This window comes from Enterobacter sp. 18A13, from assembly GCF_007035975.1.
Lineage (GTDB): Bacteria > Pseudomonadota > Gammaproteobacteria > Enterobacterales > Enterobacteriaceae > Enterobacter > Enterobacter vonholyi.
Genome location: NZ_AP019634.1, coordinates 3,716,105 through 3,946,790, shown reverse-complemented (window position 1 = coordinate 3,946,790; position 230,686 = coordinate 3,716,105). Strand labels below are relative to the sequence as shown.

Here is a 230,686-nt window from a genome sequence, read left to right as displayed (position 1 = left end):
ACCCGCCTTGGTGGAGATAATCAGTTCGTCGCGGTATGCGGCAAAATCTTCCCGCAGCAGGCGGCCGAAATTTTCTTCCGCGCTACCCGGCGGTGGTCCGTAGTTATTGGCAAGATCGAAATGAGTGATGCCGAGGTCGAAGGCTTTTCGCAGCAGCGCGCGTTGGGCATCAAGAGGCTGGACGTGGCCGAAGCTATGCCACAGTCCCAGCGACAGCGCGGGCAGGCGCAGGCCACTTTTGCCGCAATAACGGTATTGCATATTCTCATAGCGGCCGGGGTAAGGGTGCCAGGACATGATGTCTCCTTTCTTATTGATGAAATTTTCGAAACAACGTTTTCATCCTGAACTTATCACATCACAAATTACATCACTAAGCTCGGGCCTGATGGTTAACAAATGCTGTGTGACCAGTGAAGCCATGCTAATTAAAAATGATCACAAAACGTTATAATTTCCCTCTTTCCTGCCGATAACGAGAGTAGTACTCGCCTCTGGGCGAACTCACCCTCACGGCAAGGAAGACTTATGAATATGCTCCGTAATTTCACGATCCGCTTCGTCATGCTGACGATTCTCGGGATCTTTTGTTTAATGTGGGCGGGTGTTGGCTTGTACAGCACCTGGTCCCTTTCTCGCGTTTCAGATGGCAACGAAGTCGATCGCCAGCTGGTTAAACAGATGACGGTACTCAGCCAGGGTAACGATCAATATTTTCGCTTTGTGACCCGTCTGAGCCGCGCAATGGAAGTCAAAGCCGCAGGCGGCACGCCGGATCTGTCCTCTGCCCAACAGGCGCTGGATAACATGGGCAAGAAACTGGCCGAGATGAAGGCGATCTCCCCAGGCCCGATGGATGAGCAGATCTCTTCCAGGGTGATTGGCACCTGGCAGGCGCTGCTTGAACAGGGCGTAACGCCGCAAATGCAGCAGGCGAAGCAGGGGGCTCTGGAGGGGTATCGCCAGCAGGCCAACAACGTCACGCCGCCGCTGAGCCGCGCGTTTGGTGCGGCCGCTGAGGAGTTCAACAATGCCGCCGCGAAGTCGCTCGACAGCACCCGCGTGGTGGTGGACGGCCTGACAAGCATGACCCGCACGGTGATTATCGTTGCCACGATTATCGGCCTGCTGATCCTGCTCTTCACCGACCGTTACCTGGTGGCGATGCTGGTCAAACCGCTGGATCGAATTCGCCAGCAGTTCCGCCAGATTGCCCAGGGCGATCTCAGCCAGCCCATTGAGCCGTTCGGCCGCAACTGCGTGGGCCAGCTGGTGCCGCTGCTGAGCGCTATGCAGGACAGCCTTCGCGAAGCGGTCAGCACGATCCGCTCCGGCAGTGAAAATATCTGGCGCGGCGCGACGGAAATCTCCAGCGGTAACAACGATCTCTCTTCCCGTACCGAAGAGCAGGCGGCTGCGCTGGAAGAGACGGCAGCCAGCATGGAACAGCTGACCGCCACGGTGAAACTAAATGCGGAAAGCGCGCGTCAGGCCAGCCAGCTGGCCGATGTGGCCTCAACTACCGCCAGCCGCGGCGGTTCGCTGGTGGAAGAGGTGGTGACCACCATGAGCGGTATTTCGGAAAGCTCGAAGAAAATCGCTGAAATCACTAACGTTATCAACAGCATTGCCTTCCAGACCAATATTCTGGCGCTCAATGCGGCGGTTGAAGCAGCGCGCGCGGGCGAACAGGGGCGTGGTTTCGCGGTAGTGGCAGGAGAAGTTCGCAATCTGGCAAGCCGCAGCGCCAACGCGGCAAAAGAGATTGAAGGGCTGATTACCGACTCCGTTTCCCGCGTAGAGCAGGGGGCGCAGCTGGTGAGCGACACCGGCACCACCATGGATGCGATTTTGCGGGACGTAACGGAAGTGACGACCATTATGAAGCAAATTGCCTCGGCCTCAGAGGAGCAGAGTAAGGGCATTTCGCAGGTCGGAATTGCCATTACCCAGATGGACGGCGTTACCCAGCAAAACGCCTCGCTGGTTGAAGAAGTTTCCGCGGCGGCGGCGGCGCTGGAGCGTCAGACCGAAGAGCTTCAGCGCTCGGTGCAAAAGTTCCGCCTGACGGCATAACGCAACGTTTCAAGGCCGCCGGATGCGGCCTTGTATTATTAACGCCTTCCCCATTCAGCTCGCGTTGAAACTGCTATTCTTTTGCTAACCCCCCTGACGTTCTGGGCTCTCTTCTGTGAGGTGTTGCTATGAACAGATCGTTATCTGTCATTCCTGTCCTTTCTTTCATTCTTCTGATGCTGTTCTCGGTTTCTGCCAGTGCGACCCAGCAGGCGCAGGAGCGGCGCGTGGCGCGTGATGTCAGGCAGGAAACCCGCGACGCGTCACGGCAGGTGAAGCAGACCTGCGTGGCGAACAATAACCAGAGTAATCACGACTGCCGCCAGGATAAACGTCAGATGAAACAGGCCGGACGGCAAAAAGCGCGGGATATTAAGTATTAATGTGGTAATGAAAAATATTAGGAATGAGACACGGACAATAAGCGGAAAGCGTCATCGGGGATGTGATTAATACCGGGCAAACGCAGCGCTGCCCGGCTGTATGTATCAGTGCGTCGCCTCACCAATCAGCGCACCCGTGCCCGCACCAACGGCTGCACCTTTCAGCATGCTCTTGCCGGTCACCGCCGCGGCACCTGCGCCCACGGCAGCACCTACCGCACCGCCTTTACGCGCGGCTTTACCTTTGCCGCCGTTTTTGAACATAGCACCCGTGCCTGCGCCAACAACGGCGCCGCCAACGGTTGATTTCAGATCTTTGCCAGTCGCTGCGCCAATCGCCGCGCCTGCTACCGCGCCAGCTGCAGTTTTGTCGATGGCCATTCCCGAGGCGGAGAAAATGAGGGCGCTGATAACCAGCGTTGTTTTAATAAGTTTCATAACAGATCCTTTGTGACTGCTGTCGGTTGATACGTCATTTCTCACTCTCTGACGCGAGAAAAACGTCCAGATAGTGCCAGCAATACCGGTTCAACCTTTAAGCTAATCATGCCCTGGTCAAGGATCTCAGCTGCCGGGCGGGGATCCGCCCGGCAGAACATTACGCCTGACGCTTATCTTCCGTATTGGTCTCGAAGTCGCTTGCCGCATGGCGCTCGTGGAGCTGCTCGTTCAGCTCGCCGCTGGTGCGGTTAACGATACGTCCGCGCTTAACGGCATGGCGATTCGCCACGTCTTTCGCCCAGCGCTGGACGTTGGTGTACTTCTCTGCATCCAGGAACTCGGCGGCGTTGTACACGCTGCCCAGCGCCACGCAGCCGAACCACGGCCAGATTGCCATATCCGCGATGGTGTACTCCTCACCCGCCACGTAGCGACCGCGCGCCAGCTGTTTATCCAGCACGTCGAACAGGCGTTTGGCTTCCATGGTAAAGCGGTCAATTGCGTACTCAATTTTTACCGGCGCGTAGTTGTAGAAGTGGCCAAAACCGCCGCCGAGGAACGGCGCCGCGCCCTGCAGCCAGAACAGCCAGTTCAGCGTCTCGGTGCGCCCCGCCGGATCTTTCGGCAGGAAGTGGCCGAATTTCTCTGCGAGATAGAGCAGGATATTGCCGGATTCAAATACGCGGGTTGGCGGGTTCGTAGAGTGATCACGCAGCGCCGGTATTTTCGAGTTCGGGTTCACCTCAACGAAGCCGCTGGAGAACTGATCTCCCTCGCCGATGCGGATCAACCACGCGTCGTACTCCGCGCCCGTCACGCCCAGCGCCAGCAGCTCTTCGAGCATGATCGTCACTTTCTGGCCGTTCGGTGTCCCGAGAGAGTAAAGCTGCAGCGGGTGGGAGCCCACGGGCAGATCTTTCTCATGCGTTGCGCCGGAAATCGGACGGTTAATGTTGGCGAACGCGCCGCCGTTGTTCTTTTTCCATTCCCACACTTTGGGTGGCTGATACGTGTTGTCTGACATGTTGGCCTGCCTTTTGAGTGATGTGTTGAGGCAGTGTAGCAGGAGATTTGTGAACCGTTTAACGTTGTGAGCGCAAGCAATTAACCGCTATTCCTTCTGCTGCTTATATATATCAAATCCGGCATAAGCTTAATCGAAAATCGCATTTTCATAATTAATGCGTAAAACGATAAAGCTGAATATGATGCTTCAACATAAATAAAAGATGCAGTCATAAACACTTTATTAGGCAAGGAGTTAGTGAGATGCGCAAGCTTCTGTTATCGGCAGTGGTCGTTTCGCTCGCGTTAGGCCTGGCGGGCTGTGATGATGCGAAAAATAAAGAGACAAATACGGCCGCGGCGTCAAAAAGCGACGCGCCAAAAGAGGGCGGTTCGCTGATTATCGGTATTACCTCCGGCGACCCGTTAGCCGTTAATCCACTCTATGCCAGCGACCGCACAACGTTAACCATCATGCAGGCGTTGTATGCCCCGCTGTACAGCTTTAATAACGGCAAGATCGAGTGGGGCCTGGCGGAAAGCCTCACGCCCTCCGCCGACAACCTGAGCTACACCCTGACGTTAAAACCGAACCTGAAATGGCAGGACGGTCAGCCGCTGACGGCGGACGACGTGGTCTTTACGTTCAACAAGCTGCTCGATGCCAAACAGCACAGCTTCTTCCGCAGCATGTTTACCTGGGGCGATAAGCCGGTACAGGTAAGCAAGGTTGACGACCGCACCGTTAAGTTCACCTTACCGCAGGTTAGCGCGGCCTTTACCGGCACCCTGGTACAGATTTACCCGATCCCGCAGCACGTGTTCGCCGGTGAAGGCGACCTGGAAAAGAGCAGCAAAAACGATGCACCGGTCGGCTCCGGGCCGTTTAAATTTAAAGAGTACCGCGCCGGACAATATTACGCCCTGACCCGTTTTGACGATTACTGGAACGGCAAAGCGAAGCTTGATTCGGTGACCTACCGTTTCGCCAAAGACAGTAACGCCGCCAACCTGGCGCTGCAAAACGGTGAAATCAACCTCAAGATGGTTGACCCGCAGGACGTGAACCGCCTGAAAAATACCGGTAAGTTTGACTTCGTGGTCTATCCGGAAGGCCGTCTGGCCTATATGACGTTCAACCAGAACGTGCCGGTAATGAAGAGCAAAGAATTGCGTCAGGCCATTGCTTACGCCATCAACAAAGACGAGCTGACCCAGACCGCCTTTACCTCGCTGGACTACGCCAAACCCGCGACGTCCTTCCTGACGCCCGATACGCTTTACAAGACGGATGACGTCGAGCAGTACAAATTCGACGTGCAAAAAGCCAAAGAGCTGCTTAAAGCGTCCGGCGCGCCGGACAACCTCAAGCTGCGCCTGGCGTATGTGAATACCAACAAAACCCAGGAGAGCATGGCGCTCTACATTCAGCAGGCGCTGAAGGGCATTGGGGTGAACGTGGAGCTGATGCCGCTGGACTCCAACGCCATGTCCCAGCGCAGCCTCGATATGAACAACACCGCGTGGGAGCTGAACCTGGGCGGCTACATCATGGGCTCAGAGCCGGACGGCTACAAATCGCTGTTCATGAGCAACGAAGCCTATAACTACGCGCACTACAAAAATCCGCAGTTTGATGCCCTGTGGGATAAAGGCGCTGTGGAAACCGACGCCGCAAAACGTGCTGATATCTACAAGCAAATTCAGCAGACCGTGGCGAACGACATGACGTACTACCCAATCGCCTATACCAATGCGACCGTCGCGGTAGACAAGCGTTTCGGCGGTACCCAGGAAGCGGAGCCGAAACCGGTCTATCTGTTCCAGGATCTGTCAAAAATCTATCAGAAATAAGTAATTGCCCCGGCCGTCGGGTCGGGGCCTTGGTAAGGGCACGTCGTGAACACACTTCTCACGCGTCGGCTGCTGCAGCTGCTGCCGATGCTGTTCTTTATTTCGCTGGTGGCGTTTTTGCTGGTCAAACTGGCGCCCGGCGATCCGGTGGCGGCGTACATTACGCCGCGTATGGCTCCGGAAGATATCGAACGTATCCGCCAGAGCCTGGGGCTGGATAAGCCGCTGGTCACGCAGTACGTCCTGTGGCTGAAAAATGTCCTGCAGGGCGATCTCGGCTATTCGCTGATTTATCACCGCCCGGTGCTGGAGATGATCGGCGAACGCATTCCGGCCACGCTGGGGCTGATGGGCGCGTCGCTGCTGCTGGCGATCGTGCTGGCGATCCCGCTGGGCCTGCTGGCGGGGGCATTCAAGCATCGCTGGTTGGATCACCTGCTTAACCTGTTCGCCTATATCGGCATCTCGGTGCCGATTTTCTGGTTCGGCATCTTGCTCATTACGGTCTTTGCCGTGCAGCTTAGCTGGTTCCCCAGCATGGGGATGCGCACCATCGGCATGCAAGATAACGCGCTGGACGTGCTGCGTCACGGCGTACTGCCGTGTATTGCCCTCACGTTCTACAACCTCTCCAGCTATGTGCGCTACATCCGCTCCAACACCATCTCGCAGCTCTCGGCCGACTACGTGCAAACCCAGCTTGCCTACGGCGCCACGCGTTCCAGCATTCTGTTTAGGCACGTGCTGAAAAACGTGCTGCTGCCGGTGATCACCCTGTTTGGGCTGTCGTTCGGTGAGCTGATTGTGGGGGCCTACGTGACGGAAAGCGTCTTCTCCTGGCCGGGGATGGGGCTGCTCGGGATCCAGTCGATCGCCTCGCTGGACTACCCGCTGATCATGGCGATCGTCATGCTCTCGTCGATGATGCTGATCGTCGGTAACCTGATCGCCGATCTGCTTTATCGCTTCGCCGATCCACGCATTCGTACGCTGAGGTAACCCGGATGAGCAGACGCTGGCAGCAGGTTCGTCACCAGCTGCGCCGCAACCGTCCGGCGCAGTTCTCCCTGTTTGTGCTTTTTATTTTCATTGTCGCCGCGCTCTGTGCGGGGTTAAGTCCGTACGATCCGGATCGGATGGCGCTCGGCGCACGCACGTTACCGCCGGATGCCGCACACTGGTTCGGCACCGACGAGTACGGACGCGACTACTTCACCCGCGCGCTTTATGGCGGCCAGATCTCCCTGATGGTCGGTTTTCTCGCCATGCTCTTTTCCACGCTTATCGGCACGGTGGTGGGCACGGTGAGCGGCTATTTTGGCGGCTGGCTGGATAACCTGATGATGCGCGCCGTGGATATCCTGATGGCCATTCCGGCCTTCTTCCTGCTGCTGGTGGTGAATGCTTACCTCAAGCCGGGCGTGGATAACATCATTCTGATCATCAGCCTGCTGACGTGGATGAACATGTCGCGGCTGGTGCGCGCAGAAACCCTGTCGGTGAAAGAGCGCGAGTACGTGCTTTATGCCCGCGCATCGGGGGAAAACCCGCTGCGTATTATCGTGCGCCACATTATTCCCGGCGTGCTGCCGACCATTATCGTGGCCGCCACGCTCAATATCGCCTCGGCCATTCTGATGGAGTCGACGCTCAGCTTCTTAGGGCTGGGTGTGCAGGCGCCGGCGGCGTCGTGGGGAAGCATGCTCAACAACGCCCAGTCTTATATTGGCGAAGCGTCGTGGCTGGCGATGTTCCCCGGCATCCTGATCCTGCTGACGGTGTTCAGCTTTAACGTGCTCGGCGATGTCTTCCGTACCGCCTTTGAGCCGGGAGCGAATCGCGATGAGTAGCTTATTAGCGCTTGATAACCTGCAAACTACTTTCCGCACCCGCGAGGGTGAAGTTCACGCGGTGCGCGGCGTAAGCTTTCAGGTGCAGCCGGGAGAACTTGTCGGCATTGTTGGCGAGTCGGGCTGCGGAAAAAGCGTCACCTGTAAGTCGATTATCCAGCTTCTGGGGAGCAACGGACGGATCACCGGCGGCAGCATTCGCTTCCAGAATGACGATCTGGCGCAGAAAACCCCTGCGCAGATGCGCGCTATTCGCGGCAACGAGATCGCGATGATTTTTCAGGATCCGATGACCGCCCTGAACCCGGTGCTCACTATCGGCAAGCAGATGTCTGAGATCCTGGTGCGAAATAAAAAGCTGTCGAAAAAAGCGGCCAAAGCGGTGGCGATCGCCATGCTGGAACAGGTGGGGATTGCCGAGGCGGAACGGCGATACGACCAGTATCCTCACGAGTTCAGCGGTGGGATGCGCCAGCGGGTGATGATCGCCATTGCGCTCTCCTGCAACCCGAAGCTGCTTATTGCCGATGAGCCGACCACCGCGCTGGACGTCACCATTCAGGCGCAGATCCTGCGTTTGCTGAAAAGCCTGCAGCAGCAGACCCAAACCGCGATTCTGCTGATCACCCACGATCTCGGCGTGGTGGCGCAGGTCTGCAGCCGCGTAGTGGTGATGTACGGCGGGCTGGTGATGGAGGAGGGCAGCGTAGAGGACATCTTTTATCGCCCCGCGCATCCTTACACCCAGGGGCTGCTGGCCTCGCTGCCGCGCCCGGATGAGGTCAATCAGCGTCTATCGCCGATCGAAGGTTCGCCGCCCGGCCTGCTTAACCCGCCGCCGGGCTGCCCGTTCGCCGAACGCTGCCCAAAACGCATGCCCCAGTGTGAACGGCAACCCGCATTTTACACCGCCGGAGAGGGCCATCGCACCGCCTGCTGGCTATGGGCCGATAAGGAGACTCATGCATGAGTGAACAACAGGCACCATTAGTGAGCGTCCGCGATCTGCGCAAGCACTATCAGCTTAACGGCGGTCTGCTGCGTAAAGGCGCGGCCGTGAAGGCGGTTGATGGCGTGAGCTTTGATATCCAGCCCGGCGAGACGTTTGGCCTGGTGGGGGAGTCCGGCTGCGGGAAATCGACGCTCGGACGCGCCATTCTGCGCCTTTTCGATATTACCGCGGGCGAGATCCACTTCGCCGGGCAGGCGATTGCCCACGCCCGCGAAAAAGAACTCAAGCCGCTGCGCAAGCGGATGCAGGCGATTTTTCAGGATCCTTACTCCTCGCTCAACCCAGGCATGACGGTGCGACAGCTGGTGGCCGAGCCGATGCAGATCCACGGCTACAGCCGTGAAGAACAGCGGGAACGGACGGAAACGCTGCTCTACAAAGTGGGGCTGAAGCAGGAACACCTTGATCGGTTCCCGCATGAGTTTAGCGGCGGGCAGCGTCAGCGCATCAGTATTGCCCGCGCGTTGTCCGTGCGTCCCGAATTTGTGCTGTGCGATGAGCCGCTCTCGGCGCTGGACGTTTCGGTGCAGGCGCAGGTGGTGAATATTCTGCAGGATCTACAGCAGGAGCTGGGGCTAACCTATCTGTTTATCGCCCACGATCTCTCCATGGTGCGCCATATCTCCAGCCGCATTGGGGTGATGTATCTCGGTAAGCTGGTGGAGGTGGCCCCGGCGAATGAGCTGTATCAGCGTCCGGCGCACCCTTATACCCGCGCGCTGCTGGCGGCGGTTCCCCAGCCCGACCCGCGGATTCGCAACCTTGAAGACGCTACCCTGCGCGGTGAAATGCCCGGCCCTACGTCCGCGCTGCCGGGCTGTAAGTTTTGCAGCCGATGCCCGCACGCCATGCCGGTTTGCCAGACGCAGGAGCCTGCGATGCAGGAGATCGCGCCAGGGCATTTCGCGGCGTGCTGGCTGTTTAACATGTAGTTAATGCGCCGCGCAGGTGTATGATAAATGTCCCTCTGTCAGGTTAATTACAACGTGCAGACGACGACAACCCATAAAAAATTGCCGCCTGCCTGTTTTAGGTTGGATACATGCGTAAAGGAAAGTTAAGCAGTGATGCGCCATTCGGGACATTGTTAGGCTATGCGCCCGGTGGCGTGGCGATTTACTCTTCAAATTACGGCAGTCTGGACCCGCGAAAATACCCGGAAGACGCGGATTTTCGCAGCTACATCGGCAACGAATACATGGGCCACAAGTGGCAGTGCGTTGAGTTTGCCCGCCGTTTCCTGTTCCTCAACTATGGCTTTGTGTTTACCGACGTCGGTATGGCGTGGGAGATCTTCTCTCTGCGCTTTTTGCGTCAGGTGGTGAACGATAACATTCTGCCCCTTCAGGCCTTTGCCAACGGTTCAAAACGCGCCCCGCGCGCCGGAGCGCTGCTGATCTGGCAAAAGGGCGGCGAGTTTCACGAGACCGGCCACGTGGCGGTGATCACCCAGCTTCTGGACGATAGGGTGCGTATTGCGGAGCAGAACGTGATTCACTCCCCGCTGCCGCTCGGGCAGCAGTGGACGCGCGAGCTGCGCCTGAGCGTGGAGAACGGGTGTTACACCCTCCACGACACCTTCAGCGACACGGAAATTCTCGGCTGGATGATCCAGACCGAGGATACGGAACACAGCATTCCCCAGCCGGAAATCGACGGTGAACTACTGAAAATCAGCGGCGCGCGGCTGAAAAACAAACGTCAGTTCGACGGCAAGTGGCTCAACGAAAATGACGCGCTGCAGCAGGCGTATATCCGCGCCAACGGCCACGTGATCAACAAAGATCCCTGCCAGTACTTCACCATTACCGAAAGCGCCGAACAGGAGCTGATCAAGGCCACCAACGAACTGCATCTGATGTACCTGCACGCCACGGACAAGGTGCTGAAAGACGACAGCCTGCTGGCGCTTTTCGACATCCCGAAAATCCTCTGGCCGCGCCTGCGCCTCTCCTGGCAGTGGCGTCGTCACCATATGATCACCGGTCGTATGGATTTCTGCATGGATGAGCGCGGCATCAAGGTCTACGAGTACAACGCCGACTCCGCCTCCTGCCATACCGAGGGCGGGCTGATTCTCGAAGAGTGGGTGAAAAACGGCTATCGCGGCAACGGGCATAACCCGGCGGAAGGCCTGCTGGAAGAGCTGACCGGCGCCTGGAAGCACAGCCACGCGCGGCCGTTCGTCCACATCATGCAGGACAACGATGTCGAAGAGGACTATCACGCGCTCTTTATTCAGCGTTCGCTGATGCAGGCCGGGTTTGAGACCAAAATCCTCCACGGGCTGGGGGCGCTCAGCTGGGATACCGCCGGACAGCTGATTGACGACGATGGTCGCCACGTCAACTGCGTGTGGAAAACCTGGGCGTGGGAGACGGCGATAGAGCAGATCCGCGAGGTCAGCGAAACCGAATATGCCGCCGTGCCGATCCGCACCGGGCATCCTGAAGGCGAAGTGCGCCTGATTGACGTTCTGCTGCGCCCGGAGGTGCTGGTCTTTGAACCTTTGTGGACCGTTATTCCAGGCAACAAGGCGATTCTTCCGGTGCTGTGGCAACTGTTCCCCAATCACCGTTACCTGCTCGACACCGATTTTGAGGTCAACGATCTGCTGAAGCAGACCGGATACGCCGTTAAGCCGATTGCCGGACGCTGCGGCAGCAATATCGACCTGATCAGCGCCCAGGACGAGCTTCTGGATAAATCCAGCGGCAAGTTTGTCGACCGTAAAAACATCTACCAGCAGCTATGGTGCCTGCCGAAGGTCGACGGGAAGTACATTCAGGTCTGTACCTTTACCGTGGGCGGGAACTACGGTGGGACCTGTCTGCGCGGCGATGACTCGCTGGTGGTGAAGAAAGAGAGCGATATCGAGCCGCTGATCGTGGTTAAAGATAAGTAGTTCTTAGCCGCTTTAAAAAAGCCCCCGCAGGGCATCCTGCGGGGGCTTTTCGTTACTGTTCTTCCTCTTCCTGCCCGTTGATCTTCAGATCGATGATGCGGCCAATCTGGTCATGATAGACCGTCAGCAGGTTGTACTGGCTCATCTCGGAGATGATCTGCGGTGAGACATTAAAGCTGCGGGCCAGCTCCTCCTCCTGCAAATAACCCGGCTGACGCCGCCTGACGTGGGCGCGGCGGCGATTGTACTGATACCACAAAATCAGCAGCCAGCCGTTGAGCGCGGCGAACAGCAGGTAGAGCAACACCGTATTAAAGGACGCAATAATCACGCCCCAGCTTTGGTCGCTCTCCTCTGTTAGCTGCATCCAGAGCCGGGCATACAGGAAAAACAAAAAGCCTCCCCACGCCACCAGCGTTAACGCGGCATCGAAAAGACGTGGCAACAGCCGATGTTCGGTCAGAATTAAGGTATTTTCGTTCATTGAAGGCTTCCTTTTCCCCGGTCCGGACTGATCCAGCGCGCGCGGGCGCGCTGGCGTTTAAGCATGACTTTTGGAAAGGCGACGAGGGTGGTGAACAGGCCGATCATCCAGTACACCATCGGGAACCAGATCACCCAGAAAAGCGAGCTGGCCACCTTACGTTCATAGCGCCGCTCGATGAACAGGCTGACCAGGAACTGCAGGAGGCACATCACGCCCAGCAGTAGCCCGGTAAACTCCGGTGGAAAGAGGCTCTCCACTGTCAGCCTGGCAGGAACAGGGGCGATATGGCTGAGAATAAATAACAGCACCGTCATGGCGTACGCGAAGGCCCACAGCGTTGACAGGGCGTACTCGATAAAAAGGGGCCACATGCGGTGATGCTCCCAGCGCACAATCCTGCGAAGGTTGACCAGAAACACCTCCGCGCCGCCCTGGGCCCAGCGCAAACGCTGTTTCCACAGGCCCTTGAGCGTCTCCGGCATCAGGATCCAGCACAGCGCCCGCGGCTCGAAAAAGATATCCCAGTGGCGCAGCTGGAGCTTCCAGCTGATGTCGATGTCTTCGGTGATCATGTCCGGGCTCCAGTACCCGACGTCCGCCAGCGCCTGTCGACGAAAGGCGGCGATGACGCCCGAGACGGTAAAGACCCGGCCATAGATCCGCTGCGTCCGCTTGATGAGCCCGATAATCGATGAGAACTCGCCCACCTGAATGCGGCCGATCAGCGTGGAGCGCGTGCGAATACGCGGGTTCCCGGTGACCGCCCCGACGTGGGGATACTGAATCAGCGGTGCCACCAGATACGCTGCCGTATCGCGATCGAGCAGGGCGTCACCGTCAATGCAGACCAGCAGATCGCCCCGGGCCGCCGCCGCGCCGGCTTTGAGCGCCAGCGCTTTCCCCTGATTTTCCGCGAGATTAATCACCCGCAGGCGCGGCTGTTCCAGCGCCAGCGCCTGCAGCACCTGCGCCGTGTTGTCAGACGAGCCGTCGTTGATGGCGATAACTTCTATATTTTCATACCGCTGATCCAGCGCGGCGCAGATGGTCTCCCGGGCATTTCGTCCCTCGTTAAAGCAGGGGATCAGAATGGAGATGAGCGGCTCACCGGCGAGCGTCGGGGCGGGCGTGTCTTTATCCCACGACCAGTGGCGTTCAAGCTGAAACCAGAAATAGAGCCCGCCGGTTATCCAGAGCACGGACATGAACAGCGGCCAGAAGAACACAAAATCCAGAATCAGCTCGCCGGTAAAGAGGGCGGCCACGCCTAACGGCAACCCGAATACCAGACATAAAATAGAAAAGGCGATAATGCGATCAGTCATTGTCAGGGTACCAGTACGAAGAAAATACAGGCCTGATGCGTGAGATATCAGGTTGGTTGTTGATGAAATCATCGGGGTAGTAACCGTAGTTTTTGACGCCGTTCAGCTGGAGCACGCGCATCCACTGCGCAAGCTGGCTATCAGAAACGGCGCGCTGCGGTTTCTTATCCCAGTCCCTGGCCTGCAGTTCAAAAATGGTTTTATCGATCGCGCCGGGACGTGTGGCGACCGCTTTAACCAGACGCGTCAGCCAGTCATCGCTCTCGTCAGCCGAAATGGACTCCATCAGCGGCATGGCCATCGGCACCGTCCAGTCATACTCCGCCAGAAAATCGTCAAGATTCTGCGCGAACCACGCTTCGCTTTCCGGCTGAAGAATGGGTAAGGCGAACATGTTGCGCGCGGTTTTTATCTGCGGGCCACGGATATGCTTCACCGCCAGGCTCAGGGCATGGGTAAACCCAATCAGCAGCTGGCTTTTCTGACGTGTTGTGCTCTGAGCGCCATCGTCCACGTCCGTCAGCACCGCATCGTCATGGAACAAAATCCCGTTGAAGCTGGCATAGCGGGCCAGATCTTCGTAGATGTCCGTTATCTGCTGGCGCACCTGCGGGTCCCACGGGGAGAGCCGGATATAGGGCTCGGTGGCTTCGCGCAGCTGGCCGGTTTGATGATCCCGGCGCTGCACGCGCGGCAGGGCAGGATCGAGATCGAACGAGAGCACCGGCATCCACGCGAAGACTTTCACCCCCGCGCGGGTTTGCAGCTGCCAGGAGACAAAATTAAAGAGATCGGCCCGGACCGGCAGACGACGGTTGGGGAAATAGAGCGCCTTGATCCTGCCGTCGCCCTGCGGGTCGGCAAACGCCTGCAGAAAAACATGGCTGATTTTCATGTCGTAGACCCGCTGGATCAGCTTGTTGATGTTTTGGGTCTGCTGGGCCGGATCGGGATCGTAAACGTAGTCGAGATCGACGTGCATGACGCGAACGGGATCGTGCTCCTGAACCTGGCTTACCGTACTGGCAAACGCCTTGAGCGAGGGGTTTCCTGAGATCAGCAGACGAGGGATGTTCCCCAGCTCCTGCACGTTCCCCAGCCCGTCCTCAAGGGTAAAGGCCAGCTGATAACCCTGCTGTCTGGCGATCGCGAGCGACGTGCCGTTGGCGGCGCCGTAGGGCCAGACCCAGGCGCGCGGTGCCTTGCCCGTTACCTGCGTGATTTTTTCAGTCACTTTACGAACGTCATCTCCGATCCGCTGGTTGAACTGCCGATCGGTTTCATAGCGGCCCGTGGCTTTATCATAAAAGCGGTTGGCGATGGCAGGTTCGCGGCTGCCCTGCGGGTTGGCCGGAATGCCGTAATGCGAGGCCCAGGTGTGCGATCCGATCTCAATCAGCGGGGACCGGCTGAGCTCGCGCACCATGTCCCACGTCGCGAAGCGATCGCGGGGCGTCATCAAACCGCCGAAGTTAACTTTTTGATTTTCCGGCGTATCCACCCAGCTGCCCACCGGCGCCCAGAGCGCAGGGACGTTCCACGCCTGAAGCAGCGGCCAGACGCGGGTGTAAAAGCTGCTGTAGCCGTCGTCAAAGCTGAGCAGAACGGCTTTCGGCGGCAGCGTTTTTTTTGCGTCATGGGCATCCAGAATGTCCTGCACGCTGATGATGTGATAACCGTTGTGCAGCAGCCAGCTTATCTGCTCGTTTAGTGCGCTGGTACGCACGGAGAGGTAGCGCTGATCGGCGGCATCGTCTTCTACATCGTGGTAGGCCAGCACCAGAAACTGGTTCTGCGGCCAGGGTTTGCTCGCCTCCAGCTGTGGCCGCGCTTTGGGCGCAATAAATGAAAATGCCTGCGCGCAGACGCTCGCGCTGAGGCAGAGCCAGCCGAGAAGTATCAGGCTCGCGGAAAAACGTGTGTTAAGCATAATCATCCTTAAAAGCGTAAAGTCGCGTCTAACGTGACGGAGAGGTTGCTCTCGCGTTTGCCGTCGTAAGGGCGTTTATCCCAGTTCAGCATCACGCCGGTATCAATAACGTTGTTCCACTGAACGCGCTGTCCGTAACCCAGCAGGGCGATGGCGCCAGCGGACTGATTTTTCTGCCAGTAGCTGCCGCCTCCCGCCACGAACTGCTGGCTCCAGAGGGTGTCGTAATGGCGGTACATCTCATGGTCAACGGCCAGGGCCGCCGTCACGGAGAGATCCCGCGCCGGGTTGTAGTAGAGCGTGTCCCGCAGGCTATTTTTACTGGCGGCGATCCCCGGTTCGAGATCCAGCGTCAGTGACGGGGTCTGCCAGAGACGCTCCTTGCCCGTGAGGGTGTATTCCTGGCGGCGGTTATGATCCGAGAAGCGGCTGAGGGCGGCGCTGAACTGGTACTCACGACGCTCGTTTTGATACCAGCGCACGCCGCCTTCCCCCCGGTTGGCGTTGATCCCGTTGCGTAACGCCCGCAGGGGCGTGGTGCGCGACAGGCGTTCAAGGCTGCCGCTGACCTGCCAGTTATCTGTCAGAACGTACGTAGTTGAGAGTCGAGCGCCCGGCTTGTTTGCCCCGTGATAGCGGTTGCTGGAGAGTTCGGCTTCGAGCTGGAGGTTGCGTGGCCGCCATTCGACGCCGCCCAACAGGTGACGGCTGGAGCCTTTGCCTTCATCGAAATTACCTTCGGCATAGCGGGTGCCGGCAAACAGCCGCCAGCTATCCGCCACGGGTGGGCCATAGAGCGTGGCGTCCCAGTTGAGGTCGTGCGTCCCGCTGACGGGGTTATCGGAGTGCAAACCCTTGCTCGCGTTGAGGCGCAGCTCGGACATATGGTGGACGGTGCGGAGCCTGTCCAGACGCCTTGCGCTGCGATCGCGCGGCGCGCGGGCGATAACGTCGTCAGCCAGTAAATCCATCTGCCGCCATTCCTGCAGATCCATGGCGACGTAAGCCTGCTGCTGCTCAAGCTCCAGATTCGAGGGCTCCAGCGCCTCCGCCATTTTCAGCGTTTGCTCGGCCGCGCGCGGCAGGCCTCGCGTCTGAAGCAGCGTGGCGTAGTCAATCTGCAATCCCTGATTGCCCGGCGCGGTTGTCGCCAGACGTCGCGCCAGCTTTTCGGCTTCCGGCAGGGCATTCGTCGCCAGCAAATAGTTAAAACGGAGCGACTGGCCGGCAAGCCACCGATCGTTCGGCTGAGGGGTAGGGGAGCCGAAATCGTAACGGGTCCAGGGGACGTAGCGGGTCTGGCGCTCAACGTACTGGCGGGCGGCCTGATACTCTCCCGTATCCAGCCAGGCGTAGAAAAGCGCGTGTTCCTCGTCCTGCGGATCGGAAGCGTATTGCGGATAGCGCTGCAGAAGCGCGAAGGCGGCAGCGGTATTTTTCTCCTGGAGGTAGGACGAGATCGCCCAGCCGATTGCCCAGCCCGGCACCGGATGCCGGGCTGCCGTCAGATCCTGATATTCACTGATGACCCGCCGGTAATCAGCATGGGCATACAGCGCGCCGAGCCGGTCGATGCGCGCAAGGACGACGTCTTCCGCCGCCTGCGGCTCGCTTTTCCAGCGAGACAGCAGCGCGTCGTAACGATTCAGCGCAGATTGCGCAAGCTGCAGGCGCTCTTTTTCTGTTCTGCCAGGCACATCTGCAAGGCGAACGCTTTCGGCTGCGGCATTCAGCTCTAGACGACGACGCTCCGCTGGGGACAGCGCCACCTTTTTTGAACGCTGGAGAGCGGGAGTATTGACCCGGTTATCCGTTAGCGCGTCGATCAGCTCGCGAAGAAGCGCGTGATTTTCTGGCGCGATATTCAGCGCGCGCGCGTCTGCTAAAAGCCGATCCCAGCTTTTTCCCTGGCGTAACCAGACATACCCCAGCGTCTGAAGATGCGCCTGAGAGGGATCCTCCGCCACCAGCTGTCGGGCTTCCTTGAGGGCAAGCGTATCTTTACGTGCATCGGCCAGGGTTTTGATATAGCCGATACGATAATCGTCGTTATCCGGCGCAAGGCTCAGCGCTTCTTTCCAGAGCGCCAGAGCTGGCTGCCACGCTTTCTGATTTCTCCTGGCCTGTGCGACAGCCGCAACGCCACGGGCGGGCAGCGGCATATAAATGCTGTAGCGCTGCCAGACCTGAATAACCTCGTCATCATGACCTGCCCAGGCCGCCACCTGTAACCAGTCCGCAACGTGTTCAGGCGTCAGGGCATGCTGCTGCTGATAACGCTGAAGATAATCGAGAAACGACGTGTAATTACCGTTACGCGCCTGTTGAATCTGTTGCTCATAAACGGATTCCGAACCCTGAACCAGAACAGGAAAGAGTAATAACAGAAACAATAATGTTGGGGTGCGATAAAAGAATAATGTACTTAAGCGAAGCGATCTTTCCATATCTATTTGCCATTTGTTTATCATGAATCCATTGCATAACACGGCCGCCTTTTAACTCTGCGTTAAAGGCCATAAATGGGAACATTAAATCTGAATGCAGTAACGTTATGGGGTACTTACTTAAAGGTAATTATGAAACCTCATCTCAGTGGTCTTGATGGGAGGTAATGTACACCTGATATGTTGCCGGATAAATATGCTGAAAAGCTGCTGTGTAGTTTTGAGATAATTCTGTAATGAGCAGTTTTTTGTGTTTATTTTGAATTGAGTCATTAATTGTAATGCATTGAAATATAATGGTTTTATTTTTATTGTGACAGTTTTGTATATATTTTAAATGACGCATATTTTCCTCAATTAAAGTACTTTCTGGTGCATGTTTGGGAAGTTTCATGACAAAAATTCTTAATGTTTAGAGAAGTGACTTTTCTGGGGTTGTTTTTTATTTATAATTAAAGGCAGACATTGAATGATAGTCTACAGGAAGTCTTACTCATCAATGTGTGTATTGAGGGATGTCCAAAGCCAGAATACATTTATCGTTAATATAACAGCGCTATAAAACGAAGGCGGTCTTCTTTTCGCAGGATCGTTCTTGCTTTAATCTAAAAGGGATGGTTAGTGGCAACTTCAATAGTGTTAGTGACTCAGGATCGCTACCTTGTCAGGGGCATGCGGATATTTTTTCCGGATATTATCCTGCTCGATTCGATTGACAGAAACATATTTGATAACGGTGCAGATGAATATTCTGTATTGATTGATAGTCGTGCGCCGCTTCGTTTATATGATTACCTGATACGCCATCCGGCCAGAACGAGAAAAACGATTTGCTGCGTTATGCTTGATATGCGCCATCGCGAGGAGAATCTGCTCAGTATGAAGCTGTTTATGAATACGTCGCTGACGGAGCCGGACATGGCCTCGCTGTTTAATCTGGTGCTCAATATGAAGGGCAGGCGCCTGACCACGAAGTGGCTGCTGAATTTACGGCTGAGCACGCATGAAACGATCATGTTGCGGTTGCTGAGGGCAGGCATGTCAATGGAGGAGATTGCAGGCGAACTGAATACGTCAGTGAAAAGTCTCTACCGCAAACGTACGGCGCTCTCGGAACGGCTGGGGGCGGAGAACTTCAATGAGGCGTGTCTGTTTATCTTCAAAAATAAACTGCTGGGCACAGGTGGGAACGATCCCTAAAGTTGTCAGGAATTCAAAAGCAAAAAACCGCCACGAGGGCGGGTTCGTTAATAAGGTGCGTGGTAACGCGCTTTTCTCGATGCCGGCGGATGTAAGGTGGCAGAAAATGAGCGGGTGGCGGTTGGATTTTGGGGGAGAGGAAACGCGTATTATAATGAAAAACGAAAAGTATCTTCTGCTCTTTAACCCCGTTTATGAAATGCCAGAGGCTAAGCCAAGTGTTTTATCCTGAGCGGGTGATACCAGAAGGAGACTCCTGGAAGTGATTGAAAAATTTAAAAGGACGTTAGAAATGAATAAATATCTATCTGGTTTGTGTGTTTTTTCTTTTTTTTGTTTTTCTTCAATAGGTTACGCGCACTCTGCGGGTCTAAATAAAGTTCAGGTTAGTATCGAACCCAGCAACTTTAATAGTGGATATATCCCGGTAATTTATGGTGCAGATGAAATCGAGCCTTCTAATTTCAGGGGGGAGGATCTAAAGGAGATGCAGGATAGCCTGAGGAAGATGAAGTCCGACAACCGCAAAGTCGATGAGCTAACTCAGAAGGTTTTACAGCTTGAGAGAAAGAATTCTGAGCAGGAGAGTAAGATCGAGCGATTGCAAAGAAGCCTTGATGACATGAAGCGGAGCAACGACAACCTTTCAAATCAGGTCAGCAATTTATCCGGCAAAATTAAGTGATAAAAAAGAGCCACCGCCTGTATTAACTTACCGGGCTATTAGCGTAAGCGTGCCTGCATTAAAGCCACGCTTATCAGCGCCCAGAAATCGGCCGTAGCCATATAGCAAAAACCCGCCTTTTGGGCGGGTTCTTTAAATAGTGGTGCCCGGACTCGGAATCGATTTTTATTTTTAACTTTTTGAATTATAATGTTTATTTTTAATTCGCTTATTTTTGTACCCTCATTTGTACCCTCGGTCCGTTTGCATTGATTCTGGTGACTCGAATTTGGGTTCAGGTACGAGGTGGTAGGGTTGCAGGAAAATAGCTGGTAACTATTTCGTTCATCTTATCAATCAAATCAGAGCGTTTAAAGATGATATGCCCAGTGCCTTTCTGGAAGTAAAGTATCTCAACATACTCGTCTTCGTAAACGGAAACGTGCTGTTTGCGGATATGAGCATCCAGCCTGACGGAAAGATCGTTGCGATTCTCCGGAACAGGTTTACCATCCAGAAGATGCAGCATACGATCTAAATCCGCTAACTGCTCACGTCTGCGCCCATGACGAAAGTGAAATCCCCAACGATCATATTGTACCAGACCATCAACGATGATCTTCTTCCCGAACTTGCAGGGGCTGTTGCTCTTGTAATCCCAGCTTAGTCCTTTAAACACGTTAATGATTCCCCGCTGGAACACCTCCGCTTTACTCTGATGTGGCTGCTCAAAGGTACTGAGAATATTCTCTTCACTGACAGCGGGAATATCGTCCTTTTCCAGACTGTTGTACCACTCGTCGCGTGCCTGTGCGTCCATGAGCGCCAGCATTCCCGACTTATTCATCAGGTCTTTCCAGATGCTGCGATCGATATTTTGGGTGATGGCTTTTATCGCTGTTTCTGGTTTATCCATCAACCAGCAGTCGTAACGGTATTGTCGTACTCCCCATTCATTCGATTTACCTCCGCCGACACTGCTTGTCAGGGCAGAGATATTGTCAAGCTGCTGTATCAACGTTTCAATCTCCGCCAGTGCGGCATTATGTCCGGTAACAATGCGCTCAATACTGGTGGAGCAAATCACGTCGGTATGGTCGGTTAGTACTTCGGGGTCGGTGAGAGTCAGTTGTGACATCATTTCTGTCCTCTATATAAAAGCAAAGCGCCAGTCGGTGAGGACTGGCGCTTATCTGCGTGTGATAAGTCTGGCTCGGGGCTAATCTGTTCTGGCCTGTTGCAGAAGCTGCAGATGGCGGAGATCGCGAACGTCCTGTAATGCCTGTTCAATCCAGGGCAACAGGGCTGCTGAGTCAATGTTGTCTTTGTCGTTATCGAAGATAATCTCGCTGCCACAATCAATATTGTCCTGCAGCCAGCCAGTCAGAATGTTGAGAGCGACCTCAGTGGTTAATTCTGGCATTAGAACTCCTTGTTGTGATTGATGTTGAGTTACCAGTCAAAGGTGGGAAAGCCTGGCAGCACTTCGCCTCAGGCATCAAAATGAACAATGCCAATGGCGTAACGACGCATAAGAGTTACCACCAGACGACGACAGGATTTAGACAAACCCAGGCGTTTTAGCCGCAACACCGGAAATGACCACGCCCCCTGGTGGAGCAGATAGCCCGACCCGGTGTACAGGATCCACTCGCTGTCGCCAAAGTCTCCGTTCTGGTGTGAAAGGGTAAACAGCAGAGTGTTATCGGCTACGGTGATATGCGCGGTACTGCACTGGATACCGTTAACGCGGGCTATGGTCGGAAGCGGATCTTCCACGACCAGCTTTCCGGGGGGATCAGCAATACGAAGCGAGTAACCGTTATCACAGACCACATCTATTAGACTGGCCAGTTCAATACCGTCGATATCAATGGCGATCCGGCCCATGTTGAGGGCCAGTACATTGATGCTATCGGCTTCTACTGTGAGGGACAGTTTCATTTCAGCCCTCCGGAAGAGCGTCCACTGATGGCGCAAGTCACCGCTTTATAACCGGTACGTTGCATCAGGCCGATGGCCTTTCTGGCCCGGAGTATATCAATAGCGCTGATGAACGGAGACTGATGCTGAATGGAGAAACCGGGGCGATCAATTCGTACCAGTTCAGATTTTTCAACGAGAAAATTGAGTGCATCTGCCAGTGAAAGCCCGGCGTCAATATGCTGCTGAATGACACCGTCGTTGCCAAACTGTGTGTCGTTAAGCGAAAGGCCGTAATGCCTTTCCAGCAGATACGTAAGAAGTCGCTGCCAGATTTCAACGGGCGTTGGGTGTGATGGTGCCTTCCGAGCCGGAATGGCGGATAAGGTTTGCATAATAAAATGCTCCTGAATAAAGTCGGGTTGAAAAGGGGATGGATTAGAGGGGGAAGTTAGCGGGGGATGCTGTTGCCTGACGTCGGATAAATCGCGATATAAAGGTAACCACAACTGCCCAGTGTATCTGCGTCGAGGGTCAGACCTTTTGCATACAACGTGACGCAATGCTGATTGCGGGGATTGAGTTCACCGGAAACCAGCATTAACTCAAGCTGCTTCATTAGTACCGGAAAGGCCTGGTCGAGATGACGTAAATCCGCGTCGCTGAATGTTCCTTCGATAGTGCTGCGGTCAGCCAGATAATGCAGGTGGTTGCCTTCCTGTACCAGTCGTGCGCCAAAGCATGGCGTGACGGTGGGTTTAAGTCCCCACCAGGGCTCAGAAATATCATGGTTTGCTACAGGTGTTGTGTTCGGCATTTAAGTAATCCTTAACAGTGCGTTAATTCAGGGTAACGCTGCGCAATACGACATACGGGCCATTGCGGTCCTGGCGACGCTCAGCGAATACGGCCAGCACGCCGGCGATGTCCTGTACCTCCCGACCGGCATAGTGGCAGATACTGCCGGACCACTGATACTTCCCGGTACAGAAGCGAAACAGCCGGGACTGCGGATGCTGACGGTATATCGTCATTGCCTGACGTTTACTGATGATTTTCATCGTTATATCTTCCTTACAACCAGCCACGTTAGGCAAAAGACACAATATCCATCCCGCCAACCACCAGGTGGTCCAGCAGGCGAATATCAACCAGCTCCAGTGCTTGTTTCAGGCGCATAGTAATTAACCTGTCGGCCTTACTGGGTTCAGCTTCCCCAGACGGGTGGTTATGGGCCAGCACGGCAGCGGCGGCATTATTTTTCAGTCCGGATTTAACGACCTCACGCGGATGGACGGTGATGCTGTTAATCGCCCCGAGGAACAGCGTGTCGTGGGCCAGCAGGCGATGCTGATTGTCGAGCCAGAGAACCGAGAGTGCTTCTCTTTCCAGTGCCGCGAGCTGCAGGCGCAGCCAGTCGCGGACAGCATGGCTGGAAGTAAATGACGTGCCGGGCTCACGTAGCTGACCCTCCAGCAGGGTTAAGGCTTCCCTGACCGCCTGCTGGTCGGTAGGGGCTAATTCACGGGCAAACAGCGGTAACTGTTGTTCCATAGCATCTGACCTCAGTCGATGATGTGCATGATGGCGCTGCATTCCGCGTGGTTAAACGCGTAGTCCCGCAGGCGATAGTAGTGCTCCGCCATGGCGTCGCATTCGGTGCGCATAGCGTGATGGCTGTAAGTCATCAGACAGACGGCAATTCCGGCGGCTTCGGCACTGAATTCGCCGCCGTTGCCGTTCATGGTGTTAAATAGCGACCACTTCTCATCGGTATCTCCATTTGTTTCCGGGGCCATAAATGCACCGCCGTTACTTAGTATGTAAAAATTCCAGATCCCCCCGCTGTAGTCTGTGCAGAAGCGGTCCATCCAGGCGAAGACAGTTGGCTCAATGATTATCCACTGCGGGATGCAGCCGAAGTGCTACGGCCAGAAGCTGCTCCGCTGCTCATCCTGTACGAGGGTGGCGGTCAGCGCTGGCGAAGAACTGGCAGGTTGTGGCGGTAACGGGAGGGTATCGTTAAAAGGTTAATAATGTCGTTCATGCTGGTTTTTCCTTGTTTATTTATCGGGTTGGGGATGCTGGTTAAGCCGGAGTGACGGGCAGGCCTGCGCATAGCCATCCTCATCACAGCGTGACGGCCAGTGCCCCTCCGGGAGGCTTAAGCTGCACAGGCTGCGTTCACCGGGGCGATAAAGAAGGTGAGAGCACCAGGCGCAGAGATCGTCGTCAGAGATGGAGCGGCTGCAGGGATTGTTCTCCGGAGCGGTCGGATAAAGGGTGGCCTGGCGGGCGTTATCAGGCCGCGGTGGCATCAGCTCAGCGCCTGCTGCAGTTCTTCTGCCATTACCCAGAGCGCCCGGTTGAGCTTCACATCGCCGTCGATACCTTTAACCGCGCGGGTATGGCTGCGTTTGCCTCTGGCAGTACGTCCTGGCAGACCCCCTTTCAGCAGGTTCTCCTGGCAACGATTGAAAACTGACCACAGGTCTTCCTGACGGTCTTCATAGCGTCGGGGCGTCAGTATCTGGGATGCCGTCACCGGCTGATGCTCTTCACCAAAGCGGTACGTCAGCGCGGCTCTGGCAAACGCCTGTTGTGCAGGGGGCGGGAGTAAAAGCGACTCCATAACGCCACGTTTTTCTTCCACCTTGTCAAATATCCCCAGGACTTCATAAGCGCCTTCAATGACTTTCTCCACCACGTTACCCCGGTGCGGAACTCTGATTTCGCCAAACGACTGTCCGCAGACGAGCGAATTCGTGCAGACGCTTCGGAATATTCCCGGAAGTAACTGAAAACTGGATTCGCCACCGTGCGAATTTAGGATGATGATTTCCGGCACCTGCTGACCGTTTATCTGACCGGCGCGACGCAGGCGGAGCATATGCTTTGTGTGCTCCCGACGGTCCGGATCCCGAACGCGTGACTGGCAGGCAAAGAACGGCTTGAATCCTTCGCGCTGCAGGTTCTCCAGCAGGGTGATGGTGGGAATAAACGTGTACTTTTCACTCCTGGAAGCATGTTTGTCCTCTCCGAAGACGCTGGGGACATGCTGCATCAGTTCTTCACGGGTTAATGGACGGTCACGGCGTATCTGGTTTATCCGCCCGAAGCGGCTTGCTAAGCGCATGGTGAGTACCTCTGTAGTTAATGAAATGGCATAAACAAAAAAAACCATGCTCCCCGGAGGGAACATGGCCTGTTGGTATGGCAGCTGTTTGGATTGTGGTGAATCAGTTCTTGGGTATACCGTGGCTGACCAGGTAACGGTTAAGCCATCCCCCGGCGTTGGCTTCAAAATTCCACGCCCGCCAGATCAACAGGTTTTCACTGTCGCGAATAACCAGCCGGAAATGTGTCCCCTGGTCGTCTTCGATAGCAACATTGCGGTAAACCGCCACCACAGCCTCCGCCTGTTCACGGGTGAACGGACCGGGAGGTAACGGTGAGTCGTAAATGTTTTGCATGGTGAGTTCCTTAGCAGGCACAAAAACAAACGCCCTGCTCATTCGAGCGGGGCGTTTGCGGGTTTAATGAGAGTATCAGGAGCAGTACGTGAATCAGTGATTTTCGAGAGCGAGGGTTTTCGCCTTACCACTGATATAGCGGATATTCAGCGTTGTGACGCCCGCCTTGATGGAGGGTTTCAGGTCTGCAATTTCATCGCATCCCATCCCGGTGATTTCCCGGATTTCTGGATTTTCACGGGTTTTGCTGACGACATACCAGTTCCCGGCAGGGCAGGCAATACCGCCGTCCTGCTTCAGCAGGGTGAGGAACGGTGAATCAATAAGCTGAGTATATAATCCGGCCTCGTCAGCACCGTTAATCAGCGTATCTTTCTCTTTACCGCCGCAGTTACGGCAAAAGAGCCTGTCGTCCTGTGAACGCAGAATCTGGGCTGTATAAGCCGGTGCTTCATTATCCAGCGAGAAGGTATTACGTTCTCCGTTCTTCCAGATAACGCTGAGCAGCGTGACGCCATTTTTCTCTGTTACCGATACACTTCTGGCGCTGCTCAGGTTTGAGCGGTCATTATCGAACTGAATGCTGCTGATGGCAGGCGTTGCCGCGAGTTTATCAATGTAGAAAAAATCAGGCGTCTGATTCGCCGCCGCTCCCGGGGCACTGTCAGACATCAGAATGGCATAGCGGCTCGTATCCTGGATTTTGCTGTAGCTGGCGGTCTTTACTTTATATCCCTGGGGGTAATCCGCCAGAAAATAACTGTCCTTTTTCTCCGGCCCGCAAAGGTGGCAGACCATATGCCCTTCGCTGTCGGTTGTCAGACGGGGAAGATTGTCAGCCGGAGCGGCGGCAGCCGGTTGGGTAAACATCAGGTACAGGGACGCTATCACCAGTCCGGTGACGCGGATGATTTTTTGTCTGTTAATCATAAAGTTGTCCGTAAATGTTTATAAAGAATAGCGTTGTCTGGCGGAAAGAGAACCTTCTCATTCCGCCATGCATTCAGCAGCAGCCTGACCGGTGTAAGCAATAAAATCAGGCGAGGTAAAAATTTGGGGGGGATTCCCCCAGTCCTGACCGTAACGCTGAACGAGTTTCTCCCGGGCACAGTCACACAGGGCGGTATCACCCTGTGCGGTGCATTCGCGCATAAAGGCACGTTTTCCCCTGGGCTCATCACAGGCGGTTAACAGCAGGAGGAAGGCAAGAAAAAGCCCTTTGTGTTTCATCATCACGATTTACGCATAAACAAACCGAGGATGAGCAGGAACACGATGATGATTATCCAGATGAGCCCGCCGATAATGCTGCCGAGTGAAGGGAACCAGACTGCGGGCCATACCAGCCCCTGTCCGATGGCATAAGCCAGGCCACGCCATGCCTGAGTCCCCCATACAACCTGATAAATGGCCGTGATAAGAGTCAGCACACAATAAATACTGATAATAAAGCGTTTCATTCATGACTCCATTTGAACAATAAAAAGCGCTGGTGGCGGGAGAGGAAACGGCTGTTGATAAGGGGGCTGATTTAGTCACTGACGGTGAAGGTGCCCTGGTCGGTGAATATCCGGGCCTCCAGGAAATTACACGAGATACCGGTCTGCCAGAGTGGATTTCCGAAACGCCAGGTCAGACTCTCGGCAAACTGCATTTTGCGGGGGGTAAACGTACCTTTATTGGGCCACCATCCTTCCGGGGTGGTCTTCCCGTTATACGTTGTCTTTCCCTGCTTCAGTTGCGGGCATCGCCCCCGGTTAACATCAATTTTGTCTATCTGAATGTTGTCTGTTCTGGCGGTCACGGTGACGTAAACGCAGTCATGGCATTCGTAGCCACTTTTCTCGATATTAACTTTTATAGCGTCCTCATCAGCCGCCTGAGCGGGCATCGCGGCCAGTACAGCAAGGGTGGCGAACGCGATAAGAACAGTTTTCATGACACTTTCTCCGTATGTGACAAATCCTGCGATATATCACATTGATTTTTAATGGATAAATAACATAACCCTATGATTCCCGGTTGATTATGTAATCACGGGATTCATCAGGTACAGCGATGAATTTCGATCGGCTCGATCGACAAAATCGATCGTCATTGAGCACAAAAACTTATCGATACACGTCTTCAGGTTTATCGAAAATGAAGAGGTTAACCGAAGAAAAATCCCCAGAGGGAGCCTGCTGTACGGGCGACGGTGTGGGTCACCGCATGCAGTGCTGTGCGGGCCACCTGCGGCAGCGGTGCGAGGTCAATGATGTTATCAATCACCTCTACCACGGCATCGCCAAAGCTGCTGCTGGCGGTATTGATAACGGTATCAGTGCGATACCGGTTCTGCAGATGAGGCACAAGTGGACTGCGGGCTTGCTTTGGGAGGCGGGTAATCATGGCCTCCACCAGGCGCGACAGCCGGTAACGCCCCCGGACAGAGACTGGCAGAATATCTATTTCTGCTATCTGCAACTGACGTGCCACAGCCTGCTGTTTCTGCGCAATATGCTCCGCCTGTAACGCCGAGGGTTGAGCCGACAACCATCGCCACTGCTCGGCGGGTTCGGTTTTGTCCACCTGGTTGAGTATCCACAGCACTGGCGGTATCGGTCCTCTGAACTGTGCGAACACGTCCTGATAAAATTGCTCTTCCACCGCAAATGCGCGGTCATCGGCCTTGAGTACCCATAGCACCAGATCCATCTCCGACAGCATCCGCTGGTACAGCTCACGGTATTCGCCATCGCGGGTAACACTCTCACCCACACCGGGTAAATCCACGAGCGTCAGGTAATGCTGACCGAAGCGTAGCCTGACACGCTGTGGCTGACGGGTGCAGGCTTCCACCGCATTGACGGCGCAGATTTCGCTGCGGAACAACGCATTGCACAGCGAGGATTTACCGACGCCGGTTTTCCCCATAATGCCAATCACCGGCTCATAGGTGACCAGCCGGTTAAGCTCCTGCAGCAGATGCTGGCGCAGTGCATGTGGGTAACGTCGCAGATGGCGGCGGATAAGGGCGTAGCCCGAGGGATGTTTCATATCGGCCTCTGAATGAAAAAAGACCATCCGGAGGGGATGGCCTGTTAGATAAAAACGGGAGGGAATTCAGTAATGTGATATATAACTGAGAAAAATTAAAATATCAGGATTTATTATACTGCTCGTAAAAACGCTCAATCAATTCATTGACCACATCTTTCCTTGAGGGGAGTCTGAAAATTTTCTGAAGTTCCTTAAGTTTTGGGATGTTTTCATCCCTGATGTCAAAGTGCAGGTCAGAATATCCATCTTTATTTTTCCTGCTTCGCCATGAGGATAACCCACTAGACATTTTTCTCATGAGATTTTCTGTTACAAGATGGCCATTCCTTGCAGCACCATGTAAATAGTCAAAAAATGCCATTATAATATCTTTATATTCAAAGCCTGAAGCCTCACAGAATTCAAGAATGAATGCAGCTTTTCTTTCTGACATTGAGGGGGTTATATCACCCATTCCTTTATCCTTGAGGTAGGTATAACAATATGTTATATCGCTCGGTTCTTTTTTAGCGAGCCAGGGATACGCTTTGTTTGATTTTATCCCCATCCACTTGTCTTCATAATTCCTCATTTCATTCAAAACATCCCTATGCTCCCATGAATACATTTCCTTATCAAGCCATGCAACCGCTGAATAATATGCAGACTTTGAGTGCGTGTTTAATTTGTTATTGTTGATAATGCTATCAATTAAACTGTAGGGAGTATCGCGAATGAGTACATTAAACAAAAACCAGAAGCATGCCCTACGCTCCCCCTTTAACCAGCTGATTTCTTCTTCAGGCATGGCTTTTTCTCGATAGCTATTGATCATTTCGTCAATAGTGTAATCAATATCCCTCCCCCGTAACTCAGATTTATAAAGTGCATTTTGTATGAGGGCTTTGATCTGGTTAATGTCAGCATAATCCATCCCAGAGATATAACGACGAGTCTTATCGTTGCACTGTAAAAAATGGACGTAATACATCAACTCCCGTTCACTGCTCTTCAGGAGTGCTTCAAGTTTAGTCGCTCCGGGAACGGCAACCCGCTTACCATTATCATTAAATGCCATTATATTTGCCTCTCAAAGTGGTGGTCATGGCGTGATTTTGTCGTGATATTACCACAAAAGCTCCCATTTTAGCCCATGATTTAGACGTTTTTTATCCGTGTATTAGCCGTCTGTTTTCCGAAAGATTTTACTGTTTACAGGGTCCTAAACCGCTTTTGGGCGGCCCTTGCTGCTCTGTTGAGCACAATTGTCAACAGGTACCCTCGCCTGGGTTTATGGTGAAATTCCCAATAAACCGGTCTTCTGCAACTGGTTGTGCTTACAGTTAAAGAACAACACAGTGAAGTGAAAATGTTAAAATGAAGGATAAAACGCTTACATCAGTCTGGCGAAGATATTATTCTCACCATGTTCCATCGCGTGTATGTTCATTCCTGAGTGCTTTCATTTTTTACATTCCCCTGTAATTATACGAAGCTTTACCCTTACAGGTTCCGGCACTGGCGTAGCCGTTGTGCCAATATAACTGACCAGAGGTGGAACACCCATCACTCTGCTATCAGAGTGGCGAAAATAAGCTACCCTGAGATACAGATGAGTGAAGGCAGTGAACGACATCCTCGCATAACGCCTGTACGGCAACTTACGTGAATGCACGGTGAAGTTAATCAGGTAAAACCGGATTAACAGTGTTCCCCCAGACGATGTGTATCTGCAGAAATACATCACGACAGCAGACGAGTAACTGGATACTGACTAAACCTCAAAATAAATTCATTTAGGTTATTAGTGTTATTTTATAAAGAAGCGTACTGATACTCCCCATCGGCAACCACATCAACGGGACATCCATCCGCAGAGTTTAGCCGTATACACTCAGTGTGATTAATCTCATCTCCAGTCTGAACCTTATGCACTCATGCTAAACACAGGTCCCGAATAATACCGTGAGGATGACATGAACAAATATCCCCTCACGCTGATAATACGCTGCTGACGGTCCCAGTAACTTTGTTCAGCATGAGCCTGCTCATCCATCCGGTTAAATCCACGCAGTAAAAAATAACACGCTGCTGTAATCCCATGACCACTATTCATCACGGGATAACATCATGCTTCACAATACCAACAGAAATCACCAACCCGATAGTTCTCTACAGAACGTGTTATTCCACCATCAGAGCCAGCTCTTCAACTGCTACTCGAAACTGTTAATGCTGCGGGTGGATTTTGCCTATCGCCAGAATAGTGATTCATTTAACGCCGCTGACTTAAATCAACTGGTCGCCGATATGACCTGGCTGACGGAACAGAGTTCGGCATCATCAGGGCTGGTGGGGTATGCCTGGGTACTGGAATACACAGCAGATCACCGTTACCACGTCCATGCTGCATTTTATCTCAATGGTCAGCGTCACAGGAAGGTCTGGTGCTTCTGGGAAGCCATTCAGTCGCTGTGGGAGGACATCACGGATGGAGAAGGCTATGCGCACCGCTGTGAGCCAAAGGGACATTACCGTGTAAGAGGCGAACGCGTGGTGAGTTTTTCCGACAGCAGAGGGCGGGAGGGTATGGCTTTTATCCTGAGCTACCTCGGTAAGCAGTCCCAGCGTACAAAGCGGCGGATTTACAGAGTCAGCGCTGTCCCGGCCCCGGCAGTCAGCGGCAGGCGGCGTAAGTACAGCTAACCCGCCGATAAAAAAATACGCCATTACCTCATCGTTTGAAGAAGTCTGCACCATTCGCATCCCTGACTTCTTCTCCCTTATCACCAACGGAGAAAAAACGATGACCACAGATTACAGCGTTCTTAAAGACCAACTGGTAACGATGGCGTTTATCACCCAGCTTACTGGCTTAACCGACAAATGGTTTTATAAGCTCATACAGGACGGTGAGTTCCCGAAGCCCATTAAGCTGGGCAGAAGCTCCCGCTGGCTTGAAAGCGAAGTGGAAGCCTGGCTACAGCAACGCATCGCGCAGTCCCGTCAGTAATCTATCGAACGCAATCACATCTCACACCTGATTTAGAGCCACCGGTCGTATGACCTGCACTGATGCCCTCTCCGGGACGGAACACTGCTGCCTGTCGTATGGCAAAGGACCCATTAATATGACGATTGACGCCAAATCTTTTATCGCGCTTGACGGCATTCAGCGCCTCACGGGCGCGGTCACTGCACAGCTTCACCCTTACGACCGCTACACCTGCCACCTCTGCGGCAGCGCTCTGGTATTCCACCCTGGATGGGGTACTAACCGCCCGTGGTTTGAACACACATGGGAAAACCTGACCGAGAACGGTCGTCACCATTGCCCGTACGTACACCCTGAGCCGATAGAAGCGCGGCGCATACGCATGCTGCGCCGTTACGTCCCAGATGTCCTACCGATAGTGAGGAAGGCCGACTGGCACTGTTCGGAGTGCCAAAGTGATTACCACGGCGAACGGTACTGCCTGAATTGCCGTACCGGTGAGCACAGTACCGAAGTTATCCGCAGCGAGGTGGTATGATATGCGTACCACAGCGAGCCGCGTTTCTCCACGCGGAATGGTTTTCGTGCACCAGTGTATCTGCACTGGAGTACGGTCATGATGCAGTTCAAACCAGTTGAACACGCCATCACTGACGACGGAGAATGGGTAACCGTTCAGGACGTCCCATACAGCTACGTCGGGCGCCTGCTGTGTGATTCCTGCCATACTGAGGTGATTATTCAGGAGGTTGCTCCGGGTAAGGAGATATTTGTTCATGCACGCCGCAACCGTATAGAGAGGCTTAAAAATCAGGGCTGCCAGTACGCGATAAGACCACCACGGCGAGCTACACCGGTAAGGCCTGCTGGCAGACGAGAGCGGAATACGGCTTTCCAGGGGCCGCTGCACACACGAACCCGAAACTGGCGATGTACCCGATGTGAATATACTTACTTTGGCAGCAAGAAATGCTCACGCTGTAACGACTGGATCTATACGGTGGCGCGATAAAGGTGGTGCCGGGGCTTGAGAATACAGGCGCCCGCAACACTGGATGCCTCCTCACGTGTTCTGGTCGAGTTACCCGACGATAACCATAGGTGGGCAGATCGCCGATAACGGTATGGATACGGGCCAGCGCGTCAGTATCATCAGGTTTGCGCTTGCACCGACGATCCTGCCAGTCCTTCGACCGACGGGCCATGGCATGCAGTTGCGAACGTGAGACCCGGAGGCAACGACTGACAAGGCTTATTCGCCATCCTCCGGCAACAAGGGCACGTGCGCTATCCACTTTTTTGTCGGCCATATTCAACGGCTTCTCTTAGCAGCTCGTTTTCCATGGTTTTCTTGCCCAACAGGCGCTGCAGCTCTTTAATTTGCTTCATTGCAGATGCCAGCTCCGACGCGGGCACAACCTGTTCTCCTGCGGCAACGGCTTTGAGGCTGCCTTCCTGATAGTGCTTACGCCACAGGAACAGCTGACAGGCAGCAACGCCATGCTGACGGGCGACCAGCGACACGGTCATTCCGGGCTCAAAACTCTGCTGAACAATGGCGATTTTCCTGAACACTTCGCCGTCTGCGCTTCTCTGGACCTAAAGCATCAATCATCCGGACTCCAACGACTAGTCTAAAAACTAGTATTAAGACTATCACTAACTTAAGTGATTCCCACTGTCTGGAGATTCATGGGGCCAGTCTATGGCGCGATGCCGGAGTCTTCGAGCGCTTCTGGCAGAACGGTTTGCTTGCCTGCGGGCATCTGGACAGCATTGACTGGTCCTGGCTGTCAATGGACGGCTGTATGACCAAATCGCCGCTGTCAGGAACAAAAAACATGCCGCAACCCCACTGAGAGAGGGAAACAAGGCGTAAAGCGCGGGCTTCTGACGGACGCCAGCGGGTTTCCTCTGTCTCTGGTTGTCGCAGCAGCGAACACGCACGACATGAACCTGGTTGCGGATACGCTCGATGCGCTTCAGGCGGGTCGTCCGGGGCAAAAACTCAGACTCTGCCTGGACAAAGGTTACGATGCTGGCTGGCTGAAAACATATCTACAGGGCCGCCGCTACGAACCGCATATCCAGTCCCGTAAAGAAGAGTCATATGCCAGTAAAAACAAGGACTTCAAAGCCCATCGCTGGGTTGTCGAAAGAACTTATAGCTGGATGAATCGTTTTCGCCGTGTCCTGACCCGATGGGAAAAGAAGACAGAAAATTACGAGGCCATGTTGAATTTTTTGCCTGTGGTCTTATCGTCTGGAATAAAGTCCTATTGAGAGAGGCTTTAAGCGTAAGTGAGCTGAAACACGTGGTGGGAGTCACGGTAGCGAAATTTGCCATGGCCTTTAAGTTTTGACCATGGCTGTAAACCTGAGCGGACTGACAACGGGGACAATGAACGTTAACGCTGGCCATGAGAGAACCTTAAAAGCCCACATTATAAATCAGATTAAACCAATTAGAGGCATCACCACTTTTAATTTGTATTTTTATATGCATGCATTTATGTATTTGTGTATTTATATGCTTGGTGGTGTTGATTATCATCAAAGCTAAATAATATTTAGGAATGAGTTCGTTATGAAAAAAACGCACCTAGTAATTATCTCTGTTGTTTCTTCACTCCTGATTGGATGTAATTCGGTCGGCAAGACCCGGCCTTCTTCAGTTTCTCTCGTTTCATCTCAGAGTCAGAAAAGCAGCATCAGCGCAAAATCAGATGGTCGCCAGTGTGTTGATAACTTCGACCTCCTGAAGCAACTTAACACGTCTGCGTATTCCGGATATAAGGCCCAGTTTGACAGCGTTAACCGACAGTACGCGTACTATAAAGCTAATGAAGAATTAATGGAAAAGGACCCTAAAGAAGTTATGGTCATCACTCTGAATGATAAGCTGAATATGATTTGTGACAGGGTTAAAAGTCAGACGTTTGTTGAAATACGAAACCGCATGTTACAGGTTTCTAAGATTTAATTATTGATATATTCGGGGTGCTGTTTGTGTTTGCTGACATCAGGGTTTTTGAAAAAACGCGGCTGTTTGTTTTATTTTACTGGGTCATAAGTAGTTTTCTTTTCCCTCTTGCCCCGCTTGCATTTGCTTCCCAGCCTGATGGGATGGAAAGGCTCGGGGAGATGAGTCATCTGATGGAGGCTGGTCACGGGAAGACGGAGGCATTGCTCTCTGAACCTTACGGAAAGGCATCGTCACTCCCGGCGCCTGAGGTGTCTGTTGTTAAGCCATCCTCAGAGCCTTTGCGGGGTGCAGCGTTTCCCGGCAAAAACAACAACCACAGCAACCCTGATATTTCAGTTCATTCAGCCGGAACGGACTCTTCAGAGCCTGCGAGTCCACCACTAATGCCGGGCAGTATACATAATGAAACTTCCCCCCAAAAAACCGAACCCCCTCAGGCCCTGCTGAGCGGGGTTCAGTCCGTCTGGGGAGTTATGGGGGCGGATGACCGCGCCGGGGCTGCGCGCTCAGCAGCGCTTGGACGTATCAACGGAATGGCCAATGGGGTGATGAATAATGCCATACGTGACTGGCTTGGGCAAAAAGGCAATGCACGTGTTCAGATAGATACGGAAAAACGCGGGAGCGCTGATTTACTGGTTCCTCTGGTGGATGCTCAGGAGCATCTTATTTATGGTCAGGCCGGCGTGCGGCGTGACAGAGACAGAACAATCTGGAATGGCGGTCTGGGCGTGCGGTATTACCCGGCAGAGGAATTCATGCTGGGAGTTAACAGTTTTTATGATTATGACCAGACGGGCAATAATGCCCGTTATGGTGTAGGGCTCGAGGCCAGAACTGACTATATCAGTCTTTCAGCGAACCGTTATTTCCGAATTACTGACTGGCATCAGTCGGTGCTTGATTCCATGCGTGATTATGATGAGCGCCCTGCTAACGGTTATGACCTGAGGGCCAGGTACTGGCTGCCGGCATATCCGCAGGTTGGTGGGGAATTTACCTACGAAAAATATTTCGGAAAAGGAATAGCTTCCGGAACAGGCTCTGCCTCTCCTGATTCCCTCCGGGATGCTCCGCAGACCTTTACGACTGCCGTAAATTATACGCCTTTCCCGTTAATGACAGTCACTGCCGGTCACCGTTCAGGTGACTCATCTGACCTGTTTGCCAGGATTGATTTTAACTGGCGGTTTGGATTGTCGCTTTCTGAGCAGTTAAGTGCTGACAATGTCAGCATTATGCGTAGTCTTAAGGGCGGCCGTTATGACCTTGTTGACCGTAACTATAATATTGTCATGCAGTACCGCAAGCAGGAGCTTGTTTCATTGTCATTACCTCCGTCATTTGAGGGGGAGGCGCTGACGAGTATTCCGGTTACCGCAAAGGCGAAGGCAAAGTACGGAGTTTCCCGCGTTGAGTGGGAGGCCGGCGCCTTTATTGCAGCCGGAGGGCAGATTGTCACAGGGGCAAATCCTCTTGAGGTCAGCCTGGTGTTGCCTGCCTGGAATTCGCCTGAAACGGGAAAAGAAAATACCTACACTCTTACTGCAGTAATGACCGACAGGGAAGGCAACAAAGCGGAAGCCCGGACGGTTATAACCGTGAAGGCGTCTTCCGTTCAGGCCACTCTCAGCGTTGTGTCAGATAATGCGCTTGCAGACGGGCGGTCTGCCAATCAGGTGGTGGTTAAGGTGACGGACGCCAGCGGGAAGCCAGTGTCCGGAATGGCGCTGAAGGTGATTATATCCCCTTCGACAGGAAAGAATGAATGTACCATCAATGGCTCGTCTGACTGCGGAGGGTTTGCGGCAACAACGGATGCTTCAGGCCAGGTTGCTCTCAATATAACTCACTTAAGGGCGGGGCAGTACGCGCTCAGTACAACGCTCATCAACGGCAACAGTTTTGTAACCGGTGTGACTTTTGTTCCGGTGAATGCCTCCGTTACCGGTATGACCCTGCTGGCAACTTCTCCTGTAACGGTCGGGCAGAGCAGTATGCTGACGTTAAAGGTTGTCAACCGCGATTCAGTTCCTGTAACAGGCCTGCAATCCTCTGATATCGTGCTGAGTAACACCCTGACGGGACAGGATTACAGTGGAATTGTCTGGACAGACAACGGAGACGGAAGTTATTCCGCGAGCGTTGTGATGACGTCTGCCGGCATAAACACTCTTAAAGCGAATATACCAGCCAGTAACATCGTGGCAGATGCCAGCGTGAGCGTGACGGTGGCCGCGCCGGATGCGGCCCGTTCATCGCTGGCCGCGGCGCCGGCGACCATAGTGGCTGACGGGGTGGCGGCGAGCACGCTGACCCTGACGCTGCGCGACGCGCTGAACAACCCGGTGAGCGGGCAGGCGGTTGCCTTTGCCTCGACCCTCGGGGGGGTGACCTTCAGCACGGTGACGGACAACGGAGACGGCAGCTACACGGCGACCCTGACCGGAACGACGGCGGGCGCTGCGGCGGTGAGCGCCACGCTGGGCGGTGCGGCCTTCGGGGTGGCCCCGGCCGGTGTCACCCTGACGGCGGGTGCGCCGGATGCGGCCCGTTCATCGCTGGCCGCGGCGCCGGCGACCATAGCGGCTGACGGGGTGGCGGCGAGCACGCTGACCCTGACGCTGCGCGACGCGCTGAACAACCCGGTGAGCGGGCAGGCGGTTGCCTTTGCCTCGACCCTCGGGGGGGTGACCTTCAGCACGGTGACGGACAACGGAGACGGCAGCTACACGGCGACCCTGACCGGAACGACGGCGGGCGCTGCGGCGGTGAGCGCCACGCTGGGCGGTGCGGCCTTCGGGGTGGCCCCGGCCGGTGTCACCCTGACGGCGGGCGCGCCGGATGCGGCCCGTTCATCGCTGGCCGCGGCGCCGGCGACCATAGTGGCTGACGGGGTGGCGGCGAGCACGCTGACCCTGACGCTGCGCGACGCGCTGAACAACCCGGTGAGCGGGCAGGCGGTTGCCTTTGCCTCGACCCTCGGGGGGTGACCTTCAGCACGGTGACGGACAACGGAGACGGCAGCTACACGGCGACCCTGACCGGAACGACGGCGGGCGCTGCGGCGGTGAGCGCCACGCTGGGCGGTGCGGCCTTCGGGGTGGCCCCGGCCGGTGTCACCCTGACGGCGGGCGCGCCGGATGCGGCCCGTTCATCGCTGGCCGCGGCGCCGGCGACCATAGCGGCTGACGGGGTGGCGGCGAGCACGCTGACCCTGACGCTGCGCGACGCGCTGAACAACCCGGTGAGCGGGCAGGCGGTTGCCTTTGCCTCGACCCTCGGGGGGGTGACCTTCAGCACGGTGACGGACAACGGAGACGGCAGCTACACGGCGACCCTGACCGGAACGACGGCGGGCGCTGCGGCGGTGAGCGCCACGCTGGGCGGTGCGGCCTTCGGGGTGGCCCCGGCCGGTGTCACCCTGACGGCGGGCGCGCCGGATGCGGCCCGTTCATCGCTGGCCGCGGCGCCGGCGACCATAGCGGCTGACGGGGTGGCGGCGAGCACGCTGACCCTGACGCTGCGCGACGCGCTGAACAACCCGGTGAGCGGGCAGGCGGTTGCCTTTGCCTCGACCCTCGGGGGGTGACCTTCAGCACGGTGACGGACAACGGAGACGGCAGCTACACGGCGACCCTGACCGGAACGACGGCGGGCGCTGCGGCGGTGAGCGCCACGCTGGGCGGTGCGGCCTTCGGGGTGGCCCCGGCCGGTGTCACCCTGACGGCGGGCGCGCCGGATGCGGCCCGTTCATCGCTGGCCGCGGCGCCGGCGACCATAGCGGCTGACGGGGTGGCGGCGAGCACGCTGACCCTGACGCTGCGCGACGCGCTGAACAACCCGGTGAGCGGGCAGGCGGTTGCCTTTGCCTCGACCCTCGGGGGGGTGACCTTCAGCACGGTGACGGACAACGGAGACGGCAGCTACACGGCGACCCTGACCGGAACGACGGCGGGCGCTGCGGCGGTGAGCGCCACGCTGGGCGGTGCGGCCTTCGGGGTGGCCCCGGCCGGTGTCACCCTGACGGCGGGCGCGCCGGATGCGGCCCGTTCATCGCTGGCCGCGGCGCCGGCGACCATAGTGGCTGACGGGGTGGCGGCGAGCACGCTGACCCTGACGCTGCGCGACGCGCTGAACAACCCGGTGAGCGGGCAGGCGGTTGCCTTTGCCTCGACCCTCGGGGGGTGACCTTCAGCACGGTGACGGACAACGGAGACGGCAGCTACACGGCGACCCTGACCGGAACGACGGCGGGCGCTGCGGCGGTGAGCGCCACGCTGGGCGGTGCGGCCTTCGGGGTGGCCCCGGCCGGTGTCACCCTGACGGCGGGTGCGCCGGATGCGGCCCGTTCATCGCTGGCCGCGGCGCCGGCGACCATAGCGGCTGACGGGGTGGCGGCGAGCACGCTGACCCTGACGCTGCGCGACGCGCTGAACAACCCGGTGAGCGGGCAGGCGGTTGCCTTTGCCTCGACCCTCGGGGGGGTGACCTTCAGCACGGTGACGGACAACGGAGACGGCAGCTACACGGCGACCCTGACCGGAACGACGGCGGGCGCTGCGGCGGTGAGCGCCACGCTGGGCGGTGCGGCCTTCGGGGTGGCCCCGGCCGGTGTCACCCTGACTGGAGAGATAACAGGTGTCACCGCAGGTGGATTTACCTTTGCTACTACGGCAGGTTTCCCGACAACTGGTTTTAATAATGCCTCATTTACCATTAATACAGTGGGGGCTGCAGCAGGATATAACTGGACAAGTAGTGATACGTCGTGGGTTTCGGTATCTTCTACTGGTAGAGTGACGTTTACTGCAGAGGGTACCACATCGCCTGTAACCATTACGGCAACACCAATTGCCGGGGGGGATGCATTGACTTATACATTTACAGTTAATAAATGGTTTATTAATAATGGTGCAACTCGGTTAACGGGAAATAATGCCAGAGATTGGTGCATTGGTAGGGCTCTAAATTTGCCTGTTCTCAGTGATATGACGGTTAACAACAGTAATATTGCTACAGGAGTCCGTGGTATAGGTGCTCTTTGGAATGAGTGGGGGGCTTTAGCGGTGTATCCGGGTTCAGGCTTTACTAATGGATCGTATTGGTCTGCACAAGCTTTAAATGTTTCCACTTGGTATGAGGCAAGCATGGGATCAGGTATAGTGTATACTGGTTCTATAGTTGCGGTAGATTATGTTATGTGTAGTAAATATTTATAATATTTACCTGCATATTTTGGGCCTGCACCCGAAAAATTGGACTTCCAACAAAGTAAGGTGCAGTTCGGTTCATAGTTGATGAACAGATTCCAATTGTTGATTGAAATTTGATGTCAATCCGTGTTCGAATGAAGTTAAACAAGTCTCAGCATCGGCAGAATGAGTATATACCTGCGTAAAGCCTTTTCCAGTAGTGGTACCAAACGTTTAACCCAACTGTGCAGCGTGGAATGGTCAATGACATGCAATGCTCATCCATAATATCTTCGAGAACATTCAGACTCAGTGAGTCATTTAGATACTAGCGTATGCTTTGAGTAATAATATCTACTGGATTGTACAGGCGTTTGAAGGTATTTCGATTAAAATATATTAACAGGCAACATAAAAAACAGTTTGTTACTTGATGAAGGATTAACCGATAGAGCATTTAGTCGAGTATCCACTATTCGTAGATAGGATATAAAGACTGAAAGGACGTGAAAGAAATACATGCTCCCCTGAATGGGCTTACTGCCAAATTTGTATGATGTATCCATAGTTACTAATTTCTAATTATTCCTTTTGGAGTTTGTATGTTTAAGTTTTTTACAATGTTTTTTTTCATGCAAATGAGTATATCTGCTCTGGCTCAAGATAAATTTCAGGATTTTTTTGAAACAAGCTTTGATTGTACTAAAGCGCATTCTAAAAATGAAGTATTGATTTGTTCAGATAAACGACTAGCTGAGCTGGATTATAATTTATCTGAAACATTCTGGTTGGCAAAAAAAGCTGCAAAAGATAAAATAGTGTTTTTAAAATATAGTCAAGAAAGCTGGCGTGCAAGAGAAAAAAGTTGTAATGATAAAGAATGTCTATTAAGATGGTATTATTCTAGGAAAAAAGAGCTTGAAAATACTATTCAAACCGGGAGTGTATTTTTACAAGTCAATGCTGATAAATAATCTGTGGAGTGCCGCCATTTTTTCAACGTAATGTGGGGAATAAAATATGCAGAGTTGGAAATCCGTTAATCCAGCGACTAACGGATGAACGTCCATTATGAACTGCTTGCTGCATCAGGCGTAGTTCGACATGGGGTATCGGTGCTGATCGGCATCGCTCAGTCCAGTTGCTGATTTTGGTTGGTTTGCCGATTGATCAGAATGCATAATCCGAGCTTAGTTTCTTTTAAATTATGTACTATTCTGCGCAGTTGTTTAAGTTAACTACCGATAAATTATACCTTACTCCTGTTATAGATAATAGAATAATATTATGCATTGTTGTTTTGAATATGCACGGTATCAGGTTGCCCTTTTATTTAATTAATAGATTGCCTCAAAGAGAAAATTAAGGGCGTTAGTCTCTGCAAGTGCATGTTGTTATTTATGGTAAGTCAGGATAGGACGGCATGTATAATACCACGGTAAAGCAAGTTAGCAATCACATAATCTAAATTTTTATTATCTTAAGGGTTGGAAATATATAAAGGCAGGAAAAGCCTGCAATAAAGGCTAGCGCTGGCTATGCGTACATGAAACTATCCCGTTTATAGTAATCAATGTATAATTTTTATTATCTCTAAGTATGGCATTTCCGCACTAAAGAAAAAAGCCCACCAGCGTGGGCCAAAACCTCAAGGGAATAGCAAAAAGTAACACCACAAAACCATCTTATAAATTATAATGGCTTCTCAGAATTGTTGATTTGTTTATTTACACATCTATTTAATTAATTTTGGTGAACAAGAACTGTGACTAAGTTGTCATGATAATATCGTAGTTTCGTGGGCTTGTGCTAATTTATAGATTCCTGTAAGGTAATATAGTCCATATTGAACGATCGGTGAAGTCCATCAGGGGGCGACTTCAGATGAAGTCTCCTCCGCCATGCAGTGTTACGGCAAATACAACTTCTTTACCACTGCGTCTGCACGCCGTTTCACTTCTTTGTTTAATTGCTCCAGCGTGTCGGTCGAGAGGATTTTCACCCGGTGCGCTTTCAGGAACCCGAGGTATTCCAAAACGTCCCGCTCAGCTTCGTCGATCATCACCGTGACCGCCGGTTTGATTTTTTCCATCTGACCGGAAACTTCGAGCCAAGTTGCATGTGCACTTTTCACATGCGTATTTTCACGAACGGACATCACCCACTAACGGCGTTTTACAAGGGAGTTGTCGCCTGATGTATTAAAATTACGTTATGCCGCCTCTTTATCCTGGTTAAGGTAAGCCTCCGAAATATGGTCGCAGTTGCATAGTAGTTTACTCCAGCGTTCTGGATGGTGTTGTAGGCTAACCTGTAAACAGATTTTCTGGCAACCAGTATTTTCTTATCCAGGCTCCGATGCAGCTCATCTGGCGTGACGTATTTTATCTCCCTGTGTTTATGTTCAACGTTGTACCAGTTTGCGAAATGGCTGATCCATGCCCGTGCATCCACTATTGTGTGAAAGCCGTTCTCTGGTACCAGGAGCAATATTTTAGTGTGCGGAACAAAGATTCTGAATACGGATTGTCATTGTTGATCCGAGGACGAGAGTAAGAACTCAGTACGCCGAGAGCATATATTTTTGCCAACAACATATAGCTGCGCATTGGGCTTTCGTTATCGGAATGAAGTACCAGATTACTGGGTGAACGTTTTTTATTCCATACCGCTCGTTGTAGCAGTTCTGCTGCAGGCTGCCCGGTCTCACTGGTGAATACTTCTGCGGCGATAACATTACGGCTATAAATATCCATGATCATATATAGGTATAAATGCTGGCCTTTTACCCAGGACAGTAAACAACTGATGTCCCAACTTCAGATCTAGTTTAGTGCCACAGCCTTAAGCACATCAGGCCGCTTGTACTGACATTCGCGGTCAACTGACAGGCTGATTGTAATACACGATAAAATGTTGATTCGGAGTCAATATAAATACCTTTATCTGCCTGCATCGGTACGATCACATTTGGAGGCAAAGATGCAAACTCTGGAGAGTTGTGTAGTTCCATGATCTGCTGCCTTTCTGCTTTTGATAATTTATTTCTGGGGGCCCGATCTTTCTTATCGGGCCTGCTGTCTGCACTGATCACTTCACCATCAATCCAGCGTTGAAGCGTTCGGATCGAAAACCCTATACACTGGCAGGCCTGGATTTTACGGGCCCTGTGAGCGACAGCGTCACGGACAAGAGAAATAATCTTCTGCCGCTCCGGAAGTGGGGTTAGCCTTCATCGCTGTTGTCCCAGAGGGCATTGAACTTTTCCTGCAGCATCCGGAGCGCAGCAGCTTCTGCCAGAGCTTTATCTTTGCGGGTCAGCTCTTTTCCCAGTTCACGTAATCGGCTTCTGATATCACGCAACTCTTTATCTGCACGACGATTTTCCGTAAGCTTCATTTTATAAGCTTTAATCGAAATAATCTGCCACTCTCTAACCTGCTCAACGAAAAGTCCCTGACGGGGACAATAATCAGTAAGTTCCATTTCATACAATGACGCTGTTTAAAGAACAACCGAAAAGCGACGCTCTGGGGTGCATCCATCACCATCCACAGAGGAAATGCTTTCATATTTTTGCAATAAGCCTTGTGCCACCAGTTCAAGTCTCAATTTTGCAACGACGGAAGAACTCAGAGCCAGTTTTTGTGCAATGTGTCTGACAGACCAGCTATAGAGGAGTAAAAGCCACATCACTCCCTTTTCTTTCACATCAATCGGTACAGCATGTGCAGGCATAGTCATTTTCCTTCAAAAAGTAAGCGACAACCATGCTGACACAGGGGGGTACTCACCGATCTCCTTCATGGTAATACGCACGCCTCCAGTGCGCACTATTTAAGGTTCAGCAGGAAGGAAAGCCAGAACGCTTTGGCTTCTGACTCACCGATGCCCATTCCGATAATTTCCCGTCTTCCGTCCGGGTTAACCGCGCAGGCGATTATGACCACGACGCTTACCATCCGATCATTGTTACATACATTCACATAAGCCGCGAAAAGCTACATTTAGGGCCATTCTCATTCCAGCGGACGGTGCTGAAACACCAGTACGCACTCATGGATAACGCGGCAGATGGACGACACCTGGTTGCGGGGGATACCGGTTATTCTCATCGAATGGACCTTGCGTCAACCTTGCGGATTTAAATTAGCTGTCCACTTTTAAATCTTAATTTGTATTTATTTGCATATCCATATCCCCTTCTGTAAGCTAATCTTGCACTGTGTGGTAAATTAATGCTGAGCGGTGGGGCGAACTACAGGTATATTTGTGATTCGTAATTGTGGTAAATAATCGCCGTGAAGCAGTTGTTGCCACTCGCGCCAGTATCTTACTTATATGTACATTGTGTTTTCAGATGCAATGATGTGAAATCCTATATTGCCCATGAGCATCATATTTGTCTGATGGCCCCGCCTAGGGGCTTTTTTTGTCCTAGTATTTGCTTGGTTTTTATTTGCGCCGGAAGTAACACGTTACCTGCCCCCCAATAATAGATACAACTGTCAGTTAGTAATGTCGGTTTGTTTACCTTCACATTTTCCATTTCGCACCGTGCTGCAAACTCTGATGGCGCCTGATAATTCAGTGCCGAATGTGGCGGACACTCGTTATAATCCTGCCGCCAGTCGTTAATGATTTTCCTGACGTGAACGATATAGCGGAATCAGTGCTCATTCAGACATTCATCGTGAAATCGTCCGTTAAAACTCTCAATAAATCCGTTCTGCGTTGGTTTACCCGGCTGGATTAACCGTAACTCAAAACCATTTTCAGAGGCCCATTGATCCAGTGCGCGGCGAGTGCACTCCGGTCCCTGGTCCGTTCTTATCGTCGCCGGATAGCCCCGAAATAGTATAATGCTGTCCAGAATACGCGTGACCTTAGCGCCTGAAATCCCGAATGCGGTAATAATTGTCAGACACCCCTTCGTGAAGTCGTCCACACAGGTCAGGCACTTGATCCTGCTACCGGTGGCCAGCGCGTCCATGACGAAATCCATCGACCAGGTCAGGTTGGGCGCCGCCTGGCGGAGCAGCGGCAGACGTTCCGTTGCCAGTACTTTACGAAGTCGTCTGCGTTTTACACCCAGCCCGCAGAGATGATAAAGGCGGTACACGCGCTGAAGGCCTTCACGGCGCAGTAACTGCCAGATACGGCGATAGCCAAAACGCCTGCGCTCCAGTGCCAGCTCAGTGATGCACCATGATAAATTCGCATCAGCCGCGGACGCTGAGCCTAGTAGCGGCAGGTTGACAGAGACAAACCTGTAAGTCTGCAGGCACGACGTTGCGACAGACCGGTCGCATCACACATCAACTCCACGGCTTCTCGATTCTGGTCTGTCGTCAGTACTTTCGTCCCAGAGCCACCTGAATTGCCTCCTTACCCAGCATTGCTTCGGCAAGCAGCTTCTTGAGTCTGGCGTTCTCTTCCTCAAGCGATTTCAGGCGCTTAACCTCGGGCACCTCCATAACGCCATACTTCTTACGCCAGGTGTACAAAGTGGCGTCGGAAATGGCGTGCTTGCGGCAGAGCTCACGGGCAGAAACCCCGGCTTAAGCCTCGCGGAGAATACTGATGATCTGTTCGTCGGAAAACGCTTCTTCATGGGGATGTCCTCATGTTGCTTATGAAGACATTACTAATATCGCGGTGTGTTAATCAACGGGGAGCAGGCCAGAATATCTGCGCCCAAAAATCAAGATAAGTCCCGAAAAATGAGAATAATGGAGCAAAAAAAGATTTTGAGCAAATACTTCAGACTTTTAAAGTAATATATTTTTAATGCGGGCGATGATCAATGTGCGTTCCACTTTTCGCACCTTCCCTTACAGGAGCACAGCCCTGAAATCAAAGCGTTTTACAGAACATATAGAGTTGTTGTTTATTTTTTAAATTTAATTTTGAAAGTATATTCCGCCTGTGACAACTCAGTGTTGTTTTTGTTATATTTAAACTTTGTGCGATTTTATTATCAGTATAATTCATCTTAAAATAAGTACAAATCCTATGTTCTTTTGGTGATAATGTAGAGAGTCGATTGTTAGTCTGGCTATATTCATCAATAAGCAGTTCCCTACATAACTCATCAACTGATTTCGACATTTCAATAATTTTAAATTTCGACGTGCTAATATCACCCTTTAAAATCTTAGAGGTGATATTTTCACAAAAAATAAAGTGCCTAAAAAAAAACGTTGGCAAAGAACTTTCATCATGGAGACATTGGTGATAGTTTTGGAAGTTAGTTCTGGTTATTTTAATGAAATCTTTATTGAAAACTTTATGTAAACACTCAATCAAACCCAAAACAAAATACTGATTTTCAGTAATGATAATGATATTAATCAAAATAAATACCCCACGCCAATATAAGAGAATGAACAGCATTACCACCTACACTACTGCTTTAATATGATAAATCAATCCTGAATGAAAATTTGATTGAGACACACTATGCCTATTCCAGACACTGTGCCCTACTTTCATCTACCCAATGAAAAACATGCTGCTCAGTAATTACCTGTGAAGAAATAAAAATATCGCGGCATATAAAAAACAACAATTTTCTCATGGGCTTACTTTAAATGATTGAATCTATTGTAAATTCAATTTCCTGAGATTCTTTTAGGGGAGGCTCCCGTTGTTGGTCTACTCAGTTTTGCCGCTACGCACTGAACCTTAAAAACCATTTAAGATTTCGCTACCGTAATTACCAATACATTTTTTAACTCACTTACGTTTTGATGCCCCTAAGCCGGGAGTTAAATAAATACACTTGCAATTTTCATTAATATCGTCCTCAAGGCTTCAAAACTCGCACCAAACCAAATAACGCATTGACGCGCAGAACATGCTGATATGCCGCTTATTTGCAAACTCGTCGATAAATAGATACTCGTTGGCAGCATCATCAAACACTACTGGCTCTGCAGGACTGCAACCTAAAAAGATACAGTGCACCGCTCTTTAACACTCTGCTAAATGAAACCAAGCGGTAGATAATGGCGCACAAAAAGTTCTATGTCTTATACTCAGTTGAGAATCACACAAAAGCATTCTAAATGATTATTAGAAATCCTATGCTGCCAATTAGGGTTATCTCCTTATTTTGTTAAGGCAGAATAGCATCCTTTAAAACCGAAAATAACTTTACAACCCCACCATGTCTAATCTCGCCAATATATCGTTTTCTTTTTGTATTCATATGTTTTTTAAAACAAAAGAAAGCCGCAGCAAACAGCAGAACGCTTAATATGCAACTCAAAAAATCATACATAACGTTAGGGTCCATGCCATTTATATGTTGTTAGGTATATTATAATTAAGTTATGTGTATATGTAGTGTAAAATTATACAAATATAAAAACAAAAAAGAATGGATATTATAGGTGAATAACAACCCAATGGCAGAAAACATAAACGGCCTGTATAAGGCGGAGGTGATACATAAAAAAGATGGAAAACCAAGCAGGAAGTGGAGCTGGCTATGCTGACAGGGAGGGACTGGTACAACAATCGCTGGCTGAGAACACCTGCTGTATCGCCGCCTTCAGGCCGCTGTGCGAGTTGGAGATAACCAGCTTCACGCCCTCCAGTCCATGCTCTTTAAGGTTGAGCAGGAAAGCCAGCCAGAACACTTTGGCTTCTGTCTCACCGATGCCCATTCCGATAATATCCCGACGTCCGTCTAGGTTAACCGCGCAGGCGATTATTGACGCGACGCTAACCACCCGCCCGTTCTTGCGCACCTACACTTAGGTTGCATCCAGCCACAGGTAGGGCCGCTCCTCTTCCAGCGGCCACTGCAGAAAGGCCTGCATAAGTTCATCGATACTGCGGAAGATGGATGACACCTGGCTTCTGGAGATATCGGTCATCCCCATCGACTGGACCAGCGCGTCAACCTTACGGGTCGAGACGCCGTTATCCACACTTCCCAGATAACCGCGTTGAGCGCGTTCTCCTACAGCCTTCAAGCTTCGAGGAAGGATGAGAAGTAGGTGCCTTCACGCAACTTCGGGATTCGCAGGTCGAGCATACCGAGACGGGTTTTCTAATGGGGATCACGGTAGCCGTTGCGGTAGTTCTCTCGTTCATCGCTGCGCTCATGCAGCTCTGCGTTTATAAGCTGTGTGACCTCGGCCTCCATTATACGGTTGAGCATAAATTTAGTGAGTTCACGGAGAAATTCCTCGCCGCTGTGTTGCATCATGGTCTTGCTGAATGTCATGTTGTTGTCACCATCGGTTGACTCCTTTTAAAGATAATGTCTTTGCAACCATTATCCTACCGGATAAGCCGATGGCTCTTACCATACTTCCAAATTTACACCATGCCCTAAGACGGGCAACGACGCCTCGTGAGGGGCTGAGTCGGTCGTTGTAGATGACGTGCCTATTCAGGCGAAGATGAACCATGGTTCCGGAGGAACGTGAACGCGTTATTTCCTAACCTTCACAGGGTGATCAATACAGCGGAGCCGAAACCGGCAGGCACGCCCCATGTTGGTATCGATTAATGGGCATGGCATCGGGGTTACCGTTACGGCACGTTAATAGTCAATCTTGATACTCACCGTCCCCTCGTCCTGCATCCCGGCCGCGATCTGCCTGGTTCAGGAAATATCCGGAAACACAGGTGGTCTCTCGCGATCGCGGCGGTATCTATGCTATAGCAGCACGTGAAGTTGCTCTTCAGGCTAGGCAGGTGGCCGATCGCTGGCACTTGTTGGAAAATATTGGTGATGCACTCGAACTGATGATGTACAGACATATGCCTCTGATACATCTTGTTGCCGGTGAGTTATCACCAAAGAATCACTTGAACTAGAACGGGTACAGCCAGCTCCATATATCCGTCGCCCGGAGCGACTTACACAGCAGACTCGTAATAAACGTCACCAACGCTTGGTGGAGGTAACCTTCCGTCGCTGGTTGCCCATCGCTGGGATAGTATGGCGCAGGGCGGCTCCGACGCTGTGTATCCGTGATCCACATAAAGATGAAAAGATGGCCGCCATCCATAAAGCGCTGGACGAATGCAGCACAGAGCACCCGGTCTTTTATGAGGATGAAGTGGATAACCAACTCAATCCCAAAATCGGAGCGGACTGGCAGCTGCGCGGGCATCAAAAATGTGTGGTCACACCGGGGCAGAATGGAAAATATTATCTGGCCGGGGCGTTACACAGCGGCACAGGAAAAGTCAGTTACGTGGGAGGCTGCAGCAAAAGTTCGGTACTGTTTATCCGCCTGCTGAAACACCTTAAAGCCACGTATCACCGGGCAAAACCATCACGCTTATCGTGGATAACTACATCATTCATAAAAGCCGTGAAACGCAGCGCTGGCTGAAGGAAAAACCGAAGTTCAGAGTGATTTTCCAGCCGGTTTACTCGCCGTGGGTGAACCACGTTGAGCGACTCTGGCAGGCCCTGCACGATACGATAACCCGGAACCATCAGTGCCGGACAATGTGGCAGTTGTTGAGAAAGGTTCACCATTTAATGGAAACCGTCAGCCCGTTCCCCGGAGGAAAACATGGGCAGGAAAAGTGGAGCGGTATTAGATGCAGCTATTTAGTAAGTGATCCGCTTAAGTTCTTAACTCTTCGATTTCACGAAGTAATTTCTAAATTTCAGCCCGTTTATCATCACTCCGGCCACGTGAATTCTGGTTACGTAACTTACGTACCCATACCGGCAGCGTTTTGTCACTTATACACAGCGATGATGCGGCTTTCCCGAGCGAATAACCCTGCTCAATCACCAGCTCGACCGCTTCCTTCTTAAACACGTCTGCATATTTGGTTTTCTGGTTCATTAAATACCTCCATTATGGATGTAAGTTTAGTGTCCGGTTTATTCAACAACATCATACAGCTTCTGTACGGTGTTTCATGGTGCTACATCGCGTGGGAGCCGTGAAGGTTGCCCTGAAAAGACGATGCTGCCCATTCATGTTATGTGTATAAAGGTGTTTATAAATATGTACAAATATGTATTTGAGGTCTTGTTGAGATATGTAAGTGAATGTAAAATTGAAATTGAAATTGAAATTGAAATTGAAATTGAACAAGATAATAATCTTGTGCGGTAGCTATATTAAAGCAGTTTCAGTACGAAGTATTTAATTAAAATTTTGAATAGATATCAATATGATTATGTAATAAGATTGCACTAGAAGATGAATTAATTACAAAGGCAGTCTAGCGCACGAAAAGTGCAAAAGAATAGCATATAAATTGTGTATTTGATAGTTTTGGGTGCTAGCAAAGATTAAACTTATAAGTAAAATAGCATAGAATGCTGGGTTAATACTTGGTGAGTGAGGTTTCTGAATTTATGGCTGAAACCTTTGTGTTTGGTTTAATGTTATTAAAAATACTGAGGAACAATTGAAAAACGATGATATCGTTTGGCTCAATCATAAAGTTTTTGATTTATGACTCTAATTGGTTGAATTTCATTTATAATTCGAGTTGAACAAATCAATTAAGAGTTAGTGTTAATGTTTTCCTCCGGTTGCTCCTTTGCTAAGGTGCATTTCAATACCCAGAAGCCAAAATTCGTGATAGTGACTTGTACCGTATGTTAATGCCCACTAACTTATATTCCGCCTTAAAATCTGGCTTTAAGCGAAGTAGAGAAACCACCAGGATAGTTTCAAATGGGCTTGGAGTTCGATATGCCTACAGATCATTAAAGTCGACATCAACACTGTTATCCAACCTTTATAGACTCTCACCACAATTTTTAATAGTAAAAACCAATAATACTTAAATATTGATGTGCATTATTCAAGATGAAGTTAATGGATTAGGGGGGGGGCAGTAATTTACTTCGAATTATGAATGTTTTTTATATTGAGTTTTTGAATGGTCACAGCAACAGGGTATTGTATGAAAATAGGAACTTCCGAGTTTGTATACAACCTTACTTTTCGTCTTGAACCTATTGTCAGTAGAGAAAATTATATTTATGGGTATGAGTTGCTGACTGAGATTTATAGTGAGTATGAAGGGGGGATAATTAACCCTGGTGTTTTTTTTAATACACTCAGTTTGGAAATGTGTGCAAAAGTACTTAATGTGCAAATAGGGAAGGTCAATATACTTAAAAAAAATATAAACAAACCTATTTCTTTGAATCTGAATGAGAGACTGTTGATATTGTTAGTGGAAGACCATGAGTTACTTTCTTCTATTCATATGTTACGTAATATCCTTCGGGTTGAAATAAGTGAGGAAATAGATCTTAAAAAAAATTTGAAGTTTTTGATGAAATTACGAAGGTTTGCTCCACTATGGTTAGATGATTTTGGGGGAGGCGATATAACGATTCAAAAAAAATACTTAAAATTATTTGAAGTTGTAAAAATAGACAGGGTTTTCTTAAAGAATATACTGGAGTTTAAATATGGAGTAAAATTAATTGATGAGATTATATGCAATCTCCATATGGAAAATATTGATGTTATATGTGAGGGGGTTGAAAACATTACCGAACTGAAAGCTTATTATAAACATGACTTTGAAGCGTATCAGGGCTGGTTTTGGAAGTCTAGAGTAATATGAGGGGCGGGTTGACTGTGTTAATATTCACTATTTGCCTTCTATTGTGTCTTTATATTTATTCTTTTATGTTTAAAATGTGCGTTTCACCTGAATCAATAATTACGGACATGAGATATTATAAAGTAGTAGATGATATTGATTGTGAATTGTCTTGGGTTAAATATCTTTTGAGAAAGTTAAGGTATTCTATACTTTTGCTACGTTAATTAGTAGAGTATAGTGGTGAGGGATGTACATTTCTAGGTATGAATAGATTGTATTTCCATAGAGTTCGATAGAAGGTTTTGATTTTATGGAGAATATATTTTTATCAAAACAAGTTTTTGCCAAGCTCAGACTGATACGGACGCTTCATGTGGCCGCAAACGTTACGACGCCTGGAAAATCTATCTTAAATACCATTCATTCGTTCAACAGATTTTTAGATAGTACAATCAGATCTACATGGAAATTTCCCTTGCCAGCCAAGCCTTACTTTCAGCGGACTTTATTTAGTGATGCAGTTTACCCCACAGGACATAGACCTGGGTTGCGTAAAGGTTAAGTTCATGGGCGCAATAACTCCGAATTTTTCCACAAGTCTTAATGCTTCGTTACTTTATTCAGGAAGGTATTTGCCACGAAGTTTATTGCTGATTGTGGTTGGTCTCATTATGAGTCAATAATGGTTGATAGTTTACTCACTAAGTAAGTATTCCTGAATCGCATAATTTTCTGTAAAATAGTCTGATGCAACCTAGTATCTCCATAGCCAGATAATTTCTTGCCTTTTGTCGTATCATGTGGCGATAATCTTTCAGGAGAATAATTCTACATTCATAAACATTGCGATTGCGGTATGCTTCACGCTCTAATTGTGAACGAATATATGATGCCATTTTCTCATTTTATTTTCGAGGGATAATAGCTTTATCCCTATGCTTATAAGAACCTATCCCAGAAGAGATTGTCAGATGTCGTAACTGATAATTTCTGAAGGCGAAAATATGACGGGCGGCAAATGGCAGATCAGCGATGAGCTCGGGAAAATAATGGCACCGCTTATCCCTGAGCACAAAACCTGCCATCCACTCGGTACGCACCGTAAACGCGTTGATAACCGTGCTGCCATGGACGCCATATTCTTCGTTCTCAGGACCGGTTGCCAGTGGAACGCCCTGAACGCCACCGGGATATGTTCATCGAGTTCTGCACGCCGGCGCTTTAAGTGATGGCGCGATGCCGGAGTCTTCGAGCGCTTCTGGCAGAACGGTTTGCTTGCCTGCGGGCATCTGGACAGCATTGACTGGTCCTGGCTGTCAATGGAAGGCTGTATGACCAAATCGCCGCTGTCAGGAACAAAAAACATGCCGCAACCCCACTGAGAGAGGGAAACAAGGCGTAAAGCGCGGGCTTCTGACGGACGCCAGCGGGTTTCCTCTGTCTCTGGTTGTCGCAGCAGCGAACACGCACGACATGAACCTGGTTGCGGATACGCTCGATGCGCTTCAGGCGGGTCGTCCGGGGCAAAAACTCAGACTCTGCCTGGACAAAGGTTACGATGCTGGCTGGCTGAAAACATATCTACAGGGCCGCCGCTACGAACCGCATATCCAGTCCCGTAAAGAAGAGTCATATGCCAGTAAAAACAAGGACTTCAAAGCCCATCGCTGGGTTGTCGAAAGAACTTATAGCTGGATGAATCGTTTTCGCCGTGTCCTGACCCGATGGGAAAAGAAGACAGAAAATTACGAGGCCATGTTGCATTTTGCCTGTGGTCTTATCGTCTGGAATAAAGTCCTATTGAGAGAGGCTCTAAGTATCTTCCGTAACATATACCCGGAGTAAGCTTTATCCGGCAGAAATGCATTAGTACATCGCTTCATATTGCTGTTCTGATACTGCATATCAATACCGTCCAGAAGTCGTTGTGCTCACTCCGTGTCCACTATTCGCGGTTATGGCATGCAAGGAAAATGAACCGTAACTTTAACCACAGGAAATCTCACATACACATAGAATGATAGGAAGATATGCCTATTGATAATTATAACCCGTAAATTTAATTTACTTTTGTAAGTTTCTTAATGTAATTATTAGTTTAAGCATGGAGTTATATGGAAATTAAAACAGAGGAAAGAGCAGTACGCGATGAAGGCTCAATTTTGGATTTACCATCATCAGCCATATCAATGTTATTTGATGGGTATAGTGATTTGTTTAAAATGAGACATGCTAAAGGGAGGAGTTACTTTCTGATAAAAGATGTTGTATTCATTCATTCAGGTAGTGTTTCTATCGCCAGAACTGACGGTTTGATTATTTTAAAATACAAATCTCCATTTGTTATTGGTTTGGCTGAGCTTTTTTCAAATGAAGAATATACTATATATTTTAATGTGGATAGCATATATTCCCTCATTCCTAACAGCAGTTTTATAAAAGTGGCTGACCGACTTGGGTTATGGAAGCATATCTGTGAAATACTTTCTTACTCAAATCAGCTTTTAACTTTTAGAGAAAATTCAGTTAACAGGAGAACAAAGTACGAAATTGTTAAAGCTCAACTTGAGATCCTATGGGGATTACCACCTAATGAAAGGGAGGGAATATCATTGTTTGATTTTGTACTTTCACAAGTTAATATTTCAAGGAGCTCTTTGAGTAAGATTATTGCTGCGCTTAATGAAGGCGGATATATTAAAACAAAAAGGGGTAAGCTCATTCATTTGTCTAAGCTTCCTGAAAGATATTAAAGAGGTATATATGTTCGATGACATTAAGTTAAAGATAAAATCGTGCGATGATTTATTAAAGCTTGAGCGATTGCATGACTATATTATAAAGGTTGTACCAGCAACTGAAAGAAATTGTTACATTAATCTTTTGCACGACAGAGAAGAAGAACTTCTTATTGATGCAGATAAGAACCTCTATTACATAAAATAACCTATAACATATCCGCTTATATCTATATGAATATAATATGTTCGTGTATTTTTCTTCGTTCTGCACTAATTGATTTAGGTTTGGTAGAAAATAAAAGTACTTTACATGTTTGCATCATGGATTTTTCTGATGTAAATGGTATTTACAAAGAGGTAAATAGGAAGCAGAGTAAATTAGATATAATACTATATTTATCGAAACGACTTTATAAATATAAGCGTTTCTTTTGTATGATATTTCCAAATGTCATTGTGGTTAAAAACATATATAATCTACACAATGCAATATCTGTTAAATCATGTGCATTAAATAATCGTGGGATATTGCTCAATCTTACAAAAATGAATATAATGTATGTCTTGTATCTTTCAGGAGTAAAACAATCATTCTTTCGAGGGAAAAGTGTTAAAGATATTTCTAATTTTAGAACGTCTCTTCTTTCTAAGTTAGGGTTAGGGAATTTTCATCAGTTGATTATAATATTGCCAACATTAAATCATTTCATTTTAAATAAAAGGTGAGTTGTGATGGTTTCTTGCATAGTTGTGTGTTGTTGAACTTAATTAACGTATTGTATATCACCTGGTGTTTTCTTATACGCGTTTTGATGACTTGTCGTGTTTCTCAACTGATTTTTTGAAGCAGATTGCTAAATATGTTCGCGGGGTGTAGGTTATTATGCGTGATGTTTGTGTGGGTGATTCCTATAATTAGTTTAATGTCTTATATAATGATCGCTTTGAGGTTTACTCATCGTCAGCCTTAATGTCTTTGTCCCCGTTGTAAAACCTCTGTGATTTATCGACATTGGCAGAACCCAAAAAGAAACGACTGTTTTCGCTGCCGTAACTGTCATCGCGTATTTTAACTCATTTACTCCTACAAAGCTCAAAGGCCGGGGGAAAGAGCAGTACACTGAAATAACCTTCAACGGTTCTGGGGATCGCGATACCGCTAAGATACTGAAAGTCGACATCACCACCGTAATCTGCAATGCCCATACTGATCTCGCACTTATCTGCTAACCCTATGAGAAATTGAGATTTTTTAGTGGAAAATCCCTACCGCACAGGTTTGGGACGCGTACGACATGGAAAATAGTTGCATTCTGGCCTGCATATTTTGCTTATGAAATTATGTAACCTTTCGTTAACTATTGGCCTTGGGTAATCTTTTAAGGGGGGCATCATAACCAGCGATGACTCGAGGTGTTATACCAGAGAAGTACCGAAGTATAAGCATCTAGTCGGAGAAATTACAGCGCAGCGTATTCAGCAAAACAGCATGATGCTGCAAACCAGAACAATCGACTGCTCCTAAAAATCAATAGTTTTTCCGCTCTATTAAGTTAAATGAATAAGTCATCGGAGCATACATAGGAAAATACATTTTCTACTAATTGAGTAAGCGCACCATCTACGACGTCTTGTGAAAACTGTCCTGTCTGGCAACAATCGCGTCCATCTATATTGTAGTGCGCCCCAAAAGTTAGACACCAGATCAAAAACTGAGGGCGCATGGCAAAATTTTCATTGGAATTCAAAAAGGAAGTGTCAGAGAAGTATCTGGAAGATGAGTTGAGTCTGAAATCTGTAGCCAGGATGTACGACATAAGCCCTTGCACGGTAAGAAAATGGGCTTATGCCTACCGGGAGCATGGGATCGGTGTGCTTACGGGTAAAAAGGGACGCTACTCTGCTGATTTCAAACTTATGGTAGTAAAAGAAGTTGTGGATGATGGCTTCTCTGTTCGTGAAACTGCGGTAAAACATGGGATACCAGCCTTTGGTACTGTATGTACCTGGCTTGAAAAATATAGAAAACATGGCGAGGATGCTTTCACCCGAAAAAATCAAAAGATCATCCCAGTGCCAGATAAAAGCATCACGCCAGTCCCACCACAGCCAGCATTAACCGATGTTGAGCGAGAGGAACTTGAACAACTCAGGGTCGAGAATGCCTACTTAAAAAAGCTGAAGGCCTTGGTTCAGCAGAAAACATGCTCAGCGCCCAGGAAAAAGTGAGCATTGTAAGTGAACTAAGGCAGGAATGGCCATTGTCCCGATTGTTAATCGTTGCTGGGCTGCCCCGGAGTACATTTTACTATCATGTAAAACGTCTTGCGGCTCCGGACCGATACCAGTCTGCCAGAGCGCTTGTGCTGAAAATTTATCACCAGCACAAAGGTCGCTATGGTTACAGACGCATCAGGCTGGCATGTCGTAACGAGGGGGTTTTACTTAATGGCAAAACCGTTAGAAAACTCATGAAGGAACTGGGTATTAGCAGCCTGATTCGCGTCAAAAAGTACCGTTCATATAAAGGAGAACAAGGACGAATTTGCGATAATCTCCTGAAACGCCAGTTTGACGCAGAACGCCCCAACGAGAAGTGGGTCACAGATGTCACTGAGTTTAAAGTGAATGGCAAAAAGCTGTATTTGTCGCCCATCATGGATCTTTATAATGGCGAAATCATTGCTTATAACCTCGCTAACCGCCCTCTACCTTCAATGGTGCAGACTATGCTCACGGATGCGCTGAAACAGTTGCCGAAAGACGAACACCCAATATTGCACAGCGATCAAGGCTGGCAATATCAGATGTCACGCTGGCAACGATGGTTAAAAGATAGTGGCATCGCCCAGAGTATGTCTCGTCGGGGAAATTGCCTTGATAATGCAGTGATAGAGAGTTTTTTTGGAACATTGAAATCAGAATGTTATTACCTCAATGAATATAAAAATGTGGATGACTTAAAGCGAGACATTATCGATTACATTGATTATTATAACCAATTGAGGATAAAGGAAAAACTTGGCGGTCTTAGTCCGGTACAATATCGATTGAGTCAGGCTGCATAAGTTGTCCAAGATCTGGGGCGCAGATCAATATTGATGGACACGAACGATGAATTCCCGGACAACAAAAGATATTCCCTGCTTCCGTTCTTATCTACCCGATGCTCTGCGATTAAGATTTGAAGACAAGTTAAGCATCAGGATCATCGCCCAGCGTCTTGGCCTCAGTCACTCGACAATACATACGCTTTTTCAGACATTTATTGCATCCGGTTTCGCATGGCCGTTTCCTGACTCAATTTCATTCTCTCAGCTTGATGCCATCCTTTATGCCAACCGAAAAATGAATCCACTCGTCCTGAAATTAACGAAGGAAAATGGCGCAAAGACAGGCGTGCCAGTTACAGCCGTGAATTTAAAGTCAGCCTGGTGAAGCAGGCATTACGACCAGGTGCTGTCGTTGCCCGGATCGCCAGAGAGCACGATATAAATGATAACCTGCTGTTTAAATGGAAAAACCAGTACGAGGACGGCTTACTGAGCGATGATGACATACAGGAATGCCAGCCTGTGCCGGTGGCGCTGACTGATACGCCAGAGCCGATCAGGGCAGTGACGAATCCCTTCTGGCGAAACAAACCTGATGATTCTCCTGGAGATGAGCCCGGAAACGCGCCACGGTGCGAGCTGCATCTTAAATCAGGCGTTGTAAAGTTGTTTGACCCGGTGACCCCGGAGCTTCTTCGGGCGCTAATCCGCGAAATGAAAGGTGGTGTCCGATGATAACGTTGCCGACTGGCACCAGAATCTGGATCATCGCGGGCGTCACAGATATGCGTTGCGGCTTCAACGGTCTGGCCTCGAAGGTGCAGAACACGCTGAAAGATGATCCGTTCTCCGGGCATATCTTCGTGTTCCGTGGTCGCAGCGGCAAAATGGTGAAAATCCTGTGGGCCGATCGTGACGTGCTATGCCTGTTCACCAAACGCCTCGAGCGGGACCGCTTCGTGTGGCCGGTGACTCGTGAAGGGAAAGTGCATCTGACGCCCGCCCAGTTGTCCATGCTGCTGGAGGGGATCGCGTGGCAGCATCCAAAACGAACGGAACGGCCTGGCATACGGATATAACCCATGATAAAACAGGGGCATGAACAGTTCACTCCCCGATGACATCGAGCAACTGAAGGCCCTGCTGGTCGCACAACAGGCGGTTATCGTTCGCTTGTCCGATGAAATAACTGGCTATGCCCGCGAGATCGACTCACTCAGAGCGCTGGTCGCTAAACTGCAGAGAATGCTGTTCGGCCGCAGTAGCGAGAAAAACCGCGAGAAGATAGAAAAGAAGATCGTGCAGGCTGAAAAGCGCATAACCGAACTCCAGAACAGGCTTGGCGAAGCGCAGTCGCAGCTCACCTCAATGGCCGGAGATAATACGCCGAAAGCATCAGACTCATCTGCCCGTAATTCGCTTCCGGCAGCACTCCCCCGCGACAGGCAGTTTATCTACCCACCAGAAAACGAATGCCCCGTCTGCAGTGGTAAACTGAAACCTTTGGGCGAAAGTATCTCCGAACAGCTGGATATCATCAACACAGCCTTCAGGGTTATCGAAACGGTGCGGCCAAAACTGGCCTGCAGCCGGTGCGACTGTATCGTGCAGGCACCGCTGCCGCCGAAACCCATCGAGCGTAGTTACGCCAGCCCGGGCCTGCTGGCCCGCATCATCATGGCAAAGTTCGCTGAACATCTTCCCCTGTATCGTCAGGCTGAAATCTACAGCCGCCAGGGCGTGGAGCTGAGCCGCAATACGATGGGACGCTGGGTTGATGTTATAGGAGAGCAGCTTCGTCCGTTGTATGAAGAACATAACCACTATGTGCTGATGCCGGGTAAAGTACATGCCGACGACAGTGTGACACGAAGGACGGAACCGGGAAGGCTCCGTCCATGCTGTGTCTGAGATGGAAGATGGCCTTCCGTATTCGCCTTACAGGAGGAGGATACAAACCACCTCAGACTGTTGTGGTAAAGAGCCACAGCAGGAAGCGCTGGGGAAAAGGCGGCAAGAAGCCGTCAGGTAGGAGCAGAGAAGATGAACGCGAGTGAACCACTGGACAAGTGTCGTTACGTGTAAGCGTTGTCAAAACCGGGTTCTTGTCGTTACCCCGGGATAAGGATGGTGGAAACCTGTTTACTGACCATCCGGCAACCGGCATTGAGGTGGCATGATCTCTTCTCAGGCTCAGATACGGAACGTGTGAACCTGACACGCCGATGCTAAGGGAGAAACTGTGGCAAAACACCGCGCAGAAAGAGTACCGATGTGGCGTACAGGGACGGAGTTCCCCGTAGTAGTGACGAAGGCGCTGTAACGGTGCTGGAGCGAAGGGGGAACGTTATTCAGCTTTGTTTAAAGCAACAACTGCTGACAGGATGATTAATTTGAACAAAGCAAAACCTTATCTGATCGATAAAACCATTATCTGGAGAGCCTGGCTGGCTGTCAAAGCCAACAAAGGATCAGCTGGTGTGGATGGAATGACAATTGAAGCGTTTGAGCATAATCTGTCCCGGAATCTTTACAAGATCTGGAATCGGTTAAGCTCTGGCTGTTATATGCCGCCGCCGGTGAAGCGTGTGGAAATTCCTAAGTCAGACGGGAAAACTCGTCCATTGGGGATCCCCACTGTCAGCGATCGTGTAGCACAGATGGCCGTCAAGATGATACTGGAACCGCAGTGGGACCTGTTGTTCAGCGATTCTTCATTTGGCTATTGACCGGGAAAATCTGCGCATGATGCCGTTGCACAGGCAAAAGTGAACTGCTGGAAATACGAATGGGTGATTGATCTGGATATCAAAGGTTTCTTTGATAATCTTGATCATGCTCTGCTGTTGAAGGCTGTGGATCATTTGCATCCTGCCCCATGGGTCAGACTCTGCATTGTGCGATGGCTGAAAGCTGAGATCATTTTCCCGGACGGGCATCGTCATTCACCAGAAAAGGGTACCCCGCAGGGTGGCGTAATCAGTCCACTGCTGGCAAATCTTTTTCTGCATTACACCCAGGATAAATGGCTGGAGAAACACTACCCAAATAATGCATGGGAAAGGTATGCCGATGACAGCGTCATTCACTGTCGGAGCCGATGGGAAGCGCGTTTGCTTCTCAGCCAGCTCAGGGAACGAATGAAAGACTGCGGGTTAGAGCTACATCCGGAGAAAACCCGGATCGTGAACTGTCACCCACTGGCCAGACGCAAAAGCGATGGTCACTATTCATTCGATTTTCTTGGGTTTACCTTCCGCCGCCGTGCAGCAAGGAAGATTGCAGGTGGTCTGTTCACCGGATTTCTACCGGCAATAAGCAATAAGGCCCAGAAAGCCATCGTCCGGACATTCCGTAAATGGAATATTCAGCGGCTGACAAGCCTGTCGGCAGAAGAAATTGCGGAAAGAATCAACTCGCAGCTGCGTGGATGGATCAATTATTATGGGAAGTTTTATCCAAGTGAAATGAACAGGTTATGGCGAATACTGGACTGGCGGTTGGTAAAGTGGGTCCGGTGCCGTTATAAGCAATATCGGTGGCATCAAAGTCGCGCCAGTGAAGTACTGGAGCGGATCAGACAGCGTAATAAGACACTGTTTGTACACTGGAAGTTCATGATCAGATAGAGTTGAATAACAGGAGCCGTATGAGCTGAGAGCTTCACGTACGGTTCTGTGAGCGGCCAGAGGGGGAGGATCCCTCTGGTCTACTCGACCGCCGGTGAATGTACTGGAGCCCGGTAATGGTAAAACCCGTACCGGTCGGCTGTGGGTCTATGTTCGTGACGATCGCAACGCTGGTTCGACCATGCCGGCAGCCGTGTGGTTCGCCTATAGCCCGGACAGAAAAGGACTCCACCCGCAGAGCCATCTTGCTGGCTTCAGCGGCGTGCTGCAGGCAGATGCGTATGCCGGGTTCAACGAACTGTACCGCAATGGACAGATAACAGAAGCTGCCTGCTGGGCTCACGCCCGCCGCAAGATCCATGATGTGCACGTTCGCACGCCATCATAGCTGACGGAGGAAGCCCTGAAACGTATAGGCGAACTGTATGCCATCGAGGCTGAAATACGGGGAATGCCAGCAGAGCAGCGCCTTGGCGAACGTCAGCAGAAAGCGAAACCGCGACTGAAATCACTGGAAAGCTGGCTGCGTGAAAAGATGAAAACGTTGTCGAGGCACTCAGAGCTGGCGAAGGCGTTCACGTACGCTCTGGACCAGTGGCCGGCACTGAAGTACTATGCGGAAGACGGCTGCGTCGAAGCTGATAACAACATCGCTGAAAATGCGCTGCGGATGGTCAGCCTGGGTCGCAAAAACTCTTATGACCTTTGTCAAGAATTTCGGCCGTACTTGTCCTGCACAGCCTGATTTTTCTGTGCTTTAAAACAGTCGCAGGCGTCAGAGAACCTGAAGTGACCGAGCTGTATCCTGAATTGAACAGACTCTTATTCGGGGATTAGTTGCCCCACGAAGGTTTTCGTAGTGAGCTTGCCTCTTTCTACCTGCTGGTATCGGATTGTTGCCTTCCGACCTACGTTCTTGACGAGGATCACTCATTCCGTGCCCGGCACTTCAGGGTTTAACGCTGTACTGTTACCCTGATTGTCGAGCCGCCAGGGCAATATACCACATGAATCCTGTCAGTTCCCTGGCGACCGCTGTAACAGCAATTTGTGACCGTTTACCTCTCTGTAAGAGCGCTTTGTAGCGGGCACATAACCGCTGTTGAGCTTTCCAGGCAATGTCTTTTGATTCCTGTGTGGTTTCAGTTGGTCGGTAGGTAATGAGCCAGCTTCCAACTTTTGCCGGAGAACGATATGCCCACGCAGCTTCGTACAATAGCCTTCGTAGTTCACTGTTACCGGTTTTTGTTATGCCCCGGGAACGAGTTTTGTTACCACTGGAATATTCCCCCGGAATTAACCCTATATAGGCCATGATTTGTTTTGGATTAGGGAAACGAGAGAAATCGCCAAGTTCTGACACAAGTGAGATTGCAATCGTTTTACCCACGCCTTTTAGCGCCTGAAGCTGGCAGACCAGATTGTATAACGACCATTCGGGTAACAGCCGATCAATCTCTTGATCCAGTTGTATTATTCGGCTTTCTATTTGTTCGAGGCTCTGACAATAGTGCTGAAATGCAATCTGTTGCGATGGTAGAGGAAAAGTCTGGTTGGCCAGCCAGATCCGATGTTTGTAACTCCACGGCTTCTTGTCATATCTCCGGTCATTACGCAGCAATATGCTCTGTATTCGCTGCCTGGCAATGCGGCTATCTTGCTTTGAAGCAGCCCTGGCCCGAACCAGATCACGCATTGCTTCGTGCGTCAGGTCAGGGATCCGGACTGGGGTTAATTCACCGGCACGTAATAATCTTGCCAGACCAACTGCGTCACGGTGATCGTTTTTGATGCGGTCTGTGGGTGATTTTGGGATCCGTGATGGCGCTACAACAATACACTCAACGTCCATAGCTGTTAGCTGGTGATAAATATTGTATCCACAGGGACCCGCTTCATAACAAGCCATAATGTATGAGTATTGCTTTTTTATCTTTAAAAATAAGTGATTAATGCTTTGCTGTTGATTTGGGATGTTACCATAAAAGCGGATTTCTCCACCGCGCTCAGGACTGGCTATCGCGATAGCCAGTGATTCTTTATGCACATCCAGACCAACATAAATCGAAGGGGAATTTTGTAACATGATGACCTCCAATAATGCACCGATGCTAAAGTGATTATATAAAGGTCATACCATCTTCCTGTTCTTCGGCTCTGACCACGGTGGTGAGCGCGGAGCGCTACTGTACAGCCTGAACGGTACATGCAAGCTGAACGGCGTGGATCCAGAGAGCTATCTCCGTCATGTGCTCAACATCATATCTGACTGGTCGGTCAACCGGGTCAGCGAGCTGCTACCGTGGCGCGTCACGCTGCCAGCGGAATAACCCTCTTCGTTAATACGGCTCCTGCTGTACGCTTACATTTAATGAGAGCAAACAGTTTTTCATCGTTGAGGGTGTGAAGCTCAAAAAAGAAAGAATACCCCATACTGGCATTTTTTGTATGGTGCTGAGACTGAAAATCGTTTGCCAGAAAGGTGGACTGTTAGGTGAAACTACCGGCGTCGGTATCGGCATGGTTCCTGATGAGGCGTAGAATACGCTCGGTATTGGAGAATTCAGTAAACCGGAACATGTTTCGCTTAATGCAGATTTCATTCGTTCCAGAAAAAATCGACGTGTTCAGGTGGTGAGATTTCACTCAGCAGCACGGGGATCTCCAGCTCTCCGCCAACGATATGGAAATCATTCGTTTTATTGCTAGTGCATTAATTTCTTCATCCGTTAAAAAATGATAGTGATATCCCGTTATTTTGTGTCTATTTTATTGTTAATCGCTGTGACAGGTTTCAACCTGGGTAGTATAGGTAGTCCATTTTCCCTGCGTAAAATATTTCAGCACAGGAGCAGGTGTTAATGATTCCCCAGCCCTCGGTGAAGAAAGGTATACAGAGAAAAAAATAAGGAAATATTCTCCCGGCATTTTTGTCGGGAGAATAGATTATAATTGTTGTCTGGCGTAATCGAAAGGTGAGACCGGTTTTTCACTGTTTGCATCCAGAAAATCCCCCCACCACTGCAGCATCAACCTGCGCTCATCCAGAAACTCCGCTTTATGGATATAAGCTGCACGCACGCCATTACGTTCCTGATGACTCATCTGGCGTTCAACAGCATCCCTGGACCATAACCCTGACTCAATCAACGAACTACAGGCCATTGCCCGGAAACCGTGACCACAGACCTCGACCTTTGTATCGTAGCCCATCAGTCGCAGTGCGTTATTCACCGTGTTCTCACTCATGGGTTTCCATGGATTGTGATTGCCGGTGAAAATCAGTTCATGATCTCCACTGATGGTGTGGATCTGCTGCAGTATATTCAACGCCTGAGTAGAGAGTGGCACAAGATGTTCTGTTTGCATTTTTGAGCCACGATAGGAATACTTGACCCCTTCAATAGGTTTCCGCTCAGGAGGAATTTCCCACATGGCTTTCCTGAAGTCGATCTCGGACCACCTGGCAAAGCGTAGTTCACTGGAACGGATGAAGATAAGCAGGGTGAGTTTAGTTGTTAGACGGGTGAGAGGTTGTCCTCTGTATGCATCCAGTCGTTCAAGAAGCTCTGAAATGCGATTTAAGGCGAGGGCAGGGCGGTGCTGGCGTTTCACCGTCGTTAAAGCACCAGCCATATCCACGGCAGGGTTATAGGTGATAATACCTGACTGGGCAGCATAACGCATGATTGCAGTGATACGCTGCTGAAGGCGCGCTGCAATCTCATAGATCTCTTTGGCTTCGGCAGCCTTTACTGGAACAAGTAAATCGGGAGTTCTGAGGGTGGTAATGTCACGTGAGCCAATAAAGGGAAATACATGATTTTCTAGACTTTTCAGTATTTTCTCACTATGTGAAGCTGACCATTTTTTGTTGCTCTTATGCCACTGTCTTGCGATTCCTTCGAATGTCAGAGCTGTTTCAGGTACAGACTTTTTGATCCGTTTCTGTTCGCACGGGTCGGTTCCTTCTGCTATCAGCTTCCTCGCTACATCGCGTTTTTCCCTTGCTTCTGATAACGAGACTTCAGGATAGACACCCAGAGCGAGTGTTTTTTCTTTGCCCAGATACCGATAGCGGAGCCGCCAGTAGCGCGAGCCGTTAGGGTGAACGAGCAAAAACATGTTGCCGCTGTCGGCAAGTTTATAAGGTTTTTCATCCGGTTTAGCTGCACGGATCTTAGCGTCAGTTAGCGCCATTGGGGGTATCTCCTGATAGTAAAAGGGGTATAAATCTTATCGAATCAGACTATACCCTCAGTTGTACCCTCGCAAGGGACTTGATGCGGGTTGAAGTTGATTGAGTTGTGGAGTTAAGGGATTGAAGAGGAGTTGGTTTTGGCGGGCTTAGAATGCAAAAACGGACCTCCGTGGAGGTCCGTTGATATGAATTTGGTGCCCGGACTCGGAATCGAACCAAGGACACGGGGATTTTCAATCCCCTGCTCTACCGACTGAGCTATCCGGGCAACGGGGCGCATTAAACCCGATCTGCCCGGTGGCGTCAACGAAAAATGTTGTTTTCGTTACAGACTGCGCAATCTCTCACCATTTCGCCGCATCCTTAAGCGAAAAAGTGCGTCCAGAGCGCGGAGAGCGGCATGGCGAGCAGCAGTGCGGGCAGCATATTCACCACGGCAAACATCTTGATCCCACAGATGCGCAGCCCGGTAGCCAGCAGCAGCAGGCCGCCGACGGCGGTAAAGTCTGCCATCATTGCGGGCGTGGTTAGCGGGAGAATTAGCGTGGCGCAGGTAGCCAGTGCCAGCTGGATAAGCAGCATCGGGACGCAAATCGCCGCCACGGCAATGCCGAGCGTGGTGGCAAAAATAGTGGCGGTGAAGAAATCAAGAAACGCTTTTGCAATCAAAATGCTCGGGTCGCCCGTCATCCCTTCCTGCATCGAACCGAAAATCCCGGTGCCGCTGGCGCAAAACAGAATAATGATGGCGACATAGTTCTGAATAAACGTCTCGTGCGTGCCGTGTTTCGCCTTGCCCGGTCGGGCAATCAGGTTTTTGGCTTTACTCACCGCGCTGTTAATGCCTTTTTCCAGATAGCAAAATTCGCCAATCAGCGCGCCGAGCAGGGTGGCCAACACCATCACCGGCAGGTTGGCGCATTTGATCACCAGAAGAATACCAATCCCTAACGATGCCAGGCCGAATATTGAGGGCATGGAGGTGCGAATCCGCTCCGGCAGCCGCTGGCTCAGCACGGCGCCGAGTACGCCGCCCAGCAATACGGCTCCTGCGTTAATAAATGGCCCGATAACCAAAGTTAACTCCTGTTATTTAATCATTGATATTGCATTATTATGGCACGGCAGGGCTTCGCGGGCCTTAGCTTTGGCTGATTTCGTGCATACTGATTCCTTCTTGCACCTCAAAATAAAAGGTGACATTATTGCGCGAATTTTCTCCTCCCTGTCTCACCGTCCGGTGAGGGTAACTGCGCCTATGAAAACCATGAAAATTGCCGTCAGCCGCGAGCTGCTCTCCACTGTGTCTACGCACCGCGAAAAGGTGACGCTGGACAGCACTGATTTTACCGATGTGGCGGCCGTCGTCATCACAACGGCTGAAAGCCGCAGCGGTATCCTTGCACTGCTGAAACGCACGGGCTTTCAGCTGCCGGTGTTTATTTTTTCTCCAGAGCCAATGGAGGTGCCCGACGGCGCCACCGCGGTCATCTCGGGCAAAGCTCAGGAGTTTCTGGAACTGGAGAGCGCTGCCAGCCGTTATGAAGAGAATCTGCTGCCGCCTTTTTTCGACACCCTGAGCCAGTATGTGGAGATGGGCAACAGCACTTTCGCCTGTCCGGGCCACCAGCACGGGGCCTTTTTCAAAAAGCACCCGGCAGGGCGACAGTTCTATGATTTCTTCGGTGAGAACGTGTTTCGCGCCGACATGTGCAACGCCGACGTGAAGCTGGGCGATCTGCTGATCCACGAAGGCTCCGCTAAGCACGCGCAAAAGTTCGCGGCGAAAGTGTTTAACGCGGATAAAACCTACTTCGTGCTGAACGGCACGTCAGCGGCCAACAAGGTAGTGACCAACGCGCTGCTGACCCGCGGCGACCTGGTGCTGTTCGACCGCAATAACCATAAGTCTAACCACCACGGGGCGCTGATCCAGGCGGGTGCGACGCCGGTTTACCTTGAGGCCGCGCGTAATCCGTTTGGCTTTATTGGCGGAATTGACGACCACTGCTTTAACGATGCGTATCTGCGGGATCTTATCCGCGAGGCGGCACCGGAGAAGGCCAATGAGGCACGTCCGTTCCGCCTGGCAATCATTCAGCTTGGCACCTACGACGGGACGATCTACAACGCCCGTCAGGTGATCGATAAGATCGGCCATCTGTGCGACTACATTCTCTTTGACTCCGCCTGGGTGGGCTACGAGCAGTTTATTCCGATGATGGCGGAAACGTCCCCGCTGTTGCTGGAGCTGAACGAGAACGATCCGGGGATTTTCGTGACCCAGTCGGTGCACAAACAGCAGGCCGGGTTCTCGCAAACCTCGCAGATCCATAAAAAGGATAACCACATTCGCGGTCAGGCGCGTTTTTGCCCTCACAAGCGGCTGAACAACGCGTTTATGCTGCATGCCTCCACCAGCCCGTTTTATCCGCTGTTCGCAGCGCTGGATGTGAATGCCAAGATCCACGAAGGGGAAAGCGGACGCAGGCTGTGGGCGGAGTGCGTCGAGCTGGGGATTGAAGCGCGCAAGGCAATCATTGCCAACTGTCATATGATCAAACCGTTTATCCCACCGGTGGTAGCGGGGCGGCCGTGGCAGGATCATCCGACGCACGCCATTGCCAGCGAGCTGCGCTTCTTCAGCTTCGAGCCGGGGGCCAAATGGCACGGCTTTGAGGGCTATGCAAGCGAGCAGTACTTTGTCGACCCGTGCAAGCTCCTGCTGACCACGCCGGGCATCGATGCCGAAACCGGCGAGTACACGGATTTCGGGATCCCGGCGACGATTCTGGCGCACTATCTGCGTGAAAACGGCATTGTGCCGGAGAAATGCGATCTTAACTCGATCCTGTTCCTGCTGACCCCTGCCGAAAGCAGCGAGAAGCTGGCGCAGCTGGTGGCGATGCTGGGACAGTTTGAACAGCATATTGAAGACGACACGCCGCTGGCGGACGTGCTGCCGACGATCTTCCAGAAATACCCGGTGCGCTACCGGGATTACACCCTTCGCCAGCTGTGTCAGGAGATGCACGATCTCTACGTCAGCTTCGACGTGAAGGATTTGCAGAAAGCGATGTTCCGCAAGGAGAGCCTGCCTGAGGTGGCGATGAATCCGCAGGATGCCAATCAGGCGTATATTCGCGGAGACGTGGAGCTGGTTCGCATACGGGATGCCGAAGGGCGGATTGCTGCCGAAGGGGCGCTGCCCTATCCGCCGGGCGTGCTGTGCGTGGTGCCGGGTGAAGTCTGGGGCGGGGCGGTACAGCGTTACTTCCTGGCGCTGGAGGAGGGCATCAACCTGCTGCCGGGCTTCTCGCCGGAACTGCAGGGCGTTTACAGCGAGAAGGATGCCGACGGGATTAAGCGGCTGTATGGGTATGTGCTGAGATAGTGCGGGCTGCTGCCCTCACCCTAACCCTCTCCCCCTGGGAGAGGGAACGTCTCATCAAACCGCACTACGCTTGTACATCCTCCTCGGATGCCCGATCTTGCCGTACAGCATCTCCACCGTCAGAAAACCCGACTCGACGCAGTGTTCCAGATAGCGACGGGTGGTGGTTTTACTCAACCCCGTCTCGCTCACCACCTCATCCACGGTAAAGCAGTGCGTTGCCTTGTCGTTAAACAGCGACTGCACCCGCGCCAGCGTATTTTCCTCAATGCCTTTGCTGCCGTTGTCCAGGCGGTAGTTTTTCGCCTGCAGCTGATACAGAGAATCGACGTTTTGCTGGTCGACAATCTTCCAGACCCGCTGCTGTTCGGCAAACTGCACAAACCGCTCCAGCGACTGGCTGAGCCGCTTCCAGGAGACGGGTTTGAGGATGTAGTCGAACGCGCCGTTGCGGATGGCCTGGCTGCAGGTGTCCATATCGCTGGCGGCAGTAATAAAAATCACCGAGCAGTTGGCGCGGGCCAGCATAGGGTTATTGATAAGCGAGATCCCTTTGCCGTCCGGCAGGTAGTTATCCAGCAGCACCAGCTGCGGCTGTTTATTTGCAAGTTCTGCCTGGGCCGCAGCCAGCGACGAGGCAATGCCCACCAGCCTCAGACGCGGATGTTTGCCTATCAGCTCCGCGTGCAGTTGCGCCAGTTCGTTCTCGTCTTCAACAATCAGTACGTCGATAAGTTCATGTTGCATAGTCGGTGTCTTCCAGTTGCCGGGCGGTTCCCGTGGCCGGGATAAACAGGGAGAAAATGGCGCCGCGCGGGGTATTATCGGCAACTTCTATTGCGCCGCCAGCCTGTGTGACATAGCTTTCGATCAGATACAGACCAATCCCATGATCGCCGCGCGTCTTGGTGGTGATGCCGCGTTCAAAGATCCGCTCACGGATCTCCGGTGTAATGCCAACGCCCTGGTCGGCGACTTCAATAATCAGCTCCTGTTCGCTGAGCTTTATCAGCACCTCCACCGGCGCGTGGGGAAGCGGCGACCGCTGCGTCGCTTCGATGGCGTTATCCAGCAGGTTGCCAATAATTGAAATCAGTTCCTGCTCCCCGAGGGGGAGGAATGATTTATCCAGCCGACAGGCCGGATCGAAGCACAATTCAACGCCTTTCTCCCGCGCGCGGGCGGCTTTCCCCAGCAGCAGACCGCACAGGGTCGGGGAGCTAAAGCGTGAAGATATAAAGTCCAGCAGCTCCTGGGCGTGTTCAGACTGCGCCTGAATGTAGCCAATCGCCTCCTCATAGCGGCCCATATGCAGCAGGCCGGAGAGGGTGGTCATCCGGTTTAACTGCTCGTGGCGCATAATGCGGAGGTTATCGACATAGCGTTTGACCTGGCTGAGCTGGGCGCTCAGCGAGTCGATCTCGTTGCGATCGCGGAAGGTGATCACCCAGCCCTGCAGCGACCCCTCAAGCATGATGTGTACCCGGCTGGCAATCACCGTGAGATCGTTAAAACGGCAAATCTCGTCATGGGTATCTTTCGCCAGCATCGTCTGCGTGTCGAAGAACGGGACCGGATCGATCACCTGGCTTATCAGCTGTCCGCGCAGTTCACGGGCCGGCTGGCTCAGGCCCAGCAGCTTGCGCGCCGCCTGGTTGATGACTTCAATCCGCCTTTGATCGTCAATGGCAATCACCCCTTCATAAATAGACTCCATCATGGCCTTCTGCTGACGCACCAGCAGGCCGATCTCGCGCGGCTCAAGGGAGAAGATCTGCTTCTTAATACTGCGGGTAAAGAACCAGGAGAAGATAAAGAGAGCAATCAGCAGCAGCACGGCGGCAATCAGAATGTTGACCACCTTACTGACGGTAATAGTGTCCAGGTAGCTGGTGAGATAGCCGACCGAAACGATGCCGACCACCTGTCCTGCAGCGTTGAAGATGGGGGCTTTACTGCGCAGCGAAATGCCCAGCCCGCCTTTGCGGATGGTGGTGATGCTTTTACCCTGCAATACGGCTTCGTTGTCACCGCCTACCAGCGTGGTGCCCACTCTGTCGGCAAAGACGGAGTGAAAAAGATGCTGGCCTTTATTATCACCAATCACAATAAAGCTGGCGTCGCTATGCGCAGAAATCTTCTGCATAAAATCATGGATGGCGTTGATATTCTTTTGTTCAACTTCATTACGCAATGTCGGAATAAGCGCAATCTCTTCAGCCTGTATTTTGGCTCGCGTACTCATTTCCTGATAAAGCTGTTTCCCTACGTCGGCATAATAATATCCGCCCAGTAACGCAAAAAGCACTGAGAAAAAGGCAACCAGCGAAATAAACAGCTTGATCTGGAAAGAGACTTTCATAACTATCACGCAAGGTAGCGACAAAGATCGCCAATATATCATCTTTTTTTGCGCGTACGCCCGCTTTGCCGAAAACTTGTGATCCCTTGCACAGCGGGCGCTGTAAAAGCGTTATCCAAAAGGCTAACGTGCTTTGGGCTGCATCAACAAATGTTATTTGTTTGTTCAATTTAGAAAAGAAACCATAAAAACCACGGCAATAAATAAGGTATAAATCACATTAAATAAAAGAAACCATTAAAACCATAGCTGCCATTAAAACTTCGCTTTTAATATGCCATCCCTCACATAAAGTAAGCCTTTGTGACTCTAAGCTGAACGCACAAAATAACCAAGGGGCTTATTATGAGCACAACTGACGATTCTTTCTCTGTTACCCACGACCCGATTGAAATTCAGCGACCTTCGCTCAAAGAGCGCTGGTGGCATATTATGGATACCTGGAAAATCGGGATTATTCCTCTGCCGCTGTTCGTTCTGGCGGGCGTGCTGATTGCCATTGATTGCCTGGGCGGAAAACTGCCGAGCGATATCGTGGTCATGGTGGCCACGCTGGCCTTCTTCGGCTTTGCCTGCGGCGAGTTTGGCAAACGCCTGCCGATTGTCGGCAAGCTCGGCGCGGCGGCGATTTGCGCCACCTTTATCCCTTCCGCGCTGGTCTATTACGGCCTGCTGCCGGACGTGGTGGTCGAGTCCACCACCAAGTTCTACAAATCCACCAACATTCTCTATCTCTACATCTGCTGCATTATCGTCGGCAGCATCATGAGCATGAACCGCACGGTGCTGATCCAGGGCTTCCTGCGCATCTTCTTCCCGATGCTGTGCGGCGAAATCGTCGGCATGCTGGTAGGGATGGGCGTCGGCCTGGCGCTGGGTCTTGAGCCATTCCAGATCTTCTTCTTTATCATTCTGCCGATTATGGCGGGCGGCGTGGGCGAAGGGGCAATCCCGCTTTCCATCGGCTATGCCACCCTGCTGCATATGGACCAGGGCGTGGCGCTCGGTCGCGTGCTGCCGATGGTCATGCTCGGCGGTCTGACGGCGATCATCATCTCCGGCTGCCTGAACCAGCTGGGCAAGCGTTATCCACACCTGACCGGTGAAGGCCAGCTGATGCCTAACCGCGCCAATGCCGATGCCACCGTCTCTCAGCCTGCATTCTCCGGCAAGGCGGACGTGACCACTATCGCCTCCGGCGCGCTGCTGGCGGTGCTGCTCTACATGCTGGGCATGCTCGGCCACAAGCTGATTGGCCTGCCTGCTCCGGTCGGCATGCTGTTTATGGCGGTTCTGGTGAAGCTCTGTAACGGTGCCTCTCCGCGCCTGCTGGAAGGCTCTCAGGTGGTGTACAAATTCTTCCAGACCTCTGTGACCTATCCGATTCTCTTTGCCGTTGGCGTGGCTATCACCCCGTGGCATGAACTGGTGGCCGCCTTCACGCTGACCAACCTGCTGGTGATTATCAGCACCGTCTCCGCGCTCGTGGCGACCGGGTTCTTCGTCGGCAAAAAGATTGGTATGCACCCGATTGATGTCGCCATCGTCTCCTGCTGCCAGAGCGGTCAGGGCGGTACCGGCGACGTGGCGATCCTGACCGCAGGCAACCGCATGAGCCTGATGCCATTCGCCCAGATTGCTACCCGTATCGGCGGGGCGATTAACGTCTCTGTCTCACTGCTGATTCTGGGCAACTTCCTCGTTTAAGTTTTCAGGAAAGAACAATGAAACTCGCAAGCTTTTTATACCAGGGAAAACGCAGCTACGGCATCGTCCAGGCCGACGGCGTGATTGATTTAGGCCGCCGTCTTGGCGACCGCTACAGCGATCTTAAAGCGCTGCTGCAGGGTAACGGGCTGGCACAGGCCACCCGCTACCTGAACGATGCCGTGGACGTGCCGATGAGCGCCATCACCTTCTTACCGGTGATTGAGCAGCCGGAAAAAATCCTCTGCGTGGGCATGAACTACGCCGACAAGCGCAAGGAGTTTGACCAGCACAACCCGGCCCCAACGCTGTTTGTCCGCTTCCCGGATTCACAGACCGGCCACAACGAACCGGTGCTGAAGCCGCGCCACTCCAGCGAATTCGACTACGAAGGCGAGCTGGCGGTGATCATCGGTAAAGGTGGGGAAAACATCAGCCGTGACGACGCCCTGCGTCACGTGGCGGGCTACAGCTGCTACATGGACGGCTCCGCCCGCGACTGGCAGCACACCTGGTTTACCGCCGGTAAAAACTGGCGCAAAACCGGCGCGTTTGGCCCGTGGATGGCGACGGCAGATGAGATCCCCGATCCGCACAGGCTTGCAATCCGCACCTGGCTGAACGGCCGCATGGTGCAGGAAGACAACACCAGCAGCATGATCCACAAGGTTGCGGAGCTGATCGAGTACATCAGCACCTTCACCCGCTTAAGTCCCGGCGATGTGATCATCACCGGATCCCCGGGCGGGGTGGGTAAAAAGCGCAATCCGCCGCTGTTTATGAAAGAGGGCGATCGCATTGAGGTGGAGATCGAGCATATCGGTCATCTGAGCAACGTAATCGTGGAAGCGCCAGCCGTCGGGCTTGCGGCAGCACATTAAGTAAGGCGGCAGCATGCACTCGCAACCCATCGATTTTCGCCACACCCTCGTGGCGAAACACCCGGAACGCTTAAGCCAGATCCGCTACCTGCTGGCAGACAGCGGCCTTGGCCTGGACAACGACATCACGCTGTTCGTCGAAGCCTGGTCCGGCTCGCAGCTGGTGGGTTGCGCTGGGCTTGCTGCCAACGTCATCAAATGCGTGGCGGTCAACGAGCAGCTTCGCGGCGAGAACCTCAGCGCGCGGCTACTGGCAGAGGTGGAAAATGCGGCGCTGGAGTGCGGCCATTTTCACCTCTTCCTCTGCACCTGTCCGTGCAACCGGGAGCGCTTTGCCCGCAGCGGCTTCTGGCCGATTGCCCAGAGCGGGAACAACGCGGTGCTGATGGAGAACACCCCGCAGGGGATCGAGCGCTACTGCCGTTCCCTGAGCGCGAAGCGCAAGTGCGGGGAGAATATTGGCGCCATTGTGATGAACGCCAATCCGTTCACCCTCGGCCACCGCCATCTGGTGGAGCAGGCGGCGCAGCGGTGCGATGCTCTGCATCTGTTCGTGGTGCGTGAAGACGCCTCGTTCTTTCCGTTCAGTGCCCGTCTGGAGATGGTGCGCGCGGGGGTGGCGCATCTGCCGAACGTCGTGGTGCATGAAGGCTCGCAGTACATCATCTCTCGCGCCACCTTTCCGGCCTACTTCCTTAAGGAGACCGGCAAAGTGCAGCAGGCGTGGAGCGAGATCGACGTGCTGATCTTCCGGGACTTTATCGCCCCGGCGCTGGGCATCACGCACCGCTTCATCGGCTCGGAGCCGTTCTGCGATATCACCCGCCAGTACAACCAGACGCTGCACGACCTGCTGGCCTCGCATATTGAGGTGGTGGAAATGCCGCGCATCAAGGCCACCGGTAACGCCATATCGGCGTCCGAAGTGCGTCGATTACTGAAGACACAGCAGTTTTCCCGGATCCGGGAGATTGTCCCGGACTCCACCTTCGCGCATCTCGAAACGCATTACCGTGCGAGTGCGGAAGTCGCTTAACTACCAGGAATTTATCATGAAAATTGTAAGGGAGGCGCTGGCCGGAACGCAGGAGTCCAGCGACCTGATGGTGAAAATCGCTCCCGCTCACGGCGAGCTGGAGATAGTCATCCACAGTGAAGTGATTAAGCAGTTTGGCGAGCAAATTCGCCAGGTGGTCAACGACACGTTGCGCGCCATGAACGTGCACCAGGGATTAATAATTATTGAAGACAAAGGGGCGCTGGACTGTGTGATCCGCGCCCGCCTGCAAAGCGCACTGATGCGTGCCGCCGATGAACAGGCCATCAACTGGGGGGCGCTGAAATGAGCAAACTCCGCCGCAGCATGCTGTTCCTGCCGGGCGCCAACGCCGCCATGCTCTCCACCGCCTTTATCTACCGTCCCGACTCCATCATGTTTGACCTTGAGGACGCCGTTGCCCTGCGCGAGAAGGATACCGCGCGCATGCTGGTGTTCCATGCCCTGCAGCACCCGATGTATCAGGATATCGAAACCGTGGTGCGCATTAACCCGCTGAGCACGCCGTTTGGCCTGCTGGATCTGGAAGCCGCCGTGCGGGCAGGCGTGGACGTGATCCGACTGCCGAAAACCGACACGCCGGACGACATCTACGAGCTGGAGGGCCACCTTGAGCGCATCGAGCAGGAGTGTGGCCGCGAGATCGGTTCCACCCGCGTGATGGCGGCGATTGAGTCGGCCATTGGCGTCATCAACGCCGTGGCGATTGCCCGCAGCTCTCCGCGCCTCATCGGCATTGCGCTGGCCGCCTTTGACTACGTGATGGACATGCAGACCGAGCGCGGCGACGGCACCGAGCTGTTCTACGCCCGCTGCGCCGTGCTGCACGCCGCCCGCGCGGCGGGCATCGACGCCTTCGACGTGGTGTGGTCAGACGTTAACGACGAGGCCGGGTTCCTGCGCGAGGTCGATCTGATCCGCAAGATGGGCTTTAACGGCAAATCGCTGATCAACCCGCGCCAGATTGACCTGCTGCACAACGCCTACGCCCCGACGCAGGAGGAGGTGGATCACGCCAGAAGGGTGATTGAGGCGGCAGAAGAGGGCGAGCGTAACGGCCTGGGCGTGGTGTCGCTTAACGGCAAAATGGTGGATGCACCGATTATTAACCACGCGCAGGTGGTGCTGGAGCGCGCGGCGGCCTCCGGCGTGCGTCGGTAAGGATGAAATAATGAATCAGACAGAACTTCTTCACGTGAATTTTCCCCATCTGCGGGACCTAAAACCGTTTGATACCGCCCACAGCGCCACGCCGTGGCTGGCGGACAGCGACGCGAAACACAGCCGCAAGCTCTGCGCCTCTGTTGAAGAGGCGGTTAAGCGCTGCAGCCTGCAGGACGGCATGACCATCTCCTTCCACCACGCGTTTCGCGAAGGCGACCGGGTGATCAACACCGTTGTGGCGCTGCTGGCGCGCATGGGCTTTAAAAACCTGACGCTGGCCTCCAGCTCGCTGATGACCTGCAACGACGCGCTGATCGAGCATATCGAAAGCGGCGTCATCACCCGGATTTACACCTCGGGCATGCGCGGCAGGCTGGCAGATGCCATCTCCCACGGGCTGATGGACGAGCCGGTGCAAATCCACTCCCACGGCGGTCGCGTGAAGCTGCTCCAGGACGGCGAGCTTAATATCGACGTGGCGTTTCTCGGCGTGCCGTGCAGCGATGAGTTTGGCAACGCCAACGGCACGCACGGAAAATCGTGCTGCGGCTCGCTGGGGTACGCCATGGTGGACGCGCACTTTGCCCGTAAGGTGGTGCTGCTGACTGAAGAACTGGTGCCGTTCCCCAATATGCCCGCCAGCCTGGTGCAGGACCAGGTGGACTACATCGTGCAGGTTGAAAGCGTGGGTGACCCGGCGAAAATCAGCGTCGGCGCGGCGCGCGTCACCAGCAACCCGCGCGAGCTGATGATCGCCCGCTATGCGGCGGATGTGATCGAGCACTCCGGCTATTTCAAACCGGGCTTCTCGATGCAGACCGGCTCCGGCGCGGCGGCCACGGCCTGCACCCGCTTTATGGAAGAGAAGATGGAGCGCAGCGGCGTGAAGGCGCGCTTTGCGCTCGGCGGCATCACCGGCAGCCTGGTGGACCTGCACGAGAAGGGGCTGATCGAAAAGCTGCTCGATACCCAGTGCTTTGACGGTCAGGCTGCGGCTTCGCTGGTGCGCAACCCGAACCACGTGGAGATCTCCACCAACGTCTACGCCAACCCCGGCAGCAAGGCGGCAAGCTGTGACCAGCTCGACGTGGTGATCCTCAGCGCGCTTGAAATCGACGTTGATTTCAACGTCAACGTCATCACCGGCTCCGACGGGGTGATGCGAGGCGCGTCCGGCGGGCACTGCGACGTGGCCGCCGCGGCGAATCTGACCATCGTCGTCGCGCCGCTGCTGCGCAGCCGCATTCCCACGGTCGTGAAGCGGGTTACCACGCGCCTCACGCCGGGCGAAAGCATCGACGTGCTGGTCACCGACCACGGCATCGCGGTTAACCCGGCGCGTCCGGAAATCCGCGAGCGGCTGCTGGAAGCCGGGCTGAAGGTTGTGGATATCAACGCGCTGTACGAGCGGGCGATCTCCCTGACCGGCGACCCTAAACCGATAGAGTTTACCGACAAAATCGTCGGGGTGATCCGCTACCGCGACGGCAGCGTGATCGACACCGTGCGACAGGTGAAGGAGTAAGTATGATTTCAGCGACACCCGTGCGGACGGGTGTCAGCCTGGACGAACTGCTGGCGGCGAAAGAGCGCCGTGCAGAGCGCCAGGCTGACATGCTCGAGCACTATCAACAACCGGTGATTTCCCTCACGCTGGTCACGCCAGGGGAAATCAAGGACAGCCTGCGCTATCGCAATACCATGGGCGTGGCGCTGCAGATGTGCGACCAGCTGCTGTGGGAAAACCGCTGGCAGGTGCTGGACCGCCAGGTTCTATGGCTCCCGACCGGGCCAGAAGCCCTGTGGTGCGTGGCCCATCCGGCGGCGGAAATCAAAGCGCACTGTGCGGATCTGGAGCAGACGCACCCGCTCGGCAGACTGTGGGACCTGGACGTGATCTGCCCTCAGCACGGCCACGTCGGGCGTCAGTCGCTGGGCGCAAATCTAAGGCGTTGCCTGATCTGCGACGAGCCCGCTCATGCCTGTTCCCGTTCGCGCGCTCATCCTGTGGAGCAGGTGGTTTCCCGCGTGGAGAAAATGATCGATGACTGGTTTGCTCGCGACTAAACCGCGCCCGGTTGACGTGCCTGCGCTTGCCGAAGCGGCGCTGTGGCAGGAGCTGGAGCTGACGCCCAAGCCGGGGCTGGTGGACAAGCTCAATAACGGTTCCCATCGCGATATGGACCATGCGCTGTTCGTTCGCAGCATTATGGCGATTACGCCGTGGTTTACGCGCTTTGCCGAGTGGGGCAGCGCGCATGCGGATAAACCCGCTGACGAACAGCTAAGGCTTCTCCGCCCGATGGGGATGGCCTGCGAGCAGGCGATGTACGCCGCGACGAACGGAGTGAATACCCACAAGGGCGGGATTTTTGCCCTGGGTTTACTGTGCTTCGCCGCCGGTCGTGTGAAAAAGATCTCCGCAGATAGCCTCTGCTGTGAGGTGAGTAACATCTGCCGCGGGCTGGTGTCGCGGGAGCTGGCCGCACGCAGCGGGCAGGCGACGGCGGGCGAGCGGCAGTTTCAGCAGTACGGCTTAACCGGGGCGCGCGGCGAGGCTGAGAGCGGCTTTGCGACGGTCCGTAAGGCGCTGGCGCAGTGGAACGGACATTCACTTCACGGCCTGCTGTTACGCCTGATGGCGGTTAATCAGGACAGTAATCTGGTTTCACGCGGCGGCATGGAAGGGCTGCGCTACGTTCAGGGCTACGCGCGGGAACTGCTGGCTAACGGCTGGGACCGCGAGGCGTTGCTTAAGATGGATAACGCACTGATTGAACGGAACCTGAGCCCGGGCGGTAGCGCGGATTTGCTGTCGGTGGGTTGGGTGCTGTCTGGAATAAAATAGCCGGGTGGCGGCTTCGCCTTACCCGGCTTACGGTCTTGTTTTGTAGGCCCGGTAAGCGCAGCGCCACCGGGCACAACAATCAATGCGCGATCGGCTGCGCACCGTGCGGCTCGCGCACGTGCTTGTACTTGAACAGCGCGATGAACGCGAAGAACAGCACCAGCGAGTACGCCGCGAAGATCAGCCACACCGGCTGCCAGTTGGTGATGCCGTTAGTGGTGTACATCTCAACCACTTTACCGCTAACCACGCCGCCCAGAATACATCCGAAGCCGTTGGTCATCATCAGGAACATACCCTGCGCGCTGGCGCGGATTTCAGGCTTCACTTCTTTTTCCACAAACACCGAACCGGAGATGTTGAAGAAGTCGAAGGCGCATCCGTAAACAATCATCGACAGCACCAGCAGCACGGTGCCGAACGGACTTGGATCGCCGTAGGCGAACAGGCCGAAGCGCAACATCCACGCCGCGATACTGATCAGCATGACGTTCTTGATGCCGTAGCGGCTCAGGAAGAACGGGATGGTCAGGATGAACAGCGTCTCAGAGATCTGAGAGATGGACATCATGACCGACGCATGTTCAACGATAAAACTGCCGGAGAACAGCGGGTTGTTATCGAAGCTGTGCAGGAAGGTGTTGCCGAACATGTTGGTGATCTGCAGCTCCGCGCCCAGCAGCATGGAGAAGATAAAGAAGATCGCCATGCGTTTGTTTTTGAACAGCGCGAAGGCGTCCAGGCCGAGCATGGTGCTCCAGCTCTGGTTTTTCTGCTGGTTAGAAACCGGAATGGTCGGCAACGTCAGGGTGAAGATCGCCAACACCACGGAGAGCGCCGCACCGATATAGAGCTGCATATGGCTCAGTTCGAAGCCCGCGAAGCTCACGCCCCACATCGCCATGATAAAGCCGATGGTGCCCCAGATACGGATTGGCGGGAAATCGGTCACGATATCCATATCCGCAGACTTCAGGCGGTAGTAGGAGATGGTGTTGATCAGCCCAAGCGTTGGCATATAGGCCAGCGAGTTAAGCAGGATCACCATGAACATTGCCCCCGGCGTGGTCACCTGGGCTGCCATAAACAGCGTCCCCGCACCCACCAGATGGCAAAGCATGTACAGCCATTTGGCGCTTAGCCATTTATCCGCCACGATGCCCAGCAGCGTTGGCATGAAGACAGCCGCAATACCGAGCGAGCTGTAGACGGCACCGATTGACGCACCATCAAACTTGAGCGTCACAAACATATAGGAGCCGAGTGTAGTCAGCCAGCTACCCCACAGGCAGAACTGCAGAAACGACAATATTTTAAGCTGCAGCTTAAGGTTCATGTTACTTTCCTCACAAGTGAGCGGGAGATATGTTGTTTTGGGAACATTCAGGGTTGTTATTTGATGCAATTCTATCAGTTGGCAACGATATGTTTTGTTACCTCCCGCAAAAAAATGCAATCCACATTAATTTGCAGTTTGGATTGTGATGCAAATAACATTTTCGTATGGGTGGGAGATGGGGGCGGCCTGATGCCCTCACCTCAAAGGGGAGAGGGCAGGGTGAGTGGCCGTTTTTTAGCGACGACGGTAGTTCTTCTGCGCCGTATTCACCTTATACAGATAGCGACGGGATTCCGCAGACGGGTGGCGGGTGGTGAGGGTAGAGTAGACATCCCCCGGCGCCATGCTGTTGATGATGTTCGCGGCCTGCACTTTGTCATTTGAGAAGACGCGCAGCACGCTGCCCGCGCCGCCGTTATAGGCGGTGATCACCGCATAGCGGCGTGACGTCGGGTTGTCTATGCCGCCGAGGTAGACATTGTTCAGCATCGCCAGATAGGCCGTGCCGGTATCAATGTTGCTCTGCGGGTCGAACAGATAGCTGCGGCTCGGCGTGCCGGTTTTACCCTGCGCGCGGAAGACGTCTTTACCGGCGCTGTGCTGCACAACCTGCATCAGCCCCAGGGCATCGGAACGGCTTACCGCATACGGGTTAAACGAGGATTCGGTCTGCATAATCGCCAGGATCAGCGACTCATCCACGCCGTATTTACGCGAGGCCTGACGAACCATGCCCAGATACTTATGCGCACGCTTGTCGAGGTGGTTCGGGACGAGGTTGATGGTGACGCTGTAGATAATCTTCAGACCGTTAGAGCGGCTCTTCAGGCGCGTCTGCAGCAGGTAGTCGGCAAATTTCGTGGCGCGACCTTCCCAGCGGATCGGCTGACCGGTCTGATCGACAACCTGACCGTACAGGAACGGCTCTTTCGAGATGGTGATATCGTCGGCATCGGAGTAGAGATCGATAGAGCCAGGATCGTCACCCATCAGCAGGGTTTTGATTATCGCCTGACGGAGCCGAGCCGCAGGGTCCGTGCCTGCGATGGTCTCAATCGTGATCGTCCCCTCATCAAAGTTGATGTGGCTACGGGTCAGATAGGCGTCGGTGTACTTAACGTAGTCCTTAGGTCCGGCAATAAGAACTTCGTTAAATCCCCATATGTTCTCGATGTTGTGGGCAAACTGCCCCATCAAAATGTCAAAACCGTTGGTGTCCTTGATCCAGGCTTCGTTGTAATCTTCGCCTTTTTTCGACGAACACGAGACCAGCAACGGCGCAACAAGGGCTAGCGCTAAAAGTTTTTTCATCATTCCGGGAGTGCGTGTTGTGTTTGCTTTAACGGCGGGGTTTCCCCCGCACGCTGTTATTTTTCCGGTGGCGTATAGCCTTCGATGTGCACGTCTTTACCTTCGAACAGGAAGCTCACCATCTCCTGCTCAAGCAGCTTGCGGTGTTCCGGGTTCATCATGCTGAGTTTCTTCTCATTGATCAGCATGGTCTGCTTTTTCTGCCACTGTCCCCAGGCTTCTTTGGAGATTTCATTGTAGATGCGTTTACCCAGATCGCCCGGATAAAGCTGGAAATCCTGGCCTTCAGCGTCACGCTGCAGGAAAGTACAAAAAATCGTTCTGGCCATACTCATTCCTCTTTTTCTTGTCGATGCTAAACCATTGCACCGGCACGTAATTGCTGTAACAGGCGCTCCACGGGAGCCGCCAGTCCGACTGATGGCGGTTGCGCTAAGTTATACCAGAGAGCGGTGCCTTCATCCATGCACGAGGCGAAGGAGGACACGGGAAGCCACATCGGCACAATATCCAGATGGAAATGGCTGAAGGTGTGGCGAAACGCGGTCAACTGCGTCAGGTTATCGGCAGCAATCCCGCGCTTTTTAAGCCATTCACGCAGCAAGTCTTCATCTTCAAACTGTGGGAAGCAGTATAGACCACCCCACAGACCGCTCGGCGGACGCTGGGCGAGGAAGACCTCGTCACCGTGCTGCATCAGCAGCATATAGCCGGTGCGCTCCGGCAGCGTCTGCTTGGGTTTCTTACCCGGATACTGCGCCCATGAATGGTTGGCATACGCCACGCAGAGATTATTCACCGGGCAGAGTTCGCATTTTGGTTTTGAGCGCGTGCAGACCATTGCGCCGAGATCCATCATCGCCTGGTTGAAACGCTCGACGCCGTTAGCCGGAGTAACCGCCTCACTTATTTCCCAAAGACGTTTTTCAACGTCCTTCTTCCCCGGCCAGCCGTCGACGGCATAGCAGCGCGCCAGCACGCGCTTCACGTTGCCGTCGAGGATCGGGAAATGCTTGCCTAAAGACAGGGAGAGAATAGCGCCTGCGGTTGAGCGTCCCACGCCGGGGAGATCGGCCACCTCATCGAAGGTTTCCGGGAATTTCCCGTTGTGGCGCGTCGCAACCTGCTGTGCGGCCTTGTGAAGGTTACGCGCGCGTGCGTAATAGCCAAGACCGGTCCACAGGTGCAGCACCTCGTCCAGCGGGGCGTTGGCCAGATCGGTCACCGTCGGGAAGCGCGCCATAAAACGCTCGAAGTAAGGGATCACCGTGGCGACCTGCGTTTGTTGCAACATCACCTCGGAGAGCCATACTTTGTAAGGCGTTTTTTCAATTTGCCAGGGCAGGGTTTTACGCCCGTATTTGTCGTACCAGTCCAGCACCTGGGCTGAAAATTGAGAGGCTTGCATGGTCATCGATTCGCATAATCAGGGACGCAGATTGCAGCACAGCGTCAATCTGCTGTAAACCGGATCTTTCCCATGCTTGCATAGAAGCCTTAACTTTGGATAATGCCCGTTTCCCGAACATTCTCACAAGCAGACAACTCTTTTATGAAAAACGACGTCATTTCACCGGAATTTGATGAAAACGGTCGCCCGCTGCGCCGTATTCGCAGCTTTGTCCGTCGTCAGGGCCGCCTGACAAAAGGTCAGCAACACGCGCTGGACAACTACTGGCCGGTGATGGGCGTTGAGTTCAGCGAGCAGCCTCTGGATTTTGCCGAGCTGTTTGGCCGCGACGCGTCGGTCACGCTGGAAATTGGCTTCGGTATGGGCGCCTCGCTGGTGACCATGGCGAAAGCTCGCCCGGAGCAGAACTTCCTCGGTATCGAAGTGCATTCGCCGGGCGTGGGCGCGTGTCTGGCAACGGCCCACGAAGAGGGCGTTGAGAACCTGCGCGTGATGTGTCACGACGCGGTGGAAGTGCTGCACAAAATGATTCCTGACAATTCTTTAACCATGGTTCAGCTCTTTTTCCCTGACCCGTGGCACAAAGCGCGTCATAATAAACGCCGTATCGTTCAGGCGCCGTTTGCCGAGCTGGTGAAAAGCAAGCTGAAGCTGGGCGGTGTCTTCCATATGGCGACCGACTGGGAACCGTATGCGGAACATATGCTGGAAGTGATGTCGTCGCTGGACGGCTATAAAAACCAGTCTGCGAGCAACGACTATGTACCGCGTCCGGAATCGCGTCCGGTAACGAAATTTGAACAGCGTGGCCATCGTCTTGGTCACGGTGTATGGGACTTAATGTTCGAGAGGGTGAAATAATGGCAAAGAATCGTAGCCGTCGTCTGCGTAAAAAGATGCACATCGAAGAATTCCAGGAAGTGGGCTTCTCCGTTGCGTGGCGTTTCCCGGAAGGCACCAGCGTTGAGCAGATCGATCAGGACGTGGATGCGTTCATCAACGAGGTGATCGAGCCAAACAAACTGGCCTTCGACGGTAGCGGCTATCTGGCCTGGGAAGGTCTGATCTGCACCCAGGAAGTGGGTAAATGCACTGAAGAACATCAGGCTCTGGTACGTAAGTGGCTTGAAGACCACAAGCTCGAAGATGTCCGCGTCAGCGAACTTTTCGACGTTTGGTGGGACTAATTAAGCAGTAAGGGGCCAGCATTAGCTGGCCCGTTTTGTCTGAGGGAGTGTTTAAGATGCGCAAAACGTTGCTGGCAGTTGCTTTGATGGCAACCGGATTCACCGCCCATGCGGATTATCAATGTAGCGTCACCCCGCGTGATGACGTGGTGTTAAGCCCGCAAACCGTGCAGGTCAAAGGCGAGAACGGCAATCTGGTGATTACGCCAGAAGGGAACGTCACCTATAACGGCAAGCAGTACAACCTGACTGCCGCACAGCGCGAGCAGGCGAAAGACTACCAGTCCGAATTGCGTACCGCGCTGCCGTGGATTAATGAAGGTGCCCTGACGCGCGTCGAAAAGAGCCGCGTGGCGCTGGATAAGATCATCACCAAAGAGGTGGGGGAGAGCAGCAACATGCGCACCCGCCTGACGAAGCTGGACAAGCAGCTTAAAGAGCAGATGAACCGTATTATCGAGACGCGCTCCGACGGCCTGACGTTCCACTATAAGGCGATCGATCAGGTCCGTGCCGACGGGCAGCAGCTGGTGAACCAGGCGATGGGCGGCATCCTGCAGGACAGCATCAACGAGATGGGCGCCAAAGCGGTGCTGAAAGGCGGCGGTAACCCGCTGCAGGGCGTGCTGGGCAGTCTGGGCGGCCTGCAGACCTCCATTCAGAACGAGTGGAAGAACCAGGAAGATGATTTCCAGCAGTTCGGCAAAGACGTGTGTAAACGCGTGGTGTCGCTGGAAGACAGCCGGAAGGCGCTGGTGGGGACGCTGAAGTAAGGTCCCCTAACCCTAACCTCTCCCTTTCAGGGTGTACGGCCCGGGGACATGGCGAACAATTTTTAACATCCTTTACCCATGGTGATCGCCTATCTCTTCAGGTCGATCATCCCCACACTCTGCCAACCTTTCCCTCAGCCGGCAGAACGGGATGCAAAATCCTGAATCCGCCTTCAGGATTCTTCGGCGAGGAACAGCTCAAGAAGGGAGTTTAAGAACAGCTTGCCGTGCTCGGTGATCTGCCAGTATTCCTCACTCTCGGTGAGATACCCCTGCGCCAGCGCTTCGTCAATCTGCGGGCGAATCACCGATTCCGCCAGCCCTGTGTACAGCGCAAACTCCGCGCGGGGCGCGGCTTCCAGCAGACGGAAGCGGTTCATAAAGAACTCAAACGGCTTATCCGCCGCTTCGACGTCGTGCTGGCGCTCCAGGTAGCGGCCTTCCATATACCCGCGCGGGTGGCGGGTTTTGGCAGTACGCAGAATCCGCCCGTCCGGGAAGGTCACCTTGCCGTGCGCGCCGCAGCCAATCCCGAGATAGTCACCAAAACGCCAGTAGTTCAGGTTGTGCTGACACTGGTAGCCCGGCTTTGCATACGCCGACGTTTCGTACTGCTGATAGCCCGCAGCGGTTAAAAGCCTGTGACCCTGCTCGAAGATATCCCACAGCGCGTCGTCATCCGGCAGCACCGGCGGACGCGAGCCAAACAGGGTGTTGGGCTCGATGGTGAGCTGGTACCACGACAGGTGCGGCGGGTTCAGTTCGATCGCCTGGCGCAGGTCGTCCAGCGCCTCTTCCAGCGATTGATCCGGCAGGCCGTGCATCAAATCCAGGTTAAAGCTGCGAAGATTAAGACCGGTCGCCAGGTTTGCCGCGCGCTTCGCCTCTTCCGGGCCGTGAATACGCCCCAGGCGCTTCAGTTTCGGCTCGCTAAAGCTCTGCACGCCGATGGAGATGCGGTTCACGCCCGCGCGCTGATAGTCGACAAAACGGTCGGCCTCAACGGTACCGGGGTTGGCTTCCATCGTGATTTCAGCATCCGCTGCCAGGTTCAGGCGCGCACGCACGCCGTCCAGCAGCGTTTGCATCGCCGGGCCTGACAGCAGGCTCGGCGTACCGCCACCTATGAAAATGGTCTTAACTTCACGTCCCTGTGCGTAAGGTACATCGGCGTCCAGGTCGGCCAGCAGATGCGCAACGTAGTCATCGTGCGGCACTTCGCCCTTCAGCGCGTGCGAGTTGAAATCGCAGTACGGGCATTTCTGCACGCACCACGGGATGTGAATATAAAGACTCAGAGGCGGCAAATTAGCCATTACGCAGTGCTTCCAGTAACAGTTTCAGCGCGCGTCCACGGTGGGATATCGCGCTTTTCTCTTCGCGGGTCAGTTCCGCAGCGGTTTTGCCCTCGGTCGGGACAAAGAAAATCGGATCGTAGCCAAAGCCGCCGTTGCCAGCCGCTTCACGAGTAATCACGCCCGGCCAGCTGCCGTGGCAGACGATCGGCGTAGGGTCTTCCGCGTGACGCATATAGACCAGTACGCAGTGGAACTGCGCGGAGCGCTGTTCGTCCGGTACGTCTTTCAGGGCGACAAGCAGCTTTTCCAGATTCTGCTGGTCGGTGGCGTCAACGCCGGAATAGCGCGCGGAGTAAATCCCCGGTGCGCCGCCGAGAAAATCCACGGCCAGGCCGGAGTCGTCAGCAATCGCGGGCAGGCCGGTAATCTGCGCGGCGTGACGCGCTTTCAGGATCGCGTTTTCGATAAACGTCAGCCCCGTCTCTTCGGCGGAATCCACGCCAAGATCGGTCTGGGCGACCACGTCCAGACCAAAATCATTTAATAGCGAGGCCAGCTCGCGCACTTTACCGGCGTTGCCGGTCGCGAGAACAACTTTCTGCATGGTTTAGTCCTGTTCTTTCAGAGCCGCGACTTCCGTCGGGATAGATTGCGGATTAAGGATTTTTACCTGTTTATGTCGCCCAAGTTCACCTTTTTCAATGATGACCTGGCTTTTGGCGACGCGAAACTGTTTTGCCAGATATTTGGTCAGATGCGCGTTCGCCTGGCCGTCAACCGGCGGGGCGGTGATGGCGACTTTTAACTCGTCGCCATGCAGCCCAACAATACCGTCACGGCTGGCTTTGGGCTGAATATACAGCCGCAAAACCAGCCCGTCAGCGCAGGTGCTTACTGCACTCATAGCGCCATCCACAGCCCCGGCAGCAGCATATTGCCCGTGGACTGCAGCAGCTCAGCGATCCCCATGTTGACCACATAGAGCAGCAGTACCAGGATCATCGGCGAGAAATCAATACCGCCCATCGAAGGCAGCAGGTTGCGAATCGGGCGCAGCAGCGGTTCGGCCAGTTGGATCAGCGCATATTCTACCGGACTACGGCCCTGGCTTACCCAGCTCATGATGGCCATGACCAGCAGCACCCAAAAAATCAGCAGACCGACGGTCTTGATTAAAATCAGGACCGCAGCAATCCAGATAATCGGCTGGAAGGTGATGACCATAAACAGCACGATCGCTTTGATAACGCTCAGAATAAACGCCACCAGCAGAGACGAACTGTCGATGGGGCCCATCGCCGGGATAATACGACGCAGCGGTCCGACAACAGGCTGCGTGATTTTCACGACAAACTGCGAGAACGGATTGTAAAAATCACAGCGGGCCCACTGCATCCAGACGCGCAGCAAAAGCGCCATCGTATACAGCTCAAGCACAGTTGAGAGCAGGAAAGTCAACGTCTTCATGGCGTTCCTCAGGTTTCCTTATTATTTTGAGTAGTCGCGCGCACCGAAAATTGCCGTGCCGATGCGCACCATAGTGCTGCCTGCCGCGATGGCGGCTTCCATATCGTCCGACATGCCCAGAGAAAGCGTGTCTACCGTGTTATAGCGCGCTTTAAGCGCCTCAAATGCTACAGCCATTTGCTGTGCCACGGCAAACTGCCTTTCATAACTTGACTCAGGCGCCGGAATTGCCATCAGCCCGCGCAGGGTTAGGCGCGGCAGGGCGGCCACTTCGGCTGCCAGCGCATCCAGCTCGCTCAGCGCAATGCCGGACTTGCTGTTTTCATCGCTGATGTTGATTTGAATCAGCACGTTAAGCGCTTGCATCTCTGACGGACGCTGGTCGTTCAGGCGTGTCGCAATGCGCAGACGGTCAACGGTATGGCACCAGTCAAAGTGCTCCGCCACCAGACGGCTTTTGTTCGACTGCAGTGGACCAATAAAGTGCCACTGCAGATCCGTATTCCCCTGTTCCTGGAAGGAACGAATTTTATCCACGCCTTCCTGGACGTAGTTTTCACCAAACGCGCGTTGGCCTGCGTCAATAGCTTCTGCGATGGCGCTCGCAGGCTTGGTTTTGCTGACTGCAAGCAGCGTAATTTCTTCTGAAGCCCGGCCGCAACGCGTTGCGGCGGCTGAGATTTTGTCCCGGACCTGTGCCAGGTTATGCGCAATGTCGTTCATTTTCCGAGGAGTAGTCTATGGATGTGGAAGAAATTGTGGCCCTTAGTGTAAAGCATAACGTCTCCGATCTACACCTGTGCAGTGATTCGCCACCCCGCTGGCGCAGAACGGGCCGCCTTGAACCGGCACCGTTTCCTCCTCCTGACGTCGGGGCGTTGTTAAAAGCGTGGCTCAACGATGAGCAGCAGGGAACATGGTGGGCAAATGGACAGGTGGATTTTGCCGCGACGGTAACGGGAGGCCAGCGTCTGCGCGGGAGTGCCTTTAAGCAGATGCGCGGTGTCTCTGTGACGCTGCGGCTGTTGCCGCGTACCTGTCCGCAGCTCGCTACGCTGGGCGCGCCGCGGGCAATCCCGGAACTGTTATCCAATGACGCCGGGCTGATTCTGGTCACGGGGGCGACCGGCAGCGGCAAATCCACTACGCTGGCGGCGATGGTCGATTTTCTCAACCACCATACTGACGGCCATATCCTCACGCTTGAAGATCCGGTGGAGTTTATCTATCAGAGCGAGCGTTGCCTGATCCAGCAGCGGGAGATTGGCCAGCATAGTCCGTCATTTGCCGACGCGCTGCGCAGCGCCTTACGCCAGGATCCGGACGTTATTTTGCTGGGGGAGCTGCGCGACAGCGAAACGATCCGCCTGGCGCTAACGGCGGCGGAAACCGGACATCTGGTGCTGGCGACGCTGCATACGCGCGGGGCATCGCAGGCGATTGAACGGCTGGTCGATACGTTCCCGGCGCAGGAGAAAGATCCGGTGCGTAACCAGCTGGCCGGCAGCCTCCGGGCAGTGCTGGCGCAGAAGCTGCTTCCCGATCTGCAGGACGGCCGCGTCGCGCTGTATGAACTGCTGGTGAACACCGCTGCGGCGGCAAACCTTATTCGTGAAGGGAAAACGTGGCAACTGCCCGGCATCATCCAAACCGGTCTGCAGGCAGGAATGCAGAACTTTGACCAGAGCCTGGCGGAGAGACGGGCGCAGGGGCGGCTGTAGGCCCCGTGCTTAAAAACCCTGTTCGAAATAGCTTTCGAGGATAATCACGGCAGAAGCGGAGTCCACGCTGCCTTTGTTGAGCGCCCGGAAGCCGCCGTGCTCAAACAGACCCGCACGCGCTTCGACGGTGCTAAGACGCTCGTCGTGAAGCTTCACGGAGACGCCAAAGCGGCCATGGATTTTATTGGCGAACTTTCGCGCCCGTGCGGTAAGCGGCTGTTCGGTACCGTCCATGTTCAGCGGCAGCCCAACAATAACGTCATCCGGCTGCCACTCCTTGAGCAGACGCTCAATAAGATTCCAGTCCGGCGTACCGTCGTTGGCCTTCAGGGCAGTAAGCGGACGCGCGGTACCGGTGATGCGCTGCCCCACGGCGACGCCAATGCTTTTGGTGCCAAAATCGAAGGCCAGAAGCGTTCCGCTCATCAGGCGTGCCCCGCTACGCCAGGCATGGTCAGGATATCAATACCAATCAGCTTCGCCGCGTCACGCCAGCGATCGGCGATGGGGGTTTTAAACAGGATATTCATGTCCGCAGGTGCAGTAAGCCATGCGTTATCGAGGATCTCCTGCTCAAGCTGGCCTTTCTCCCAGGACGAATAGCCCAACGCCACCAGCACTTCAGAAGGCTGCTCTGCGGTACCCAGCGTTTCGAGCACGTCACGCGAGGTGGTGATGACGGTGTTATCCGAAATTCGAATACTGGAAGAGAACACCGGCGGCGTATGCAGGATAAAACCGCGATCTTCTGCAAGAGGTCCGCCCAGCATCACAGGTTTATCAAGCCGTATTTCCGGCAGGCGCTCTTCAGCCGAGATTTTCAGCTTGTCCAGAATTCCTTCAACCTGAAGATTTTCCAGCGGTTTATTAATGATAATACCCATCGCGCCGTCTTCATTGTATTCACAAATATAAACCACGGCGCGGCGAAAAATCGGGTCCTGGAGAGCAGGCATGGCAATAAGAAAGTGATGCTGTAAATTCATTGTCAGAGGTACTGTTTCCTGGTTTAAAAAGCGACAGCGCCCAGTATGGGGACAAACACAGGCGCTGTCACTAATAGTATTGTTAGGTTATTTCTGTAAACGTTTTTCGATAGCGTCCATCAGCATTCCGGTGATCGAAATCGGGAATTCAGCCTCAATTTCACGAATGCAGGTCGGGCTGGTGACGTTCACTTCGGTCAGACGATCGCCGATGATATCCAGGCCAACGAAGATCAGGCCTTTGGCTTTCAGCGTCGGGCCAACGCGGCGGGCAATTTCCCAGTCGCTTTCGGTCAGCGGACGCGGTTCGCCGCGGCCACCGGCGGCCAGATTACCGCGGGTTTCACCACCCTGCGGGATACGCGCCAGGCAGTAAGGAACCGGTTCGCCATCCACGACCAGAACGCGTTTGTCGCCGTCTTTGATCGCCGGAATATAGTTCTGCGCCATGCAGTAACGCGTGCCCAGCTCGGTCAGGGTCTCGGCAATCACGCCAATGTTCGGGTCGCTCTCTTTCACGCGGAAAATCGACGCACCGCCCATGCCGTCCAGCGGCTTCATGATGATGTCGCCGTGCTTCTGCCAGAATTCCTTCAGCTGAGCTTTGCTGCGGGTCACCAGCGTTTCCGGCGTCAGGTCAGAGAACCAGGCGGTGTAGAGCTTCTCGTTGCAGTCGCGCAGGCTCTGCGGCTTGTTGACGATCAGCGTTCCTTTCTCTTCTGCGCGTTCGAGAATATAGGTGCAGTAGATGTATTCAGTGTCGAATGGCGGATCTTTACGCATCAGGATGACGTTGAGATCGGCAAGCGCAATGTCCTGTTCGGTGCCGAATTCGTACCATTTGTCGTAGTTCTGCTCGACGTTAACGATGCGGGTGCGGGCGCGGGCTTCACCGTTGATCAGGTAAAGATCGTTCATCTCCATATAGTGGAGTTCATAGCCGCGACGCTGCGCTTCCAGCAGCATGGCGAAGCTGGAATCTTTCTTAATGTTAATGTTTGCGATGGGGTCCATCACGATGCCGAGCTTGATCATGTTCTTCTCCGTTAATGCTTCAACCCAGATCGCCAAACCGTACCTGTAGCGCGGTAATGGCCGTGAGTGCCGTTGTCTCAGTGCGCAGAACGCGAGGTCCCAACAGAATATCAGTAAACTGGTAACGTGCCGTCATCGCAATTTCGTCCGCCGACAGGCCGCCTTCGGGGCCAATCAGCAGGCGAACGCGCTCAACGGGCAGCGGTAGCGTATTGATGCTGGCGCTGGCGCGCGGATGAAGATTGAGCTTCAGCCCACTGTCCTCTTCAGCACACCACTCCTCCAGATCCATCGCCGGGCGGATCTCCGGAATACGGTTCCGGCCACTCTGTTCGCAAGCCGCGATGGCAATTTTCTGCCACTGCTGGATCTTTTTGTTCAGACGTTCCGCATACAGTTTAACGCCACAGCGCTCAGAAAAAAGTGGCGTAATGAGGCTTACACCCAGTTCAATGGATTTCTGAATGGTGAACTCCATTTTCTCACCGCGCGACATGACCTGGCCCAGATGAATGTGCAGCGGTGATTCCCGGTCATCCACTTCACCGCGCAGGACGTTCACGTGTACGCTTTTTTTATCTGCCCGCGTAATTTCGGCGTCGAACACCTGGTTCGAGCCGTCGAACAGCTGGATTGCCTGACCGGCGCCCATGCGCAGCACGCGGCCAACGTGGTTGGCGGCGTCATCAGACAGGGCGATTTCGCGGCCTGCGGTAATCAGTTCAGGGTGGTAAATGCGGGGAATGCGCATAGTCAGAAATTCCATGTGTCATGCGATATAAGCGAATTGCCGTAGTGTAGGTTAGCTCTTTTGCGCCTGGCAAGCCCGCTGGACGTAAGGGTTGTGATTCCCCTGGACTCTGGCGATACGGTCGTCGCGCTGGCATTCCCACTCCGTCACCGGATACTGCTTGTCCCAGGCGTTGAACAGCTGCGTCTGCTGGCGGGAGAGGTTGAGATCGTAACGGTCACGCATATAGAAGTAGGTACGGGCAATGCTGCCGCGCGCGCGGGCAGGGGGCTCGGCGACTTTCTCTTTAAAATCAATCTTCATACCGCACTGGCCGTACTGGCCTTCGCCACCGTTCCACTGGCTGTACATGAAGTTACCCCGGTCGCCGTTCACTTCGCCCACCGCGGGCTGCAGGTTATGCATGTCGCTTTCCATCTGGCGGTAAACCGGGTCTTTGGCACAGTTTTTACGTCCGCCATCCTGCCAGCACTGGCGCTGGTGGCCAAACTGCCATGCCGGAACGACATGTTCCCATTCAATACGGCTGGCGCGGTTTTCGTTTTTACGCACCTTGTAGCCGCAGGACTCAAGGTCAACGACCCCTTTTTTACCCTGCCAGTTAATTTTACAGCCGCAGTAGAAATCGCCCGGCACATCGGCGTTCACCTTCACGCCTGCGGCCTTGGCCTGGGAAAAACTGTTGATACCGTCGGCCAGAGCATGGCCTGAGAGCGCCGTCGTCAGAAAGGCGACCGCGAGAGAAAAATTACGGGACATCTTACACTCCGTGTCAAAACGAGCCCGCAACGTAACGAATGTTGTTCCTGTATGCAATCAGTCAGATCAGGAAAGTTCCTGAAAGTTCAAATGATTATTCCGCAACCAGCGGCTCGCCGCATTTGACGCAGCGGTAGGTCGCCTCGCCGCGCACCACGCGATTATGGCGACGGACGGTAAGCTGGTGCTGCTGGCACTGACAGCGGTAGGGGAAGGTATTGCGGCGCACCGACTCCAGCTCGAACTGGTGGGTACGGCGCGCCGGAACGCCGAGCACCGCCTCCATCATCCACTTCCACTCTTTTCCGTGGGGGGCGACGCGCCCGAAGTGCTTCCACACCAGCAGATGCGCCAGCTCGTGCGGCACCACTTCATCGATAAACGCCTGCTGGTTTTCCATCATCAGCACCGGGTTAAGGCGGATCTCATACGACTCGAGCCAGGCGGTACCGGCCGAGGTGCCACGCTGCTGGTAGACGAGTTTGGGTTCAGGGTAGTTGCGCCCGAGCTTCAGGTTCGCCTGGGCGAGCTTTTCCCGCAGGCTGCGCATAACGGCCTGCTGAATGGCGATGGGGAGACGGGGTGCTTTCATAGGGGCAGAGCATAAAGCGCGAAGCGGGGAGGTGCAAGAGGCACCTCCCGAGTGAGGATTAGTCGTGGGCGCCGATTTCGCGCAGAGGACGACCTTTCATCAAATTACGTTCAATATGCTCCAGGGACACATGTTTGGTTTCTGGAACCAGCCAGATGGTCAGCACAATAAAGAAGATGTTCAGACCGGCGTAAACCCAGAAGGTGTTGGCGTTGCCCAGGGTATTGAGCATGGTCAGGAACGTTGCGCCGACGATCATGTTGGCAATCCAGTTGGTTGCGGTAGAGCAGGTGATGCCAAAATCACGTCCTTTCAGCGGCTGGATCTCAGAGCACAGCACCCAGATCAGCGGACCGGCGCTCATCGCAAACCCGACGATAAACATCAGCAGCATGCCTACCGCAAAGTACTGGGCGGTTGGGGAGTGAATGCCCACATGCATCATAGTACCGAGGACCCCCATGCCTGCCGCCATCACAAGGAAGCCTAGCGTCAGGGTTGGCTTACGTCCCCAGCGGTCCACCAGACCGATGGCGATAAAGGTCGCCAGCACGTTGGTCAGACCCACGATGACGGTCCCCCACATCTGCTCGGTGGTGTTGGTATAACCCGCCAGCTCAAAGATTTTGGGCGCGTAGTACATGATGACGTTCATCCCCGTGAACTGCTGCATCACCTGCAGCAGTACGCCGAGGAAAACGGCGCGACGGAAGTTGCTGTTCTCTTTAAACAGCGCCCAGCCGGACTGTTTGACCTTCAGGCTTTCGCGGATCTCTTCCAGCTCGTTTTTCGCTTCCGCGCTGGTATCGCGCAGGCGCATCAGCACGCGTTCTGCATCGTGGAATCGACGTTTTGCAGCAAACCAGCGAGGGCTGTCCGGCAGGAAGAAGACGCCAATCAGCAGCAGAACCGCAGGGATGATGATCACGCCGAGCATCCAGCGCCATGCGCCGCTGTAGCTAAACGCCGTATCGGAAAGGTACGCGCCCAGGATACCAATGGTGATCATCAGCTGGTACATGGAAATCATACTGCCGCGGATTTTCTCCGGCGCAATTTCAGACAGGTAAAGCGGGGCGGTATAGGACGCCACGCCCACGGCCAGACCAAGCAGCACGCGGGAAACCAGCAGGACCTCAACGTTAGGCGCTGCGGCAGAGAAGAGTGAGCCGGCAACGAACAGGATCGCGCCGATCATCAGGCTCTTTTTACGTCCGAGCTTAAAGGAGAGCCAGCCGCTGCCGACGGCCCCGACGGCCGCGCCAAACATCATTGAGCTAACCACCCACTCCTGGGTGTGAGCGCTGATCTGGAACTCTTCTGTAATGAAAGGTAATGCACCGGCAATCACGCCGATATCCAGGCCAAAAAGTAATCCTGCCAGGGCGGCGAGGAAACAGACGAAGAATGTCATCGCCTTGTTGGACGTACGCCCCTGTTTTTTATTGTCAGGCATTATGCCCTCCAGTTGGGTTATCAGTTTTATTGATGTTAAGGGTAGGTGAGCGACCCGCAAAAATATGTGAGATTAATCACATAGGTGTAATCGGTTACACAGCTTTGCAACCGTAAATAAAATTAAAGCTTTGAAAATATAGAGGTAAATGAGGTGATATGCATCGCGAAAGGACACATTTCAGACTTAACTGAAAGGGAATGTAACAGCAGAAGAAAGTCGATCGTGCAAAGAGAATATTCTGAAAGCACGGGATGTCCGGTGCGGTGTAATCGGTTCCAAATATCGCCACCCGACAAAAAAAGGCCAGCCCGAAGGCTGGCCTTTTAAAAGCGATGTCAGTCGATTACTTCAGACCGGCAGCTTCACGCAGCAGAGCGGCTTTGTCGGTTTTTTCCCATGGGAAATGTTCACGACCAAAGTGACCGTATGCAGCGGTTTCTTTGTAGATTGGGTGCAGCAGATCCAGCATCTGAATCAGGCCGTATGGACGCAGGTCGAAGAACTCGCGCACCAGCAGGGTCAGCTGTTCTGAAGGCACTTTCTCGGTACCGAAGGTTTCCACCATGATGGAGGTGGGTTCAGCCACGCCGATTGCGTAGGAGACCTGAATCTCACAGCGGTCAGCCAGGCCGGCAGCAACGATGTTTTTCGCCACATAACGTGCCGCGTACGCCGCAGAACGGTCAACTTTAGACGGATCTTTACCGGAGAACGCACCGCCACCGTGACGCGCCATGCCGCCGTAGGTATCAACGATGATTTTACGACCTGTCAGACCGCAGTCACCCATTGGGCCGCCGATAACAAAGCGTCCGGTTGGGTTGATGAAGAATTTGGTCGCAGAGCTCAGCCATTCGGTAGGCAGAACCGGCTTGATGATCTCTTCCATCACTGCTTCCTGCAGGGATTTCTGATCGATTTCTTCGGAATGCTGGGTAGACAGAACCACCGCGTCAATACCGACGATTTTGCCGTCGTCATACTGGAAGGTGACCTGGCTTTTCGCATCCGGGCGCAGCCACGGCAGGGTGCCGTTTTTACGCACTTCTGCCTGACGCTGCACCAGACGGTGTGCGTAGGTGACCGGTGCTGGCATCAGCACGTCGGTTTCGTTGGTTGCATAGCCGAACATCAGACCCTGGTCGCCCGCGCCCTGTTCCAGCGGATCGGCACGGTCAACGCCCTGGTTGATATCCGGAGACTGTTTGCCAATTGCGCTCAGTACCGCGCAGGAGTTGGCATCAAAACCCATATCAGAATGCACATAGCCGATCTCACGCACCGTGTTACGGGTGATCTCTTCGATATCAACCCATGCGCTGGTGGTGATCTCACCGCCAACCAGAACCATGCCGGTTTTGACATAGGTTTCACACGCTACGCGCGCTTTAGGATCCTGCGCCAGGATCGCATCCAGCACCGCATCGGAGATTTGGTCAGCAATTTTATCAGGATGTCCTTCTGATACGGACTCGGACGTAAACAGGTGTTTTGCCATGTTTTATTTCACCTAAGAGGAATTTGGTTAGCTCAAGCTGCTGTGTGGAATAGCCAAAGGAGATAATTCTACCAAGGCCTGCAGGTTTTTGACACTGGCAGTATGAGTGTTAATCAGTATAGATGGATTAACATCTGGATGGCTATTTTAGGTCACTTCTTCGCCCGATTTCCAGTTTTTTTTGACTAACCTCTCACTCAGTTGAAATTGCTGCTGGCAATAATTCCTGACGGCCCCGGCAACACGCGCATTTTTGTTTTGCTTTTTAGCCCCCTTCTCGGTATAAAACGCGGCGCGCGGCTCATATAAAATAAGCGCTCGATGAACTCATCGTGTCGCCACTTCCAGCCGGGTTAAGCAGTGAACTTTTAGCTTTGGCTTGGGGTCCGTTTCAGCAGAAGCGGCCGTGGAGGTGATACGAGATAATGAACCATCGTTTTCCGCTAATTCAGCGCAGCCGTTCTGGCGCGCATTTGATTCCCGCAACCCGCATTTTTAGTCTGCAAACCTGCCGATGTTATACCCATCTCGGCGCTTCTCAGGATTCCAGGGCCGGTCGCGCTTTGTGAAAACTGAACAAGGGCGCTCTTGTTAATACAAGAGTTTTCTCGTGGTTTCGCCGAACCTTGTCATACAGAGTTCGGATACGTGTTTTACAATGATATGAATAAGAAACCGGTCGCACGGTCTGGATTTCAGCATACTCTGCTGGGAAACGGAGCCGTTTATGGGTTGTTATCGCCGTATAACGCTGCGATAGTAGTCAACTGTTTTACACTTAATACAAAGAGTTGAGGTTCGCTATGTCTGACGACATGTCTTCTTTTTCGCCTTCGTCAGCGGGCGAACAGGGTGTACTACGTTCTATGCAGGAGGTTGCGATGAGCTCCGAGGAAGCCAGCAAGATGCTGCGCACTTACAATATTGCCTGGTGGGGCAATAACTATTACGACGTCAACGAACTGGGCCACATCAGCGTCTGCCCGGATCCGGACGTCCCTGAAGCGCGCGTGGATCTCGCGAAGCTGGTTAAAGCCCGTGAAGCTCAGGGCCAGCGTTTGCCTGCACTGTTCTGCTTCCCGCAGATCCTGCAACATCGCCTGCGTTCGATTAACGCCGCGTTTAAGCGCGCGCGTGAGTCCTACGGTTATAAAGGTGACTACTTCCTGGTTTACCCGATCAAGGTGAACCAGCACCGCCGCGTAATTGAATCTCTGATCCACTCCGGCGAGCCGCTGGGTCTGGAAGCAGGTTCCAAAGCGGAACTGATGGCGGTTCTGGCGCATGCGGGCATGACCCGTTCAGTGATCGTCTGTAACGGCTATAAAGACCGTGAATACATTCGTCTGGCGCTGATTGGCGAGAAGATGGGCCACAAGGTCTATCTGGTTATCGAAAAGATGACCGAAATCGCCATCGTGCTGGAAGAGGCCGAGCGTCTGAACGTGGTGCCACGCCTTGGCGTGCGTGCGCGTCTGGCGTCACAGGGTTCCGGCAAATGGCAGTCCTCCGGCGGCGAAAAATCCAAGTTCGGCCTGGCGGCAAACCAGGTACTGCAGCTGGTGGAAATCCTGCGCGAGCGCGGTCGTCTGGACAGCATTCAGCTGCTGCACTTCCACCTCGGCTCGCAGATGGCCAACATTCGCGATATTGCGACCGGCGTGCGTGAGTCAGCGCGTTTCTACGTTGAGCTGCATAAGCTTGGCGTAAATATTCAGTGCTTCGACGTGGGCGGCGGCCTGGGCGTGGACTACGAAGGGACCCGCTCGCAGTCTGACTGCTCCGTGAACTACGGCCTGAACGAATATGCGAACAACATCATCTGGGCTATCGGCGATGCCTGTGAAGAGAACGGCCTGCCGCACCCGACGGTGATCACCGAATCCGGTCGCGCGGTCACCGCGCACCATACGGTGCTGGTCTCGAACATCATCGGCGTTGAGCGCAGCGAAACCACCGAAGCGACGCCGCCGGCAGACGATGCGCCGCGTTCCCTGCAGAGCATGTGGGAAACCTGGCAGGAGATGCACGAGCCGGGCACGCGTCGTTCCCTGCGCGAATGGCTGCACGACAGCCAGATGGACCTGCACGATATTCACGTGGGCTATTCTTCAGGCACCTTCAGCCTGCAGGAGCGCGCGTGGGCGGAGCAGCTCTATCTGAACATGTGCCATGAAGTGCAGAAACAGCTCGACCCGAGCAACCGCGCGCACCGTCCGATTATCGACGAGCTGCAGGAGCGTATGGCGGATAAGATTTACGTCAACTTCTCGCTGTTCCAGTCGATGCCGGATGCCTGGGGTATCGATCAGCTGTTCCCGGTTCTGCCGCTGGAAGGGCTGAACCACGCCCCGGAACGTCGCGCGGTGCTGCTGGACATTACCTGCGATTCCGACGGTGCTATCGACCACTATGTTGACGGCGACGGTATCGCAACGACAATGCCAATGCCGGAATACGACCCGGAGAACCCGCCGATGCTGGGCTTCTTTATGGTCGGCGCGTATCAGGAGATCCTCGGCAACATGCATAACCTGTTCGGTGATACCGAAGCGGTGGACGTGTTCGTGTTCCCTGACGGCAGCGTGGAAGTTGAGCTGTCCGATGAAGGGGACACCGTGGCGGACATGCTGGAATACGTTCAGCTCGATCCGAAAACCCTGCTGACACAGTTCCGCGATCAGGTGAAAAACACCGGTCTGGACGACGCGCTCCAGCAGCAGTTCCTGGAAGAGTTTGAAGCGGGTCTGTACGGATATACGTATCTGGAAGACGAATAGTCGTTGATGCCCGGTGGCGCTGCGCTTACCAGGCCTACGAATGTAGGCCGGATAAGGCGAAGCCGCCATCCGGCAGAATGCTATACTCACTTGAACCCGTATGCATTACCGGCGATAATTCGCCCTAATAAGCGATTTACGAATCAATCCCTTCCTCGTCGGGTTTAACGACGCGGAGGGGATTTTTTTTCATCTGTTTTTAATGTATCGACTTTAAAAGAGGTCAGGACATGAGCACTTTAGGTCATCAGTACGATAACTCTCTGGTATCTAACGCGTTTGGTTTTTTACGCCTTCCGATGAACTTCCAGCCGTACGACAGCGACGCTGACTGGGTGATCACCGGCGTGCCGTTCGATATGGCGACATCTGGCCGCGCGGGTGGTCGTCACGGCCCGGCGGCGATCCGTCAGGTTTCCACTAACCTGGCCTGGGAGCACAACCGCTTCCCGTGGAACTTCGACATGCGCGAGCGCCTGAACGTGGTGGACTGCGGTGACCTGGTGTATGCCTTCGGCGACGCGCGTGAGATGAGCGAAAAGCTGCAGGCGCACGCCGAGAAGCTGCTGGCTGCCGGTAAGCGCATGCTCTCCTTCGGCGGCGACCACTTCGTGACCCTGCCGCTGCTGCGCGCCCACGCGAAGCACTTCGGTAAAATGGCGCTGGTACACTTTGATGCGCATACCGACACCTACGCGAACGGCTGTGAGTTTGACCACGGCACCATGTTCTTTACCGCGCCGAACGAAGGTCTGATCGACCCGAACCACTCCGTGCAGATCGGTATTCGCACCGAGTTCGACAAAGATAACGGCTTCACCGTGCTGGATGCGGGTCAGGTTAACGACCGCGGCGTGGATGACATCCTCGCTCAGGTGAAGCAGATTGTGGGTGATATGCCTGTCTATCTGACCTTCGACATCGACTGCCTGGATCCGGCATTTGCTCCCGGTACCGGTACGCCGGTCATCGGCGGTTTGACCTCAGATCGTGCCATCAAGCTGGTGCGCGGCCTGAAGGATCTGAACATTGTCGGGATGGACGTGGTGGAAGTGGCGCCTGCCTATGACCAGTCCGAGATCACTGCGCTGGCCGCAGCGACCCTGGCACTGGAAATGCTCTACATTCAGGCAGCTAAAAAAGGCGAATAAGCCTCGCCTGGCGTGAAAAAAAACCTCTCTATTGAGAGGTTTTTTATTGCCTTTAGAACACGTTAAACGGGTATTCCACGTAAGCGCGGATCTCGTCCCCGCCCACGTTGTACTCGCTGGCATTGCTGGAGACGCGCAGGACGGAGTAGCGCAGTTTAAGCTTCAGATCCTTAGCCGGACCATCCTGCACCTGGTACTGGATCTGGTTAAACCACTCGTGCTCTTTGCCGTTGCTGGTTTCAGAGGTTTTGATGTTATCGCCACGCACGTAGGCGGTGGTCCAGCTCAGGCCCGGTAAGCCAAGGCCGCTAAAGTCCAGACCGTAGGAAGCCTGCCATGAACGTTCATCTTCGCCGTTAAAATCTGACCAGTAGGAGTTCGCCAGCCAGATGGTGTTACCACCGTCACCCACGCCGCCCTTGTCACGATAGCCGCCGTAGTTGTAGCCGGTGCTGCCGCTGCTCTGCTGGTACGCTACTTTGAACGTGTGAATATCCCAGATGTAGCTCGCCGCCAGGCTCCAGATAGCGTTGCTGCGGCCCGTATCGAGGCTGTCCGCGTAACCCTGGTCGAGACGGGAGTTATAGCCGTTGAAGTCGAGCACCAGCTGCTGTCCGGTGCTGAACGGCTGCTTGAAGTTCAGGCCCAGGTACTGCTTGTTCATCACCTCTTCATTATGAGAGGCGTAAAGCGCGCCGCTGAACTGGTCGTTAAACTGGTAGCTCGCGCCGCCGAAGGAGAGGCTCTTCAGTCCGCTGTCGTGGCGATCGTCACTTTTACGCTGCTCGTCGGTGAAATAACCGGCGTTGATTTCCAGACCGTCGATCTCTTTTGAGGTCAGCATAGCGCCGGTGTAGCTTTCAAACAGCAGGCGAGAGCTGTCGGCATTGACGATAGGCAATTCAGGACGCTGATTCCCGTAGCTCAGTACGGTATTCGAGATGCGCATTTTGGCGGTTGCGCCAAACTTTGCCAGATCGGATTTTGCCCGGCCGTCGTCTTCCTGCTTAAAGAAGTCGATGCCGCCTGCGCCGCTTTTGCCGCGACCGCCGTCCAGGCGCACGCCGTATTGAGCAATACCGTCCACACCAAAGCCCACCAGCCCTTCGGTATAGCCGGATGCAAACGTGGCGATGATCCCCTGACCCCATTCGGCTTTGTCCTGCTGGCCCTGATGGTAGTCGCGGCTGATATACGCATTGCGGAAAAACAGGTCCAGACGGCTGTCGTCAATAAAACCCTGGCTGTCGGATTGCTGGCTTGCAGCGGCAGGTAATGCGGCAAATAAGCTTAAAGCAACTAATGATAATTCTTTTTTCACGGAGGGAACGTCTCTGTCTGGATATATTAATTTGAATAACTGCGGAGGTGATAATTACCGGAAAAAGTGACCTTTGCAATAATTATGTGACCAGACATTTCAATGTCATAGGGCAGATTTGGCGGGGCTTTCAGGGGTGTTATCGATACGTGCTGTTAAGTTAACAATTCATGCGAAATAAAAAGGAGGCAAAACTGCCTCCTTCTGAAATTATTTAATTCCGTCTGCGGCCATACGGTCGCGAATATGCTGTGCGCGTTCTTCTGAGGCCGGGTGATCGTCAAACATGGAGCTTTGACGTCCGGCTTCCAGCTTGGCCAGTTTTTCGAAGCTGGTGGCTAAGCCTGATGGATTAATGCCGCGTTTGCGCAACAGATCGTAGGAGTAGTCATCCGCCTCGGACTCCTGACGCTGTGAGAACTGAGAGTTAACCAGCTTTTCACCCACGTCCCCAAGCTGTGACTGCGACAGGCTGCCAACGATACCGCCTGCAGAGGCCGCCGCTGCGCGGATGGCATTGGTGCCCAGGGCAACCTGCATCCCTTTCTTCACGTGGCCCAGGGCAACGTGGCCCATTTCATGGCCGATAACCGCTTCCACTTCATTGTCGGTCATCATGTCCATCAGTCCGCTGTAGACGCGGATACAGCCGTTCGCCATCGCGAAGGCGTTGACGTCTTTCGCCATGTACACCTTGTAGTTCACCGGCTGGCCGTTGATGTTATCGCCCAGCGCGGAAGCAATCTTATTCAGACGCTGCGTGTAGGTACTGTTGGCCGGCGCAAGCGTGGCTTTTCCGTCCATATCTTTACAGGCCTGGTCGCTCAGCGCTTTCACCTGCGCATCGCTCAGGGAATAGGCCTGAAAGGCCTCTGCCCCTGACGTCATCAGACCGTTAGAATCCATATTCTGACAGCCGCTCAGCAGGAGCGTTGTACCCAGGGCCAGCACTATTGCACGCATTTTCATGAGGTTGCTTCCGTACTCGTTAATCTGAATAAAATCCGAAAAGGTCACCGTCAGCGAAGCCGGTGTCGGGCTAAGTATAAGGAATATCTACAGGGCCGGGCGAGTAGATTGCGCAACATGCGAGCATGATCCAGAGATTTCTTAAGCTGCAAAAGAATGGTCCATGTACATGGCATGCCGCTTGGGTTACATTGTTGGCACTTTTTTCCGGCGTAGCCCAAAACGCGCTGTCGTCAAGGGCATGGCCTTTAACAGTCCGATCTGGAGTTAAAATGTCCTCACGTAAAGAGCTTGCTAATGCTATTCGTGCGCTGAGCATGGACGCAGTTCAGAAAGCCAAATCCGGCCACCCAGGGGCCCCTATGGGTATGGCTGATATCGCCGAAGTCCTGTGGCGTGATTTCCTGAACCACAACCCGCAGAACCCGTCATGGGCTGACCGCGACCGCTTCGTGCTATCCAACGGCCACGGCTCTATGCTGATCTATAGCCTGCTGCACCTCACCGGCTACGATCTGCCTATCGAAGAGCTGAAAAACTTCCGTCAGCTGCACTCCAAAACTCCAGGTCACCCGGAAGTGGGCTACACCGCTGGCGTAGAAACCACCACCGGCCCGCTGGGTCAGGGTATTGCTAACGCCGTGGGTATGGCGATTGCAGAGAAGACCCTGGCGGCGCAGTTCAACCGGCCTGGTCACGACATCGTTGACCACTTCACCTACGCGTTCATGGGCGACGGCTGCATGATGGAAGGCATTTCTCACGAAGTGTGCTCCCTGGCAGGTACCCTGAAGCTGGGTAAACTGGTTGCGTTCTATGACGACAACGGTATCTCCATCGACGGTCACGTTGAAGGCTGGTTCACCGACGACACCGCAGCACGTTTCGAAGCCTACGGCTGGCACGTTGTGCGTGGCGTTGATGGTCACGATGCTGACTCGATTAAACGTGCAGTGGAAGAAGCGCGCGCGGTGACGGACAAGCCGTCCCTGCTGATGTGCAAAACCATCATCGGCTTCGGTTCACCGAACAAAGCGGGTACGCACGACTCCCACGGCGCGCCGCTGGGTGATGCAGAAATCGCACTGACCCGCGAAGCGCTGGGCTGGAAACACCCTGCATTCGAAATCCCATCAGAGATTTACGCTCAGTGGGATGCAAAAGAAGTAGGCCAGGCGAAAGAAGCGGCCTGGAACGAGAAGTTCGCTGCTTACGCGAAAGCCTTCCCGCAGGAAGCGGCTGAATTCACCCGTCGTATGAAAGGTGACATGCCGTCTGACTTCGACGCGAAAGCGAACGAGTTTATCGCTAAGCTGCAGGCGAACCCGTCTAAAATCGCGAGCCGTAAAGCGTCTCAGAATGCGATTGAAGCGTTCGGCCCATGGCTGCCAGAATTCCTGGGCGGCTCCGCTGACCTGGCGCCATCTAACCTGACCCTGTGGTCCGGTTCTAAGCCAATCAACGAAGACACTGCCGGTAACTACATCCATTACGGTGTACGTGAATTCGGTATGACCGCGATTGCCAACGGTATCTCCCTGCACGGTGGTTTCCTGCCGTACACCTCTACCTTCCTGATGTTCGTTGAATATGCCCGTAACGCCGTGCGTATGGCGGCGCTGATGAAACAGCGTCAGGTGATGGTCTACACCCACGACTCCATCGGTCTTGGCGAAGACGGCCCAACTCACCAGCCGGTAGAGCAGGTGGCTTCCCTGCGCGTGACCCCGAACATGAGCACATGGCGTCCATGTGACCAGGTTGAATCCGCGGTGGCGTGGAAATACGGCGTTGAGCGTAAGGACGGTCCAACCGCGCTGATCCTCTCCCGTCAGAACCTGGCGCAGCAGGAGCGTACCCCTGAGCAGCTGGCGAACATCGCTCGCGGTGGTTACGTGCTGAAAGATTGCGCGGGCCAGCCTGAGCTGATCTTCATCGCTACCGGTTCTGAAGTTGAGCTGGCTGTTGCCGCATGGGAAAAACTGACTGCCGAAGGCGTGAAGGCGCGCGTGGTCTCCATGCCGTCTACCGATGCGTTTGACAAGCAGGATGCCGCTTACCGTGAATCCGTTCTGCCTAAAGCGGTTTCCGCGCGTGTGGCAGTGGAAGCGGGTATCGCTGACTACTGGTTCAAATACGTGGGCCTGAACGGTGCCATCGTCGGTATGACCACCTTCGGTGAGTCTGCTCCGGCAGAGCAGCTGTTCGAAGAGTTCGGCTTCACCGTTGAGAACGTTGTCGCGAAAGCGAAAGAACTGCTGTAATCGCCGTTTTGCCCGGTGGCGCTACGCTTACCGGGTCTACAAATGGCTCGAAAGTAGGCCGGGTAAGCGCTAGCGCGCCACCCGGCTTTTTTTGCGTCATTATTCCACCTAAAATGTGACGCAAGTCATATAGCTCGCTTATTCATCTGGACAGACATTCCTTTTATTCCCCGATTCGCTTATTCTTGCTGAAGCGTTTCAGTCGATTAAATGTTCGACAATTGACCAATCAATCGCAGTTTGTGACAGCAAGGATTCCCCTTCGGGCGTAGCTGGATTACTCTTTCAGCCACCTCAAACTCAGGGATTGCTTTGCAGGAGATCTATGACCGTACGCGTAGCGATTAATGGCTTCGGTCGCATCGGGCGTAACGTGGTTCGTGCTTTGTATGAATCCGGACGTCGGGCGGAAATAACCGTGGTGGCAATCAATGAACTGGCGGATGCTGCGGGCATGGCGCATTTATTGAAGTATGACACCAGCCACGGACGTTTCGCCTGGGATGTGCGCCAGGAAAGAGATCTGCTTTTTGTGGGTGATGACGCTATTCGTGTTCTGCATGAGAACAGCATTTCCGGGCTACCCTGGCGTGAACTGGGTGTGGATGTCGTGCTTGACTGTACCGGTGTTTATGGCAACCGCGAACACGGCGAAGCGCATCTGGCTGCAGGCGCGAAAAAAGTCCTGTTTTCTCATCCCTGCAGTAATGACCTCGACGCGACAGTCGTGTTTGGCGTCAACCAGCATGAGCTGCAGGCCGAACACCGCATTGTTTCCAACGCCTCCTGTACCACCAACTGCATTATTCCGGTCATCAAACTTTTAGACGATGCGTATGGCATTGAATCCGGCACCGTGACCACGATTCATTCCGCAATGCACGATCAGCAGGTTATCGACGCCTACCATCCGGATTTACGACGCACTCGCGCGGCGAGCCAGTCAATTATTCCGGTAGATACGAAACTGGCGGCAGGGATCACCCGAATTTTTCCGCAGTTTAATGACAGGTTTGAAGCGATTGCCGTGCGTGTTCCGACGATTAACGTTACCGCAATCGACCTTAGCGTGACGGTAAAAAAACCTGTAAAAGCCTGTGAAGTCAACCTGTTGCTGCAAAAAGCGGCACAGGGGGCATTTCATGGTATAGTTGACTATACGGAATTACCGTTGGTCTCAGTAGATTTTAACCACGACCCGCACAGCGCCATCGTCGATGGTACGCAAACGAGAGTCAGTGGGGCACACCTTATCAAGACGCTGGTCTGGTGTGATAACGAATGGGGCTTTGCTAACCGAATGCTCGACACCACGTTAGCAATGGCCGCTCAAGGTTTCAGGTAAGACGCATCGTGCGTCTGCAAAACTTTAAGAATCAACGAGAGGATTCACCATGTCTGTAATTAAGATGACCGATCTGGATCTGGCTGGTAAACGCGTTTTCATCCGTGCCGATCTGAACGTACCGGTTAAAGATGGCAAAGTGACCAGCGACGCGCGTATCCGTGCATCTCTGCCAACCATCGAACTGGCTCTGAAGCAGGGCGCGAAAGTGATGGTCACCTCCCACCTGGGTCGTCCAACTGAAGGCGAGTACAACGAAGAGTTCTCTCTGCTGCCAGTGGTTAATTACCTGAAAGACAAACTGTCCAACCCGGTTCGCCTGGTAAAAGATTACCTGGACGGCGTTGAAGTGGCTGCCGGTGAACTGGTTGTTCTGGAAAACGTTCGCTTCAACAAAGGCGAGAAGAAAGACGACGAAACCCTGTCCAAAAAATACGCTGCACTGTGCGACGTATTCGTGATGGATGCCTTCGGTACTGCTCACCGTGCACAGGCGTCAACCCACGGTATCGGTAAATTCGCAGACGTAGCGTGTGCCGGTCCTCTGCTGGCTGACGAACTGGAAGCGCTGGGTAAAGCACTGAAAGAACCAGCTCGTCCGATGGTGGCTATCGTTGGTGGTTCTAAAGTTTCTACCAAACTGACCGTTCTGGATTCCCTGTCTAAAATCGCTGACCAGCTGATCGTTGGCGGTGGTATCGCGAATACCTTCGTTGCCGCTCAGGGCCACAACGTCGGTAAATCCCTGTACGAAGCAGACCTGGTTGACGAAGCCAAACGCCTGCTGGGTACCTGTGATATCCCGGTTCCAACTGACGTTCGCGTCGCGACCGAGTTCTCCGAAACCGCAACCGCGACCCTGAAATCTGTAAACGACATCAAAGACGAAGAGCAGATTCTGGACCTGGGCGACGTTTCTGCACAGAAACTGGCTGAAATCCTCAAAAACGCAAAAACTATCCTGTGGAACGGTCCTGTTGGCGTGTTCGAATTCCCGAACTTCCGCAAAGGTACTGAAATCGTTGCTAACGCTATCGCAGACAGCGAAGCGTTCTCTATCGCAGGCGGTGGTGACACCCTGGCAGCAATCGACCTGTTCGGTATCGCTGACAAGATCTCCTACATCTCCACTGGTGGCGGTGCATTCCTCGAATTCGTGGAAGGCAAAGTACTGCCAGCAGTAGCAATGCTCGAAGAGCGCGCTAAGAAGTAAGCCATTCAAGGGCAGGGAAACCTGCCCAATTTTCAGCGCGCTTTTAAGAGCTCGCACCTTTTCTAACGGCCGAAGATACAGGACTAAGCAACATGTCTAAAATTTTTGATTTCGTAAAACCTGGCGTTATCACTGGTGATGACGTACAGAAAGTGTTCCAGGTAGCTAAAGAAAACAACTTCGCTCTGCCAGCAGTTAACTGCGTGGGTACTGACTCCATCAACGCCGTACTGGAAACTGCTGCTAAAGTTAAAGCTCCAGTTATCGTTCAGTTCTCTAACGGCGGCGCTGCGTTCATCGCAGGTAAAGGCGTGAAAACTGACATTCCTCAGGGTGCTGCAATCCTGGGCGCTATCTCTGGTGCGCACCACGTTCACCAGATGGCTGAACACTACGGTGTTCCAGTTATCCTGCACACTGACCACTGCGCGAAGAAACTGCTGCCGTGGATCGACGGTCTGCTGGATGCGGGTGAAAAACACTTCGCGGCAACCGGTAAGCCACTGTTCTCTTCTCACATGATCGACCTGTCTGAAGAGTCACTGCACGAAAACATCGAAATCTGCTCTAAGTACCTGGCGCGCATGGCCAAAATGGACATGACCCTGGAAATCGAACTGGGCTGCACCGGTGGTGAAGAAGACGGCGTGGACAACAGCCACATGGACGCTTCTGCCCTGTACACCCAGCCAGAAGACGTTGATTACGCTTACACCGAGCTGAGCAAAATCAGCCCACGCTTCACCATTGCAGCGTCCTTCGGTAACGTACACGGCGTTTACAAACCAGGTAACGTGGTTCTGACCCCGACCATCCTGCGTGATTCTCAGGAATACGTGTCTAAGAAACACAACCTGCCGCACAACAGCCTGAACTTCGTCTTCCACGGCGGTTCCGGTTCTTCTGCTCAGGAAATCAAAGACTCCGTAAGCTACGGCGTTGTGAAAATGAACATCGATACCGATACCCAGTGGGCAACCTGGGACGGTATCCTGCAGTACTACAAAGCGAACGAAGCTTACCTGCAGGGCCAGCTGGGCAACCCGAAAGGCGAAGACCAGCCGAACAAGAAATACTACGATCCACGCGTATGGCTGCGCGCTGCTCAGACGTCCATGGTGACCCGTCTGGAGCAGGCTTTCAAAGAACTGAACGCGATCGACGTTCTGTAATTTGAGCTGCTAACAGCATCAGAAGGCCCGCAAATGCGGGCCTTTTTTTATGCTTTTTCAATACCCTGCCAGACCTGTTTTTGTGATCTGTTTGGCAAACCCGGCGCTTTTTGTTTACCCTTTACGAACCTGCCTGTCTCCATGGGGGATGGATTTTGTGTTTTGGTTTAACAAAAGGAAGAATAAATGGAACAACTCGATGTTGTAGACAGCATCAATAACGCCGGTAACTGGCTGGTACGCAACCAGGCGCTATTGCTGAGCTATGCCGTGAACATCGTCGCGGCGATTGCCATCATCATCGTCGGGATGATCGTGGCGCGTATCGTATCGAACGCGGTTAACCGCGTGATGCTGGCCCGTCACATTGACGCCACGGTGGCTGATTTCCTCTCCGCACTGGTGCGCTACGGCGTTATCGCCTTTACGCTGATTGCGGCGCTGGGCCGTGTGGGCGTGCAGACCGCCTCCGTCATCGCCGTTCTCGGTGCCGCCGGTCTGGCCATTGGTCTGGCGCTGCAGGGCTCGCTTTCAAACCTGGCGGCAGGCGTGCTGCTGGTCACCTTCCGTCCGTTCCGCTCCGGCGAATACGTTGACCTGGGCGGCATTGCCGGAACCGTGCTGCAGGTGCAGATTTTCTCAACCACTATGCGTACCGTTGATGGCCGCATTGTGGTCGTGCCGAACGGGAAAATCATTGCAGGCAACATTATTAACTTCTCCCGTGAACCGGTGCGTCGTAACGAACTGATTATCAGCGTGGCGTATGACTCCGATATCGATCAGGTGAAGTCGCTGATTACTAATATCATTGCTTCAGACGATCGCATTCTGAAAGACAAAGAGCAGACGGTTCGCCTGAACGAACTGGGTGCTTCCTCCATTAACTTTGTGGTGCGCATCTGGAGCAAAAGCAGCGATCTGCAAAACGTGTACTGGGACGTGCTGGAACGCATTAAGCGCGACTTCGACGCCAACGGCATCAGCTTCCCGTACCCGCAGATGGACGTAAACGTCAAAAAAGTCAAAGAAGCAGAATAACGTCACCCGTAGGCCCGGTAAGTGCTCGCGCCACCGGGCTTTGCTTTCATAAGCTCCGCTAATACCCAATTAATATTATCCATTTCCTCTAATGTGATTCGCGCAGTATAGTCAGCCTCCAGAACAACACTGCGAGAAAATCGTCATGCTATCTTATTATTTTCAAGGGCTTGCCTTAGGTGCGGCCATGATCCTTCCGCTCGGCCCGCAAAATGCATTCGTGATGAATCAGGGCATCCGCCGTCAGTACCATCTGATGATTGCCCTGCTGTGCGCGGTAAGTGATTTACTGCTGATCTGCGCCGGGATTTTTGGCGGCAGCGCGCTGCTGATGCAGTCTCCGTGGCTGCTGGCGCTGGTTACCTGGGGCGGCGTGGCGTTTCTGCTCTGGTACGGTTTTGGTGCCCTGAAAACGGCGATGAGCAGCAACCTCGAGCTGGCGAGCGCGGAGGTCATGAAGCAGGGCCGCTGGAAGATTATCGTCACCATGCTGGCGGTCACCTGGCTTAATCCGCATGTTTATCTCGACACCTTTGTGGTGCTGGGCAGCCTGGGCGGACAGCTGGACGTTGAGCCAAAGCGCTGGTTTGCGCTCGGTACGATCAGCGCCTCTTTCCTGTGGTTCTTCGGTCTCGCCATTCTGGCGGCATGGCTGGCGCCCCGCCTGCGTACGGCCAAAGCCCAGCGCATCATTAATACCCTGGTCGGCCTGGTGATGTGGTTTATCGCTTTCCAACTGGCGAAAGAGGGGATTCATCATGTCCAGGAATTGTTCAACTAATCCTTGTCTTATGGACAACTGAACAAGACCCGCTAAGCTTGCTGGCATGCGCCCTGTTAATGGGCACTCTTCGCAACATGGAGGAATGACAGTGAAGTTTAAAGTGATGGCCCTGGCGGCATTAGTAAGTTTCGGTGCGGTGTCGGTGCAGGCAAGTGAACTGCCGGATGGCCCGCACATCGTCACTTCAGGCACCGCAAGCGTGGACGCGGTACCCGATGTTGCAACCCTGGCAATTGAGGTGAATGTGGCGGCGAAAGATGCGGCGACGGCCAAGAAGCAGGCTGACGATCGCGTTGCGCAATACCTCTCTTTCCTCGAGCAGAACGGTGTCGGTAAAAAAGATATCAACTCTGCGAACCTGCGTACTCAACCCGATTACGACTACCAGAATGGTAAAAGCATCCTGAAGGGCTACCGCGCCGTGCGTACCGTTGAAGTGACCGTGCGTCAGCTGGATAAGCTTAACTCGCTGCTGGACGGTGCGCTGAAGGCGGGTCTCAACGAAATTCGTTCCGTGTCGCTGGGCGTTGCGCAACCGGAGAAATACAAAGACGAAGCGCGTAAAGCGGCTATTGATGATGCCATTCACCAGGCGGAACAGCTGGCTTCTGGCTTTAAGAGCAAGCTCGGCCCGGTTTATAGCGTGCGTTACCACGTCTCTAACTACCAGCCAAGCCCGATGGTTCGTATGATGAAGGCTGATGCAGCCCCGGTATCCGCTCAGGAAACTTACGAGCAGCCAACTATTCAGTTCGACGATCAGGTCGATGTGGTCTTCCAGCTGGAGCCTGTTGCAGCACAGCCTAAACCGGCTCAGTAATCTGCAGGCCGGGTAAGGCGTAGCCTCCACCCGGCTTTTCTTTTTAATCCTGTCTCAACACCTTATGCCCGTATGCCAGCAGCGCGTCGGTGACGTTGCGCATCATACGGCTTTCCGGCGCAAAACGGTGCCAGTAGAGCATCCGGCGCTGATACAGCCCCGGCGTCAGGTCAATCAGCTCACCGCTTTTCAACTCTTTCTCAATCTGCAGGTGTGGGATCATGCAGCAGGTGGTGCCCTGGCGCGCAAGCTGCACGAAGGCTTCAGACGAGTTGACGATATGGCACGGCACGCTGCCAGGCGGCAGATCGAAGTTTTGCTGCAGGAACGCCTGATGCATATCGTCCAGATGGTCGAACGCCACGGCAGGGGCTTTCAGCAGCGCGGCGCGGGTGACGCCGTTGGGGAAGTAGCGCTCGGCAAAGGCTTTTGACCCCACAAACAGGTAGTCCAGTGCGCCCAGCTGATCGACAAGACAGCTTGGCAGCGCCTGAGGCTGAATACTGACGGCCCCAACCACTTCACCGCGACGCAGGCGCTCCTGGGTTCGGGTTTCATCTTCAACCTGTAAGTTCAGGCGGATAGGGGAATCTGCTAATACCGGCGCAAGAGCCGGCAGCAGCCAGGTTGCCAGACTGTCGGCGTTGACCGCCAGAGAGAGCAGCAGCGGCGTAGAGCCCGTTTGTTCGTCACCCAGCCACTCGTCTTCCAGCAGTTCAACCTGGCGCAGCAGGGCGAGGAGTTTTTGCCCTTGCTCGGTTGGACGTGGCGGCACGGTACGCACCAGCAGCGGCTGGCCGAACATGTTTTCAAGCTGTTTTATACGCTGTGATACGGCGGACTGGGTGATGCAAAGCTTTTGCGCCGCGCGCTCAAAACCGCGTTCACGAATAACTGCATCAAGTGCCTGTAGTGTTCTGTAGTCCGGACGTTTCATTGCTCTGGCTGACTCCTTAATTTTGCTTATTCTGCACTATGACACAATTTTCCCTTTGTGGCAGACGAATTCCATTCGACGTGTTCTATAATGCGCCCTGAGTTTTCACACCACAGGCAAAACGATCATGACGCAGGATGAACTGAAAAAAGCAGTAGGATGGGCCGCTCTCCAGTACGTACAGCCGGGTACCATTGTTGGTGTCGGTACGGGATCAACCGCGGCACACTTTATCGATGCGCTGGGCACGATGAAGGGGCATATCGAGGGCGCGGTTTCCAGCTCTGATGCTTCCACGGAAAAGCTGAAAAGCCTCGGCATTACCGTTTTCGATCTCAACGAAGTGGATCGTCTGGGGATTTACGTTGACGGCGCGGATGAAATAAACGGCCACATGCAGATGATCAAAGGCGGCGGCGCGGCGCTAACACGCGAAAAAATCATCGCCTCTGTTGCAGACAAGTTTATCTGCATCGCGGACGCCTCCAAGCAGGTCGACATTCTGGGTAATTTCCCGCTGCCGGTCGAAGTGATCCCAATGGCCCGTAGCGCGGTTGCCCGTCAGCTGGTGAAGCTTGGCGGTCGTCCGGAATACCGTCAGGGTGTAGTCACCGATAACGGTAACGTGATCCTCGACGTTCACGGTCTGGAAATTCTTGACGCGATTGCGCTGGAAAATGCCATCAACGGCATTCCGGGCGTAGTGACCGTAGGGCTATTCGCCAACCGTGGCGCGGATGTGGCGCTGATCGGCACCGCTGACGGCGTGAAAACCATCGTAAAATGATCTGATGGGGGGAGTCCTCCCCCCGCTAAAAAATTTTTGAAAAGCTAAATTCGGTGACTTGTGTCACGTTTTTACGCCTCTTTTGCCGATCCTGCCGCGTTTGTAAATTTCCATAGCATTTTCCTCTGACATTTTGCTCTGTATGACTTTTCTTCAGAGTGCCGACGCAAACGTTCATATTGCTGCAATAGTTTTTTTTGATATGTTGGCTACGGCGGATTCATATCCAGCACAACATCAGTTCAGACAAAAACAGGGTCGGGTAAATGGCAAAGGTATCACTGGAGAAAGACAAGATTAAATTCCTGCTGGTTGAGGGCGTACATCAAAAAGCAATCGATAGCCTTCGTGCGGCAGGTTACACCAACATCGAATTTCACAAAGGCGCGCTCGATACCGAAGAGCTGAAAGCGTCCATCCGTGATGCCCACTTCATTGGCCTGCGATCCCGTACTCACCTGACTGAAGAGGTTATTGCCGCGGCGGAAAAGCTGGTGGCTATCGGCTGCTTCTGCATTGGTACCAACCAGGTTGACCTGAATGCTGCAGCGAAACGCGGTATTCCCGTCTTCAATGCCCCGTTCTCTAACACCCGTTCCGTGGCGGAGCTGGTGATTGGCGAACTGCTGCTTCTGCTGCGCGGCATTCCTGAAGCTAACGCCAAGGCGCACCGCGGCGTGTGGAACAAACTGGCGTCTGGCTCATATGAAGCGCGTGGTAAAAAGCTGGGGATTATCGGCTACGGCCACATCGGTACCCAACTGGGGATTCTGGCGGAATCTCTCGGTATGCATGTCTATTTTTACGATATCGAAAGCAAGCTGCCGCTGGGGAATGCCACCCAGGTTCAACACCTGTCTGACCTGCTGAACATGAGTGACGTGGTGAGCCTGCACGTGCCGGAAAATGCGTCCACCAAAAACATGATGGGCGCGGAAGAGCTGGCGCTGATGAAGCCGGGCTCACTGCTGATTAACGCCGCGCGCGGCACGGTTGTCGATATCCCTGCGCTGTGCGATGCGCTGAAGCGTAAGCATCTGGCGGGCGCCGCCATCGACGTGTTCCCGACGGAGCCTGCGACCAACAGCGATCCGTTTACCTCTCCGCTGTGCGAGTTCGACAACGTGATCCTGACGCCTCACATTGGCGGTTCCACCCAGGAAGCGCAGGAGAACATCGGTCTGGAAGTGGCGGGTAAACTGAGCAAATACTCCGACAACGGTTCTACGCTCTCTGCCGTGAACTTCCCGGAAGTGTCTCTGCCGCTGCACGGTGGTCGTCGTCTGCTGCACATCCACGAAAACCGTCCAGGCGTGCTGACCGCGATCAACCAGATCTTTGCCGAGCAGGGCGTCAACATTGCCGCGCAGTATCTGCAGACGAACTCGCAGATGGGCTACGTGGTTATTGATATCGAAGCGGATGATGATGTGGCCGAGAAAGCGCTGCTGAGCATGAAGGCCATCCCGGGGACGATTCGCGCGCGTCTGCTGTACTGATAGTGCGGTTTGTGGTGTCGGGTGGCGGCTGCGCCTTACCCGACCTACTCTGAGCATTTGTAGGCCGGGTAAGCGTAAGCGCCACCCGGCTTTATTCTACCAGACCCAGATTTTGCTGGGCGTCACCACCGCCGGCAACGGCACATCCCATTTCTCCACCGGTAACGCCTCCACGCCCTGACAATCATGCGCATAGCCCACCGGCTGCAACCCGTACTGCTGCCAGTTTTGCAGCGTCCGGTCATAAAAACCGCCGCCCATCCCTAAACGCTGGCCCTGTTCATCAAACGCCACCAGCGGCGTGATCAGTACATCCAGCTGTGACAGCGGCAGCACGTCGCGCACGTCGAGTTTCGGTTCGGTGATTTTCAGGCGATTCACCACCAGCTCGCTGTGCGGATGGTAGTGCAGAAACAGCAGATTCCCCTCGCTAAACGGGTGCAGCACCGGCAGATAGACCTTCTTCCCGGCGCGCCAGAGTTGCTCTATCAGCGGTTGGGTGTCCAGCTCGCCGTCAAACGACAGAAACAGCGCAACGGTATGCGCCATCAGGACAGGGGGATACGCCATCATACGGGCGGCGGCCTGCTGGGCAAAATGCGCTTGCTGATCGGAGGTTAACGCACGGCGGCGCTGACGAATTAGCTGACGGATGTCCTGGCGTGAAGCAGAAACTTCAGGGAATTGAGTCATGGTAGTCGGTAGAAGAAAAGAGAGGGAATCTCCGAGATGCCGCCGCAGGCTGTAACCCTTGAACCCTTGGTTCAAGGTGAATGTGTCGTCATAGTTTTAAGGCTTCTCGGACGGACCGAGCATGCTCACCAACCATGGAGCGCCACATTCTTGTGGTATGAAATATCGGCTCAGGGGACTGGCCCGCTTGCGAACATCTCAGAGAAATTTTGTCTTCACAGTTACTCTACCATAGTCAACTGAGAAGTGTTATTCAAACTTGGGTCCCGGTCTTTCGGGATTGCGACCTTGATCAAGCAATGCCTGTTCTATGGTCTGCTGGAGCATTTTAATGCGCTGCTCCATGCTTGCCGCGTAGTCGCGGGTCTTCGCTTTTTCCTGAGTCAGTTCATAGCTGATGTTCAACGCGGCGATGAAAACCAGCTGCTCAGTATTTGTGACTCTAGTGCGTTCTTTTAGATCTTGCAACCGCTGATTCAAATCGTCCGCAGCCTGATTCAAAGCATCCCTTTGTTCAGGCGGACAATTCACTCGCAGTGAACGGCCAAAAATCTGGAGATCGACGGGTTGTGCAGACATGCCACCTTCCTGCTGATTGACTGCGCTGCCTTCGCTTACGGCCCCGGGGGCTGCGAAGGGGCGACACTATAGCTACCCTGATGTGAAGATACAAGCCCTTTTCTGGTATCACCAGGGTCCAAAGTGGTAGCATATCATGAAACTTCCCCCCTTTGACGACGAATGCTCATGTCTATACAGAACGAAATGCCTGGTTACAAGGATTTAAACCAGTTACTGAACCAGCAGGGAGTCGGTTTAACCCCTGCCGAAATGCACGGTCTGATCAGTGGCATGCTGTGCGGCGGAAACAGCGACAGCTCATGGCAGCCGCTGATCCACGACCTCACGAATGAAGGGCTGGCGTTTGGTCACGAGCTGGCGGAAGCGCTGCGTAAAATGCACGCCGCCACCAGCGATTCTCTGGAAGACGATGGCTTCCTTTTTCAGCTTTATCTGCCTGAAGGCGACGACGTTAGCGTGTTCGATCGCGCCGATGCGCTGGCCGGCTGGGTAAACCACTATCTGCTGGGGCTGGGCGTGACGCAGCCTAAACTGGATAAAGTGACCGGCGAAGCGGGTGAGGCGATCGACGATCTGCGTAATATCGCTCAGCTCGGCTACGATGAAGACGAAGACCAGGAAGAGCTGGAAATGTCTCTCGAAGAGATCATCGAGTACGTGCGCGTGGCGGCACTGCTGTGCCACGACAACTTTACGCGCTCACAGCCGACCGCGCCGGAAGTCCGCAAGCCAACCTTACATTAAGAAAAATAACGCACAGGAGGGTGTCATGGTTATCTCGAGTCAAGAGTATTCGCGCCGCCGTCAGGCGCTGCTGGCGAAAATGCAGCCGGGGAGCGCCGCGCTAATTTTTGCTGCGCCCGAAGTGACGCGCAGCGCCGACAGCGAATATCCCTATCGCCAGAGCAGCGATTTCTGGTACTTCACCGGCTTTAACGAGCCGGAAGCGGTGCTGGTGCTGATTAAGAGCAATGACACCCACAACCACAGCGTGATTTTCAACCGCGTACGAGACTTAACTGCTGAAATCTGGTTTGGCCGCCGCCTGGGGCAAGAGGCCGCACCGGCGAAGCTGGGCGTTGACCGCGCGCTGGCGTTTAGCGAAATCAACCAGCAGCTTTATCAGCTGCTTAACGGCCTCGACGTGCTCTATCACGCGCAGGGTGAATATGCCTACGCCGATGAGATTGTTTTCACCGCGCTGGATAAGCTGCGCAAAGGCTCGCGGCAGAACCTGTCCGCGCCGGCCACGCTGACGGACTGGCGTCCGGTGGTGCATGAGATGCGCCTGTTCAAGTCTGAAGACGAGCTTAACATGATGCGCCGTGCGGGCGAAATCAGCGCCCTGGCGCACACCCGCGCAATGGAGAAATGCCGTCCCGGGATGTTCGAATACCAGCTGGAAGGCGAAATTCACCACGAATTTAACCGCCACGGCGCGCGCTATCCCTCTTACAACACCATTGTCGGCGGCGGGGAAAACGGCTGCATTTTGCACTACACCGAAAACGAAAGCGCGCTGCGCGACGGCGATCTGGTGCTGATTGATGCCGGCTGCGAATATCAGGGCTATGCGGGGGACATAACCCGTACCTTCCCGGTGAACGGTAAGTTCTCACCGGCACAGCGCGCCATTTACGACATCGTTCTCGAGTCTCTTGAGACGGCGCTCAGGCTGTATCGTCCCGGTACCTCCATGCAGGAAGTGACCGGCGAAGTGGTGCGCATCATGATTACCGGTCTGGTCAGGCTCGGGATCCTGAAAGGGGATGTAGACACCCTGATTGCTGAAAATGCGCATCGACCGTATTTCATGCACGGCCTGAGCCACTGGCTGGGGCTGGACGTGCATGACGTTGGCGCGTACGGCACCGACCGTTCGCGCGTGCTGGAGCCGGGCATGGTGTTAACCGTGGAGCCGGGCCTGTATATCGCGCCGGATGCCGACGTGCCTGAAGAGTACCGCGGGATTGGCATTCGTATTGAAGATGACATCGTGATTACCGAAACCGGTAACGAAAACCTGACCGCCAGCGTCGTGAAAAACGCTGACGATATCGAGGCGCTGATGGCAGCGGCACGCGCATGAGCGTGATTATCGTTGGCGGCGGCATGACCGGGGCCACGCTGGCGCTGGCCATTTCGCATTTGACGCAGGGCCAGCTTCCGGTGCACCTGGTGGAAGCCGTTGCGCCAGAGGCGTCAAACCACCCCGGTTTTGATGCGCGCGCCATTGCGCTGGCGCAGGGCACCTGCCAGCAGCTTTCGCGCATTGGTATCTGGCAGGCGATAGCCGACCGCGCCACGGCGATCGGTACCGTGCACGTCAGCGATCGCGGCCATGCTGGCTTTGTCACGCTGGACGCGCAGGACTACCGGATTGATGCCCTGGGTCAGGTCGTTGAGCTGCACGACGTCGGATTGGGACTGTTCCGCCTGCTCCAGGACGCGCCGGGCGTCACGCTGCATTGTCCGGCGCGCGTGGCCAGCGTGAGCCGTAGTGAGGCGTCGGTTAGCGTGACGCTGGAAAACGGCACCGTTCTTGAAGGCCAGCTTCTGGTCGCCGCGGACGGTTCGCGCTCGTCGCTCGGCAGCCAGTGTGGCGTGGAGTGGCGCCAGCAGCCTTACGGGCAGGTGGCGGTCATTGCGAACGTCTCTACCGCAGCTGAACACCACGGCAGGGCGTTTGAACGCTTTACGCAGCATGGTCCGCTGGCGATGCTGCCGATGTCGGACGGGCGCTGTTCCCTGGTGTGGTGTCATCCTCAGGATAAGGCGGAAGAGGTTAAGGGCTGGTCCGACGAACGTTTTTGTACCGAGCTGCAGAAAGCCTTTGGCTGGCGGCTGGGGCGTATTACCCACGCAGGCAAGCGGACGGTCTACCCGCTTTCGCTGACCACGGCGTCTCAGTCTGTCTCCCATCGTCTGGCGCTTGTCGGTAATGCCGCACAGACGCTGCACCCCATCGCGGGGCAAGGCTTTAACCTGGGCTTACGCGACGTCATGAGCCTGGCCGAATCACTGGCGCATGCGTGGGGCGAGCAAAAAGACTGCGGGGCGTATTCGGTGCTGATTCATTACCAGAAGCGCCGTCAGGCGGATAAAGAGGCCACCATCGGCGTTACCGACGGCTTAGTCCATCTCTTTGCCAATCGCTGGGCACCGCTGGTTGCGGGCCGCAACCTCGGGCTGATGGCGATGGAACTATTCATTCCGGCACGTGACGTGCTGGCGCAGCGGACCCTGGGTTGGGTCGCGCGTTAAGGAGTTATCATCGTGCAAAATGTTGATGTCGCCATCGTTGGCGGCGGAATGGTTGGACTGGCATTGGCCTGTGGATTGCAGGGCAGCGGCCTGCGCGTGGCGGTGCTGGAGCAAAAGCAGCCCCAGCCCGTTGCACCGGATGCGCCGCCGGAACTCCGCGTCTCGGCGATCAATGCGGCCAGCGAAAAGCTGCTGACGCACCTTGGCGTCTGGGCAGATATTGTGGCGCATCGCGCCAGCTGCTATCACGGCATGGAAGTGTGGGATAAGGACAGCTTTGGTCATATTGCTTTTGATGATGAAAGCATGGGCTATAGCCATCTGGGGCACATCGTTGAAAACGCGGTGATCCACCACGCGCTGTGGCAGAAAGCACAGCAGTGCAGCGACGTGACGCTGATTGCGCCTGCGCAGATCCAGCAGGTGGCATGGGGCGAAAACGAGGCGTTTATCACCCTGCAGAGCGGCGACATGCTGACCGCGCGTCTGGTAGTCGGTGCTGACGGTGCGAACTCCTGGCTGCGGAATAAAGCCGACATCCCGCTGACCTTCTGGGACTATCGTCATCACGCGCTGGTCGCGACGATCCGTACCGAAGAGCCGCACGGCGGCGTGGCGCGCCAGATTTTCCACAACGACGGCATTCTGGCGTTCCTGCCGCTTAGCGACCCGCACCTGTGCTCGATTGTCTGGTCCCTGGTGCCGGAAAAAGCCCAGCAGATGCATGAGGCGACGCCGGAGGCCTTTAGCCAGGCGCTGTGCGTGGCCTTTGATAACCGCCTTGGCCTGTGCACGCTTGAAAGCGAACGTCAGGTATTCCCGTTAACCGGCCGCTACGCGCGTCAGTTTGCGGCGCACCGTCTGGCGCTGGTGGGGGATGCGGCGCATACCATTCATCCCCTGGCAGGACAGGGCGTTAACCTCGGCTTTATGGACGCGGCGGAGCTGGTTGAGGAGCTGCGTCGCCTGCATCGCGAAGGGAAAGATATTGGTCAGCATCTGTACCTGCGCCGCTACGAGCGCAGCCGCAAGCACAGCGCGGCGATGATGCTGGCGGGCATGCAGGGCTTCCGCGAGCTGTTTGCCGGAGCGAATCCAGCGAAAAAACTGCTGCGCGATATTGGCCTCAAGCTTGCTGACACCCTTCCGGGCGTTAAGCCCCAACTCCTCCGTCAGGCGATGGGTCTTAACGACCTGCCGGACTGGCTGCGTTAATTTAGACCCCGGTCACACTTTCTTTTCCCGGCCTCTGCGCCGGGGAAATTCCCTCGTTTGAAATATTCTAATTTCACGTCATTTTTCGCATTAGATAATCTAATGTCGCATTTTTCTCGTTACGGAAATTCGGCCCGATTTTCCGCACGAAATATCACCATGTGCTAAATCCTGTTAGAGCATTGTTAATTTTGTGCGGGGTTAATCGCATTTTTCCAGTGAATAACTCTGTAGGCTTTTTAGCGTTTTTTGGTCATAAGCTAATGTGATGACCCATTTTGCCTTATGGTTAACCGCCGGTTTCGGTGGTAAGTTCAGGTAAAAGAGAACGTTTGCGTCGGTGCCCGAACGCGGGGCCGATACCGGGTTTCACGGTGAATTTTTCAACGAGGACAAGATGGCTCAACAGACTCCTTTGTACGAACAACACGTGTTATGCGGCGCCCGCATGGTGGACTTCCATGGCTGGATGATGCCGCTGCACTACGGCTCTCAGATTGATGAGCACCACGCGGTGCGCACCGATGCCGGTATGTTCGACGTGTCCCATATGACGATTGTCGATCTGCGCGGTAGCCGCACCCGGGAGTTTTTGCGTTATCTGCTGGCAAACGACGTCGCCAAACTGAAGACGCCGGGCAAAGCGCTCTATACCGGCATGCTGAATGCCTCGGGCGGCGTGATTGATGACCTTATCGTTTATTACTTCACTGAAGATTTCTTCCGCCTCGTTGTAAACTCCGCCACCCGCGAAAAAGACCTCTCCTGGATCACCCAACACGCCGAACCTTATGCCATCGACATCACCGTCCGTGACGATCTGTCGCTGATCGCCGTGCAGGGACCAAACGCGCAGGCGAAAGCCGCCTCTCTGTTTAACGACGAGCAGCGCAAAGCAACCGAAGGCATGAAGCCGTTCTTCGGCGTGCAGGCGGGCGATCTGTTTATCGCCACCACCGGCTACACCGGTGAAGCCGGCTACGAAATTGCGATGCCGAACGAGAAGGCCGCTGATTTCTGGCGTGCGCTGGTGGAAGCGGGCGTGAAGCCTGCGGGTCTGGGCGCGCGCGATACGCTGCGTCTGGAAGCGGGAATGAACCTTTACGGTCAGGAGATGGATGAAGGCGTCTCTCCGCTGGCCGCCAACATGGGCTGGACCATCGCGTGGGAACCGGCTGACCGTGAGTTTATTGGCCGTGAAGCGCTGGAGATGCAGCGCGAGAAGGGCACCGAACAGCTGGTGGGACTGGTGATGAAGGAAAAAGGCGTGCTGCGCGGCGAGCTGCCGGTGCGCTTTACCGATGCTGACGGCAATCATCGCGAAGGCGTGATCACCAGCGGAACCTTCTCACCGACGCTGGGCTACAGTATTGCACTGGCACGCGTGCCGGCGGGCATTGGCGAAACGGCGGTGGTGCAAATCCGCAACCGCGAAATGCCGGTCAACGTGACCAAACCGATTTTTGTTCGCGCCGGTAAGCCGGTCGCCTAATCATTTTTATCAGGAGAACTTCAATGAGCAATGTGCCAGCAGAACTGAAATACAGCAAAGAACACGAGTGGCTGCGCAAAGAGGCGGACGGCACTTACACCGTAGGGATCACCGAGCACGCGCAAGAGCTGCTGGGCGACATGGTGTTTGTTGACCTGCCTGACGTGGGCACGACCGTTAGCGCGGGCGACGACTGCGCCGTAGCAGAGTCCGTAAAAGCAGCATCTGACATCTATGCCCCTGTAAGCGGTGAGATTGTCGCCGTCAACGATGCGCTGAGCGATTCGCCGGAGCTGGTCAACAGCGAGCCTTATGAAGGCGGCTGGATCTTCAAGATCAAAGCCAGCGACGAATCCCAGGTTGCCGCGCTGCTGGATGCGACCGCGTACGAAGCACTGTTAGAAGACGAGTAAGCCATTATCCCTCTCCCCTTTGCGGAGAGGGTAGGGTGAGGGGAACAGACGACACCCTCACCCCAGCCCTCTCCCTCAGGGAGAGGGAGAAAACACATTCACTGCACGTTTCAGGAACCATCGCTCATGACACAGACTTTAAGCCAGCTTGAAAACCGTGGCGCCTTCATCGAACGTCACATTGGGCCGGATGCTCAGCAACAGCAGGAGATGCTGAAGACGGTTGGCGCGGATTCATTAGACGCACTGATCGGCCAGATTGTGCCAAAAGACATCCAGCTTGCCACGCCGCCTCAGGTGGGGGAAGCCACCACGGAATTCGCCGCGCTGGCGGAGCTGAAGGCCATCGCCGGCCTGAACAAGCGCTATAAGTCTTACATTGGCATGGGCTACACCAACGTGCAGTTGCCGCCGGTGATCCTGCGCAACATGCTGGAAAACCCGGGCTGGTACACCGCTTACACCCCCTATCAGCCAGAAGTCTCCCAGGGCCGCCTGGAAGCACTGCTGAACTTCCAGCAGGTGACGCTGGACCTTACCGGCATGGATATCGCCTCTGCTTCTCTGCTGGACGAAGCGACCGCCGCCGCCGAAGCGATGGCGATGGCTAAGCGAGTGAGCAAGCTGAAAAATGCTAACCGCTTCTTCGTGGCGGCGGACGTGCATCCGCAGACGCTGGACGTGGTGCGCACTCGCGCAGAGACCTTCGGCTTTGACGTAATCGTCGACGACGCTGACAAAGTGCTGGATCATCAGGACGTTTTCGGCGTTCTGCTGCAGCAGGTGGGCACCACCGGCGAAGTTCACGACTACGGCGCGCTGATTGCCGAGCTGAAATCCCGCAAGGTGGTTGTTAGCGTTGCCGCCGATTTTATGGCGCTGGTGCTGCTGACGGCACCGGGCAAACAGGGCGCGGATATCGTCTTCGGCTCTGCGCAACGCTTCGGCGTACCGATGGGCTACGGCGGCCCGCACGCGGCGTTCTTCGGCGCGAAAGATGAATTCAAACGCTCCATGCCTGGCCGTATTATCGGCGTCTCCAAAGATGCTGCCGGTAATACCGCGCTGCGCATGGCGATGCAGACCCGCGAGCAGCACATCCGCCGCGAGAAAGCGAACTCCAACATCTGTACCTCACAGGTGCTGCTGGCAAACATCGCCAGCCTGTACGCCGTGTTCCACGGCCCGGCTGGTCTGAAGCGCATTGCCAGCCGCATTCACCGCCTGGCCGATATTCTGGCCTGCAGCCTGCAGCAGAAAGGCCTTAAGCTGCGCCACGCTCACTACTTCGACACCCTGTGTGTGGACGTGGCGGACAAAGCGGCCGTGCTGGCCCGCGCGGACGCGGCAAAGATCAACCTGCGCAGCGACATCCACAACGCCGTCGGCATTACGCTCGATGAAAGCACCACCCGCGACGATATCCTGAACCTGTTCAGCGTGCTACTGGGTGACGCGCACGGTCTGGACATTGATGCGCTCGACAAAGAGGTCGCGCTCGACAGCCGCTCCATTCAGGACAGCATGCTGCGTAATGATGCGATCCTGACGCATCCGGTCTTCAATCGCTACCACAGCGAAACCGAGATGATGCGTTACATGCACTCTCTGGAGCGCAAGGATCTGGCGCTGAACCAGGCGATGATCCCGCTGGGATCCTGCACCATGAAGCTGAATGCTGCAGCAGAGATGATCCCGATCACCTGGCCTGAATTCTCCGAGCTGCACCCGTTCTGCCCGCCGGAGCAGGCAGAAGGTTATCATATGATGATCAACCAGCTTTCCGACTGGCTGGTGAAGCTGACCGGTTATGACGCGCTCTGCATGCAGCCGAACTCCGGCGCGCAGGGTGAATATGCGGGCCTGCTGGCAATCCGTCACTATCACGAAAGCCGCAACGAAGGTCACCGCGATATCTGCCTGATCCCAAGCTCCGCCCACGGTACCAACCCGGCCTCTGCCCAGATGGCGGGTATGGAAGTGGTTGTGGTGGCGTGCGATAAGAACGGCAACATCGATCTGGTCGACCTGCGCGCGAAAGCCGAGCAGGCGGGCGACAGGCTCTCCTGCATCATGGTGACCTATCCGTCCACCCACGGCGTGTACGAAGAGACTATCCGTGAAGTGTGCGAAGTGGTGCACCAGTTCGGCGGTCAGGTTTATCTCGATGGCGCAAACATGAACGCTCAGGTGGGCATTACCTCTCCGGGCTTTATCGGCGCGGACGTGTCGCACCTTAACCTGCACAAAACCTTCTGCATCCCGCACGGCGGTGGCGGCCCGGGCATGGGTCCTATCGGCGTGAAAGCGCACCTGGCGCCGTTTGTCCCAGGCCACAGCGTAGTTCAGATCGAAGGCATGCTGACCCGTCAGGGCGCGGTCTCTGCGGCACCGTTCGGTAGCGCCTCTATCCTGCCAATCAGCTGGATGTACATCCGCATGATGGGCGCGGAAGGGCTGAAGCAGGCGAGCCAGGTGGCAATTCTGAATGCCAACTATATTGCGACGCGCCTGAAGTCTGCCTTCCCGGTGCTCTATACCGGCCGCGACGGTCGCGTGGCGCACGAGTGCATCCTCGATATTCGTCCGCTGAAAGAGCAGACCGGCATTAGCGAGCTGGATATCGCCAAGCGTCTGATCGACTACGGCTTCCACGCGCCAACCATGTCGTTCCCGGTTGCGGGTACGCTGATGGTTGAGCCAACGGAGTCTGAAAGCAAAGCAGAGCTGGACCGCTTTATCGACGCGATGCTGGCCATCCGCATGGAGATCGACCGCGTGCAGGACGGCGAGTGGACGCTGGAAGATAACCCGCTGGTCAACGCTCCGCACACCCAGCACGAGATGGTGGCTGAGTGGAACCACGGTTATTCCCGCGAGCTGGCGGTCTTCCCGGCAGGCGTGGCGAACAAATACTGGCCGACCGTGAAGCGTCTCGATGACGTTTACGGCGACCGTAACCTGTTCTGCTCCTGCGTACCGATGAGCGAATACCAGTAATCGCGCTGGTGCAGTAATCCAGTCCGGGTAAGGCGAAGCCGCCACCCGGCTTTTTTATTGGGAGAAGAAAATGGGCATTGCACTTGTGACCGGCGCCAGTCGGGGCATTGGGAAAGCCACTGCGCTGCAGCTGGCACGCGAAGGCTACACCGTGGCGGTGAACTATCATCACAACATTAAAGCCGCGACGGACGTGATAAACCAGATCGTTGAAGCTGGCGGTAAAGCCTTTGCCGTCCGCGCAGATATCAGTGATGAAGCTCAGGTGCTGGCGATGTTTGACAGCATCGATCGTGAAGGCGAGCCGCTTACCGCGCTGGTCAATAATGCGGGAATTCTGTTTGAGCAATCCACCATCGAGAATCTCTCCGCTGAGCGCATTAACCGCGTCCTGGCAACCAACGTCACGGGCTACTTCCTCTGCTGCCGGGAAGCGGTAAAACGAATGTCCTTCAGGCATGGCGGCAAGGGTGGGGCGATAGTGAATGTCTCTTCTGCAGCGTCGCGTCTGGGCGCGCCGGGTGAATATGTGGATTATGCCGCGTCCAAGGGGGCGGTGGATTCGCTGACAACGGGTTTATCGCTGGAGGTAGCGGCGCAGGGCATTCGCGTCAACTGCGTCCGTCCGGGTCTGATCTATACCGATATCCATGCTTCCGGCGGAGAGCCGGGGCGAGTGGATCGCGTGAAATCGTTGCTGCCGATGCAGCGCGGCGGTCAGCCGGAAGAGGTCGCCCAGGCGATTGTCTGGCTGCTGAGCGAGAAGGCGTCGTACGTAACGGGGAGCTTTATTGAGCTGGCGGGTGGGAAGTAAACCCCTCACCCTAACCCTCTCCCCCAAGGGGAGAGGGGAACAAGCGTAACGGCGCCCGGCGTTAAAGTTTCTCGCCGTTGCTGGCAATCACGCCCTTATACCACTCGAAGCTTTTCTTGCGTGAACGCGACATGTCGCCCGTACCGTCGTCGTGTTTATTCACATAGATAAAACCGTAGCGTTTGCTGTACTGGCCGGTGGTGAACGACACGCAGTCGATACAGCCCCATGGCGTATAGCCCATCAGATCCACGCCATCGTGGGTAACGGCTTTGATCATCTCTTCCACGTGGGCACGCAGATAGTCGATACGATAGTCATCGTTGATGCTGCCGTCTTCTTCAACCTTGTCGTAGGCGCCGAACCCGTTTTCAACGATAAACAGCGGTTTCTGGTAACGCTCGTACAGTTCGCACAGGGAATAGCGTAACCCTACAGGGTCAATCTGCCAGCCCCAGTCGGAAGCCTTAACGTGCGGGTTCGGCACGCTGCCTTCGAAACCCGAAATGGCATCGCCGGTACCGCCTTCCGCCTTCACCGCGTTGGTCATGTAGTAGCTGAAGCCCAGGTAGTCGCAGGTACCTTCACGCAGGATCTGCTCGTCGCCTGCCTCCATTTTGATGGAGAACCCGCGGCGCTCCCACTCGTTCAGGACGTAAGACGGGTAGTAACCCCGCAGCTGGACGTCGGTAAAGACGTAGCGCTCGCGCATCGATTCCTGGGCGAACATCACGTCTTCCGGCTTGCAGGAGAATGGATAGAGCGCCACCATGGCCAGCATGCAGCCGACTTTCATCTCCGGATTGATGCGGCGCGCGGCTTTCACCGCCAGGGCGCTGGCCACAAACTGGTGGTGAAGCACCTGATACATGGTCTCTTCGGGATTTTCGTGTTCGGTATAGACCACACCGGAGCAGCAGTAGCCGAACAGCGGTGCGCGCCAGTTGCGCTGGTTATTGATTTCGTTGAAGGTCATCCAGTATTTGACCTTGTTTTTGTAGCGCTCAAAAACCACTTCCGCGAAGCGCACAAAGAAATCGACCACTTTACGGTTGGTCCAGCTACCGTATTCCTGCACCAGGTGCAGCGGCATTTCGAAGTGGGAGAGGGTGATCACCGGTTCGATGTTGTACTTCAGCAGCTCATCGAACATGTCGTCGTAAAACTTCAGCCCCTCTTCGTTTGGCTGCGTTTCATCACCTTTCGGGAAGATGCGCGTCCAGGCGATGGAGGTACGGAAACACTTGAAGCCCATCTCGGCAAACAGCTTGATGTCTTCTTTGTAGTGGCCGTGGAAATCGATAGCTTCATGGTTGGGGTAGTATTTCCCCGGTACCACCTCCTGCGTGATTTCGCGCGGTACGCCGTGTGCGCCGCCGGTCAATACGTCGCAAATGCTTGGCCCTTTGCCGCCTTTGTTCCAGCCGCCTTCAACCTGATGAGCGGCAACCGCGCCACCCCATAAAAAATCTTTTGGTAAGGTCAATTTTTTCATCGCTGCTATTCTCAATAAATGACTTATTGGCATCGAGTCTAGCAAAGCGAAATTAAATGTCACGATATAACAATTTACGGTAAATGTGATTTGTCACATCAAAAAAACAGGGTGTTTTATTCTGTAAGTTTCTTCGCCAGCTTACGGCCGAGAGATTCCAGAATATAGATGACGGGAATTTGCGTGGTTATATCGTAGACGCCTGCAATTCGAGTCTGAGGAACGTGCCAGGAGAGATTAAAGTCCGCCAGTTTTGCCAGGCGCGAGTGCTCGTGGCTGGTAATGGAGAGCACCTTACAGTGATGCAGGCTGAACTGGCTGGCGAAGCGCAGGATCTCCTCGGTCTCGCCCGAGACGGAGAGCACAATAGCCAGCGCATTTTTTGCCATGTCATTCGTGACCGGGAAATAAGGGTCATCAATATGGTTACTGAATTTCCCAATATTAGAAAAGAAACGTGCGCCATATTTTGCCAGCGAGCCTGATGTCCCGGCACCGACAAATATAATTCGCTCGGAAGATAAAATAATATCGACCGCCTTATCCAATAACGCGTCGAACTCTTCATTATTCACGCTTTTAAAAAAGCTGATTATTTCGCTGGCGCCGAAGTTCGCCTGCTGGGGCTCGTTCTGTTCAAGATAAAGCTTAAAGCGCACGCGGAATTCAGAATATCCTTCGCAGTTAAGCTTGCGGCAAAAGCGCAGGATAGTGGTGGTTGAGACGTCTGCCGCATCCGCCAGCTCGCGGATGGTCATGTACATCACTTTGTCACGATTTTTTATGACATAGTTGTAGACCATCATCTCCAGGTTATTGAGACTGGCAATGGCGGAATGGGAGAACATGCTCACAATGACTACACTCACTCATCAGACTTTTCTTCAGGGAATAATAACATGCAGCCAAACGACATCACTTTTTTTCAGCGCTTTCAGAACGACATTCTGGCCGGGCGTAAAACCATCACTATCCGGGATAAAAGTGAATCCCATTTCAAAACCGGCGATATCCTGCGGGTGGGACGTTATGAGGATGATGGTTATTTTTGCACCATCGAAGTAACGGGAACGTCAACCGTTACGTTCGCCACATTGACGCAAAAACATGCTGAACAGGAGAACATGACCCTGGATGAATTGAAAAGCGTGATCGCAGAGATCTACCCCAGGCAGAACCAGTTTTATGTGATTGATTTTAAATGTTTATAATTAAAATCGAAACGTGCGTTAGCTGAAATTAAAGTGTAACTGTCTGATTGTAATTTAGAAACGTTATGTTTAACTTTATTTTAGCTAACATGTGTTCACTGGAATCATTCTCAGTTAGCATAGTGATGCGATGAATAATCATCTTTTGTTTTCCCGGAGTTTTGTATGGTGAGCAGACCATTAATCGCACAGGGATATTCGCTGGCTGAGGAAGTAGCCAACAGCATCAGCCACGGCATTGGCCTGGTGTTTGGGATTGTCGGTTTAGTCTTATTGCTGGTGCAGGCGGTGGACGCTAATGCCAGCGCGATGGCCATTACCAGCTACAGCCTGTATGGCGGGAGTATGATCCTGCTGTTTCTGGCGTCGACGCTGTATCACGCGATCCCGCATCAGCGGGCCAAGATGTGGCTCAAGAAATTTGACCACTGCGCTATCTATCTTCTTATTGCAGGCACCTACACGCCGTTTTTGCTGGTGGGGCTTAACTCGCCGCTGTCGCGTGGCCTGATGATTGTTATCTGGAGCCTGGCACTGCTGGGGATCCTGTTTAAGCTGACCATCGCGCACCGCTTTAAGGTGCTGTCGCTGGTCACCTATCTGACCATGGGCTGGCTGTCGCTGATTGTGGTGTATCAACTGGCAATCAAACTGTCGATAGGGGGCGTGACGCTTCTGGCCTTAGGCGGCGTGGTATACTCGCTCGGCGTGATTTTCTACGTCTGCAAGCGCATTCCTTACAACCATGCCATCTGGCACGGCTTTGTGCTGGGCGGCAGCGTATGCCACTTTTTGGCGATCTATTTGTACGTAGGGCAGGCCTAGTTTTTTACGCCGTGCGGGCGGTTGCCCTCACCCCGGCCCCCTCCCACAGGGGGAGGGAGGACACCAAAACCCTAGGCCCGGTAGGTGCAGCGCCACCGGGCGATACAGCATCACTCTTCCAGAGAATACGGCAGCGGCTCAATACTCAGCGTATTTGCATCGTCACGCACGCGGAACACGCTGTCGGCTTCCATGTCGTTGTTCATGACGGCTTGAACCAAAAGACGTCCATCATCCAGCTGTACGGCGGCTAATACGGTGCCGGTACGGCGCCAGTTATCACCCATCTTCAGCTCTAAGTCTTCACCCGCTTCAGGGACGCGGCTGGCATGTCCCGCGAGTGTCCACAGCGCACGTTTGTTTGCCCCGCGGAATTTTGCACGCGCCACCATCTCCTGGCCGGTGTAACAGCCTTTTTTAAAGCTGATACCCCCCAGTGCCTGCAGGTTGGTTGCCTGAGGAATAAACTGTGCGCTGTTTGCTGCGTCAATTACCGGCAGACCCGCTTCGATGTTCAGCGCCAGCCACTGCTGACTGTTGTTAAGCTGCGCTTCGCCGCGCAGCGCCTCGGTGATGCGCTCGGCGGTTTCGGCATCCGTGACTAACAGAAAACGCTCTGCCGGGTGTTCAAACCACAGGATGGAGGTGTCGCCTTCGCTGACGAGCTGCTTTTCGGCATTCGGCAGTTCGCTGAAGAGATTTTTCAGCGCCGCACGTGCCTGGAAGCCGGCCACACCCAGCAGGACATGTTCGTCGTCCGGGGCGATAGTGACTTTGGAAAAGACCGCGTACTTCTTCAGCTCTTTGAGCTGGGCCTCCTGCAGGCTGCGGCGCTCAATAAAGGCAAAGCCATCCTGACGGCGGAAGAGACGCAGGTTGCTCCACATTTTGCCTTTTGGGTCGCAATGCGCGGCCAGCAGGTGCTGGTGTTCGGTCATCTGGCTGACGTCGGCGGTCACCTGGCCCTGCAGATATTTTTCGGCGTCGGCACCGGTGAGCGTCGCCAGCGCCCAGTCATCAAGAGAAATAAGCGTCAGCGGCAGACGCGCAGAGGCGGCGGGCTGGCGAGGAGAAAATGGTGTAAATGCCATAACGATATCCTGAATTGCTTAACGCTTTGATAATGCCTAATGGTAAAAGAGCCTGCAGGCAATGCAAGCGCTTTCAACAGGCCATTTGTGCCCTAAACCGGTTATGCGTAACGCTACGCAAAATAATGTAATCCGCTGTCTTTGTAGGGGGTATTCGGGAAGCCTGCTCGGCGATCGCAATATTCCAGTAATGAAACGTTCAAAAACACGTTACACTAGCTGGTGTCCCCGTAGAGAAACAAAGAACACTGAACGGGGCACCGACTGTGCCAAACGTAATGCAGGAAACTGAACATGGATATTAACAACAAGGCCCGTATTCACTGGGCGTGCCGTCGCGGAATGCGTGAACTTGATATTTCCATCATGCCTTTCTTCGAATATGAGTATGACACCTTAAGCGACGATGATAAGCGTCTGTTTGTTCGCCTGCTTGAGTCTGACGATCCAGATTTATTCAACTGGCTGATGAACCACGGCAAACCCGCCGATACCGAGTTGCAACGGATGGTGCAATTAATTCAAACACGGAATCGGGAACGTGGTCCTGTGGCAATCTGATCTTCGCGTCTCGTGGCGCTCGCAGTGGATGTCTTTATTGCTCCACGGACTGGTTGCGGCCTTTGTGTTACTGATGCCGTGGCCGCTAAGCTATACGCCGCTGTGGCTGCTGTTACTCTCGTTTGTCGTTTTTGACAGCGTACGCAGCCAGCGTCGAATTAATGCCCGTCAGGGAGAGATCAAATTACTGATGGATTCCCGCCTGCGCTGGCAGGGTAAAGAGTGGGATATCCTCGGTATGCCCTGGATGCTCAACTGCGGCATGATGTTACGGTTACGCAAGGTGGACGGCGGGCGTTGCCAGCATCTTTGGCTGGCGGCTGACAGTATGGATGCTGCCGAGTGGCGAGATCTGCGCCGGATGCTATTGCAACAGACGACGCAGGGATAATATGCGTTAGCTAAACTTTTCAGCCATTTCGCCCAGAATCTGTTCGCACCAGGTTTGCAGGCGCTCATCGCTGAGATCGTACTGGTTGGTTTCATCCAGCGCGAGCCCAACAAACAGCTCGCCGTCGGCAATAATCGGTTTTTTACTGGTGAACTCGTAACCTTCGGTTGGCCAGTAGCCGATAAACGACACCCCTTTCGGTGCCAGTTTGTCGTGCAGCATGCCGAGCGCGTCCAGGAACCATTCCCCGTAACCGAGCTGGTCCCCCATGCCGTACATGGCAATGATTTTGCCGTCGAGGTTGACTGAGTCGAGTTGATCCCAGATGGCTTCCCAGTCTTCCTGTATCTCACCAAAATCCCAGGTTGGGATGCCAAGGATCAGGACATCGTACTGTTCCATCAGCGCGACCGCGTCATCTTTCAGGTTATGCAACGTCACCAGTTCCGGGCCAATGATGTCGCGAATTTTCTCTGCCGCCATTTCGGTGTAGCAGGTGCTGGAACCATAGAACAGACCAATATTCATCGCGTAACTATCTCAATTCTTGCTTTGACTATGCGCGTAGTGTACCAGAAACCGGTCGCAATCAGGCATAATGGCCTGACTGCAGAATCAAAGGGGCTGATGTGGAAAAGGATCTCGCACTGATCGAACAGTTTCTCGACGCGCTGTGGCTGGAGAAAAATCTGGCCGAGAATACGCTCAGCGCCTACCGGCGCGATCTTACCATGCTGGTGGAGTGGCTGGCCCGTCGGCAGCTCTCGCTGGCGAGCGCGCAAAGCGACGACCTACAGGCGCTGCTCGGTGAACGTGTAGAAGGGGGGTACAAAGCCACCAGTTCCGCTCGTTTGCTCAGCGCCATGCGTCGGCTTTTCCAGCATCTCTACCGTGAGAAGATTCGCGAAGACGATCCAAGCGCGCTGCTGGCTTCCCCTAAGCTTCCGCAGCGGCTGCCGAAAGATCTCAGCGAAGCACAAGTTGAGAGATTATTACAGTCACCGGCTGTTGACCTGCCGCTGGAGTTACGCGATAAAGCCATGCTTGAGCTATTGTATGCTACCGGCTTGCGCGTTTCGGAACTGGTTGGCCTGACGATGAGCGACATCAGCCTGCGTCAGGGCGTGGTGCGCGTCATTGGTAAAGGAAATAAGGAAAGGCTGGTTCCGCTGGGGGAAGAGGCGGTTTACTGGCTGGAAACGTACCTGGAGCATGGCCGTCCGTGGCTGCTCAATGGTACGTCTATCGACGTCCTGTTTCCGAGCCAGCGCGCCCAGCAGATGACGCGGCAAACGTTCTGGCATCGCATTAAGCATTACGCCACACTGGCGGGTATCGACAGTGAAAAGCTTTCGCCGCACGTATTGCGTCACGCCTTCGCGACGCATCTGCTCAACCACGGCGCTGATTTACGCGTGGTGCAGATGCTGCTGGGACACAGCGATCTTTCCACGACGCAAATTTACACCCATGTCGCGACGGAACGCCTGCGGCAGCTACACCAACAGCACCACCCTCGAGCGTGAGTGCCGACGAATTGTAACAGGATCACATATGAAAAAGTCTTTCGCGCTGTTCACCCTGCTGGCAGCCTCATTTACCGGTTTCGCCCATGCGGACGATGCCGCCATCAAACAGTCGCTGGCTAAGCTTGGCGTCACCGGCAGCGATATTCAGCCTGCACCGGTTGCTGGGATGAAAACGGTACTGACCAACAGCGGCGTGCTGTACGTCACCGAAGACGGCAAACACATTATTCAGGGGCCAATGTACGACGTGAGCGGCGCGCAGCCGGTGAACGTCACCAACCAGCTGCTGATGAAAAACCTGAACGCGCTCGAAAAAGAGATGATCGTCTATAAAGCGGCGCAGGAAAAACACGTTATTACCGTTTTCACCGACATCACCTGCGGCTACTGCCACAAGCTGCATGAAGAGATGAAAGACTACAACGCGCTGGGTATTACCGTGCGTTACCTGGCCTTCCCGCGCGCGGGCGTGCAGAGCCAGCCCGAGCAGGACATGAAGGCTATCTGGTGTGCGAAAGACCGCAACAAAGCGTTTGACGACGCGATGAACGGCAAAGGCGTTAAGCCGGCCTCCTGCGACATTGATATCGCTAACCACTACGCGCTCGGCGTGCAGTTTGGCGTGAGCGGTACGCCAGCGATTGTCCTGAGCAATGGCTATGTCGTTCCGGGCTATCAGGGGCCAAAAGAGATGAAAGAGTTCCTCGACGCGCACCAGAAACAGTTTGGTGGTAAATAATCCGCGTGAAAGCCCCGATAAAATTGCGCCGCCGCGAGGCGGTTGAACCGGTTGATTTGCCAGACGATCTCCCGGCGCTGCTTAAGCGCCTCTACGCCAGCCGCGGCGTGCGTCGCGCTGAGGATCTTGAGCGCAGCGTGAAAGGGATGCTGCCCTGGCAGCAGCTGAGCGGTATCGAAAAAGCTACCGAAATGCTCTACAACGCGCTGCGTGAAGGAACGCGGATTGTGGTGGTAGGGGATTTCGACGCCGACGGCGCAACCAGCACCGCGCTGAGCGTGCTCAGCCTGCGCGCGCTGGGCTGCGATAACGTCACGTATCTGGTGCCTAACCGTTTTGAAGACGGCTACGGACTCAGCCCGGAAGTGGTCGATCAGGCCCATGCCCGCGGTGCGCAGATGATCATGACCGTCGATAACGGGATCTCTTCCCATGCGGGGGTCGATCATGCTCACGCTCTGGGGATCCCGGTGCTGGTTACCGATCACCACCTGCCGGGCGAAACGCTGCCGGATGCGAAAGCGATTATTAATCCCAACCTGCGCGACTGCGATTTCCCATCGAAATCCCTTGCGGGCGTAGGCGTGGCGTTTTATCTGATGCTGGCGTTACGGACTCTGCTGCGCGATAAGGGCTGGTTCGAATCCCGCGGTATTGCCGTACCGAACCTGGCGGAATATCTCGATCTGGTGGCGCTGGGCACCGTCGCGGACGTGGTACCGCTCGATACCAATAACCGCATTTTGACCTGGCAGGGCCTAAGCCGCATTCGCGCGGGCAAGTGCCGGCCGGGGATCAAGGCGCTGCTGGAAATAGCCAACCGCGATCCGCTCAAGCTGGCGGCAAGCGATTTGGGCTTTGCGCTCGGGCCGCGCCTGAACGCGGCCGGAAGACTGGACGATATGTCCGTCGGCGTGGCGCTGCTGCTGTGCGACAACATCGGTGAAGCGCGCGTGCTGGCCAACGAGCTGGACGCCCTGAACCAGACACGTAAAGAGATTGAGCAGGGGATGCAGGCCGAAGCGCTGACCCTGTGTGAAAAACTGGAGCGCAGCGGCGATACGCTGCCGGGCGGCCTGGCGATGTACCATCCCGAGTGGCATCAGGGCGTGGTCGGCATTCTGGCGTCGCGCATCAAAGAGCGCTTCCACCGCCCGGTGATCGCGTTCGCACCCGCGGGCGACGGCACGCTGAAAGGCTCTGGCCGCTCAATTCAGGGGTTGCACATGCGTGATGCTCTGGAGCGTCTCGATACACTGTACCCGGGTCTGATGATCAAGTTCGGCGGCCATGCGATGGCGGCTGGACTGTCGCTGGAAGAGGCGAAATTCGACGAGTTCCAGCGCCTGTTCGGCGAGCTGGTCACCGACTGGATTGACCCGGCCCTGCTGCAGGGGGAAGTGGTGTCCGATGGCGAGCTTTCACCGCTTGAGATGACGATGGACGTGGCGCAAATGCTGCGCGATGCCGGCCCGTGGGGGCAGATGTTCCCGGAACCGCTGTTTGACGGGCGATTCCGCCTGCTGCAGCAGCGCATTGTCGGCGAACGTCATCTGAAAGTGATGGTTGAGCCCGTGGGCGGTGGACCGCTTCTGGACGGCATTGCTTTTAACGTCGATACCTCCATCTGGCCGGACAACGGCGTGCGCGAGGTCGAGCTGGCGTACAAACTGGACATCAACGAGTTTCGCGGTAACCGCACCCTTCAGATCATCATCGACAATATCTGGCCAATTTAGCGGCAGTAATCTCTATAAAAAAGGGCGTGGATTCGGTACAATCCCGCTCTTATCACCGCATTTTGACAAGTCCATAAAAGAAAACAGACCATGTTTGAAATTAATCCGGTAAAAAACCGTATTCAGGACCTCACGGAGCGCTCTGACGTTCTTAGGGGGTATCTTTGACTACGATGCCAAGAAAGAGCGTCTTGAAGAAGTAAACGCCGAGCTGGAACAGCCGGACGTCTGGAACGAACCTGAACGCGCACAGGCGCTGGGTAAAGAGCGTTCCTCTCTCGAAGCTATCGTAGATACGCTGGATCAAATGGCCCAGGGGCTGGAAGATGTTTCCGGTTTGCTGGAGCTGGCCGTCGAAGCTGACGACGAAGAAACCTTTAACGAAGCCGTGGCAGAACTCGACGTGCTGGAAGAGAAGCTGGCGCAGCTTGAATTCCGTCGCATGTTCTCCGGCGAATACGACAGCGCTGACTGCTATCTCGATATTCAGGCAGGTTCTGGCGGTACCGAAGCGCAGGACTGGGCCAGCATGCTGACGCGTATGTACCTGCGTTGGGCAGAAGCGCGCGGTTTCAAAACCGAAATTATCGAAGAGTCTGAAGGTGAAGTTGCGGGTCTGAAATCCGTCACCATCAAGATCATTGGCGATTACGCCTACGGCTGGCTGCGTACCGAAACCGGCGTTCACCGCCTGGTGCGTAAGAGCCCGTTCGACTCCGGCGGCCGCCGTCATACCTCCTTCAGCTCCGCGTTCGTTTACCCGGAAGTTGACGAAGATATTGATATCGAAATTAATCCGGCGGACCTGCGTATCGACGTTTACCGCGCATCCGGCGCGGGCGGTCAGCACGTTAACCGTACGGAATCGGCGGTGCGTATTACCCACATTCCAACCGGGCTGGTCACGCAATGCCAGAACGACCGTTCCCAGCATAAGAACAAAGACCAGGCCATGAAGCAGATGAAAGCGAAGCTTTATGAGCTGGAGATGCAGAAGAAAAATGCTGAGAAACAGGCGATGGAAGACAACAAGTCTGACATCGGCTGGGGCAGCCAGATCCGTTCTTACGTCCTTGATGACTCCCGCATCAAAGACCTGCGTACCGGGGTTGAAACCCGCAACACGCAGGCGGTGCTGGACGGCAGCCTGGACCAATTTATCGAAGCAAGTTTGAAAGCAGGGTTATGAGGAACCAACATGTCTGAACAACAAGCACAGGGCGCTGACGCGGTAGTCGATCTTAACAACGAACTGAAAACCCGCCGCGAGAAGCTGGCAGCGCTGCGCGAGCAGGGCGTGCCGTTCCCGAACGATTTTCGTCGTGACCACACCTCAGACCAACTGCACGCTGACTTCGACGCGAAAGAGAACGAAGAGCTGGAAGCGCTGAACGTTGAAGTGGCCGTTGCAGGCCGCATGATGACCCGTCGTATCATGGGTAAAGCCTCATTCGTGACCCTGCAGGACGTTGGCGGCCGCATTCAGCTGTACGTTTCCCGTGACGACCTGCCGGAAGGCATCTACAACGAGCAGTTCAAGAAGTGGGACCTGGGCGATATCCTGGGCGCAAAAGGTAAACTGTTCAAAACCAAAACTGGTGAACTGTCTATCCACTGCACCGAGCTGCGTCTGCTGACCAAAGCCCTGCGCCCGCTGCCGGACAAATTCCACGGCCTGCAGGATCAGGAAGCGCGCTATCGTCAGCGCTACCTGGATCTCATCTCTAACGATGAATCCCGCAAGACCTTTAAAATTCGCTCCCAGATCATGGCCGGTATCCGCCAGTTCATGGTCAACCGCGACTTTATGGAAGTGGAAACCCCGATGATGCAGGTGATCCCAGGCGGCGCGTCTGCGCGTCCGTTCATCACCCATCACAACGCCCTGGACCTGGACATGTACCTGCGTATCGCGCCGGAACTGTACCTGAAGCGCCTGGTGGTCGGTGGTTTTGACCGCGTGTTCGAGATCAACCGTAACTTCCGTAACGAAGGTATCTCCGTTCGCCATAACCCAGAGTTCACCATGATGGAACTCTACATGGCGTATGCGGATTACAAAGATCTGATCGAGCTGACCGAATCCCTGTTCCGTACCCTGGCGCAGGATATTCTGGGCACCACGCAGGTCCCTTACGGTGAAGAAGTCTTCGACTTCGGCAAGCCGTTCGAAAAACTGACCATGCGCGAAGCGATCAAGAAGTACCGTCCGGAAACCAACATGGCGGATCTGGATAACTTCGATTCTGCGAAAGCGATCGCGGAAAGCATCGGTATCAAGGTTGAGAAGAGCTGGGGTCTGGGCCGTATCGTGACCGAGATCTTCGAAGAAGTGGCCGAAGCGCACCTGATTCAGCCGACCTTCATCACCGAATACCCGGCGGAAGTCTCTCCTCTGGCGCGTCGTAATGACCAGAACCCGGAAATCACTGACCGCTTCGAATTCTTCATCGGCGGCCGTGAAATCGGTAACGGCTTTAGCGAGCTGAACGATGCGGAAGACCAGGCTCAGCGCTTCCAGGACCAGGTTGACGCGAAAGCGGCAGGCGACGACGAAGCGATGTTCTTCGACGAAGACTACGTGACTGCGCTGGAACACGGTCTGCCACCAACGGCGGGTCTGGGCATTGGTATCGACCGTATGGTTATGCTGTTCACCAACAGCCACACCATCCGCGATGTGATCCTGTTCCCGGCTATGCGCCCGGTGAAGTAAGACGTTAAGATGTAAAAAAAGCCCCGAAAGGGGCTTTTTTATTGCGCCGCGAAGGCTTTAAGTTCTTCGCGGGCGGTAGTCGCTTCCATGACCATCCACGGGCTAAAGGCCCAGGGCGTTGCGTCCAGCGCGCGGAATAACGCCTCCAGCTCAACCCACTGATAGTCCATCACTTCATCTTCGTTTATCGTCACGTCATTGGTGATGCGGGCGGCGAATACCGGGCAAATTTCATTTTCCACGATCCCGGACGGGTCGGTTTCCCGATAGCGAAATTCAGGGGCGACGGCGGTGATATCGGTCAGTTCAGCGCCCACTTCAAAGCGGCAGCGGCGGATTATCGCCTGGACTGTCTCTTCGCCCGACTGCGGGTGGCCGCAAACGGAGTTGGTCCAGACGCCGGGCCAGGCTTTTTTGCTTAAGGCGCGTCGGGTGATCAGACATTCCCCTTTTGCGTTAAAAAGCCAGGAAGAGAACGCCAGATGCAGCGGGGTATGTAACGTGTGAGCGGCATATTTTTCCTGAGTGCCAATCACCATTCCCTGGTCGTTTACCAAAATAACGTGTTCTTGAATACTCATTGATGCTCCAGTGCCAAAATGCCGAGTGGTTCAGCACCATCAGCCGAAGCATTATACTGCATTCTTATACGAACGGTTTGGCTCGTAGAGCGGAAAAGGGCATGACCCTTATTCGTTTTGGCTGTTATCATAGTGCGCCATTCACGCTGACCGAGGATCTGTTTTGTTTGCAGGAAGCCTGACGAGAAACCCCATTACCGCCATTTTTTGCCTGACGCTGACGCTATTGCTGGCGGGCTGTTCAGGGAGCAAATCTTCGGATACGGGAAGCTATTCCGGTTCGGTCTACACCGTTAAGCGCGGGGACACCCTGTACCGGATTTCGCGCGCAACGGGGACCAGCGTGAAGGATCTGGCGCGGCTGAATAATCTTTCGCCACCTTACACCATCGAGGTGGGGCAGCAGCTGAAGGTTAGCGGCGGATCGTCCTCGGGCAAAAAATCCTCTTCGAAAGGCAAAACCGCCAAAGTGACGCCGTCCTATCAGGTGCCACAATCGTCATGGCCGCCGGTTGGACAGCGCTGCTGGATTTGGCCTGCCAGCGGTAAAGTGGTCGCCCCTTACTCACTCTCTGAAGGTGGCAACAAGGGTATTGATATCGCCGCTGCGCGCGGTACGCCGGTTTATGCCTCCGGCGCCGGGAAGGTGGTTTACGTCGGTAACCAGCTGCGCGGCTACGGTAACCTGATCATGATTAAACATGGTGAAGACTACATCACGGCCTATGCTCACAACGACACGATGCTGGTCAACAACGGGCAGAACGTCAAAGCAGGGCAGAAGATTGCCACCATGGGCAGCACCGGTACGGATTCAGTGAAGCTGCATTTCCAGATCCGCTATAAGGCGACGGCCATCGATCCGCAGCGCTATCTTCCTGCGCCCGGCAGCAAACCGAAGTGCTAAGTGATTATTTAATCGCCGGTTAGTTGTGAAGAGGCTTGTATGAAGGTGTGTAAGGTCTATAATGCCATACGCACCTCAAAGCGGGCGTAGTTCAATGGTAGAACGAGAGCTTCCCAAGCTCTATACGAGGGTTCGATTCCCTTCGCCCGCTCCAGATCTCTCCCCTTGTGGCAAAACTTCGATAAAACTCGTTTTGCTTTCAACAACTTACTTAACATAAGTTGTCTGTGATCGTTCTACCATTGAACGACGATTTACCAACAAGAGGTACACTGTTAGTTGTCACGGATAGTTACATGGAAATGAGAGTATAACTATTCGTCGGCGGCAGTTCCAACCTCACACCGCGATAATCCAACGTGAAGGAAAAGCCTGATCCGGGCATTGATTCTCATAACCTTACAGTGAAGCGCATTTTTTGCCGATGCTCCCACGTGCCACACGTCGAGATGACGTTGCAGGGAATAAACAGGTTTTATGGTGGTCACGGTACTTGCAGACCATATGCAAGCTCTGCCAGCGGTTCGGCCTCGCTCCTTCGGGTACATGGTCATCCTGATAAACTTCACTGTCTGACACACCCTGATGTTCTCGCCTAACGGCTCAGCGCGTTGTCTTACCACCAACGGGCATTAAGGCTTGTATTGTCCAAAATCTGCGCTACGCTACCTTTGATTACCCACAGCAAAGGATAAATAAGATGGAAAAAGAACACTTTAAGGCTCATGTTCAGTATGACGACTGGAAGGGAAGCGTTGCAGCAGACAGCGCTGATCAGGAAGACTTTAGCGACTTTCTGAGAGACAACGGGGTATTGAAAGAAGGTGAGATTGTGAAAGGTATTTCCTTCTACTCAGCAGAGCGTTTCTTTGATGTTGAAGCATTTGTTTCAGACGATGAACATGGGTTAAGAAGGGAAAAAGTCAAAATGACGCTTGAGGAGTTTTTCAAAACCTTCAAACGTTTTTCAATCAAGGTTTCTCGCAATGGGGAACTTGATGATCAAGAAATCGAGTTCAAAGAGTAAGGAATCATCATGAGCATTTACTTTAATGAGCACGGTAGCGCGATTGGATACCAGGTGGAGGGGCGTTGGACAATCAAGGGGGATTATTTGCAAGTTGAGCATGGTGCTAACATTCCAGGCGGCTTGTACAAAATCAACGACAATAAAGTGATATTCCCATTCGACTACAAAGAGGTTGAGGGGGTGATCGACACAGAGAAACTCACTTTCACCGTGTGTGGTATCGAATACAAAATGAGAAAAATACAAACAAATCCGTGGGATATATAGCTAAAAGGGGGCTTTTCGCTCCCTCGTATTATCTTCTTAACCCATACTGCTAACGCCATGTTTTAGGGGTGACTGTATGTAAATCCGCCGTTATGATTGCAATACATTCAGAGTCATAAGGATTGGGACGTGGATACAGTCGAGGAACTCAACGGAACATACTTCTATGCGGGACGTTCAAACCTCACCGCCTCCGAGCTTTTTTTCATGGTCTTCTGTGAAAATGTTGTCGATCAACTTGGTTTAGGTCTTGTTGATTTCGGTGCTGTAGTTGCCATCGTATCTGGGCGTAATACTCTCCCAACAAGGGCAAAACCAAACGGCGCTGAAAAGGGAACATCCTATGCGTCTAAAGCCTCACGAAAAGTGTTCAAAAAAGCGCAGTTCCCTTTCGGTATCAAACTACCTTCTGTTATTGGTGGTTATCCACCTTCTACAATCAGAATCAGGGCAGTAGCTAACATTGGAACCTTTACGGGCAGGGCTATTCCTGTCGTTGGGTGGGTTATCTTAGCTTCTGATATCTCTCAAATCACCTATCGCACTATCCGAGACTACAACGCTATAGCGCGGGGTAACGATAAGTTATGGTAAACAATGTTGAGCAGCGCGTTTATGAGCTTGTACGGCCTTACGCTGGCACGTACCTATTTAAGTTCAAGAAAATAGAGCTAACACCTGAAACGGATCTTGATACTGATTTGAGTCTTGATGAGCTTGAAGCTGGTGAGTTAATGGATAAGTTTTTCGATGCGTTCAAGGTTGAACGGGGAAACTTTAAAATAGAAACTTACTATCCTGACCAGCCTGTTTCATGGAATCCATTTAAGAAAACAGAGCCTGTTCCTGTACCAGATTTCAATGTTGGTATGCTGATCGAATCAGCTAAAGCCGGAAGATGGTTGTACGAATAAGGGGGCAAACCGCCCCCTCTGTATCACTTCAACGCACGTATGTAATCAAGCAAGGCTTTCAGTTGGCTACCTTTCATCGCCGGAACACGAATACGCATATCAGCTTTTCCTGTACTGGCGTACCTGCTTTCCCCTTGCAGTAATCGAAGGCTCATTGTTATGATCTGATGGTCTGGCATTCCTAACACTCCGTGGTGGTTTGTTGTTTGTCGGATCGCTGTGTGGGATGTTCTCAGCATCCTGCACAGCATTATTAACAGCATTACGTAAGTGGTTTGGTAACAGGTGGCGCTGTATCGTCGTTCCTGCAAACTTCACTACCTGCGTATAAACGCACACCGTAGCACCACACCAGATAAAGCTGGTGATCGGCTTGTCTTCCTCTTTCAATCGTTACTCCTCATCAAAGGTCATTGTGTAGCGGCATTGCTGCGACGGCCTGATCGTCACTGTCTCCGTATAGTTGGCATTTTCGTAGATGCAAATCTTCGCGTTGCTTGTCTCCTGTTCATCACTGAGAATCAGGGTTATCTGTCCGGCATTCGCTAGGGCTGGTAATAATGCCAGCGTCAGCACAAGCAAAAGTTTCATGCGCGTGTCCCTCTCTTAATGCCCGTTGAATACTTCGTTCGTAGTGCGTCTACTTTCGCCTGAGTGATGCCCAGGTAGGCGCGGGTGTGTTCGGTGGAGCGATGCCCCAACATCTTACTAATCACCTCCAGATCCTCGCCGTGAGCGTGAGCGATAGCCGCTACGGTCTTGCGTGCGCTGTGCATGGCGATCACTGCATCCTGTGGAAGCAAGCCCCGCATTTTGAGCTTTTCCACTGCATACTGAATCTCTGCATGGATTTTAGAACGGCTGATCGGCTTACCCTTGCTCCGGTTGCTGTCATTCTGGAATACATACACGTTATCCCCGCGCTCGTTATAACGAGCCTTGAGAACCTCCCTTGCTGTCTCCGTGAGTTCCACCTCTACCGCTTCTCTTGTCTTGTCCTGGGTGATACGTAGCACCTTGCTGCCAATATCCAGCTCCTCCCAACGCCAGGAACGCATATCTACGCCGCGAAGCTGTGTCTCAACTCCTATAAGGAAGAGATCCGCCACTGTCTGGCTCTTCTTCGTGATTTCTTCCACTACCATCTTCACCTGATCGGCGCTCTCAAGTCCGTCAGTGCGTTTTGCACCTTTACTGATTGCCATTTCTCTACCTCCTTAATCTGTCTTGATGGTGTAAATATTGATCAAAAACAGATAGATAGCAAGATCAATTTTGCATATTAACAAAAATGTCTTATTGGGAGGTTTTCAAGGGTATTAAGGGGCATTAAACGCGATTAAAGCCGATTTAGGGGAGCGCGGTTGCGAGAGGTGCTTAACGCGATTTACGTGACGTACCCAATTCTGACGCCAGCAAGCATCGAATATCAAGTGGTTGATTTATAAAGATAATTTGATTTTTCTTCCACTTTCACGGAATCAGTCAGTTGTCAACTCATTTATTTTCACCTTGGCTTTTAGCACCAGGAATAGCCGAAAAAAGGCCAATAAATCGAGCTAAAACATAAGTGATTGTTTCTATTGCATGATTAATAGGACAGATAGCCTGAATGTCCTATCGGAATAAGATATTGCACCGCAGATGAGAGTGGTTCCTATTTGAGATGATATTGCAATAAAATGATTAGAATGCTAACTAATTGGCGAGTTTTGGCATGGAAAATCAGCGGAGTGATCTTTCGAGAATACTCGTTCAACACATTGCACCTATCATGAAAGTGTACATTGTCCACAATGAACGCTGTAAGCCTTGCGTGGTGCGGTTTCCGCATAAGGGATGAAAGATACTATGAAAGTGAGAAAGGCGCTCATAGAGCATTACAGGCGGGTTATTTAGCTATCATTATTGATAGGTTTAGTCGTTATTAATGTGTGGTTTTAATAGGCTTATTTGCATATAACCAAATGGGAGATTCAGCTTAATCAATTGGTGTCAAAATGGCACTCTATGGAAAGATTCGCTTTGCTGGCGTGTATCGCCTGGCAAGGTTCACCAGCCGGATCGGCATCACTGATACCCCTATCAAGTTGCACATGATGTTTTCGCTGTGGGCGAAGGGCTAATGGGTAATCGACGCGAAGCGCCGGAACCATATTGTTATGCGTTGGCCTCGGTGTCAGGCTCACGCCACGCATGAAAGACAGCTATCACAGGAGAAATCGTTTTTAGCAAGTTACCTTGATCAAAGGTGCTTCTCCTGTATAGATGCTCGCTACGCTCACTAACACAAATCAAAACCTCTAACCCTTAATTAAGTTAAGGTTATTAATTGTCTCTTTTGGGCTTCTTACGCCCAAACGTGATTAATGCCATCCAGCGACTACGCCGCTAACAGTATTCCACAATGATTAATGGCATTCCTTCTTAATGTCATTCACCGATCTTGATTAACCACCAACCAAATAACCACCCTAAATCATTTAGGCTGTCTATTTACCTGGTGCAATCTTCTTATGACATTATCAGTCGTCCATCTCACCCTCCCCAATCCTGTCAGATTGTCAGTGTGCAGATGCACGACAGTGCAGAGAGAAATCTCTCTATTATTATAGTTGATTTAGTAGATTATTGAAATGAAAGGAAAAAACTGGTTGAAAATCGCCATTTTTCACTTTTTTCCATAAGAAATGGCGAGTAGCGAAGTAGCCAGATTACCATATGGCACTTATTATTCCACTGCTATTGACATTAAATATTTATTGTGGTAGGTATTGACAAACGTTAGTGATTCGTGGTATTCTTAATATTAAGAAGGAGAGAAATCCTTCTGAAACTTTCGACCCTGGGCGGGGTAATCCGCTCGGGGTTTTTTACGTCCTAAATCCGGAGGAGGCCAAATCTGAAATACTTCAGTAGTGACCAGATTTTTAATGATCTGGTGAGCGGCGAAGTGAAACGCCACGTTATTTACGCATCCAAGCAAGCAGCACAATCGAGAGGGTACACAGACCGAATGGAAATGTTCGCTGACGCTCTTGCCCGTTATGACCAGCACCGAAAGGAGAATATTTAAATAAGGAGGAATATTGAGGGAAGATATTAACGCTTACGAGGATCCGTTATCATTTCGTAGTGACACCCAGTACGACTATTGCATTTCTGATTTTTCCACACCATCCCAACAACTCACTGTGATTAATCACCGCCTGTATGTTGTCGATCTTATTACAGGGGAGATTTTTAACTACGACGATATTGAAATGTTAGTTGGGGGCGGCATATTGTCAGATTTATTCCTGCAATACAGCACTGCTGATACAGCAAAATCAAAGCAGGCCCATCGTGAATATGCAAACATGCTGGGAGATTTGCCAAGTAAAGCAGAGTACAACGGTATAAAAGAGTATGCAGAAGTATTAAATAAACCCGATTTTACGAAGGTTTTTGCTTTATGCCAAGAAGTGGACAGACGTAACTTAGCATTCATAAAACGTACAGATTTATGCTTAATATTAAACACTACGCCGGATCATCTCAGCCGTGTGCTGAAAGCTCTGGAGCAAAGACAATATATCAAAGTTGACAAAGCTGAGCACCAAAAAGGCACTTTGAAAATATGGGTTAACCCGTCATTCATATGGAAAGGTGATTTAGCTAATCGCTGGATATCAGGTGAGATGCAAGGTTTTCCGGTAATCGAACGTAAGCGCCGTAATAATGTGTCTACATTTATTTTTGAAGAGACAGAGAAAGCAATGGTAGCTTTCAATGCTTGGTATACAGAAAACGGTCATAAAGCTAACCAAGCTTATTCTAATGAATGGTATGCAGAGATCTCGATGTACGATAACGCTCACGGCGAAGGGGTGAGGCTTGCAGCAGAAAATCCAACATTGAGCAGACTTTTGAATCCTGCAACATCAGAAGGTGATTTCATCCGAGAGTTATTCACTCCTGCTCAATACCAAACGTTATTAAGAGAAACAATGAAGAAAATAAGGAAAATACATTGAACAAGCTATACCTACTGAACGAATCTACACATCATCAAATCGAATGTAACACAATCTGCCAACGTCTTTATCAACACCTTGCATCTCTAATACGTGAACACGGAAAGATCCGTTCCACGGTGAGACATATTGCTGATTGTATAGGAATAAGTGAGAGCGGGGCACGGTATTGGTTATTAATAATGAAGGATGCAGCGGTTATTACAATGGAGCGCCACGGCAAGTATTACGACATTACCGTAAACGAAGCGGTGAGCTTCATTACGACAACCAACTAAGAAACAATATGGGAAACTTTATGGTTATCATTATCTATTGGTTCATTATATGTATATTGGATATTAACAAGTAAATGGAAGTTTCCCTCTACGAGGATAAATGAGTACAAGACAAAGAAACAACTTGGTGCGTATTGAGAGAGCATTACGCATCAGCAAACGTAAATACACCTCTTCTCTACAAGACCTCGCTGGAGAGTCTATTCCCGGTGAATGGTTAACCAAAATAATAGAACACCCTCCCTCTGTACCTTGCGGTGATGAATACAACGCCTTGCAAGAAATACTTAGCACTACACCTGGCGTATTCTGGAAACCTCGAAAAAGGAAAGAATACATAGTAGATAGCAGCAGATTAAAGAACTGGCAGCTTTATTCAGAACATTACGCCGATTATATCGGGTATTGCCAGACATGGGGACTATCCCACCATACACAAGACTTTGACATTCTCTTTGACGATAAGGAAATCACACATGACTAATACAATGAACACAGTAAGCACCTTGCTCGATTCTTTCCATAACACTTGGCATCTACCTATTCTTGAACTGGTTAATCATGCATGGCGTGACAGAACGCCAGAGGCGCTTTTAAGCGCGGCTAAACAGGCGGAGCAGGGGATTGATGCGCTGATGTATCTTCAAGAGGTTGTAGAGCGTCTGGTGAAGCGTGGAGACAGCACTATCACTCCAGAAGAAGCTTGGCGTGTAGCTAATGACCTGGAGGAGCTTTCTCTCTCCCTCCAGGCGCTCACCGCTGAACTGGGAGAGCTTAGCCTCGACATTGCCAAGGTTTATGGCATGATTCAGAATGAATAAATATTCATTCATAGCGCATAAAATGCTTGACATGTGCATAACTTTTATGTTACTATGTAAGTATAGGGTAAGTATTCGAATCACTTCCCCCTCGTATGAAAATACGACTTGTAAACACTATCCCATAGTGTGCACTCAGAGAGCACCATTCCCATAAATGGTGCTTTCTTCTCTATTAGCTCTTTAGAGCTTCCCCTGAAAACTTCTGGTTGTTTTCTTCTTTGTTTAGTTCCAAAGGAATGCGCGGGATATAATGCCTCGTTGTGTGGCATTATATGCACTCACCCGCGCATCTCCATTTAATAGTGGAATAGACGTTTTCAGAGGGAGCTTTTTAAGCTTCCAGCTATCTATTAGAACTTAGGTAGCGTCAGACTGAACATATTTAAAGAGATTCTTTGGATAGTTTAGCTGGTATTCTATTAATGAGCACCCCACGAACGTGCAACTAAATAGATAATGTAATGAATATCTGTTACGGCCAGCGTGAAGGGCTTCACGTGTAGCAGATGCAAAGCACCCGATCTTTTTAAATCTCCTAAGATCGGGGTGCTTTTTTATTAGATAGCATTCTTAACTTCATTTTCCCTCATATTGAAATGAAGTTACAAATGCTTTCTAACAAGGGCATACTCTCCAGGGGCTTAATCGCCCCTTTATTTTACAATGAGTGTAACACTTTCGTTATAACTCAGATGAAAGGGACAATAATATGTTTCTAAACTATGATCGTGTAATCAAGCATAAAGGTGCTTCTATTACTTTGTCTGTTTCTCTCATGAAAAAAGCTGCTGATATTTTCGGTGTGAGTATTGAAGAGATTCAAAAACTAACAGAGCAATGGTGGCCTGTGTCCCAGATTACTAAATCAAACTCCTCTCAAGATGACATTCAAAATGTAAGATCATCGAAAGGGTTACAAGAACGATTAAAACTATTAACAAAAGGAAAATAACCAATGCATTACGGAACATTTACACCGTATAACGGTAATAATAGTCACGCTCGATATAAAGTTGTGGCTTATCATTCAGATGCACTGCTACAAGATAAGCGTGTAGACGTAACAACGGCAATCCCTGCCGATTTGATTGTTGGCGACCTTGTAGACACTACAGGCGCTAAAGCTATCGCTCCTGGCAATATTGCTTATGTCGTTGTAGAACCAGCACAAGCAGGTGCTAAATCAATCGTAGTGGCAGATCCTCATCATGTTATTCTTTCCCGCGCTGGCGTGGAGTTTGGAAATATGGATGAATCTATGGCTGTCATGGCTCTTGCTGATAAAGGCTTCACCTTCTCCGATTATGCAGAAGTAGCACTACGCACCACTTAATAACAAGGAATAAAAATAATAATGTCTTATTCAGATTTATTTTCTGGCAACATGTATGACTTTGCCAGCCCGTTTACATTCTCTACTCAGCTAAATCGCATTATTCAGAACTTAGGCATTTTCCGTGAAGAGTACCATGATGTTAATAGCATCGCCCTGGAAAAAATAACAGATGTTAAGAATCTTGTTGCTCCTGAAAAAATGCCACATGCGCAATCTGACTGGAATAGTGCAGAGCGTCCTGAATACACCTCAGCCCTTTACCAGCTTAAATATACTAACTCTCTGAATACCGTTTCAAGTCGTGATCTTGAACAATATAAAGCTCGTGGAACTTTAGATATATCAGATCAAATCACCCTGGCTATTAGCGATTTCAGTGACGCACAATACGCGCAGGTCAGTAATACAGTTGAAGCTGACTTGGTTGAAGCCCTATTAGGGCTGCGCGTGCAATCACAGTTTGCAGGTCAAGGTGATTTAGATTTTCTTGCAGGTGGTGCGCGTAGTGAGTACGCAATGGACATCAGCGCAGGTGCTAACGTGTTCCAGCAACTAAGCGAGATCGGGCGCATTCAGAATGTGAAACTTGGCTCAGGGTTGGCACAGGCTAAACAGGGCGTAGTGATCCTGGCCTCCGGTAAAGCTGCCATAGCGCTACGCTATCACCCATCAGTGAGAGACTTTATGGTGTATACGCTCCCTCTGGAGCAGGGAGACAACTTCTACACCCGCACTAAAGGTGCAAACCCTGCTTTCGAAACCTGGACGCTAAACGGCGTAACGGTGATTGATGTGACGGGCTACTCACTGATCACTGACAAAATCGGGGTTGATGGCTTTGTGAGTCTTCCTGTTATGTCTGAACAGTCTAATGCCTACGTTCTTCACTCTGGTGTTGGTGTTCGCCATGCAACACAGGGTAAAGAAGCCGCTCTAATGCATCAGTATGTCACTGTAGACCAGCGCTGGGGCTACCCCTCTGTAGCGACAGAGTGTAGTTATCTCCCAATCGTGGCGATTCCACAAGCGATCATCTTTGGTACTGTCTCAGAATAATGAGCAATAGACGTTAGCTCTTCACGTCTGGAAATAACAGAAGAGCTTTAATCAGGGGCGTAGGGAACTGGAACACGCAAAGCAAATGCGCCAGCCCTTGCCCCTTTTTTATTTCCAAAAAAGAGAACAGATAATATGCAGTTAATACTCAAGAGTGCAAAAGGCGTTCATATTGATATTCAAGGTGATAGTGCATCAGATTTACTTAAAGTAAGTCAACTATGTGCGCTATTAGATATTTCATATACAGGTGTTAGGCAACGTATTTTCCGAGGAGATACGATTGAGCAAGCTATTCACTATTTCTTAGACAAACAAGGCGGTGAGTAATGCTTGATCTGAATGTTAGCACCCTGAAAAATACGGTCACCTTCGTTGTGGACAAGCAAAGTATTGCAGAGGCTAAGGCCGCAGCGGATGACCTTCAACGCCATTTTTCTAAGATTAAAGATCCGAAAATTCGGTTTCAGGCTCAGAAGCAGCGCAGACAGAAAGCCCGTCAACAAGCCGATGATGCACGTTTTAATGATAAACCTCGTGATACGAAGGAAATGAAAGCCCAGCGAGCAGCAGAGAAGCAGAAAGCGCGAGATGAAAGGGCCAACCTGAGAGCGCAGCAGCAGATTCAAAAACGCCAGGAAACTGCTGAGCTTAAACTTCGTCATGCAGGGCTGCAAATCTCTGGGATTAAAGGAAAATACGGGCTTGATGCTAAGCAACAGTATGAGGCCTTGCATTTCATCCAGAAGCAAACAGAAGCTTTTGCTCAAGGTAACATCACAAGCCAGCGAATGAACGCCTCTATTCGTGAGCGTGTAACCCTATTACGCAGAGAAGCCGCACAACAAGCGAAGGTGACACAGGCACAGCGTACACAGTATGCAGCGACAGCGGAGAAGCTCAAATCTCCTAAAGCAACCCATTCTCCAATGATAGGAGGTATGTTAGGGAGTGCAGTATTAGCTGCTGGTTCGATGGGTGTTGGTCAACGCATTATTGATAAAGGTAATGAAAACCTCGAACTGGTGAGAATGAGTGAACGTGTTAGAACCAATCCGAATGTAATCAAAGCTATGGTGGCATGGGGGCAACAAAACGGTGTTGACTCTGCGAACGTGGATAAGGCCACAGACAATATGAAGGATGTGCGTGAACGTTTAGCTAATACTGTTACAAACGCATCTTTAGATCCTAAAAGTGGTAAATGGAAAGGTGGTGATGGTGGTGTAAACACCATTATGAATCAGTTTGGATGGAATAAAGCTGACATTAGCAAATACCAGGATAACCCTATTGATTTTATTCAGTCTACTGTTAACGAGGGGCAGCGTAGAGGGATGAGCCAGGCGCAGATCGGTAATCTGATCGAGAGTTTAGGTGATGACCTGATGCACTACACCGATATGTTCATGAATAACGGCGAACAGTTTACAAGCACTCTTAAGAAACTTGTCGAAAGTGGTCAAACTCTTAACGATGAGCAAATAAGGCAAACTCTTGCATATGGTGATCTGAGTGTAGCGATGGGTAATCTCATTAATGGAGTGGACAATCATTTATTTACAGGCTTTATGAAAGGCTTCGCTGATAGTGGTGATGAGCTTGTGAAAAATACACAGGCAATCAATCAGAGTGCAGGGCTATTAGGTGAGGGATTAGGTAATCTGGCATCTCAGATGACAGGATTTGTTTCTCAAATATCCGGTGTAGTGTCTGATCTTAACAGTGCTCTCCGCCAGCGCTATTCTGAATGGTTTAGCGATACTAAGAAACCTGCTGTTCAAAATCTTTATGATGGTGCTGTGGGTGGCTCTGCGAATGCTACAGCGGATTGGATTCAGGATAAAACGGGGTTTGATACTCGTTCAGTGGCTCCGGCTATCAAAGATTGGCTGGGCTTCGGTAATCAGCAAGCAGGAACTGCGGCAAGCGGTTACGGGCTGAATGGTGAGGCATTACGTGATTCGGCAATGTCACTCAGCAGCAGCAACGCGCCAGCTTACACACTAAACCCGATATTCAACCTGACGGTTGAGCCTACCGTACCTCTAACTATCCAAAGTGATACCTCACGTCTTGCTGATTATGTCGATTTCCAGGCTAAAGCAAGTCAGGAAAGCTTTATGCAGAGTTTGACGCTACAAGTGAGTAGTGGACAGTCATCAACGGGTGGCTAAAATAAAGCGTGTGTAAAACTCCTTTATTATTTCCATTTCAATGTAAATAATCTAAACGTTGCTATGGTAAAATAATATATTTGAACCAAATGCATAAGGGAAAAAATGAACTTTGACGACTTATCTTATCGTGAGCTTGATCACCACGCGATGGAACGCCTTGTGTTTGATGAGGAAGAGCTTTCACCGATTCTTAAAGGCCATATATTTATTGAAAAAGTGCTTGAAACCCTTATATCCAGAAACCTTGTTGAACCTAAAGCCTTTTTTAAAGGAAATCGTTCATTTGATTTAAAGGTAGATCTTGCCTTATCAATGGGGTTGATTGATGAGCATTATTATTCAGCTTTTAAGGCGATAAACAAAGTTAGAAATAACTATGCTCATAAGCATGACTACAAAGTTTCATTGTCTGATTTGAATGCATTCAAGTTTGATTGGGCCGATATTCAAAACCAGGCATTTGCGGTCGCATGTAAGCAGGGAGTTGGTGAAGCTGCACGAATAGCCACTATATTTCTTTGTTGGAAAGCAATACATCTTATTAGCTCTCCTGATGAAGATGACTATGAAAATAAAGGGGCCTAAGGCCCCTTTTTTCGTAGCTTATTTTGTTGACTGAGCCAACACCGTTGCTGCAAGCTGTTTGGTTTTTTCGCTTGAGCGCGGGTTATCGAGAGCCTTAGCTGCAACCGTTTCCATAGTATCGCTGGTATGGCTTGAGGCGACACGTTGAGCAAGCGCAGATGCTGCCAGGCGCTTTTGTAGTTTCGAGGCGTTTGGATCGTTCAAGGTTTGACCAGCAACAGAAGCGATTTTACTTGATGTTTGCTTAGGATTCTTTGCCATGCTATCAGCCCTTTGATGGTTGTGATGGTTATATGTGGTGTTTGTGTTGACTTTAAACCACCACATATAGTGTTAAAGATAATCCTCACCGCTTCGCTTTGCAACGATGAAAAGCAAGTTTACTGGTTAAATTCACAGTTGGTAAAGTGTGCGGTATTTTATGCTGGTTAAGTGACTTTATTTACGCTATTTACAGTTGATAACACTGGTTGTGTTGGTCGGTATTTGTTCATAACCCACCATCTCAACGTACCCCGCTAACTCTTCCATGCTCGCCCCCTGTGAATAGGTGCGGAACGCTTCCGTTTTGGCTTTCTGTTCAGTGTGTCCGGTGATACTGCCTATTCTGGTTTCCTGCACTCCAGCACGGTCTAAGCAGGTGATGAACATCCCGCGCAAGCTGTGGAAACATTGACGGTCTGTAGCGGTAGGCAAAACCTTGTCACGCAGCCTTGTGAAGTTTTGGGAGTAGTAAGGCCCTTTCTTACCATCCTTCCTGTTAATCTTGTTAGCTTGCGGGAACAGGTATTCGCCGTAACTGTGGCTCAGGTATTCATCGACAATCGCAGAAAGTCGGGAGTGAATCGGCACATGCCTGATCCCCGCTTTCGTCTTTGACTTCGAGATGTAGAAACACCGTACCCCTTCCACCGTCTGGATCTCTGATTTCTTAAGGCTTGCCAGTTCATCAAGGCGGCATCCTGAATACAGACCCATAATGATGATGTTCCTGATCTCTGGCTCTGCTGAATCCAGTAGCTTTTGCATCTGGTCAGGATCGAACGGCTGATAACTTTCAATCGTCGCCCTCGCTTCGAGGTTCATGCCGTGAAACGGGTTATCCGGCGCTATGTCGTCATGACTTCTCCGAGCATACTCGTACAGACTTCCCAAGCATGTTAGCCAGTTCTGCACGGTTTGAGGGGCTTTCTTGTCCTGCTGATTGATGAACATTGCCACTTGTGAGCGTCTGATCTCCGTGATCTGAATGTCTGCACGGTCAAGCGAAGTAAGAAACACCTCTACGGCACGAGCTGATTTAGCGAGAGTGGAGAATGAGCGCTTCTCACGGTATTTGTCAGCGTATTGATCACGGATAGCGGTTAACGTTGGCACTGTCTGGTGTGGGGCGCGTAGCGTGGTTTGCTTATGTAATCCGGCTATGGCGTTTTGTATGCGCCGTTCCTCCGTGTTTGGGGAATACTGTTCCTTAAGTGTCTTCCACTCGATGAGCATGTGATTACGGAAGTGTTTAGCGGCGGCAAGGTCTTTGGTTCCCGTCGATTTCCGGTACAGGCGTTTCCCGCCGAAAATGTGCCGCATGTACACCGGAATGAAGATCTGAAACATCCAGACCCCTTCCGAAGTTGGATAAAGATAAGATTGGCCCTTGATAGACATGAGAAAGATCCTCTAAAATCTCCGCTATCAACTACCAATGTTGAGATCTTTCAAGGCTCTTGGGCTTCTTTGTTCGATTCCCTTCGCCCGCTCCAGCTTTTCATGATGTTATTTTCATTTGCCTGCTTTTTACCCTGTCTACGCTTTTCCATACAGGTATCGTCATGCTGTTTTTTTGATAGCTTCAACGAAGTTAGCACGCATCCCTCCATATTTAGCACTGAGCTATCAGGCGCCGTAAGAATTTGCAGCACGATGAATACAACGGATAATTTTATCTGCACTGCTAGCTGATCTTTATATCTAACTATTGAGATGATTGGTTAATATTTTATCAAAGGATAAATAATAAAAATTACAGTTATGACGCTCTTCGTCATAACGGAGTTTATTTTTTTACTTAACGCAAATATTACTACCAATTATAGTAGCCTTCTTTTTGAGACTATTCCCCATTGCGCCAGAGTTGGCATACTGACGAAAATCAAAAAATTATTCTTTTATATGTGCTATTACAGCAAAGCCGCCTTTTTTTGCTCGTTATTTTTTTGCTCTCTGAGCCATGCCGCCCCCCTTACTCCTGCTGACCGGGACACAGTGCGTCAGCAGCAGGAGGAACTGTTATTAAAGAACCAGCAACAGCGTGAGGAGCTGGAGCGGAGTATTCCTCGTCCCGCGCCCGCCAGACCGCTGCCGGCTACCGGCGCCGGGCCCTGCTTCACCATTCATACCATTACCCTTTCCGGCACGACCCTAATCTCCCCGAAAACCCGGCAGGCCCTTGTCGCCCCGTGGCAGGGCCGCTGTCTGGATATGGCAAAAATAACGGCGCTTCTCGCCCATATTTCTGACTGGTATATCAGCCGGGGATATATCACCAGCCGCGCTTTTCTTACCGAGCAGGATCTCTCCGGCGGTCAGCTGAATATTGTGGTGCTGGAAGGACGGCTGGAAGCGATCCGCCTGGAAGGCGAAACGCCGCACATGCTGAAAATGGCGTTTCCGGGACGGGTCGGCGGCATCCTTAATTTACGCGACATCGAACAGGGCATGGAGCAAATTAACCGTTTGCGTACCGACCCGGTTCAGATTGAAATTCTTCCGGGAGCGCAGGCCGGATATTCCATCGTTAATCTCACGGCAAAACCGGAATTTCCCTTAAGTGCATCGGTAAGCCTGGATAATAGCGGACAGAAGAGCACCGGTGAAAACCAGCTGAATGGCGTGCTCACCGCCAGTAATATGCTGGGGCTGGCGGATAAATGGTTTGTCAGCGGCGGGCGCAGCAGCGATTTTGCCAGCGCGTACGATGCGCAGAACTTCCAGGCGGGCGTCAGCGTGCCGTTTGGCTACGGCCTGCTGGACTACAGCTACGTCTGGAGTAACTACCGGACCACCATCAGTAACCAGGGGTTTAACTGGCTCTCCACGGGCGATACGAAAACCCACCGCGTTAACGCGTCCTGGGTGGTCTTTCGCAACGGGGAGGTGAAAACCGGCATTGCGGCTGGCGTGGTTCAGCGATCCAGCCGCAACTGGCTCAACGACGCGCCGCTTCAGAGCAGCACGCGCAACCTCTCCAGCCTGGTACTGGGCATTACGCACACGCAAAAAATGCTGGGCGGCGTGGCGACCTTCAACCCGACCTGGAGCCACGGCATGCCGTGGTTCAGTGCCGAAACCGACGAAGATAAGTCCGGGGATGTGCCGCGTGCGGAATTCCGCAAATGGAGTCTGAACGCCAGCTTCCAGCGGCCGATTACCCGTAATGCCTGGTGGCTGACCAGCGCCTATGGCCAGTGGTCGCCCGACCGGCTGTACGGCTCTGAGCGCCTGACGCTCGGCGGCGAAAGCTCCGTGCGCGGTTTTAAAGAGCAGTACCTGTCCGGGGATAACGGCGGCTACTGGCGTAACGAGCTGGGGTACTCCCTCTTCACCCTTCCGGTGATTGGCGCAGTGAGCGCAACGGTCGCCGTTGACGGCGGCTGGCTGGAAAAAGACCGTCAGGACCGTTTTGCCTCCGGCACGTTATGGGGAGGCTCGGTGGGGCTGAGCAGCGCAGGGCGCTGGTACAGCAGCCAGATTTCGGTCGGCACGCCCCTGCACTACCCCGACTGGCTCGGCCCGGATCATGTGAGCGTTAACTGGCGCATTGCCTTCATGCTTTAAGAGACTCTACGACTATGGATACCCGTCACCCACCCGTTCGTTTCTCGCAGCGTCTGATCAGCTGGATTGTCTGCGGCTTAATGGTCTGGCAGCCGATGGCACCTGCCGTCGCGGCGGCGCTGACGCCGACCGGGCAGACCACGGTCGATCGGGCGGGGAACGGGGTGCCGGTCGTCAACATCGCCACGCCCAACGGGGCGGGTATCTCGCATAACCAGTTCGGTGAGTATAACGTCGGCAAAGAGGGGCTTATCCTCAATAACGGCACGGACCGTTTAACCCAGACCCAGCTGGGCGGGCTTATCCAGAACAACCCCAACCTGCAGGCCGGGCGGGAAGCGAAAGGCATTATCAACGAAGTCACGGGCGCCAGCCGCTCGCAGCTGCAGGGCTACACGGAAGTTGCCGGTAAAGCAGCAAACGTCATGGTGGCCAACCCGTACGGCATTACCTGTAACGGGTGCGGATTTATCAACACCCCGAACGTCACCCTGACCACGGGGAAACCGCAGTTCGACGCCAGCGGTAACCTGCTGGCGCTGGAGGTGACGAAAGGGGCCATCACGGTTGAAGGCCAGGGGCTGGATGCCAGCAAGAGCGACGCGCTGTCGATTATTGCGCGCGCGACGGAAGTGAACGCCGCGATACACGCGAACGACCTGACGGTGACGGCAGGGGCGAACCGCGTGGGGGCAGACGGCAGCGTCAGGCCGGTTGCCGGTGAGGGCGCCGCGCCCGTGGTGGCCGTGGATACCGGCGCGCTCGGCGGGATGTATGCCAACCGTATCCGCCTGGTCTCCAGCGAGACGGGCGTGGGGGTGAACCTCGGCAACCTCACCGCGCGCCAGGGCGACATTCAGCTGGACGCGGGCGGGAAACTGACGGTCACGAACAGCCTGGCCAGCGGCTCGATTAGCGCGAACGGCGCGGGGGTGGCCCTCAGCGGCAGCCATCAGGCCGGGGGGGCGCTGAGCGTGGCCAGCTCGCGGGATGTGGATCTCAGTAACAGCACGCTCGCCAGCCAGGCCGACACCACGCTGTCCACCGGCGGCAGCCTGACGCAGCGCGGCGGCAGCGTCACGAGCAAAGGCGCGCTCAGCGTGGCGGCCGGGAAGGATATCACGCTGACGAATACCCGCAGCGGAAGCAATACCCGCGCGACGCTCAGCAGCGGCGGCACGCTGTCCTCCACGGCCAGCGCGGTCTCGGCAGGAGAGAATCTGGCCCTGAGCGGCGGACAGCTGATGATGGACGGCCAGAGCCGGGCCGATGCCGCGGGCGACGTCCGCCTGACGGGCAGCGCCGTCAGTAATCAGGGGCAGGTGAATGCGGGGCGCGACATTGCCCTCTCCGGCAACAGGGTGTCCAGCAGCGGCCAGCTGGCGGCGAAAGGCCGCCTGGACGTGAACGCGGGAGAGCTGACGAACGGCGGCACGGCGCAGGGTAACGACGTCACCCTGAAGGGGCAGACGGTCACTAACAGCGGTACCCTGCAGAGCGCCGGCAACCTGGCGCTGAGCGCCGGTACCCTGGAGCAGCGGGGCACGCTCAGCGCGAAAGGCAACGCGAACGTCACGGCGCAGCAGGCCCTGCGTAACAGCGGCAGCCTGCTGGCTGACGGGGCGATGAGCGTGACGGCAGACGCGCTTGAGCAGAACGGCACCCTGTCCGGCGCGACGGCGCTGACGGCGCAGGCCGGCACCCTGACCAGCGGTCAGGCGTCCCGCACCACCAGCCAGGGTAACGTACAGATTACCGCGACCCGCAGCGCCAGCCTGAACGGGCAGACGGACGCGGCGGGGGCCTTAACCGTCGTCAGCACCGGCGACCTGACCACCGGCCAGGATGCGCACCTGCAGAGCGGGCAGGGGCTCACCCTGCAGGCGCAGAATGCCGCGCTGAACGGCACGCAGGCGGCGAAAGGCGCCCTGTCGGTGACGGCGGGCACGATTACGCACGCCGGGAAATCCACCGGTGATGCGCTGAGCTTTAACGCGTCCGGCGACCTGACCAGCGGCGGCGAGCTTACCGCCGGTACCCTCAGCCTCAGCGGAAATAACATCCTCCACTCCGGCGCCGCAAAAGCGGACCGCATGACCCTGACGGCCCCCGGGCGCATCACCAGCAGCGGCTCGCTGGTTGCCGGTACGCTGGCGCTGGACGCTGCCTCGGTGGAGAACGGCGGGCTGCTGCAGGGAACCACCCTGCTCGGCCTGAAGACCGGGTCACTCACGAACCTCGCGGGCGGGTCGGTCTACAGCGCGCAGGATTTAACGCTGAATATCCCGGCGCTGGCCAACAGCGGGCTTATCACCACCGACGGCACGCTGCGCATTAAAGGCGACACGCTGACAAACCAGGGTGAAATCAACGGCGTCAGCCTGAGCAGCGACTACCTCAGCCTGACCAACAGCGGACGCCTGCTGGCGGACGACCGGCTCACCCTGAACGGCACTGCGTTTACTAACGCGGGCAATATTGCGGCCGGCGACCTGCACATCACGGCGGACAGCCTGCAGAACCAGGGCACCGTCGGGGGGGACTCGGCGCTGACGCTCGGCGTGGCAGACCTCACTAACCGGGGCGCGCTGCGCAGCGGCGGAACGCTGACGCTTAACGGTGAAACGCTGGCCAACAGCGGCGAGCTCAGCGCCACCGCGCTGCTGCTGAACCTGACCCGCCAGGCCAGCAACGATGCCGACGGGCGGGTGATTGCCCGGGACGGCCTGACGCTGACCGCCGCCAGCCTGACGAACGGCGGCCTGATGGCCGGTACCGACGCGCAGTTTAACAGCGCGTCGGTGACCAACGGCGGCACGCTGCAGGGGACCCGTTCCCTGACGGCGACCGGGGCACAGCTCAGCAACCTGCAGGCGGGCATGCTGCTCTCCGGCGGCGCGCTCGGCCTGCACCACACCACCCTGAACAACGCCGGGCTGCTGCAGGGCAACACCCTGAACCTGGCCACCGGCGAGTGGATGAATACAGGCAACGCGCTGGGGGAAGCGGGCGTGACGGCGGCGGTGACCGGCACGCTGACCAACAGCGGCAAGGTGCTCAGCCAGCAGGCGCTGGACGTCCAGGCCGGCAGGACCGATAACCGGGGCCAGCTGCTGGCGAAAGTGCTGACCCTGCGGGGCGACCTGCAGAACAGCGGCCTGCTTCAGGGCAGCAGCACGCTGGCCTGGTCCGGCAACACCTTCACGAACCAGCCTCAGGGCCAGGTGACGGGCGGCGAGACCCTGACGCTCAGCGGACAAACGCTGAGCAACGCGGGCAGCCTGCAGGGGCGCAGCGCGACGCTTGACGCCGGGAGCCTGAATAACCAGGGCAGCGTTCAGACGCTGGACGCCCTGACCCTTTCCGCGACCGGCAGGCTGGATAACACGGGCGCCCTGCTCAGCCAGAACCTGTTCACGCTGACGGCGGCGCAGCTGTTCAGCGACGGCCAGCTGGCCGGGAAGGCGCTGACGGTGAAGGCCGCGCAGCTGACCAACACCGGGATTCTTCAGGGCAACGACACGCTGGCGCTGACCACCCGCGCGCTGAGCAACGGCGCCACCGGGCAGCTGATTAGCGGCAGTTCTCTGGACCTGTCCCTCGACACGCTCGATAACGCCGGCCTGCTGCTGGTGAACGGCGGGTTTACCCTGCGGGGCAGCGACCTGACCAACCGGGGGATATTCAGGCGCAGGACCTGGATTTGGGCCTGAGCAGTGCCCTGACCAGCACGGGGAACATCGTTGCCACCGGAGATGCCGCGCTTCACGCGACGACGCTGACCAGCAGCGGCACGGTGGCGGGCAAAACGCTGACAGCTGGCGCGACGGAGCTGCGCAACAGCGGCCTGATGCAGGGCAGCAGCGCGGTTAACGCCGCCGCTGACCGCTTTATCAACGAGCAGAACGGCAAATGGCTCTCCGGCGGCGGCTTCACGCTGACGGGGGGAGAGCTGACGAACGCCGGTACGCTGCAGGGCGCGACGCTGGGCATGACCGGCACCACCCTCACCAACAGCGGCACGGTGAACGGGCAGACGGGACTCAGCGGCACGCTCGGCGGGGCGTTAACCAATACCGGGCTGCTGCAGAGCGGCGGCACGACCGCCTTCACCGCGGATACCCTGGCGAACCCGGGGCGCATCACGGGCGGTACGCTGTCCCTCACCGCCCGCGAGATGAACAACGGCGGGCTGATGCAGGGAACGAACGGCCTGGCGCTCACCGGCACCGCGCTGACCACGGGCGCGGCCTCGCGCACCCTCTCCGGCGGCATGCTGACGCTGGATGCAGGCCAGCTGACCACCCAGGGCACGCTGCAGGGGAACGGCGCGGACATCCGCGCCAGCGACTGGACGCACGGCGGGTCCCTGCTCAGCCAGGGAGCGCTGACGGCCACGACCGGCGGCACGCTGACCTCAGCCGGCTCGCTGATGAGCCAGGGGCGGGCGGATATCACCGCACAGACGCTGGATAACCGCGGGCAGCTCCTCAGCGAGGGGGATGTGACGCTCGGCGGCAGCACGCTTAAAAACAGCGGCACCGTGCAGGGGAACACCCTCGCGCTGCGTCAGGACAGCATTAACAACCAGGGCACGCTGACCGGCCTGCAGAGCCTGACCGTTCAGGGGGAGCAGCGGCTGATGGCGCGCATGGCGATGGCCGCGCCGCAGCAGGCGCTGATCAACGGCGCAGGCGGCAGGCTTCTCACTCAGGGCGCGCTGACGATTGCGTCCGGCGCGGTGACCAACGCCGGGAGCTGGCAGGCGCAAAATATCCTGCTCAACGCCCGCTCGCTCACCAACAGCGGCGCGGTGCAGAGCGCCGACGCGCTGCAGATGACGCTGGCCGACACGCTCACCGGAACCGCGGGCAGCAGGATCACCGCGCTGGGTGCGGCGACGCTGCAGGCCGCGACGCTGGCGAACCAGGGCCAGTGGGCGGCGAAAAACCTGACGCTGACGGGCGGTACGCTCAGCAACAGCGGCGCCATCAGCGGCGTGAATGGCCTGACCCTCAGCCAGACCGGCGCGGTCAGCCAGCAGTCTGGCGGCACCCTGCTGTCCGGCGGGGCGCTGAACGTCACGGCGGCCTCCGTCACCAGCGACGGCAAAATGCAGGGGAGCACGCTCGGCATCACCACCGGGGCGCTCACCAACGGCGGACGTCTGCAGGGCGATAACGGCGCGACGCTGGCCCTCAGCGGGACGCTGACCAACAACAGCGGAGGCGAAATCGTCAGCCGCGATGGCCTGACGCTGACCACGCCCGCGCTGTTTAACTACGGCCTGATCCAGGGCGGCGGCGAGACGCGGGTGACCGCCTCCTCGCAGGCGCGTAACGACGGCAGGCTGCTTTCCGGCGCGCGCCTGACGCTCGGCACGCCGCAGTTCACCGGCACCGGCTGGCTGCAGGCCACCGACCTGATACTCAATGCGGCAAACGCCACCAACGGCGGCACGTGGGTGGCCGATCGCGCCACCCTGACCGGCACCGCGTTTGCCAGCCAGGGCACCACCCAGGCGGGGCAGCTGACGGTTAACTACGGCCAGCTGAACAACAGCGGCACGCTGCTCGGCAACGCGCAGCTGAACATTAATGCCGACCAGGTGACCCAGAGCGCGGGCGGCAGGCTGCTGAGCGGCGGCAACCTGTGGCTGCAGAGCCGTGGGCTGGACCTGACCGGCCAGCTGGTGTCCCTGGGGGACTTAACGCTGCAGCTGACGAACGCGTTTACCAGCCGGACCGCCGTGGCGGCAGGCCGAACCCTGACCATCAGCAGCGGCGGCGACATCGATAACCGCAGCGTGCTGCAGGGGCAGGCGGTCAACCTGAATGCGGGCGGGCAGCTCAGCAACAACGGACAAATCACCACTGGCGGCGGCTCGAGCACGCTCTCCGGCAGCAGCGTGGCGCTGAACGGCGCGGGCTCGGTGCAGGGCGGAGGTGACATCACCGTGGCCAGCCGGAGCAACATTACCGTCGACGGCTTCACCGGCACGCGCGGCTCGCTGACCCTCAGCGCGCCGGGCGCCATCGTCAACACCGCGCTGCTGTACGCGGCGAATAACCTGGCGCTGTTTGCCGACAGCATCACCAACCGGCGCGGCGACATCATGGCGGGGAATAACCTGTGGATGCAGCGGGATGCGGCGGGGAATGCGAACAGCCAGGTGGTGAACACGTCGGGGAATATTGAGACGCAGGGTGGCGATATTACAATTAAAACTAATCGTTTTTTTAATCATTACGAAGTTTTTGATGTAAAAACAGAAAGCAGTAGTCCGACTAATTCAGGGGACTTAAATAAACAATTACCTTCCAATGCCCATTTTGGGGAGGACAGTAAAGGTCCTTACATTGAAGTTAAGATGCATATTGATCTTATACCCGATGAAGTTGTACTCAGTAACGGACCGGAAGAAAATGTAACTATACACACGCAAGGTACCGCAGGGAGGCTTTCTGCAGGAAAAGATTTGAATATTTCCAGCAATGAGCTTATTAATCAGGCCAGTAATATGCTGGCAACTGGCAATATCAATATTTCCGGAAATCAGTTAAATAATCAAAGTTACCAGTCTGGTAAAAGCTCCAGTGAAATTGTTTACCAATTATCCACTATGTCAGGCTCCGATGGTGATTTCCCTACGGTTGTTTACAGGCCTAAGAGTTCTTCAGGTTCTGTTCCTGATGGCCCCGTTTACCGCGCTGTTATACAAGCCGGCGGTAACGTTAATGCAAACTTTACCAGCAATATCAGCAACACCAATACCACTGCGAATGCGGGCGGCGTCAGCAACGTTATCTCCACGCCGTCGCTGAATACCCTCAGCAACCAGACTGTCGGCAGCGGCGTACAAAAACAGGGGCTGAACGCTACCGGCACCGTGGCGGTGAACTCGCCGCAGTGGAACGATCGGCTCCAGGGTGCGCTGCAGCAGCTTAACGGCGGCGGCGCGCTGGAAAACGGCGGCGCGTCCGGCACGCCTCTCAGCAACATTGGCACCAGGCAGAAAGGCAACGCGAACCTCGGCCAGCTGGGCGCGCTGGCGAACGCCGGGGTCACCACCTCCGATCTCCGAACCGCTCAGGGCGGTGCCGTCGGGCATTATCAGGGCCAGCGCGTCGATACCAGCGCTTACCCGCTGCCGTCGGGCAACAACGGCTATTTTGTCTTCTCCGACAACCCGAAAAGCCCGTACCTGATCGGCATCAACCCGAAACTGAACGGTCTCGGACAGCTTGATCCCGCCCTGTTTGCCGACCTGAACGCGATGCTCGGGATCAAACCGTCGTCCACGGCGCCGCAGGAGACGCGGCTGGCGTTTACCGACGAGAAGCAGTTCCTCGGCTCGTCTTACATGCTCGGCCGTCTCAACCTGAACCCGGATTACGATTACCGCTTCCTCGGTGATGCGGCGTTCGATACCCGCTACGTTTCCAACGTGGTGCTCAACCAGACCGGTAACCGTTACCTGAACGGTATCGGCTCCGATCTGGATCAGATGCGCTACCTGATGGACAACGCCGCGGCGGCGCAGCAGTCGCTGGGCCTGCAGTTTGGCGTCTCGCTGACCGCCGATCAGATTGCCGCGCTCGACCACAGCCTGCTGTGGTGGGAGAAAGCCACCGTCAACGGCGAAACGGTGATGGTGCCGAAACTCTACCTGTCGCCGAAGGACGTCACCGTCAACAACGGCAGCGTGATCGCGGGCAACAACGTCACCCTGAAGGGCGGCAGCATCACCAACGGCGGCAGCTCGCTGCTGGCGCAAAACAGCCTGACGCTCGACAGCCAGAACAGCATCAGTAACCTCAGTAACGGCCTGATGAAAGCGGGCGGCGACCTGAACCTGAGCGCCATCGGCGATATCAATAACATCAGCTCCACCATCAGCGGCAAAACGGTCGCGCTGGAGAGCCTGGACGGCAGCATCAACAACCTGACCCAGGTTGAGCAGATTGATATCAACGCCGGCGGGAAGTACGGCAAGATCGACCTGAAAGACACCCTGCTGGGCAACACGGCGTCTATTACCGCACAGGATGGCCTGTCGCTTGAGGCGGGGAAAAACATCACCGTTACCGGGGCGAACCTGGCCTCCGGCGGCGATATGCTGCTGAACGCGTGGGGCGATATTGCCGTCAACGCGAATCAGATCAACGACGCATTCAGCTCCAGCCGGGCGAAAACCAGCCGTTCGTCCGTCACGTATCAGGGCAGTAACGTCACCGCGGGCGGCAACCTGCTGGTGAACGCCGGGCACAACCTTGACGTGACCGCCAGCGACCTGAAGGCGGGCGGCAGCGCGGGGCTGAGCGCGGGCAACGATCTCAATCTGAACGCGGCACAGACCAGCGAAAGCAGCCGGAAAGGGAAAAGCGAGTCCCACAGCACCGGGCTCGACCGCACCACGATTTCCGCAGGCGATAACCTGGTGCTGAAGGCCGGGCAGGATATCAACGCTCAGGCCGCCGCGCTGGCAGCGGAGAAAAGCGTCGGGCTGCAGGCGGGTCGCGACGTGAATCTGGCTGCGGAAGAGACCACGCAGGGCGACAGCTATAGGTCGGGCAATAAAAAAGTGATTAACGAGTCGGTTCGCCAGTCGGGAACCGACATCACTGCGGGCGGGAATGTGACCGTTGTCGCCGGACGGGATGTGACGGCACAGGCAGCAGATGTCTATGCCGCAGGCGATACAGCCGTGGCCGCCGGGCGGGATATCACCCTTTCCACTGCGACGGAAAGTGACTATGCGTACCGGGAGAAGAAAAAGACATCCGGTGGGTTCCTCAGCAAGAAAACCACTCACACCATCCACGAAGAAACGCATACGCGTGAGAAAGGTACGCAGCTTTCCGGCGACAACGTTGCTCTCCGGGCTGGTAACAACCTGACGGTGCAGGGCTCATCAGTTGCCGCTGAGCGCGATGTGGCACTGAAGGCTGGAAATGATCTGACCGTGGAGGCAGCAACCAACACCGACACGTTCTACGACATGAAGAAGACGAAAAAATCCGGCGTTTTCTCCAGCGGGTCGGGATTGGGTATCACCATCGGGTCGCAGTCTTCAAAAAGCACCCGGCAGGGGGCAAATACGACGCAAAGTGATGCCCGCAGCACGGTGGGTACTACTGGCGGTAATGTCATTATCAGCGCCGGAAATGACGTCCAGTTGAGCGCGGCAGACGTGGTTGCCGGAAGAGCGAAGGATGATTCCTCCCGCAAAACCGGCCATATCGATATCACTGGCGACAGCATCGCCATCCTTCCTGGACGGGATACGGCCACTGAGTCCATGAAGCAGGAGTCCAAATCGTCTGGCGTCACCGTCAGTGTGAAAGCGCCATTTGAAGACACAGTGCGTAACGTGCGCGATATCGTTCGTGGTAAGGGCAACAGTGGCAACAGCACCGTCGATAAAGTGAAGGGGCTGGGGGCGGAAGGCGGTGCGCTCGCGCTTGACGGACCAGGGCAGATGATGGCCATTTCCGCAGGACGCACCCGGTCTTCCTCTGAGTCGCACTACGAGGGCGAGTTTAACAGCGGCAGCCATCTTGCCGCCGCAGGCAATATCCAGATGACTGCCACCGGTAAACAGGGAGGCAGCAACAGCGGCAATATCCTGATTGCCGGAAGCCAGGCTAAGGCCGGTGAAACGGTGATCCTCGATGCGAAACGTGACGTTGATATCACCACCTCCACAGACAGCGAAAAATACAGCAACAGCACTAAAAATAGCGGCTGGAATCTTTCGAGCGCCCTGAGCGCCGGAAGTGCTGTTCACGCCATCTCGGGTGGGGGTTCCCACGGCAATCAGCTCCTGCCGGGCGGGATGAGCAAGGCAGAGAGCAATAATAGCGGCACCCGGACCACACAAAACGCATCGGTTGTTCAGGGCTCAGATATTTACGTTAACAGTCGTGACGGCAGCGTGAATATCAGCGGCAGCCTGATGACCGCCACGGACGATCTTCTGCTGTCAGCCATAAATGGGGATATCTCCGTTTCTGCCGGACGCGATACATCGCGCAGTAAGAGCAGCGGCAGCAGCAAATTGCTGGGAACGCTGGGCGGCGATGGTTACAGCGCCACGGCAGGCTACCGCCATGAAAAAAACAGCAGTCGGGAAGATAGCAGCCTCGAAAACGGATTGCGCAGCCAGCTAAGCAGTAAAAACGGTAACGTTGTCGCGCAGGCCGGTAACGATCTCTCCCTGTCAGGTACGGATATCCGTGCCGGTAAATCGGTCTCACTCAGTGGCGAAAATGTCCTCATGGGGGTGAGCCGGGATACCCGTGACGGTGAAAACCACAGCAGCAGCGCCCAGTATGGTGTGACGGCATCTGCTGGCGGCTGGGCTGTTGAGGCTGCTAAAGCCGCTGAGACGGCTGCCCGCAGCGCAGAAAACGGCGATGATCCACGGCTGACCGCCATCAGAACAGGCCAGTCGGCGGCAACCGCGGCGCAGGGCGCTTTGTCGGACTCGTCGCTCATCAAGGCTAAAGTGTCTTTAACGGTGGGGACGTCATCTCAGGACAGTCGTTACCACAGTACCGACACGCAGGGCACCACCATTAATGCCGGCGAGAATGTCTCTGTCCGTGCCGGAAATGACATTGCCGGTATGGGGGTACAGATCGCGGGTAAACACGTAGCGCTGGATGCAGGGCGGGATATTCTGCTGTCTGCCTCCCGGAACACAACCCTCTCTGAGAGTAAAAACAGCGGTAGCCAGTTCAGCGTCGGTGTCGGTGTGAGCCTGATTGGTGCGCAAAACGGCATCTCGGTGGAGCTGGGAGCGTCACAGCATAAGGGGCAGGAAAACAGCCAGTCACAGCGCAATACGAACAGCGTTGTCCATGCTGATGAACAGCTTACGGTGAACAGCGGACGCGACACCACCCTGAAAGGTGCGGAGCTGGAAGGTAACCGTGTGGTGGTCAACACCGGACGCGATCTCACCATCAGCAGCGTGCAGGATACAGCCAGTTATGACAGCAAGCAGTCTTCGTCAGGCGCGTCCCTTAGTCTGTGCATACCGCCACTGTGTTATGGTGCCTCTTCCGGTAGCGTCAGTGCATCGGGTGAGAATATCACCCAGAATGGTAAGAGCGTTGCTGAACAGAGCGGGATATTCGCAGGCAAGGGCGGCTTTGCTGTCACCACCGGAAATCATACCCAGCTTGACGGCGCGGTGATTGCATCCACGGCGTCTGCAGATAAAAATAGCCTCGACACGGGTACGCTGGGCTTCGGTAATCTCCACAACGAGAGCCAGACCAGCGGCAACGGCTACACGGTGGCTCTGTCCGGCAGCGCGGGCGGCAGCGGAAACGGTGAAAACCGCAACCTGGCACCGGCCATCGGTACGGGCCAGGCAGAAGAGAGCCACACTGGCACGACCTCATCAGCGGTGAGTGGCGGTAGCATTGTCATTCGCAACCCGGCGGGACAGAAACAGGATATTGTTGACCTTAGCCGTGATACGGCTGACGCCCACCACGGCGTGGACGTGAACGGTGATGTGCAGAAGGTCAGGGATAACCTGGCGGTTCAGAGTGAAGGCGCGGCGCTCGCCTCTTCTGCGCTGGATGCTTACGGCAAGTATGCGGAGCAGAAAGCGCGGGAGTCCAATGCGGCGCTGGGCGCGAAGCTGGCGTCAGAAGGAAAACTACAGGGCGATACCCCGCAGGAGCAGGAAGCATTCCTGAAAACACTGCCTGGATATCAGAATACCGAATACGGTCCGGGGAGTGCCTTCTGGACGAAGGGCAGTGCAGCGGCGGGATTACTGGCAGGCGCGCTTGGCGGTAACCTGAAGGCAGGCGCGGCAGCGGGGGCGGCCCCTCTGCTGGCGTCCCTGGTCAAGGAGCAGAAAGACCCGACAGCCCGTGCCGCGCTGCACGGTATTGTGGCGGCGGCGCTGACGCAGCTGAGTGGCGGGAGCAGTGCGGATGGCCTGAAGGCTGGTGCCATAGGGGCCATTACGGCCTCGGCGATGACCGACCATCTGGTCAGCGCGCTGTATGGAGATAAAAAATCCAGTGACCTGACGGCAGAGGAGAAACGGCTGGTCAGTAGCCTCGTGAGTATCGCGGGAGGTCTGGCGGGCGCTGCGGTGACGGATGGCAGTGTCTCCATGGCGGCGATGGCGTCGGAAACGGCGAAGGTGGAGGTTGAGAATAACTCGCTGAGTGTCGATCAGAACCAGCACCGCATTAAAGAGCTATCTGAGTGTCAGGGTAATGCAGGCTGTGACAAAGGGATTACCGAAAAATATAAGCAACTCAATGCTGAGCAGCATAAGAGCGTTGTTGAGTGTAAAGGCGCAAAGGCCTGTGTTGATAAGGCTAATGAGGTCGGCGGCCTGCAGACGGCATACGCAAATCGTCTTGGCGAACTTGGTGATAAGCTTCACAGCACAGGTAGTCTGACAACAGAAGAGAAGCAGGAATGGGCCTACCTTCAGGGAGTGCTACCGCAGCTTGAAGCGGACAGAAATGCAGCTATTCATAATGCGCTGATGTCGGGTGATTCGTCGGAGGCGAAGCAGCTTGCGATAAACTCGTTAGCGCAGGTGGCCGGAACCAGCGCAGCGGGGATAGCGGCTGGGATTGGGAAAGGAGGAAAAGGTAGCTCGCTACCTACACCAACAAGCTCAGATCTTGGATTATCGCCTGCAAACCAGAAATATGTGGATATCCTTTCACCGGAAGCGAAACAGCATATTTTGTATGGGGATAGCCCTACGCAAGGTGGACATCTGTATCCCGGAAATCCAGGAAAAACAGTTTTCCCTCAAAGTTGGTCAGCAGACAAGGTTGTTCATGCTGTGGGTGATATAGCTACTTCACCCGATACCAAATGGTTTGCCCAGACCGGAACGGGCGGGGCGTATACAAATGCAGGAAGACCAGCAAGATGGGTTGCCTGGGAAGAGCGAGAGGGTGTTAGAGTTCGTGTGGTATACGAGCCTGCTAGTGGGAAAATAGTAACAGCGTTCCCGGATAATAATCCGACTCCTCCAGGTTTAAGGCCAATTAAGAAATAGTGTGGGCGCGATGGATATTAATGACAAAATTAGATTATTAGGTGAAGGATTAAAGGATCGGTTGGATCCTTCGCTAGTTGACTTTGCCCTTGATTATATTGGGTTCTCAGAGAACGTATTAGCATTTGAAACGCTATGTGATCACATCGCTGATTTTGATGTTGTGATTAGTAGAGATGAATACACGCAAGTACTTAAAATAGCTAATGATCTTGGTTTAGAAATAGATAGTAGATATACATATATCAATCCAGAGAAATAACATTCTAATAACTATGACTAATCCCGGCCTCAGCGCCGGGATCTTCTCTTTAACCGTCAGAGCTTAACCGGTTCGATCACCAGCCGTCCCTGCTCCACGCTGACCAACACCGGGGCACAGGGCACCACCATTAATGCCGGTGAGAATGTCTCTGTCCGTGCCGGAAATGACATTGCTGGCGTGGGGGTACAGATCGCGGGTAAACAGGTGGCGCTGGATGCGGGGCTGGATATTCTGCTGTCTGCCTCCCGGAACACAACCCACTCTGAGAGTAAAAACAGCGGCAGCCAGTTCAGCGTCGGTGTCGGTGTGAGCCTGATTGGTGCGCAAAACGGCATCTCGGTGGAGCTGGGAGCGTCACAGCATAAGGGGCAGGAAAACAGCCAGTCGCAGCGCAATACGAACAGTGTTATCCATGCTGATGAACAGCTTACGGTGAACAGCGGACGCGACACCACCCTGAAAGGTGCGGAGCTGGAAGGTAATCGTGTGGTGGTGAATACCGGGCGCGATCTCACCATCAGCAGCGTGCAGGATACGGCCAGTTATGACAGCAAGCAGTCTTCGTCAGGCGCGTCCCTCAGCCTGTGCATACCGCCACTGTGTTATGGTGCGTCTTCCGGTAGCGTCAGTGCATCGGGTGAGAATATCACCCAGAATGGTAAGAGCGTTGCTGAACAGAGCGGGATATTCGCAGGCAAGGGCGGCTTTGCCGTCACCACCGGAAATCATACCCAGCTTGACGGCGCGGTGATTGCATCCACGGCGTCTGCAGATAAAAATAGCCTCGACACGGGTACGCTGGGTTTCAGTAATCTCCACAACGAGAGCCAGACCAGCGGCAACGGCTACACGGTGGCGCTTTCCGGCAGCGCGGGCGGCAGCGGAAACGGTGAAAACCGCAACCTGGCACCGGCAATCGGTACGGGCCAGGCAGAAGAGAGCCACACCGGGACGACCTCATCAGCGGTGAGTGGCGGTAGCATTGTCATTCGCAACCCGGCGGGACAGAAACAGGATATTGCTGACCTGAGCCGTGATACGGCTGACGCCCACCACGGCGTGGACGTGAACGGTGATGTGCAGAAGGTCAGGGATAACCTGGCGGTCCAGAGCGAAGGCGCGGCGCTGGCCACCTCTGCGCTGGATGCTTACGGTAAGTATGCGGAGCAGAAAGCGCGGGAATCCAATGCGGCGCTGGGCGCGAAGCTGGCATCTGAAGGGAAACTGCAGGGCGATACGCCGCAGGAGCAGGAAGCGTTCCTGAAGACGCAGCCCGGATATCAGAATACCGAGTACGGTCCGGGGAGTGCCTTCTGGACGAAGGGCAGCGCAGCGGCGGGATTACTGGCAGGTGCGCTTGGCGGTAACCTGAAGGCAGGCGCGGCAGCGGGGGCGGCCCCTCTGCTGGCGTCCCTGGTCAAGGAGCAGAAAGACCCGACAGCCCGTGCCGCGCTGCACGGTATTGTGGCGGCGGCGCTGACGCAGCTGAGTGGCGGGAGCAGTGCGGATGGCCTGAAGGCTGGTGCCATAGGGGCCATTACGGCCTCGGCGATGACCGACCATCTGGTCAGCGCGCTGTATGGAGATAAAAAATCCAGTGACCTGACGCCAGAGGAGAAACGGCTGGTCAGTAGCCTCGTGAGTATCGCGGGAGGTCTGGCGGGCGCTGCGGTGACGGATGGCAGTGTCTCCATGGCGGCGATGGCGTCGGAAACGGCGAAGGTGGAGGTTGAGAATAACTCGCTGAGTGTCGTTATACAGGGCGGTAAACTGGCTGCACAGGGATGTCTGAAAATTTCTGCTTGCCGTGATCGCCTGGTTGCCAGTGGTCTGGGTGCTTTACTGGGGATTGGTGCATCCACATCAGCAATGGATACATTGTCACAAGATGAGCAGTTACATCTGATCTATGTGGCCTCGCTCAATGATCCTTCCCAGCTCAGTCAGTTAAATGATGCTCAGAAAGCGGCCTATGAGTCCCTGACAGGTAAGACAATCACCAGTACTGGTGGTACGCAGGTCATTAACCCGGGACCATCAAATACTGGTGGAGACCAGACTGTAACCGGAAATACGCCCTCCAACACAGGGAATAATAGTGTAGCAACCGGAGGGATAAATCATACTGGTAATACCAACGGTGATGGAGCGTCAAACAATAATGGCTGGACGACAACTACGCCTGTTCCGGATTCTCCTTCACTGGATGATCTTTTCTATCAGAACGAGAAGATCCCCGGCCTTGAAAAGGTTCGCCCTGAAAATCCCGGTTATCCAGCCAATCAGAGTGTTATTGAAAAAATGAACGAACCTAAGTTTATTGCCTGGATAGGCAATACAGATTGTACGGATTGCTCAGATATCGCACCTAAGCTTCTCGATGCAGCTGGCGGGCACGGGAAAATTATTGAAGCAAGGCCGACGACTCCGTACAACTTAAATGTGTATGAAAATGGAAAAATTGTACATGAACAAGCTTTCCATCAGGTTTATACCGATGGTCAGTATGTTTACGATCCAAGAGTGTCCTTAAAACCGATTCCTAAAGGAGATTGGGAAAAACATATCAAATCTATAAATCAGGGAAGTGTTACGATCTCTGATAAATTACAGGGGTTAAAATAATGTTTCCGATAGGTAAGAAAGAAACAATCTTGTTGGACTTCATTGGTTCTCTTGGAAAACTGGAGTGGTTACATTATCAGAGCCGTATTGAAGATGAATGGATAAATGACCATTTTGAAAAAATTGATCGCTCTAAGTACCCTCCTTATACCAGTTTTCGTTTTGAAAAAGAGGTTCCAGAAGTTATCACCTTACTGGAAGATGCGATTCAATCATATAAAGGTAAAGTTGAGTGGTGTATGACCCATCATCCGAAAGAGTATGGTACTGGTGTTAATCATCGTATTTTGCCTACATTTGTTAAAAATCTCAGAGCGAGTGAAGGTATGGAAGATGTTAACGAGTATATTGAAAACCATTATCCTGATTTTGGCCCAATGGCCTATGAAGATCTTGTTGGACTGACGGAGCATGTTCAATTAGTTTTCAAAAATGCTGGATATGGCGCATAAATTTTCTTTATATGCTCTGTAATAACATTTTGATATGGAGTCTTAAACCGTTATACGTACGGACGGAAAAAAGTGTCAGGTGGCTATTTTAGTCCGAATGCCTTAACAATAATGGCTAGCGCCATCTATCCTGGCATCTGCGCATTTCTTTGTTTTGTAGACCCGGTAAGCGAATCGCTACCGGGCCATGGCAGATTAATTATTGACTCATCACCCTTTCGGGAACACCCAAACATGCTTCTCCGGCAGCGAAAGATGGCAGTGCTGCGGATCCCGAACCTCATGCCCATACGCACGAATGACAAAATCATCTCCCACCGTGCGGAACAGGTATTCCCAGCGGTCGCCGAGATACATGCTGGTAAGCAGCGGCAGCTCAAGCTGATTTTCCCCTGGCCCCTCGACTACCGCCACGCGCTCGACGCGGATCACCGCCGTGGCTTCATCACCGCTCTGCACCCCTTCACCGGCCTGACCCCACAGCACCCAGCCTTTTCCTTCGATACGCGCTCTGCCGTCGCGCACTTCGGTGACCTTGCCGTGCAGGCGATTGTTGCTGCCCATAAACTCGGCGGTAAACAGCGTTTTCGGCGAGCCGTACATCTCCTGCGGCGTGCCCTGTTGCTCAATTTTGCCGTTGTTGAGCAGCAGGATGCGGTCGGATATGGACATCGCTTCGTTCTGGTCGTGCGTCACCATCAGTGCCGATAGCCCGAGCTTGATAATCAGCTCGCGCAGGAACACGCGGGCCTCTTCACGCAGCTTGGCGTCGAGGTTAGAGAGCGGCTCGTCCAGCAAAATTACCGGCGGGTTGTACACCAGCGCCCGGCCGATCGCCACGCGCTGCTGCTGTCCACCGGAGAGCTGGTGCGGGTGACGTTTGCCAAGATGGCCCAGACCCAGCTGGTCCAGCACGTCCTGCACGCGCTGCTGGATCTCTTTGGCCGGGACTTTGCGCAGCTTGAGCGGATAGGCCACGTTCTCAAACACGGTTTTGTGCGGCCACAGAGCATAGGACTGGAACACCAGCCCCAGGTTACGCTCTTCCGCCGGGACCTCGCTGCGCGGCGTGCCGTCGTAAACTTTATTGTTGCCAATCACAATCGACCCCTGGGTCGGTTTTTCCAGACCCGCGACGGCGCGGAGCAGGGTGGTTTTGCCGCTGCCGGAGGGGCCTAACAGGGAGACCACTTCGCCGCGCTTCAGGTTCATGGAGACACCTTTTAAAACAGGATTGTCGCCGTAGGTTAAGTGCAGATCGTCAACCGCTAATTCAATCATGTATTTTCACTCCGAAACGAAGGGCAATGCCCAGACCTACCACGACCAGCAGGATGTTAATGAAAGAGAGCGCCGCCACGATATCAATGGCACCCGCGGCCCAGAGGGAAACCAGCATCGATCCGATGGTTTCCGTGCCGGGTGAAAGCAGGTACACACCCGTTGAATATTCGCGCTCAAAGATCAGGAACATCAGCAGCCACGAACCGATAAGACCGTAGCGGGAGAGCGGAATGGTGACGTGGCGGGTGATCTGCCCGCGCGTCGCCCCGGTGCTGCGCGCCGCCTCTTCAAGCTCCGGTCCCACCTGCAGCAGCGTGGAAGAGATGAGCCTCAGCCCGTAAGCCATCCACACCACGGTATAGGCCAGCCAGACGCTGAAAATGGTGCTGCGCAGCGAGCGCAGCCAGACGATGACGTTTTCACGCATCCAGTCGGTCCAGGCAAACCCGGAAAGCCAGCCGGATTTCAGCGAGTTATCCAGCCACATCGGCAGGAACAGGAACACCCACAGGAACGCCAGACCCGCCAGCAGGCCAGGCACGGCGCGCGGCACCAGCACGCTGTAGTCCAGGAAACGCGTGGTGTTGTCCGGCTTACGGTGCATGGCAATGCCGACAAACAGGTAGCACACCACGGCCAGCGCGCCGCCAATCACGCCAATCGCCATGGAGTTGACGATGGCGCGCAGCAGGTTGGGCTGCGCCCAGATGGTGCGGAAGGTGTTCAGAGAAAGCTCGTCCCACAGCGAAACGCCAACGCCCCAGTTTGAGATAAACGCGCGCAATACCACGCCGAGCAGCGGAACGCCGATGGTGACGGTGAGCCAGAAGGCAATCACCGCGCCAGCCACCCAGCGCCATTTACCCAGCGGCAGCGCGCGGGCCTGCGAGGCCTTGCCCTTCATGGTGACGAAGCGGTTGGCGGTGCGCATCAGGCGACGCTGGAGCATCACCAGCGGGATGGTGATGCAGATCAGCACCACGGCAACCGCCGCCATCAGGTTATAGGATGGGGTGCCCATCTTGTTCGTCAGCTTATAGAGATAGGTCGCCAGCACCATATTGCCTTCCGGGTCGCCGAGTACCAGCATCAGGCCGAACACTTCCAGCCCGAGGAAGAACAGCAGCACGGTGGCGTACAGAATGGACGGGCGCACCATCGGCAGGCTGACGGAGGTCATCACCTGCCAGGGCGACGCGCCCGCTGTGCGCGCGGCTTCTTCCACATCGGAGCCCACGCTGCGCAGCGCTGACGAGATATACAGATAGGCGTGCGGGACGTGCGTCAGGCCGGCGATGACCACAATGCTCGACATGTCGTAGATGTTCCACGGCACAAAGCCAATCAGCGCCTGAGCCCACTGGGAGAGAAAGCCCACCGGACCGGCAGCCACCACGTAGCCAAAGCCCAGCACCATCGGTGAAACGAAAATCGGGACCAGGATCAGCGGCTCAATCAACCGGCGACCGGGCAGGTCGGTGCGTACCATCAGAAACGCCAGCACGCCACCCAGCGGAATGGAGATAAAGACCAGCCCGAAAGCAAGAATAAAGCCGCTTTTCAGGGCCTTATAAAAATCAGGGTCGGTGAAAATAAATTCAAATGATTCAAAGCTCCACTCTTTTGACGGCGAAAAGAACGGGGCGGACAGGAAGCTCTGTATCACGATAAACGACAGCGGCGTGTAGATAACCAGGGCGGTTATCAGCACGACGATGCCTCGCGGCAGGCTTTGCCACTTTCTGCGTAATGTATTCATGGGGTATCCCTGGTGTTGCAGCCCAGAAAAACGAACTCAGTCGATAAGGGAGCGCGGCGGCCTGCGCCGCGCTCAGACGCTTATTTACCGGCGGCGGTACGCCACTCTTTGATGTACTCCAGGCGTTTTTTCGGCTGCAGGTATTCCAGCAGCGTTTCATCAACCGGAATTGGCTTCAGCGCGTTGCCGAGGATTTTGGTCAGGCCGTCGATATCATTCTTGCCTTCGATATCGTTACGAATGGAGGGGATGTCCGCCTGATTGGCCAGAATGTTTTGCCCTTGTTCAGACAGCACGTAGTCCAGCCACAGCTTCGCGGCGTTGCTGTTTTGCGATTGCTGGCTGATGAACGACACGCGCGACAGCACCAGGGTGTAATCTTTTGGATAGGCAATGCCGAGCGACGGATCGTTCTTCGCGCGCGCTTCCGCGTAGGAACCGAGGATGTTGAAGCCGATCAGGTTTTCACCGGAGGAGACGCGCTCCATCATGGTGCCGGTAGACGACTGCACCGACAGGCCTCCTTTGGCGACGTCGGCCAGGGTCTTGAAGTAGTTAGGATCGGCGTTGTGATCCTGCACCGAAAGCATAAAGCCCAGACCCGATTTTTCGATGTCGTAGGTGGTGACTTTGTTCTTGAATTTGTCCGTCTGGCTGGCAATCAGCTTCGCCAGTGCGGCGTGAGAGTCCGGCACGTCGCCGGCCGGGATCAGACGCTTGTTGTAGATAAAGACCACCGGCTCATAGGTAGTGCCGTATGCCTTATCCTTCCAGACCGCCCATTTCGGCAGCTGGCTTTGCTCCGGCGATTTATACTCCATGGCGTAGTCGGTGGCGAGCTTCAGGCCGGTGTCCATCGAGGAGCTCCAGACCACGTCGCCGCTCACGCCGCCGGAGGCCTGTTCGCTGATGAAACGGTTGTACAGCTCGGTGCTGTTCATGTCGTTGTATTCGACTTTAATGCCTGGATAGGTTTTTTCGAAGCCCTGGATCAGCGGTCCGGCAGCTTTGATGTCGGTGGTGGAGTAAATAACAACCTTGCCCTCTTTCGTGGCGGCATCAACCACTTTTTGATACTCAGCAGGATAACCCTGCGGCAGGGCAGAGAGTGCAAAAGCAGAGAACAGTACGGTAGCGGTAAGCAGAGAAATTCGGAACGTGTTCGACATTATAGTTAACCTTTTAGTTACATTTGAGGAACTAATTGTCAACATAGCGTAAAGCGCGCCTCCGACAATAGGGAGGCGAGGGCAATGATTCCGAAGTGTGATTGTCGCCGTCGTTTCAGCAATTAACACCATAAAATCCGCGAACGTTAGCTTACGAACGGTTCTGGATTACGGTTTATCGGGGGCTTTGCGGTATAACCGGCGAGGATGACCAATATTGCCATACAGCATTTCGACGCTGATTAACCCGCTCTCCACGCAGTATTCAAGGTAGCGGCGCCCCGTGGTTTTGCTGATCCCTACGTTTTCCACCACCTCTTCAACCGACATCGCGCTGTCGGGATGCTCGGCGAACAGGCGTTTAATCCGCTCCAGCGTCTGGGGTTCAATGCCCTTTGTGGACGGCGTAACGGAGGCTTCCGCGGCAGGCAGATGAAACAGGCGATCCAGCGCATGCTGGTCGACCACCTTCACCTGCTGCACGGTGTGGATGAAGCGCATAAAACGCTCCAGCGAGGCGTGCAGGCGCTGGAAAAAGACGGGCTTGATGAGGTAGTCAAACGCGCCGCTGCGCATGGCGTGGCTGCAGGTCTGCATATCGCTGGCGGCAGTGATGAAGATCACCGAGCACTCATAGCTTTTCAGCAGCGGATTATCGATGAGCTCCACGCCTTTACCGTCCGGGAGATAGTTGTCCAGCAGGATAAGCCGCGGCTGATGCTGACGAATCAGGCGGCATGCCTGCTCAATCGACGCGGCGATGCCCACCACGCGCAAATGAAAATTTTGCTCGATATACTCGCGATGCAGCTCCGCCAGGTGCGGCTCATCTTCAACGATCACAACATCAAGTGCTCGGGTCATGCTTTTGCCCATTCGGAATAAACACAGAAAAAATAGTCCCTTGTGGCGTGTTGTCGGCAATCTCAATAGTGCCGCCAGCCTTGTCGATATATCCTGCCACCAGATACAGGCCAATACCGTGCTCGGTGCCCACAATGTCGTTTTCGCTGTCCGGCTTGCTGCTGAATCCCTGGCGGAAAATATGCGGCTTCATCGCATCCTCCACCCCGCAGCCCCTGTCGGCCACCTCGATCAGCAGCTCCTGGTTACGGTCTGAAATGTAAAGCTCTACCGGCGCGGGGACCGGTGCTTTAAGGGTTGCGTCCACCGCGTTGTCCAGCAGATTTCCAATAACCGACATCAGCTCCGTTTCGTTGAGCGTGGCGGGCATGCGGGTGAGCTGGCAGGCGGGATCAAACAGCAGCTCGATGCCTTTTTCGCGCGCGCTAACGTATTTTCCTAACAGCAGCCCACATAGCGCGGGAGAGGAAAAACGGGCGGAGACAAAGTCCAGCACCCGCTGCGCGCCTTCGGACTGCACCTGAATGTAACGAATCGCCTCGTCATAGTGTTTCATCTGCAGCAAGCCCACCAGCGTGGCGGTCCAGTTCAGCTGCTCGTGGCGCATAATGCGCAGGTTATCCGCATAGCGCTTGATCTGACTGAGCTGGCTGCTGAGGGTGTTGATGTCATTTTTGTCGCGAAAGCTGTAGACCCAGCCGCTTTCAACGCCCGGTTCGACCTCAATCGCCACGCGGTTGACGATCACCTCGCGCTGGTTCAGCACCGCAATCTGGTCGTGGCTGCCAGCGCTGACCGAGGCGTAGCGCTGGGATAAAAAGCCCGGCGACGTCTGCAGAACGTCTTCCAGCGGTTTACCGATAAGGTCTTTCTCACTTTGCCGAATATCCAGCATTTCTCGTGCGGCGCGGTTAATTAAGATCAGCTGCTTCTCTTCATTGACGGCAAATACCCCCTCATACATGGCTTCTAATAGCGCGCGCTGCTGCAAAACCAGTTGAGCGATATCTTTCGGCTCCAGTCGGAACATCTGTTTTTTGAGATTGCGGGTAAACAGCCAGGAGAACATAAACAGCAGCAGCAGAAGAGCCGCGCCGTACAGCCCGGACTGCCAGAGAATACGGGCGTTAATATTGGCAATATAGGAGGTCAGATAGCCGACCGAGACAATACCAATCACCTGGTGCTGCGCGTTAAAGATCGGCGCTTTGCTGCGCAGTGAAACCCCAATACCGCCCTGACGCACGGAAATAATGGTTTTGCCCTTTAATACCTCCGCGTTATCCCCGCCGATCATCGGTAAATTTATGCGCTCCGGGGATTCCGAATGATAAAGGTGCTGCTCCTGCGTATCGCCAATCACAATATAGCTGGCATCGCTTTGGGCGCGCAGCGGCTGAATTAACCGGGCGATGCCGGGGATATCCCGGGCCGCAACCATTGCAGCCAGACCCGGCATCAGCGCGATCTGGCTGGCCTGAACCCGGGCGCGCTGGCCGAGATCGTGATGGAGCTGCCGGTCAATAAAATGAAACAGGATCGTTCCCAGCAGAACTAACAGCAGGCAGGAGAAGCACACCAGCGCTAAAAATAGCTTTACCTGAAAAGAGAGTCTGCGTTTCATTCAACCTGCGGATGTTATGTAAAAGTGACATTTGCCGAGCCTGACATGGGCAAATAGCGGACGCAATCTGGCAAGAAAAGAGTTGTGACCTGGCTTTTCGTTTTCGGCGTTATAGCCAGCAGGATCCCGTCAGGCTATTCTTCATTCAGCACGATAATAATTACAGAGGCAATGTCATGGATAAAGAGCTACTGGATGCGGGTTACCGGGCCTATACCGGCGAGAAAATTGACGTTTACTTCAACACCGGGATCTGCAAACACTCCGGTAACTGCGTGCGTGGCAGCGCAAAGCTGTTTAATCTCAAACGTAAGCCGTGGATTATTCCCGATGAAGTGGACGTTGAAACGGTTGTCCGCGTGATTGATACCTGCCCGAGCGGTGCGCTGAAGTATCGCCAAAAATAAGCGAGGAACCATGGATATTCTGGAAGGCCATAACAAGTTTTACGTGAATGATGCGAACGGCAATCAGGTCGCGGAGATTGTCTTCGTACCGACCGGCGAGCACCTGAGCATTATCGAGCACACCGACGTGGATGAGAGCCTGAAAGGGCAGGGCGTCGGTAAACAGCTGGTAGCGAAAGTGGTGGAGAAGATGCGCGGTGAGAACCGTAAAATTATCCCGCTGTGCCCGTTCGCGAAACATGAGTTTGATAAAACGCGGGAATATGACGATATTCGGGCGTAAATAACACCGGCGATGGCCGGTGTTTTTTTATCTCACCTGCTCAAAAAGCAATACCATCGCGATCAGCACCATGATCCCTCCTGATGCCATGCTTACCAGACGCGCCGCCTGTGGTCGGGTCGCCAGTACCGCTTTCGAACCATACCCCACCAGCAGATAGACCAGCGTACAGGTGATAAGGTGCATCATACCAAGCGCGGACATCTGCATCGCTATCGACCAGCTTCCGGTCGGGTCCGTAAACTGCGGAAGCAGCGCCAGGAACAGCAAAAACACTTTTGGGTTTAGGCCGCTTATGCAGAGTCCTTTCACCGCCCACTGTCTCCAGCTTCCCGCGTGGTGGGTGGCCTTTTCCGGTGCGGCAGGGTGACGCAGCAACATTATGCCAAGCCACATGAGATACAGAGCGCCAGCCACGGTCAGCCCGGTCAACGCCAGCGGATGTTGAGCAATCACGACCCCCACGCCAGCCACCACAATCAGAGTGGCTAACAGATGTCCGGACATCAGCCCCATCACCGCCGGTACCACGCGTCGCCCGTTAATCCCGGCGCTAATGGCGTAGGCCCAGTCGGCGCCCGGCGTCATGATAAGCAGAAAAGAAACCACCCAAAAGCCGGCCACAATACTCATTTCCATCGTCCTGAAGACTCCCGCAGTGCGTCAAACGTTGAGAAAAAGAATATCGCTAACTCTGCGAAATAGGCTTTCAATGTTATGCTCGTAACACGGTTAAATTGAGAAAATCTTCCACATGGATAGCATCGATCGAAAAATTCTTGCGGAGCTACAGTCTGATGGCCGCTTATCCCTTACCGAGCTCGCTGAGCGTGTGAATCTGAGCCTATCGCCGTGCCATCGTCGCGTGCGGGCGCTGGAGCAAAGCGGGGCGATAACGGGATACCGTGCCAGCCTCGACCCCGCCAAAATGGGATTCAACTTCCTGGCAATAGTGTTTGCGACGCTAAAGGAGGGGGACCGAAAGGCGGTTAGCGCGTTTGAAGCGGCGGTGGAGGAGATCCCGCAGATCGTGCTGGCGCAGCGTCTGTTTGGCGATCCCGATTACCTGATGCACGTCGTGACCCGCGACCTCTCCGCTTTCCAGAAGCTCTACGACGAGAAGCTCTCCGCCATGCCCGGCGTGCAGCATCTTCGCTCAACGCTTGTCATGAAAACGGTGGTGCAGGACAGGCCTTTTCCGCTGGAATTAGCTGGGCGAGACTGAGAGGCATGCCCGGCAGTACGCCGGGCATCAAAGGGGGGTTAGCCGACAAACATCACCGACACGCACAGCACTCCGACGATTAGCGTCAGCAGGTTGCCAATGGAACGGTACTGTTTCAGAGAGGGGATTAGATACGTCGACAGCGTCGGCATGATAAACAGGATCATGGCGATAAGCGGGCCGCTGATGGCGTAAATCATCGAAATGGCGTTCGGGTTAATGCAGCAGACGGCAAAGGTGATTAACGACACCCCCATAATGGAAATCGCGCGGTTAAAGGCGCGGCTCTTTTTCACCCCCACCTGACTGAGCGACGACTTCACGATCTCTGTCGCCCCTTCAATCACCCCAAAATAGGTGCCGAGGAACGATTTCGACATCGCAATTATCGCCACGACAATCCCGGAGATGCCCAGCCATGCCGGTGATGAAGGCATCATCGACAGCGCGGACAGGATCGTCACCCCTTCCTCTTTGGCGGCCACAATGTACGACGGCGGAATAGAGAGCAGGCAGCTGAAGACAAAGAACAGCACGCTCAGGCAGATAATCAGGTACGCCACCTTCATGATCTTCTTACATTTATCCATGGCGCCATCGGCAAACTTCTCGCGACGGTCAACGGCAAACGTGGAGATAATCGGGGTATGGCTGAACGCAAATACCATCACCGGAATCGAAATCCAGACCTGGTGCAGCGTGTGGCGATCGACGGCCATCTGGCTGGTCAGCAGCGAGGGCTGCCAGCTGCCGATCAGATAGAGCGAGACAAACAGGAAATAGGCAATCAGCGGAAACACCAGGAAGCCCATCACTTTTATCGTGATATGCCGTCCCATCAGGAAGATCAGATTCAGGACCAGCACCACGCCCAGGCTGACCAGCACGCGAACGGCGGTATCAACCGTCAGGTGTTTCGCCAGTTGCTCCGTGAGCGAGTTGGTGATGGCCACTGCATAAATCTGCACCACCACAAAGAAGGCGATGAAATAGAGCGTGGTAATCAGGTTGCCAATCTTCCTGCCGTAATAGTGCGAGACGGCGCCGGTGATCCCCTCGTTGCCTTTCGTTTTCGACGACAGAATAAATTGCGCCAGCGCTCTGTGCGGCCAGTAGGTTAAGGGGTAGGCCACGAGGGCGGTAATAAACAGGACAATTGCGCCTGCGGAGCCCAGCTGAATGGGCAGGAACAGCGTTCCTGCGCCCACGGCCGTGCCGTAGAGAGCGAAACTCCAGAGAGTCTCATCTTTTGACCAAATTTTCGACATTAGAGCAACGTTTCAACTATCAAACCATCGGAATGGAGTGCAATTTACCATAGTTATGCACCGAGAGCGCAGTTGCTTCGAAGGTGAATGGCCGGAGCGGGCGTCCGGCCAGAAGGTGTTTAGCCTGCCAGGGCGCGCCGTTGCTGGCGACGCTTAAGAAATTTCTCGCGAAGGCAATCGTACGCCCAGTTATAGAACATGGTGTACGGCAGGAAGAACAGGAAGAAACCTATTTCCAGTGTGAATGCCTGCAGCAGGGTAACGCCCAGCACGGCGGCGACAATCGACACGCCAATCACAATAAACCCGCATTCAAACCCAAGCGCATGCAGCGCACGCACTTTTGCCGTACGTTTGACCCGCTGAACGGGCCAGAAGCGGTCGAAGCCGAAGTTATAAATAATGTTCCACAGCATGGCGGTGGTCGCCAGAACAATGGTCAACCCGCCCATTTCCACCACGGAACGCTGCATAAGCCACGCCGCGGTAGGGGCGAGGATCGCCGTCGCAATCCCTTCAAAACAGACAGCATGAAAGATCCGCTCCGGCAGTTTACGTTGGAGTGCATCCTGATGTTGCATAGCGATAGACCTCGTTAATTCGCCGGTATGGGCGTTGATGTGGCCTATTTTCATCGCTAAAGCTGATATATTAAAGATAGTATCCATCGCTAAAGTAGATAGGTTATGCGCTATTCACCCGAAGCCCTTAACGCGTTTGTTGAGACCGTTGCGGCAGGCTCTTTCTCTGCGGCCGCACGCCGGCTGCGCAAAAGCCAGTCGACGATCAGCACGTCCATTGCCAATCTTGAAGCCGATCTGGGCTTCGAGCTGTTTGACCGCTCTGCGCGCCAGCCGGTGTTGACGGCCCAGGGGGAACAGGTGCTGGGCTATGTGCAGGCTATTCTCGCCGCCAGCACGAGGCTGGACGAGCTGGCGGTGTCGCTATCGGCGCAAACGGAGGCGCGTCTGACGTTTGTCCTTTCCGATACCCTTAACCCGGACGTGCTGGAAGAGATGATGAAACAGTTTGACGCGCGCTTTCCCCATACGGAATTCGAATGTCTGATTGGCGAGGAGGAGGACGTGATCGATCTCCTGCAAAAGGAGCGCGCGCAGGTTGGCCTCACCGAGGCGCGAGACGGTTATCCTACGGATATCGGCGCTATCCGGCTGCCGATGCAGACCCGCATGGCGATCTATGTCGCGACCACGCATCCGCTCGCCGGACAACATGACGTTCAGCGTGACGAGCTGCACGGCTGGCGAGAGCTGCGGCTGAGCACCTATCTTGAGCGCGAGGCGGAGATTGCGCGCGGGCCCGTCTGGTCAGCCCCGAATTACCTGTTACTCTTGAGTATGGCGGTACAGGGATTTGGCTGGTGCGTGTTGCCGTGCGCGCTGGTGGATGAATTTGCCGCCGCGAAATCCCTGGTACAGCTCAATGTTCCCGGCTGGCCGCGGGCGATCGGCATCGATCTGCTGTGGAATAAACGATCCCCTCCCGGCATTGCCGGAAGCTGGCTGCGGCAGTATCTGCAGGATGCGCGCTGATCCTTGTGATTAATCTCACTATTTTTAAACAATTAAGATAATTGCCAGTAACAATCCTCTACTATCGTCATGTCATTTAACACAGAGGTCGTGATGAAAGATGTCGTAATAGTGGGTGCGTTGCGTACAGCTATCGGCTGTTTTCAGGGATCGCTCGCGCGTCACTCGGCGGTTGACCTGGGCAGCGTGGTGGTGAAAGCGCTGGTGGAACGTAGCGGGATCGCAGCACATGAAGTTGATGAGGTGATCCTGGGACAGGTTCTCACGGCCGGTGCCGGGCAAAACCCTGCGCGTCAGGCGGCGCTGAAGGGCGGGCTGCCCAATACCGTCTCTGCCATCACCATCAACGACGTCTGTGGTTCAGGATTAAAAGCGCTGCATCTCGCGACGCAGGCCATTCAGTGTGGTGAGGCGGACGTGATCATTGCTGGCGGACAAGAGAATATGAGCCGCGCGCCGCACGTGTTGACCGACAGCCGGACCGGCGCACAGCTGGGCAACAGTCAGCTGCTCGACAGCCTGGTGCATGACGGGCTGTGGGACGCATTCAACGATTATCATATGGGCGTGACGGCGGAAAATCTGGCGCGCGAGTACGGTATCAGCCGTGAGGTGCAGGATGCCTATGCGCTGAGCTCGCAGCAAAAAGCGCGTGCGGCGATCGATTCCGGTCGTTTTCGCGACGAAATTGTCCCGGTCAGCACGCAGCGTCAGAGCGGCGAGCATGTCGTCGTAGATACCGATGAACAGCCGCGCACTGACGCCAGTGCTGAAGGCCTGGCCAGGCTGAACCCCGCGTTTGAAATGCAGGGCTCAGTGACGGCAGGAAATGCCTCTTCCATTAACGACGGCGCTGCCGCCGTTATGATGATGAGCGAAAGCAAAGCTCTTGAGCTCGATCTCCCCGTCCTGGCCCGCATTAAGGCGTTCGCGAGCGTGGGGGTTGATCCTGCGTTAATGGGGATCGCACCGGTCTACGCGACCCGCCGCTGCCTGGAGCGTGCGGGGTGGCAGCTTTCGGATGTGGATCTGATCGAAGTGAACGAAGCTTATGCCGCGCAGGCGATCTCCGTCGGAAAAATGCTTGAGTGGGATCCGCTGCGGGTCAACGTTAACGGTGGGGCGATCGCGCTGGGTCATCCTATCGGGGCGTCCGGCTGCCGGATCCTGGTTTCGCTGGTCCACGAAATGAAAAAGCGCAATGCCCGCAAAGGGATTGCCACGCTTTGTATAGGCGGCGGGCAAGGGGTGGCGCTGGCCATCGAACGCTAAACTCTTCTTATTAAAAAACCTCCTCCGGGAGGTTTTTTTTCGCGCCCTTTTTCTCCTGGCGGCTTAATTGTGATCCGAACACCATTTCCGTTATAAACAAAAATTAAAATGAAACGTTGTTTTAAATTTCATTGAAAAGCCCACTTTATGCCGATAGTATGTGCTCATTATGAAAAACGGAACGCTGTTTCGTTTATTTCCGCCTTCGGGCATGACCACATCTGGAGGTTACCGTGGACGTCAGAGAAAGCATCCACAGCGCGCACGCCAAAACGCTGGATACTCAGGGGCTGCGCAATGCGTTTTTAGTCGAGCAGGTATTCGAGGCCGACAGGTACACCATGGTTTACAGCCATATCGACCGCATTATTGTGGGCGGAATTATGCCCGTCACGAAAACCGTCTCCGTTGGCGGCGAGGTCGGTAAACAGCTGGGCGTAAATTATTTCCTCGAACGTCGCGAGCTGGGGGTGATTAACATCGGCGGGCCGGGCACCATCACCGTAGACGGACAGTGCTATGAGATTGGCCATCGCGAGGCGCTGTACGTGGGTAAAGGGGCGAAAGACGTGGTCTTTGCCAGCATCGACGCCAGCAGGCCTGCGAAGTTCTACTACAACTGCGCGCCGGCCCACGCCACCTGTCCAACCAAAAAGGTGACCCCGGCAGACGTCGCACCCGTGACGCTGGGCGACAACCTCACCAGCAACCGCCGCACCATTAATAAATACTTCGTGCCGGACGTGCTGGAGACCTGCCAGCTCAGCATGGGGTTGACCGAACTTGCGCCGGGCAACCTGTGGAATACCATGCCGTGCCATACCCACGAGCGCCGCATGGAAGTCTACTTCTACTTCAACATGGATGAGGACGCCTGCGTGTTCCACATGATGGGGCAGCCGCAGGAAACGCGCCATATCGTGATGCACAACGAGCAGGCGGTGATTTCACCGAGCTGGTCTATTCACTCCGGCGTTGGGACAAAAGCCTACACCTTTATCTGGGGAATGGTGGGCGAAAACCAGGTCTTTGATGATATGGACCATGTTGCGGTCAGCGATCTGCGCTAGTCGCGGGCAGTGAAGCATAAACCTGCCTGTGAGTGACAGGCTCTGAAAGAGTAAGGAATATACATGATTCTGGATGCATTCTCCCTGCAGGGGAAAGTGGCGGTGGTTTCCGGATGTGATACCGGGCTGGGTCAGGGGATGGCGTTAGGCCTGGCGGAAGCGGGCTGCGATATCGTCGGGATTAATATCGTTGAGCCTACAGAAACCATCGAGCGCGTGACGGCTCTGGGACGCCGTTTCCTGAGCCTGACCGCCGACCTGCGTAAAATCGATACCATTCCTGAACTGCTGGATCGCGCGGTAGCGGAATTCGGCCATATCGACATTCTGGTCAACAACGCCGGGCTGATTCGCCGTGAAGATGCGATCAACTTCAGCGAACGCGACTGGGACGACGTGATGGACCTGAACATCAAGAGCGTATTTTTCATGTCCCAGGCGGCGGCGAAGCATTTTATTGCGCAGGGGAACGGCGGCAAGATCGTGAATATTGCCTCTATGCTCTCGTTCCAGGGGGGAATCCGCGTGCCGTCTTACACCGCGTCCAAAAGCGCCGTGATGGGCGTGACCCGCCTGCTGGCAAACGAGTGGGCGAAACACAATATCAATGTGAATGCCATTGCGCCGGGTTACATGGCGACCAACAACACGCAGCAGCTGCGCGCAGACGAGCAGCGCAGCGCGGAAATACTTGAACGTATTCCGGCGGGGCGCTGGGGGCTGCCGGGCGATCTGATGGGGCCGGTAGTGTTTCTGGCCTCGTCGGCATCGGACTATATCAACGGCTACACCGTGGCGGTTGATGGCGGCTGGCTGGCGCGATAACCCGCATCGGGTCTGGACCTCTGCTTTCGGGCGGAGGTTTTTTTTGCTCAAAAATTGTCAAAGTCCATATGGGTAAACACGAAAAATCCATACTAAAAAATCATGAACGACATTCATCACACTTTTAATTCTGAAAAATTAATGCATTAGTAAAATAACGTGATTATTAAGCGTTAGTTGAAATTGTAATGTCCATCACAGATCGCTATGTCGCAGCTAAATAATCCATATCTTCACCTTTTCCCACCTGACACTTTCCCTCGCTTTCTCGTAATTTCATTTAACGAATTTTGCTGTTGAGGCAGGAAAAATATGACATCGATAAATGACTCTACCCTAATGCCCGCTGCGCTGCGTGATACTCGCCGCATGAACCAGTTTGTCTCCATTGCCGCCGCCGTGGCGGGCCTGTTATTTGGACTGGATATCGGCGTTATTGCCGGCGCATTGCCCTTTATTACCGATCACTTTACCCTCAGCAGTCGCCTGCAGGAGTGGGTGGTGAGCAGCATGATGCTCGGTGCGGCCATCGGCGCGCTGTTCAACGGCTGGCTGTCGTTTCGTCTGGGGCGCAAATACAGCCTGATGGTCGGGGCAATTCTGTTCGTTGCCGGCTCCATTGGCTCGGCGTTTGCCGCTAACGTTGAAATCCTGCTGCTTTCCCGCGTGCTGCTGGGCGTGGCGGTGGGGATTGCGTCCTACACCGCGCCGCTTTATCTCTCCGAAATGGCGAGCGAAAACGTGCGCGGCAAGATGATCAGCATGTATCAGCTGATGGTCACGCTGGGTATTGTGCTGGCGTTTCTGTCTGACACCTACTTCAGCTACAGCGGCAACTGGCGCGCGATGCTTGGCGTGCTGGCACTGCCAGCGGTGGTGCTGATTGTTTTAGTGATTTTCCTGCCGAACAGCCCGCGCTGGCTGGCGCAAAAAGGGCGCCACGTTGAGGCGGAAGAGGTGCTGCGCATGCTGCGCGATACCTCCGAAAAAGCCCGCGAAGAGCTGAACGAGATCCGCGAAAGCCTGAAGCTCAAGCAGGGGGGCTGGGCGCTGTTTAAAATCAACCGCAACGTGCGCCGGGCGGTCTTCCTCGGCATGCTGCTGCAGGCGATGCAGCAGTTCACCGGCATGAACATCATCATGTACTACGCTCCGCGGATTTTCAAAATGGCCGGGTTTACCACCACGGAACAGCAGATGATCGCGACCCTGGTGGTCGGGCTGACCTTCATGTTCGCCACCTTTATTGCCGTTTTCACCGTGGACAAGGCGGGCCGTAAACCTGCGCTGAAAATTGGCTTCAGCGTGATGGCGCTCGGCACGTTGATCCTGGGCTACTGCCTGATGCAGTTTGATAACGGTACGGCCTCAAGCGGACTTTCCTGGCTTTCTGTCGGGATGACCATGATGTGTATCGCAGGCTACGCGATGAGCGCCGCGCCGGTGGTCTGGATCCTGTGCTCCGAAATTCAGCCGCTCAAATGCCGTGACTTTGGCATCACCTGTTCCACGACCACCAACTGGGTATCGAACATGATCATCGGCGCGACGTTCCTGACGCTGCTGGACGCGATTGGCGCAGCGGGAACGTTCTGGCTCTATACGGTGCTGAACGTGGCGTTTATTGGCGTCACGTTCTGGCTGATCCCGGAAACCAAAGGCGTGACGCTGGAACACATCGAGCGCAAGCTGATGGCCGGAGAGAAACTGCGAAACATCGGCGTGTGATCGTATTGCCCGTTTACCTGGCCCAACGTATGCAGGGGATAACCAATGTTTGTTTAAAAGGCGCTGAATGCAGCGCCTTTTTTTATTGGCACCGGATGTGTTAAAAGAAGAAACCAACGAAAAGGAGGGATGATGAAAACGATCGGCCTGTTAGGTGGAATGAGCTGGGAATCGACAATCCCTTATTATCGCCTGATTAACGAAGGGGTGAAGCAGCGTTTGGGTGGTCTGCATTCCGCAAGCCTGCTCCTGCACAGCGTTGACTTTCATGAAATCGAAGCCTGCCAGTCGAGCGGCGAGTGGGATAAAGCCGGGGAGATCCTGGCCCAGGCGGCGCTTGGGCTGGAGCGTGCTGGCGCCGAGGGTATAGTGCTTTGTACCAATACCATGCACAAAGTGGCGTCGCATATTGAGGACCGCTGCTCGCTGCCGTTTTTGCATATTGCGGACGCGACCGGGCGTGTGATTGCGGCATCCGGGATGCGCCGCGTAGCGCTTTTGGGTACACGCTACACCATGGAGCAGGATTTTTATCGCGGACGTTTGCACAGTGAATTTGGGATCGAGAGCCTGATCCCGGATGAAGACGATCGGGCGCGCATCAATCAGATTATCTTTGACGAGCTCTGCCTCGGTACCTTCAGCGAATCTTCCCGCGCGTATTACGTCAGCGTTATCGATAAACTCGCGCAGCAGGGGGCCGAAGGGGTGATTTTCGGCTGCACGGAAATTGGTTTGCTGGTCCCCGTAGCGCAAAGCCCGATTCCGGTATTCGATACCACCGCCATCCACGCTGCGGATGCCGTGGCGTTTATGCTGTCCTGAGCACCCGTTCTGGTTTACGTGTTGGCGGCGTCATAGGCGGATTGCGCCGCCACAATGGCATCAATATTATTTTCCACCCAGTGCGCCAGCACCGTCACCGTTTCGGTTAATGTCTGGCCAAGCGGTGTCAGGCTGTACTCGACTGTTACAGGTACCGTGGCGAATATCTTTCGCGACACCAGCCCATCACGTTCCAGCTTGCGTAAAGACTGGGTCAGCACCTTTTTGGTGATTCGCTGAATATCGCGTTGAAGATGACTAAAGCGCATCGGTCCCTTCTCCAGACGCGCAAGGATTAACAGTGCCCACTTATCGGCGATACGCGTCAGCACGCCGCGGGTCGGGCAGCGCTCATCGAACACGTTGTAAGGAGGCATCTCCTTTTTCAGAACTGCTGTATGGGTCATGGTGGTTCCCTCGAGGTAACCAGGTGAGGTAAAGGTGCCTTCTTACGCCCGTGAATGTTTGCGTGTATAAAACGACGTAAGGTTTCTATTTGATACCAGGGAACCGAAAATGGCAACGGGCTCGCAGAGCAATTTTAAAGTCGTCTTAATCGTTTGACTCACAAGGCAATATTGCATCAGGAGATCTATCATGAGCGTTGTAGTTATCTATTATTCTGGCTACGGCCATACCAAACGCGTTGCTGAAACTGTCGCCGAGGGCGCGCAGGCTGAGCTTATCGCCATTGACAATAATGGCGATATTCAGGAAAGCGACTGGCAAAAACTCAACGATGCCAAAGCGATTATTTTTGGCGCGCCAACCTACATGGGAAGCGTACCGTGGCAGTTTAAGAAATTCGCTGACGCGACCTCTAAAGCCTGGTTCGTACGTAGCTGGCAGGACAAAGTGTTCGCGGGATTCAGCAACAGCGCCAGCCTGAACGGTGATAAGCAGGTATCGTTGCAATATCTGCAAACGCTAGCCTCTCAGCACGGTGGGATCTGGGTGAGCCTGGGGCTGCCGCCGTCAAATACTCTCGCGGCAACCCGTCAGGACATTAATAATCTGGGCGGTTCAGTAGGTTTGCTGGTGCAGTCTCCATCGGATGCTGATGCTGGCGCCATTGCCAGCGGCGATCTGCAAACCGCGGTTAAATTCGGCGAGCGTGTTGCGGCCATTGCGAAACGTTTCAACTGAGTTTTCAGACGCCCGCTGTTCAGCGGGGCGTCTGATTCAACATCTTATTTAGCTGGCCCGCCAATATACTTAGCCCTCCCTGCAGATGTTCGCTAAACGCCTCCACCAGCGCCGACGCCGGACGATGCAATGGGCGGATTAGGCTAACGGTAAAAGGAACTGAGACGCTAAACCGACGCACAACAATTCCACTTTCCGCATAATCCAGCGCCGTAAGCGGATTCACCACCGCGACGCCGATGCCCGCTCGCACCATCGCGCAAATTGAAGCCGCGCTGTGCGTTTCCACCACCATTCGCCGTTTGACCTGATGCTCGGCAAACAGGGTATCCAGCAGCTGTCTGTAGCTGTCGGTCTGCGACAGGCTAATGTAGTTTTCCCCGTGGAAGTCCTCTGGCGTGAGCACCGCCTTACCGGCAAGCCGATGCCCGGCGGGCAGAACGCACACTTCATCTAACGAAAGTAACTCCGTGCGCGCCGTGCCTGCTGGCGTTGAGAGGTTTTCGGTTAGGCCTAAATCATGGCGCTGAGCCGAAAGCCACTCTTCAAGCAGGGGAGATTCCTGAGGCACGATGGTGAGGCTGACCTCCGGGTATCGCGCCAGAAAGGGCTGCAGCAGCATCGGTAAAAAAGATTGCGAGAAGACGGGCAGGCAGACGATCGACAGCTCGCCCTGGCGAAACTCGCGCAGGCTTTCGGCTGCACTCATTATTCTGTCCAGCCCGTACCAGGAGCGCTGAACTTCCTCGAACAGGCGTAGTCCCTGCACCGTAGGGTGAAGCCTGCCCCGGGTGCGTTCGAACAGCTTCAGCCCCAGCACTTTCTCGAAGCGGGCCAGCTCGCGGCTCACCGTCGGCTGCGAGGTATGCAGCATCTGTGCGGCTTCGGTGAGATTGCCGGTGGTCATCACGGCGTGAAAAATCTCGATGTGGCGTAAATTGACGGCGGGCATAGGGCACCTGAAAGCAGAGAACTGTCCATATCATTTTTGCATAGACTCGCGATAAAACGATATTTTTTATTCTCTTTGCGCTGTGGCGTAATCATCAAAACGCATTTATCCGGAGAAGACCATGCCACGCCCGCTGAACCAGACTGATACCGATTTGAACGCCGACAACCTGCTGCGCCTGCCTGCCGAATTTGGCTGTCCGGTGTGGGTCTACGACGCGCAGATTGTCCGCGAGAAGATCGCCGCCCTGCATCAGTTTGACGTGGTGCGTTTTGCCCAGAAGGCCTGCTCCAATATCCATATTCTGCGCCTGATGCGTGAGCAGGGCGTGAAGGTCGACTCCGTCTCGCTTGGCGAAATCGAACGCGCGCTGGCGGCCGGATACGATCCGAAAGCTGACGGCGACGCGATCGTCTTTACCGCCGATGTGATCGACGACGCGACGCTGGCGCGTGTTCACGAGCTGCAGATCCCGGTGAATGCCGGTTCTGTGGATATGCTGGAGCAGCTGGGTCAGGTATCTCCCGGCCATCGCGTCTGGCTGCGGGTGAATCCGGGCTTTGGTCACGGCCACAGCCAAAAAACCAATACCGGCGGCGAAAACAGCAAGCACGGGATCTGGTATGCCGATATGCCTGCCGCGCTGGAGGTATTACAGCGCTACGGCCTGAAGCTGGTGGGCATTCATATGCACATTGGCTCTGGGGTGGATTACGGCCACCTGGAGCAGGTGTGCGGCGCGATGGTGCGTCAGGTTGTCGACTTCGGTCAGGATCTGGAGGCGATCTCTGCGGGCGGTGGTCTCTCTATTCCTTATCGCGAAGGTGAAGAGGCGATCGATACCGATCATTATTACGGTCTGTGGAGCGCCGCGCGTGACCAAATTGCCGCGCATCTGGGTCATGCCGTGAAGCTGGAAATTGAGCCGGGTCGTTTCCTGGTGGCGGAAGCCGGCGTGCTGGTTTCGCAGGTGCGCAGCGTGAAAGAGATGGGCTCTCGCCACTTCGTCTTGATTGACGCAGGCTTTAACGATTTGATGCGTCCGTCCATGTACGGCAGCTATCACCACATTACCGCCCTGGCTGCTGACGGCCGTGATTTAACGCAGGCGCCGCGCGTTGAGACGGTCGTTGCGGGGCCGCTGTGCGAATCGGGCGACGTGTTTACCCAGCAGGAAGGCGGCAAAGTGGAAACCCGCGCGCTGCCAGAGGTCAAACCGGGCGATTATCTTGTGCTGCATGACACCGGTGCCTACGGGGCATCTATGTCATCTAACTACAACAGCCGTCCGCTGCTGCCGGAAGTGCTGTTTGATAACGGTAAAGCGCGGCTGATCCGCCGTCGCCAGACCATTCAGGAACTGCTGGCTTTAGAACTCATCTGATGAAAGTACGGCCCCGTTGTGACCGAATCGCGTAAGACCAGCGTGCCGGTAAACGGCGGGATGGCATCGACCGGCTGGTTTTTTGCCAGCCGGATCGCCTGATCGATGGCCGTGACAATCATATTGTCGATGGGCAGATAAACCGATGAGAGCGCAGGCTCCAGCCATTTCGCGCTTGGGGCATCGTCAAAGCCGAACAGTGAAATATCCTGCGGGATTTTAAGCCCAGCCTGGTGCAACGCTTTGGACGCACCCAGCGCCATATCGTCGTTACAGGCAAACAGGGCGCTAAACGGTACTCCGTCGGCAATCAATTCCTTGCAAAGCTCGTATCCCCGCGTCATTCCCGCATCGCCGTACTTTATCCGACGCTCGTCCAGACGGATACCATGCTTTTCCAGCGCCTTGCGATAGCCCATCAGCCGCGCTTTACCCGTGGGAGTGTGGATCGGGACGGTGATACAGGCGATCTCCCGATGGCCCTGGCCGATCAGATAATCCACGGCCTTGAATGCGGCATCCTGCTGTTCGAAGAACACGCAGCGATCCGGCGCCTGGCTCACTTCACGGTTAATGACCACCAGTGGCGTTTTCACGGTGTTCATCAGTTTGACGATCGCTTTTTCGCTCATGTAGCGCGTGTAAAGCACGATGGCATCGCACTGGCGATCGGCCAGCATCTGCACCGCCTGTTCTTCCTGTTCCGGCGCATCGTGACCGTCGGTGACGATCAGCTGTTTCCCGTGAGTTTCGGTCTGCCGCGACGCCTGCTGGAGAAGGCGGCCAAAATAAAAGCCGTCAAAGGTCGAGACGACCAGACCAATGCTGTTGCTGGTCTGGTTAGCCAGCGAGCGCGCGAGAAAGTTCGGGCGATAGCCCAGCTCTTCCATCGCAGCAAACACCTGCTGACGCGTACTCTCTTTTACCTGACCTGTGCCGTTCAGCACGCGCGATACCGTGGCCTTCGACACGCCCGCGCGCAGTGATACATCCAGCATTGTTGCCATTCTACATTCCTGCTTCCACGTAACGATCTGCAGTTTACCACAGAGCTTATGCCGTATAAGCGATGCGGGAAGCGCAAAAACTCTGCCACGATCACGCTTTTTGGTAACGATTCGTCCGGCCAGCCTGAAGTCAAACTCAATAGCCTGACTCTGGTAAGATAATCACCGAACCGGGCTGGAGCATCAGGCCAGTAAATACATGAGAAAATGCAGGTGAAACGTGAAAAAGATAGCCATCCTCCCGCTTTACCAGGCACCGCACTATGCGGAGCAGGTCACCGACTGGCTCTGGCAGGCCTTTGGCGAAGGGCTTTCTCGGGAATTTTTCCACAGCATCGTTGAGCACAGCCAGACCTCGGGGGCACTACCGTTAACGTTTATTGCCCTTGAAGGCGAACAGCTTCTTGGCACGGTAGGGCTTTGGCGCTGCGATTTGATCACCCGACAGGATCTCTTTCCATGGCTGGCGGCGCTCTACGTTGACGACGCGGCGCGAGGTAAGGGGCTGGCGGGACAACTTCAGCAGCATGTTATCGCTTACGCAGCGCAGTTCGGGTATGAGGAGCTCCATCTCTGGTCTGCCTGCCGCGACTTCTACGAACGTTACGGCTGGCAGTACATCGGTGATGGTCTGGAATACCCGAACACGCGGGTTCACCTCTACCGTTATTCGCTCTGCGCTTCCGCAGGTGACGCAACGGAGTGACGACGAACCAGCGTCGGGCTAAACAGATGCGTAATTTCCGGCGGCTGGCGCTGTTCAGCCAGCGCTAGCGCCAGCTCGGCGGCCTGCGTTGCCATGGTGATGATTGGGTAGCGCACGGTGGTCAGACGCGGGCGAACGTAGCGGGAGACCAGCACGTCGTCGAAGCCAATCAGCGAAATTTCTGCCGGTACCTCAATTCCGTTGTCATTCAACACCCCCATCGCCCCTGCGGCCATTGAGTCGTTATAGCTGGCAACCGCCGTGAAATTCCGTCCGCGACCCAGCAGCTCGGTCATGGCCTGTTCACCGCCGCTCTCATCCGGTTCACCGTAGGCCACCAGGCGGTCATTACACGGCAGCCCGTTTTCACGAAGGGCATCGTAGTAGCCCTGCAGGCGGTCCTCTGCATCAGAAATCTGATGATTTGAACAGAGATAGCCAATCCGGGTATGGCCCTGCTGAATAAGATGCCGCGTTGCAAGCCAGGCACCGTAGCGGTCATCGAGGGCCACGCAGCGTTTTTCAAATCCGGGAATAATGCGGTTGATGATCACCATTCCGGGCATCTGCTTCATCAGGTGAATCAGCTCGGCGTCCGGGATCATTTTGGCGTGAACCACCAGCGCCGCGCAGCGGTGGCGGATCAGCTGTTCAATGGCCTGGCGTTCTTTTTGTTCATTATGATAGCCATTGCCGATCAGTAAAAAATTACCTGTCTGATAAGAAACCTGTTCAACCGCTTTAACCATGGCGCCGAAAAAGGGATCGGAAACATCACCCACCACCAGCCCAATGGTTTCGGTGGACTGCTGGGCGAGCGCGCGGGCATTGGCATTGGGATGATAGTTCAGGGATTCCATGGCATTTTGTACCGCCTGGCGCGATGCGTCACTGGCTTTTGGGGAGTCGTTAATCACGCGGGAGACGGTTGCCACCGACACGCCTGCCAGACGGGCCACATCCTTTATTGTCGCCATTCATTACCTTCTTATTGGGGGTAAGCGTTTACACACCAAATAGTGTTGCGGAAAAGCGGCGCGCATTCAAGGGGAGCGGATTTCCGCTCTCCACAAACGTGACGCAGGACAACCCTGGTGGTGTAATCGTTACACGCGCAGTCATGTCTGAAGAATGTCAATCTGAACCTTTGGTTACACTTTGCCTCAGGCTGTTGCGATTGTCCGATGGCGAGGATGTTAATGAGATTGATACAGTTGAGATCCCAGAGGTATTGATTGGTGAGAATTCTTAGTACGGTTTCGTACTCATCTCTTGCACCAACCTGCGCGGATGCGCAGGTTTTTTTTCGCCTCCACTTTTGCTGTCGCTCCCGTATCACTTCTCGTGTAATCTGCCACCATTTACTATCAACCCTCCACACTGGCTGGCAAAGGGAGTTGAGATGCTATTTGGGTTCTTCCGTACACTGTTCCGTATTCTTTTTCGCATCCACGTCACTGGCGATGCCCAGGCGCTTCGCGGCGAACGCGTTCTTATCACACCAAATCATGTTTCCTTTATAGATGGCATCCTGCTGGCGCTGTTTCTGCCCGTGCGCCCGGTGTTTGCGGTCTATACCTCTATCAGCCAGCAGTGGTACATGCGCTGGCTCACGCCGCTGATTGATTTTGTGCCGCTCGACCCGACCAAGCCGATGATGATTAAGCATCTGGTGCGTCTGGTTGAGCAGGGGCGTCCGGTGGTTATTTTCCCTGAAGGGCGTATTTCAGTGACCGGTTCGCTGATGAAAATCTACGACGGCGCGGGGTTTGTTGCAGCGAAATCAAAAGCGACCGTGGTACCGCTGCGCATTGAAGGCGCGGAGCTAACCCATTTCAGCCGCCTGAAGGGGCTGGTGAAGCAGCGTCTGTTCCCTAAAATAACCCTGCATATTCTGCCGCCAACGTCGTTACCGATGCCAGAAGCGCCGCGTGCCCGCGATCGCCGTAAAATCGCCGGGGAAATGCTGCACCAGATTATGATGGAAGCGCGCATGGCCGTGCGCCCGCGCGAAACGCTGTACGAATCTCTGCTATCCGCGCAGTACCGCTATGGCGCGAAGAAAAACTGCATCGAAGACATCAACTTTACCCCGGACACCTATCGCAAACTGCTGACCAAAACCCTGTTTGTGGGCCGTATTCTGGAGAAGTACAGCAAAAAAGGCGAAAAGATTGGCCTGATGCTGCCTAATGCGGGCATCAGCGCGGCGGTGATTTTCGGTGCGGTTTCCCGGGGCCGTATCCCGGCAATGATGAACTACACGGCGGGCGTGAAGGGGTTGACCAGCGCCATCACCGCAGCCCAGATTAATACCGTCTTTACCTCCCGACAGTTCCTGGACAAAGGCAAGCTCTGGCATCTTCCCGAGCAGCTCACCCAGGTGCGCTGGGTCTTCCTGGAGGATCTGAAAGCGGACGTGACCACCGGCGACAAGCTGTGGATTTTTGCGCATCTGCTGGTGCCGCGTCTGGCGCAGGTCAAACAGCAGCCGGAAGATGACGCGATTATCCTCTTCACGTCGGGATCGGAGGGCAACCCTAAAGGCGTCGTCCACAGCCACAAGAGCATTCTGGCGAACGTTGAGCAGATTAAAAGCATCGCCGACTTTACCGCAAACGACCGCTTTATGTCGGCGCTGCCGCTGTTCCACTCATTTGGCCTGACGGTGGGGCTGTTCACGCCGCTCCTGACCGGCGCAGAAGTGTTCCTCTACCCGAGCCCGCTGCATTACCGCATTGTGCCGGAGCTGGTCTATGACCGTAACTGCACCGTCCTGTTCGGAACCTCAACCTTCCTGGGCAACTATGCGCGTTTCGCCAATCCGTATGACTTCTATCGCGTGCGGTATGTGGTGGCCGGTGCGGAAAAACTGCAGGAGAGCACGCGCCAGATCTGGCAGGACAAGTTTGGCCTGCGCATTCTTGAAGGCTATGGCGTTACCGAGTGTGCGCCCGTGGTCTCGATTAACGTGCCGATGGCGGCAAAACCAGGTACGGTTGGCCGAATCCTGCCGGGAATGGATGCGCGTCTGCTGGCGGTGCCGGGCATTGAGGACGGTGGCCGTCTGCAGCTGAAAGGGCCAAACGTGATGAACGGTTATCTGCGCGTGGAAAACCCGGGCGTGCTGGAAGCGCCGACGGCGGAAAACGTCAGCGGCGAGGTTGAAGCCGGCTGGTACGACACCGGCGATATCGTCCGTTTCGATGAGCAGGGCTTTGTACAGATTCAGGGACGCGCGAAACGCTTCGCTAAAATCGCCGGTGAAATGGTCTCTCTGGAAATGGTCGAACAGCTGGCAACGGCCGTGTCTGCGGATAAGATGCATGCTACGGTGGTGAAGAGTGATGCCAGCAAAGGCGAGGCGCTGGTGCTGTTTACGACCGACGCTGAACTTAAGCGCGACAGGTTACTGAGCTATGCGCGTGAACACGGTATCCCTGAACTGGCCGTGCCGCGCGACATTCGCTACCTGAAGCAGCTCCCGGTGCTGGGTAGCGGGAAGCCCGATTTCGTGACCCTGAAAGGCATGGTTGAAGAGGCGGAACAGCAAAATGCGTGAGTCAGTACACACTAACACCTCACTGCGTTCAAAAGGCATGATGGCGGTCATTGCCGCGCAGTTCCTCTCTGCGTTCGGTGATAATGCGCTGCTGTTCGCCACGCTGGCGCTGCTGAAAGCCGAGTTTTACCCCGACTGGAGTCAGCCGATCCTGCAGATGGTGTTTGTGGGCGCTTACATTATCTTTGCTCCGTTCGTCGGGCAGGTAGCGGACAGCTTCCCGAAAGGCCGGGTGATGATGTTTGCCAACGGTCTCAAGCTGCTGGGTGCCGCCAGCATTTGCTTTGGCTTCAATCCGTTTATTGGCTACACGCTGGTGGGCATTGGCGCTGCCGCCTACTCCCCGGCAAAGTATGGCATCCTCGGAGAGCTGACCACGGGCGATAAGCTGGTGAAAGCCAACGGCCTGATGGAGTCGTCAACCATTGCTGCTATTCTGCTCGGATCCGTCGCGGGCGGCGTACTGGCCGACTGGCATGTCCTGGCGGCACTGGGCATCTGCGCGGTGGTGTATGGCGGGGCGGTCGTGGCAAACCTCTTTATTCCGAAGCTGCCAGTGGCTCGCCCGGGGCAATCCTGGCGCTTCAAACCGATGACCGGCAGTTTCTTCAACGCGTGCCGCGTGCTGTGGCGTAACGGGGAAACGCGTTTCTCCCTGATGGGGACCAGTATGTTCTGGGGGGCGGGCGTCACGCTGCGCTTCCTGCTGGTCCTGTGGGTGCCGGTGGCGCTGGGCATTACGGACAATGCGACGCCGACCTATCTTAATGCGATGGTGGCCATCGGCATTGTGGTTGGGGCGGGTGCGGCGGCGAAGCTGGTGACGCTCGAGACGGTAGCGCGCTGCATGCCCGCAGGGATCCTGATTGGCGTCGTGGTGCTTATCTTCTCGCTGCAGCATGCGTTATTGCCCGCGTATGTCCTCCTCATCCTGATTGGTATTCTGGGGGGCTTCTTCGTGGTGCCGCTGAACGCGTTGCTGCAGGAACGGGGTAAGCAGACCGTCGGGGCGGGAAATGCTATCGCGGTACAAAACCTGGGTGAAAACCTGGCAATGCTGTTAATGCTGGGGCTCTACTCGCTGGCGGTAAAAGTGGGTGTGCCGGTGGTGGGGATCGGCGTCGGGTTTGGTGGGCTGTTTGCGATTGCGATCGCGGGCTTGTGGATTTGGCAGCGTCGCCGTTGATAAGTGAGGCCTGATGTCCTCACCCCGACCTCTCCCGCAGGGAGAGGGGGCAACCCCTAAAACGGCAACCTGCGTTGCCGTTTTACTTTTATTACGGTGCCGGGTAAGTGTATACCTGATGCACCGCTTCAATCTCTGCTAACACGTCTTCACTCAGGTTCAGGTGGAAACTCTCAATATTGGTTTTCAGCTGTTCCATCGTGGTCGCGCCCAGCAGGGTGCTGGCAACAAACGGCTGACGACGCACGAAGGCCAGCGCCATCTGAGCAGGGTCAAGACCGTGACGCTTTGCGATATTCACATAGGCAGCAACGGCTTTCTGCGTCTGCTCACCGCTGTAGCGGGTGAAGCGGCTAAAGAGGGTGTTTCGCGCCCCCGCCGGCTTCGCGCCGTTCAGGTATTTCCCCGTCAGCGTGCCGAAGCCGAGACAGGAATAGGCGAGCAGTTCCACTTCTTCATACTGCGTCACTTCGGCCAGACCCACCTCATAGCTGCGGTTAAGCAAGCTGTACGGGTTCTGGATAGTCACAATACGCGGAAGATCGTGCTTATCCGCCAGGTGTAGATAGCGCATGACCCCAAAGGCCGTTTCGTTAGATACGCCAATGTAGCGGATTTTTCCCGCGCGCTGGCACTCGGTCAGCGCTTCCAGCGTTTCCAGCAGCGTCACGGCGGGGGCGCTCTCATTCCAGCTGTATCCGAGCTTGCCAAAGCAATTGGTTGGTCGCTGAGGCCAGTGCACCTGGTAGAGGTCGAGATAGTCGGTTTGCAGGCGCTTCAGGCTGGCATCCAGAGCGGCGCGGATATTCTTGCGATCGAGGATCTGGTTCGGACGGATCCCGGTATCGTTATTGCGCGCGGGGCCACTGACTTTTGAGGCAATCACCAGCTTTTCACGGTTGCCGCGCTTTGCCAACCAGTTACCGACGTAGGTTTCGGTAAGTCCCTGCGTTTCAGGGCGTGGCGGAACTGGGTACATCTCTGCAACATCAATCAGGTTAATGCCCTGGCTGACGGCGTAATCGAGTTGTGCATGGGCATCGGCTTCGCTGTTTTGTTCACCAAATGTCATCGTGCCCAACCCCAGTTGGCTTATTTCCAGAGCGCTGTGGGGGATACGGTGATAATGCATAGCCGGCTTCCTCAGTAGACTTATAGACCGCGTCAGGGCGTGCCCGACAAAGGAATATAAACATGGCAGAGGGGAAGCAAAAGGGGAAGAAAAAAATCAAAAAGGCCAGCAAGCGACTGACCTCTCTCTGATTATCGCTCGATAATTTGCGATACTTCGTCGCGATTGATCTGCATTTTATTGCCTTCCTGGTCGCGGTAGCTGACCAGACCGGTATCATCGTCGACTTCGGGTTTGCCATCGGTCAGGATCATTCGACCATCTTTTGTCGCCATGACGTAATCGCTGCTACAGCCCGATACGGCAAACGCTAAACCGACTGCTGACACTAATACTGCCCATTTTTTCATCGTTATCGTCCTCATCTGGCTTGTATCAAATCATAATCTAGTATTAACCCGATAAGGCGACTTGAGGAAGTGGTAAAATCTTAAAAAGCAGTCGATTATGTTTGAGAGCTCGCAAAATAAGTAAAAAACTATGTTTTTAACAGGAAATGACGTGCCAGGAGTGCGCCGGTGAAATTCTTTTTGAGATAAAAACCGCGCGGCAACGTCAGTATCGGTTCACCCTGCGCGCCGATTGCCTCGGTAAGTGCTTTACTGTTGGCCGCTTTCGGACGCAGCTGTAACACTTCTCCGTGTCGGGCGGTGATGCGCTCTACCTGCCCAAGCACAATCATGTCCATCAGCTCTTCCCAGTCCAGGCGCAGCTGATGCTCTTCATCCTCGTCCGGGCTCCAGAGCAGCGGTGCGCCAACGCGACGGTCAGCCAGGGGGATCTGACGCTCACCTTCAACCGGTACCCATAATACGCGCTTCAGCTTGTGGCGAACGTGACTGGTTTCCCACGTCACGCCGGTATTGCCGGTTAATGGCGCAACGCAGACAAAGGTGGTCTCAAGCGGCTTGCCCTGGCTGTCTACAGGGATAGTTTTTAACTCCACGCCAAGTGCAGCAAAATCCTGCTCAGGTTTGCTCCCTGCGCTGGCACCCAGCCATAGTTCAAGCAGCATGCCGATCCAGCCTTTATCCCGCTTAAGATCCTTCGGGATCTTAAGCCCTGCTATTGCCGCCAGCTCGCCAAGCGAAAAGCCTGCAAGACGCTGTGCCTGCTGTAGCAACTGGCCCTCGCTGGACGGCGGTGAGAGCAAGGGTGTAAGCGGATGCATGATGGTAACCTTTTGATTAAAAAATAAACGAAGAAATTGTCCCCTGTGGATAGAGTTTAACTATTTCTGTACGAATATTCCATGTGCATGATTTATATGTTTTTTTACTGGTTTGAAATCGTTTCACCAGAGTCGGAAAACGGGTTGTTCAAATCTGGTCACTGACAATGAACAGGATCTTACACCATGTTATCCACAGAAAAATGGGATAACTGGGCATAACCCTGACTACTGTTTCAATTTACAGCCTTGACGTGCGTGGAAAATCGAAATTTCAAACAAATTGTGACTAACTTATTGGCACAATCTGTGGATAAAACCGACGCTGTTCGATCTTTCATCAGCACGATGATCCCTGATGTGACGATCGTCACGCTATTCTGTTTTGTGTTCATGGAAATACATTTAACTATATGAAAATAATTGAATTATTGAATTAAGCTAAAAAAGGGGGGACGGCATTGTTTGAGGTTGTTCATTGGTAATTAGACACTTCTTCACAACTATATCCACAGAAAAGGTGAATAAAATTCCTTTTAATGGCTCTCATCTGTTTATAACTCAGCACTTATTTGTGAGTTATTCAAATGTTATTAGGCTGCAGCCCTGTAAGAGAGTGGTTTACCGCCTCCCTGTAGTGTGAAACAATCATTCATATATAAGGTTTAGTTTGGGGTAGTCCGGTGATTGATGACGATGGCTACCGCCCGAACGTAGGAATAGTAATTTGTAATCGTCAGGGCCAGGTAATGTGGGCCCGGCGATATGGTCAGCACTCCTGGCAGTTCCCGCAAGGCGGGATCAATCCGGGAGAGTCCCCAGAACAAGCGATGTACCGGGAGCTTTTTGAAGAGGTCGGTTTGAGCCGGAAAGATGTTCGCATCCTGGCTTCGACCCGCAACTGGTTGCGTTACAAGTTACCGAAACGTTTGGTGCGTTGGGACACAAAGCCGGTTTGTATCGGCCAGAAACAGAAGTGGTTTCTGTTGCAGTTGGTGGGCAACGATTCAGACATCAATATGCAAACCAGCAGTACGCCGGAGTTCGATGGCTGGCGCTGGGTGAGCTATTGGTATCCTGTTCGTCAGGTCGTGTCATTTAAACGCGATGTTTACCGTAGGGTGATGAAAGAGTTTGCAAGTGTGGTCATGCAGCTTCAGGAGATCCCGCCTAAGCCGCAGAGCGCACCTGCCTGGCGACGTAAAAGAGGTTAAGCTACGCAAATCATGCTCACCCGCTTGCGAGAAATAGTCGAGAAGGTGGCCAGCGCTCCGCGTCTGAACGAGGCGCTGAATATTCTGGTCACCGACATCTGTCTTGCGATGGAGACCGAGGTCTGTTCGGTGTATCTGGCCGACCACGATCGGCGCTGCTATTACCTGATGGCGACCCGTGGTTTGAAGAAGCCACGTGGACGCACCGTAACGCTCGCATTTGATGAGGGTATCGTCGGTCTGGTTGGGCGGCTGGCTGAACCCATCAACCTTGCTGACGCGCAAAAACACCCCAGCTTTAAATACATCCCTTCCGTAAAAGAAGAGCGCTTCCGCGCTTTCCTTGGCGTACCGATTATCCAGCGTCGCCAGCTGCTCGGCGTACTGGTCGTCCAGCAGCGTGAGCTACGTCAGTATGACGAAAGCGAGGAGTCTTTCCTCGTCACGCTGGCCACGCAGATGGCGGCGATCCTCTCTCAGTCTCAGCTTGCCGCGCTCTTTGGCCAGTATCGCCATACGCGCATTCGTGCCCTTCCGGCATCGCCAGGCGTAGCGATTGCTGAAGGCTGGATGGACGCCACGCTGCCGTTAATGGAGCAGGTTTACGAAGCCTCAACGCTTGATGAAGCGCTTGAGCGCGAGCGTCTTACCGCCGCGCTGGAAGAGGCGGCGAATGAATTTCGTCGTTACAGCAAACGTTTTGCCGCAGGTGCGCAAAAAGAGACGGCGGCCATTTTCGACCTCTATTCGCACCTGCTTTCCGATGCGCGTCTGCGTCGTGAGCTTTTTGCTGAAGTGGATAAAGGCTCGGTCGCGGAGTGGGCCGTTAAGAAGGTTATCGAGAAATTTGCCGACCAATTTGCGGCATTGACCGACGGTTACCTGAAAGAGCGGGCTGGAGATCTCCGGGCCCTGGGACAACGTCTGCTGTTCCATCTTGATGACACCATTCAGGGGCCGAATGCCTGGCCTCAACGGTTTGTTCTGGTGGCCGATGAACTGTCGGCAACCACGCTGGCTGAACTGCCGCAGGACAGGCTGGCCGGTGTCGTGGTGCGCGATGGTGCCGCCAACTCACACGCCGCCATTATGGTGCGCGCGCTGGGTATCCCTACCGTTATGGGGGCGGACATTCAGCCGTCGGTACTGCACCGACGTACGCTGGTGGTCGACGGCTATCGCGGTGAGCTGCTGGTCGATCCTGAGCCGGTTCTGCTCCAGGAATACCAGCGTCTTATCAGCGAAGAGAATGAATTAAGCAAGCTGGCGGAAGATGACGTCAACCTGCCCGCACAGCTTAAGAGCGGCGAGCGTATCAAAGTCATGCTCAACGCCGGTTTAAGCCCTGAGCATGAAGAAAAGCTGGGCAGCCGCATCGACGGCATTGGCCTATACCGTACTGAAATCCCGTTCATGCTGCAGAGCGGTTTCCCCTCCGAAGAGGAGCAGGTGGCGCAGTATCAGGGGATGCTGCAGATGTTTAACGACAAACCTGTCACTCTGCGTACCCTGGATGTCGGGGCGGATAAACAGCTCCCCTACATGCCGATCAGCGAAGAAAACCCGTGCCTGGGCTGGCGTGGGATCCGCATAACGCTCGATCAGCCGGAGATCTTCCTGATCCAGGTGCGTGCGATGCTGCGCGCCAACGCGGCGACGGGCAATCTCAGCATCCTGCTGCCGATGGTAACCAGCATTGATGAGATAGACGAGTCGCGGCGGCTGATCGAACGTGCCGGGCGTGAAGTGGAAGAGATGATCGGCTATGCGATCCCGAAACCGCGGATCGGCGTGATGCTTGAAGTGCCGTCTATGGTCTTTATGCTGCCGCAGCTGGCAAGTCGTGTTGATTTTATCTCTGTCGGCACGAACGACCTGACGCAATATATTCTGGCCGTCGACCGCAACAATACCCGCGTCGCCAGTATCTACGACAGCCTGCATCCGGCGATCATTCGCGCGTTAGCGATGATTGCCCGTGAAGCGGAGCAGTACGGCATTGATTTACGCCTGTGCGGTGAAATGGCCGGGGATTCCATGTGCGTTGCGATCCTGATTGGTCTGGGATACCGCCATCTGTCGATGAACGGTCGCGCTGTCGCCCGCGTGAAATACCTGCTGCGACATATCGACATCAATGATGCTCGCGAACTCGCAGAACGCAGCCTTGAGGCGCAGCTGGCTGCTGAGGTCCGTCACCAGGTCGCGGCGTTTATGGAACGACGCGGTATGGGCGGCCTAATCCGCGGCGGCCGCTAATCGTCTTTCTCCCTCTCCCGGTGGGAGAGGGCACCAGCGGGCATAACACCCTATACACATCTTTTACATCTCGGGCGCATCCTCCGCGCCCGCCTTATGCTATGATTCGCAACTTTGGAGCCTCTGCTTACGGCAGAATCGCATTTCTACCGCTGTCCACTTTCAGCGGAATAACAACATCTTGTGGTGACAGATGAACAGTGGTTATCTGCATTTTCCGGAATTTGATCCGGTCATTTTCTCAGTAGGACCTGTTTCGCTTCACTGGTACGGTCTGATGTACCTGGTGGGCTTCATTTTTGCCATGTGGCTCGCTGGCCGTCGCGCCAGTCGTCCCGGCAGCGGCTGGACGAAAAACGAAGTTGAAAACCTGCTCTATGCGGGCTTCCTCGGCGTGTTCCTCGGTGGCCGTATTGGGTACGTGCTGTTCTATAACTTCCCTGTATTCCTGAACGATCCCCTCTACCTGTTCCGCGTCTGGGACGGCGGCATGTCCTTCCACGGCGGCCTGATTGGGGTGATCCTGGTGATGGTGATTTTTGCCAAACGCACCAAACGCAACTTCTTCCAGGTTTCGGATTTTATCGCGCCGCTGATCCCGTTTGGTCTGGGTGCCGGTCGTCTGGGTAACTTTATCAACGGTGAGCTGTGGGGCCGCGTCGACCCGAGCGTGCCTTATACGATGCTGTTCCCGGGCTCCCGCGCGGAAGATATCGCGCTGCTGCCATCACATCCGGAGTGGCAGTCCATTTTCGATACCTACGGCGTTCTGCCGCGCCATATGTCTCAGCTGTACGAGCTGGCGCTGGAAGGCGTTGTGCTGTTTATCATTCTCAACCTGTTTATCCGCAAACCGCGTCCGATGGGCGCTGTCTCCGGCCTGTTCCTTATTGGCTACGGCGCATTCCGTATTATCGTCGAGTTCTTCCGTCAGCCAGACGCACAGTTTACCGGCGAATGGGTACAGTACATCAGCATGGGGCAGATCCTCTCCATACCGATGATTGTCGCGGGTACCATTATGATGATTTGGGCGTATCGTCGTCGTCCACAGCAACAAATTTCCTGAGGAACCATGAAACAGTATCTTGAATTGATGAAAAAAGTGCTCGACGAGGGCACGCCGAAAAACGACCGCACCGGCACCGGTACGCTCTCCATTTTTGGCCACCAGATGCGCTTCAACCTGCAAGAAGGCTTCCCTCTGGTGACGACAAAGCGCTGCCACCTGCGCTCGATCATTCATGAACTGCTCTGGTTCCTGCAAGGCGATACCAACATAGCGTATCTGCACGAAAATAACGTCTCAATCTGGGACGAATGGGCAGATGAAAATGGCAACCTGGGCCCGGTTTACGGCAAGCAGTGGCGCGCATGGCCAACGCCTGATGGCCGCCATATTGACCAGATCACCACCGTGATGAACCAGCTGAAAAACGATCCGGACTCGCGCCGCATCATCGTTTCCGCCTGGAACGTCGGCGAGCTGGATAAAATGGCGCTGGCACCGTGCCATGCGTTCTTCCAGTTCTATGTGGCGGATGGGAAGCTCTCCTGCCAGCTCTACCAGCGCTCCTGTGACGTGTTCCTCGGCCTGCCGTTTAACATTGCCAGCTATGCGCTGTTGGTCCACATGATGGCGCAGCAGTGCGATCTGGAAGTGGGGGATTTTGTCTGGACCGGAGGGGATACCCATCTTTACAGCAACCATATGGAACAGACGCATCTCCAGCTGACGCGCGAACCGCGTGCGCTGCCGAAGCTGGTTATCAAGCGCAAACCGGCATCAATCTTCGATTACCGCTTTGATGATTTCGAAATTGAGGGCTACGACCCACATCCGGGCATCAAAGCGCCCGTCGCTATCTGATGCGATAAAGCGTGACACAACCGGTGCTGTTTAGCGCCGGTTTTTTTTTCGCCTATATCCCGTTTCCCGAAGCGCTATCCAGAAAGCGTGCAACGCGCTGCAACTCTTCCAATTCTCCGGATAACGCCTCGTAAAACGATATTTCGATGCTCGTCATGTTCACGGCGCTTCGCCACACTCCCGGTATGAAAAAAGAGAACGGTTTTACGCTTATCGAAACGCTGGTCGCCATATCGCTTGTCGTTATTCTTAGCGCCTCAGGGCTGTACGGATGGGACAGCTGGCAGCGGCAGCAGCGGCTGTGGCAAACCGCCAGTCAGGTGCGAGATTACCTGCTTTTTCTACGCAATCATGCCAACCGCTACAACCGCGACCATCAAATTACCCATCAGCGGGTGGGAGGCCGGGACTGTCTGGTGAGCTCTGCCGCCCAAGGCTGTGAGAAGGGCAGTCCCTTTGTGCTGATACCACTCTGGCCTGAAGTCGCGATCGGCGAGGTAACGCCGTCGCTCGCTTTCTATGGATTAAGGGATACGGCGTGGGCAGGGCGGATACGCGTCCAAAGCCGTGCAGGAGAGTGGCTGATTATTGTCTCAAATGGAGGACGCATCAGGATGTGTAAGGTCATTGGGGGAGGTTCATGTCGATGAGGCAGCGTGGTTTCTCGCTGACTGAAGTTCTGATTGCTACGGCGATTAGCAGTCTTTTGCTGATAAGCGCATCGCGATTTTTACCCGGCTTGCAGCGAGCGGTCTTAGTGCAATCCGGCCAGAGAGAACTAGAGGAAGAGGTCTGGCATCATCTGTTTTCCGTGGGCAAACAGCTTCAGCGTGCGGGGTACTGCGCGGGAAACTGTCAGGGGCAGGCGCTGGTGACCGCGAGGCTTGGAAGTTGCGTCATTGTGCGGTCGGACGCCAACAGTAACGGCAACTGGGATAACAGCGCATCAGAAAATGACAGCACCGGTTTTCGTCTGGAGTCGGGGGCGCTGGAAACCCTGCGTGGAGCGACCTCATGTGAAGGAAAAGGATGGGAAAAGCTTACTGACCCGAGCAGGCTTACGATCGCGCATTTTGTAGTAAGAACAGTGGAGCATGCCGGTTTTGCGCCAGAGGTGAATATCGAAATGGCGGCGATTCGCAAAGGCGAGAAGGGGGAGCCCTGGCAGGCGGTGTATACGGTCACGGGATACAACCTGTGAATCGTCAACGCGGCATATCTTCGCTGGCGCTGGTTCTGCTTTTACTGGTGCTCGGGACACTGATCCTCACGGGTCTCAATCAGCAGCTCATAACGTTTAGCGCGCTCGTTGGCGGCGAGAGCCGCTCGCTTCAGCAGCAGGCGACGGTACAGTCAGCGCTTGAGTGGGGACGGGTTCAGAGCTGGTCGTCAGAGCCCCAGATTCAGTGCAAAAAGACACCTGCGTGGCGAGTGTGTTTGCGCCAGCTGAGTGAGGGGCGCGCGTTACTGATTGCCGGAGACAGCGGCCTGCTGCTCTGGCGCGCAGCAGAGATTGTCGACGGGGAAGTTCGCTTTTTGCCTCACGGCTGGAGTGATTTTTGTCCCCTTAAGGAGAGCGCGTTATGCCAGCTGCCGTGAGCAAAGAAAAAGGGTTTAGCATGGTGGAAGTCCTGCTGGCGATGATGCTGCTGGTGATCGTCGTGACGGCTTTGTCGGGTTATCACCGGGCGCTGGCGGCGCGGTTTACCCTGTTTAACCAGTATCGCCAGCTCTGGCACCATGCCTGGAATCAGTCTCAGCTCTCAACAAATGTTCTCCCTGCAGGCTGGCAGGCCAGTCGGGGGCAGACAACGCACGCAGGATGTGTCAGCATCACGGTTACACTTATTTCTCCTCTGGGGCGGCGCGGTGAGCTAACGCGTCTGCATTGCCCGGTTAGCCAGTAGTCGGGAGCGTCTATGTTAAGGGTCTACCACTCAAATCGTCTGGATGTGCTGGAAGCGCTGATGGAGTTTATCGTTGAGCGCGAGCGGCTTGACGATCCTTTTGAGCCTGAAATGGTGCTGGTGCAGAGCACCGGTATGGCACAGTGGCTGCAAATGTCGCTTTCCCGTAAATTTGGCATAGCCGCAAATATTGATTTCCCGCTGCCCGCGAGCTTTATCTGGGAGATGTTTGTGCGCGTGTTGCCGGACATCCCGGAGCAGAGCGCCTTCAACAAGCAGGCCATGAGCTGGAAGCTCATGGCGCTGCTGCCGGAAATGCTGCAGCATGATGAATTCGCCATGCTGCGCCACTACCTCAATGACGATACCGACAAGCGCAAGCTGTTCCAGCTGGCGTCGCGTACTGCCGATCTCTACGACCAATACCTTGTTTACCGTTCTGACTGGTTAATTCGTTGGGAAGCGGGCGAGCTGGTTGAAGGTCTGCCGGAGGCGCAAATATGGCAGGCACCGCTGTGGAAAGCACTGGTAGAACATACGGAGAAACTTGGGCAGCCTAAGTGGCACCGTGCCAACCTGTACGATCGGTTTATTTCAATACTCGAAAATGCGACAGAGCGTCCAGCAAGACTACCGTCACGCGTTTTTATCTGCGGGATATCCGCTTTACCGCCTGTTTATCTGAAGGCGTTGAATGCGCTGGGTAAACATATTGATATTCATATTTTGTTCACCAACCCTTGCCGACAGTATTGGGGGGATATCCTCGATGAACGCTGGCTTGCGCGTCTGGTAACTCGCCAACGAAAGCGCCTTTTTGAAGAACGGTCCGTCCCGCTGTTTAAGGACGGCTCGACTGCCGGGCAGCTTTTTGACGAAGATGGTATCCAGAACCTGCCCAATCCGCTGCTTGCCTCATGGGGGAAGCTGGGGCGTGACTACATTCACATGCTTTCAGACATCACTTCCTCAGGCGAAGGTGACGTGGATGCCTTTGTCGAGATCGCTCCGGACAGCCTGCTGCATAATATTCAGTTAGATATTCTGGATCTGGAAAACCGTGCCGTCATGGGCGTGACGGCGAACGAGTTCGAACGCAGCGACAGCAAGCGTAAGCTGGACGCTGACGATCGCAGCATCACGATCCATGTTTGCCATAGCCCTCAGCGTGAGGTCGAAGTGCTTCACGACCAGCTGCTGGCGATGCTGCAGGACGATCCCGAACTGACGCCACGTGATATCGTGGTAATGGTGGCGGATATCGACAGCTACAGTCCCTTTATTCAGGCCGTCTTTGGCAGCGCGACGGGCGAGCGATATCTTCCTTATGCTATTTCTGACCGTCGTGCCCGTCAGTCGCATCCGGCATTGCAGGCGTTTATCACTTTACTCTCACTGCCGGATAGCCGCTTTATCTCCGAAGATGTCCTGGCGTTACTGGATGTCCCCGTTCTGTCTGCACGCTTCAACATCAATGAAGAGGGGCTTCGCTACCTTCGCCAGTGGGTGAATGAGTCTGGTGTTCGCTGGGGTATCGATGACGATAACGTTCAGGAGTTCGAACTTCCTCCAACCGGGCAGCACACCTGGCGATTTGGCCTGACGCGTATGCTGCTGGGCTATGCCATGGAGAGCAGTCAGGGCGAGTGGAATGAGGTGCTGCCTTACGATGAGTCCAGCGGGTTAATTGCTGAACTGGTGGGGCATTTAGCATCGCTCCTGATGCAGCTTAACCGCTGGCGACACGAGCTGCTGCAGCCGCGTCCACTTGAAGAATGGCTCCCGGTTTGCAGAGCGTTGCTTAATGATTTCTTCCTGCCGGACAATGACACCGAAGCGGCGATGGCGCTCATTGAAACGCAGTGGCAGGCTATCATCGACGAAGGCGTCAATTCCCACTATCAGGAGGCCATTCCGCTGTCGCTGTTGAGGGATGAGTTGACGCAGCGGCTTGACCAGGAGCGAATCAGCCAGCGTTTCCTGGCAGGCCCCATCAATATTTGCACCCTGATGCCAATGCGTTCAATCCCGTTTAAAGTGGTCTGTTTACTTGGCATGAACGACGGCGTTTATCCTCGCGCGCTCGCGCCGTTGGGGTTCGATTTAATGAGCGCAAATCCAAAACGGGGCGACCGTAGCCGCCGTGATGATGACCGATATCTCTTCCTTGAGGCGCTTATTTCCGCCCAGAGTAAGCTTTATATCAGCTATATCGGCCGTTCGATTCAGGACAACAGCGAGCGTTTCCCCTCCGTTCTGGTGCAGGAACTGGTGGATTATATCGGTCAGAGCCACTACCTGCCGGGGGATGAAGAGCGCAACTGCGATGAAAGCGAGAAGAGGGTGAAAGACCATATCACCTGTTTCCACAGCCGCATGCCGTTTGACCCGGTGAACTATACGGCCAGCGAGCGCCAGAGCTATGCGCAGGAGTGGCTGCCAGCGGCGAAAAAAGAGGGGAATGCGCATACCGATTTTATTCAGGAACTCGACCCTCGCCCTGTCGACACCCTGACCTTCGAGCAGCTTCAGCGGTTTTGGGCGCATCCTGTGCGCGCTTTCTTCCAGCAGCGACTACAGGTCAATTTCCGTTCTGAAGAGAGTGAAATTCCTGATGCAGAGCCGTTTACGCTGGAAGGTCTGGAGCGCTACCAGTTAAACCTGCAGCTGTTGAATGCGCTGGTTGAAGAGGAAGATGCTGAAAAACTTTACCGCCGCTACCGCGCTGCGGGACAGTTGCCTTATGGGGCGTTCGGGGAGATCGTCTGGGAGGCGCAGTGTCAGGAGATGACCGCCCTGGCAGAGCGCGTAAGAGCGTGCCGACAGCCAGGGAATAGTATTGAAATCGATCTCAACTGCAACGGGGTACAGCTCACGGGCTGGTTAACCCAGGTTCAGCAGGATGGGCTGCTTCGCTGGCGGCCTTCAATGCTTAGCGTTTCACAGGGTTTGCAACTCTGGCTGGAACATCTTGTCTACAGTGCGGGTGGGCATAAAGGCGAAAGCCGCATTTTCGTGCGCAAAGAGGGCGAATGGCGCTTCCCGCCAATGGAGTCTGATCAGGCGTTACGGTATCTGTCTTTGTACATTGATGGCTACCGCCAGGGAATGAACAAACCCCTCCTGCTACTGCCGGAAAGTGGCGGCGCCTGGATAAAAGCCTGTTATGACGCGCAGAATGATGCGATGTTAACGGATGAGGCTTCGCTGCAGAAAGCCCGCAGTAAGTTTATGCAGGCCTACGAAGGTAACATGATGGTGCGTGGCGAAGGTGAAGATGTCTGGTATCAGCGCTTATGGCGAACGCTTGAGCCAGAGTACTTTGAGGCTATTACGGAAGAGGCGCAGCGCTACCTGCTGCCGTTGTTTAAATTTAATCAGTCCTGAGTGCTGTATAAAAATTGCGCAGCTAAGGGTGTTCATTTATGATGCACTTCTTATCACGGACTGATGTACCCAAAGAAAGAGATGTTGGCGTGTCCAGCACGCAGTTTGTTTATGATGTAGCCGTGATAAAGAGGTCGTAATGCCAGGCAGCACCTTGTTTAAAGCGTTTGTTTTGTTTATTGCCCTTTGGGCGCCCGTCACTCACGCAGACTCCGGTTGGCAACCCGTTCAGGAAACTATCCGTAAGAGCGAAAAAGATACCCGTCAATATCAGGCTATTCGTCTTGATAACGGCATGACCGTGCTGCTGGTTTCCGACCCGCAGGCGGTGAAATCCCTGTCGGCATTAGTGGTGCCGGTTGGGTCGCTGGAAGATCCTGACGCTCATCCTGGACTTGCACACTATCTGGAACATATGACGCTGATGGGGTCAAAAAAATACCCACAGCCAGATAGCCTGTCCGAATTTCTCAAGATGCATGGCGGTAGCCACAATGCCAGTACGGCACCGTACCGCACGGCCTTTTATCTCGAAGTCGAAAATGATGCGCTGGAAGGGGCAGTCGACCGTCTGGCTGATTCCATCGCCGCGCCGTTGCTGGATAAAAAATACGCCGATCGTGAACGCAATGCGGTGAATGCCGAGCTGACCATGGCCCGCACGCGAGACGGTATGCGCATGGCGCAGGTCAGCGCCGAGACCATCAACCCGGCGCACCCGGGTTCGCGCTTCTCCGGCGGTAACCTCGAAACCTTGAGCGACAAACCGAATAGCCCGGTGCTGGATGCCCTGCACGCGTTTCGCGATAAATACTACTCCGCCAACCTGATGAAAGCGGTCATCTACAGCAATAAACCTTTGCCTGAGCTGGCAGACATGGCGGCCAAAACGTTTGGCCGGGTGCCGAATAAAAATATCGACCTGCCGCAAATAACCGTTCCGGTGGTCACGGACGCGCAAAAAGGTATCGTGATCCACTACGTTCCTGCCATGCCGCGCAAAGTGCTGCGCGTCGAATTCCGCATTGATAACAACACGGCTCAGTTTCGCAGTAAAACCGATGAGCTGGTGACCTACCTGATAGGTAACCGTAGCCTGGGTACGCTGTCTGACTGGCTGCAAAAGCAGGGGCTGGCGGAAGGTATTCGCGCCGATTCCGATCCGGTAGTGAACGGTAATAGCGGCGTACTGGCGATCTCCGCCACCCTGACCGACAAAGGGCTGGCCAACCGCGATGAAGTCGTGGCGGCTATCTTTAGCTACCTCGCTTTGCTGCGCGAGAGAGGCGTCGATAAGCGCTATTTTGATGAACTCGCGCACGTGCTGGATCTCGACTTCCGCTACCCATCCATAACCCGCGACATGGACTATGTGGAGTGGCTGGCGGATACCATGATCCGCGTGCCGGTGGAACATACCCTCGACGCGGTAAATATTGCCGACCAGTATGATGCCGGGGCGGTAAAAGCCCGCCTGGCGATGATGACGCCGGAGAATGCCCGCATCTGGTACATCAGCCCGAACGAACCGCATAACAAGACGGCGTACTTTGTCGATGCCCCTTATCAGGTGGATAAAATCAGCGCCCAGACCTTCGCCGACTGGCAGAAGAAGGCCGGGGAGATTGCGTTGAAGCTGCCGGAGCTGAACCCCTATATTCCGGATGATTTTTCGCTTATCAAAACGACGAAAGATTACCCGCATCCAGAACTCATCATTGATGAGCCAACGCTGCGCGTTGTGTATACTCCAAGCCGCTATTTTGCCAGTGAGCCAAAAGCCGATGTCAGCGTGGTGCTGCGTAACCCGAAAGCAATGAACAGCGCCAAAAATCAGGTGATGTTCGCACTCAATGACTATCTCGCCGGTATCGCTCTCGATCAGCTCAGCAACCAGGCCGCCGTGGGCGGGATCAGCTTCTCCACCAACGCCAATAACGGTTTGATGCTTAATGCAAACGGCTATACCCAGCGCTTGCCTCAGCTGTTCCAGGCCTTGCTGGAGGGCTACTTCAGCTACACGCCGACGGAAGAGCAGCTTGAGCAGGCTAAATCCTGGTATGCCCAGATGATGGATTCTGCCGAGAAGGGCAAGGCCTACGATCTTGCGCTTATGCCGGCGCAAATGCTGTCGCAGGTTCCTTATTTCCAGCGAGAGGAGCGCCGCGCGCTGCTGCCTTCCATCTCCTTAAAAGACGTGCTGGCGTACCGTGACGCGCTGAAAACCAATACGCGTCCGGAGTTCCTGATTGTCGGCAACATGAGTGAGGAGCAGGCTAAAACCCTGGCGCAGAATGTTCGCACTCAGCTCGGCTCTAAAGGCGACGAGTGGTGCCGCAACCAGGACGTGCTGGTTGAGAAAAAGCAAAATGTGATTTTTGAAAAGGCGGGTAACAGCACGGATTCCGCGCTGGCCGCGGTATTTGTGCCAACGGGCTATGATGAATTCGCCAGCTCGGCGCAGAGTGCCGTGCTGGGGCAGATTATTCAGCCGTGGTTCTATAACCAGTTACGCACCGAGGAGCAGCTTGGCTACGCGGTGTTTGCCTTCTCCATGAACGTCGGGCGTCAGTGGGGGCTGGGCTTCCTGCTGCAAAGCAGCGACAAACAACCGGCGTATCTCTGGAAGCGTTATCAGGCCTTCTTCCCGCAGGTGGAAGCAAAACTGCGTGCCATGAAGCCGGAAGAGTTTGCTCAGATCCAGCAGGCCGTCATCGCGCAGGTGATGCAGCCGCCGCAGACGCTGGGTGAAGAAGCCTCTCAGCTGAGCAAAGATTTCGATCGCGGTAATCTGAAATTTGATTCGCGTGATAAAGTAGTGGCCGAGATAAAACAGCTGACGCCGCAGAAGGTTGCCGACTTCTTCCATCAGGCGGTCATTAAGCCGCAGGGAATCACCATCCTGTCTCAGGTTTCCGGTAGCCAGAACGGGAAAACGGAGTACGTGAACCCGAAAGGCTGGAAAGTCTGGAAGAGCGTCAGCGCGCTGCAGCAATCTATGCCCTGGAGTAAGAAAGAATGACCGATACCGCTGAGTCCCTTGATCCCTTACGTTTACCTCTGCAGGGTGAACGATTGATTGAAGCCTCAGCGGGAACGGGAAAAACCTTCACCATTGCCGCCCTCTATCTGCGCCTGCTGTTAGGGCTTGGCGGCAACGCAGCTTTTCCACGCCCTTTGAGCGTGGAAGAGCTGCTGGTAGTCACCTTCACCGAGGCCGCTACCGCGGAGCTGCGGGGCCGTATTCGAACCAATATCCACGAGCTTCGCATTGCCTGCCTGCGTCAGAGCACGGATAACCCCCTCTACGCCAGCCTTCTGGAAGAGATTGCCGATAAGCATCAGGCCGCCCAGTGGCTGCTGCTCGCTGAACGGCAGATGGATGAAGCGTCCGTCTTTACCATTCACGGTTTTTGCCAGCGTATGCTGAGCCTGAATGCGTTCGAGTCCGGAATGCTGTTCGAACAGCAGCTCATTGAAGATGAATCCGTGCTTCGCTATCAGGCCTGCGCGGATTTCTGGCGTCGCCACTGCTATCCCTTACAGCGTGATATTGCCGAAGCGGTACACGCGCTCTGGAAAGGCCCGGAGGCGCTGCTGCGCGCGATCGATCGTTATCTCCAGGGGGAAGCGCCGGTAATCAAATCCCCGCCGCCGGCAGATGAAACCCTGGCCTCGCGGCATGAAAAAATCATCGCGAAAATTGCGGACATCAAGCAAAAATGGATGGAGTCAGTCGGCGAGATTGACGCCATCATCGAAAATTCCGGCATCGATCGTCGCAAGTTCAACCGCGGCAATCAGGGGAAATGGATCGACAAGATCAGCGCCTGGGCGCAGGAAGAGACGCGGGGCTATCAGCTCCCGGACGCGCTGGAGAAATTCTCCCAGCGTTTCCTGGCTGAGCGGACCAAAGCCGACGGCATTGTGCCTGAGCATCCCCTGTTTGTGGCAATAGAAACCCTGCTGGCGGATAACCTTACGCTCAACGATCTGATGATCGCTCGCGCCATGACCGAAATTCGCGAAGCCGTGGCGCGCGAGAAACGCCGCCGGGGTGAACTGGGTTTTGACGATATGCTGAGCCGCCTTGATGCGGCGCTGTGCAGTGAAAACGGCGAAGCGCTTGCCGCCGCGATTCGCACCCGCTTCCCGGTTGCGATGATAGACGAATTTCAGGACACCGACCCTCAGCAGTACCGCATTTTCCGCCGTATCTGGCGCCAGCAGCCCGGTACCGCGCTGTTGTTGATCGGCGATCCAAAACAGGCCATCTACGCCTTCCGCGGGGCGGATATTTTCACCTATATGAAAGCCCGCAGCGAGGTTGACGCACACTACACGCTCGATACCAACTGGCGCTCCTCTCCCGGCATGGTGGAAAGCGTCAACGCGCTCTTTAGCCGCATGGATACGGCGTTTATGTTTCGGGAGATCCCGTTTCAGCCGGTAAAATTTGCCCCGAAAAATGCCTCGCTGCGCTTCGAGTTTAACGGCGTGACGCAGCCTGCCATGAACTTCTGGCTGCTGGATGGGGAAGGCTGCGGCGTTGCCGACTATCAAAATGCCATGGCCCAACACTGTGCTGCGCAAATCTGTGACTGGCTCAGTGCCGGGGCGCGGGGCGAGGCGCTGCTGTGGAAGGGGGATAACCCCACCCCGGTAAAGGCATCGGATATTACGGTGCTGGTGCGCAGCCGTCAGGAGGCCGCATTAATCCGAGACGCCCTGACGTTACTGAATATCCCATCCGTCTATCTGTCGAACCGTGACAGCGTCTTTGAAACGCTGGAAGCGCAAGAGATGTTATGGCTGCTCCAGGCCGTGCTGGCCCCGGAGCGGGAAAGTACATTGCGTAGCGCATTAGCCAGCGCGATGCTCGGACTGAACGCGCGGGATATAGATGCGCTCAACAATGACGAAGCCGCGTGGGATGCTGTGGTAGAGGAGTTTGTGCGCTACCGCGAAAAATGGCAGAAGCGTGGAGTCATGGCGATGGTGCGCGAGCTCATGGCACAGCGCCACATTGCGGAGAATATGCTGGCTACCGCAGGCGGCGAGCGTCGTTTGACCGATATTTTGCACATCAGTGAGCTTTTGCAGGAAGCCGGTACGCAGCTTGAGAGCGAGCACGCCCTGGTGCGCTGGCTGGCGCAGCAGATTGCCGATCCGAACAGCAATTCATCCAGCCAGCAGATGCGCCTCGAGAGTGATAAACATCTGGTGCAGATCGTCACCATTCACAAGTCGAAAGGCCTGGAATATCCGCTGGTCTGGCTGCCGTTTATCGCCAATTACCGCGTGCAGGATCAGGCTTTTTACCACGATCGCGAGTCGTTCGAGGCGGTGCTCGATCTCAGCAACGCGGAGTCCAGCGTTGAGCTGGCCGAAGCCGAGCGTCTGGCGGAAGACCTGCGCCTGCTTTACGTGGCGCTGACCCGTTCGGTATGGCACTGCAGCCTGGGCGTTGCGCCGCTGTTCCGTCGCCGTGGCGAAAAGACCGGGGAGAGCGATTTTCATCTGAGCGCGCTGGGGCGGCTTATTCAACAGGCTGAGCCCAAAGACGCGGCGGGCCTGCGCCAGTGCATCGAATCGCTTTGCACTGAGCATGTTGCCCTGCATATTCCATCGCTGCCCGATAACAGCCGCTGGCACATGCCGGATCCGCACGAGTCAGATCTCCATGCCCGTCAGGTGGTACGTACCATTGCCGACGACTGGCGCGTTACTAGCTACTCCGGCTTACAGCAGCACGGGCAGAGTATTGCGCAGGATCTGATGCCAAAACTGGACGTGGATGCCGCAGGAGCCGGTAGCGTACCCGTTGAGCCTGTGCTGACGCCACACCAGTTCCCGCGCGGCGCTTCGCCGGGCACGTTTTTGCACAGCCTGTTTGAAGAGCTGGATTTCACCCAGCCGGTTTCCGAAGAGTGGGTGCTGAAGATGTTACAGAGCGGTGGTTACGACGCACAGTGGCAGCCGGTTCTCACCGACTGGATCCGCGCGGTTCTGCACGCGCCGCTCACGACGCAGGGGATTTCGCTGAATCAGTTGACCGCCAAAGATAAGCAGGTGGAGATGGAGTTTTATCTCCCCATCGCCAGCCCGCTCAGGGCCGAGGCGCTTGATGCGCTGATCCGCGAGTACGATCCGCTATCTGCCGGATGCCCGCCGCTGAATTTCCGCCAGGTGCAGGGGATGCTCAAAGGCTTTATCGACCTGGTTTTCCGCCACGAAGGACGCTACTACCTGCTGGATTACAAATCGAACTGGCTCGGTGACAGCAGTGAAGCCTATACCCAACAGGCGATGGCGTCGGCAATGCAACTGCATCGCTACGATCTGCAGTACCAGCTTTACACCCTGGCGCTACACCGTTACCTGCGCCATCGCATGGCCAATTATCGTTACGAAGCGCATTTTGGCGGCGTGATTTACCTGTTCCTGCGCGGCGTGGATGCTAACGACCCGCGTTCCGGCATCTTTAGCACGCGTCCGGCTGAGGAACTGATTGAAAAAATGGATAACCTGTTTGCCGCAGGCACGGAGGAGGTGGCATGACGATGCAGGCGCTACTGCTGGACGCGGTTGAACAACGATTACTGCGCCACCTGGACGTGCAGTTTGCCATGATGGTGGCAGGTGAGGAGCCTGCCGTCATGCTTGCCGCAGCCATTCTTAGCAAAGACGCGGGAGAGGGGCACGTGTGCCTGCCGCTGTCGCGTCTGGCGGTGGATGAGAAAATGCCTCCGGCTTTACAGGCGTGTTTCGCGCAGCTTGGTGACGCAGTGGACTGGCAGGAGATATTACTCGGCTCGCCTGCCGTAAGCGGAGCCGATACCGGGACGCCGATGATCCTTGTCGGCGAACGTTTGTATCTTAACCGGCTGTGGCGTAACGAACTGACGGTGGCACGCTTCTTCAGTGAGAGCAACGCCCCGCTTCCCTGCGATGAAACGCAGCTCCGGCAAACGCTGGATGCGCTGTTTATATCTGACGATGCGACAGACTGGCAGAAAGTGGCAGCTGCCGTGGCGTTAACGCGTCGGATCTCGGTCATTTCTGGCGGTCCGGGCACCGGGAAAACGACCACCGTGGCAAAACTGCTCGCCGCGCTGATTCAATTATCGGGGGAGCAAAAGTGCCGTATTCGCCTGGCGGCCCCCACCGGTAAAGCCGCTGCGCGTCTGACGGAGTCGTTAGGCGGCGCGCTGCAAAAGCTGCCGCTTACCGGGGAGCAGCTTGCACTTTTTCCCAATGAAGCCAGCACGCTGCACCGTTTGCTTGGCGCACAGCCTGGCAGTCAGCGTCTGCGCTACCATGCCGGTAACCCGCTGCACCTGGATGTGCTGGTGGTGGATGAAGCCTCAATGATTGATCTGACGATGATGTCGCGTTTGATTGATGCGCTACCGCCGCACGCGCGCGTCATTTTCCTCGGCGATCGTGACCAGCTTGCCTCCGTAGAGGCGGGGGCCGTGCTGGGCGATATTTGCACCTATGCCAGTCTGGGATATACCGCTGAACGCGCTCAGGAATTAGCCCGTCTCACCGGATGTACGCTCACCTCTGAAAGCCACTCGCTTGCAGGGGCGTTGCGCGACAGCCTGTGTCTGCTGCAGAAAAGCTACCGTTTCGGCAGCGATTCCGGCATCGGCCAGCTTGCGGCGGCCGTAAACCGGGGAGACAGACACGCCACCTCAGCGGTGTTTGCCGGAACCTTTACGGATATTGAGAAAAAATTGCTGCAAAACGGGGAAGAGTATCAGGCGATGCTGGACGACGCTCTGCAGGGGTATCAGCACTTTCTGACAAGCGTACAACAGCAAAGTGCGCCTGAGCAGATCATTGCCGCGTTTGGCGAATACCAGCTGCTCTGTGCGCTGAGGGAAGGCCCCTTTGGCGTCCGGGGTCTCAACGACAGGCTGGAACAGCTGCTGGCGCAAAAACGCAAAATTAACCGTACCCCGCATTCGCGCTGGTATGAAGGGCGACCGGTGATGATCTCCCGTAACGACAGCGCGCTGGGGTTGTTTAACGGTGATATCGGGATTGCGCTCGACTGCGGTCAGGGACTACGCGTCTGGTTCCAGATGCCGGACGGGAGCGTGAAGTCCTTCCAGCCCAGCCGTTTACCCGAGCATGAAACCGCCTGGGCGATGACGGTGCATAAATCTCAGGGCTCCGAATTTAACCATGCGGCGCTGATCCTGCCTACGCAGCTTTCACCCGTTATTACCCGCGAGCTGATCTATACCGCCATTACGCGCGCGCGTCAGCGCCTGTCGCTTTATGCCGATGAACGGGTGCTGGTGCAGGCGATCGCCACCCGTACGGAACGCCGAAGCGGGCTGAGCGCGATATTTGAGTCCCTCTGAACGAAAGCCCTCGCCGGACGGTGAGGGCCTAGTATCATCCCAGGTCCGCCATCAGCACTTTTGAACGACGCTGATAGTTGTACATCTCTTTCTTTGTTTCCGGCAGAGAATCGATATCCACCGGCGTGAACCCGCGCTCCTGGAACCAGTGAATGCTGCGCGTCGTCAGGACGAACAGCTTGCTCAGCCCCATCTGGCGCGCCTGTGCCGCCACGCGCTCAAGCAGCATTTCACCGCGTGAAGAGCTACGGTAATCAGGATGCACCGCCACGCAGGCCATTTCACCGATCTTCTCTTCCGGGAACGGATAGAGCGCGGCGCAGGCGATGGTCAGGTTATCGCGCTGAATAATGGTGAATTTGTCGATCTCCATCTCCAGCTGCTCGCGTGAACGACGCACCAGGATACCCTGCTGTTCCAGCGGGCGGATCAGTTCCAGAATACCGCCGATGTCGTTGATGGTGGCGCGGCGGATCTGCTCCGCACTCTCCATCACAATCTGTGTACCAATACCGTCGCGGGAGAACAGCTCCTGCAGCAGGGCCCCGTCTTCCTGATAGCTGATAAGGTGGCTGCGGCGCACGCCGCTGCGGCAGGCCTTCACGGCGCCACGCAGGAAGCGGACGGTGCCGGAGTAGTAATCGCCTTCGGCTTCCAGCGCTTCCACGCGAGCCTGGGCTTCATTCGGGAAGAGTTCCGGCACGATCGTTCCCTCATCGTTCACGACGCCCTGGGACGAGCAAAACCCAATCATTTTTTCCGCCTTCAGCTTGATTGCCAGCTGCGTGGCAATCTCTTCGGACGTCAGGTTAAAGCTTTCGCCAGTCACGGAAACGGCGACCGGGCCCATCAGCACGATGGCACCGCTGTCCAGCTGACGGTGAATAGCTTCTTCATCAATACGACGAATGCGACCGCTGTGGCAGTAATCCACGCCATCGTCCACGCCGAGCGGCTGGGCAATGATAAAGTTGCCGCTCACGACGTTGATATGCGCGCCCTGCAGCGGCGTGTTGTTCAGGCTCATGGACAGGCGAGCGGTAATATCCAGCTGCAGCAGACCTGCCGCCTGTTTCACCAGCTCAAGGGTTTTGGCATCCGTGACGCGGGTATGTTTGTGGTAAATCGGCTCGTGGTGATGAGCGGCCAGGTTGGCGTCGATCTGCGGACGGGCGCCATAAACCACCACCAGGCGGATCCCGAGGCTGTGCAGCAGGCCAATGTCATTGACGATGCTGGAAAAATTTTCATGCTCAATGGCTTCGCCGCCAAGCATGATGACAAACGTTTTTCCCCGATGGGCGTTGATATAGGGAACAGAATGGCGGAATCCCTGGACCAGTTCGGTTCTACGTTCCTTCACCATGGCACAACCCTTAATGAATGTTTATTCGTAATTTATGTATTTTTATTCGATTGTGACCGCGTGTGCAAGCGCAAATTTTCCGCGACCCACAGAATTTGGTAAGTAATCCGTGCGTTAGCGTATGATTGTTTACCCTTTTATAGATGACAGTTTATGCGTCATTCGTTAAAGTTTTCGGTCAATCTGGACATTTTGTATATCAGTCAGTGTTCTTGCTCGGGAGAAGCATGTCGGGATCCAATTCAGCAATAAGCCGCCGCCGTTTGTTAAAAGGGGCCGGGGCAATGTGGTTGCTTAGCGTCAGTCAGGTCGGTCTTGCCGCAACCAGTCAGGTGGTAGCGGTGCGCGTCTGGCCATCGTCGACCTATACGCGCGTGACGGTCGAATCCAATCGCGTGCTGAAATATAAGCAATTTGCCCTCAGCAACCCGGAACGCGTGGTGGTGGATCTCGAAGGCGTTAACCTCAACTCCGTGCTGAAAGGGATGGCGGCGCAGATCCGCGGCGACGATCCGTTTATTAAATCGGCGCGCGTCGGGCAGTTTGACCCGCAAACCGTGCGCATGGTGTTTGAGCTTAAGCAGAACGTGAAGCCGCAGCTGTTCGCCCTGGCGCCCGTCGCGACGTTTAAAGAGCGACTGGTCATGGATCTCTACCCGGCCAATGCGACGGATATTCAGGATCCGCTTCTCGCCCTGCTGGAGGATTACAACAAAGGCGATCTTCAGCGTCAGGTGCCGCCCGCGCAAAGTGGTCCGCAGCCGGGGAAAGCAGGGCGCGATCGTCCGATTGTGATCATGCTCGATCCTGGCCACGGCGGCGAAGACTCCGGCGCGGTGGGAAAATACCGTACGCGTGAAAAAGACGTGGTGCTGCAAATTGCCCGTCGCCTGAAGGCGTTGATTGATAAAGAAGGCAATATGCGCGCCTATATGACGCGCAATGAAGATATCTTTATTCCGCTGAAGGTCCGGGTGGCGAAAGCACAGAAGCAGCGCGCAGATTTGTTCGTGTCGATCCATGCGGATGCGTTTACCAGCCGCCAGCCAAGCGGTTCGTCCGTGTTCGCGCTCTCAACCAAAGGCGCGACCAGTACCGCCGCGAGATACCTTGCGAACACCCAGAACGCCTCTGACCTGATTGGTGGCGTGAGCAAAAGCGGCGATCGCTACGTCGACCACACCATGTTCGATATGGTGCAGTCGCTGACCATTAACGACAGCCTGAAGTTTGGTAAAGCGGTGCTGGGCAAGCTGGGGAACATCAATAAGCTGCATAAGAACAGCGTTGAACAGGCCGGATTTGCGGTACTCAAGGCGCCGGATATTCCGTCCATCCTGGTTGAAACCGCGTTTATCAGTAACGTGGAAGAGGAGCGTAAGCTCAAGACGGCAAAATTCCAGCAGGAGGTTGCGGAGTCGATTCTGGCAGGGATTCGTGCGTATTTCTCTGACGGGGCGACGCTGGCGCGGCGCGGATAACGCTTTCAGCCGGGTACACGCCCGGCAAATTCACAAACGACAGATACAAAAAAACACCCTTCAGGGTGTTTATTGTTTTAGAAGTGTTGGTTGCGGGGGCCGGATTTGAACCGACGACCTTCGGGTTATGAGCCCGACGAGCTACCAGGCTGCTCCACCCCGCGTCCGTCTTTCTACTCTTGTAGAAGCTTACTTCTTCAAATTTGATTGGTTGCGGGGGCCGGATTTGAACCGACGACCTTCGGGTTATGAGCCCGACGAGCTACCAGGCTGCTCCACCCCGCGTCCGTCTTTCTACTGGTCGTAGAAGATACTTCATCAAATTTTAATTGGTTGCGGGGGCCGGATTTGAACCGACGACCTTCGGGTTATGAGCCCGACGAGCTACCAGGCTGCTCCACCCCGCGTCCGTGGATGCGCACTATACTCGGATAGACTTATGATGCAACCCCTTTTTCACATTTATCATGATTTTGTATGCAAATTGAACGACATGGCGTTGTTTGGACTATTTTTTGCGCAAAATTTGCCAAAGGGCATGCGATCGCATTTCATTAGCCCTGGCGGTTTGTTATCTTCATCACGCGGAAATGGGCAACTTAAAAACGAGATATAATGAAAGGACGTTGGGCGAAGTATCTGATGACGGGCGCAATGGTAGCGATTCTTGCGGCCTGTTCTTCCAAACCGACCGATCGCGGTCAACAGTATAAAGACGGGAAGTTATCCCAGCCTTTCTCTTTAGTTAATCAGCCTGATGCTGTCGGCGCACCGATTAATGCCGGTGATTTCTCCGAGCAGGTCTACCAGATCCGCAACGCGTCGCCGCGTCTGTATGGCGCCCAGAGTAGCGTATATAACGCGGTCCAGGACTGGCTGAAAGCAGGCGGCGATACGCGCAATATGCGCCAGTTTGGTATCGACGCCTGGCAGATGGAAGGGGCCGATAACTACGGCAACGTCCAGTTTACCGGCTATTACACGCCAGTTATCCAGGCACGACACTCGCGTCAGGGCGAGTTCCAGTATCCTATCTACCGTATGCCGCCAAAACGCGGTCGCCTCCCGTCGCGCGCCGAGATCTACGCCGGTGCGCTGAGCGAAAACTACGTCCTGGCCTACAGCAACTCCCTGATGGATAACTTCATCATGGACGTTCAGGGCAGCGGCTACATTGATTTTGGCGACGGTTCGCCACTTAACTTCTTCAGCTATTCCGGTAAAAACGGCCACGCCTATCGCAGTATCGGCAAGGTGCTGATCGACCGCGGCGAAGTGAAGAAAGAAGATATGTCGATGCAGGCGATCCGCGAGTGGGGCGAGAAGCACAGCGAGGCCGAGGTGCGCGAGCTGCTTGAGCAGAACCCGTCGTTCGTCTTCTTTAAACCGCAAAACTTCGCGCCGGTGAAAGGGGCGAGCGCAGTTCCGCTGATTGGCCGCGCGTCGGTAGCATCCGATCGTTCGATTATTCCTGCAGGCACCACGCTGCTTGCTGAGGTCCCGCTGCTGGACAACAACGGCAAGTTCAACGGCCAGTATGAGCTGCGTCTGATGGTGGCGCTGGACGTCGGCGGGGCGATTAAAGGCCAGCACTTCGACATCTATCAGGGTATTGGCCCTGACGCAGGTCATCGCGCGGGCTGGTATAATCACTACGGACGCGTGTGGGTACTGAAGGCGGCACCAGGTGCCGGAAACGTATTCAGCGGCTGATTGTGGTATTCTGAGCGCAATACGGATTACTGTTCAGGGTGAGGATAACCTCACCCTTTTTACATCTGAGGTTTTATGTCTGTGGTAATCAGCGACGCCTGGCGCCAGCGTTTTGGCGGGACGGCACGTTTATATGGTGAAAAAGCCCTGCAGCTGTTTGCGGATGCGCATGTCTGCGTCGTGGGCATTGGTGGTGTGGGGTCGTGGGCGGCAGAAGCGCTGGCGAGAACCGGTATTGGCGCAATCACGCTGATAGACATGGATGACGTTTGCGTCACCAACACCAACCGTCAAATCCACGCCCTGCGCGATAACGTTGGTCTGGCGAAGTCTGAGGTCATGGCGGAGCGTATCCGCCTGATCAACCCGGAATGTCAGGTCACGGTGATCGACGACTTTGTGACGGCAGATAACGTCGCGGAGTATATGAGCAAAGGCTACAGCTATGTGATTGACGCCATCGACAGCGTGCGGCCAAAAGCGGCGCTGATCGCCTACTGTCGTCGTTACAAGGTTCCCCTGGTGACGACGGGCGGCGCGGGCGGGCAAATCGACCCTACGCAGATCCAGGTAGCCGATCTGGCGAAAACCATTCAGGATCCGCTGGCGGCTAAGCTGCGTGAGCGCCTGAAGAGCGACTTTAACGTGGTGAAGAACAGCAAAGGCAAGCTGGGCGTTGACTGCGTGTTCTCGACCGAAGCGCTGGTTTACCCGCAGGCGGACGGCTCCGTGTGCGCGATGAAAAGCACGGCGGAAGGACCAAAGAGAATGGATTGCGCCTCAGGCTTTGGCGCGGCCACGATGGTGACCGCTTCCTTTGGCTTTGTGGCGGTGTCACACGCCCTGAAGAAGATGATGGCGAAAGCGGAGCGTCAGGCCTGAGCCTGGCGTGCGACGTCCTGCACGGCTTCGCTTAGCGCGATCAGCCCCTGACCGCGCGAGGCGCTGAGCTGCGCGCGCAGCCCAAGCTCATCAAATAACGCCAGCGGCGAATGGGCCAGCAGTTCCGCCGCGCTTTTTCCTTCAACAGCGGTCAACAATACGGCCAGCAGGCCCCGGACAATCCGGCCTTCGCTGTCGCCGAAGAAGTGCAGCTTTTCGCCGGAGACGCTCACGCCAAGCCAGACGCGGTTTTCACAGCCTGCGATCTCTTTCGCCTGCGCTTTGAGATCGTCTGAAAGGGCAGGGAGCTGTTTACCCAGCAGGATCAGCTGTCGATATTTATCTTCCCACTGCTGGAGCGGGGCGAAGGTCTGTTTCAAGGTCTCTTCTGTGATGACGGTGCCAAACGGATGTCCGGCTAAAGCAGCGCTAGTCATTAATCCACCAGTATTTCAAGGGCACGGTCAACGGCGGCAACCAGCGCGTCGACATCGCTTTGGGTATTATACGGCGCAAACGAGGCGCGCAGCGTACCGTTAACGCCAAGCGCCGCCAGCAGCGGCTGGGCGCAGTGCTGTCCGGCACGCAGGGCAATGCCATACCCGGCCAGCAGCGTCACCATGTCGCTGTGATGTACGCCCGCAAAATCAAAGGCGAGCAGGCTTGAGTCCTGAACGCGGAACGAGCGGAAGCCCGGGCGCTTTTTGAGTTCTTCCTCTGCCAGCGTCGCCAGCCCCCGGCTCCAGCTTTCAGCCTGAACAATGTCGATTTCAGCCAGCCACTCCAGCGCCGCGCTTAAGCCAATCACCCCCGCCACGTTCGGCGTACCGGCTTCCAGACGATAGGGGATGTCCTGCGTTTTGAAGCCCTCGAACGACACTTCGGTAATCATTTTGCCGCCACCAAGCCACGGCGTCATTTTTGCCAGCAGTTCTGGCTTGCCGTACAACGCCCCAATACCGGTTGGCCCATAAAGTTTATGTCCTGAGAAGGCATAGAAATCGATATCCAGCGCCTGCACGTCGGCGGGGAAGTGCACCACGCCCTGAGCGCCGTCAACCATCACCACCATCCCGCAGGCATGGGCTATGCGAATGGCCTGAGCCAGATCCGGGCAACCTCCCGTGACGTTCGACATCTGTCCGAGCGCCAGAATGCGACTGCGGGAGGTAATCAGCTCGGGGAGGCGAGCCACATTGGGCAGAAGGTCTGCACCCAGCGGAAGCTTCACCACGCGTGCGCCCGTCTGCTCGGCCACCATCAGCCACGGCACCAGGTTGGCGTGATGTTCCGCCTCGCTGACGACGATCTCATCGCCCGGCTGAAGCAGCGGGCGCGCGAAGCACTGGGCCACCATGTTGATGGCCTCGGTCGTGCAGCGCGTCCAGACGATGTTTTTCCCGCTTTCGGCATTGATCAGGCGGGCGACCTGATCGCGTGCCGCTTCATAGCGCGCGGTTAACCGCTGCGCTTCGGCAAACTGGCTGCGATGCACGTTCCCGGCGCTCAGGCTGTAGAACTGCTGAGTGGCCTCAATCACCGCCTGGGGCTTAAGGGCGGTGGCGGCGCTATCCAGATAAATACCGGCATCGGCCAGCGCCGGAAACTGTGCGCGGAACTGCGCAGGGCTGAAAGCGTTCATGGGATTCCTCATTTCAATATAGCGATCGTCGCGCAATTTCAGCTGCAGGGCAAGGAGGTTGATATCTATCAGAATTGTCTGCTTATCCTGATGACCTCAAAAAAGCAGGTTATGCTAAATAGTGTTAGGCGGATGTTTTAGCCTGTTATAAATCGAGGTTTGAATAGCATTAATTGCTAAAGGAGAATAATCATGAATAAGACAGCTGCAATCATTTCTGCCTGTGCGTTTACTTTTGCCCTGAGCGCCTGTTCTGGTAATAACTACGTGATGCACACCAACGATGGTCGTTCTATCGTTTCGGAAGGGAAACCGACTACCGATAATGATACCGGGATGATTTCGTACAAAGATGCTAACGGGAACAAGCAGCAGATCAACCGCACGGACGTGAAAGAGATGAAAGAGATCGAGCATTAACAGATCGCAAGCGAAAAAAAAGCACCGCAAATTGGCGGTGCTACATTAATCACTATGGACAGACAGGGTAAATGTACAGGAAGTGAAAAATTGGTAGCGTTGCTACCGTGGTCTGAATCGCAGACCAATTGCAAACACAACAACACAACATCACAACCGTAAGCCAAAAGCCCTTCAGAACACGCATTCCGAAAAAAGCTCTTCGTTCCGGCTCAGGAAGTGCCGCCACTATAGGTATTTGCTGGTAGTTCCTCAACGGACAAATTATAATGGCTCAGATAAAAAAAACTAATAGGTTAAACGTTGTTTCCTGTTTGTTAAAATCCGTTAACATCTAAGCCAGATAACCATGTCAAAGCGATTGCCACCTCTTAATGCATTACGTGTTTTTGATGCAGCAGCACGTCACCTGAGCTTTACCCGCGCAGCAGATGAGCTTTTTGTGACACAGGCCGCAGTAAGTCACCAAATCAAGTCTCTGGAGGATTTTCTGGGCCTTAAGCTGTTTCGTCGACGCAACCGTTCGTTGCTGTTGACCGAAGAGGGGCAGAGCTATTTTCAGGATATTAAAGAGATTTTTTCCCAGCTTACGGAAGCCACGCGTAAGCTGCAGGCTCGCAGTGCAAAAGGTGCCCTGACTGTCAGTTTATTGCCCAGTTTTGCGATTCAATGGCTGGTGCCCAGACTCTCAAGCTTTAACTCAGCTTATCCGGGGATCGACGTTCGAATCCAGGCGGTAGATCGTCAGGAGGACAAGCTGGCCGATGACGTGGATGTCGCCATTTTTTATGGTCGCGGTAACTGGCCGGGCTTGCGTGTTGAGAAATTATACGCAGAATATCTCCTGCCGGTCTGTTCTCCCCTGCTGTTAACGGGCGACAAGGCGCTGAAGTCTCCCGCTGATCTGGCGCAGCATACGCTTTTGCATGATGCCTCTCGCCGCGACTGGCAAACTTATACCCGTCAATTAGGTCTTACTCATATAAACGTGCAGCAGGGACCCATCTTTAGCCACAGTGCGATGGTGTTACAGGCTGCCATTCACGGACAAGGCGTGGCGTTGGCGAACAACGTCATGGCACAGTCTGAAATTGAGGCAGGCCGCCTGGTCTGCCCTTTTAATGATGTACTGGTCAGCAAGAATGCGTTTTATCTGGTTTGTCATGACAGTCAGGCAGAACTGGGTAAAATAGCCGCCTTCCGGCAGTGGATACTGGCGAAAGCGGCAACCGAGCAAGAAAAATTCCGCTTCAGGTATGAACAATAACGTTTGTGTGCCGGGCACGCATCAACTCAGGACTTAAACATGACCAGCCGATTCATGCTGATTTTTGCCGCGGTGAGTGGCTTTATTTTTGTTGCACTGGGCGCCTTTGGCGCACATGTATTAAGCAAGTCTTTGGGCGCTGTAGAGATGGGCTGGATCCAGACCGGCCTTGAATATCAGGCATTCCACACGCTGGCTATTTTTGGGCTGGCGGTGGCGATGCAGCGTCGTATCAGTATCTGGTTTTACTGGAGCAGCGTGTTTATGGCGCTGGGTACCGTGTTATTCAGCGGTAGCCTGTACTGCCTTGCACTCTCACATCTACGCCTGTGGGCGTTCGTTACACCCGTCGGTGGCTTCAGCTTCCTGGCGGGTTGGGTATTAATGTTTATCGGAGCTATCCGTCTGAAACGCAAGGGCGTTGTTCATGAATAAGGTTGTTTTATATTGTCGCCCGGGGTTTGAGAAAGAGTGCGCCGCGGAAATTACCGATAAAGCGGCGAAGCGCGAAGTCTTCGGCTTTGCCCGCGTAAAAGAGAACGCGGGCTATGTGGTATTCGAGTGCTACCAGCCTGAAGACGCAGACAAGCTGGCACGCGAGCTGCCGTTCAGCTCGCTGATCTTTGCTCGCCAGATGATTGTTGCGGGTGAGCTGCTGAAGGATCTTCCGCCGGAAGACCGCATCACGCCAATTGTCGGCATGCTGCAGGGCGTGGTGGAAAAGGGCGGCGATCTGCGCGTTGAAGTGGCGGATACCAACGAAAGTAAAGAGCTGATGAAGTTCTGCCGTAAGTTCACCGTGCCGCTGCGTGCGGCGCTGCGTGATGCGGGCGTGCTGACGAACTACGAAACGCCGAAGCGTCCGGTAGTGCATATTTTCTTTATCGCACCGGGCTGCTGCTATGCAGGCTATTCGTACACCACCAACAACTCTCCTTTCTTTATGGGCATCCCGCGTTTGCGCTTCCCGGCCGATGCGCCAAGCCGTTCCACGCTCAAGCTGGAAGAGGCGTTCCACGTCTTTATCCCGGCGGATGAGTGGGATGAGCGTCTGGCAAACGGCATGTACGCCGTCGACCTTGGCGCGTGCCCGGGCGGCTGGACCTATCAGCTGGTGAAACGCAATATGTGGGTATCGTCCGTTGATAACGGCCCAATGGCGCAAAGCCTGATGGACACCGGGCAGGTTACCTGGCTGCGTGAAGACGGTTTCCGCTATCGCCCGAACCGTAACAACATCTCGTGGATGGTGTGTGATATGGTTGAGAAGCCGGCAAAAGTGGCTGCGCTGATGGCCTCCTGGCTGGTAAACGGCTGGTGTCGTGAGACCATTTTCAACCTCAAGCTGCCGATGAAAAAGCGCTATGAGGAAGTGTCGCAGAACCTGGCGTACATTCAGGAGCAGATGAACGAACACGGTATTAACGTGGAGATCCAGGCACGTCAGCTGTATCACGATCGTGAAGAGGTGACGGTGCATATTCGTCGCTGGTGGGCTGCGGTCGGCGGACGTCGCGACGAGCGATAGTGCGTGCTTTTTTTTGCCCGGTGGCGCTGCGCTTACCGGGCGAAAAAACTGTGTAGTCGTTTTAACGTTCTAAACGCAGCTGCTGTAAATTCCCGTCGAGCTGTAAATCCGTCTGTAGCGTTGCGATTTCCCGGCAGATAAACGCAATCTCTTTATGCGCCTCCAGCTTCTTGCGCCACTTTTCCGGCACCTCATCCAGGCGGGCGTAAATCCCTTCCAGACTCTGAAAATCGGCCAGCAGCTGCGCGGCGCTCTTCGGCCCAATACCGGCGACACCCGGAACCTTAGAGCTGCTGATGCCTGCCAGCCCCCAGTAATCCGGCAGTTGTCCAGGCGAGACGCCGAACTCGCTGGCAATAAATGGCGCGTCCAGCCAGCGTTTTTGAAAATAGTCGCGAATGCGGATAGTGGGAGAGAGCAGCTGGCAGTAGCCTTTGTCAGTTGAAACGATAGTGGCCTGATGCCCGGCGCTGGCTACCTTTACGGCCAGAGTGGCTGCGAGATCGTCGGCTTCATTTCCCTGTGCGCCCCAGCAGGGGACGCCCCGCTGTT

205 protein-coding genes, 5 tRNA genes, 1 other RNA gene and 20 pseudogenes (2 of these 231 cut by a window edge) are annotated in these 230,686 nt (G+C 54.3%); 133 read left to right on the top strand and 98 right to left on the bottom strand.

Annotation, left to right across the window (positions count from 1 at the left end):
- A protein-coding gene (locus tag FOY93_RS19015) for an aldo/keto reductase (RefSeq protein ID WP_115876273.1) crosses the window boundary here: on the bottom strand, window positions 1-297 show its 5' portion. The gene continues 744 nt to the left of window position 1, outside the view; the window shows 297 of its 1,041 coding nt (coding positions 1-297); it begins with the start codon at window positions 295-297; the stop codon falls past the left edge of the window.
- A 231-nt stretch (window positions 298-528) separates the two neighbouring features.
- On the opposite strand from FOY93_RS19015, the gene FOY93_RS19010 reads away from it, so the two are divergent.
- Together FOY93_RS19010 and FOY93_RS19005 are read left to right on the top strand one after the other, a co-directional pair.
- Entirely contained in the window at window positions 529-2,076 is a 1,548-nt protein-coding gene (locus FOY93_RS19010) for a methyl-accepting chemotaxis protein (RefSeq protein WP_045403971.1), read from the top strand.
- 128 nt (window positions 2,077-2,204) lie between these two features.
- Window positions 2,205-2,459, top strand: coding sequence for a hypothetical protein (locus tag FOY93_RS19005; RefSeq protein ID WP_133295140.1), 255 nt, complete (start codon window positions 2,205-2,207; stop codon window positions 2,457-2,459).
- 105 nt (window positions 2,460-2,564) lie between these two features.
- On the opposite strand, the gene FOY93_RS19000 is transcribed toward FOY93_RS19005, so the two are convergent.
- Together FOY93_RS19000 and yghU are read right to left on the bottom strand one after the other, a co-directional pair.
- Window positions 2,565-2,897 (bottom strand): glycine zipper family protein, encoded by a 333-nt coding sequence (locus FOY93_RS19000; RefSeq protein ID WP_143345544.1) that lies wholly within the window; start codon window positions 2,895-2,897, stop codon window positions 2,565-2,567.
- 160 nt (window positions 2,898-3,057) lie between these two features.
- Window positions 3,058-3,924 carry a glutathione-dependent disulfide-bond oxidoreductase gene (yghU, locus tag FOY93_RS18995; RefSeq protein ID WP_115876270.1) on the bottom strand — a complete coding sequence of 289 codons (867 nt, stop codon included), beginning with the start codon at window positions 3,922-3,924 and terminating at the stop codon, window positions 3,058-3,060.
- A gap of 245 nt (window positions 3,925-4,169) precedes the next feature.
- Here yghU and FOY93_RS18990 point away from each other — a divergent pair, with 245 nt between their 5' ends.
- The 6 genes from FOY93_RS18990 (at window position 4,170) to gss (ending at window position 11,526) form a co-directional block, all read left to right on the top strand.
- Window positions 4,170-5,759 carry an ABC transporter substrate-binding protein gene (locus FOY93_RS18990; protein WP_133295137.1) on the top strand — a complete coding sequence of 530 codons (1,590 nt, stop codon included), beginning with the start codon at window positions 4,170-4,172 and terminating at the stop codon, window positions 5,757-5,759.
- A gap of 45 nt (window positions 5,760-5,804) precedes the next feature.
- Complete coding sequence (locus FOY93_RS18985; RefSeq protein WP_133295136.1) at window positions 5,805-6,758, top strand: ABC transporter permease; 954 nt, start codon at window positions 5,805-5,807, stop codon at window positions 6,756-6,758.
- Between the two features lie 5 nt (window positions 6,759-6,763).
- Complete coding sequence (locus FOY93_RS18980) at window positions 6,764-7,609, top strand: ABC transporter permease (RefSeq protein ID WP_115876267.1); 846 nt, start codon at window positions 6,764-6,766, stop codon at window positions 7,607-7,609.
- Entirely contained in the window at window positions 7,602-8,579 is a 978-nt protein-coding gene (locus FOY93_RS18975; protein ID WP_115876266.1) for an ABC transporter ATP-binding protein, read from the top strand. Before FOY93_RS18980 ends, FOY93_RS18975 begins: the two co-directional genes overlap by 8 nt.
- Complete coding sequence (locus tag FOY93_RS18970; protein WP_115876265.1) at window positions 8,576-9,553, top strand: ABC transporter ATP-binding protein; 978 nt, start codon at window positions 8,576-8,578, stop codon at window positions 9,551-9,553. The genes FOY93_RS18975 and FOY93_RS18970 overlap by 4 nt, the downstream gene beginning before the upstream one ends.
- Window positions 9,554-9,663: 110 nt before the next feature.
- Window positions 9,664-11,526, top strand: coding sequence for a bifunctional glutathionylspermidine amidase/synthase (gene gss, locus FOY93_RS18965; protein ID WP_143345543.1), 1,863 nt, complete (start codon window positions 9,664-9,666; stop codon window positions 11,524-11,526).
- A 52-nt stretch (window positions 11,527-11,578) separates the two neighbouring features.
- Here gss and pgaD read toward each other — a convergent pair whose 3' ends face one another.
- The 5 genes from pgaD to FOY93_RS18940 form a co-directional block, all read right to left on the bottom strand.
- Entirely contained in the window at window positions 11,579-12,010 is a 432-nt protein-coding gene (gene pgaD, locus FOY93_RS18960; RefSeq protein ID WP_133295134.1) for a poly-beta-1,6-N-acetyl-D-glucosamine biosynthesis protein PgaD, read from the bottom strand.
- Window positions 12,007-13,338: a poly-beta-1,6-N-acetyl-D-glucosamine synthase gene (gene pgaC / locus FOY93_RS18955; protein ID WP_133295133.1), complete on the bottom strand. Its 1,332-nt coding sequence runs from the start codon at window positions 13,336-13,338 to the stop codon at window positions 12,007-12,009. Before pgaC ends, pgaD begins: the two co-directional genes overlap by 4 nt.
- A complete protein-coding gene (gene pgaB / locus FOY93_RS18950) occupies window positions 13,331-15,268 on the bottom strand; it encodes a poly-beta-1,6-N-acetyl-D-glucosamine N-deacetylase PgaB (RefSeq protein WP_143345542.1) in 1,938 nt (645 codons plus the stop codon). The genes pgaC and pgaB overlap by 8 nt, the downstream gene beginning before the upstream one ends.
- Window positions 15,269-15,276: 8 nt before the next feature.
- Entirely contained in the window at window positions 15,277-17,715 is a 2,439-nt protein-coding gene (pgaA, locus tag FOY93_RS18945) for a poly-beta-1,6 N-acetyl-D-glucosamine export porin PgaA (RefSeq protein ID WP_143345541.1), read from the bottom strand.
- Between the two features lie 145 nt (window positions 17,716-17,860).
- Window positions 17,861-18,109, bottom strand: coding sequence for a hypothetical protein (locus FOY93_RS18940; RefSeq protein ID WP_143345540.1), 249 nt, complete (start codon window positions 18,107-18,109; stop codon window positions 17,861-17,863).
- Window positions 18,110-18,387: 278 nt separating this feature from the next.
- Here FOY93_RS18940 and FOY93_RS18935 point away from each other — a divergent pair, with 278 nt between their 5' ends.
- Complete coding sequence (locus FOY93_RS18935) at window positions 18,388-18,915, top strand: helix-turn-helix domain-containing protein (protein WP_172621941.1); 528 nt, start codon at window positions 18,388-18,390, stop codon at window positions 18,913-18,915.
- Window positions 18,916-19,177: 262 nt separating this feature from the next.
- Complete coding sequence (locus tag FOY93_RS18930; RefSeq protein WP_232057357.1) at window positions 19,178-19,600, top strand: DUF3450 domain-containing protein; 423 nt, start codon at window positions 19,178-19,180, stop codon at window positions 19,598-19,600.
- Between the two features lie 274 nt (window positions 19,601-19,874).
- Here FOY93_RS18930 and FOY93_RS18925 read toward each other — a convergent pair whose 3' ends face one another.
- From FOY93_RS18925 to FOY93_RS18850, 16 genes and pseudogenes are all read right to left on the bottom strand, one after another.
- Window positions 19,875-20,717, bottom strand: a complete 843-nt coding sequence (locus tag FOY93_RS18925) for a DUF4942 domain-containing protein (RefSeq protein WP_123060714.1) — start codon at window positions 20,715-20,717, stop codon at window positions 19,875-19,877.
- Between the two features lie 81 nt (window positions 20,718-20,798).
- Window positions 20,799-21,002: a DUF957 domain-containing protein gene (locus FOY93_RS18920; RefSeq protein WP_123060713.1), complete on the bottom strand. Its 204-nt coding sequence runs from the start codon at window positions 21,000-21,002 to the stop codon at window positions 20,799-20,801.
- Window positions 21,003-21,070: 68 nt separating this feature from the next.
- Window positions 21,071-21,523 (bottom strand): DUF5983 family protein, encoded by a 453-nt coding sequence (locus tag FOY93_RS18915; RefSeq protein ID WP_143345536.1) that lies wholly within the window; start codon window positions 21,521-21,523, stop codon window positions 21,071-21,073.
- Entirely contained in the window at window positions 21,520-21,897 is a 378-nt protein-coding gene (locus FOY93_RS18910; RefSeq protein ID WP_123060711.1) for a TA system toxin CbtA family protein, read from the bottom strand. Before FOY93_RS18910 ends, FOY93_RS18915 begins: the two co-directional genes overlap by 4 nt.
- Window positions 21,898-21,953: 56 nt before the next feature.
- Window positions 21,954-22,319, bottom strand: a complete 366-nt coding sequence (locus FOY93_RS18905) for a type IV toxin-antitoxin system YeeU family antitoxin (protein WP_123060710.1) — start codon at window positions 22,317-22,319, stop codon at window positions 21,954-21,956.
- 22 nt (window positions 22,320-22,341) lie between these two features.
- Entirely contained in the window at window positions 22,342-22,563 is a 222-nt protein-coding gene (locus FOY93_RS18900) for a DUF987 domain-containing protein (protein ID WP_123060709.1), read from the bottom strand.
- Between the two features lie 28 nt (window positions 22,564-22,591).
- Window positions 22,592-23,056 (bottom strand): RadC family protein, encoded by a 465-nt coding sequence (gene radC, locus FOY93_RS18895; RefSeq protein WP_123060708.1) that lies wholly within the window; start codon window positions 23,054-23,056, stop codon window positions 22,592-22,594.
- 11 nt (window positions 23,057-23,067) lie between these two features.
- Window positions 23,068-23,549 (bottom strand): annotated as a pseudogene (locus FOY93_RS18890) (antirestriction protein).
- Between the two features lie 16 nt (window positions 23,550-23,565).
- Window positions 23,566-23,820, bottom strand: a complete 255-nt coding sequence (locus FOY93_RS18885; RefSeq protein ID WP_123060707.1) for a hypothetical protein — start codon at window positions 23,818-23,820, stop codon at window positions 23,566-23,568.
- Entirely contained in the window at window positions 23,820-24,638 is an 819-nt protein-coding gene (locus FOY93_RS18880; protein WP_143345534.1) for a DUF932 domain-containing protein, read from the bottom strand. Before FOY93_RS18880 ends, FOY93_RS18885 begins: the two co-directional genes overlap by 1 nt.
- Before the next feature lie 103 nt (window positions 24,639-24,741).
- Window positions 24,742-24,975, bottom strand: a complete 234-nt coding sequence (locus FOY93_RS18875; RefSeq protein ID WP_123060706.1) for a DUF905 domain-containing protein — start codon at window positions 24,973-24,975, stop codon at window positions 24,742-24,744.
- A 93-nt stretch (window positions 24,976-25,068) separates the two neighbouring features.
- The gene (locus FOY93_RS18870) at window positions 25,069-25,905 is read right to left on the bottom strand and encodes a hypothetical protein (protein WP_123060705.1); all 837 of its coding nucleotides are present in this window, start codon (window positions 25,903-25,905) and stop codon (window positions 25,069-25,071) included.
- A gap of 302 nt (window positions 25,906-26,207) precedes the next feature.
- A complete protein-coding gene (locus tag FOY93_RS18865; RefSeq protein ID WP_123060703.1) occupies window positions 26,208-26,435 on the bottom strand; it encodes a hypothetical protein in 228 nt (75 codons plus the stop codon).
- A gap of 71 nt (window positions 26,436-26,506) precedes the next feature.
- Window positions 26,507-26,914: a hypothetical protein gene (locus tag FOY93_RS18860; RefSeq protein ID WP_032233521.1), complete on the bottom strand. Its 408-nt coding sequence runs from the start codon at window positions 26,912-26,914 to the stop codon at window positions 26,507-26,509.
- A 212-nt stretch (window positions 26,915-27,126) separates the two neighbouring features.
- Entirely contained in the window at window positions 27,127-28,014 is an 888-nt protein-coding gene (locus FOY93_RS18855) for a GTPase family protein (RefSeq protein ID WP_164472290.1), read from the bottom strand.
- Window positions 28,015-28,117: 103 nt separating this feature from the next.
- A complete protein-coding gene (locus FOY93_RS18850) occupies window positions 28,118-29,074 on the bottom strand; it encodes a hypothetical protein (RefSeq protein WP_123060701.1) in 957 nt (318 codons plus the stop codon).
- Window positions 29,075-30,126: 1,052 nt separating this feature from the next.
- Here FOY93_RS18850 and FOY93_RS18845 point away from each other — a divergent pair.
- The 3 genes from FOY93_RS18845 to FOY93_RS18835 all read left to right on the top strand — a co-directional run bounded on the left by FOY93_RS18845 (window position 30,127) and on the right by FOY93_RS18835 (window position 31,529).
- Entirely contained in the window at window positions 30,127-30,702 is a 576-nt protein-coding gene (locus FOY93_RS18845) for an inovirus-type Gp2 protein (protein ID WP_123060700.1), read from the top strand.
- Between the two features lie 100 nt (window positions 30,703-30,802).
- Window positions 30,803-31,009, top strand: coding sequence for a helix-turn-helix transcriptional regulator (locus FOY93_RS18840; RefSeq protein WP_057055960.1), 207 nt, complete (start codon window positions 30,803-30,805; stop codon window positions 31,007-31,009).
- Window positions 31,010-31,127: 118 nt separating this feature from the next.
- Entirely contained in the window at window positions 31,128-31,529 is a 402-nt protein-coding gene (locus FOY93_RS18835; RefSeq protein ID WP_123060699.1) for a putative zinc ribbon protein, read from the top strand.
- Between the two features lie 544 nt (window positions 31,530-32,073).
- Here the strand turns inward: FOY93_RS18835 and FOY93_RS18825 are convergent.
- Window positions 32,074-32,606: pseudogene (locus FOY93_RS18825) on the bottom strand (transposase); the annotation flags it as partial.
- Between the two features lie 91 nt (window positions 32,607-32,697).
- On the opposite strand from FOY93_RS18825, the pseudogene FOY93_RS18820 reads away from it, so the two are divergent.
- Window positions 32,698-33,273, top strand: a pseudogene (locus FOY93_RS18820) (IS5 family transposase); the annotation flags it as partial.
- A gap of 15 nt (window positions 33,274-33,288) precedes the next feature.
- On the opposite strand, the pseudogene FOY93_RS18815 reads toward FOY93_RS18820, so the two are convergent.
- A pseudogene (locus FOY93_RS18815) lies at window positions 33,289-33,413 on the bottom strand (IS1 family transposase); the annotation flags it as partial.
- A gap of 165 nt (window positions 33,414-33,578) precedes the next feature.
- Between FOY93_RS18815 and FOY93_RS18805 the strand changes: the two are divergent.
- The 5 genes from FOY93_RS18805 (at window position 33,579) to FOY93_RS18785 (ending at window position 39,199) form a co-directional block, all read left to right on the top strand.
- Window positions 33,579-33,974, top strand: coding sequence for a YuaE family lipoprotein (locus FOY93_RS18805; RefSeq protein WP_223604707.1), 396 nt, complete (start codon window positions 33,579-33,581; stop codon window positions 33,972-33,974).
- A 476-nt stretch (window positions 33,975-34,450) separates the two neighbouring features.
- A complete protein-coding gene (locus tag FOY93_RS18800) occupies window positions 34,451-36,970 on the top strand; it encodes an inverse autotransporter beta domain-containing protein (RefSeq protein ID WP_172621924.1) in 2,520 nt (839 codons plus the stop codon).
- Window positions 36,967-37,569, top strand: a complete 603-nt coding sequence (locus FOY93_RS18795) for an Ig-like domain-containing protein (protein ID WP_143345531.1) — start codon at window positions 36,967-36,969, stop codon at window positions 37,567-37,569. The genes FOY93_RS18800 and FOY93_RS18795 overlap by 4 nt, the downstream gene beginning before the upstream one ends.
- Window positions 37,566-38,168, top strand: coding sequence for an invasin domain 3-containing protein (locus FOY93_RS18790; protein WP_143345530.1), 603 nt, complete (start codon window positions 37,566-37,568; stop codon window positions 38,166-38,168). Before FOY93_RS18795 ends, FOY93_RS18790 begins: the two co-directional genes overlap by 4 nt.
- Window positions 38,165-39,199 carry an Ig-like domain-containing protein gene (locus FOY93_RS18785; RefSeq protein WP_143345529.1) on the top strand — a complete coding sequence of 345 codons (1,035 nt, stop codon included), beginning with the start codon at window positions 38,165-38,167 and terminating at the stop codon, window positions 39,197-39,199. The genes FOY93_RS18790 and FOY93_RS18785 overlap by 4 nt, the downstream gene beginning before the upstream one ends.
- A gap of 167 nt (window positions 39,200-39,366) precedes the next feature.
- Here the strand turns inward: FOY93_RS18785 and FOY93_RS23780 are convergent.
- Window positions 39,367-39,572 (bottom strand): annotated as a pseudogene (locus tag FOY93_RS23780) (IS6 family transposase); the annotation flags it as partial.
- 202 nt (window positions 39,573-39,774) lie between these two features.
- Between FOY93_RS23780 and FOY93_RS18780 the strand changes: the two are divergent.
- Complete coding sequence (locus FOY93_RS18780; protein WP_143345528.1) at window positions 39,775-40,146, top strand: lysozyme inhibitor LprI family protein; 372 nt, start codon at window positions 39,775-39,777, stop codon at window positions 40,144-40,146.
- 959 nt (window positions 40,147-41,105) lie between these two features.
- Here the strand turns inward: FOY93_RS18780 and FOY93_RS18775 are convergent.
- The 7 genes and pseudogenes from FOY93_RS18775 to FOY93_RS24115 all read right to left on the bottom strand — a co-directional run.
- Window positions 41,106-41,312, bottom strand: a pseudogene (locus tag FOY93_RS18775) (transposase); the annotation flags it as partial.
- A 313-nt stretch (window positions 41,313-41,625) separates the two neighbouring features.
- Complete coding sequence (locus FOY93_RS24120; RefSeq protein ID WP_123060789.1) at window positions 41,626-41,982, bottom strand: DDE-type integrase/transposase/recombinase; 357 nt, start codon at window positions 41,980-41,982, stop codon at window positions 41,626-41,628.
- A gap of 415 nt (window positions 41,983-42,397) precedes the next feature.
- Window positions 42,398-42,658 (bottom strand): transposase, encoded by a 261-nt coding sequence (locus tag FOY93_RS18765; RefSeq protein ID WP_123060788.1) that lies wholly within the window; start codon window positions 42,656-42,658, stop codon window positions 42,398-42,400.
- 18 nt (window positions 42,659-42,676) lie between these two features.
- The gene (locus FOY93_RS18760) at window positions 42,677-42,910 is read right to left on the bottom strand and encodes a helix-turn-helix domain-containing protein (RefSeq protein ID WP_123060787.1); all 234 of its coding nucleotides are present in this window, start codon (window positions 42,908-42,910) and stop codon (window positions 42,677-42,679) included.
- Window positions 42,911-43,008: 98 nt separating this feature from the next.
- Window positions 43,009-43,313, bottom strand: a pseudogene (locus tag FOY93_RS23775) (transposase); the annotation flags it as partial.
- Between the two features lie 367 nt (window positions 43,314-43,680).
- Window positions 43,681-44,760 (bottom strand): annotated as a pseudogene (locus FOY93_RS18750) (IS3 family transposase).
- Window positions 44,761-45,028: 268 nt separating this feature from the next.
- Window positions 45,029-45,283 carry a helix-turn-helix transcriptional regulator gene (locus FOY93_RS24115; RefSeq protein WP_223539551.1) on the bottom strand — a complete coding sequence of 85 codons (255 nt, stop codon included), beginning with the start codon at window positions 45,281-45,283 and terminating at the stop codon, window positions 45,029-45,031.
- Between the two features lie 1,292 nt (window positions 45,284-46,575).
- Here FOY93_RS24115 and FOY93_RS18740 point away from each other — a divergent pair.
- A pseudogene (locus FOY93_RS18740) lies at window positions 46,576-46,757 on the top strand (hypothetical protein); the annotation flags it as partial.
- On the opposite strand, the pseudogene FOY93_RS18735 reads toward FOY93_RS18740, so the two are convergent.
- Window positions 46,699-47,411: pseudogene (locus FOY93_RS18735) on the bottom strand (IS256 family transposase); the annotation flags it as partial. The pseudogenes FOY93_RS18740 and FOY93_RS18735 overlap by 59 nt on opposite strands.
- A gap of 222 nt (window positions 47,412-47,633) precedes the next feature.
- Here FOY93_RS18735 and FOY93_RS18730 point away from each other — a divergent pair.
- Window positions 47,634-48,099: pseudogene (locus FOY93_RS18730) on the top strand (transposase); the annotation flags it as partial.
- Window positions 48,100-48,734: pseudogene (locus tag FOY93_RS18725) on the top strand (IS630 family transposase); the annotation flags it as partial.
- Window positions 48,735-48,810: 76 nt separating this feature from the next.
- On the opposite strand, the gene FOY93_RS18720 reads toward FOY93_RS18725, so the two are convergent.
- Window positions 48,811-49,002 (bottom strand): transposase, encoded by a 192-nt coding sequence (locus FOY93_RS18720; protein WP_123060784.1) that lies wholly within the window; start codon window positions 49,000-49,002, stop codon window positions 48,811-48,813.
- Between the two features lie 1,078 nt (window positions 49,003-50,080).
- On the opposite strand from FOY93_RS18720, the gene FOY93_RS18715 reads away from it, so the two are divergent.
- Complete coding sequence (locus tag FOY93_RS18715) at window positions 50,081-50,755, top strand: EAL domain-containing protein (protein WP_172621922.1); 675 nt, start codon at window positions 50,081-50,083, stop codon at window positions 50,753-50,755.
- Between the two features lie 683 nt (window positions 50,756-51,438).
- On the opposite strand, the pseudogene FOY93_RS24110 reads toward FOY93_RS18715, so the two are convergent.
- Window positions 51,439-51,666: pseudogene (locus tag FOY93_RS24110) on the bottom strand (IS5/IS1182 family transposase); the annotation flags it as partial.
- Between the two features lie 75 nt (window positions 51,667-51,741).
- Between FOY93_RS24110 and FOY93_RS18710 the strand changes: the two are divergent.
- From FOY93_RS18710 to tnpC, 11 genes and pseudogenes are all read left to right on the top strand, one after another.
- Window positions 51,742-52,582 (top strand): annotated as a pseudogene (locus FOY93_RS18710) (IS5 family transposase).
- 269 nt (window positions 52,583-52,851) lie between these two features.
- Window positions 52,852-53,490 carry a helix-turn-helix domain-containing protein gene (locus FOY93_RS18705; protein ID WP_143345522.1) on the top strand — a complete coding sequence of 213 codons (639 nt, stop codon included), beginning with the start codon at window positions 52,852-52,854 and terminating at the stop codon, window positions 53,488-53,490.
- Between the two features lie 986 nt (window positions 53,491-54,476).
- Window positions 54,477-54,705: pseudogene (locus FOY93_RS18695) on the top strand (IS1-like element transposase); the annotation flags it as partial.
- 163 nt (window positions 54,706-54,868) lie between these two features.
- Window positions 54,869-55,003: an IS1 family transposase gene (locus FOY93_RS24105; RefSeq protein ID WP_123060994.1), complete on the top strand. Its 135-nt coding sequence runs from the start codon at window positions 54,869-54,871 to the stop codon at window positions 55,001-55,003.
- 197 nt (window positions 55,004-55,200) lie between these two features.
- Window positions 55,201-56,546, top strand: a protein-coding gene (locus FOY93_RS23770) for an IS3 family transposase (RefSeq protein WP_442876326.1) whose coding sequence is annotated in 2 segments (ribosomal slippage) — window positions 55,201-55,687 and window positions 55,687-56,546 — 1,347 coding nt in all. Because the reading frame shifts where the segments join, the coding sequence is not laid out codon by codon here.
- A gap of 46 nt (window positions 56,547-56,592) precedes the next feature.
- A pseudogene (gene tnpA, locus FOY93_RS18680) lies at window positions 56,593-57,266 on the top strand (IS66-like element accessory protein TnpA).
- Window positions 57,263-57,610, top strand: coding sequence for an IS66 family insertion sequence element accessory protein TnpB (tnpB, locus tag FOY93_RS18675; RefSeq protein WP_123060778.1), 348 nt, complete (start codon window positions 57,263-57,265; stop codon window positions 57,608-57,610). The pseudogene tnpA and the gene tnpB overlap by 4 nt, the downstream one beginning before the upstream one ends.
- A gap of 19 nt (window positions 57,611-57,629) precedes the next feature.
- Window positions 57,630-58,418 (top strand): annotated as a pseudogene (locus FOY93_RS18670) (IS66 family transposase); the annotation flags it as partial.
- Window positions 58,419-58,924: 506 nt separating this feature from the next.
- A complete protein-coding gene (locus FOY93_RS23765; RefSeq protein ID WP_223539550.1) occupies window positions 58,925-59,260 on the top strand; it encodes an RNA-dependent RNA polymerase family protein in 336 nt (111 codons plus the stop codon).
- Between the two features lie 63 nt (window positions 59,261-59,323).
- The gene (locus FOY93_RS18665) at window positions 59,324-60,160 is read left to right on the top strand and encodes a reverse transcriptase domain-containing protein (protein WP_232057356.1); all 837 of its coding nucleotides are present in this window, start codon (window positions 59,324-59,326) and stop codon (window positions 60,158-60,160) included.
- Window positions 60,161-60,251: 91 nt separating this feature from the next.
- A pseudogene (gene tnpC / locus FOY93_RS18660) lies at window positions 60,252-60,854 on the top strand (IS66 family transposase); the annotation flags it as partial.
- A gap of 276 nt (window positions 60,855-61,130) precedes the next feature.
- Here the strand turns inward: tnpC and FOY93_RS18655 are convergent.
- Complete coding sequence (locus FOY93_RS18655) at window positions 61,131-62,246, bottom strand: IS110 family RNA-guided transposase (protein ID WP_123060777.1); 1,116 nt, start codon at window positions 62,244-62,246, stop codon at window positions 61,131-61,133.
- Window positions 62,247-62,289: 43 nt separating this feature from the next.
- Here FOY93_RS18655 and FOY93_RS18650 point away from each other — a divergent pair.
- A pseudogene (locus FOY93_RS18650) lies at window positions 62,290-62,490 on the top strand (transposase domain-containing protein); the annotation flags it as partial.
- Between the two features lie 616 nt (window positions 62,491-63,106).
- Here the strand turns inward: FOY93_RS18650 and FOY93_RS18645 are convergent.
- From FOY93_RS18645 to FOY93_RS18635, 3 genes are all read right to left on the bottom strand, one after another.
- Window positions 63,107-64,360 carry a tyrosine-type recombinase/integrase gene (locus tag FOY93_RS18645; RefSeq protein ID WP_123060776.1) on the bottom strand — a complete coding sequence of 418 codons (1,254 nt, stop codon included), beginning with the start codon at window positions 64,358-64,360 and terminating at the stop codon, window positions 63,107-63,109.
- A gap of 193 nt (window positions 64,361-64,553) precedes the next feature.
- A tRNA-Phe gene (locus tag FOY93_RS18640) sits at window positions 64,554-64,629 on the bottom strand.
- A gap of 95 nt (window positions 64,630-64,724) precedes the next feature.
- Window positions 64,725-65,438: a DUF554 domain-containing protein gene (locus FOY93_RS18635; protein WP_047173584.1), complete on the bottom strand. Its 714-nt coding sequence runs from the start codon at window positions 65,436-65,438 to the stop codon at window positions 64,725-64,727.
- Between the two features lie 181 nt (window positions 65,439-65,619).
- Between FOY93_RS18635 and FOY93_RS18630 the strand changes: the two genes are divergently transcribed.
- Complete coding sequence (locus FOY93_RS18630; protein WP_143345520.1) at window positions 65,620-67,755, top strand: ornithine decarboxylase; 2,136 nt, start codon at window positions 65,620-65,622, stop codon at window positions 67,753-67,755.
- A 54-nt stretch (window positions 67,756-67,809) separates the two neighbouring features.
- Here the strand turns inward: FOY93_RS18630 and FOY93_RS18625 are convergent, their stop codons facing one another.
- Together FOY93_RS18625 and FOY93_RS18620 are read right to left on the bottom strand one after the other, a co-directional pair.
- Window positions 67,810-68,502, bottom strand: a complete 693-nt coding sequence (locus tag FOY93_RS18625) for a response regulator (RefSeq protein WP_133295128.1) — start codon at window positions 68,500-68,502, stop codon at window positions 67,810-67,812.
- On the bottom strand, window positions 68,492-70,117 hold the full coding sequence (locus tag FOY93_RS18620; RefSeq protein ID WP_164850639.1) for an ATP-binding protein: 1,626 nt from the start codon (window positions 70,115-70,117) through the stop codon (window positions 68,492-68,494). Before FOY93_RS18620 ends, FOY93_RS18625 begins: the two co-directional genes overlap by 11 nt.
- Window positions 70,118-70,462: 345 nt before the next feature.
- On the opposite strand from FOY93_RS18620, the gene FOY93_RS18615 reads away from it, so the two are divergent.
- Genes FOY93_RS18615 through citG form a run of 8 tightly spaced genes read left to right on the top strand, consistent with a single transcriptional unit; the run spans window position 70,463 to window position 77,774 of the window.
- Window positions 70,463-71,824: a 2-hydroxycarboxylate transporter family protein gene (locus tag FOY93_RS18615; protein ID WP_047173580.1), complete on the top strand. Its 1,362-nt coding sequence runs from the start codon at window positions 70,463-70,465 to the stop codon at window positions 71,822-71,824.
- A 17-nt stretch (window positions 71,825-71,841) separates the two neighbouring features.
- Window positions 71,842-72,705 carry a fumarylacetoacetate hydrolase family protein gene (locus tag FOY93_RS18610; protein WP_047173579.1) on the top strand — a complete coding sequence of 288 codons (864 nt, stop codon included), beginning with the start codon at window positions 71,842-71,844 and terminating at the stop codon, window positions 72,703-72,705.
- 13 nt (window positions 72,706-72,718) lie between these two features.
- Complete coding sequence (citC, locus tag FOY93_RS18605) at window positions 72,719-73,741, top strand: [citrate (pro-3S)-lyase] ligase (RefSeq protein ID WP_143345518.1); 1,023 nt, start codon at window positions 72,719-72,721, stop codon at window positions 73,739-73,741.
- Window positions 73,742-73,757: 16 nt separating this feature from the next.
- Entirely contained in the window at window positions 73,758-74,051 is a 294-nt protein-coding gene (gene citD / locus FOY93_RS18600; protein WP_008499773.1) for a citrate lyase acyl carrier protein, read from the top strand.
- Entirely contained in the window at window positions 74,048-74,923 is an 876-nt protein-coding gene (citE, locus tag FOY93_RS18595; RefSeq protein ID WP_143345517.1) for a citrate (pro-3S)-lyase subunit beta, read from the top strand. The genes citD and citE overlap by 4 nt, the downstream gene beginning before the upstream one ends.
- A gap of 10 nt (window positions 74,924-74,933) precedes the next feature.
- Window positions 74,934-76,451 carry a citrate lyase subunit alpha gene (gene citF, locus FOY93_RS18590; RefSeq protein ID WP_136195088.1) on the top strand — a complete coding sequence of 506 codons (1,518 nt, stop codon included), beginning with the start codon at window positions 74,934-74,936 and terminating at the stop codon, window positions 76,449-76,451.
- A 2-nt stretch (window positions 76,452-76,453) separates the two neighbouring features.
- Window positions 76,454-76,993: a citrate lyase holo-[acyl-carrier protein] synthase gene (citX, locus tag FOY93_RS18585; protein ID WP_136195089.1), complete on the top strand. Its 540-nt coding sequence runs from the start codon at window positions 76,454-76,456 to the stop codon at window positions 76,991-76,993.
- Window positions 76,971-77,774: a triphosphoribosyl-dephospho-CoA synthase CitG gene (citG, locus tag FOY93_RS18580; protein WP_133295124.1), complete on the top strand. Its 804-nt coding sequence runs from the start codon at window positions 76,971-76,973 to the stop codon at window positions 77,772-77,774. Before citX ends, citG begins: the two co-directional genes overlap by 23 nt.
- Window positions 77,775-77,853: 79 nt before the next feature.
- Here the strand turns inward: citG and FOY93_RS18575 are convergent, their stop codons facing one another.
- The 4 genes from FOY93_RS18575 to mutY all read right to left on the bottom strand — a co-directional run bounded on the left by FOY93_RS18575 (window position 77,854) and on the right by mutY (window position 81,832).
- Window positions 77,854-79,110 carry a nucleoside permease gene (locus FOY93_RS18575; protein WP_115876247.1) on the bottom strand — a complete coding sequence of 419 codons (1,257 nt, stop codon included), beginning with the start codon at window positions 79,108-79,110 and terminating at the stop codon, window positions 77,854-77,856.
- 237 nt (window positions 79,111-79,347) lie between these two features.
- On the bottom strand, window positions 79,348-80,424 hold the full coding sequence (gene mltC, locus FOY93_RS18570; RefSeq protein WP_143345743.1) for a membrane-bound lytic murein transglycosylase MltC: 1,077 nt from the start codon (window positions 80,422-80,424) through the stop codon (window positions 79,348-79,350).
- 56 nt (window positions 80,425-80,480) lie between these two features.
- The gene (locus FOY93_RS18565) at window positions 80,481-80,753 is read right to left on the bottom strand and encodes an oxidative damage protection protein (protein WP_023309138.1); all 273 of its coding nucleotides are present in this window, start codon (window positions 80,751-80,753) and stop codon (window positions 80,481-80,483) included.
- 26 nt (window positions 80,754-80,779) lie between these two features.
- Window positions 80,780-81,832, bottom strand: coding sequence for an A/G-specific adenine glycosylase (gene mutY, locus FOY93_RS18560; protein WP_168708010.1), 1,053 nt, complete (start codon window positions 81,830-81,832; stop codon window positions 80,780-80,782).
- 144 nt (window positions 81,833-81,976) lie between these two features.
- Between mutY and trmB the strand changes: the two genes are divergently transcribed.
- The 3 genes from trmB to FOY93_RS18545 are packed head-to-tail and all read left to right on the top strand — an operon-like array spanning window position 81,977 to window position 83,795.
- Window positions 81,977-82,696, top strand: a complete 720-nt coding sequence (gene trmB, locus FOY93_RS18555) for a tRNA (guanosine(46)-N7)-methyltransferase TrmB (RefSeq protein WP_127732277.1) — start codon at window positions 81,977-81,979, stop codon at window positions 82,694-82,696.
- A complete protein-coding gene (locus FOY93_RS18550) occupies window positions 82,696-83,022 on the top strand; it encodes a YggL family protein (RefSeq protein ID WP_003862421.1) in 327 nt (108 codons plus the stop codon). Before trmB ends, FOY93_RS18550 begins: the two co-directional genes overlap by 1 nt.
- Window positions 83,023-83,078: 56 nt before the next feature.
- A complete protein-coding gene (locus FOY93_RS18545) occupies window positions 83,079-83,795 on the top strand; it encodes a YggN family protein (RefSeq protein WP_008499762.1) in 717 nt (238 codons plus the stop codon).
- A 173-nt stretch (window positions 83,796-83,968) separates the two neighbouring features.
- On the opposite strand, the gene hemW is transcribed toward FOY93_RS18545, so the two are convergent.
- From hemW to FOY93_RS18520, 5 genes are read right to left on the bottom strand one after another with little or no spacing between them, the layout of a single operon-like run.
- Window positions 83,969-85,111, bottom strand: a complete 1,143-nt coding sequence (gene hemW / locus FOY93_RS18540; protein WP_133295121.1) for a radical SAM family heme chaperone HemW — start codon at window positions 85,109-85,111, stop codon at window positions 83,969-83,971.
- On the bottom strand, window positions 85,104-85,697 hold the full coding sequence (locus tag FOY93_RS18535; RefSeq protein WP_136195092.1) for an XTP/dITP diphosphatase: 594 nt from the start codon (window positions 85,695-85,697) through the stop codon (window positions 85,104-85,106). Before FOY93_RS18535 ends, hemW begins: the two co-directional genes overlap by 8 nt.
- A 3-nt stretch (window positions 85,698-85,700) precedes the next feature.
- Entirely contained in the window at window positions 85,701-85,997 is a 297-nt protein-coding gene (gene yggU / locus FOY93_RS18530) for a DUF167 family protein YggU (RefSeq protein ID WP_023309131.1), read from the bottom strand.
- Entirely contained in the window at window positions 85,994-86,560 is a 567-nt protein-coding gene (locus tag FOY93_RS18525) for a YggT family protein (RefSeq protein WP_111963226.1), read from the bottom strand. The genes yggU and FOY93_RS18525 overlap by 4 nt, the downstream gene beginning before the upstream one ends.
- Window positions 86,561-86,581: 21 nt before the next feature.
- A complete protein-coding gene (locus FOY93_RS18520; protein WP_115876245.1) occupies window positions 86,582-87,283 on the bottom strand; it encodes a YggS family pyridoxal phosphate-dependent enzyme in 702 nt (233 codons plus the stop codon).
- 17 nt (window positions 87,284-87,300) lie between these two features.
- Between FOY93_RS18520 and FOY93_RS18515 the strand changes: the two genes are divergently transcribed.
- Window positions 87,301-88,281 carry a type IV pilus twitching motility protein PilT gene (locus tag FOY93_RS18515; RefSeq protein ID WP_111963224.1) on the top strand — a complete coding sequence of 327 codons (981 nt, stop codon included), beginning with the start codon at window positions 87,301-87,303 and terminating at the stop codon, window positions 88,279-88,281.
- Between the two features lie 9 nt (window positions 88,282-88,290).
- Here the strand turns inward: FOY93_RS18515 and ruvX are convergent, their stop codons facing one another.
- The 8 genes from ruvX to metK all read right to left on the bottom strand — a co-directional run bounded on the left by ruvX (window position 88,291) and on the right by metK (window position 95,361).
- Window positions 88,291-88,707: a Holliday junction resolvase RuvX gene (ruvX, locus tag FOY93_RS18510; RefSeq protein ID WP_021242076.1), complete on the bottom strand. Its 417-nt coding sequence runs from the start codon at window positions 88,705-88,707 to the stop codon at window positions 88,291-88,293.
- Window positions 88,707-89,267, bottom strand: a complete 561-nt coding sequence (locus tag FOY93_RS18505; protein WP_020883695.1) for a YqgE/AlgH family protein — start codon at window positions 89,265-89,267, stop codon at window positions 88,707-88,709. The genes ruvX and FOY93_RS18505 overlap by 1 nt, the downstream gene beginning before the upstream one ends.
- Window positions 89,268-89,354: 87 nt before the next feature.
- The gene (gshB, locus tag FOY93_RS18500; RefSeq protein ID WP_047173570.1) at window positions 89,355-90,302 is read right to left on the bottom strand and encodes a glutathione synthase; all 948 of its coding nucleotides are present in this window, start codon (window positions 90,300-90,302) and stop codon (window positions 89,355-89,357) included.
- A 19-nt stretch (window positions 90,303-90,321) separates the two neighbouring features.
- Entirely contained in the window at window positions 90,322-91,053 is a 732-nt protein-coding gene (gene rsmE / locus FOY93_RS18495; protein ID WP_143345516.1) for a 16S rRNA (uracil(1498)-N(3))-methyltransferase, read from the bottom strand.
- Between the two features lie 51 nt (window positions 91,054-91,104).
- Window positions 91,105-91,812: a deoxyribonuclease I gene (gene endA / locus FOY93_RS18490; protein ID WP_115876242.1), complete on the bottom strand. Its 708-nt coding sequence runs from the start codon at window positions 91,810-91,812 to the stop codon at window positions 91,105-91,107.
- 94 nt (window positions 91,813-91,906) lie between these two features.
- Entirely contained in the window at window positions 91,907-92,404 is a 498-nt protein-coding gene (locus FOY93_RS18485) for a SprT family zinc-dependent metalloprotease (protein WP_021242073.1), read from the bottom strand.
- A 58-nt stretch (window positions 92,405-92,462) separates the two neighbouring features.
- Complete coding sequence (gene galP, locus FOY93_RS18480) at window positions 92,463-93,860, bottom strand: galactose/proton symporter (protein ID WP_111963220.1); 1,398 nt, start codon at window positions 93,858-93,860, stop codon at window positions 92,463-92,465.
- Window positions 93,861-94,206: 346 nt separating this feature from the next.
- On the bottom strand, window positions 94,207-95,361 hold the full coding sequence (gene metK, locus FOY93_RS18475) for a methionine adenosyltransferase (protein ID WP_014885184.1): 1,155 nt from the start codon (window positions 95,359-95,361) through the stop codon (window positions 94,207-94,209).
- 425 nt (window positions 95,362-95,786) lie between these two features.
- Between metK and FOY93_RS24100 the strand changes: the two genes are divergently transcribed.
- From FOY93_RS24100 to speB, 4 genes are all read left to right on the top strand, one after another.
- Window positions 95,787-95,930: a hypothetical protein gene (locus FOY93_RS24100; RefSeq protein ID WP_420314984.1), complete on the top strand. Its 144-nt coding sequence runs from the start codon at window positions 95,787-95,789 to the stop codon at window positions 95,928-95,930.
- Between the two features lie 94 nt (window positions 95,931-96,024).
- Entirely contained in the window at window positions 96,025-96,156 is a 132-nt protein-coding gene (gene yqgB, locus FOY93_RS18470) for an acid stress response protein YqgB (RefSeq protein WP_127312443.1), read from the top strand.
- A gap of 8 nt (window positions 96,157-96,164) precedes the next feature.
- Window positions 96,165-98,141, top strand: coding sequence for a biosynthetic arginine decarboxylase (gene speA / locus FOY93_RS18465; protein WP_008499744.1), 1,977 nt, complete (start codon window positions 96,165-96,167; stop codon window positions 98,139-98,141).
- Window positions 98,142-98,371: 230 nt separating this feature from the next.
- Window positions 98,372-99,292: an agmatinase gene (gene speB, locus FOY93_RS18460; protein ID WP_008499737.1), complete on the top strand. Its 921-nt coding sequence runs from the start codon at window positions 98,372-98,374 to the stop codon at window positions 99,290-99,292.
- A gap of 52 nt (window positions 99,293-99,344) precedes the next feature.
- Here the strand turns inward: speB and FOY93_RS18455 are convergent, their stop codons facing one another.
- Window positions 99,345-100,613: an OprD family outer membrane porin gene (locus FOY93_RS18455; protein WP_143345515.1), complete on the bottom strand. Its 1,269-nt coding sequence runs from the start codon at window positions 100,611-100,613 to the stop codon at window positions 99,345-99,347.
- Window positions 100,614-100,823: 210 nt separating this feature from the next.
- Entirely contained in the window at window positions 100,824-101,582 is a 759-nt protein-coding gene (gene loiP / locus FOY93_RS18450; RefSeq protein WP_021242066.1) for a metalloprotease LoiP, read from the bottom strand.
- 272 nt (window positions 101,583-101,854) lie between these two features.
- Here loiP and tkt point away from each other — a divergent pair, with 272 nt between their 5' ends.
- The 7 genes from tkt to FOY93_RS18410 all read left to right on the top strand — a co-directional run bounded on the left by tkt (window position 101,855) and on the right by FOY93_RS18410 (window position 110,221).
- Window positions 101,855-103,846 (top strand): transketolase, encoded by a 1,992-nt coding sequence (tkt, locus tag FOY93_RS18440; protein WP_111963218.1) that lies wholly within the window; start codon window positions 101,855-101,857, stop codon window positions 103,844-103,846.
- A gap of 325 nt (window positions 103,847-104,171) precedes the next feature.
- On the top strand, window positions 104,172-105,191 hold the full coding sequence (epd, locus tag FOY93_RS18435; protein WP_143345514.1) for an erythrose-4-phosphate dehydrogenase: 1,020 nt from the start codon (window positions 104,172-104,174) through the stop codon (window positions 105,189-105,191).
- A 49-nt stretch (window positions 105,192-105,240) separates the two neighbouring features.
- The gene (gene pgk, locus FOY93_RS18430) at window positions 105,241-106,404 is read left to right on the top strand and encodes a phosphoglycerate kinase (protein ID WP_023309116.1); all 1,164 of its coding nucleotides are present in this window, start codon (window positions 105,241-105,243) and stop codon (window positions 106,402-106,404) included.
- Window positions 106,405-106,496: 92 nt separating this feature from the next.
- Window positions 106,497-107,576 carry a class II fructose-bisphosphate aldolase gene (gene fbaA, locus FOY93_RS18425; RefSeq protein ID WP_008499731.1) on the top strand — a complete coding sequence of 360 codons (1,080 nt, stop codon included), beginning with the start codon at window positions 106,497-106,499 and terminating at the stop codon, window positions 107,574-107,576.
- A 186-nt stretch (window positions 107,577-107,762) separates the two neighbouring features.
- A complete protein-coding gene (locus FOY93_RS18420; RefSeq protein WP_111963216.1) occupies window positions 107,763-108,617 on the top strand; it encodes a small-conductance mechanosensitive channel MscS in 855 nt (284 codons plus the stop codon).
- A gap of 145 nt (window positions 108,618-108,762) precedes the next feature.
- Window positions 108,763-109,398, top strand: coding sequence for an arginine exporter ArgO (argO, locus tag FOY93_RS18415; RefSeq protein ID WP_136195098.1), 636 nt, complete (start codon window positions 108,763-108,765; stop codon window positions 109,396-109,398).
- A gap of 91 nt (window positions 109,399-109,489) precedes the next feature.
- Entirely contained in the window at window positions 109,490-110,221 is a 732-nt protein-coding gene (locus tag FOY93_RS18410; RefSeq protein WP_008499728.1) for an oxidative stress defense protein, read from the top strand.
- Window positions 110,222-110,264: 43 nt separating this feature from the next.
- Here the strand turns inward: FOY93_RS18410 and argP are convergent, their stop codons facing one another.
- Window positions 110,265-111,158, bottom strand: a complete 894-nt coding sequence (gene argP, locus FOY93_RS18405) for a DNA-binding transcriptional regulator ArgP (RefSeq protein WP_008499727.1) — start codon at window positions 111,156-111,158, stop codon at window positions 110,265-110,267.
- A gap of 127 nt (window positions 111,159-111,285) precedes the next feature.
- Here argP and rpiA point away from each other — a divergent pair, with 127 nt between their 5' ends.
- Window positions 111,286-111,945: a ribose-5-phosphate isomerase RpiA gene (gene rpiA, locus FOY93_RS18400; protein WP_143345512.1), complete on the top strand. Its 660-nt coding sequence runs from the start codon at window positions 111,286-111,288 to the stop codon at window positions 111,943-111,945.
- Between the two features lie 266 nt (window positions 111,946-112,211).
- Window positions 112,212-113,444 (top strand): phosphoglycerate dehydrogenase, encoded by a 1,233-nt coding sequence (gene serA, locus FOY93_RS18395; protein ID WP_127732258.1) that lies wholly within the window; start codon window positions 112,212-112,214, stop codon window positions 113,442-113,444.
- Window positions 113,445-113,540: 96 nt separating this feature from the next.
- Here serA and FOY93_RS18390 read toward each other — a convergent pair whose 3' ends face one another.
- The 3 genes from FOY93_RS18390 to zapA form a co-directional block, all read right to left on the bottom strand.
- Window positions 113,541-114,137 (bottom strand): 5-formyltetrahydrofolate cyclo-ligase, encoded by a 597-nt coding sequence (locus FOY93_RS18390; RefSeq protein ID WP_111963212.1) that lies wholly within the window; start codon window positions 114,135-114,137, stop codon window positions 113,541-113,543.
- A gap of 24 nt (window positions 114,138-114,161) precedes the next feature.
- Window positions 114,162-114,345, bottom strand: a non-coding RNA gene (gene ssrS / locus FOY93_RS18385) — 6S RNA.
- 41 nt (window positions 114,346-114,386) lie between these two features.
- A complete protein-coding gene (gene zapA, locus FOY93_RS18380; protein ID WP_006811891.1) occupies window positions 114,387-114,716 on the bottom strand; it encodes a cell division protein ZapA in 330 nt (109 codons plus the stop codon).
- Window positions 114,717-114,884: 168 nt separating this feature from the next.
- On the opposite strand from zapA, the gene FOY93_RS18375 reads away from it, so the two are divergent.
- The 8 genes from FOY93_RS18375 to FOY93_RS18340 all read left to right on the top strand — a co-directional run bounded on the left by FOY93_RS18375 (window position 114,885) and on the right by FOY93_RS18340 (window position 124,917).
- The gene (locus FOY93_RS18375; protein ID WP_029739212.1) at window positions 114,885-115,463 is read left to right on the top strand and encodes a YecA/YgfB family protein; all 579 of its coding nucleotides are present in this window, start codon (window positions 114,885-114,887) and stop codon (window positions 115,461-115,463) included.
- Between the two features lie 31 nt (window positions 115,464-115,494).
- Complete coding sequence (pepP, locus tag FOY93_RS18370) at window positions 115,495-116,808, top strand: Xaa-Pro aminopeptidase (RefSeq protein WP_143345742.1); 1,314 nt, start codon at window positions 115,495-115,497, stop codon at window positions 116,806-116,808.
- The gene (ubiH, locus tag FOY93_RS18365; RefSeq protein ID WP_136195100.1) at window positions 116,805-117,983 is read left to right on the top strand and encodes a 2-octaprenyl-6-methoxyphenyl hydroxylase; all 1,179 of its coding nucleotides are present in this window, start codon (window positions 116,805-116,807) and stop codon (window positions 117,981-117,983) included. Before pepP ends, ubiH begins: the two co-directional genes overlap by 4 nt.
- Before the next feature lie 12 nt (window positions 117,984-117,995).
- Complete coding sequence (gene ubiI, locus FOY93_RS18360; RefSeq protein ID WP_136195101.1) at window positions 117,996-119,198, top strand: FAD-dependent 2-octaprenylphenol hydroxylase; 1,203 nt, start codon at window positions 117,996-117,998, stop codon at window positions 119,196-119,198.
- Window positions 119,199-119,595: 397 nt separating this feature from the next.
- Window positions 119,596-120,690 carry a glycine cleavage system aminomethyltransferase GcvT gene (gene gcvT, locus FOY93_RS18355; protein WP_133295114.1) on the top strand — a complete coding sequence of 365 codons (1,095 nt, stop codon included), beginning with the start codon at window positions 119,596-119,598 and terminating at the stop codon, window positions 120,688-120,690.
- Between the two features lie 23 nt (window positions 120,691-120,713).
- On the top strand, window positions 120,714-121,103 hold the full coding sequence (gcvH, locus tag FOY93_RS18350; RefSeq protein ID WP_008499718.1) for a glycine cleavage system protein GcvH: 390 nt from the start codon (window positions 120,714-120,716) through the stop codon (window positions 121,101-121,103).
- A gap of 126 nt (window positions 121,104-121,229) precedes the next feature.
- Window positions 121,230-124,103: an aminomethyl-transferring glycine dehydrogenase gene (gcvP, locus tag FOY93_RS18345; protein WP_143345510.1), complete on the top strand. Its 2,874-nt coding sequence runs from the start codon at window positions 121,230-121,232 to the stop codon at window positions 124,101-124,103.
- Between the two features lie 70 nt (window positions 124,104-124,173).
- The gene (locus FOY93_RS18340) at window positions 124,174-124,917 is read left to right on the top strand and encodes an SDR family oxidoreductase (RefSeq protein ID WP_115876234.1); all 744 of its coding nucleotides are present in this window, start codon (window positions 124,174-124,176) and stop codon (window positions 124,915-124,917) included.
- 61 nt (window positions 124,918-124,978) lie between these two features.
- Here the strand turns inward: FOY93_RS18340 and bglA are convergent, their stop codons facing one another.
- Both bglA and FOY93_RS18330 read right to left on the bottom strand, forming a co-directional pair.
- Window positions 124,979-126,412: a 6-phospho-beta-glucosidase BglA gene (bglA, locus tag FOY93_RS18335; protein WP_115876233.1), complete on the bottom strand. Its 1,434-nt coding sequence runs from the start codon at window positions 126,410-126,412 to the stop codon at window positions 124,979-124,981.
- A 116-nt stretch (window positions 126,413-126,528) separates the two neighbouring features.
- Entirely contained in the window at window positions 126,529-127,260 is a 732-nt protein-coding gene (locus tag FOY93_RS18330; RefSeq protein ID WP_032660101.1) for a MurR/RpiR family transcriptional regulator, read from the bottom strand.
- Window positions 127,261-127,311: 51 nt separating this feature from the next.
- Between FOY93_RS18330 and yqfB the strand changes: the two genes are divergently transcribed.
- Complete coding sequence (gene yqfB, locus FOY93_RS18325; protein WP_111963205.1) at window positions 127,312-127,623, top strand: N(4)-acetylcytidine aminohydrolase; 312 nt, start codon at window positions 127,312-127,314, stop codon at window positions 127,621-127,623.
- Window positions 127,624-127,788: 165 nt separating this feature from the next.
- Complete coding sequence (gene trhA, locus FOY93_RS18320) at window positions 127,789-128,448, top strand: PAQR family membrane homeostasis protein TrhA (RefSeq protein WP_115876231.1); 660 nt, start codon at window positions 127,789-127,791, stop codon at window positions 128,446-128,448.
- Window positions 128,449-128,558: 110 nt separating this feature from the next.
- Here trhA and ygfZ read toward each other — a convergent pair whose 3' ends face one another.
- Window positions 128,559-129,539, bottom strand: a complete 981-nt coding sequence (gene ygfZ, locus FOY93_RS18315; protein ID WP_133295110.1) for a tRNA-modifying protein YgfZ — start codon at window positions 129,537-129,539, stop codon at window positions 128,559-128,561.
- A gap of 294 nt (window positions 129,540-129,833) precedes the next feature.
- Here ygfZ and sdhE point away from each other — a divergent pair, with 294 nt between their 5' ends.
- Both sdhE and FOY93_RS18305 read left to right on the top strand, forming a co-directional pair.
- Window positions 129,834-130,100 (top strand): FAD assembly factor SdhE, encoded by a 267-nt coding sequence (gene sdhE / locus FOY93_RS18310; protein WP_006178375.1) that lies wholly within the window; start codon window positions 129,834-129,836, stop codon window positions 130,098-130,100.
- Window positions 130,081-130,491, top strand: a complete 411-nt coding sequence (locus tag FOY93_RS18305; RefSeq protein ID WP_021242050.1) for a protein YgfX — start codon at window positions 130,081-130,083, stop codon at window positions 130,489-130,491. Before sdhE ends, FOY93_RS18305 begins: the two co-directional genes overlap by 20 nt.
- A gap of 6 nt (window positions 130,492-130,497) precedes the next feature.
- Here FOY93_RS18305 and fldB read toward each other — a convergent pair whose 3' ends face one another.
- Window positions 130,498-131,019, bottom strand: coding sequence for a flavodoxin FldB (gene fldB / locus FOY93_RS18300; RefSeq protein WP_008499710.1), 522 nt, complete (start codon window positions 131,017-131,019; stop codon window positions 130,498-130,500).
- A gap of 101 nt (window positions 131,020-131,120) precedes the next feature.
- On the opposite strand from fldB, the gene xerD reads away from it, so the two are divergent.
- The 5 genes from xerD to lysS all read left to right on the top strand — a co-directional run bounded on the left by xerD (window position 131,121) and on the right by lysS (window position 137,214).
- Complete coding sequence (gene xerD, locus FOY93_RS18295; protein WP_133295109.1) at window positions 131,121-132,017, top strand: site-specific tyrosine recombinase XerD; 897 nt, start codon at window positions 131,121-131,123, stop codon at window positions 132,015-132,017.
- Between the two features lie 28 nt (window positions 132,018-132,045).
- Window positions 132,046-132,759 (top strand): bifunctional protein-disulfide isomerase/oxidoreductase DsbC, encoded by a 714-nt coding sequence (gene dsbC, locus FOY93_RS18290; protein WP_029740340.1) that lies wholly within the window; start codon window positions 132,046-132,048, stop codon window positions 132,757-132,759.
- A gap of 5 nt (window positions 132,760-132,764) precedes the next feature.
- A complete protein-coding gene (gene recJ / locus FOY93_RS18285; protein ID WP_133295108.1) occupies window positions 132,765-134,498 on the top strand; it encodes a single-stranded-DNA-specific exonuclease RecJ in 1,734 nt (577 codons plus the stop codon).
- Between the two features lie 90 nt (window positions 134,499-134,588).
- Window positions 134,589-135,687, top strand: a protein-coding gene (prfB, locus tag FOY93_RS18280; RefSeq protein WP_096151315.1) for a peptide chain release factor 2 whose coding sequence is annotated in 2 segments (ribosomal slippage) — window positions 134,589-134,663 and window positions 134,665-135,687 — 1,098 coding nt in all. Because the reading frame shifts where the segments join, the coding sequence is not laid out codon by codon here.
- Between the two features lie 9 nt (window positions 135,688-135,696).
- A complete protein-coding gene (gene lysS, locus FOY93_RS18275; RefSeq protein WP_021242046.1) occupies window positions 135,697-137,214 on the top strand; it encodes a lysine--tRNA ligase in 1,518 nt (505 codons plus the stop codon).
- Between the two features lie 38 nt (window positions 137,215-137,252).
- Here the strand turns inward: lysS and idi are convergent, their stop codons facing one another.
- Window positions 137,253-137,795, bottom strand: coding sequence for an isopentenyl-diphosphate Delta-isomerase (gene idi, locus FOY93_RS18270; protein ID WP_133295107.1), 543 nt, complete (start codon window positions 137,793-137,795; stop codon window positions 137,253-137,255).
- 163 nt (window positions 137,796-137,958) lie between these two features.
- Here idi and actS point away from each other — a divergent pair, with 163 nt between their 5' ends.
- The 6 genes from actS to FOY93_RS18240 all read left to right on the top strand — a co-directional run bounded on the left by actS (window position 137,959) and on the right by FOY93_RS18240 (window position 140,913).
- The gene (actS, locus tag FOY93_RS18265; protein WP_115876225.1) at window positions 137,959-138,702 is read left to right on the top strand and encodes an amidase activator ActS; all 744 of its coding nucleotides are present in this window, start codon (window positions 137,959-137,961) and stop codon (window positions 138,700-138,702) included.
- Between the two features lie 80 nt (window positions 138,703-138,782).
- A tRNA-Gly gene (locus FOY93_RS18260) sits at window positions 138,783-138,856 on the top strand.
- A gap of 546 nt (window positions 138,857-139,402) precedes the next feature.
- Window positions 139,403-139,729 carry a hypothetical protein gene (locus FOY93_RS18255; RefSeq protein WP_143345508.1) on the top strand — a complete coding sequence of 109 codons (327 nt, stop codon included), beginning with the start codon at window positions 139,403-139,405 and terminating at the stop codon, window positions 139,727-139,729.
- A 9-nt stretch (window positions 139,730-139,738) separates the two neighbouring features.
- The gene (locus FOY93_RS18250; protein WP_143345507.1) at window positions 139,739-139,999 is read left to right on the top strand and encodes a hypothetical protein; all 261 of its coding nucleotides are present in this window, start codon (window positions 139,739-139,741) and stop codon (window positions 139,997-139,999) included.
- Between the two features lie 129 nt (window positions 140,000-140,128).
- Complete coding sequence (locus tag FOY93_RS18245; RefSeq protein WP_015704509.1) at window positions 140,129-140,593, top strand: STM2901 family protein; 465 nt, start codon at window positions 140,129-140,131, stop codon at window positions 140,591-140,593.
- The gene (locus FOY93_RS18240; protein ID WP_143345505.1) at window positions 140,587-140,913 is read left to right on the top strand and encodes a DUF1493 family protein; all 327 of its coding nucleotides are present in this window, start codon (window positions 140,587-140,589) and stop codon (window positions 140,911-140,913) included. The genes FOY93_RS18245 and FOY93_RS18240 overlap by 7 nt, the downstream gene beginning before the upstream one ends.
- A 99-nt stretch (window positions 140,914-141,012) precedes the next feature.
- Here FOY93_RS18240 and FOY93_RS18235 read toward each other — a convergent pair whose 3' ends face one another.
- From FOY93_RS18235 to FOY93_RS18225, 3 genes are read right to left on the bottom strand one after another with little or no spacing between them, the layout of a single operon-like run.
- The gene (locus tag FOY93_RS18235; protein WP_143345503.1) at window positions 141,013-141,303 is read right to left on the bottom strand and encodes a hypothetical protein; all 291 of its coding nucleotides are present in this window, start codon (window positions 141,301-141,303) and stop codon (window positions 141,013-141,015) included.
- A gap of 3 nt (window positions 141,304-141,306) precedes the next feature.
- A complete protein-coding gene (locus FOY93_RS18230; protein WP_143345501.1) occupies window positions 141,307-141,504 on the bottom strand; it encodes a hypothetical protein in 198 nt (65 codons plus the stop codon).
- A complete protein-coding gene (locus FOY93_RS18225) occupies window positions 141,501-142,118 on the bottom strand; it encodes a tyrosine-type recombinase/integrase (RefSeq protein WP_143345499.1) in 618 nt (205 codons plus the stop codon). The genes FOY93_RS18230 and FOY93_RS18225 overlap by 4 nt, the downstream gene beginning before the upstream one ends.
- A gap of 1,884 nt (window positions 142,119-144,002) precedes the next feature.
- Here FOY93_RS18225 and FOY93_RS18220 point away from each other — a divergent pair.
- From FOY93_RS18220 to FOY93_RS18175, 9 genes are all read left to right on the top strand, one after another.
- Window positions 144,003-144,929, top strand: coding sequence for a hypothetical protein (locus FOY93_RS18220; protein ID WP_232057355.1), 927 nt, complete (start codon window positions 144,003-144,005; stop codon window positions 144,927-144,929).
- A 378-nt stretch (window positions 144,930-145,307) separates the two neighbouring features.
- Window positions 145,308-145,691, top strand: a complete 384-nt coding sequence (locus FOY93_RS18210) for a hypothetical protein (RefSeq protein WP_232057354.1) — start codon at window positions 145,308-145,310, stop codon at window positions 145,689-145,691.
- Complete coding sequence (locus FOY93_RS18205; RefSeq protein ID WP_143345496.1) at window positions 145,684-146,028, top strand: hypothetical protein; 345 nt, start codon at window positions 145,684-145,686, stop codon at window positions 146,026-146,028. Before FOY93_RS18210 ends, FOY93_RS18205 begins: the two co-directional genes overlap by 8 nt.
- A gap of 712 nt (window positions 146,029-146,740) precedes the next feature.
- Window positions 146,741-146,983 carry a hypothetical protein gene (locus FOY93_RS18200; RefSeq protein ID WP_143345494.1) on the top strand — a complete coding sequence of 81 codons (243 nt, stop codon included), beginning with the start codon at window positions 146,741-146,743 and terminating at the stop codon, window positions 146,981-146,983.
- Between the two features lie 3 nt (window positions 146,984-146,986).
- Window positions 146,987-147,364, top strand: coding sequence for a hypothetical protein (locus FOY93_RS18195; RefSeq protein ID WP_143345492.1), 378 nt, complete (start codon window positions 146,987-146,989; stop codon window positions 147,362-147,364).
- Window positions 147,365-147,385: 21 nt separating this feature from the next.
- Window positions 147,386-148,423, top strand: coding sequence for a major capsid protein (locus tag FOY93_RS18190; RefSeq protein WP_143345491.1), 1,038 nt, complete (start codon window positions 147,386-147,388; stop codon window positions 148,421-148,423).
- A 135-nt stretch (window positions 148,424-148,558) separates the two neighbouring features.
- Entirely contained in the window at window positions 148,559-148,753 is a 195-nt protein-coding gene (locus tag FOY93_RS18185; protein WP_038416657.1) for a hypothetical protein, read from the top strand.
- Window positions 148,753-150,600: a KIAA2012 family protein gene (locus FOY93_RS18180; RefSeq protein ID WP_143345490.1), complete on the top strand. Its 1,848-nt coding sequence runs from the start codon at window positions 148,753-148,755 to the stop codon at window positions 150,598-150,600. The genes FOY93_RS18185 and FOY93_RS18180 overlap by 1 nt, the downstream gene beginning before the upstream one ends.
- A gap of 105 nt (window positions 150,601-150,705) precedes the next feature.
- Window positions 150,706-151,188, top strand: a complete 483-nt coding sequence (locus tag FOY93_RS18175; RefSeq protein WP_135566379.1) for a hypothetical protein — start codon at window positions 150,706-150,708, stop codon at window positions 151,186-151,188.
- An 18-nt stretch (window positions 151,189-151,206) separates the two neighbouring features.
- Here FOY93_RS18175 and FOY93_RS18170 read toward each other — a convergent pair whose 3' ends face one another.
- The gene (locus FOY93_RS18170) at window positions 151,207-151,449 is read right to left on the bottom strand and encodes a hypothetical protein (RefSeq protein WP_075205155.1); all 243 of its coding nucleotides are present in this window, start codon (window positions 151,447-151,449) and stop codon (window positions 151,207-151,209) included.
- A gap of 186 nt (window positions 151,450-151,635) precedes the next feature.
- Window positions 151,636-152,850: a site-specific integrase gene (locus tag FOY93_RS18165; RefSeq protein WP_143345489.1), complete on the bottom strand. Its 1,215-nt coding sequence runs from the start codon at window positions 152,848-152,850 to the stop codon at window positions 151,636-151,638.
- A gap of 504 nt (window positions 152,851-153,354) precedes the next feature.
- On the opposite strand from FOY93_RS18165, the gene FOY93_RS18160 reads away from it, so the two are divergent.
- The 6 genes and pseudogenes from FOY93_RS18160 to FOY93_RS18135 all read left to right on the top strand — a co-directional run bounded on the left by FOY93_RS18160 (window position 153,355) and on the right by FOY93_RS18135 (window position 171,418).
- Window positions 153,355-155,019 carry a ShlB/FhaC/HecB family hemolysin secretion/activation protein gene (locus FOY93_RS18160; RefSeq protein WP_143345488.1) on the top strand — a complete coding sequence of 555 codons (1,665 nt, stop codon included), beginning with the start codon at window positions 153,355-153,357 and terminating at the stop codon, window positions 155,017-155,019.
- A 14-nt stretch (window positions 155,020-155,033) separates the two neighbouring features.
- Window positions 155,034-164,776 (top strand): annotated as a pseudogene (locus tag FOY93_RS24095) (two-partner secretion domain-containing protein); the annotation flags it as partial.
- Window positions 164,777-164,857: 81 nt separating this feature from the next.
- A complete protein-coding gene (locus FOY93_RS24090; protein WP_442876335.1) occupies window positions 164,858-168,076 on the top strand; it encodes a hemagglutinin repeat-containing protein in 3,219 nt (1,072 codons plus the stop codon).
- 10 nt (window positions 168,077-168,086) lie between these two features.
- Entirely contained in the window at window positions 168,087-168,338 is a 252-nt protein-coding gene (locus FOY93_RS18145) for a MafI family immunity protein (protein WP_133295100.1), read from the top strand.
- 75 nt (window positions 168,339-168,413) lie between these two features.
- Window positions 168,414-170,966, top strand: coding sequence for a hemagglutinin repeat-containing protein (locus tag FOY93_RS23755; protein WP_332107297.1), 2,553 nt, complete (start codon window positions 168,414-168,416; stop codon window positions 170,964-170,966).
- Complete coding sequence (locus FOY93_RS18135) at window positions 170,966-171,418, top strand: hypothetical protein (protein WP_133295098.1); 453 nt, start codon at window positions 170,966-170,968, stop codon at window positions 171,416-171,418. Before FOY93_RS23755 ends, FOY93_RS18135 begins: the two co-directional genes overlap by 1 nt.
- A 210-nt stretch (window positions 171,419-171,628) precedes the next feature.
- Here the strand turns inward: FOY93_RS18135 and FOY93_RS18130 are convergent, their stop codons facing one another.
- The 5 genes from FOY93_RS18130 to FOY93_RS18110 all read right to left on the bottom strand — a co-directional run bounded on the left by FOY93_RS18130 (window position 171,629) and on the right by FOY93_RS18110 (window position 178,118).
- The gene (locus FOY93_RS18130; protein ID WP_023326018.1) at window positions 171,629-172,699 is read right to left on the bottom strand and encodes an ABC transporter ATP-binding protein; all 1,071 of its coding nucleotides are present in this window, start codon (window positions 172,697-172,699) and stop codon (window positions 171,629-171,631) included.
- Window positions 172,692-174,461, bottom strand: coding sequence for an ABC transporter permease (locus FOY93_RS18125; protein ID WP_023333293.1), 1,770 nt, complete (start codon window positions 174,459-174,461; stop codon window positions 172,692-172,694). Before FOY93_RS18125 ends, FOY93_RS18130 begins: the two co-directional genes overlap by 8 nt.
- A gap of 80 nt (window positions 174,462-174,541) precedes the next feature.
- Window positions 174,542-175,630, bottom strand: coding sequence for an ABC transporter substrate-binding protein (locus FOY93_RS18120; protein WP_143345484.1), 1,089 nt, complete (start codon window positions 175,628-175,630; stop codon window positions 174,542-174,544).
- Window positions 175,631-175,798: 168 nt separating this feature from the next.
- On the bottom strand, window positions 175,799-176,494 hold the full coding sequence (locus tag FOY93_RS18115) for a response regulator (RefSeq protein WP_032638033.1): 696 nt from the start codon (window positions 176,492-176,494) through the stop codon (window positions 175,799-175,801).
- Window positions 176,478-178,118 (bottom strand): ATP-binding protein, encoded by a 1,641-nt coding sequence (locus FOY93_RS18110; RefSeq protein WP_133295097.1) that lies wholly within the window; start codon window positions 178,116-178,118, stop codon window positions 176,478-176,480. The genes FOY93_RS18115 and FOY93_RS18110 overlap by 17 nt, the downstream gene beginning before the upstream one ends.
- A 176-nt stretch (window positions 178,119-178,294) precedes the next feature.
- Between FOY93_RS18110 and yjdI the strand changes: the two genes are divergently transcribed.
- Both yjdI and FOY93_RS18100 read left to right on the top strand, forming a co-directional pair.
- A complete protein-coding gene (gene yjdI / locus FOY93_RS18105) occupies window positions 178,295-178,525 on the top strand; it encodes a 4Fe-4S mono-cluster protein YjdI (RefSeq protein WP_008499689.1) in 231 nt (76 codons plus the stop codon).
- Between the two features lie 10 nt (window positions 178,526-178,535).
- A complete protein-coding gene (locus FOY93_RS18100) occupies window positions 178,536-178,808 on the top strand; it encodes a GNAT family N-acetyltransferase (RefSeq protein ID WP_008499687.1) in 273 nt (90 codons plus the stop codon).
- Window positions 178,809-178,835: 27 nt separating this feature from the next.
- Here FOY93_RS18100 and FOY93_RS18095 read toward each other — a convergent pair whose 3' ends face one another.
- A complete protein-coding gene (locus tag FOY93_RS18095) occupies window positions 178,836-179,447 on the bottom strand; it encodes a LysE family translocator (RefSeq protein ID WP_133295096.1) in 612 nt (203 codons plus the stop codon).
- Between the two features lie 115 nt (window positions 179,448-179,562).
- Here FOY93_RS18095 and FOY93_RS18090 point away from each other — a divergent pair, with 115 nt between their 5' ends.
- A complete protein-coding gene (locus tag FOY93_RS18090) occupies window positions 179,563-180,033 on the top strand; it encodes an Lrp/AsnC family transcriptional regulator (RefSeq protein WP_127732234.1) in 471 nt (156 codons plus the stop codon).
- A gap of 38 nt (window positions 180,034-180,071) precedes the next feature.
- Here FOY93_RS18090 and FOY93_RS18085 read toward each other — a convergent pair whose 3' ends face one another.
- Window positions 180,072-181,301, bottom strand: coding sequence for an amino acid permease (locus FOY93_RS18085; protein WP_133295094.1), 1,230 nt, complete (start codon window positions 181,299-181,301; stop codon window positions 180,072-180,074).
- A 119-nt stretch (window positions 181,302-181,420) separates the two neighbouring features.
- Window positions 181,421-181,882 (bottom strand): multidrug/biocide efflux PACE transporter, encoded by a 462-nt coding sequence (locus FOY93_RS18080; RefSeq protein WP_115876214.1) that lies wholly within the window; start codon window positions 181,880-181,882, stop codon window positions 181,421-181,423.
- A gap of 105 nt (window positions 181,883-181,987) precedes the next feature.
- Here FOY93_RS18080 and FOY93_RS18075 point away from each other — a divergent pair, with 105 nt between their 5' ends.
- From FOY93_RS18075 to FOY93_RS18050, 6 genes are all read left to right on the top strand, one after another.
- The gene (locus tag FOY93_RS18075; protein ID WP_111966097.1) at window positions 181,988-182,854 is read left to right on the top strand and encodes a LysR family transcriptional regulator; all 867 of its coding nucleotides are present in this window, start codon (window positions 181,988-181,990) and stop codon (window positions 182,852-182,854) included.
- A gap of 93 nt (window positions 182,855-182,947) precedes the next feature.
- Window positions 182,948-184,126 carry an acetyl-CoA C-acetyltransferase gene (locus tag FOY93_RS18070; RefSeq protein WP_111966096.1) on the top strand — a complete coding sequence of 393 codons (1,179 nt, stop codon included), beginning with the start codon at window positions 182,948-182,950 and terminating at the stop codon, window positions 184,124-184,126.
- 233 nt (window positions 184,127-184,359) lie between these two features.
- On the top strand, window positions 184,360-185,196 hold the full coding sequence (gene kduI, locus FOY93_RS18065; RefSeq protein WP_115876212.1) for a 5-dehydro-4-deoxy-D-glucuronate isomerase: 837 nt from the start codon (window positions 184,360-184,362) through the stop codon (window positions 185,194-185,196).
- Window positions 185,197-185,259: 63 nt separating this feature from the next.
- Window positions 185,260-186,021 (top strand): 2-dehydro-3-deoxy-D-gluconate 5-dehydrogenase KduD, encoded by a 762-nt coding sequence (kduD, locus tag FOY93_RS18060; RefSeq protein ID WP_136195110.1) that lies wholly within the window; start codon window positions 185,260-185,262, stop codon window positions 186,019-186,021.
- A 312-nt stretch (window positions 186,022-186,333) separates the two neighbouring features.
- Complete coding sequence (gene araE, locus FOY93_RS18055) at window positions 186,334-187,749, top strand: arabinose-proton symporter AraE (protein ID WP_136195111.1); 1,416 nt, start codon at window positions 186,334-186,336, stop codon at window positions 187,747-187,749.
- Between the two features lie 132 nt (window positions 187,750-187,881).
- Window positions 187,882-188,574 carry an aspartate/glutamate racemase gene (locus tag FOY93_RS18050; RefSeq protein WP_115876209.1) on the top strand — a complete coding sequence of 231 codons (693 nt, stop codon included), beginning with the start codon at window positions 187,882-187,884 and terminating at the stop codon, window positions 188,572-188,574.
- Between the two features lie 14 nt (window positions 188,575-188,588).
- Here FOY93_RS18050 and FOY93_RS18045 read toward each other — a convergent pair whose 3' ends face one another.
- A complete protein-coding gene (locus tag FOY93_RS18045; protein ID WP_111966092.1) occupies window positions 188,589-188,981 on the bottom strand; it encodes a winged helix-turn-helix transcriptional regulator in 393 nt (130 codons plus the stop codon).
- Window positions 188,982-189,171: 190 nt separating this feature from the next.
- Here FOY93_RS18045 and FOY93_RS18040 point away from each other — a divergent pair, with 190 nt between their 5' ends.
- Window positions 189,172-189,720: a flavodoxin family protein gene (locus tag FOY93_RS18040; RefSeq protein ID WP_143345483.1), complete on the top strand. Its 549-nt coding sequence runs from the start codon at window positions 189,172-189,174 to the stop codon at window positions 189,718-189,720.
- A 19-nt stretch (window positions 189,721-189,739) separates the two neighbouring features.
- Here the strand turns inward: FOY93_RS18040 and FOY93_RS18035 are convergent, their stop codons facing one another.
- Window positions 189,740-190,672 carry a LysR family transcriptional regulator gene (locus FOY93_RS18035; RefSeq protein WP_143345481.1) on the bottom strand — a complete coding sequence of 311 codons (933 nt, stop codon included), beginning with the start codon at window positions 190,670-190,672 and terminating at the stop codon, window positions 189,740-189,742.
- Window positions 190,673-190,793: 121 nt separating this feature from the next.
- Here FOY93_RS18035 and lysA point away from each other — a divergent pair, with 121 nt between their 5' ends.
- Window positions 190,794-192,056 (top strand): diaminopimelate decarboxylase, encoded by a 1,263-nt coding sequence (lysA, locus tag FOY93_RS18030; protein WP_115876207.1) that lies wholly within the window; start codon window positions 190,794-190,796, stop codon window positions 192,054-192,056.
- On the opposite strand, the gene FOY93_RS18025 is transcribed toward lysA, so the two are convergent.
- Complete coding sequence (locus tag FOY93_RS18025) at window positions 192,026-193,063, bottom strand: LacI family DNA-binding transcriptional regulator (protein ID WP_127732220.1); 1,038 nt, start codon at window positions 193,061-193,063, stop codon at window positions 192,026-192,028. The genes lysA and FOY93_RS18025 overlap by 31 nt on opposite strands.
- A gap of 229 nt (window positions 193,064-193,292) precedes the next feature.
- Here FOY93_RS18025 and FOY93_RS18020 point away from each other — a divergent pair, with 229 nt between their 5' ends.
- Window positions 193,293-193,769, top strand: coding sequence for a GNAT family N-acetyltransferase (locus FOY93_RS18020; RefSeq protein WP_143345738.1), 477 nt, complete (start codon window positions 193,293-193,295; stop codon window positions 193,767-193,769).
- Here FOY93_RS18020 and galR read toward each other — a convergent pair.
- Window positions 193,730-194,746: an HTH-type transcriptional regulator GalR gene (gene galR, locus FOY93_RS18015; protein WP_115876205.1), complete on the bottom strand. Its 1,017-nt coding sequence runs from the start codon at window positions 194,744-194,746 to the stop codon at window positions 193,730-193,732. The genes FOY93_RS18020 and galR overlap by 40 nt on opposite strands.
- Before the next feature lie 425 nt (window positions 194,747-195,171).
- Between galR and aas the strand changes: the two genes are divergently transcribed.
- Window positions 195,172-197,331: a bifunctional acyl-ACP--phospholipid O-acyltransferase/long-chain-fatty-acid--ACP ligase gene (gene aas, locus FOY93_RS18010; RefSeq protein WP_143345480.1), complete on the top strand. Its 2,160-nt coding sequence runs from the start codon at window positions 195,172-195,174 to the stop codon at window positions 197,329-197,331.
- Window positions 197,324-198,517: a lysophospholipid transporter LplT gene (gene lplT / locus FOY93_RS18005; protein WP_111966085.1), complete on the top strand. Its 1,194-nt coding sequence runs from the start codon at window positions 197,324-197,326 to the stop codon at window positions 198,515-198,517. The genes aas and lplT overlap by 8 nt, the downstream gene beginning before the upstream one ends.
- Before the next feature lie 91 nt (window positions 198,518-198,608).
- Here lplT and FOY93_RS18000 read toward each other — a convergent pair whose 3' ends face one another.
- From FOY93_RS18000 to mutH, 3 genes are all read right to left on the bottom strand, one after another.
- Entirely contained in the window at window positions 198,609-199,649 is a 1,041-nt protein-coding gene (locus FOY93_RS18000; RefSeq protein ID WP_133295085.1) for an NADP(H)-dependent aldo-keto reductase, read from the bottom strand.
- A gap of 131 nt (window positions 199,650-199,780) precedes the next feature.
- Entirely contained in the window at window positions 199,781-199,999 is a 219-nt protein-coding gene (locus FOY93_RS17995) for a YgdI/YgdR family lipoprotein (RefSeq protein WP_008499668.1), read from the bottom strand.
- Window positions 200,000-200,127: 128 nt separating this feature from the next.
- Window positions 200,128-200,820 carry a DNA mismatch repair endonuclease MutH gene (gene mutH, locus FOY93_RS17990; protein ID WP_133295084.1) on the bottom strand — a complete coding sequence of 231 codons (693 nt, stop codon included), beginning with the start codon at window positions 200,818-200,820 and terminating at the stop codon, window positions 200,128-200,130.
- A 683-nt stretch (window positions 200,821-201,503) separates the two neighbouring features.
- Here mutH and rppH point away from each other — a divergent pair.
- The 12 genes from rppH to recD all read left to right on the top strand — a co-directional run bounded on the left by rppH (window position 201,504) and on the right by recD (window position 219,835).
- Window positions 201,504-202,034 (top strand): RNA pyrophosphohydrolase, encoded by a 531-nt coding sequence (gene rppH, locus FOY93_RS17985; protein ID WP_013098553.1) that lies wholly within the window; start codon window positions 201,504-201,506, stop codon window positions 202,032-202,034.
- A gap of 12 nt (window positions 202,035-202,046) precedes the next feature.
- On the top strand, window positions 202,047-204,293 hold the full coding sequence (ptsP, locus tag FOY93_RS17980) for a phosphoenolpyruvate--protein phosphotransferase (RefSeq protein ID WP_111966082.1): 2,247 nt from the start codon (window positions 202,047-202,049) through the stop codon (window positions 204,291-204,293).
- A 193-nt stretch (window positions 204,294-204,486) separates the two neighbouring features.
- Window positions 204,487-205,362, top strand: coding sequence for a prolipoprotein diacylglyceryl transferase (lgt, locus tag FOY93_RS17975; protein WP_127732210.1), 876 nt, complete (start codon window positions 204,487-204,489; stop codon window positions 205,360-205,362).
- Between the two features lie 6 nt (window positions 205,363-205,368).
- Complete coding sequence (gene thyA, locus FOY93_RS17970; RefSeq protein ID WP_111966081.1) at window positions 205,369-206,163, top strand: thymidylate synthase; 795 nt, start codon at window positions 205,369-205,371, stop codon at window positions 206,161-206,163.
- A gap of 185 nt (window positions 206,164-206,348) precedes the next feature.
- Entirely contained in the window at window positions 206,349-206,813 is a 465-nt protein-coding gene (locus FOY93_RS17965) for a prepilin peptidase-dependent protein (protein ID WP_111966104.1), read from the top strand.
- On the top strand, window positions 206,804-207,364 hold the full coding sequence (locus FOY93_RS17960; protein WP_143345478.1) for a prepilin peptidase-dependent protein: 561 nt from the start codon (window positions 206,804-206,806) through the stop codon (window positions 207,362-207,364). The genes FOY93_RS17965 and FOY93_RS17960 overlap by 10 nt, the downstream gene beginning before the upstream one ends.
- Entirely contained in the window at window positions 207,361-207,762 is a 402-nt protein-coding gene (locus tag FOY93_RS17955; RefSeq protein WP_127732206.1) for a DUF2509 family protein, read from the top strand. Before FOY93_RS17960 ends, FOY93_RS17955 begins: the two co-directional genes overlap by 4 nt.
- Window positions 207,747-208,070, top strand: coding sequence for a prepilin-type N-terminal cleavage/methylation domain-containing protein (locus tag FOY93_RS17950; protein ID WP_133295081.1), 324 nt, complete (start codon window positions 207,747-207,749; stop codon window positions 208,068-208,070). Before FOY93_RS17955 ends, FOY93_RS17950 begins: the two co-directional genes overlap by 16 nt.
- A gap of 12 nt (window positions 208,071-208,082) precedes the next feature.
- A complete protein-coding gene (gene recC, locus FOY93_RS17945; RefSeq protein ID WP_143345477.1) occupies window positions 208,083-211,457 on the top strand; it encodes an exodeoxyribonuclease V subunit gamma in 3,375 nt (1,124 codons plus the stop codon).
- 139 nt (window positions 211,458-211,596) lie between these two features.
- The gene (gene ptrA / locus FOY93_RS17940; RefSeq protein WP_136195114.1) at window positions 211,597-214,479 is read left to right on the top strand and encodes a pitrilysin; all 2,883 of its coding nucleotides are present in this window, start codon (window positions 211,597-211,599) and stop codon (window positions 214,477-214,479) included.
- Complete coding sequence (recB, locus tag FOY93_RS17935) at window positions 214,476-218,018, top strand: exodeoxyribonuclease V subunit beta (RefSeq protein WP_143345475.1); 3,543 nt, start codon at window positions 214,476-214,478, stop codon at window positions 218,016-218,018. The genes ptrA and recB overlap by 4 nt, the downstream gene beginning before the upstream one ends.
- Complete coding sequence (gene recD / locus FOY93_RS17930) at window positions 218,015-219,835, top strand: exodeoxyribonuclease V subunit alpha (protein WP_143345474.1); 1,821 nt, start codon at window positions 218,015-218,017, stop codon at window positions 219,833-219,835. Before recB ends, recD begins: the two co-directional genes overlap by 4 nt.
- 34 nt (window positions 219,836-219,869) lie before the next feature.
- Here recD and argA read toward each other — a convergent pair whose 3' ends face one another.
- Window positions 219,870-221,201 (bottom strand): amino-acid N-acetyltransferase, encoded by a 1,332-nt coding sequence (gene argA, locus FOY93_RS17925; protein WP_023294467.1) that lies wholly within the window; start codon window positions 221,199-221,201, stop codon window positions 219,870-219,872.
- Window positions 221,202-221,428: 227 nt separating this feature from the next.
- Here argA and amiC point away from each other — a divergent pair, with 227 nt between their 5' ends.
- A complete protein-coding gene (gene amiC / locus FOY93_RS17920) occupies window positions 221,429-222,682 on the top strand; it encodes an N-acetylmuramoyl-L-alanine amidase AmiC (RefSeq protein ID WP_143345473.1) in 1,254 nt (417 codons plus the stop codon).
- Between the two features lie 87 nt (window positions 222,683-222,769).
- Here the strand turns inward: amiC and FOY93_RS17915 are convergent.
- The 3 genes from FOY93_RS17915 to FOY93_RS17905 form a co-directional block, all read right to left on the bottom strand.
- Window positions 222,770-222,846 (bottom strand) — tRNA-Met (locus tag FOY93_RS17915).
- A gap of 44 nt (window positions 222,847-222,890) precedes the next feature.
- A tRNA-Met gene (locus tag FOY93_RS17910) sits at window positions 222,891-222,967 on the bottom strand.
- 45 nt (window positions 222,968-223,012) lie between these two features.
- Window positions 223,013-223,089, bottom strand: a tRNA-Met gene (locus tag FOY93_RS17905).
- A gap of 208 nt (window positions 223,090-223,297) precedes the next feature.
- Between FOY93_RS17905 and mltA the strand changes: the two genes are divergently transcribed.
- The gene (gene mltA / locus FOY93_RS17900; RefSeq protein ID WP_111965423.1) at window positions 223,298-224,395 is read left to right on the top strand and encodes a murein transglycosylase A; all 1,098 of its coding nucleotides are present in this window, start codon (window positions 223,298-223,300) and stop codon (window positions 224,393-224,395) included.
- A gap of 75 nt (window positions 224,396-224,470) precedes the next feature.
- Entirely contained in the window at window positions 224,471-225,277 is an 807-nt protein-coding gene (tcdA, locus tag FOY93_RS17895; RefSeq protein ID WP_003862764.1) for a tRNA cyclic N6-threonylcarbamoyladenosine(37) synthase TcdA, read from the top strand.
- Here tcdA and csdE read toward each other — a convergent pair.
- Window positions 225,268-225,714 (bottom strand): cysteine desulfurase sulfur acceptor subunit CsdE, encoded by a 447-nt coding sequence (gene csdE, locus FOY93_RS17890; RefSeq protein WP_143345472.1) that lies wholly within the window; start codon window positions 225,712-225,714, stop codon window positions 225,268-225,270. The genes tcdA and csdE overlap by 10 nt on opposite strands.
- A complete protein-coding gene (csdA, locus tag FOY93_RS17885; RefSeq protein ID WP_143345471.1) occupies window positions 225,714-226,919 on the bottom strand; it encodes a cysteine desulfurase CsdA in 1,206 nt (401 codons plus the stop codon). Before csdA ends, csdE begins: the two co-directional genes overlap by 1 nt.
- 192 nt (window positions 226,920-227,111) lie before the next feature.
- Between csdA and FOY93_RS17880 the strand changes: the two genes are divergently transcribed.
- The 4 genes from FOY93_RS17880 (at window position 227,112) to rlmM (ending at window position 230,134) form a co-directional block, all read left to right on the top strand.
- The gene (locus FOY93_RS17880) at window positions 227,112-227,339 is read left to right on the top strand and encodes a YgdI/YgdR family lipoprotein (RefSeq protein WP_008499648.1); all 228 of its coding nucleotides are present in this window, start codon (window positions 227,112-227,114) and stop codon (window positions 227,337-227,339) included.
- Window positions 227,340-227,688: 349 nt separating this feature from the next.
- The gene (gene gcvA, locus FOY93_RS17875) at window positions 227,689-228,606 is read left to right on the top strand and encodes a glycine cleavage system transcriptional regulator GcvA (protein ID WP_032643156.1); all 918 of its coding nucleotides are present in this window, start codon (window positions 227,689-227,691) and stop codon (window positions 228,604-228,606) included.
- A gap of 39 nt (window positions 228,607-228,645) precedes the next feature.
- Window positions 228,646-229,041, top strand: a complete 396-nt coding sequence (locus FOY93_RS17870) for a DUF423 domain-containing protein (RefSeq protein ID WP_023309031.1) — start codon at window positions 228,646-228,648, stop codon at window positions 229,039-229,041.
- A complete protein-coding gene (rlmM, locus tag FOY93_RS17865) occupies window positions 229,034-230,134 on the top strand; it encodes a 23S rRNA (cytidine(2498)-2'-O)-methyltransferase RlmM (protein ID WP_143345470.1) in 1,101 nt (366 codons plus the stop codon). The genes FOY93_RS17870 and rlmM overlap by 8 nt, the downstream gene beginning before the upstream one ends.
- A gap of 61 nt (window positions 230,135-230,195) precedes the next feature.
- Here rlmM and xni read toward each other — a convergent pair whose 3' ends face one another.
- Window positions 230,196-230,686: the 3' portion of a flap endonuclease Xni gene (xni, locus tag FOY93_RS17860; protein WP_143345469.1), read on the bottom strand. It continues 265 nt past the right edge of the window; 491 of the gene's 756 nt are visible here — the last part of the coding sequence; the start codon falls outside the window, past its right edge; its stop codon occupies window positions 230,196-230,198.

Coding starts and splice junctions, on each gene's coding strand:
- FOY93_RS19010 (WP_045403971.1), top strand. CDS start 529: ATGAATATGCTCCGTAATTTCACGATCCGCTTCGTCATGCTGACGATT.
- FOY93_RS19005 (WP_133295140.1), top strand. CDS start 2,205: ATGAACAGATCGTTATCTGTCATTCCTGTCCTTTCTTTCATTCTTCTG.
- FOY93_RS19000 (WP_143345544.1), bottom strand. CDS start 2,897: ATGAAACTTATTAAAACAACGCTGGTTATCAGCGCCCTCATTTTCTCC.
- yghU (WP_115876270.1), bottom strand. CDS start 3,924: ATGTCAGACAACACGTATCAGCCACCCAAAGTGTGGGAATGGAAAAAG.
- FOY93_RS18990 (WP_133295137.1), top strand. CDS start 4,170: ATGCGCAAGCTTCTGTTATCGGCAGTGGTCGTTTCGCTCGCGTTAGGC.
- FOY93_RS18980 (WP_115876267.1), top strand. CDS start 6,764: ATGAGCAGACGCTGGCAGCAGGTTCGTCACCAGCTGCGCCGCAACCGT.
- FOY93_RS18975 (WP_115876266.1), top strand. CDS start 7,602: ATGAGTAGCTTATTAGCGCTTGATAACCTGCAAACTACTTTCCGCACC.
- FOY93_RS18970 (WP_115876265.1), top strand. CDS start 8,576: ATGAGTGAACAACAGGCACCATTAGTGAGCGTCCGCGATCTGCGCAAG.
- gss (WP_143345543.1), top strand. CDS start 9,664: ATGCGTAAAGGAAAGTTAAGCAGTGATGCGCCATTCGGGACATTGTTA.
- pgaD (WP_133295134.1), bottom strand. CDS start 12,010: ATGAACGAAAATACCTTAATTCTGACCGAACATCGGCTGTTGCCACGT.
- pgaC (WP_133295133.1), bottom strand. CDS start 13,338: ATGACTGATCGCATTATCGCCTTTTCTATTTTATGTCTGGTATTCGGG.
- pgaB (WP_143345542.1), bottom strand. CDS start 15,268: ATGCTTAACACACGTTTTTCCGCGAGCCTGATACTTCTCGGCTGGCTC.
- pgaA (WP_143345541.1), bottom strand. CDS start 17,715: ATGGAAAGATCGCTTCGCTTAAGTACATTATTCTTTTATCGCACCCCA.
- FOY93_RS18940 (WP_143345540.1), bottom strand. CDS start 18,109: ATGAAACTTCCCAAACATGCACCAGAAAGTACTTTAATTGAGGAAAAT.
- FOY93_RS18935 (WP_172621941.1), top strand. CDS start 18,388: ATGCGGATATTTTTTCCGGATATTATCCTGCTCGATTCGATTGACAGA.
- FOY93_RS18925 (WP_123060714.1), bottom strand. CDS start 20,717: ATGTCACAACTGACTCTCACCGACCCCGAAGTACTAACCGACCATACC.
- FOY93_RS18920 (WP_123060713.1), bottom strand. CDS start 21,002: ATGCCAGAATTAACCACTGAGGTCGCTCTCAACATTCTGACTGGCTGG.
- FOY93_RS18915 (WP_143345536.1), bottom strand. CDS start 21,523: ATGAAACTGTCCCTCACAGTAGAAGCCGATAGCATCAATGTACTGGCC.
- FOY93_RS18910 (WP_123060711.1), bottom strand. CDS start 21,897: ATGCAAACCTTATCCGCCATTCCGGCTCGGAAGGCACCATCACACCCA.
- FOY93_RS18905 (WP_123060710.1), bottom strand. CDS start 22,319: ATGCCGAACACAACACCTGTAGCAAACCATGATATTTCTGAGCCCTGG.
- FOY93_RS18900 (WP_123060709.1), bottom strand. CDS start 22,563: ATGAAAATCATCAGTAAACGTCAGGCAATGACGATATACCGTCAGCAT.
- radC (WP_123060708.1), bottom strand. CDS start 23,056: ATGGAACAACAGTTACCGCTGTTTGCCCGTGAATTAGCCCCTACCGAC.
- FOY93_RS18885 (WP_123060707.1), bottom strand. CDS start 23,820: ATGCCACCGCGGCCTGATAACGCCCGCCAGGCCACCCTTTATCCGACC.
- FOY93_RS18880 (WP_143345534.1), bottom strand. CDS start 24,638: ATGCGCTTAGCAAGCCGCTTCGGGCGGATAAACCAGATACGCCGTGAC.
- FOY93_RS18875 (WP_123060706.1), bottom strand. CDS start 24,975: ATGCAAAACATTTACGACTCACCGTTACCTCCCGGTCCGTTCACCCGT.
- FOY93_RS18870 (WP_123060705.1), bottom strand. CDS start 25,905: ATGATTAACAGACAAAAAATCATCCGCGTCACCGGACTGGTGATAGCG.
- FOY93_RS18865 (WP_123060703.1), bottom strand. CDS start 26,435: ATGAAACGCTTTATTATCAGTATTTATTGTGTGCTGACTCTTATCACG.
- FOY93_RS18860 (WP_032233521.1), bottom strand. CDS start 26,914: ATGAAAACTGTTCTTATCGCGTTCGCCACCCTTGCTGTACTGGCCGCG.
- FOY93_RS18855 (WP_164472290.1), bottom strand. CDS start 28,014: ATGAAACATCCCTCGGGCTACGCCCTTATCCGCCGCCATCTGCGACGT.
- FOY93_RS18850 (WP_123060701.1), bottom strand. CDS start 29,074: ATGGCATTTAATGATAATGGTAAGCGGGTTGCCGTTCCCGGAGCGACT.
- FOY93_RS18845 (WP_123060700.1), top strand. CDS start 30,127: ATGCTTCACAATACCAACAGAAATCACCAACCCGATAGTTCTCTACAG.
- FOY93_RS18840 (WP_057055960.1), top strand. CDS start 30,803: ATGACCACAGATTACAGCGTTCTTAAAGACCAACTGGTAACGATGGCG.
- FOY93_RS18835 (WP_123060699.1), top strand. CDS start 31,128: ATGACGATTGACGCCAAATCTTTTATCGCGCTTGACGGCATTCAGCGC.
- FOY93_RS18805 (WP_223604707.1), top strand. CDS start 33,579: ATGAAAAAAACGCACCTAGTAATTATCTCTGTTGTTTCTTCACTCCTG.
- FOY93_RS18800 (WP_172621924.1), top strand. CDS start 34,451: ATGGGGGCGGATGACCGCGCCGGGGCTGCGCGCTCAGCAGCGCTTGGA.
- FOY93_RS18780 (WP_143345528.1), top strand. CDS start 39,775: ATGTTTAAGTTTTTTACAATGTTTTTTTTCATGCAAATGAGTATATCT.
- FOY93_RS18765 (WP_123060788.1), bottom strand. CDS start 42,658: ATGGAACTTACTGATTATTGTCCCCGTCAGGGACTTTTCGTTGAGCAG.
- FOY93_RS18760 (WP_123060787.1), bottom strand. CDS start 42,910: ATGCCTGCACATGCTGTACCGATTGATGTGAAAGAAAAGGGAGTGATG.
- FOY93_RS24115 (WP_223539551.1), bottom strand. CDS start 45,283: ATGTCGAAATCAGTTGATGAGTTATGTAGGGAACTGCTTATTGATGAA.
- FOY93_RS18720 (WP_123060784.1), bottom strand. CDS start 49,002: ATGAACCAGAAAACCAAATATGCAGACGTGTTTAAGAAGGAAGCGGTC.
- FOY93_RS18715 (WP_172621922.1), top strand. CDS start 50,081: ATGAAAATAGGAACTTCCGAGTTTGTATACAACCTTACTTTTCGTCTT.
- FOY93_RS18705 (WP_143345522.1), top strand. CDS start 52,852: ATGGAAATTAAAACAGAGGAAAGAGCAGTACGCGATGAAGGCTCAATT.
- tnpB (WP_123060778.1), top strand. CDS start 57,263: ATGATAACGTTGCCGACTGGCACCAGAATCTGGATCATCGCGGGCGTC.
- FOY93_RS18655 (WP_123060777.1), bottom strand. CDS start 62,246: ATGTTACAAAATTCCCCTTCGATTTATGTTGGTCTGGATGTGCATAAA.
- FOY93_RS18645 (WP_123060776.1), bottom strand. CDS start 64,360: ATGGCGCTAACTGACGCTAAGATCCGTGCAGCTAAACCGGATGAAAAA.
- FOY93_RS18630 (WP_143345520.1), top strand. CDS start 65,620: ATGAAAACCATGAAAATTGCCGTCAGCCGCGAGCTGCTCTCCACTGTG.
- FOY93_RS18625 (WP_133295128.1), bottom strand. CDS start 68,502: ATGCAACATGAACTTATCGACGTACTGATTGTTGAAGACGAGAACGAA.
- FOY93_RS18620 (WP_164850639.1), bottom strand. CDS start 70,117: ATGAAAGTCTCTTTCCAGATCAAGCTGTTTATTTCGCTGGTTGCCTTT.
- FOY93_RS18615 (WP_047173580.1), top strand. CDS start 70,463: ATGAGCACAACTGACGATTCTTTCTCTGTTACCCACGACCCGATTGAA.
- FOY93_RS18610 (WP_047173579.1), top strand. CDS start 71,842: ATGAAACTCGCAAGCTTTTTATACCAGGGAAAACGCAGCTACGGCATC.
- citC (WP_143345518.1), top strand. CDS start 72,719: ATGCACTCGCAACCCATCGATTTTCGCCACACCCTCGTGGCGAAACAC.
- citD (WP_008499773.1), top strand. CDS start 73,758: ATGAAAATTGTAAGGGAGGCGCTGGCCGGAACGCAGGAGTCCAGCGAC.
- citE (WP_143345517.1), top strand. CDS start 74,048: ATGAGCAAACTCCGCCGCAGCATGCTGTTCCTGCCGGGCGCCAACGCC.
- citF (WP_136195088.1), top strand. CDS start 74,934: ATGAATCAGACAGAACTTCTTCACGTGAATTTTCCCCATCTGCGGGAC.
- citX (WP_136195089.1), top strand. CDS start 76,454: ATGATTTCAGCGACACCCGTGCGGACGGGTGTCAGCCTGGACGAACTG.
- citG (WP_133295124.1), top strand. CDS start 76,971: ATGACTGGTTTGCTCGCGACTAAACCGCGCCCGGTTGACGTGCCTGCG.
- FOY93_RS18575 (WP_115876247.1), bottom strand. CDS start 79,110: ATGAACCTTAAGCTGCAGCTTAAAATATTGTCGTTTCTGCAGTTCTGC.
- mltC (WP_143345743.1), bottom strand. CDS start 80,424: ATGAAAAAACTTTTAGCGCTAGCCCTTGTTGCGCCGTTGCTGGTCTCG.
- FOY93_RS18565 (WP_023309138.1), bottom strand. CDS start 80,753: ATGGCCAGAACGATTTTTTGTACTTTCCTGCAGCGTGACGCTGAAGGC.
- mutY (WP_168708010.1), bottom strand. CDS start 81,832: ATGCAAGCCTCTCAATTTTCAGCCCAGGTGCTGGACTGGTACGACAAA.
- trmB (WP_127732277.1), top strand. CDS start 81,977: ATGAAAAACGACGTCATTTCACCGGAATTTGATGAAAACGGTCGCCCG.
- FOY93_RS18550 (WP_003862421.1), top strand. CDS start 82,696: ATGGCAAAGAATCGTAGCCGTCGTCTGCGTAAAAAGATGCACATCGAA.
- FOY93_RS18545 (WP_008499762.1), top strand. CDS start 83,079: ATGCGCAAAACGTTGCTGGCAGTTGCTTTGATGGCAACCGGATTCACC.
- hemW (WP_133295121.1), bottom strand. CDS start 85,111: ATGGCTAATTTGCCGCCTCTGAGTCTTTATATTCACATCCCGTGGTGC.
- FOY93_RS18535 (WP_136195092.1), bottom strand. CDS start 85,697: ATGCAGAAAGTTGTTCTCGCGACCGGCAACGCCGGTAAAGTGCGCGAG.
- yggU (WP_023309131.1), bottom strand. CDS start 85,997: ATGAGTGCAGTAAGCACCTGCGCTGACGGGCTGGTTTTGCGGCTGTAT.
- FOY93_RS18525 (WP_111963226.1), bottom strand. CDS start 86,560: ATGAAGACGTTGACTTTCCTGCTCTCAACTGTGCTTGAGCTGTATACG.
- FOY93_RS18520 (WP_115876245.1), bottom strand. CDS start 87,283: ATGAACGACATTGCGCATAACCTGGCACAGGTCCGGGACAAAATCTCA.
- FOY93_RS18515 (WP_111963224.1), top strand. CDS start 87,301: ATGGATGTGGAAGAAATTGTGGCCCTTAGTGTAAAGCATAACGTCTCC.
- ruvX (WP_021242076.1), bottom strand. CDS start 88,707: ATGAGCGGAACGCTTCTGGCCTTCGATTTTGGCACCAAAAGCATTGGC.
- FOY93_RS18505 (WP_020883695.1), bottom strand. CDS start 89,267: ATGAATTTACAGCATCACTTTCTTATTGCCATGCCTGCTCTCCAGGAC.
- gshB (WP_047173570.1), bottom strand. CDS start 90,302: ATGATCAAGCTCGGCATCGTGATGGACCCCATCGCAAACATTAACATT.
- rsmE (WP_143345516.1), bottom strand. CDS start 91,053: ATGCGCATTCCCCGCATTTACCACCCTGAACTGATTACCGCAGGCCGC.
- endA (WP_115876242.1), bottom strand. CDS start 91,812: ATGTCCCGTAATTTTTCTCTCGCGGTCGCCTTTCTGACGACGGCGCTC.
- FOY93_RS18485 (WP_021242073.1), bottom strand. CDS start 92,404: ATGAAAGCACCCCGTCTCCCCATCGCCATTCAGCAGGCCGTTATGCGC.
- galP (WP_111963220.1), bottom strand. CDS start 93,860: ATGCCTGACAATAAAAAACAGGGGCGTACGTCCAACAAGGCGATGACA.
- metK (WP_014885184.1), bottom strand. CDS start 95,361: ATGGCAAAACACCTGTTTACGTCCGAGTCCGTATCAGAAGGACATCCT.
- FOY93_RS24100 (WP_420314984.1), top strand. CDS start 95,787: ATGAACCATCGTTTTCCGCTAATTCAGCGCAGCCGTTCTGGCGCGCAT.
- yqgB (WP_127312443.1), top strand. CDS start 96,025: ATGAATAAGAAACCGGTCGCACGGTCTGGATTTCAGCATACTCTGCTG.
- speA (WP_008499744.1), top strand. CDS start 96,165: ATGTCTGACGACATGTCTTCTTTTTCGCCTTCGTCAGCGGGCGAACAG.
- speB (WP_008499737.1), top strand. CDS start 98,372: ATGAGCACTTTAGGTCATCAGTACGATAACTCTCTGGTATCTAACGCG.
- loiP (WP_021242066.1), bottom strand. CDS start 101,582: ATGAAAATGCGTGCAATAGTGCTGGCCCTGGGTACAACGCTCCTGCTG.
- tkt (WP_111963218.1), top strand. CDS start 101,855: ATGTCCTCACGTAAAGAGCTTGCTAATGCTATTCGTGCGCTGAGCATG.
- epd (WP_143345514.1), top strand. CDS start 104,172: ATGACCGTACGCGTAGCGATTAATGGCTTCGGTCGCATCGGGCGTAAC.
- pgk (WP_023309116.1), top strand. CDS start 105,241: ATGTCTGTAATTAAGATGACCGATCTGGATCTGGCTGGTAAACGCGTT.
- fbaA (WP_008499731.1), top strand. CDS start 106,497: ATGTCTAAAATTTTTGATTTCGTAAAACCTGGCGTTATCACTGGTGAT.
- FOY93_RS18420 (WP_111963216.1), top strand. CDS start 107,763: ATGGAACAACTCGATGTTGTAGACAGCATCAATAACGCCGGTAACTGG.
- argO (WP_136195098.1), top strand. CDS start 108,763: ATGCTATCTTATTATTTTCAAGGGCTTGCCTTAGGTGCGGCCATGATC.
- argP (WP_008499727.1), bottom strand. CDS start 111,158: ATGAAACGTCCGGACTACAGAACACTACAGGCACTTGATGCAGTTATT.
- rpiA (WP_143345512.1), top strand. CDS start 111,286: ATGACGCAGGATGAACTGAAAAAAGCAGTAGGATGGGCCGCTCTCCAG.
- serA (WP_127732258.1), top strand. CDS start 112,212: ATGGCAAAGGTATCACTGGAGAAAGACAAGATTAAATTCCTGCTGGTT.
- FOY93_RS18390 (WP_111963212.1), bottom strand. CDS start 114,137: ATGACTCAATTCCCTGAAGTTTCTGCTTCACGCCAGGACATCCGTCAG.
- zapA (WP_006811891.1), bottom strand. CDS start 114,716: ATGTCTGCACAACCCGTCGATCTCCAGATTTTTGGCCGTTCACTGCGA.
- FOY93_RS18375 (WP_029739212.1), top strand. CDS start 114,885: ATGTCTATACAGAACGAAATGCCTGGTTACAAGGATTTAAACCAGTTA.
- ubiH (WP_136195100.1), top strand. CDS start 116,805: ATGAGCGTGATTATCGTTGGCGGCGGCATGACCGGGGCCACGCTGGCG.
- gcvT (WP_133295114.1), top strand. CDS start 119,596: ATGGCTCAACAGACTCCTTTGTACGAACAACACGTGTTATGCGGCGCC.
- gcvH (WP_008499718.1), top strand. CDS start 120,714: ATGAGCAATGTGCCAGCAGAACTGAAATACAGCAAAGAACACGAGTGG.
- gcvP (WP_143345510.1), top strand. CDS start 121,230: ATGACACAGACTTTAAGCCAGCTTGAAAACCGTGGCGCCTTCATCGAA.
- FOY93_RS18340 (WP_115876234.1), top strand. CDS start 124,174: ATGGGCATTGCACTTGTGACCGGCGCCAGTCGGGGCATTGGGAAAGCC.
- bglA (WP_115876233.1), bottom strand. CDS start 126,412: ATGAAAAAATTGACCTTACCAAAAGATTTTTTATGGGGTGGCGCGGTT.
- FOY93_RS18330 (WP_032660101.1), bottom strand. CDS start 127,260: ATGTTCTCCCATTCCGCCATTGCCAGTCTCAATAACCTGGAGATGATG.
- yqfB (WP_111963205.1), top strand. CDS start 127,312: ATGCAGCCAAACGACATCACTTTTTTTCAGCGCTTTCAGAACGACATT.
- trhA (WP_115876231.1), top strand. CDS start 127,789: ATGGTGAGCAGACCATTAATCGCACAGGGATATTCGCTGGCTGAGGAA.
- ygfZ (WP_133295110.1), bottom strand. CDS start 129,539: ATGGCATTTACACCATTTTCTCCTCGCCAGCCCGCCGCCTCTGCGCGT.
- sdhE (WP_006178375.1), top strand. CDS start 129,834: ATGGATATTAACAACAAGGCCCGTATTCACTGGGCGTGCCGTCGCGGA.
- fldB (WP_008499710.1), bottom strand. CDS start 131,019: ATGAATATTGGTCTGTTCTATGGTTCCAGCACCTGCTACACCGAAATG.
- dsbC (WP_029740340.1), top strand. CDS start 132,046: ATGAAAAAGTCTTTCGCGCTGTTCACCCTGCTGGCAGCCTCATTTACC.
- lysS (WP_021242046.1), top strand. CDS start 135,697: ATGTCTGAACAACAAGCACAGGGCGCTGACGCGGTAGTCGATCTTAAC.
- idi (WP_133295107.1), bottom strand. CDS start 137,795: ATGAGTATTCAAGAACACGTTATTTTGGTAAACGACCAGGGAATGGTG.
- FOY93_RS18255 (WP_143345508.1), top strand. CDS start 139,403: ATGGAAAAAGAACACTTTAAGGCTCATGTTCAGTATGACGACTGGAAG.
- FOY93_RS18250 (WP_143345507.1), top strand. CDS start 139,739: ATGAGCATTTACTTTAATGAGCACGGTAGCGCGATTGGATACCAGGTG.
- FOY93_RS18240 (WP_143345505.1), top strand. CDS start 140,587: ATGGTAAACAATGTTGAGCAGCGCGTTTATGAGCTTGTACGGCCTTAC.
- FOY93_RS18230 (WP_143345501.1), bottom strand. CDS start 141,504: ATGAAACTTTTGCTTGTGCTGACGCTGGCATTATTACCAGCCCTAGCG.
- FOY93_RS18225 (WP_143345499.1), bottom strand. CDS start 142,118: ATGGCAATCAGTAAAGGTGCAAAACGCACTGACGGACTTGAGAGCGCC.
- FOY93_RS18210 (WP_232057354.1), top strand. CDS start 145,308: ATGAGTACAAGACAAAGAAACAACTTGGTGCGTATTGAGAGAGCATTA.
- FOY93_RS18205 (WP_143345496.1), top strand. CDS start 145,684: ATGACTAATACAATGAACACAGTAAGCACCTTGCTCGATTCTTTCCAT.
- FOY93_RS18200 (WP_143345494.1), top strand. CDS start 146,741: ATGTTTCTAAACTATGATCGTGTAATCAAGCATAAAGGTGCTTCTATT.
- FOY93_RS18195 (WP_143345492.1), top strand. CDS start 146,987: ATGCATTACGGAACATTTACACCGTATAACGGTAATAATAGTCACGCT.
- FOY93_RS18190 (WP_143345491.1), top strand. CDS start 147,386: ATGTCTTATTCAGATTTATTTTCTGGCAACATGTATGACTTTGCCAGC.
- FOY93_RS18185 (WP_038416657.1), top strand. CDS start 148,559: ATGCAGTTAATACTCAAGAGTGCAAAAGGCGTTCATATTGATATTCAA.
- FOY93_RS18180 (WP_143345490.1), top strand. CDS start 148,753: ATGCTTGATCTGAATGTTAGCACCCTGAAAAATACGGTCACCTTCGTT.
- FOY93_RS18175 (WP_135566379.1), top strand. CDS start 150,706: ATGAACTTTGACGACTTATCTTATCGTGAGCTTGATCACCACGCGATG.
- FOY93_RS18170 (WP_075205155.1), bottom strand. CDS start 151,449: ATGGCAAAGAATCCTAAGCAAACATCAAGTAAAATCGCTTCTGTTGCT.
- FOY93_RS18165 (WP_143345489.1), bottom strand. CDS start 152,850: ATGTCTATCAAGGGCCAATCTTATCTTTATCCAACTTCGGAAGGGGTC.
- FOY93_RS18160 (WP_143345488.1), top strand. CDS start 153,355: ATGTGCTATTACAGCAAAGCCGCCTTTTTTTGCTCGTTATTTTTTTGC.
- FOY93_RS24090 (WP_442876335.1), top strand. CDS start 164,858: ATGAGCAAGGCAGAGAGCAATAATAGCGGCACCCGGACCACACAAAAC.
- FOY93_RS18145 (WP_133295100.1), top strand. CDS start 168,087: ATGGATATTAATGACAAAATTAGATTATTAGGTGAAGGATTAAAGGAT.
- FOY93_RS18135 (WP_133295098.1), top strand. CDS start 170,966: ATGTTTCCGATAGGTAAGAAAGAAACAATCTTGTTGGACTTCATTGGT.
- FOY93_RS18130 (WP_023326018.1), bottom strand. CDS start 172,699: ATGATTGAATTAGCGGTTGACGATCTGCACTTAACCTACGGCGACAAT.
- FOY93_RS18125 (WP_023333293.1), bottom strand. CDS start 174,461: ATGAATACATTACGCAGAAAGTGGCAAAGCCTGCCGCGAGGCATCGTC.
- FOY93_RS18120 (WP_143345484.1), bottom strand. CDS start 175,630: ATGTCGAACACGTTCCGAATTTCTCTGCTTACCGCTACCGTACTGTTC.
- FOY93_RS18115 (WP_032638033.1), bottom strand. CDS start 176,494: ATGACCCGAGCACTTGATGTTGTGATCGTTGAAGATGAGCCGCACCTG.
- FOY93_RS18110 (WP_133295097.1), bottom strand. CDS start 178,118: ATGAAACGCAGACTCTCTTTTCAGGTAAAGCTATTTTTAGCGCTGGTG.
- yjdI (WP_008499689.1), top strand. CDS start 178,295: ATGGATAAAGAGCTACTGGATGCGGGTTACCGGGCCTATACCGGCGAG.
- FOY93_RS18100 (WP_008499687.1), top strand. CDS start 178,536: ATGGATATTCTGGAAGGCCATAACAAGTTTTACGTGAATGATGCGAAC.
- FOY93_RS18095 (WP_133295096.1), bottom strand. CDS start 179,447: ATGGAAATGAGTATTGTGGCCGGCTTTTGGGTGGTTTCTTTTCTGCTT.
- FOY93_RS18090 (WP_127732234.1), top strand. CDS start 179,563: ATGGATAGCATCGATCGAAAAATTCTTGCGGAGCTACAGTCTGATGGC.
- FOY93_RS18085 (WP_133295094.1), bottom strand. CDS start 181,301: ATGTCGAAAATTTGGTCAAAAGATGAGACTCTCTGGAGTTTCGCTCTC.
- FOY93_RS18080 (WP_115876214.1), bottom strand. CDS start 181,882: ATGCAACATCAGGATGCACTCCAACGTAAACTGCCGGAGCGGATCTTT.
- FOY93_RS18075 (WP_111966097.1), top strand. CDS start 181,988: ATGCGCTATTCACCCGAAGCCCTTAACGCGTTTGTTGAGACCGTTGCG.
- FOY93_RS18070 (WP_111966096.1), top strand. CDS start 182,948: ATGAAAGATGTCGTAATAGTGGGTGCGTTGCGTACAGCTATCGGCTGT.
- kduD (WP_136195110.1), top strand. CDS start 185,260: ATGATTCTGGATGCATTCTCCCTGCAGGGGAAAGTGGCGGTGGTTTCC.
- araE (WP_136195111.1), top strand. CDS start 186,334: ATGACATCGATAAATGACTCTACCCTAATGCCCGCTGCGCTGCGTGAT.
- FOY93_RS18050 (WP_115876209.1), top strand. CDS start 187,882: ATGAAAACGATCGGCCTGTTAGGTGGAATGAGCTGGGAATCGACAATC.
- FOY93_RS18045 (WP_111966092.1), bottom strand. CDS start 188,981: ATGACCCATACAGCAGTTCTGAAAAAGGAGATGCCTCCTTACAACGTG.
- FOY93_RS18040 (WP_143345483.1), top strand. CDS start 189,172: ATGAGCGTTGTAGTTATCTATTATTCTGGCTACGGCCATACCAAACGC.
- FOY93_RS18035 (WP_143345481.1), bottom strand. CDS start 190,672: ATGCCCGCCGTCAATTTACGCCACATCGAGATTTTTCACGCCGTGATG.
- lysA (WP_115876207.1), top strand. CDS start 190,794: ATGCCACGCCCGCTGAACCAGACTGATACCGATTTGAACGCCGACAAC.
- FOY93_RS18025 (WP_127732220.1), bottom strand. CDS start 193,063: ATGGCAACAATGCTGGATGTATCACTGCGCGCGGGCGTGTCGAAGGCC.
- galR (WP_115876205.1), bottom strand. CDS start 194,746: ATGGCGACAATAAAGGATGTGGCCCGTCTGGCAGGCGTGTCGGTGGCA.
- aas (WP_143345480.1), top strand. CDS start 195,172: ATGCTATTTGGGTTCTTCCGTACACTGTTCCGTATTCTTTTTCGCATC.
- lplT (WP_111966085.1), top strand. CDS start 197,324: ATGCGTGAGTCAGTACACACTAACACCTCACTGCGTTCAAAAGGCATG.
- FOY93_RS18000 (WP_133295085.1), bottom strand. CDS start 199,649: ATGCATTATCACCGTATCCCCCACAGCGCTCTGGAAATAAGCCAACTG.
- FOY93_RS17995 (WP_008499668.1), bottom strand. CDS start 199,999: ATGAAAAAATGGGCAGTATTAGTGTCAGCAGTCGGTTTAGCGTTTGCC.
- mutH (WP_133295084.1), bottom strand. CDS start 200,820: ATGCATCCGCTTACACCCTTGCTCTCACCGCCGTCCAGCGAGGGCCAG.
- ptsP (WP_111966082.1), top strand. CDS start 202,047: ATGCTCACCCGCTTGCGAGAAATAGTCGAGAAGGTGGCCAGCGCTCCG.
- lgt (WP_127732210.1), top strand. CDS start 204,487: ATGAACAGTGGTTATCTGCATTTTCCGGAATTTGATCCGGTCATTTTC.
- thyA (WP_111966081.1), top strand. CDS start 205,369: ATGAAACAGTATCTTGAATTGATGAAAAAAGTGCTCGACGAGGGCACG.
- FOY93_RS17965 (WP_111966104.1), top strand. CDS start 206,349: ATGAAAAAAGAGAACGGTTTTACGCTTATCGAAACGCTGGTCGCCATA.
- FOY93_RS17960 (WP_143345478.1), top strand. CDS start 206,804: ATGTCGATGAGGCAGCGTGGTTTCTCGCTGACTGAAGTTCTGATTGCT.
- FOY93_RS17950 (WP_133295081.1), top strand. CDS start 207,747: ATGCCAGCTGCCGTGAGCAAAGAAAAAGGGTTTAGCATGGTGGAAGTC.
- recC (WP_143345477.1), top strand. CDS start 208,083: ATGTTAAGGGTCTACCACTCAAATCGTCTGGATGTGCTGGAAGCGCTG.
- ptrA (WP_136195114.1), top strand. CDS start 211,597: ATGCCAGGCAGCACCTTGTTTAAAGCGTTTGTTTTGTTTATTGCCCTT.
- recB (WP_143345475.1), top strand. CDS start 214,476: ATGACCGATACCGCTGAGTCCCTTGATCCCTTACGTTTACCTCTGCAG.
- recD (WP_143345474.1), top strand. CDS start 218,015: ATGACGATGCAGGCGCTACTGCTGGACGCGGTTGAACAACGATTACTG.
- argA (WP_023294467.1), bottom strand. CDS start 221,201: ATGGTGAAGGAACGTAGAACCGAACTGGTCCAGGGATTCCGCCATTCT.
- amiC (WP_143345473.1), top strand. CDS start 221,429: ATGTCGGGATCCAATTCAGCAATAAGCCGCCGCCGTTTGTTAAAAGGG.
- mltA (WP_111965423.1), top strand. CDS start 223,298: ATGAAAGGACGTTGGGCGAAGTATCTGATGACGGGCGCAATGGTAGCG.
- tcdA (WP_003862764.1), top strand. CDS start 224,471: ATGTCTGTGGTAATCAGCGACGCCTGGCGCCAGCGTTTTGGCGGGACG.
- csdE (WP_143345472.1), bottom strand. CDS start 225,714: ATGACTAGCGCTGCTTTAGCCGGACATCCGTTTGGCACCGTCATCACA.
- csdA (WP_143345471.1), bottom strand. CDS start 226,919: ATGAACGCTTTCAGCCCTGCGCAGTTCCGCGCACAGTTTCCGGCGCTG.
- FOY93_RS17880 (WP_008499648.1), top strand. CDS start 227,112: ATGAATAAGACAGCTGCAATCATTTCTGCCTGTGCGTTTACTTTTGCC.
- gcvA (WP_032643156.1), top strand. CDS start 227,689: ATGTCAAAGCGATTGCCACCTCTTAATGCATTACGTGTTTTTGATGCA.
- FOY93_RS17870 (WP_023309031.1), top strand. CDS start 228,646: ATGACCAGCCGATTCATGCTGATTTTTGCCGCGGTGAGTGGCTTTATT.
- rlmM (WP_143345470.1), top strand. CDS start 229,034: ATGAATAAGGTTGTTTTATATTGTCGCCCGGGGTTTGAGAAAGAGTGC.